This is a genomic window from Streptomyces celluloflavus (genome assembly GCA_000720995.1).
GTDB lineage: Bacteria > Actinomycetota > Actinomycetes > Streptomycetales > Streptomycetaceae > Streptomyces > Streptomyces celluloflavus.
In genome coordinates, this window is sequence record JOEL01000017.1 from 1 (window position 1) to 201,562 (window position 201,562).

A 201,562-nucleotide genomic window follows, 5' to 3' on the forward strand; every position below is an offset into this window, starting at 1 on the left:
CGAGTGTGCTGTGGGCCCTGCTGCGTGACGGGCGGCTCTTCACCTCCGCCCCGCCGGTCACGCAGGCGGCTTGACTTCATCATTGAGACTCCTCGACAGCGATCAAGCTCATGGACAGGCAATTTGCCCGCCACGGATCACCCTCTACCGGCCACCGCCCCCGACGCCAGAGCCACCCACCCATCCGTCCAGCCGTCCGCCCACCCACCGAGGGCGGCCCCGTCGCTTCCCCCCACCACGTCACCGCAGCGCGGCCGACCCGATCACCTCGCCGAGCATCGTCTGCTCGTCCTCCGGGAGCCGGCGCGCCGCATGCACCATGTGCAGCGCGGTCCGCAGCCGCAGCCGGTCGTCGTCCGTACCGAGGTAGCCCAGATAGGCCGGGAGCGTCAGTCCGAGCGCCGGGAGCTCGGCCCGCGCACACCACCGCGCCAGCAGTTCGCCGATCCGCTCATCGACGGCCCATGGCCCGGCCTGCTCACCACCACCTTCGCCCGCGGCCCCCGCCCCGGCTTCCAGACCCGGCAGCCCCTCAGCCGTGCTCCGCAATCCCGCCGCGACGGCGAACCGGTTCCAGTCGCCGTACCGCCCCTCGGGTATCTCGGACACACACTCGGCGGCCCGGACGAAATAGGCGTGTGCCAGGTCGAGTTGGCCGAGCTTCTGGTACGCATGGCCGATGTTCACGTACAGCGACGGATAGAAGCCCCGTACCCGCTCGTCGCCCACCAGGTCAGCGCGGTCCAGACATTCCTGGTTCCAGCGGAGCGTCTCTTCGGGCGAGCTCTGGTGCCGCGCGAGATAGTGCGCGGCGATGCACGCCTCGTAGTCGTCGGCCGCGATGTCCCAGGCCCGCCGGAAGAGTGTGTGCGCCGCATCGGCCCGGCCGTCCGCCTCCGCCCGCATCCCCTCGACACACAACCTCACCACCGGAAGCTCCGGATCCATCCGGGTGCCGCTCTCCTCAGCCATCAGCCTCTCCCTGCCTCAACCATCGGTGCGGCCGGCGCCGGCACGTCGCGCAGCGGCATCACCAACGTCGTGAAACTTCCCTGGTCGGCGGAGCGGACAACGACGGGCCGGTCCGCTGAAGCGATCTCCAACAACACATCGGGCCCCACCCCGGCCTCCAGCGCCGGCACAAGTACGGCCGGATCGAAGGCGATCCGCAGCGCCGGTCCCGTACACACCGCCCGCAACCGGACGGTGTCCCGCTCCCCGCCCGCCACTTCGAGTTCCGCCCCGGTCTTCCGCTGTCCCGCCACGCCATCCGCGCGGACGGTGAACGACACCACGCCGGCCCGCCCGTCGATTGCGTCCCGCAGCCCGCCCCGGTCGGTGATGATCCGATGCCGCCCGGCCGCCAGCCCCTCCAGCATCAACCGGTAATCCGGAAACACCCCGCACTCCCCGCGGGTGCTCCACCCAGCACCCTCGCCCTCCCACCGCGCCGGGAAGTCCTCCACGCCCCGCAGCCGAACCCCCGCGACGGCCTCCGTCCCCGTCCCTTCCTCCTCCGCACACTCCACCTCGACCGCCCCCTGCCGTACGGCCCAGTCCGCCAGCCCCCGCGCCGCGGCCGCGTCGATCAGCACCCGCCGCGGCCCGCCCTCGAAGTCCGCGGACCGCAGTACCCGCACCGCCAGTCGGTAACGGTCCGTGGCCACCAGCCGGACCTCGCCGTCGACGAGTTCGAGCAGCACACAGCCCAGCACCGGGAACTCCGCACGCGCCGCACCAGCGGCCACCGCGGGCGCCACCTGCCGTACCGCGCTGGCGAGTTCGGCGCCCCCGATACGAGCCCGCGCCCGAACCCGCCCGCACTCCGTCTCCCCCTCCACATCGCGCAGGAACCCCTCCAGCACCGTCTGGGCCGCACTGGCCGACCGCCGCGTCCGCTCCAGATGCCCCCGCAGTACGCCACGCGCCGCGTCCCCGGGCCCGTCCAGTACGACCGCGACATCCACCAACGCCAGCCCGGCCTCCCGCAACCGCCGCAGCCGCACCGCCCGCCCGCGCTGACCCGCCGCGTAGTGCCGATACCCAGTCGTCGCGTCCACCCGAGCCGGCCGCAGCACCCCGCAGTCGTCGTAAAACCGCAGGGCACTGGGCGTCAGCCCGACCCGCCGGGCAAACGCGCCGATGCTCAACAGCTCTTCGGTGTCGTCCATGCACGCGATTGTCGGCCTTCACCCAACCTGAAGGTCAAAACCCTCCACCCGCCAAAGCGGCCCCACCGGACCACCTGACTCGGGTGATCCGATGGGGCACCGCAGCCCAGCTTTCGGAAGCCGGCACCGCGATGCGGCCGGGAGCACCGGTGGGGGGCTTCCCGCCTGTGCGCTTGGGACCTCTCGGTGATCGTGCTATCCCTACCGCGCCGGAGTCGTCTTCGACTACGACTACGGTGACGGCCCATTCGAAGCCGTCGACTCGTCGGAGGGAACCGCGTGCCCGAACCCGGAGCGGTGAGATTCTGCCGCTGCGGAAGAGAGGCGGGAGAGGGAGCGAGAATCCGCCAACTTGAGTGCGGCAGAACATCGGCCGCCCGAGCCGCATGGCGCTCCCCCCACCGCGGTGAACGCCCAGGGCTTCCACTCCAGACTGCGACAGCGGCTCGGTCACCGGTTCAGGCCGGCACATCAGGCCACAGCAGGCTCCCGAACGGACAGCCGATCGCAGCTACGGAGGTGGCTACGGACCGTACGGACCGCTACCACCGCGAACCGGCTCCCGGATTCGCGTGCGCGCTGTGCCCTCTCGGCCGGCACTACGCATGCACTACGTGCGCACACGCATCAAGTCGCGAAGCCTACCCAGCTGTAGGGTCTCGGCGCTCGTGTCGGACGCCGCCTTCGTGGCCTGCGGTTCCGTCTGCTGTCTCGCGCTGCGTCGGACGCTGGAGTCTCGCGCCCGTTTCGCTTTCTCGCCCGGTCGCGGTTAACAGTTCGGGCCGTCGATCCACTGACCTGGGCTGTCCTGTCTCAGGGCATCCGTCAGACGACGGGCTTTCGACAGGGGGAGTCGCCATTTCGTCTGAGAACGCTGATGGTTCGGATTCTCAAACGACATGGCATTCGGGGAAATTGCCCTCTGGTCGGCTCAGCGGACCGGTGTCGTCTGGGCCAGGGCGATGAGCCAGTCGTCGCCTTGGCGGGTCAAGACGTAGGTCATGACACCGACCGAGGGCAGGTCCGACGAGCCCTCCGTCTCGTACCGTTCGTCGTGGACGGTCTTGGTGAGGCTGACGATGGCGACGTCGGGGGTGGTGAACCGAATATCGTCGACCTCCAGCGAGGTCCGGATGTCCTTGAGCGGGGAAGAGAGCGCTTCGGCCATGGCCGAAGCGAAGGCATCACGCCCGAAGAGGCGCCGACCAGCCAAGTTGACGATCACCAAGTTTGCGGCGTGCAGCGCAGGCAGCACGTCCGGGTCGATCTGCGCCTTCTGGGACCGCGCTACCAACTCGCGGATCCGCTGCTCGTCGGCGTCGTTGGCGGGGAGGGTGGAGTTCATGGTGTCCATTGAGGCAAACCTAGAACCTCAACTTAAGTTGAGGTCAATTCCTTCCGCACTGCAACAGGACATGGGCGGTCTCACGGCCGGTGTCGTATCCGACATCGATCCGACATTGGACGTGAGATTCCGACATGGGATTTGAGATCCCACACCAGCCCTCCCTCACGTCTGCGCCATGTCCACGAACCGCGAGTAGTGGCCCTGGAACGCCACGGTAATCGTCGCAGTGGGGCCGTTACGGTGCTTCGCCACGATCAGGTCGGCCTCGCCCGCGCGGGGGGACTCCTTCTCGTAGGCGTCCTCGCGGTGCAGCAGGATCACCATGTCGGCGTCCTGCTCGATCGAACCGGATTCACGCAGGTCGGAGACCATCGGCTTCTTGTCCGTGCGCTGCTCGGGACCACGGTTCAGCTGCGAGAGCGCGATGACCGGCAGCTCCAGTTCCTTCGCGAGCAGCTTGAGGTTTCGGGACATGTCCGAGACCTCCTGCTGACGGCTCTCGGCGCGCTTCGAGCCGCCGGACTGCATCAGCTGGAGATAGTCGATGACCACCAGCTTCAGGTCGTTGCGCTGCTTGAGCCGGCGGCATTTCGCGCGGATCTCCATCATCGACAGGTTCGGTGAATCGTCGATGTACAGGGGGGCGGCCGAGACATCCGGCATCCGCCGCGCCAGCCGCGTCCAGTCCTCGTCCGTCATGCTGCCGGATCGCATGTGGTGCAGCGCCACCCGGGCCTCGGCGGACAACAGACGCATCGCGATCTCGTTGCGCCCCATTTCGAGCGAGAAGATCACGCTCGGCAGATTGCTCTTGATCGAACAGGCCCGCGCGAAGTCCAGCGCGAGCGTCGACTTACCCATGGCAGGACGGGCCGCGATCACGATCATCTGGCCCGGGTGCAGACCGTTGGTCAGGGAATCAAGGTCGGTGAAGCCGGTGGGAACGCCGGTCATCTGGCCCTGGCGCGAGCCGATCGCCTCGATCTCGTCGAGGGCGCCCTCCATGATGTCGCCGAGCGGCAGATAGTCCTCACTGGTCCGCTGCTCGGTGACGGCGTAGATCTCCGCCTGGGCGCTGTTGACGATTTCGTCGACGTCGCCGTCCGCGGCGTATCCCATCTGCGTGATCCGGGTGCCGGCCTCGACCAGCCGGCGCAGTACGGCCCGTTCGTGGACGATCTCCGCGTAGTACTCGGCGTTCGCGGCCGTCGGCACGGACTGGACGAGGGTGTGCAGATACGATGCGCCGCCGACCCGCGCGATCTCCCCGCGCTTGGTCAGCTCCGCCGCGATGGTGATGGGATCGGCCGGCTCACCCTTGGCGTACAGATCGAGGATCGCCTGGAAGACGAGTTCATGGGCCGGGCGGTAGAAGTCGTCGCCCTTGAGCACCTCGACGACATCCGCGATGGCGTCCTTGGACAGCAGCATGCCGCCGAGCACCGACTGCTCGGCGTCCAGGTCCTGCGGGGGCACCCGCTCGAAGCCACCGGCCCAGGAGCCGCCCTCATCGTCGCCGCGGTCCTGGCGGTCACCGCGGCCGCGGCCCTTGCCCTCGCCGCGGCGGGAACGGGCGGCCGGCAGTCGGTCGCTCGGACCGGAGTCCGCCCAGGGGTCCTCCACGGGCTCGGGCATGCTCACCCCGGCACCTCCTCCCGTCCGCGAAGCGGACCTTGCTGTGCCCTTCTTTCTTACGGCACAGCTCTGACAATCGAGACGCCCGACTCCGGTTACGGCGCGTCGAGTTCGGACGATTCCTCAGGCCGGAACAGGCGGCGGGTGCCGGACTACGGTAGGCCCGTGGAGGCCGTCCGCCAATCTGGTTATCCACAGGCCATGTGGATGACGGCCTCATAGCTGTGGAGAAGTCCCCAGAACCTGTGCACGGCACGGGGGAAACATCTGTGGACAAGCACACAATCACTCCACCCTCACGCCTCCGACCTGCGCTTTTTTCATCCATAGGCTGTGGGGGAGAAAAACTTCTGCAACCTGTTCAAGATCGCGACAAACGACGCGGAGAAGGCAGCCTCACACAACGGAAAGTAAGGATCACAAGGCAGTTGCATCACTTACCTGTGGAAGATTAGATTGAGTCCATGTCACAGGCTCCCGCGACACCGCGGCGCACCGACCGTCGCCACGACCGCGAGATCATCGCGCTCGCCTTGCCCGCCTTCGGCGCACTGGTCGCGGAACCCCTCTTCGTCATGGTCGACAGCGCCGTCGTCGGACACCTCGGCACCCCCCAGCTCGCCGGCCTCGGCATCGCCGCCGCGCTGCTGACCACCGCCGTCTCCGTTTTCGTCTTCCTCGCGTACGCCACCACCGCCGCGGTCGCCCGCAGGGTCGGCGCCGGCGATCTCACCGGGGCCATCCGCCAGGGCATGGACGGTATCTGGCTCGCCCTGCTCCTGGGTGCCGCCGTCATCGCGGTCGTGCTGCCCACCGCACCGTGGCTCGTCGAGATATTCGGCGCCTCCGGCACCGCCGCCCCATACGCCACGACCTACCTTCGCATCAGCTCGCTCGGCATACCCGCGATGCTCGTCGTGCTCGCCGCCACCGGCGTGCTCCGCGGCCTCCAGGACACCAGAACCCCGCTGTACGTCGCCATCGGAGGATTCTCCGCCAACGCCGTACTCAACGTCGGCCTGGTCTACGGCGCCGGCCTCGGCATCGCGGGCTCCGCCTGGGGCACCGTCATAGCCCAGTGCGGCATGGCCGCCGTCTACCTGACCGTCGTGGTCCGTGGCGCCCGGCGCCACGGAGCCGCGCTGCGCCCGGACGCCGCGGGCATCCGCGCCTCCGCCCAAGCCGGTGTCCCTCTGCTCGTCCGCACCCTCTCGTTGCGTGCCGTACTGATGATCGCCACCGCGGTCGCCGCCCGGCTCGGCGACGCCGAAATCGCCGCCCACCAGATCGTGCTCACCCTCTGGTCCCTGCTGGCGTTCGCCCTGGACGCCATTGCCATCGCCGGGCAGGCCATCATCGGGCGCTATCTCGGAGCGGGCGACCGGGACGGCGCCAAGGCCGCCTGTCGCCGCATGGTCCAGTGGGGCATCGCCTCGGGCGTGGTCCTCGGCGTGGTGGTCGTGCTCGCCCGGCCGGCCTTCATCCCCCTGTTCACCTCCGACCCCGCGGTACAGGGACCGCTCCTCACCACTCTCCTGGTCGTAGCCGTCACCCAGCCGGTCTCCGGCATCGTCTTCATTCTCGACGGCGTCCTAATGGGCGCAGGAGACGGTCCGTACCTGGCCTGGGCGATGGTGGTGACGCTGGCCCTGTTCGCACCGGTGGCACTGGCCGTCCCCGCCCTGGGCGGCGGGCTGGTCGCGCTGTGGTGGGCGATGGCTCTGATGATGACCGTGCGCATGCTGACGCTGTGGCTGCGCACCCGCTCCGGCCGGTGGATTGTGACGGGAGCCTCCCGTTGAACCATCCCGGAATCCCGAACACATGTTGATAATGACCGTGTGCGCCCGCTCGCCAGAAAAACCATCCTGCCCCTGACCATGATCATCGTCGGGGCAACTGTCGTGGTGGGCTACGCCGCCGAGGAAACCGATACGGCCAGTGTCGGCCGCAGCAGCTTCGGGAAATCCGGCGACTCCGACGACTCCGACCAGACCCCACCGGACCAGGAGCCCTCCGCGACGGCCCCGGCCGACGACGGCAACGCGTACACCCCGCGCCGCACCGAACAGAACGCCCGGATCGGCGCGATCTTCGACAAGGACGACTCCGGCGATCACTTCTGCACCGCCAGTGTGGTGCAGAGCCCCGGCCGGAACATGCTCATCACCGCGGCGCACTGTGCCTTCGACAGTGACGCCGGGGCCACGATCGACAACCTCGTCTTCGCCCCCGACTACCGCAACGGCGACGAACCCACCGGCCTGTGGAAGGTCAAGAAGGTGATCGTCGACGACCGCTGGATCAAGTCGAACGACGAGAACGCCGACGTCGCCTTCCTCGTGCTCGACAGCAAGAACGGCAAGGAAATCCAGGACGTGCTGGGTGGCAATACCCTCGGCATCGACCGGGGCTTCGACAACAAGGTCAAGATCACCGGCTATCCCACCAGCCGTAACACGCCCATTACCTGCCAGAACCGCACCATGAAGTTCAGCGACACCCAGCTGCGGATCCAGTGCACCGACTTCGAGGGTGGCACGAGCGGCAGCCCCTGGCTGGCCGACTACGACCCCAAGAGTCACACGGGCACGGTCATCGGCGTCCTCGGCGGCCATCAGGGCGGCGGCGACGAGGACGATGTCTCCTACGCCGCGTACTTCAACGACGAAATCGCCAAGCTCTACAAGCATGCCCAGGACGAGGACTGAGACCGGACCTGCCCACCGGCACATACGGCAAAGGGCCGCACCCCGTCTCCGGGATGCGGCCCTTCAGCGTTGTGCTGCGATTACGCGGCGACGACCTCGACGCCGAGCTTCGCAACGACCTCGGCGTGCAGACGCACGGAGATCTGGTGCGCGCCCAGGGTCTTGATCGGCGTACCGAGCTCGACGCGACGCTTGTCGACGTCCGGGCCACCGGCAGCCTTGATCGCCGAGGCGACGTCGGCCGGGGTGACGGAGCCGAACAGGCGGCCCGCGTCGCCGGCGCGAACGGCCAGCTTCACGTTGACGCCCTCAAGCCGGCCCTTGACCTCGTTGGCCTGCTCGATCGTGGCAATCTCGCGGATCTTGCGACCGCGACGGATCTGCTCGACGTCCTTCTCGCCGCCCTTGGTCCAGCGGATCGCGAAACCACGCGGGACCAGGTAGTTACGGGCGTAACCGTCCTTGACGTCCACGACGTCGCCGGCGGTGCCGAGGCCGGAGACCTCGTGGGTGAGGATGATCTTCATGATTCGGTCACCCTTCCCTTATCGCGCGGTGGACGTGTAGGGCAGCAGCGCCATCTCACGGCTGTTCTTCACAGCCGTCGCGACGTCACGCTGGTGCTGAGTGCAGTTGCCGGTCACCCGGCGGGCACGGATCTTGCCGCGGTCGGAGATGAACTTCCGCAGCAGGTTCGTGTCCTTGTAGTCGACGTAGGAGATCTTCTCCTTGCAGAACACGCAAACCTTCTTCTTAGGCTTGCGAGCAGGCGGCTTCGCCATTGTCTCTCTCCAGTGAGTTCAAGAAGTTTGTGCTGACGCCCCAAGGCCCCTGGCCGTTTCACAGCCCTGTTTCACGTGAAACAGCGCGGAGACGAGCCAGCTGTACGGACCTAGAAGGGCGGCTCGTCCGAGTAGCCGCCGCCGGAGCTACCGCCCCAGCCACCACCGCTACCGCCACCCTGCTGGCCGCCGCCGGCAGGAGCGCTGGTCGCCCACGGGTCGTCGGCGGGAGCACCGCCGCCGCCCTGCTGCTGACCGCCGCCGGGGCCGCCGCCCCAGCCGCCGCCACCCTGGCCGCCACCGCCCTGCTGACCGCCGCCGAAGCCGCCGCCCTGACCACCGCGACCACCAGTCTTGGTGATCTTGGCCGTGGCGTTCTTCAGGCTCGCGCCCACTTCCTCGACGTCGAGCTCGTAGACCGTGCGCTTCACGCCCTCGCGGTCCTCGTACGACCGCTGCTTGAGGCGGCCCTGCACGACCACGCGGGTACCCCGCGTGAGGGACTCGGCGACGTTCTCCGCCGCCTGACGCCACACCGAGCAGGTCAGGAACAGGCTCTCGCCGTCCTTCCACTCATTGGTCTGACGGTCGAAGGTGCGGGGAGTGGACGCGACGCGGAACTTCGCGACCGCCGCACCGGACGGGGTGAAGCGCAGCTCGGGGTCGTCGACAAGATTGCCGACAACCGTGATGACGGTCTCGCCTGCCATTAGGGGAACCTCTCGGCGGGTGTGCTGCTGGCTGCTGGTGTTGCTGCTACTCGAACCCGGTTACCGCTGGACGCTGTCGCGTTCAGTGGGTCTCGGGACGGAGGACCTTGGTCCGGAGGACCGACTCATTCAGGTTCATCTGACGGTCGAGCTCCTTGACGACCGCAGGCTCGGCCTGGAGGTCGATGACCGAGTAGATGCCCTCGGGCTTCTTGTTGATCTCGTACGAGAGACGACGACGGCCCCAGGTGTCGACCTTCTCGACCTTTCCGTTGCCCTCACGGACGACGGAGAGGAAGTTCTCGATCAGCGGGGAGACAGCGCGCTCCTCGAGATCGGGGTCGAGGATGACCATCACCTCGTAGTGACGCATGTAGAACCCACCTCCTTTGGACTCAGCGGCCACGGTCGTTCCGTGGCAGGAGGGTCATGATGCGTTCCACGCCGAGCCGGTCCGGGTCATCCGGACAGACATGGGCGCAGACCGTACACAGTACCTCCCCTGGGGCTCCCGGTTGAAATCCGGCCGGTCCACCCCCCAATCTGGAACAGAACGGGTGTGAGCGGCGTTACAGTGCGCCGCCCTGTCATCGGAGGTGCCGCATGGCACAGGCAGTACGGACCCAGCGGAGTCTTCTCTCGCTTCTGAACAGCGACGGCAAGGCTCATCCCGTCGAGAACACCATGGTCGCCGTGACGGTGGCCCTCGGCGCGATTGCCATCTTCACCACCTTCTCCCACAGCCTGCACCTGGTCAGTTCCTGGGCCGGCCTGCTCGGGATCTTCGCCGGCATGTGGGGCCAGTTCATCTCCGCGACGACCGGTGAACGCTTCCTGCTGATCATCGGACTCGGAGCATCGGCCGTCGGCTTCTTTATCGGTATGGCACACGGCGGGCTCTTCGGCGGTGTACTCGGCTAGCCCGCGAGTACGCGTACGGGCCCGCTCCCGTACGTCTGAACGGGGCGCTCCCCAGTAGGCTTCGGCGCGAGAGCCGGAGCCCCGACCATGGGGACACACCTGCCGAGGAGCGCCCCGCATGAGCCTGACCCTGAGGACCATCAGCCGAGAGCAGCATCTGGCATACATCCAGAGCCTGCCCGCGGCCAGCCACATGCAGGTCCCGGCCTGGGCTGACGTCAAGGCTGAGTGGCGCTCGGAGAGCCTGGGGTGGTTCGACGCGAATGGCGAGCTGGTCGGCGCCGGCCTGGTCCTCTACCGCCAGCTGCCCAAGATCAAGCGCTACCTCGCCTACCTCCCCGAGGGGCCGGTCATCAACTGGTTCGCACCGAACCTGGAGGACTGGCTCCAGCCGATGCTCAAGCACCTCAAGCAGCAGGGTGCCTTCTCCGTGAAGATGGGTCCGCCGGTCATCATCCGACGGTGGGACTCCACGGCGATCAAGTCCGGCATCCAGGACCCGGACGTCAAGCGCCTGCGGGATGTGGAGGCAACCCACATCGAGCCGCGTGCCTTCGAGGTGGCCGACCGGCTGCGTCGGATGGGCTGGCAGCAGGGCGAGGACGGCGGTGCCGGGTTCGGCGACGTACAGCCGCGCTACATCTTCCAGGTGCCACTGGCCAACCGCTCCCTGGAGGATGTCCACAAGGGCTTCAACCAGCTGTGGCGCCGCAACATCAAGAAGGCCGAGAAGGCCGGCGTCGAGGTCGTCCAGGGAGGCTTCAACGATCTGGCCGAGTGGCAGCGGCTCTACGAGATCACCGCGGAGCGCGACCACTTCCGGCCGCGGCCGCAGAGCTACTTCGAGCGGATGTGGCAGGCCCTCAACTCCGAGGACCCCAACCGCATGCGGCTCTATTTCGCCCGCCACGAGGGCGAGAACGTCGCCGCCGCCACGATGCTGATCGTCGGTGGCCATGTCTGGTACTCCTACGGCGCCTCCGCCAACCACAAGCGTGAGGTTCGGCCGTCCAACGCGATGCAGTGGCGGATGCTGCGCGACGCCTATGCGCTCGGTGCCACGGTCTACGACCTCCGCGGCATCAGCGACTCCCTGGACGAGAACGACCACCTCTTCGGCCTGATCCAGTTCAAGGTCGGCACGGGTGGGCAGGCGGCGGAGTACCTCGGCGAGTGGGACTTCCCGCTCAACAAGTTCCTGCACAAGGCCCTCGACATCTACATGTCGCGTCGCTGACCGCTTCACCTCACCCCTTCGTATCCCCGACACACCCCAGCCACGAGAAAGGTTCCGGGCACGGCCATGGCGCTCACCCTCTACGTCGACACCGCGCGCTGGCGGGCGCATCAGCAGAACGTTCTCCAGCAGTTCCCCGGGCTGGTCCCGGTCTGCAAAGGCAACGGTTACGGCTTCGGCCATGAGCGCCTCGCCGAAGAAGCCACCCGCCTCGGCTCCGACATCCTCGCGGTCGGCACGACCTACGAAGCGGCCCACATCAAGGACTACTTCAGCGGCGACCTGCTCGTCCTGACCCCGTTCCGGCACGGTGAGGAACCGGTGCCGCTGCCCGACCGGGCGATTCGTTCCGTCTCCTCGGTCGAGGGCGTTGGCGGCCTGGTCGGCGCCCGCGTCGTCATCGAGGTGATGAGCAGCATGAAACGGCACGGCGTCTTGCCGGACGACCTGCCGAAGCTGGCCGCGGCCATCGAGGACGTCCGGCTCGAAGGCTTCGCGATCCACCTGCCGCTGGACCGGGCCGACGGGTCCGACGCGGTCGAGGAGGTCATCGGCTGGATGGACCGGCTGCGCGCCGCCCGCCTCCCGCTGCACACCATGTTCGTCAGTCACCTCAAGGCCGCCGAACTCGCCCGTCTCCAGCAGCAGTTCCCGCAGACTCGCTTCCGCGCCCGTATCGGGACCCGGCTCTGGCTCGGCGACCACGAGGCGACCGAGTACCGCGGCTCGGTGCTCGACGTCACCCGCGTCGCCAAGGGCGACCGTTTCGGCTACCGCCAGCAGAAAGTGGCCTCCGACGGCTACTTGGTCGTGGTGGCCGGCGGCACCTCGCACGGTGTCGGTCTGGAGTCGCCCAAGGCGATGCACGGTGTGATGCCGCGCGCCAAGGGCGTGGCCCGCGCCGGCCTGGCAACCGTCAACCGCAATCTCGCGCCATACGTGTGGGCCGGCAAGCAACGCTGGTTCGCAGAGCCTCCTCACATGCAGGTGTCGATCCTGTTCGTCCCGGGAGACGCTCCCGAGCCGCAGGTCGGCGAGGAACTGGTGGCCCATCTGCGGCACACCACCACGCAGTACGACCGCCTCGTGGAACGCTGAGCCGGCCGAGCACCCCGGCTTTCCGGAACGTCATGGGCCCGGTGCCGCAGAGATGTCTGCGGCACCGGGCCCCTGTGCTTACGTGCCCCGCGGCTCATTCCCGCACGGAGCCCCAGCGCACTTCTGGCGCACCCTCGAAGTGGCCCGCGTGCCGCGGCTCGCGATACGCCTGCCCAAGCACGAACACATCGGGTGCCCCGTCCAGGACACCGCCCGACGGATCGTCGTCGCCATCCCTGCGGATCACGTCGCGCTCCGGCATAAGGATGTCCCGTACGACCACGGCACACAGATAGAGAGTGCCCAAGAGGTGCACGACGATGACCAGTTGGTAGCCCTCCAGTGGCAGCCCCTGATGCTTGTCGCCGTTCCCCGTGTAGGCGAGGTACATCCAGATCCCCAGGAAGTACATGACCTCGCATGCCTGCCAGATCAGGAAGTCCCGCCAGCGCGGCCGGGCCAGTACCGCAAGCGGAATCAGCCACAGCACATACTGCGGCGAGTAGACCTTGTTGGTGAGAACGAAGACGGCGACAACCAGGAATGCCAGCTGCGCGAAGCGTGGCCGACGCGGGGCGTAGAGAGTCAGCAGCGCGATCGCACCACAGCCCAGAATCATCAGCAGCATGGCGTACGTGTTGACGTCCGCAAGGAAGTTCCCGGTGCGCTGCGAGATCAGCAGCCAGACCGAACCGAAGTCGATCGGCCGCTCCTGGCTGAAGGTGTAGAACTTCGTCCAGCCCTCCCGGATGTGGAACCCGGACGAATCGTGGGCAATCATCACCGGCACGTTCACCACAAGCCAGGCCACCACCGCGCCGGCCACGGTCTTCCCGTACGCACGCCAGGCTCCCGAGCGCCAGCACAGCATCAGCAGCGGCCCCAGCAACAGCACCGGGTACAGCTTCGCCGCGGTCGCCAGCCCGATCAGGACGCCGGCTGCCAACGGGCGACTACGTGACCACACCAGCATCCCCGCCGCGGTCAGAGCAACCGCCAGCAGGTCCCAGTTGATGGTGGCAGTGAGGGCGAAGGCGGGTGCCAGGGCGACGAGGAGTCCGTCCCAGGGACGTCGCCGGTGGGTGCGGGTCACGCACACCACGATGACCGCGGCGCAGACCAGCAGCATGCCGGCGTTGACCAGCCAGTAGACCTGCTCGCGGTACTGGATCAACCCGCTGTGCGGAGTCATCCAGGAGGCGACCTCCATGAAGGCACCGGTCAGCACGGGATACTCGAGGTAGTTCATCTCGCCGGGCAACCGGTCGAAATAGGGGATCAGGCCGTCGGCAAATCCCCGGCCCGCATAGAGATGCGGGATGTCGGAGTAGCAGGCATGCGTGTACTGGCTCGTGGCGCCGAAGAACCAGCCAGTGTTGTAGCAGGGCAGCTTCTGCACCATGCCGAGCGCGAACATACCGATGGTGACGAGCGCGATGATCCGGACGGGCGTCAGCCAGCTCGTACCGAGCAGCGCGCGACGACCTATCGGCCCCCCGATCAGCTCGCTCCCAGCCGCCGCCACCTCATCCCGTGTCGTCGGCCGCACGGGCTCGTCCTGTCGCACGCTCGTCATGACCCCATCCTGCCGCACAGACCTCGGACGGCCATGGCGAAGCCCCCGCCCGGATAAGTCGGGTCGGGGGCTTCGTAGCTTCATGTTTCACGTGAAACAGGCGATGTTTCACGTGAAACGGTCGGCGATCAGGGGTGGTGTTTGCCGCCGGGGCCTCCGAACAAGCCGCCTGTGGCATCTCCACTGCTGCCGGTGGTCGCGTCAGGGGGCGGGCTCGATTCGCCGCCGGTGCTGCCGCCCGGTAGACCTCCGGTACTACCGCTGGTGGTCGTGCCACCGCTGGTGTGGCAGTGAACGTCCCATTCGGCGCAGGTCTCGGTCGGGGTGGGAGAGGACGGCGTGTGAGACGGGGTCGCCGGGGGCGTAGGCGTCCCGGTCGCGGCCTTGGACGGCGGCGGTGTCGGCGGTGCAGTCTGCTGGGGCGGCGGCATGCCCTCCTCGTCGGCGCGCTGCCCGATGGGTTCGGCGGCCGGGAACGGCACCGATGGGACGCCCTTCATGGCCTGCAACATGTACTCGGTCCACACCTCGGTCGGCAGAGCACCACCGTGAATCGAGTCGAAACCGCCGACCCCGTTCATGGACAGCTGGCGCGGATTCTTCGGGTCCTCACGGAACATCGTGACGGCCGTGGAGAGCTGCGGGGTGTAGCCGACGAACCAGGCCGACTTGTTCTCGTCGGTGGTGCCGGTCTTACCCGCCGCCGGCCGGCCCAGCCGCTGCGCGTCCTTGGCCGTACCGTTCTGGATGACGTTCTCCAGCACCTTGGTCACATTGTTGGCGATCTTCGGGTCCATCGCCGTCTCATGCTTGGGCTTGTCAAAGCCCGGCAGGTCCTCACCCTGGAACTTCACCGCGGTCACCGAATACGGCTCGACCTTCGTCCCCGACTTGGCAAAGGTTCCGTAGGCGTCGGCCATGCGGATCGCGCTCGGCGTGGAGGTGCCCAGCGCGAAGGAGGGGTTGAGGCTCTTGTCGAAACTGCTCTCCGAGATTCCGGCGGCCTGCGCCATGTCCCGCACCTTGTTCATCCCGACGTCCATGCCGAGCTGGACGAACGGGGTGTTGACGGACTGCTCCATCGCCTTGACCAGGGAGATGTAGCCCCAGGGACGGTCGCTCTCATTGACTTGGTAGAAGGGCGTGTTGTCCTTCTTCAGGACGTAGTTGCCGTCTCGGTCCTTCACCTTGAGATGGTCGTTGCCGTTGTACTTGCTCTCCGGCGAGATCGGCTGACCACCGCTCGCCTTCGTCCCGTCCTTCATCGCCGCCGCGAGGACGAACGGCTTCCAGGTCGAGCCGACCGGCACGCCGAAGGTGTCGGCGTTGTTGCTGAAGTGGCCCTTGTCGTAGCCCTCGCCGCCGTACAGGGCGACGATCTTGCCGTCTCCCGGCACCACCGAGGCGGCACCGAACTGAACGTATTGGTCCTTTTCCCGCTTCTCCGGGTCGATGTATTTCTTGTCGACCTTCTTCACAGCAGCGGCGAGGTACTCGGTCTTCGCCTTGTCGAAGGTCGTCTGGATCTGATAGCCGCCCTTGTCGAACCGCGCTTCGCTGATATCGGCATGCTTGAGGACGTACTTCTTCGCCGTATCCATCAGATAGCCGATCTGGCCGGCCTTGCTGGCCACCGGCTTCGGCGCTTCGGGCATGGGGAACTTCTGGTACTTGTCCCGCTCGGTCTTTGTCATCAGCCCCGTCTCGACCTCTCGGTCGAGAACCCAGGACCAGCGGTCCTGGGCGCGCTTGGTGTTCGCCGCCCTCGAGGAGTTCGGGCCCGTACCGCCGGCCGGGTCGTACAGGTCGGCACCCTTGAGCACAGTCGCCAGCAAGGCGCTCTCGTCCGGCTTCAGATCGAAGGCGTTCTTGCCGTAGTACGCCTGAGCCGCTGCCTGGATTCCGTAGGCCCCTCGCCCGTAGTAGCTGGTGTTGAGGTAGCCCTGCAGAATCTGCGGCTTGCCTACTTTCCAGCCCACCTTGATCGAGATGAAGAGCTCTTTGAACTTCCGGTCCAGGGTCTGCTTCTGACTCAGCATCGCGTTCTTGACGTACTGCTGAGTGATGGTTGACCCGCCCTGAGTGTCGCCACCCTTGGCCATGTTCAGAAGCGCGCGGCCGATACCCACGGGGTCCACACCCGAGTCCGACTTGAACGAGGCGTTCTCCGCGGCAATCGCCGCATTCTGCATCGAGACCGGAATGTCGGCGATCTTGACGTTCTGCCGGTTCGTCTCACCGTCCCGGGCCATGACATCGCCATTGGACCAGAGGTAGACATTGTTCTGCTGCTTGGCGGCGGCGTTCTCATCGGGAACCTGCACCAACGCCAGCGCTATGCCTGCGGCGCCGACGATCAGGCCGGCAAAGCCGATGCACAGGGCGGTGACCAGCTTCCAGGACGGCACGAAGCGGCGCCAGCCGACGCGGTTGTAGCGCGGGTAGTCGATGAACCGCTTCTTGCCGGGCTTTCCGCTGCCACGGCCGCGTCCTCGCCCTCCCTCAGGACCACTTCCGCCACCGCCTCCGCGGCGCCCTCCGCCCCCATTCCCACCGCCGGACGCCATCGCCGCGGTATCGGAGGCCCGCCGACGACCACCACGCTGGGCGGCTCGGCGGGCTTCGGCCCGTCCGCCGGACGGCCGTTCCTGGCCATCCGGTTCTGAGTTGGGCGCAGGATCGGCGGCGGAGCCGCGCGAAGGCGCAGCTCGACGCCCCGACGACTGCTGTGCGGCGCGTCGGGCCGCGGCACGTCCACCACCTTGTGGCTCCGGCGGTTTGCGACGGTGCTCGCTCATGGAACGAATACTCCTCGGACAGGCGCGCTATCTCGTCGCCTGATGGCGGCAGTTATCTTCAGGTCCCCCCGACGCACGACCCGCACCTGACCAGCGAGCCGCACCGCACCGGAAACGGCGACGCCACATCTGGCCTCACGGTTCCCGGCGATCTGCATGCCGCACAGACTACGCAGGGCCAAAACCTGCCCAGGGTTGAAATTCCCTCCAAATCAGTCAGGTTGGGTAGTACGAATCGGTGATGTGACGCCGTTCACCGTCCCCCCACTTGTTCCGCCCAAGCGGCCGTTCTATCGTCTGGATGTATCGCTTCGATACATCAGCACGACATAAAGAGCGCCCGAGGACAGGGAGGCGAAGGATGAGCAGACGCTCCGGCGTCCTTGAGTTCGCCGTCCTCGGTCTGCTTCGTGAGTCCCCGATGCATGGCTATGAGCTGCGGAAACGGCTCAACACCTCGCTCGGGGTCTTCCGTGCATTCAGCTACGGCACCCTCTACCCCTGCCTCAAGGCACTGGTCGCAAGCGGCTGGCTCATGGAGGAGACGGGCGGTGCCCCGGACGGCGCACCCGCCGCGGCGCTGACAGGGCGCCGGGCGAAGATCGTCTACCGACTGACCGCAGCAGGAAAAGAGCACTTCGAGGAACTGCTCTCCCACTCCGGACCGGACGCATGGGAGGACGAGCACTTCGGTGTCCGCTTCGCCTTCTTCGGCCAGACATCGCGGGACGTACGGATGCGCGTGCTGGAAGGCCGCCGCAGCCGGCTGGAGGAGCGCCTCGAAAAGATGCGCACATCGCTGGCCCGCACCCGCGAGCGGTTGGACGACTACACCCTCGAACTACAGCGCCACGGCGTGGAGTCCGTGGAGCGCGAAGTCCGTTGGCTGAACGGGCTCATCGAGAGCGAGCGCGCCGGGCGCGATCAGCGTGCGCCCGAGCCCGCCGAGCGGGACAAGAAGGACTCTCCAGGAAACACGGGCGGCCTGCCCCGGCACCGGGGTGGTACCCGGCCGGATCCGTCCGATGACACCACCACATGAGGGCCTGCGCAGCAGGGTCTCATCGACAACACAGGGAGCAACCGGAATGGGTTCGGTACGCGTAGCCATCGTCGGCGTGGGCAACTGCGCCGCCTCGCTGGTACAGGGCGTCGAGTTTTACAAGGATGCCGACCCGAACAGCCGCGTGCCCGGCCTCATGCACGTGCAGTTCGGTGACTACCACGTGCGTGACATCGAGTTCGTGGCCGCCTTCGACGTCGACACCAAGAAGGTCGGCCTCGACCTCTCGGACGCCATCGGCGCCAGCGAGAACAACACCATCAAGATCTGTGACGTGCCGAACGCCGGCGTGACGGTCCAGCGGGGCCACACTCTCGACGGTCTGGGCAAGTACTACCGCATGACCATCGAGGAGTCCGAGGAGACTCCGGTCGACATCGTCCAGGTCCTCAAGGACAAGCAGGTCGACGTCCTGGTCTGCTACCTCCCTGTCGGCTCCGAAGACGCCGCGAAGTACTACGCGCAGTGCGCCATCGATGCCAAGGTCGCGTTCGTCAACGCTCTCCCGGTCTTCATCGCCGGAACCAAGGAGTGGGCGGACAAGTTCACCGCTGCCGGTGTGCCGATCGTCGGCGACGACATCAAGTCCCAGGTCGGCGCCACCATCACGCACCGTGTGATGGCCAAGCTCTTCGAGGACCGGGGAGTCATCCTGGACCGCACGATGCAGCTGAACGTCGGCGGCAACATGGACTTCAAGAACATGCTCGAGCGCGAGCGCCTGGAGTCCAAGAAGATCTCCAAGACGCAGGCCGTCACCTCCCAGATCAGGGACCGTGACCTGGGCGAGGACAACGTCCACATCGGTCCGTCGGACTTCGTGGCCTGGCTGGACGACCGCAAGTGGGCCTACGTCCGTCTGGAGGGACGCGCCTTCGGTAACGTCCCGCTCAACCTCGAATACAAGCTTGAGGTCTGGGACTCCCCGAACTCCGCCGGCGTCATCATCGACGCGCTGCGCGCTGCGAAGATCGCCAAGGACCGGGGCATCGGCGGTCCGATCCTCTCGGCGTCCTCGTACTTCATGAAGTCGCCGCCGGTGCAGTACTTCGACGACGAGGCGCGCGAGAACGTCGAGAAGTTCATCCAGGGCGACGTCGAGCGCTGAGCCGCCGCATCGTCCGATCGCAGGCCCCCGGGTATTCCACCCGGGGGCCTGCGGGCTGTGTGAGGCTGTGCACCATGCATGCTGTGCGCGATCTCCGCGTATTACTCCGTCTGCGCGACTTCCGTTCGCTCCTCGCCGCACGGCTCCTCTCCCAGGCGGCTGACGGCGTCTTCCAGGTCGCACTCGCCGCCTTCGTCGTCTTCTCACCCGAGAAACAGACCTCACCTGCGGCCATCGCCTCCGCCATGGCGGTCCTATTGCTCCCGTACTCCCTCCTCGGCCCCTTTACCGGCGTACTGCTCGACCGGTGGCGGCGCCGGCAGGTCCTGCTGTACGGCAATCTGCTACGGGCTCTGCTGGCCGCCGGAACAGCTGCGCTGGTCGCGGCCGAGGTACCCGACTGGCTCTTCTACGTCTCGGCCCTGTCCGTGACCGCGGTGAACCGCTTTGTCCTGGCCGGACTTTCGGCCGCGCTTCCTCGTGTGGTCGGCGGCGGGGAGCAACTCGTCATGGCCAATTCCCTGTCTCCGACAGCCGGAACGCTCGCCGCGACGGCAGGCGGCGGGCTCGCCTTCGTTGTCCGCCTCGTCGGCGCGGATGGGAACGCGGTCATCGTGCTGCTCTCTGCCGCGTTGTATCTCTGCTCGTCCCTCACCGCCCTGCGCATGCCGCCGGATCTCCTCGGACCTGACCCCGGGATGCTCCAACCACGCCTGGGAGAAGCGCTGTTGAGCACCGCGCGGGGACTTGTGGAGGGCCTGCGTCATCTCGCGGGACGGCGCAGACCTGCGCGTGCCCTCGCCGCAATGACCGTGGTCCGCTTCTGTTACGGAGCGCTGACCGTCATGGTGCTGATGCTGTGCCGATACTCCTGGGCGGACAACGAGTCCGGTGGCCTGGCCCTGCTCGGCATCACCGTCGGGGTGTCAGGAGCGGGCTTCTTCGCGGCTGCTGTCGTCACCCCCTGGGCCATCTCCCGGCTCGGCACGTCCGGCTGGATCGCATGCTGCGCCGCCACAGGGGCGGTGCTGGTGCCTGCTCTCGGCCTGTTCTTCGCTCCGGAGCCGATGCTGGCCGCGGCGTTTCTGCTCGGCCTCACCACGCAGGGGACAAAAATTTCCACGGACACGGTCGTTCAGTCATCGGTCGATGATGCTTTCCGCGGCCGGATCTTCGCCATCTACGACGTCCTGTTCAACGTCGCCTTCGTCGGCGCCGCTGCGGTGGCATCTCTCATGCTGCCGCCGGACGGAAGGTCGGCTGTTCTGCTCATCGTGGTGGCGGGCCTCTATGCGGTCGTCGTCGCGGCACTGGTCCGCTTCAGGCACCGCGGAACTCCCGCTCGCCCGACGAAGCCGCAGCTGCCGTAGCGGATTCGTATGACCAGGTACGTTACGGGGCGTCGATCACCTGCAAGAGTCGCAGCAGGTTCAGGGGGACTTCCGTGACCACACCGCCTCAGGGGCAAAGCCCGTACGGACCGAATCCGTACGGTCAGAACCCGTACCCACAGACACCCACCGCTCCAAACGGACAGCCTCAAGGTGGTCCGGCTCCGCAGGATGGTCATACCTATCCGCAACAGGGACCGCTTCCGCAGCAACCGTACGGCGGCCCCGGCCCCGGACCGACGCCCCCTCCGTCCGTTCCTCCGCGGGACACCGTGGGGAAGAAGATCACCCGTGTGGTGCTGGCCTTCGTGATCATCGGCGTGGTGATCGGCGGACTGGTCGGCTTCAACTCCGTCTGGAACAGCATCTTCGGTTCCGACGCTCAGAAAGCTGCGGTCGGTGATTGCATGCAGAACAAGGGCACCGCGTCAGACCCCAAGATGGAGTCCGTGGACTGCGGCTCATCTACCGCGACCTACCAGGTGTCGGAGGTCCACGACGACACCTCCGACACCTCGGTCTGCGACAAAAAGTATTCCGCGTACACCGAGAGCACCGGGGGCCGTCGGCACCGCTCCAGCGTCGTGCTCTGCCTCACCCACCTGAAGTAGCAGCGGCAGTGGTCCCGTGTTTCACGTGAAACACGGAACCTCATCGACAGCCGGTTTCACGTGAAACGTCAGTCCTGTCCCGCCCACCACTCCTTGAGGGCAGCAACCGCCGCGTCCCGCTCCATCGGGCCGTGCTCCAGTCGCATCTCGAGCAAGTGCTGGTACGCCTTCCCGACCTGCGGCCCCGGGGCGATACCGAGGATCTTCATGATGTCGTTGCCGTCCAGGTCCGGGCGGATGGCATCCAGCTCTTCCTGTTCCTGGAGCCGGGCGATGCGCTCCTCAAGCCCGTCATAGGCGCGCGACAGAGCATTGGCCTTGCGCTTGTTGCGGGTGGTGCAGTCCGACCGCGTCAGCTTGTGCAGCCGCTCCAGCTGCGGGCCGGCATCACGCACGTACCGGCGGACTGCCGAATCCGTCCATTCACCCATCCCGTAGCCGTGGAAGCGCAGGTGCAGCTCCACCAGCCGCGAGACGTCCTTGACCAGGTCGTTGGAGTACTTCAGCGCGGTCATGCGCTTCTTGGTCATCTTCGCCCCCACCACCTCGTGGTGATGGAAGGAGACCCGACCGTCGTTTTCGAATCGCCGCGTCTTCGGCTTCCCGATGTCGTGCAGCAGGGCCGCCAGCCGCAGCACGAGATCAGGCCCGTCCTCTTCAAGGCCGACCGCCTGGTCCAAGACTGTCAGTGTGTGCTCGTAGACGTCCTTGTGACGGTGATGCTCATCACGTTCCAAGCGCAACGCCGGCAGCTCCGGCAGCACCTGGTCGGCCAGCCCCGTCTCGACGAGCAGCCGCAGTCCCTTCAGCGGGTGCGCAGCCATGATCAGCTTGTTCAGCTCGTCCCGTACCCGCTCCGCGGAGACGATCTCGATGCGCTCCGACATCGCCTTCATCGCGGCGATGACCTCGGGAGCGACCTGGAAGTCCAGCTGGGCGGCGAAGCGGGCGGCGCGCATCATCCGCAGCGGATCATCGGAGAACGACTCCTCCGGGGTCCCCGGGGTCCGCAGCACGCGCGCTGCCAGGTCTTCCAGGCCATCATGCGGGTCGACGAACTCCTTCTGCGGCAGGAGCACCGCCATGGCATTCACCGTGAAGTCCCGACGGACCAGATCCGCCTCGATGGAGTCGCCGTAGGACACCTCGGGCTTGCGGGAGGTGCGGTCGTACGCCTCGGAGCGGTAGGTCGTCACCTCGATGTCGAACGAGCTCTTCTTGCAGCCGACCGTGCCGAAGGCGATGCCGACCTCCCATACCGCGTCCGCCCACGGCCGGACGATCCTCAGGACGTCCTCGGGCCGGGCATCGGTGGTGAAGTCCAGGTCATTGCCGAGCCTGCCCAGCAGCGCGTCCCGTACCGAGCCGCCGACCAGGGCAAGCGTGAACCCGGCCTCCTGGAAGCGGCGGGCCAGGTCGTCCGCAACGGGGGACACCCGCAACAGCTCGCTCACGGCACGGCGCTGCACATGGCTCAGCGCGTTCGTCGAATGCGGAGTCCGCGCGGACTGCGGGGCAGGGATGTCATTGTTGGCGTTCGGCACAACAGAACAGGGTACGTGGCCGCGCTGCGCGAAGCGTCACCTTAATAAGGGGACAGGCGCCCGGCCCGCTGTCCAACGATCATGTGGAGCAGTCCGCGGCACTACGTCACAGCGGGCCTCGTTACCATTCGTGGACGCACATTCCGACGACCACTGACGACGACGAGGGACGGGCGAGCGCGTGGCCGAGGCGGCAGGGTTCCAGGGGACTGAACGGCCGCGCGGTCGATGGCTGCGCAGGACCGCGGCACTGGTCACCGGAGTGCCCCTGCTCGTGGGGCTGATCCAGGTCCCGCACGCCCCCTCAGTGCAGGCGGCCCCGACGGGCTCCCGCACGGTCGACGTCACCATCGATGCGGTGTCGCCGTCCACCCCCGCCAAAGCCGACACGGTCACGCTCTCCGGGACACTGACCAACGACGGCAATTCCACGATCACCGACGCCCATCTCGACATGCGCCGCGGCCCGTCGATCAGCGACCGCAGCTCCATCGACAGCGCGGCCAAGCGCACCGGCTACTCGCCCGGCGCGGACGGCCCGGAGCTCGAAGGGCACAGTCAGAAGATCGACAAGCTGGAACCAGGTGTCAGCCAGCCATTCGCCGTCAGCGTGCCGGTCAAAGACCTCGATCTCGGCGACAACGGTGTGTATCAGCTCGGTGTCTCTCTCTCCGGGCGCACCCGGACCGCGCCCTCCGAGCAGGTACTCGGTATCGACCGAACCTTCCTGCCCTGGCAACAGGCCGATACCAACAAAAAGACCCAGCTCACCTACCTGTGGCCGCTGACCTCCCCCACGCACCTCACCGCCGAGACCATCGCCGACGCCCAGCAGACACCGGTCTTCCGCAACGACGACCTCGCCGCGGAGATCGCGCCCGGCGGGCGGCTCCAGCAGATGGTCGCGCTCGCCAAGAATCTGCCGGTGACCTTCGTCATCGATCCCGATCTGCTCGCCACGGTCGATGCGATGACGAAGTCGTACAAGATCGGCGGTCCGGACGGCCCCGCGGGCAAGAACCAGGCGGTCGCCAAGCAGTGGCTGAACGACCTCGAAGACGCGGTGAAGACGCACGAGGTAGTCGCGCTGCCCTTCGCCGACCCCGACCTGGCCTCGCTCGCCCACCACGGCAAGAGCGTGCCCAGCTCGCTCAGCCACCTGGGTCCGGCCACCGAGCTCGCCGGGAAGACCGTGGACACGATTCTCGGAGTCAAACCGCGTACCGACTTCGCCTGGCCCGTCGACGGAGCGATCGACTCATCGATCGTCGATGTCGCCACCTCGGCGGGCGCGCACAACGTCATCACCCGCAGCGACAGCCTGACGGAGTCCGGCGGGCTGTCCTACACCCCGACGGCGGCCCGGCCGATCGGTAGCGGCAACACCGCCATCGTCGCGGACGAGGGGCTCTCCCGGGCCTTCGAAGGCGATATGTCGCAGGCCGGGAATGCCACGCACGCGGTCCAGGAATTCCTCGCCCAGACCCAGATGATCACCCTCCAGGAGCCGGACCGGCAGCGCAGCATCGTCGTCGCACCGCAGCGCATGCCCTCGGTCAGCCAGGCGCACGCGATGGCCACCGCGCTGCGGGCCCTGGAATCCGGACGCTGGACACAACCGCTGAACCTCAGTGGCGCGGCCAAGGCCGAGCCGGATCCGGCGGCCGCCCGCAGTGTGCCGAGCCGTGCCGACTACCCGGCCGCACTGCGCAAGCAGGAGCTGCCGGCGGACGCCTTCCGGCAGATCCAGGACACGCAGTCCGCACTGGACGACTTCCGGGTGATCCTGTCCCAGCCGGAGCGCGTGGTGACCCCGTTCGGCACCGCCATAATGCGCGAGATGTCGACGCAGTGGCGGGGGGACGCCGGAGGCGCCGCCGCGTTCCGTACCTCAGTCCGGAGCTATCTCGACAGCCTGACCAAGAAAGTGCACCTGATCCAGAAGTCGGAAGCGACCCTCTCCGGGCGCAGCGCGACGATCCCGGTGACGGTCCAGAACAACCTCCTCCAGGGCGTCCAGAACCTCACGCTGGAGCTGAGTTCGTATCAGCCCAACCGACTGGATGCGGGCGAGGCGCAGCGGATCAAGGTGGACGGCGGGCACAGCCAGTCGTTCAAGTTCGACACCACGGCGAACGCCAACGGTCCCGTGCGGGTGAAGGCCCAGCTCTATGCCGCAGACGGCAAGCCGTACGGTGACCCGATGACCTTCGAGGTGAACGTCACCGAGATCACCGCGACGGTCATGCTCGTCATCGCGGGCGGCGTACTGCTGCTCGTCCTCGCCGGCGTGCGGATCTACCTCCAGCGCAAGCGCGCCGCGTCCCGACGCAGCGAGGACGGCCCGGACGGCGCCGATGACGGCGAAGGCACGGACGGCGACAACGGTGACACGGACGGCGACAAGCCCGAGCAGCCGAGTGACCCCACGCCGGACACCGGTTCGGAAAACCCGGACCCGTCCGGCTCAGGTGAGAAAGTGGACCGTTGATAGATGGCGGGGCCGGATGGCCGGGGACGGATGAGGTGGGGCAGCGATGAATGCGCCGTACGACGGTGACCGCGGCCGGGGCGCCGGTGGCGATCCCACGGAGCCGGTCCCTCCGACGCCCCAGGTGCCCGCAGCCCAGGACCCCTATGTCCAGGACGCGTACCGGAACAACCCCCACCGCGCCCAGGATCCGACGGCCCAGGATCCGGTCGCCGAGGCGCTGTACGACCGCGCCGCGCACCCGCCGCCGCCCCCGGGGCAGGCCCCGCAACCGCTCTATCAACAGCCTCCCGCACCACAGCACACCCCCGACCCGCAGCTGTGGGCTTCGCCTCCGCCGCCCGAGCCGCAGGGCCCGACCCGCCATCTCCCGTACGGCGACGCTGCCGCGACGACGCAGTTCGTGGGCGTCGACGATCTGATCACGCAGGCCGCCGACGAGCGTCCCGAACCCGATGCCTTCGCGCATCTCTTCCGGGACCAGCAGCAACGGTCCTACGAGCCGCAGCGCCCCGCAGCGCCCCCGTCCGTCCCCTCCGCGGCCGGCGGGGAGCCGGGGACGGAGGCGGTATCGCAGCAGTCCGCGCCGGCGCCGGAACCCGCTCCCGTGGCGGTGGCTGGCAAGTCTTCCGGCGGTCGTGCCTCCAGCCTGCTCAAGTCCAGCGCGCTGATGGCCGCCGGCACGATGGTGTCCCGCCTCACCGGTTTCGTCCGCTCGGCGCTGATCGTCGCCGCGCTCGGCGGTGCCGTGCTCGGTGACTCCTGGCAGGTCGCCTACCAGCTACCAACGATGATCTTCATCCTGACCATCGGCGGCGGTCTGAACTCCGTCTTCGTCCCCCAGCTCGTGCGGGCGATGAAGGAGGACGAGGACGGCGGCGAGGCGTACGCCAACCGGCTGCTCACGCTGGTGGTCGTGATCCTCGGGGCGCTGACGGTGCTGGCGGTATTCGCCGCGCCGCTCCTGGTGAAACTGGTCTCCTTCGACATCTCACGCGATCCGGCGGCCAACGAAGTCGCCGTCGCGTTCACCCGCTACTGCGTGCCCACGATCTTCTTCATGGGCCTGCATGTCGTGATGGGACAGATCCTCAACGCCCGTGGCCGCTTCGGCGCGATGATGTGGACCCCGGTCCTGAACAACATCGTCATGATCGCCACGTTCGGCCTGTTCATCTGGGTTTACGGTTCCGCGAAGACCTCCCACATCGGCGTCACCACCATCCCCTCCGAGGGCATCCGGCTGCTGGGGATCGGCACACTCCTCGGTCTCGTCGTCCAGGCGCTGGCGATGATCCCGTACCTGCGCGACGCCGACTTCAAGCTGCGGCTGCGCTTCGACTGGCGCGGACACGGTCTGGGCAAGGCCGCCAAGCTCGCCAAGTGGACCGTACTGTTCGTCCTCGCCAACCAGGCGGGCGTCCTCGTCGTCACCCAGCTCTCCACCTGGGCCGGCAACACCGCCGCCCAGCAGGGCCACCCGGGCACCGGCTTCATCTCCTACGCCAGCGCGCAGCTGATCTGGAACATGCCGCAGGCGATCATCACCGTCTCCGTGATGGCGGCGCTGCTGCCGCGGCTGGCACGGTCCGCCCATGACGGCGACACCGGAGCCGTCCGGGACGACATGTCCCAGGGGCTTCGTACCTCCGCGGTCGCCATCGTCCCGATCTCGTTCGGCTTTCTCGCCCTCGGCATCCCGCTCTGCACGCTGGTCTACGGCTCGTCGGGCGCCGGGATTCCGATGGGCTACATGCTGATGGCCTTCGGTGTCGGCCTGATTCCGTTCTCGGTGCAGTACGTCATTCTGCGTGCCTTCTACGCGTACGAAGACACCCGCACCCCCTTCTACAACACGGTGATCGTCGCGGCAGTCAACGCCGCCGCCTCCGCCCTCTGCTTCCTGCTCCTGCCCGCTCGCTGGGCCGTGGTCGGCATGGCGGCCTCCTACGGGCTGGCGTACATCATCGGTGTGGGTGTGGCCTGGCGCCGTCTGAGCAAGCGGATGGGCGGCGACCTGGACGGTGCGCACATCGTCCGGACATACGCGCGGCTGGCCGGGGCGAGCATTCCGGCCACGATCGTCTCCGGTGCCGTGGTGTACGGCATCATGCAGGTGCTCGGCAGCGAGTTCCTCGGCTCGCTCGCCGCCCTGATCGGCGGCTGTGTCGCACTTCTGGCCGTCTTCTACGTCGCCGCTCGCAAGATGCGGATCGAAGAGCTGAACGCCCTGGTCGGCATGGTCCGAGCCAAGCTGGGGCGCTGAGCGGGCACAACCATCGCCTGCCACCGTGTGTCGTGCATAGTGGCGGACTGTGGGCACAATTGTCTTGGCTCATTGAGCCTGCATCGGATGGGGAGGCAGGAACGACGGTGGCGGAACGGAGCACGGCTGCCGTCGGCGTGGCCGACACGAGCGGTGAGGAACCGCTGACCGCCAAGGCGGGTAAGGCCACGGACGACGGTGCAGAGGCCGAGAAGGTATCCGGCACGGAAAAGGACGCCGCACGCACTGACGAGAAGCGTGCCACGGCGCCCGAAGCGGAGCCGCCGGAGCTGCACAGCGGCCATAAGCTCGCCAGACGTTACCGTCTTGAGGAGTGCGTCACCCGTCTGGACGGATTCAGTAGCTGGCGTGCGGTCGACGAAAAGCTGCGCCGGGCCGTCGGGGTACACATCCTGCCGGCCGACCACCCACGGGCCCGCCCGGTGCTGTCCGCCGCCCGGTCCTCCGCGCTCCTCGGTGACCCCCGGTTCGTCCAGGTCCTCGACGCCGTCGAGGAAAACGATCTCGTATACGTCGTCCACGAATGGCTGCCGGACGCCATCGAACTCTCCGCCGTGTTCGCCAACGGCCCGATGGAGCCGCACGACGCCTACCAGCTCGTCAGCCAGATCTCGCAGGCCATGGCCGCCGCGCACCGCGAGGGCCTGTCGCATCTGCGGATCACCCCCGGCTCGGTGCTGCGTACGGAGTCCGGGCAGTACCGCATCCGCGGTCTCGCCGTCATGGCCGCGCTGCGCGGTATCACTTCCGAGCACCCCCAGCGCACCGACACCGAGGCGATCGGCGCGCTCCTGTACGCCGCCCTGACCCAGCGCTGGCCGTACGAAAGCGACGCCTACGGCCTTTCCGGCCTGCCGAAGGACGTCGGTCTGATCGCTCCCGACCAGGTACGGGCAGGAGTGCACCGCGGGCTGTCCGAGCTCGCCATGCGCGCGCTGGTCAATGACGGTGCCACGGCGTCCCGCCAGGAACAGCCGTGCACCACCCCGGAGGAACTGGCCAAGGCCGTCGCGGCGATGCCGCGCATCCGGCCTCCCGAGACGGCCTTCTCCACTCCGCCGCCCTACCAGCGCACCGGCTTTCAGCAGGGCACCTATGGTCAGCCGCAGTCCCGCACCGGCCAGTCGGCACCGCCCGTTCCCCTTCCGCCGCCTCCGCTGCAGAGCCGCACCGGCAAGGCACTCAAGTGGTCCGTCTCCGCGCTGCTCATCGCGGCTCTGGGGCTGGGCAGCTGGCAGCTGGCGGACACGCTGCTCAAGCGGGAAGGCGAACACGAGGGATCGGGCAACTCGCAGGCGGAGAACCACGCGCCGAAGAAGCACGTCAGCAAGCCGATCAAGATCGTTGATGCCACCGAGTACTACCCGGACGGCAAGCCGCAACACCCCGACCAGGTACGGGACACCTACGACGGGAACCCCGGCACCTACTGGCGCAGTGTGAGCTATCTCGAGGGACCGGACCTGAATCCGGCCTTCAAGAAGGGCGTGGGCATCGTCTACGACCTCGGCTCGGAGCAGCAGATAAGCAGCGCGTCGATCGGGCTGCACTACGGCGGCGATCACACCACCGTGACGCTCTACGCAGCCAATTCGCTCTCCTCGTCGGAGCCGCTGAGTTCCATGCGGAAACTCGGCACAACCCAGACTTCGGAGACCGAAGCGAAGATCAAGCTCAAGGAGCCGACGAAGGCACGCTACGTCCTCATGTGGATCACCGCGATGCCCCATTCGGAGCGGGACGACTACAGCGACAGCGGCTATAAGCAGGGTGTGACAGAGGTTTCCTTCGACAGCTGACGGGGGGTGGGCTCGGCGACCGCCGGCGGCGGAGTCTTCCGGTGCCGGCCGCTGAACCAGCCCTCCCCGGTCTCCCCCACGGGGGTCGTGTCCGTGAGTGTCCAGATGCGATCGTCATCGCATCGCAAAGAATGGCCTTCACTCGCCGTAGTCATCAATTTCACCACTTGCAGCAACCGGAATTCCGTTCCGCACCGGACAGCGCGACCGAGCCGAGTTCCCCAATACGCAGCCATGGGAATTTTGCGCCCCCTGTGCACTGGCTCCACCGCTCAAGAACGACACGCTTCGACCATCTGATCCGCCCGAGCTGCGCTCGGGCGGATCATTTACTTCCGTAGCACGGCGGGCTTCAATGGGACGCGAGATCAGGTAGCTATGGCCGGGGGGCCCGTGTCCACCGAGAGCGATGAGGTTTCGATACCGACCGACGCCGATCTCCTCGCCATGCACGTGAAAGGCGACACCGCCGCCTTCGGGGAGATCGTCCGACGACACCGCGACCGACTCTGGGCGGTGGCGATCCGCACTCTTGGTGATCGCGAAGAAGCCGCCGATGCCGTCCAGGATGCCTTGGTTTCCGCGTACCGTGCGGCCCACACTTTTCGCGGCCAATCAGCCGTGACGACATGGCTGCACCGCATCACGGTGAATGCCTGTCTGGACCGGGCCCGTAAGGCCGCCTCCCGACGCACCTCGCCCATCGCCGAAACCGAGCACCTCGAACAAATTCTTGAGCCGCACGAATCCGCCGCCATGCCTGCTGAGCGCCGGGATCTGCACCGCGAGCTGCTTGGCGCGCTGCGCACACTGCCTGAGGAGCAGCGCGCCGCTCTCGTGCTCGTCGATATGCAGGGTTACCCGGTCGCCGAAGCCGCCGAGATCCTCGGTGTCCCGACCGGCACGGTGAAAAGCCGCTGTGCACGGGGCCGTACCCGGCTTCTGCCCCTGGTCACCCATCTGCGCACCGACAACGGGGATAGCAGAGCCAGAAGCGGGGGAAGGAACCCGGCGCAGGGGCCATCCGTCCCACCGACGGCAGGACCGCATGACACAGGTGCCGTGAAGGGCGGAGGTGGGCGAGCGTGACGTCGACGACCGACACCGGTGAGCACCCGGAGGTCTCCGAGATCTCCGATCTCACGGATGGCCTGCTCTCACCGTCCCGTGCCGCTGCACTGCGCCACCATCTCGCCGCCTGTGCGCTGTGCGAAGACGTCTACGCTTCGCTGGAGGAAATTCGGGGTCTGCTCGGCACGCTCCCGGGCCCGACGCGGATGCCGGCCGATGTAGCCGGGCGCATCGATGCCGCGCTCGCTGCCGAGGTCCTGCTCGACTCCACCCTGCCCTCCAACGAGACGCTGGTTTCACGTGAAACAGCCACAGTCTCCGCCCCGGTTTCACGTGAAACCGAGTCCGGTTCGCCCATCGTCAGTGCAGCGCCCGGCCGGCCGAGCGGGCGGCCGCGGGGTGCATCCGGGCCGGGCCGTCAGACCTCAGGGGGCCGCAGGACCCGTTTGCGACGCTGGCCCAGGGTCCTGCTCGGCACCGCAGCAGCCGCAGCAGTGTTGGGCGTCGGTGGCATCCTGATCCAGAACGCCACCGGTGACGGCAGCCAGGGAGGCTCTCCGGTCCGGCACGCCCCGGCTGCTGAAAAGAGCGCGGGCGGTTCGGCTGGACTGACCTCCGCGACCCTCGGGGCACACGTCCACGACTTGCTCGCCTCGAAGGGGTCACGGAAGTCTCCGGATATCGGTACCCGAAGCTCCCCCGAGACTCCGCTACGTGGCAGTGCCGACACCGTCCCCTCGTGTGTGCGCCAAGGCATCGGCCGTACGGAGACACCGCTCGCAGCCAGTCACAGCGTCTACGGTGGGGAGGACGCCTACCTCGTCGTGCTGCCTCATCCGTCCGACCCCTCACGCGTCTCGGCGTATGTCGTCGCGTCCTCCTGCGTCTCTGCCGCTCCGCCTGTTCCCGGAAAGATTTTGCTGACCCACTCGTACCAGCGAGACTGAGCGGCGGGATGTGCACTGCGGCACTCCGGGAATGCCCGGCCCGTAGGATCCGTTGGGTGGGGTGAGAGTTTCGAGAGTGCCCCCAGCAAGCAGTCGGCAGAGACAAGGAAGACACCCGTGAGCGACGTCCGCAACGTGATCATCATCGGCTCCGGGCCCGCGGGCTACACCGCAGCGCTCTACACCGCCCGCGCGTCCCTGAAGCCACTCGTCTTCGAAGGTGCCGTCACCGCCGGCGGTGCGCTGATGAACACCACCGACGTGGAAAACTTCCCCGGGTTCCGCGACGGCATCATGGGTCCGGACCTCATGGACAACATGCGCGCTCAGGCCGAACGCTTCGGAGCCGAGCTCGTGCCGGACGACATCGTCTCGGTCGACCTCTCCGAGGAGATCAAGACCGTCACCGACACCGCGGGCACGGTGCACCGGGCGAAGGCCGTCATCGTCACCACCGGCTCGCAGCACCGTAAGCTCGGCCTGCCCCGCGAGGACGAGCTGTCCGGCCGCGGCGTCTCCTGGTGCGCCACCTGCGACGGGTTCTTCTTCAAGGAGCAGGACATCGTCGTCGTCGGCGGCGGCGACACGGCGATGGAAGAGGCCACGTTCCTCTCCCGCTTCGCCAAGACCGTCACGATCGTCCACCGCCGCGACACCCTGCGGGCGAGCAAGGCAATGCAGGAGCGTGCCTTCGCCGACCCGAAGATCAAGTTTGTGTGGGACAGCGAGATCGCCGAGATCCACGGCGAGAACAAGCTCTCCGGTCTGACGCTGCGCAACGTCAAGACCGGCGAGACGTCCGAGTTCCCGGCGACCGGCCTGTTCATCTCGATTGGCCACGACCCGCGGACGGAACTGTTCAAGGGCCAGCTGAACCTGGACGACGAGGGCTACCTGAAGGTCGAGTCGCCGAGCACGCGTACGAACCTGGCGGGCGTCTTCGCCGCTGGTGACGTCGTGGACCACACCTACCGGCAGGCGATCTCCGCAGCGGGCACGGGCTGCTCCGCAGCCCTCGACGCCGAGCGGTTCCTCGCGGCGCTCGCGGATGGCGAGACCGCCGGTGAGCCGGCGAAGGTCGCTTCCGTCTGACCTCGCACCCCCGCTTTCCCACTCACCCACGCAGTAAGGAGATTGCCATGGCCGGCGCCACGGTAACCGTGACGGACGACAACTTCGAAGAGGTCGTCCTCAAGAACGACAAGCCTGTCCTGGTCGAGTTCTGGGCCACCTGGTGCGGCCCGTGCCGCCAGGTCGCCCCGTCCTTGGAGGCCATCGCCGCCGAGCACGACGAGATCGTCATCGCCAAGCTGAACACTGACGAGAACCCGGCGACCACCGCCAAGTACGGCGTCATGTCCATCCCGACCATGAACGTCTACCAGGGCGGCGAGGTCGTGAAGACCATCGTGGGTGCCAAGCCGAAGGCGGCGATCCAGCGGGATCTGGCGGACTACCTCGTCTGAGGCACGCCGCTACGTTTCACGTGAAACGGGCCCGTCCCTTCAAGGGGGCGGGCCCGTTCTCTGTTCGCTGCCGCTACAGGGGCCGCAGGGCAGGTTCCTTCTGGACGGCACCCAGCAAGCGGTCGAGGGCCAGCTCGACATCTTCCTTCCACGAGATCGTGGTCCGCAGCTCCAACCGCAGCCGCGGGTACCGCGGGTGCGGACGTACGGTCTTGAAGCCCACCGCGAGGAGGTGGTCGGCAGGCAGGACACACGCCGGCCCGTTCCACCGGGCGTCTCCGAAGGCTTCGATGGCCTTGAAGCCGCGCTGGATAATGTCCTTGGCCACCGTCTGCACCATCACTCGCCCGAGCCCCTGTCCTTGATAGCCGGGGAGCAGCCACGCGGTGAGCAGCTGTACCGCATCCGGCGACACCGGGCTGGTGGGAAAGGCCATGGACCGCGGGACATAAGCAGGCGGGGCATACATCACGAACCCGACGGGCGCATCGTCGACATAGACCACCCGCCCGCAGGATCCCCACTCCAGCAGCACTGCCGAGATCCAGGCTTCCTTCTCAAGCTCGGGTCGGCCCGCCTTTACCGCGGCTTCGCCGCTGACGGGGTCGAGCTCCCAGAAGACGCAGGAGCGGCAGCGCTTGGGGAGATCCGGAAGGTTGTCCAGCGTGAGTGGTACGAGCCGTCGGCCCATGAAGCCAGGTCCTCACTTCCCTCGCCGGCCGCACCGCGGAACGCCGTCAGCGCCGCCCGTTCTCTGAGCAGACCGCCGACGAAGCCTCCGAGGACTGCGAGGCAGAACCCCGCTGCCCACGTTCCGGTGCGGTTCACCGATCGCATGGCCCTCTCCTCGATGTGAGGTGTCTCCACGTGGATGCGTGCCATACCCGATCGCATCGTATCCACCCTTTACGGGCGCGGATAGCGCCCAGAGAGCAAAGGCGGGCCGTGTTCCGGTATGGACTCCGGAACACGGCCCGCCCTTGAGCCAAAGCGGTCGGCTCAGCCTTCGTCGTCGCCTTCCTGAGTCAGCGACTGCCCCAGCACGCGTCCTTCGCCGGGGGCGAGCGTGCCGAGGATGCGCTCCAGATCGTCTATCGACGCGAACTCAACGACGATCTTTCCCTTCTTCTGACCGAGGTCGACCTTTACCCGGGTCTCGAAACGGTCGGACAGCCGGGAGGCGAGACCGGTGAGGGCGGGAGACACCAGGGCACCCGCACGGGGCCTCTTGGCCTTGCCCCCACTCTTACGACTCGGCCCCATCACCTTCACGATCTCCTCGACCGTGCGCACGGAGAGTCCCTCCGCCACGATGCGGCCCGCGAGGTGTTCCTGCTCCTCGGAGTCGTCCACGGGGAGCAGCGCACGGGCGTGGCCGGCAGAGATTGTTCCTGCCGCGAGCCGCTTCTGTACGGACGGCGGGAGATTCAGCAGACGCAGTGTGTTGGAAACCTGCGAACGCGAACGCCCGATCCGGTCGGCCAGTTCGTCATGCGTGCACGTGAAGTCCTTCAGCAACTGGTCGTAAGCAGCTGCTTCTTCTATGGGGTTGAGCTGTGCCCGGTGAAGGTTCTCCAGAAGCGCGTCGAGCAGCATCTTCTCGTCGCCCGTGGCCCGGACGATGGCCGGAATCCTCTCCAGCCCGGCCTCACGGCACGCCCGCCAGCGGCGCTCGCCCATGATGAGTTCGTACTTCTCCGGTGCCGTCTGACGGACCACCACCGGCTGTAGCAGACCCACCTCCCGGATGGAGGCGACCAGCTCTGCGAGCGCGATCTCATCGAAGTACTCCCGCGGCTGCCGCAGGTTCGGCTTGATCGCGTCCAGAGGCACCTCGGCGAAGTGCGCGCCCGCGACCTCTGATACCGCCGCTGACTTCTCCGGCTCGGTCGTTGGTTCCGTTTCACGGGAAACATCGTTCGTCGGCAGAGATGCGACCTTGGCTGCCGCAATTCCGCGCTCCGGGGTCAATACCGGTACGGCCGTCGGTGACGTCGTTCCCCGGCCCACCGCAAGCCCGGCATGGTCCGTGCTCTGCGGTGCCGCGGGGATCAGCGCACCGAGCCCACGGCCCAGCCCTCTACGTCGTTCGCTCACTGAGTCCCCTCCGACATGCTGTGCTGTGCTTCATAAGTGATGCTGAGTCCCCGGCTCTCGGCCCGGGGAGCTCCACGCAGCGCGATCTCTCTGGCCGCTTCGAGGTACGACAGCGCCCCACTGGATCCTGGGTCATAGGTGAGCACCGTCTGCCCATAGCTGGGTGCCTCGGAGATACGCACCGAGCGGGGGATGCTCGTACGGAGCACCTCGTTGCCGAAGTGGCTGCGCACCTCGTCAGCGACCTGAGAAGCCAGGCGGGTGCGTCCGTCGTACATGGTGAGAAGAATCGTCGAGACATGGAGCTTGGGGTTGAGATGCCCCCGCACCAGATCGACGTTCCGCAGGAGCTGTCCCAGGCCCTCCAGCGCGTAGTACTCGCACTGGATCGGGATCAGCACCTCGGCGCCGGCGACCAGAGCATTCACGGTCAGCAGGCCGAGCGAGGGCGGGCAGTCGATGAGGATGTAGTCCAGCGGCTGTTCATACGCCTTGATGGCCCGGTCCAACCGGCTTTCGCGCGCTACCAGCGAGACCAGTTCGATCTCGGCGCCGGCCAGATCGATCGTGGCGGGCGCACAGAACAGGCCCTCCACTTCCACCACTGGCTGCACCACGTCGGAGAGCGGCTTGCTCTCCACCAGCACGTCATAGATGGACGGCACTTCGGCGTGGTGGTCGATGCCCAGAGCCGTAGAAGCATTTCCCTGCGGGTCGAGGTCGATCACCAGAACTCGAGCACCGTGCAGGGCCAGCGAGGCTGCCAGGTTCACCGTGGTCGTGGTCTTGCCGACCCCGCCCTTCTGGTTGGCAACCACCATGACCCGTGTCTGATCGGGCCGGGGCAGCCCCTCACCCGCGCGGCCAAGTGTCTCTACCGCCAGTTGAGCTGCACGACCGATCGGGGTGTCGTCCATCGGGGGCGGCGTTTCACGTGAAACGTCGTCCCCGAACGACTCGCTACGGGGACCGGGGACCGGATCGGTCATCGGGCCCGCGATGTTGGCGTCGGACCGCAAGGATTCACTCTCCTCGACATCAGGCTCGGAATGTTCAGAGCCTGCCATGCTTTCGGCGTCGTGAACCAGCGAGGTCCGCTCTCCTGTGGAGGAATCCACTTCTGTGGATACTTTCCTCACCCTGGTGGGCTTGTGGCCACGCGGCACAGCAGCCGCCCGACCACGGCCGATGATCCCTTGCAGCAGAGAACGACGTTTCACGTGAAACACGATGCCAGCGTCGCGTCCGAATAGGCCGCGACACTCCGTCTTATATCGTTTTGATGGCGCCTGCGGAATTCGCCCCTTCAGTGATGCGGCGGACGACACGCCCGCCGCACCGGCGCCGACCTGCGCACCTCCGGCATCAGGGCGTCAGCGCCGACGGCCCCGGGACACACGGCTGACGCGCGCCGCCTTGGCCCGCTTGGCCGCAAAACGCACACCGCCGGGGCTCTCGCCCACCTCGACCCGCACCACGGTCGACAGCGGATCCACGATGCCCTCACCTACGTGGACCACCGAGGTTTCCACCACACCCAGCTTGCTGAGCGCCGCCCGAGCCCCCTTGAGCTCTTCCTCTGCGGCATCGCCCTTGAGCGCCAGCATCTCGCCGTAGGGACGCAGCAGAGGGACTCCCCAGCCGGCCAGCCGGTCGAGCGGAGCGACGGCCCGTGCCGTGACCACATGCACCTGAGGAAGCTTGCCCATGACCTCTTCGGCGCGTCCCCGCACCACCGTCACATGGTCGAGCCCGAGCAGCTCGACGACCTCCTGGAGGAAATTCGTCCGCCGCAGCAGCGGCTCCAGGAGCGTGATCTTCAGGTCCGGACGTACCAGGGCCAACGGAATGCCCGGCAGCCCCGCCCCCGAGCCCACATCGCAGACCGAGACACCCTTGGGAACCACTTCGGAGAGCACCGCGCAGTTCAGCAGATGCCGCTCCCACAGCCGGGGCACCTCGCGCGGGCCGATGAGCCCCCGCTTCACCCCCGCGTCAGCGAGCAATTCGCCGTACCGCACGGCCTCCGGAAAGCGCTCACCGAATACCTCCTGCGCCGCTTTCGGCGCGGGAGGAAGTTCCGCCGCTGGCTCCGTCACGGGAACCGCCCTTCCTCTGGGACTGCTTTTCCTGCCGGGAATCCGGGAGACGATCCAAGATCATCCCTGGAGTAACACAGAAGGCTGACAAGTTTTGGCCCCGCCTGCGAGCAGACGGGGCCAAAGACATCTGAAGCGCTGAGGGGTCAGGCCGGGAGGACAACCACGCGACGCTGCGGTTCCTCGCCCTCGGACTCGCTCCGCAGGCCGGCCGCCGCCACCGCGTCGTGGACAACCTTGCGCTCGAACGGCGTCATCGGGTCGAGCTTCACCGGCAGGCCGGTGCTCTTGGCTTCTTCCGCCGCCTTCGCACCCAGCTCCGCGAGCTCCGTACGCTTGCGCGCCCGGAAGCCGGCGATGTCCAGCATGAGACGGCTGCGGTCACCGGTCTCGCGGTGCACCGCGAGGCGGGTCAGCTCCTGGAGCGCCTCCAGCACCTCACCGTCATGGCCCACCAGCTTCTGCAGATCACGGCTGGTCGAGTCGCTGATGATCGACACAGCGGCGCGGTCGGCCTCGACATCCATGTCGATGTCGCCGTCGAGGTCCGCGATATCCAGCAGACCCTCGAGGTAGTCGGCCGCGATCTCGCCCTCCTGCTCAAGGCGGGTCAGGGTGTCGGTGCCCTCGGTGGCAGGGGTCGTGTCCGTCACGAAAGGACTCCTTCTTACTTCTTGGTCGGGTGCTTGGGGCGCTGCTGACCCTTGCGCTGTCCGGACTTGGTGGTGCGGGTGCCCGAGGCGGAGCTGCCCTTCGCCTTGCTGTCCGGCTTCTCCGGGGACTGCTTCTCCAGCGACTGCTTCTTCGACGCATCGGCGCCGGAGGCGGCGCCACCGGATCCGGCCCGCGTACGGCTCTGCGTACCGCCGCCCACAGCACCGGTGCCCGCCGTGGCCTGCCGCTTGGACTTCGGCTGACGCTTGGGCTGCTGGCGGTTCTGACGCGCCTCTTCGACGGCCTTCTTCGCCTCGACCACGGCCGGGTCCTCGACCAGCTTGCCCGCGGCGCGCAGCCGCTCCTGGCGCTCCGTGAACGCCTTGCTGCCGGGGGTGGGGTTACGGCGGATGACGAACATCTGCTGGCCCATGGTCCACACGTTGGTGGTCAGCCAGTAGACGAGAACACCGACGGGGAAGTTGATGCCGAAGACGGCGAACATGATGGGGAAGACGTACATCAGCATCTTCTGCTGCTGCATGAACGGCGTCTTCACCGTCAGGTCGACGTTCTTGGTCATCAGCTGGCGCTGCGTGTAGAACTGCGACGCCGACATCAGGATGATCATGATGATCGTGACGACGCGGACGTCGACCAGCGAAGCGCCCAGGCTCTCGATCTTCTCCGCGCTGTCCATGAACTTCGCCGCCAGCGGCGCACCGAAGATGTGCGCCTTCTGCGCGCTCTCCAGCAGCGGCAGGTCAATGACGCCGACCGTCTTGTTCTGCGCGATGTGGCTGAGGACCTGGTACAGCGAGATGAAGAACGGCGACTGGGCCAGAATCGGGAGACAGCTCGAGAGCGGGTTGGTGCCCGTCTCCTTGTAGAGCTTCATCATCTCTTCGGACTGGCGCTGCTTGTCGCTCTTGTAGCGCTCCTGGATCGCCTTCATCTTCGGCTGAAGCGCCTGCATGTTCCGCGTCGACTTGATCTGCTTCACGAAGAGCGGGATCAGGCAGATACGGATCAGCACCACCAGCGAGACGATGGACAGACCCCACGCCGCGCCACTGTCCTTGCCAAAGATGAGGCTGTAGAACGAGTGGAACTGGACGATGATCCAGGAAACGGCGTAATAGAGAGGTTTGAGGATCGTGTCCACGAATCAGGCTCCTTGGACGTTGGGCTGAGTCTCGGGCTGGGCGACAGGCTCAGGGACGGTGGGCCCGCCCAGGCGGCTCCTCAGCCGCTGATGCCAAACCGGACGCTTCCGGGGAGGGACGTGGTCGACGCCACCGAGCGACCACGGATTGCACCGCAGGATGCGCCAGGCGGTCAGCGCAGTCCCTTTCACCGCGCCGTGCCGGTCGATGGCGGTGTAGCCATAGTGCGAACACGACGGGTAGTACTTGCAGACCGGGCCCAGCAAGGGGCTGATGGTCCACTGGTAGATCTTGATCAAAAGCAGCAGCGGGTACTTCACCGTGCACTCCCTCCCGGGTCCAGGCCGGGGGTCCGGGGATCGTTCCCCGGGGGATTGCAGCCTCGTGGCACCCCTCCCAGCAGCCGCTGCAGCGCGGCGTCCAGGTCGCGGGCCAGCTGATCGTTATCCGCCGCACCCGCGCCGGGCAGGGCCCGTACGACAACCAGGCTACCGGCGGGCAGCCGGTCCAGCCGATCGCGCATGAGATGGCGGAGCCTGCGCTTGACCTTGTTGCGCACCACAGCGATGCCAACGGCCTTGCTCACGACGAAACCCGCACGCGTCGGGGGAACGCATTCCCCCGACGCGTGCGGGTCCGTTGCACCGCTACGAAAATGAACGACAAGGAGCGGGCGCCCGGCCCTGCGTCCCCGGCGTACCGCGGTCGCAAAGTCCTCGCGCCGCCTCAGCCGATGCTCGGTAGGCAGCACGTCATGGACCTAGGGTCTGGCTGCTCAGGCCGACAGGCGGGCGCGACCCTTGCCACGGCGGGACGCCAGGATCGCGCGGCCGGCACGCGTCCGCATGCGCAGACGGAAGCCGTGGGTCTTCGCGCGGCGGCGGTTGTTCGGCTGGAAGGTGCGCTTGCTCACTCGGGGGCTCCAGGAATACTTGTTGTCTCAAGAGAGACAAATGTGGGGCGTCTACTGGCTGTCACCGTGCGCCCACGAGTAGCTCGCAACGCCTTAGTGCACCGCTACACGATCACTGAGAGCGCGATCTTTGCCCATCGGAGGCAGGCGGCAGCAGCCATCGACAACTCGACCTGGTCACGGTACGCGCGGCTGCGCCATCCGGTCAAACCGGCCCTTGCCCGGTACGCACCGGCCCCTTGTCAGGACACACTATGCACAGCCTGTGGACAACAACTTGAATCCCCAGGCCCGCCCTGACTACCGTGGCAGAACTCCATTTACTTCCCGCCCGTCCTGAGAATCACACATTCGTGGGACTGTGAGAGAGCGTGCCCTGTGGCTGACGTACCTGCCGATCTTGCCGCAGTGTGGCCGCGCGTCCTCGACCATCTCCTACGTGCCGACGGCGACAGCCTCAAGCCCAAGGACCAGGACTGGCTCAAGCGCACCCAGCCCCTGGCGCTGGTTGCCGACACCGCGCTGCTCGCCGTCCCCAACGAGTTCGCCAAGGGCGTGCTCGAAGGCCGGCTCGCCCCCCTGATCGGGGAGGCCCTCAGCCAGCAGTGCGGGCGGCCGATCCGGATCGCGATCACCGTCGACGACTCCGCCGAGGAGCCCCCGGCGCAGTCCGCGCCGCCCGTTCCTCCGCAGCAGGCTCAGCACCAGGCACCCCAGCAGCCGCACGATGCGTACGACGGCTACGACAACAGGCAGGGATACGGGCGCCAGGGCGACGACCTCCCCTCCGTACGTCCCGCCTACCCCGGCTACCAGCAGCCCCGGCACGAGCAGGGTTCCTGGCCGCAGCACTCCCCCGGTATGGGCGGCGGCCCGCGTGAGGACTACGGCTGGCAGCAGCAGCGCCTCGGCGGTTTCCCCGAGCGCGACCCGTACGCCTCCCCGCCCTCGCACGTACAGCAGCACCAGCAGAACGACTACCGTTCGCAGGTTCCCGAGCGACCCGGTCCGCCCCAGCGCTCGGACGGTCCGCACTCCCCTTATGACCAGCCGCCGCGCCGCGACCTCACCGAGCACCAGGCCCCCGGGCACAACGGCCGCTCCGGGCCGCCCGCGCCCAGCGGTGCGCCCGGTCCGCTCGCGGCGCAGCCCGCGCCCGCGGCCGGCCCCGGTGAGCCGACCGCGCGGCTGAATCCGAAGTACCTCTTCGACACCTTCGTCATCGGTGCCTCGAACCGCTTCGCGCACGCCGCCGCGGTCGCCGTCGCCGAGGCGCCGGCCAAGGCGTACAACCCGCTGTTCATCTACGGCGAGTCGGGTCTCGGCAAGACCCATCTGCTGCACGCGATCGGGCACTACGCGCGCAGCCTCTATCCGGGCACCCGCGTGCGGTACGTGAGCTCGGAGGAGTTCACCAACGAGTTCATCAACTCCATCCGCGACGGCAAGGCGGACGCGTTCCGCAAGCGCTACCGCGATATGGACATCCTGCTCGTCGACGACATCCAGTTCCTGGCGAGCAAGGAGTCGACGCAGGAGGAGTTCTTCCACACCTTCAATACGCTGCACAACGCGAACAAGCAGATCGTGCTCTCCAGTGACCGGCCGCCCAAGCAGCTGGTCACCCTGGAGGACCGGCTGCGCAACCGCTTCGAATGGGGTCTGATCACGGACGTCCAGCCGCCCGAGCTGGAGACCCGGATCGCGATCCTCCGCAAGAAGGCGGTGCAGGAGCAGCTGAACGCGCCGCCCGAGGTGCTGGAGTTCATCGCGTCCCGGATCTCGCGGAACATCCGTGAGCTGGAGGGCGCGCTGATCCGGGTCACGGCGTTCGCCTCGCTCAACCGGCAGCCGGTGGACCTGGGGCTCACCGAGATCGTGCTGAAGGATCTGATCCCCGGTGGCGAGGACGCCGCGCCGGAGATCACCGCGACCGCGATCATGGCCGCGACCGCCGACTACTTCGGGCTGACCATCGACGACCTGTGCGGCTCCTCGCGCAGCCGGGTGCTGGTGACGGCCCGCCAGATCGCGATGTATCTGTGCCGTGAGCTGACCGACCTCTCGCTGCCGAAGATCGGTGCGCAGTTCGGCGGCCGCGACCATACGACGGTGATGCACGCCGACCGCAAGATCCGCGCGCTGATGGCCGAGCGGCGCTCCATCTACAACCAGGTCACCGAACTGACCAACCGCATCAAGAACGGCTGACGCGGGCGCCCCGCGTCCGCCGGCCGCCGCAGGCGACCAGGGCGCTTCGGGACGCGCTCCCGGGGCGCCCTCCGTCGTACGGGGAGACCGGGGGACGCGTTGGCGCGGAGGTGCGGCAGCGCGCCATGGGGGAGCTACGAGTGCCACAGGAGGCGTTCTGCGTCACGACCGGCCGCGACCGGAGAGGGCCCCGGACCGCTCGACGACCCCGGTGAACCGCCTCCGGAGCGGGTTCCTGACCCGTTCCGGCGCGTCCCAAACCTGTGGAGCGCGCGGTCGCTGTTCGATTCCGGGCCGGGACACGGCCTCTCTCCACAGATTGGGCAAGAATCTTCCGTCCACACCCTGGGGACTGGAAAGTTATCCCTGTGGGATCCACAGGCCGGTGTTCCTACGGGACATCGGACGAGGTCAGCCGGGTGTGGATTTGTGGCCAACCGTAATCCACAGGCTGTGGACGAAGATTTCGTCCACAGGGGGCGGGAGGGCTTGTCCACCGGCTGCCCACAGGAGCGCCGACGTTGTCCCCAGCTTCTCCACATCCCTGTCCACTGTTCGGCAACGCAACACCCGCTCTCACCGGGCCGAGTGAAAGCGGTCACACCGAGGCGGTGGGTTGGGCTGTGGGGAACGTGGGTAAGCCTGGGGACGGCACTGGGGAGAAGTACCCCTCGCCTGTGCATCGGGTGTGCAGAACTTTCGGCAGTCCACAGAACCGCCGGCTTGTCCACTGCCTCCACCCACAGGGCCGGTGGACAAAAAATCCGTGTTGACCTGCGCAAAGGCAGTTGTCCACGGTTTCCACAGGCCCTACTACTACGACCACGGATATCTACCGGGGAACTTGCTCGGAAACGGGGCCTGTGCACAACTCGGCCCGAGAGTGCCCCACGCCGATCGAGTCGACTTGACCCCGAGCCGCAACGACTGTCGGTGGCGTGCGTCAGACTGGTCTCCGGCAACTCAGCCGACGACGAAAGCCAGCAGGGCGAGAGCCAGCAACAGCAGGAGGCGGTTTCCGGTGAAGATCCGGGTGGAGCGCGATGTACTCGCGGAGGCGGTGGCCTGGGCGGCCAAGAGCCTCCCGGCCCGTCCGCCGGTGCCCGTCCTCGCGGGCCTGCTGCTGAAGGCGGAGGACGGCAGCCTGAGCCTCTCCGGCTTCGACTACGAGGTCTCGGCGCGGGTCTCGGTGGACGCCGATGTGGAGGAGGACGGCACCGTCCTCGTCTCCGGCCGGCTGCTCGCCGACATCTGCCGGGCCCTCCCCAACCGGCCGGTGGAGATTTCCACCGACGGTGTACGAGTGACCGTGGTCTGCGGTTCCTCCCGGTTCACCCTCCACACCCTCCCTGTGGAGGAGTACCCGTCGCTGCCGACGATGCCCACCGCCACCGGCACCGTTCCCGGTGAGGTCTTCGCCGCGGCCGCCGCCCAGGTGGCCATCGCCGCCGGCCGTGACGACACCCTCCCGGTGCTCACCGGCGTCCGTATCGAGATCGAGGGCGACACCGTCACCCTGGCCTCCACCGACCGCTACCGCTTCGCGGTGCGCGAGTTCCTGTGGAAGCCCGAGAGCCCGGACGCCTCCGCGGTCGCGCTGGTCCCCGCAAAGACGCTGCTGGACACCGCCAAGTCGCTGAGCAGCGGCGACACCGTCACGCTGGCGCTGTCCGGCTCCGGTGCGGGCGAGGGCCTGATCGGTTTCGAGGGTGCCGGGCGGCGGACGACGACCCGTCTGCTGGAGGGCGACCTGCCCAAGTACCGCACCCTCTTCCCGACGGAGTTCAACTCGGTCGCCGTGATCGAGACCGCGCCGTTCGTCGAGGCCGTCAAGCGTGTGGCGCTGGTGGCCGAGCGGAACACCCCGGTCCGGCTGAGCTTCGAGCAGGGTGTGCTGATCCTGGAGGCCGGCTCCAGCGACGATGCACAGGCTGTGGAGCGGGTGGACTCCGATCTGGACGGCGACGACATCTCCATCGCCTTCAACCCGGGCTTCCTGCTGGAGGGCCTGTCGGCCATCGACTCCCCCGTGGCCCAGCTGTCCTTCACGACCTCGACCAAGCCCGCGCTGCTCAGCGGCCGCCCGGCCAAGGACGCCGAGGCGGACGACGCGTACAAGTACCTGATCATGCCGGTGCGGCTGTCCGGCTGAGTCCGCTGACGGCCGACGGGGCGCGGCCCTCCGGCCAGGAGCGCGAGGGACATCTCTCGCGCGGTCGGGGTGCGCCGGTGCGGCCCCCCGGCCGGGGCGGCTGACGGCGGTGGAGCACGGGCCGCCGCGGCCCCGACGGAGGTCCGGAGCCCTTGGGGCGACCGGCTGACGCCCCGCCGATGAGCGCCCGAGCCCACAGGTGTGCACGCACCTGCGGGCGTAGGCTCGGACTCGGGTACGAAACGCAACGACTACGTGCAAAGAGGGTCTCTGATGGAGCTCGGTCTCGTCGGTCTCGGCAAGATGGGCGGCAATATGCGCGAGCGCATCCGCCGCGCAGGCCACACCGTCATCGGATACGACCGCAACCCGGACCTGGCGGATGTCCACAGCCTCGCTGAGCTGGTGGACAAGCTCAAGGGCCCGCGGGTCGTCTGGGTCATGGTGCCGGCCGGTGCCGCCACCCAGTCGACGATCGACGAGCTGGCCGAGCTGCTCTCGCCGGGCGACATCGTCGTGGACGGCGGCAACTCCCGCTGGACCGACGACGAGAAGCACGCCGAGGAGCTGAAGGCCAAGGGCATCGGCTTCGTCGACTGCGGTGTCTCCGGCGGCGTCTGGGGCCTGGAGAACGGCTACGCGCTGATGTACGGCGGCGCCGCCGACGATGTCGCCAAGGTGCAGCCGATCTTCGACGCGCTCAAGCCCGAGGGCGAGTTCGGCTCGGTGCACGCCGGCAAGGTCGGTGCGGGCCACTTCGCGAAGATGGTTCACAACGGCATCGAGTACGCGATGATGCAGGCGTACGCCGAGGGCTGGGAGCTGCTGGAGAAGGTCGACTCCGTCACGGACGTGCGTGAGGTCTTCCGCTCCTGGCAGGAGGGCACGGTCATCCGTTCCTGGCTGCTCGATCTGGCGGTCAACGCGCTCGACGACGACGAGCACCTGGACAAGCTCCGCGGCTTCGCCGCCGACTCCGGTGAGGGCCGCTGGACGGTCGAGGCCGCCATCGACAACGCCGTGCCGCTGCCCGCGATCACGGCCTCGCTCTTCGCGCGCTTCGCCTCCCGCCAGGAGGACTCCCCGCAGATGAAGATGATCGCCGCGCTGCGCAACCAGTTCGGCGGCCACGCGGTCGAGAACAAGAAGTAAGCCACACCACAGCCACACCAGCAGTTCGGCAGCCGGGGGAGGTCGGCGCACCGTCATGCACGTATCGCATCTGTCGCTCGCCGACTTCCGCTCCTACGCCCGGGTCGAGGTCCCGCTCGATCCGGGCGTCACCGCTTTCGTGGGCCCCAACGGGCAGGGCAAGACCAATCTCGTCGAGGCCGTCGGCTATCTCGCCACGCTCGGCAGCCACCGCGTCTCCTCGGACGCCCCGCTGGTGCGGATGGGCGCGGACCGGGCCATCGTCCGGGCCGCCGTCGTCGAGGGCGAGCGGCAGCAGCTGATCGAGCTCGAACTCAATCCGGGCCGGGCCAACCGCGCCAGGATCAACCGGTCGTCGCAGGTCAGACCGCGCGATGTGCTGGGGATCGTACGGACCGTGCTGTTCGCGCCGGAGGATCTGGCGCTGGTCAAGGGCGACCCCGGGGAGCGCCGGCGGTTCCTGGACGAGCTGATCACCGCGCGCTCGCCGCGGATGGCCGGGGTGCGCGCGGACTACGAGCGGGTGCTCAAACAGCGCAACACGCTGCTCAAGACGGCGGCGATGGCCCGACGGCACGGCGGCAGGCAGCTGGATCTGTCGACGCTGGACGTGTGGGACCAGCATCTGGCGCGGGCCGGCGCCGAGCTGCTCGCGCAGCGGCTCGATCTGATCGCCGCGCTCCAGCCCCTGGCGGACAAGGCGTACGGGCAGCTGGCGCCGGGCGGCGGGCCGCTGGCGCTGGAGTACCGCGGTTCGGCGGGCGAGGCGATGGCCGCCGCGTCGACCCGCGAGGAGCTCTACGGCGTGCTCCTGGAGGCGCTCGGCGAGGCCCGGAAGGGCGAGATCGAGCGCGGCGTGACCCTGGTCGGCCCGCACCGCGACGATCTGGTGCTGAAGCTGGGACAGCTGCCGGCCAAGGGGTACGCCAGTCACGGCGAGTCCTGGTCGTACGCGCTGGCGCTGCGGCTGGCCTCGTACGACCTGCTGCGCTCGGAGGGGGCACCGGGGCCCGCCGCGCCCGAGGGCGGCCGGCGGGCGGGCGAGCCGGTGCTGGTGCTCGACGACGTCTTCGCGGAGCTGGACGCCCGGCGGCGGGAGCGGCTGGCGGAGCTGGTGGCGCCGGGCGAGCAGGTGCTGGTGACGGCGGCGGTGGCCGACGATGTGCCGGGCGTGCTGGCCGGTGCGCGGTTCGCCGTCTCGGAGGGCACCGTGCGGAAGGCCGGGCCGTGAGCGGCGAGCAGCTGCCCGGACCGGGTGCCGAGTCCGATCGGCCCAGGGCGCCGGAGCTGTCCGGGGTGGATCTGGCCCGCCAGGCGCTGGTGGCCGCGAAGGAGCAGGCGCGGGCGCGGGGCGCCGCCGTACAGCAGAAGAAGCAGGCCAGGCGGGGCGGGCTGCGCTCGGGTGCGCGGGCGGACGGCCGCGATCCGCTGCCGCTCGGCGCGGCGATCAACCGGCTGATCACGGAGCGCGGCTGGGAGACCCCGGCCGCGGTCGGCGGGGTGATGGGGCGCTGGCCGCAGCTGGTGGGCCCCGAGGTGGCGCAGCACTGCGAGCCGCAGAAGTACGACGAGGACGCCCGGGTGCTGACCGTGCAGTGCGACTCGACGGCGTGGGCGACGCAGCTGCGGCTGCTGGCGCCGCAGCTGGTGGCGCGGCTCAACCAGGACCTGGGGCAGGGCACCGTAAAGCTGATCAAGGTGCTGGGGCCCGGTGGTCCGGCGCGGCGGTACGGGCCGCTGCGGGCGCCCGGCAGCACGGGGCCCGGCGACACCTACGGCTGAGCCGTAGGGGACCTGCGTACGGGTGTCTACGCATGGTGCGGATGAGACTCCGCTCACGGTAGCCCGTGGTTGACAGCCGGAAGCGCTGAGTGCCCGCTTAAGCGTCCTGGGGCCCCATCTCAGATATGGGGAGTCGGCGGACGTTAGTTCAGGGCGGCACATGACGACTCAGGTGCCTGCAAACCCCCATGAGTGTCAGCGCTACCGGTAGACTGGCAGCAATCCCGCCCACTCGCGGAACATGTCGAACGACGCAGCCGCTCCCGCCTGTCTTCCCAGGGGTGTCCCCCACAGGTGCGGAAGGGCTCGTGCTGTGCCAGAAAGGGCGCTTCGTGGCCGACTCCGGCGACCTCAACGAGAACAACACGGCTTCTACTGAAGAGGGGGTTCCTCTCGGCGCCATGGCCGACTCCTCGGTGGAGAAGTCGTACGACGCCAGCGCGATCACCGTCCTCGAGGGCTTGGACGCGGTCCGCAAGCGCCCCGGTATGTACATCGGCTCGACGGGCGAGCGCGGTCTGCACCACCTCGTGCAGGAGGTCGTCGACAACTCCGTCGACGAGGCGCTGGCCGGCCACGCGGACACCATCGATGTGACGATCCTGGCCGACGGCGGCGTGCGCGTCGTCGACAACGGCCGCGGTATCCCCGTCGGCATCGTGCCGTCCGAGAACAAGCCGGCCGTCGAGGTCGTGATGACCGTTCTGCACGCCGGCGGCAAGTTCGGCGGCGGCGGTTACGCGGTCTCCGGTGGTCTGCACGGTGTGGGTGTCTCGGTCGTGAACGCGCTGTCGCAGCGGGTGGCGGTCGAGGTCCGCACGGACGGGTTCCGCTGGACGCAGGAGTACAAGCTCGGTGTGCCGACCGCGCCGCTGGCCAAGAACGAGGCCACCGACGAGACCGGCACGATGGTGACGTTCTGGGCCGACGGCGACATCTTCGAGACCACCACGTACAGCTTCGAGACGCTGTCGCGGCGCTTCCAGGAGATGGCGTTCCTCAACAAGGGCCTGTCGATCGCGCTGACCGACGAGCGCCCGGACCACGTCGACGAGGACGGCAAGCCGCTCACGGTGCGCTACCACTACGAGGGCGGCATCGTCGACTTCGTGACGTACCTGAACTCCCGCAAGGGCGAGCTGGTGCACCCGACGGTCATCGACGTCGAGGCCGAGGACCGCGAGCGGCTGCTGTCGGTCGAGATCGCGATGCAGTGGAACACCCAGTACAGCGAGGGTGTCTACAGCTTCGCGAACACCATCCACACGCACGAGGGCGGCACCCACGAGGAAGGCTTCCGTGCGGCGCTGACGGGTCTGATCAACCGGTACGCGCGCGACAAGAAGCTGCTGCGCGAGAAGGACGACAACCTCACGGGCGAGGACATCCGAGAGGGTCTGACGGCGATCATCTCGGTCAAGCTCGGTGAGCCGCAGTTCGAGGGCCAGACCAAGACGAAGCTGGGCAACACCGAGGCGAAGACCTTCGTGCAGAAGGTCGTGCACGAGCACCTCACCGACTGGCTGGACCGCAACCCCAACGAGGCCGCGGACATCATCCGCAAGGGCATCCAGGCGGCGACGGCGCGGGTCGCGGCCCGTAAGGCGCGCGATCTGACCCGTCGCAAGGGGCTGCTGGAGACGGCGTCGCTGCCGGGCAAGCTGAGCGACTGCCAGTCCAACGACCCGACGAAGTGCGAGATCTTCATCGTCGAGGGTGACTCGGCCGGTGGTTCGGCCAAGTCCGGCCGTAACCCGCTGTACCAGGCGATTCTTCCGATCCGCGGCAAGATCCTCAACGTCGAGAAGGCGCGGGTCGACAAGATCCTCCAGAACAACGAGGTGCAGGCGCTGATCTCGGCGTTCGGCACCGGTGTTCACGAGGACTTCGACATCGAGAAGCTCCGCTATCACAAGATCATCCTGATGGCGGACGCCGACGTCGACGGTCAGCACATCAACACCCTGCTGCTCACCTTCCTCTTCCGCTTCATGCGGCCGCTGGTCGAGGCCGGGCACGTCTACCTCTCCCGTCCGCCGCTGTACAAGATCAAGTGGGGCCGGGACGACTTCGAGTACGCCTACTCCGACCCGGAGCGGGACGCGCTGATCGAGCTCGGCAAGCAGAACGGCAAGCGGATCAAGGACGACTCGGTCCAGCGGTTCAAGGGTCTCGGTGAGATGAACGCCGAGGAGCTGCGGGTCACGACCATGGACGCCGACCACCGGGTCCTCGGCCAGGTCTCGCTGGACGACGCGGCCCGCGCGGACGACCTGTTCTCCGTGCTGATGGGCGAGGACGTCGAGGCCCGTCGCTCGTTCATCCAGCGCAACGCCAAGGACGTCCGCTTCCTCGACATCTGAGCCCTGTCGGCCCTCCCCCCGCCCCGGGCGGGGGGACCTCAACCAGCCGCAGCTCGAAAGGACTTTGAATCAGCATGGCCGACGAGAACACTCCCGTCACTCCCGATGGCGTGACCGCCGAGGGCACGCCCGCCACCGTCGAAGGCGTGGGGATGCGCGTAGAGCCGGTCGGGCTCGAAACGGAGATGCAGCGCTCCTACCTCGACTACGCGATGTCCGTCATCGTCTCGCGTGCGCTGCCCGATGTGCGCGACGGCCTCAAGCCGGTGCACCGCCGTGTGCTGTACGCGATGTACGACGGCGGCTACCGCCCCGAGAAGGGCTTCTACAAGTGCGCCCGCGTCGTCGGCGACGTCATGGGTACGTACCACCCGCACGGCGACACCTCGATCTACGACGCCCTGGTGCGGCTGGCGCAGCCGTGGTCGATGCGGATGCCGCTGGTGGACTCCAACGGCAACTTCGGTTCTCCGGGCAACGACCCGGCCGCGGCCATGCGGTACACCGAGTGCAAGATGAAGCAGCTGTCGATGGAGATGCTCCGGGACATCGACGAGGAGACCGTCGACTTCCAGGACAACTACGACGGCCGTAACCAGGAGCCGACGGTCCTGCCGGCCCGCTTCCCCAACCTGCTGATCAACGGCTCGGCCGGTATCGCGGTCGGTATGGCCACCAACATCCCGCCGCACAACCTGCGCGAGGTCGCGGCCGGTGCCCAGTGGGCGCTGGAGAACCCCGCGGCGTCCAACGAGGAGCTGCTGGACGCGCTGATCGAGCGCATCAAGGGCCCGGACTTCCCCAGCGGCGCGCTGGTGGTGGGCCGCAAGGGCATCGAGGAGGCGTACCGCACCGGCCGCGGCTCGATCACGATGCGCGCGGTGGTGGCGGTCGAGGAGATCCAGAACCGCCAGTGCCTGGTGGTCACCGAGCTGCCGTACCAGGTCAACCCGGACAACCTCGCGCAGAAGATCGCCGACCTGGTGAAGGACGGCAAGATCGGCGGTATCGCGGACGTCCGCGACGAGACGTCCTCGCGGACGGGCCAGCGGCTGGTCATCGTCCTCAAGCGGGACGCGGTCGCCAAGGTCGTGCTCAACAACCTCTACAAGCACACCGACCTCCAGACGAACTTCGGCGCGAACATGCTCGCCCTGGTGGACGGCGTGCCGCGCACGCTCTCGCTGGACGCGTTCATCCGCAACTGGGTCAACCACCAGATCGAGGTCATCGTCCGGCGGACGAAGTTCCGGCTGCGCAAGGCCGAGGAGCGGGCGCACATCCTGCGCGGTCTGCTCAAGGCGCTGGACGCGATCGACGAGGTCATCGCGCTGATCCGGCGCAGTGAGACGGTCGAGGTGGCGCGTGAGGGCCTGATGGGCCTGCTGACGATCGACGAGATCCAGGCGAACGCGATCCTGGAGATGCAGCTGCGCCGGCTGGCGGCCCTGGAGCGCCAGAAGATCACCGCCGAGCACGACGAGCTCCAGCGCAAGATCGGCGAGTACAACGCGATCCTGGCCTCCCCGGAGCGCCAGCGGCAGATCATCAGCGAGGAACTGGCCGCGATCGTCGAGAAGTTCGGCGACGACCGGCGCAGCAAGCTGGTGCCCTTCGAGGGCGACATGTCCATCGAGGACCTGATCGCCGAGGAGGACATCGTCGTCACGATCTCCCGTGGCGGCTATGTGAAGCGGACCAAGACCGACGACTACCGCTCGCAGAAGCGCGGCGGCAAGGGCGTACGGGGCACGAAGCTCAAGGAAGACGACATCGTCGACCACTTCTTCGTCTCCACCACCCACCACTGGCTGCTGTTCTTCACGAACAAGGGCCGGGTCTACCGCGCGAAGGCGTACGAGCTGCCGGACGCGGGCCGTGACGCACGGGGCCAGCACGTCGCCAACCTGCTGGCGTTCCAGCCGGACGAGCGGATCGCGCAGATCCTGGCGATCCGCGACTACGACGCCGCGCCGTATCTGGTGCTCGCCACCAAGGGCGGCCTGGCGAAGAAGACGCCGCTCAAGGACTACGACTCGCCGCGCTCGGGCGGTGTGATCGCGATCAACCTGCGCGAGCGGGAGGACGGCTCGGACGACGAGCTGATCGGCGCGGAGCTGGTGTCGGACACCGACGACCTGCTGCTGATCAGCAAGAAGGCGCAGTCGATCCGGTTCACCGCGTCGGACGAGGCGCTGCGGCCGATGGGGCGCGCCACGTCGGGTGTGAAGGGTATGAGCTTCCGCGAGGACGACGAACTGCTCTCGATGAATGTGGTGCGTGAGGGTACTTTCGTCTTCACCGCCACCGACGGCGGCTACGCCAAGCGCACCCCGGTGGACGAGTACCGCGTCCAGGGCCGCGGCGGTCTGGGCATCAAGGCAGCCAAGATCGTGGAGGACCGGGGTTCGCTGGTCGGCGCGCTGGTGGTCGAGGCGACCGATGAGATCCTGGCGATCACCTTGAGCGGCGGTGTGATTCGTACGCGGGTCAACGAGGTCCGGGAGACCGGTCGTGACACGATGGGCGTCCAACTGATCAACCTGGGCAAGCGGGATGCCGTCGTCGGCATCGCACGGAACGCCGAGGCAGGTCGTGAGGCCGAAGAGGTCGACGGTCCCGAAGGGGCCGACGAGACCGAAGCGGCCGAGGGGACCGAGCCCACGGCAACCGAGGGCGAGCAGCCCGCGGCGGAGTAACACGAGGAGTAGAGCGTGAGTGGAGCCACGGGCGCTGCAGCGGGTGGACCGGGAACCGAGAAGGGTTCCCCGTCCGGACCCGCGACCGTGACGGAGGACAGCGCCCGTGGCTCCGCCGTTGCCGAGGACTCCCGACAAGAGGGCTCCTATCAGGGGGGAACCGTGACCGACACGCGTCAGCCGTATCCGCAGCCACACGCGCAGTCCCAGGGCGGACAGCAGCCGTACCAGCCGCCCCAGGCGTACAGCACGGGCGGCACCAAGGGCGCGGGGCAGCAGTCCGCGCGCCTGCCTCGTACGGACGCCCGTACGACGCCACGGACCCGTAAGGCCCGGCTGCGGGTGGCGCGGGCCGATCCGTGGTCGGTGATGAAGGTCAGCTTCCTGCTCTCCATCGCGCTGGGCATCTGCACGATAGTCGCCGTCTCGGTGCTGTGGATGGTGATGGACGCCATGGGCGTCTTCTCCGCGGTCGGCGGGACGATCAGCGACGCCACGGGCGCGGACGGCGGCGGCTTCAATCTCCAGTCGTTCCTGTCGCTGCCGAGGGTGCTGCTGTTCACCACGATCATCTCGGTGATCGATGTGGTGCTGGCGACGGCGCTGGGAACGCTCGGCGCCTTCATCTACAACCTGTCGGCCGGCTTCGTCGGCGGGGTGGAGCTCACCCTCGCCGAGGACGAGTGAAGCCCTGATGGGAGGGCGTTCCCAGGGTCGCGGGAACCGATTTTGGGAACGCCTCGGAAGTGCGCTAATCTTTCGTTGCAGCGAACGAGCGGCTATAGCTCAGACGGTTAGAGCGCTTCCCTGATAAGGAAGAGGCCCCAGGTTCAAGTCCTGGTAGCCGCACCGCATCATCGGCCCGGCCGGAGAATTCTCCGGCCGGGCCGATGTGTTTGCGCGAGTGCGGAAGTGGGGTGCGTGGCCGGGCCGGAGCCAGTTGTTGCCAACCGCGGCCTAGGTAACCGATCGGTATCGACCGGTGTGTATCATCGGCCACCATAGGTCCCCTACGTCAACGAAAGACGAGGTCGCGCGGTGAAGAAGCTTCTCCTGGTCGCACTGGCCGCCATCGGCGGGCTCCTCGTGTACCGCCAGATCCAGGCGGATCGCGCCGAGCAGGATCTGTGGACGGAGGCGACCGACTCCGTGCCCGCAGGTTCGGGTGTGTGAGACCCAGACGCACAGCACAATTCGTACGGACCCCGGTCGCCTGTGGGCGGCCGGGGTTCCGTGCGTCCGAGGGTGGGTCAGGGCGTAGGGGGACGGGTGAGGTACCGCGCCGGGCGGATTTATTTGCATTAGCACAACAATGAATTGCTATAGCAAATTCTGGTGTGATCTGTGTGGCCCGCGTGAGGTGCGGGGCGTGGCGCGCGGAGCTCCGGACGCGATTCGGGCTCTTGGCGGACACCGCGCGGGGCGGCGGTGGAGGATGGGGGTTTGGCCCGGCGGGGACGGCGCCGGCGGACGGGGTGGGCGTACCGGTATCGGCCGGCCGCGGCGTGGACTTCCGGCGGGCCCGCCGGAAGTGGCGGGCGTACGGCGGGAATTCGGAACCGATGAGGGGTGACCTGTGGTGACGCGCACGACGTACAGGGGGCTCGTCGCGCTGGCGGCGCTCGCGGTGGTGACGGCTCTGCCGGGGACGGCGGGCGTGGCCGCGGCCGGGGAGGTGCCCGCCTACCGGACGGCGGACGGCGCCACGGCGACCACGGGCACCCCGAGTGCCGCGGACGCGCCGCGGCTCACCCCCGGTATGCACACCGACTCCATCGGCCGCGGCGAGCGGAAGTACTACGCCGTCACCCTGGACGACAGGACCAGCGCGTATTTCTCGGCGGTCGCCGCGCCCCGGCCCGGCACCAAGGTCCAGGACTACGGCGACCAGTTGGCCATCAGCGTCCAGGACAGCGGCGGCGGCACCTGCGGCCCGGTCGCGCATCCGTCCTTCCACAGCGGCGGAGCGGCCTATCCCATCGCCGACTACGCCGTCCGCCGTATCGGCGCCGACAGGACGGACTGTCAGAAAGCGGGCCCGTACTACCTGGTGATCAGTCGCAAGGGGACGGCGGCCTCCGGCACCGGCAGTTGGCCGGTCGAGATCGGCTATCTCACCGAGCCCGCGCTCAAGGGCGGCACCCCGGACCGGCCCGGCGACGGCACATGGAGCAGTGCGGCGCCCGCTCCGCCCACCGACACCGACAAGCGCGACGCCAGGGGCGGGACCGGCTTCAACGACGCGGGGTCGGTCGCCAAGGGCGTGTGGCAGGACCGGATCAGGCCGGGCGAGGCCCGCTTCTACCGCGTACCGGTGGACTGGGGGCAGCAGCTCAACATCAGCGCCGAACTGCCGAATTCGACCCTCGCCGACTCGACGGCCGGTGCGGCGACGACCGGTGTCACGAAGTACGTCCCGAACGCGCTCGGGCTCAGCCTCTTCAACCCCGCGCGCGGGGCGGTGCGGGACAACAACTTCGTCTCGTACAGCGGGAGACCGGCCGCCACCAGGGAGTTCACCGCGCCCGTCGCGTACGGCAACCGCCTCCACCCGACCGGTGCGGTCAGCGCGATGCGGTTCGCGGGCTGGTACTACCTGGAGGTCACCCTCAACCCGGGGATGGCGCAGTACTTTCCCGAGGGCGCGGACCTCACCCTGCGGGTGGACGTCCTGGGCACGGCACAGGCCGGGCCCGGTTACTCCCGGCCGACCGGCGATTTCTCCGTCACACCCACCGACCGGGACATGGCCGACAAGGGGCAGCCCGCCCAGGGGGCGGCGAAGAGCGGCACCCTGATGGCGGTGGCGTACGCCGGGATCGGCACGGGTGTGACGCTATTGCTGGGGCTTGTGGTGTGGAGGGTGGTGGCGCGGCGCAAGTGGGCGCAGGGGGCTCGGGGGGCTGGTGTGGCTTCTGTGGGCTCTGTGGCCCCCGTGGTGCCTGGGGTGGTGCTTCCGGGGCCTGTGGTGTCCGGGGCGGTGCCCAGGAACCTTGTGGCGCCTGAGGCGGGGTCTATCCCGCCGGCGGGGTGGTCGGAGCCGTACGGGGAGTCGGGTCGGCCGATGCAGTCGGTGCCGGGTCAGTCGAATCAGTCGGGTCAGTCGGGTCTGCCGAATGAGCTGGGCCAACCGGAGTGGGCAGGTCGGCCGGGGCGGCCGCCTGAGGTGGAGCGGTCTTCGGCAACGCGGCCTTCGCAGGCTCCGCAGTTGTCGGAGTCCTCGAATTCCTCGCATGTGGCAGAGGCATCGCAGCCGTCTCAGACTTCGCAAGCATCGGCATCGGCATCGGCATCGGTATCGCCGTCGTCCCGGACGTCGCAGGAGGCTCAGGCGGCTCAACAGGGCCGGGAAGCGGAGCAGTTCGGGCCGTCACAGGGCTGGTAGCCGGGCGGCGGAAGGGTGCGTCAGGCGGCGAGCAGAGCCCAGACGCCGACCGCGATGCACAGCAGCGCGACGATCAGTACCGGGACCGCCACCTTCTGGGGCGGCCCCGGCCGCTTGTACGGGGCGGGCCCTGGTGGTGCGGGGACCGCGGCGGCGGCGTCGGAAGCGGTGGCTGTCATGGACGCGGGATACGCGGGATACGTGGGCTGGGCCATCGGCGACATGCCTGCCATGCCTGCCATGCCTGCCGTCCCTGGCGCTCCAGGTATCCCGGTCATCCCCGTCATCCCGGTCATCTGCGCCATTGGCGGCATGGGGGCGGGTTGTCCCGGGGCGGTGGTCGGGGGGTGACCGGGGACGGGGTGGTGGTCCGCCGTGTAGGGGCGGGTCGCGGACGGCTCCGGGCGGAGGCCGGCCGTCGGCTCGTAGGCCGGCGGCGGGGGCGGTGGGGTGGCGGGTGCGGGCGGTATGCCCTGGCCCGGAGGCGTGGCGCCGGGCAGGGGCGTCGGTGTGGGGGCGGGTGTGGCGGTGGGGGTGGGCGGTGCGGCCGGCTGTGGTGGTGCCGGGACGCTCTGCCGCGGTGGCGCGAGCTGGAAACTCCCGGTGTCCGACATGGACACCTGCCCGGCGGCCGTGCCGGTGGCCTGGTGGGCGGGCCCGGCGGGTGAGCCGACGTCCCCGAGTGCGCCGACGTCCCCGCGTGCGGCGCCATCCCGGCGTGCGGCGCCATCCCCATGCGCGGCAACGATCCCGTCCCCGCGCACGTCGTCGTCCCTGTACGAGCGGGGACCGCCGCTCCCGTGCGGGCCGGGGCTGCCGTTCCCGCTCGGGGCGGGGCGCTCGTTCCCGTGTGGGCCGTCGGTCTTGGTGCCGGGGCCCAGGGGCCCGTCCGCGCCGTATCCCGAAGGCAGCGGCCCGATGTGGTCGAAGACCTCGACGACCTCGTCCTCGATCGTCGTCTCCGGCAGCATCTCGACCGCCGGCAGGAGCGCCTTGCGCGCCCCCGTGGCCGTCCTGAACCGGGCCTGTGGATCCGGATGCAGCAGAGTGGCCAGCACCTGCCAGAGAGGTTCCGGTACGTCCTCGGGTGCGTCCGGGATGCCGTGCCGCGCGAAGTGCCGGATCAGCGCCTCGGAATCCGGTTTGCGGCCGGTGACCAGATAGAGCCCGACCAGGCCGACCGCGAACAGGTCCGCCGGGAAGTCCGGTTCGGCGCCCAGCATTTGCTCGGGCGCGAAGTAACCGGGCGTGCCCACCACATAGTTGGCCTCGGTGAGCCGCGGTTCGCCCTTGCGCATCGCGATGCCGAAGTCGGACAGCCGCAGATGCGGACGGCCGGTGCCGGTGGCCTCCAGCAGGATGTTCGCCGGTTTGATGTCGCGGTGCACCACACCCTCGGCGTGCACCGCCGTCAGCCCGGCCAGCAGCTGGTCCAGCAGCGTGCAGACGTACCGCGGCGGCAGGGGCCCGTAGTCGCCGGTCAGATGCGCCAGCGAGCCGCCGTTCACCAGGTCCATGGTGAACAGCACCTTGTCGTCGTCCGCGGCCCAGCTCGCCGGGGCCAGCACATGCGGGTGGTCGATCCGCAGCGCCTGCTCGCGGACGAAGCGCAGGAGGGTGTGTGCGTCGCTCTGCTGGAGCACCTTGGCCGCGACATAGCGGCGGCGGCGCTGGTCCCAGGCGCGCCAGACGGCGCCCACACCGCCCCGCCCGATCGGGTCGATCAGTTCGTACCGACCGGCGAAGATCTCACCCATAGCGCCCCGTCCGCCCTCTGAACTCCGCAAGTGCCGCTGTGGACGCGGCCGGCCAGCTCCGGTGCGCCCGCGAACTAGTTCTGGTGCGCCTCGTAGTGGGCGACCGCGTCGGCGGTGCGGCCGGCACCGTAGACCCGCAGGAACTCTGCCAGTTCGGGGTGCGTGGGGGCGAGGGTGTTCGCTGCGTCGATGATGTCCCCCGCATCGGAGACCGAACGCAGCAACGACTGAATCTCCCGCACCACCCGGCGCACCGTCGTCGCCCCTGTCGACGAGGTGGCCTGCGCGGTGTTGTTCAGCACCGATCCGCCGGCCGTCTTCTTGATCTCGTCCATGCGGTCGGTGGCCTCGGCGGCGCTGACGCTCCCGTCGGCGACCTGCCCGGCCAGCTCCTGGAGCGCCTGGACCCGCTGCACCACGGCCGGGTTGCCTATCTTGGCGCGCTGCCCGCTCATCAGCTGGGACAGCATCGGCGCGGAGAGCCCGAGCACGGAGGCCAGCCGGGCCTGATTGAGACCGAGGTCGTCGATCAGACGGCGGAACAGCGCACCCAGAGGGTCCCCGTACCAACTGCGCTGGAGTTCCCGGGCCCGCGCGGTGGCTTCCTGCTGTGCTGCGTCCATACCGTCTCCCCTGTCTCCCCGATCGCGCTTCACTGCCGCGAATCTCGCGAAGCATCCTACGGAGAGCGACCGTCCGGGGCGATACCCGGTCGGGAAAGCGACCGGGCACCGGGTACTCTGGTTCGCGACGGGGCCTTAGCTCAGTTGGTAGAGCGCTGCCTTTGCAAGGCAGATGTCAGGAGTTCGAATCTCCTAGGCTCCACAATAAACACCCTCTGACCTGCGGAAACGCAGCTTCGGAGGGTGTTTTTTTGCCCCTCGGAACGTGTCGGCGTGCCCAGGGGAGGCCGTGATTTCGGGGATTTGCTCGGTCGTGTCGTCTCGGTGGATCTCCTGGGCCCTGATGCTGCGGCCGGCCCGAGGCAGCCCCTTCCGGGCTTCGCGAGTTCGGGTGGGGCCGGGCTGCTGCGTGAGGCGCGGTGGCCCGTGATGTCCGGCCCGTACGTTGGCGGTACTTCGTGGTGGGCGGGGTGGCGCAATGAGCGCGATGTATCCGGAGTCCGCGCAGTGGCTGAGCCAGGTGCGGCGAAAGTGGCGAGAGTGCAGATGCTCTGGACCCCCGGGCCGCCCGGCGACGCGGCGGTCTCGTTGCTGCCACCGCCGCACGCCGAGAGGACGACGGTGAGGGCGAGACCGTAGGGGGGTGCCGCGGAGCTGCCAGGTGGTGCGGGTGCGTCGCGTCTGTGCGGCCACGGTCTGGTCCCTTTGCACTGCCACGGTCTGGTCCCCTTCGCCGCTGCGGGCCTGCCTGTGGTCAGCTTGATCGTTCGCGGGAGGGCCCGCACACGGTGCTCCCCGTACGGGCTGCCGCTTTCCGGCCGGGGTACGGAGCGGGGTCGCCTCTGGACGTACGCCGCCGGGGCGGCCGGCGCCGGTACCAGCGCCGCGGCGACGAACACCACGACCGTGCTGGAGTGGAACGCCGGACCGAAGCCGGACACGTGCCAGGCGTCCTGCACTCAGGGCTGTACGAAGATCTTGATCTGGTTGCTGCTGCTCGCCTTGTCGAGCAACGTACCGAAAGCACCGCCGACCACAGTGACATCGGGTCGATCGCAGGCCGCCCGAACCTGGCGTGCCGAGGTGGAGAAACCTCTACCTCGAACCGGCTGGTCAATGCCAATGTGCCGCAGCTGCGCCGTTTCTAGGCTGGATCACAGATACCGCGTGAGAAGCGCTACAGCTCATAGGGGAGCCCTCAGTGCACACTTCACAGGACCTCCGTCAGGCGGAGGCGGTACGGCTGGACGCCGTCTCGATGATCTACGGCCGAGGCGACAGCAAGGTGGCCGCGCTCCGCGGGCTCTCCCTGGGCTTCGCCGACGGCACCTTCACCGCCGTGATGGGTCCGTCCGGATCGGGCAAGAGCACCTTTCTGCATTGCGCGGCGGGGCTCGCCCGGCCCACCTCCGGAAGGGTCGTCGTCGGTGGTACGGACCTGTCGGGGCTGGACGACGACCAGCTGACCAAGCTGCGCCGGAACCGGATCGGTTTCATCTTCCAAGCCTTCAACCTGCTGCCCGCGCTGACCGTCATGGAGAACATCACGCTGCCCCTGCAGCTGGCCGGTGAGCGCCCCGACAAGGGCCTGATCCGCAACGTGGTGCAGCGCGTCGGCCTGGCCGAGCGGCTGGGCCACCTGCCCTCCGAGCTGTCCGGCGGCCAACAGCAGCGCGTAGCCATCGCCCGTGCCCTGGTGACCCGACCCGCGGTGGTCTTCGCGGACGAGCCCACCGGCGCCCTGGACACCCGCACCGCGGGTGCCGTCCTCCGTCTGCTGCGCGAGTCCGTCGACAACGCCCGCCAAACCCTGGTCATGGTCACCCACGACCCGGTCGCCGCCTCCTACGCGGACCGCGTGGTGTTCCTCGCCGACGGCGCCTTCGCCGGTGAACTGCTCCGGCCGACGGCCGAGGCCGTCGCCGCCCGGATGACCAGGCTCGGTGCCTGGCAGGACGACAACCAGCGCCAGGCCGTGGCGCAGCCCTCCGGGGGTCGGTACTGATGTTGCGTCTCGCACTGCGCACCCTGAAGTTCCGCAGGACCAGCTTCATCGCGACCTTCTGCGCCATGTTCTTCGGCGCCGCCATCGTCATCGGCTGCGGGGGCCTGATGGAGACGGGCTCACGGATGGCGGCCGAACCGCAGCGCCTGCACGAGGCGCCGGTCGTCGTCAGCGGCGTACAGACCCACCACTCCACCGCCCTGGCCGAGCGTCACCGCATCGACCCCGGCCTGGTCGGCCAGGTGGCCGGGGCCGACGGCGTCGGCAAGGCCGTCGGCGACGTCTCGTTCCCCGCCACCGTCCTCAAGGACGGCAAGCCGGTGACCAGTGGCTCGTCCTCGTACGGCCACGGCTGGGCCAGTGCCCCGTTCACCCCCTATACCCTCGCCGTCGGCAAAGCTCCCGCAGGCGGCGGCGAGGTCGTTCTCGACACGGCACTGGCCGAACAGGCCGGTGTCCGCCCGGGATCGACGGTCGGCATCGTCGTCGAGGGCACCACGCGGCAGTTCCGGGTCAGCGGCGTCGCGGAGCAGAACGGCGACCGCAACCCCCACGCGGCCGTGTTCTTCACCGATGACCAGGCCCGCACCCTCGCGGGCGGCCAGATCGACTCGATCGCCGTCCTGCCCGCGTCCGGCAGCAGCGCCGACACGGTCGCCGCAGCGGTGAGCACCGCGGTGGGTGACCGCGCCGAGGTGTTCTCCGGCGAGAGCCGCGGACTGGCCGAACTGCCCGGCACCCTGGCCGGACAGCGCACCGTCGTCATCCTCGCGGCCGTCTTCGGCTCCTCGGTCGTGCTGATCGTCATGTTCGGCGTGGCCTCCACCCTGGCCCTCTCCCTCCAGCAGCGCGCCCGCGAGATGGCGCTGCTGCGTGCCGTCGGATCCACTCCCACGCAGTTGCGCCGCATGATCCTCACCGAGACGGCCGTGCTGTCGGTGGCTTCCGTGCTGCTCGCCCTGCTGCCCGGATACGCCATCGGGCGCGGCCTGTTCGCGGTGCTGACGTCCAGCGGTGTCGTGTCGTCCTCGATCACCTACCACGCCGGTGCGGTCCCCATGGCGGTCGGCGCGATCGTCACCATTCTGGCCGCGGCGGGCGCCACCCGCTTCGCCGGACGGCGGGCCGCCCGCACCGAGCCGATCGCCGCGGTCGCCGAGTCCACCATCGGCACCCAGTGGTTCAACGTGCCGCGCCTGCTGTTCGCGCTCTTCTTCCTCGCCAACGGCATCGGCCTGGCCGTCGCCACCGCCACCGTCATGGAGGACGGCCCGACCCTCGCCAGCACCGCGGGACCGGCGTCCGTACTCTTCTGCATCGGTCTGGTCCTGCTCGCTCCCGGCATCACCACGTTCATGGTGGCGCTGCTCAAGCTGCCGGTACGCGCGTTCTCCGGACTCTCCGGCCGGCTCGCACTGCGCAACGCGGCCACCGCCAACGTCCGGATGGCGGGTGCCGTCGCCCCGATCGTCCTGCTGATCGGCATCGCCACCGGCACCCTGTACATGCAGTCCACCGAGAACGACGTCTCCCGCAGCTCCTACGACCAGAACGTCCTCGCCGACTACGTCCTCGACTCCACGACGGGCGGCTTCGCAGCCGGCGTCGTCGACCGGGTGCGCCAGACGCCCGGGGTGGCCGCGGCCTCCGAGCTCGTCACCACCCGCGGCTTCGTGGACGGTCCGGACGGCCCGGCCGAGGTCGACCTGCGTGGAGTCTCCGCAGGCGGTGTCGCGCAGAGCCTCGACCTGCCCAAGGTCGCCGGTGACCTGACCGCCCTCAGCGGCGACACGGTGGCCCTGTCCGACAAGAAGGCCGAGGAATACGGGGTGAAGGTCGGCGACAAGCTGCCGATGCACCTCGGTGACGGCACCAAGGTGAACCCCGCCGTCGTGGCCCTCTACGCCGACAACCCCAAGCAGCCCTACCTGACGATGCCCGCGTCCCTGCTCGCCGCGCACACCGGCGAGAGGCTGCCGCAGCAGATCCTGGTCCGGGCCGACTCCGGCAGCGGCGACCGGGCCCTCGAAGGCCTCGCCGCGCTCGCCGCCCAGCTACCCGGCAGCGAACTGGACGACAGTTCCTCGCTGGCCGGACGCAACAACCAGATCCAGCAGATCCTGGTCTCCGCGAACTACACGATCGTCGCGATGATCGTCGGGTACGCCTCGATCACGGTCGTCAACACCCTGGTGTCGGTGACCCGCAAGCGGCGTGCGGAGTTCGGTCTCCAGCGGCTCACCGGCGCCACCCGCCGCCAGGTGATCGGCATGCTGTCCGTGGAGGGTGCCCTGATCGGTGTCGTCGCCACGGTGCTCGGCACGATCGCCGCGGCGACGACCATCGTTCCGTACAGCCTCGTCAAGAGCGACTCGTATCTGCCCTCCGGATCCATCGGCATCTACCTTGCCATCGTCGGCGGATCGCTGCTGCTGGTGTTCGGTGCCACCCTGCTGCCCTCGTGGCGCGGCATGCGCGGCCCCGCCGTGGACACGGTGAACGCCGCGTGAACTACCGTTCCCGGCTGGGCCGTCGGGTCGCCCCAGCTCCCCCAGGAGGGGACGGCCCAGGGGGGACGGCGGGCCGGGGATGGGAGCATGAGGGCATGCAGACTGTGCCGGCCACGTGGCGGGGCCGACTGGTCCGGGCCTGTCGGGCCACCCTGTTCGGCGTCGCGATCGCCACCGGGGCCCTGCTGTCGGTCGTTCTCTTCGTCACCACGTCCTACTTCGTCATCCTGTGTGCGATCGGCATCGGCTTCCTCGCGCTGCCGTATCTGACCCGGGCCGTGCGCTGGCTGGCCGACCTCAACAGACGTGCGGCCGCCCGCTACGGCGTCCCCGTGGAGCGGCCGTACCAGCCCGCGCCGGAAGAGGTGGAGAAGGACATCGTCGGCTGGATGCGCACCTGCAAGTGGATCCTCGCCGACCCCGCGACCTGGCGGGACATGCTGTGGCTGCTGCTCAACTGCGTCGTCGGCCTCGCCGGGTTCCTACCGGCCGCCCTGCTCTACTACGCCGGGGAGGGCCTGTTCCTGGCCTGCGGCCTCTGGCTGCCCCTCGCCGACGACGGCACGGGTCGCTGGTACGCGTCCGTCACGGTCGACAGCTGGCCGGCTGCACTGTCCGCGGGGCTGCTGGCCGTCGTGGTGTTCGCCGCCTGGGTCTTCCTCGGCCCCCTGGTGCTCCGGGGCTACGCCTACTTCGTGCGCTTCCTGCTCGGCCCGACCCGCAGGTCCCAACTGACCTCCCGCGTGCGGTACCTGGCGGAGACCCGCTCCGGCGCCCTGGACGTGCAGGCCGCCGAACTGCGCCGTATCGAACGCGACCTGCACGACGGCGCCCAGGCCCGGCTGGTCAGCCTGGGCCTCCAACTCGGCTCCGTGGACCGCAAGATGACCCGGGACCCGGAGGTGGCCCGGCTGCTGCTGCGCCAGGCCCGCGCCTCCTCCGTGCAGGCCCTGCGCGAACTGCGCGATCTGGTCCACGGCATCCACCCGCCGGTGCTCGCCGAGCGCGGCCTGGCCGACGCCCTGCGCGCCCTGGGCCTGGCCAGCCCGCTGGGCGTCAGCGTCGAGACGGATCTGCCCGGCCCGCTGCCCGACCCGGTCGAGTCCGCCGTGTACTTCGCGGTCTCGGAGCTGCTGGCCAACACCCTCAAGCACGCCGACGCCGAAACGGTGCAGGTCGTGGCCCGGTACGCGGACGGCGTCCTGAACGCCCTGGTCACCGACGACGGCCGGGGCGGCGCCGACCTGTCCGCCGGGAGCGGTCTGGAGGGCATCCGGCGACGACTGGCATCCTTTGACGGGGTTTTGGAGATCGACAGCCCTCAGGGCGGTCCGACCGTGATGAAGATGGAGTTGCCGTGCGCGTTGTCCTCGCAGAAGACCTCTTCCTCCTGAGGCAGGGGATCATCCAACTGTTCGAGGAGTACGGTTTTGAAGTCGTCGCCGCAGTCGACAACGGCACGGACCTCGCCGCCGCGCTCGCCGAGCACCGCCCCGACGTGGCCGTCGTCGACGTACGGCTTCCGCCCACCTTCACCACCGAGGGCCTCCAGGCGGCTCTGCGGGCCCGCCGCGAGCAGCCCGGCCTGCCGATCCTCGTCCTCTCCCAGCACGTCGAACAGATGTACGCCCGCGAGTTGCTGGCCGACGGCACCGGCGGGATCGGCTATCTGCTGAAGGACCTGGACGACGAGCAGTTCATCGACTCCGTGCGACGGGTCGCGGCCGGCGGCACGGCCATGGACCCCGCCGTCGTCGCCCAGTTGATGACGAGCCACGCCCGGGACGAACCGCTTGCCTCGCTCAGCGCGCGCGAGCAGGAGGTGCTGTCGCTGATGGCCGAGGGCTGCTCGAACCTGGCGATCGCCCAGCGGCTCACCGTCACCGAGGGCGCCGCCGCGAAGCACATCTCCAGCATCTTCAGCAAGCTTCTGCTGCCGGCGTCGAGCGACAGCAACCGTCGGGTGCTCGCGGTTCTGGCGTATCTCAACGCCTGAGCAGCCCGTTTGGGGTAGCTCTAGGGGCGGCCGTCGGGCCCTCGGGCCCGACGCAGGCTGCACGCAGGGGGCTCGGCGTCTTTCCACCGTCCGGTTTCGGCGGGCATGCCTGCCTCCGTGGACGTGCTCGCCCTGCGGCATCCGGGCCGCCAGTGGGCAACGATCTCCAGCGTCGTGGTGTGCAAACGCCACCTAGTCGGGGCGTCCGAGCTCAACGAGGACCAGGCGTACATGCACACCTTGCGCTTCCTCCTGGAGCGGCTGTCCTGGTTCGCGCGTGACTCCTCGGCGATCATGACGTACACACTTGCCCACATCGTGCGCATGGAACTGGCCAAGCTGCGCGAGTACGAGGCGAACCTTCGGGGCGGGTACGACTGCCGCATCCATTGGCCGGCCCTCGACCCCAAGGGTGGGCGGATCGATCAGCTGAAGCGCATCGAGATGCTCCAGGCTGCCGACCTCGCGCGGCGTCCGCGACCTTCGCCGCCTTCAACCCGGACAAGTTCGGGAACGTGGAGACCCGCTACCTTCACGAGCTCAGACCGCGGCTCTACCGGCGAGGCCTCTCGCCGGTGGCCTCGTACGGATTGAAGATGCACCCGTGGACTGAAAGCACGAAGGCCGCCTACCTGTGGGTAGTGGCCTTGTGAAGCACGTCGATCGGCTGTAGACCGCCCAAGGCGTGCCGGCTTTTGAGCCAACATTCCGCTTATTGATGGTGCCCATCGAAGAGGACGAATAGGGCGGATTCTCGTTCTGATGCGACTGGCCGTTGATGAAGCTCTCGACCCGGTCGAGGGTCTTCCGATCTGCGTTCCGGTCTTGCCTCGGGTTGAGCGATTCGGCGACCCGCTGCTGAATCGGACGGCAGCCTATTTGCTACTTTGCTGGATATGGAGGGGCTCGGAAGCCTATGATTCCGGGGTTTTCATCGTAAGTGGGTTTCAGGCGCAACAGCTTTCGATGGTGTGCCCACCAGTGGGCACAGGGGGCCGATCGAGCGAAGTCGAGCAAGGTGTAGCAGGGGACAAAAGGGTTGGAAAGTCCGATTCTCTCGTCAAGACTTGGTAAAGCCACAGGTCGAAGCGTTGCCCGTTTCGGGTTCGACTCTCCTGGGCTCCACAAGATAAGTGCCCTCTGATCTGCGGAAGCGTGGTTTCAGGGGGCTTTTTTGGTGCCTATGCGGTGAGCGCATGTGTGCATATGTGCGCACGCCAAGGCGGGGACGGGGCATGCGGCCCTTCGCCCGGCCGGCCGGCCCCCAGGCGCATCACGCGGGACGGCGAGCCGGGGGTGCCCCCGGCGCCGTCGCGATCCGCCCTGTGATCGCGCCCGGTACGGCAGGAGCTGGCGCGGATTTTCCGGGCGGCCGCGATTTTTCTTGCCGTAGTTTCAACACACGCGGTGGGGCGCGCGTATCCCGTAGCGAACGTCGTCTCGGGAGATGGGGAAGCACCATGAACGCCTGGCGCCGAACGGATGCGAGCAGCCGTGGCTGTAAGCGGTAACCCGCTGCGGTGGCTGCGCGGACGGACGGCGACGACCGCCCCGGAGCCCGTCAGATTCCGGACGGAGCGAGAGGTGGGGGCTGCCTACGATCTCTACGGCGGCGAACTCTTCGGGTTCGCCTTCAAGGCGCTGGGCGACCGGCAACTCGCCGAGGACGTGGTGCAGGAGACCTTCCTCCGCGCCTGGCGGTCGCCACGCGGCTTCGACCCGGGGCAGGGCAGCCTGCGGACCTGGTTGTTCGCCATCGTCCGGAACCTCGTGGTGGACGCCATGCGGCGGCGCAAGGTCTCTGAGTGCCCCGGCCTCGCGCCGTGGGACGTGGCGCCCGAACCGTCGCCGGCGTTCAACGACATCGATCAGCTTCTTGACCGGATACAGCTCGGGGAGGCCCTGGAACGGCTGAGCCCGCAGCACAGAGAGGCGGTGGTGGGGGTGTACCTCGGCGGCCGTACCTGCGCCGAACTGGGGGAGGAGCTGGGAATTCCGGCTTCCACCATGCGCAGTCGCCTGTACTACGGGGTGCGGTCTCTGCGGCTCGTCCTGGAGGAGAACGGGTGGCTGGCACCATGAACAACGAATGTCTTCCCCACCGAGGGCTCCTCACCGAGCTGCTGCTGCTCGGGAGGCCGCTGCCGAAGGAGCTCTCCCGGCATCTGGTCCAGTGCCCGGACTGCACACGTGAAGCAGCCGAGACGCAGGACGTGGTCCGCACACTGCGGCGGGCGAACCCGCGCGAGGGCTGGGAGCCCGCACCGGACTCCGGACCGCAGGCGCGCCCTTCGTGGGGGCTCGGGCACCGCATCCGCCGGGAGGCGGCCGGCGCCGGGACCGCCCGGTTCCGTCCCTGGCGGGCGACCGCGGTGAGCGTCATCGTCGCCGCCGCCGTGGCCGTCGCGGCGATCATCCCACTCGGTGCGGCGGACCAGGCGGGCCGCACGGCCGACGCGGGACCAGTGGTGATGGTGCGTCAGGGAAAGATGGTGGACCGCCCGTGGGGCACCGAGGTCCCGGTGGCCCTGTCGGGCCTGGCGGCGGGCGAGACCTACCAGGTGATGACCGTCAACGCCCGCGGTGTGCGCATCCCCGCCGGCACGGTACGGGCCGAGAGCGGCGAGCGGGTGTCCTTCCGCATGGTGACCGCCATGCGGAAAGACACCATCACCGAACTGCTCGCAGAGGATGAGAGCGGGCACGTGGTGAGCCGCTTGCCCGTGGGCTCCTCCCCGGCCTGACAACCGCAGGGGCAACGGCCGACGGGGCGACGCCCCCGCCGGCCGTTGCCGGCGCCTCCCGCACGGCGGGTCGGCGAAGTCCCGTGAACGCGCGCTGTTCTCCGGTCCGTTCCCTCGACGTGCGGATGGAGGGACCTTCCGGGAGCGGGCAGGTCCCGTGGGTCCGGCGCCGCCTCTCCCGACGATCGGGCGATCTTTCGTTCAACGCGGTGCGGTGCTCGTGCGTATCCCTCATGAAAGCAGTCACCGGGCCGGCGGAGAGCACGAGCGGTACGCAGCAGTGCCGCTCTCCGGATGTGGCCGCGGTCATGTCGCGCTCACCCGGGCGCGGACCGGAAAAGGGTTCACGGACCTCGGCGAAGCCTCCGGTGGGAACCGGTACGGCGGAGGCCGCCGGTGACCGTGTCCGTGCAGGTTCGGGGACTCGCGTCGTGCAGGGCCGTACGGGCATCCACAGCGGGTGGGTGCCCTGAAGCAAGGAGATGTTCCACGTGAAACACGCCAAGGTAACTCGCCGGATACTTATCGGCGCCACCGCCGCTGCCGTCCTGGCCATCCCGGCCGCGATGGCTTCGGCGGACGAGGGCCCGGCCGCGGCCTCCGCGCGGCACGCCGCGGTACCGACGTTCGGCGCCTACAACGGAACCCTCGGCGGAGCCCCCAAGCCGTTCGACCCCCACATCAGCAACAACACCATGGCGGTCAGCCCGGACGAGCGCGTCGCGGTGGTCACGAACTCCAAGACGGACCACCTCGTCGTCATCGATGTGCGCCGGGGCCGGAAGATCACGAAGATCAACGGATACGTCAGCCCGCGCAACATCCTCTTCGCCCCGGACGGCAAGAGCTTCACCGTGTCCGACAGCACCCTCGGTGTCGTGGACCGGATCTCCCTGAGAAGCTTCCAGGTGGTCAAGCGCCTCCCGCTCGGCGCCGGAGTGTTCGGCACCGCACAGTCCAAGGACGGCAAGTGGCTGTACGCCAACAATGAAGCGGCGGGCACGGTCACGGTGGTCGACCAGACCGGCAGCAGGGCGGATGCCGTCCTCACCGGTTTCGCCGAACCGCGTCAAGGGGTCAAGCTCGCCCCCGCGGGGGACAAGCTGTACGTCACCAACTACAAGGGCGACCGGATCACGGTCGTCGACGTCAAGACCAGGAAGACCCTGCAGCAGATCGAGGGGTTCAAGGAAGTCCGGGGACTCTCCATCAGCCGCGACGGAACCCGGCTCTACGCCGCCAACAGCGGGACCGACACGGTGTCCGTCGTCGACACCGCGTCCGGCGCGACCCTGAAGCGGATCGCGGTGGGGAAGAAGCCCTACGGTGCCGCGCTCTCTCCCGACGGGAAGGTCCTCTTCTCCGGGAACCTGGAGGGTAATTCGCTGACCGCCGTCAACCCGGCCGACGGCAGGGTACGCGGCACGGTGAAGGGCCTGAAGGGACCCCGCCAGGCCATCAACTTCAGCGCCGACTCGAAGACCGCGTGGGTCCTCAACGAGGACCTGACCGTCGCCGAAGTCGATGTGGCCGCCCTCAAGGTGACCCGGACGCTCGGAACGCGCTGAGCCTCAGTGGCAGGCGGCCGCGAGGCCGCCTGCCACGGCGCGACGGTTGGGGCGGTCCGCTGTGGTCCGGGGCAGGATCCGGACCGGCCGCGTGCACGCTTACGGCGACGCTCCGGGACACCCGTGGAGTCGGCGACGATCTGCGCGGCGACGTCTTCTCCGGGCGATGCGGTCTCAGAGCGTCAAAGTCTCCACGAACGTCCCCGCTGACACCCAGGGCATCGATGCCGGCAAGAAGATCGTGGGCAGGAATCGGAGCATCATCGCTGATATCCCCGGCCTGCTGCCGGCAGTGTGGGTCACCGCCGCGCGGTGCGCCGCCTGCCGGACCAGGACGCAGTGCAGGAGTACGCACGCGGCATTCGCTGCCGTCTTGAAAGCGGCGATCTCGGCAGCGGTGCAGTTGCGGCCGGCGCGGCGACGCCGATGGATTCTGCAGTAATGGCAGTGGCCACGGGTATGCGTAAACGCTTGTGATTCATGAAGAATTCCCCTTGCAGTTCCAAGGGGAAAGGGCATATGGGAACGCCGATAAGTCCGACGGCCCACAAGCAGGTACGCCGGTGGCGGGCAGGGCGCGGCGGGCCTGGCCGACTGTTCCAGCCGCCCGCACACGACACTTCACCGCACTCCGGCCCGGACCGATGCCCAGGTCTGCACACTCAGGACACGGCGGAAGCTGGGACCGGCCCGGATCGGTCCGGTCCCGGCCCTACCGGCCACAGACCAACGGCAAAGTCGAACGCTTCACCCGCACCCTCCTGGACGAATGGGCCTACGAATGCCATCGAGCGCAACGGAAAACTGGGTCTTTCTCCCGGTTTTCCGGAGGAGCCGCAGCTGAGACGCGTCTCAGCTTTGGGTTCGACTCCCTGGGCTCCACAGTGTCAGAGGCCCTCCGACGTGCGGGAAACGCATATCGGAGGGCCTCTTTTCGTGCTTCTGGATGGCATGGGGCGGCCCGCCCCGAATGACCACCGCGACGCCGCCCCACCGGCCATCCCCGCCGCCCCGGGAGGAGCGGCGGGCACGGCCGGCGCCCTCGTGGCCGGTCGGTGTCAGGCCGGGGTGGGGCCGCCGTGTTCGTCGGAGTCGGGTCCGGCGCCGTCCGGCTTGGCCTGGGGCTCCCGGTCGGTGGCGGCGCCCCCGCCGCCGTCCACCGAGCTCAGCCGGCCGCGGTCGACGACCTCGGTGGGGGCGGGCGGCTCGACCAGCCAGTCCGGGTTGGCCTGCTTGTCCCACCACTTCCAGGCGGCGACCGCGCCGACGGCCAGGACGCCGACGATCGTGAGCCGCTTGGCGAGCTTGCCGCAGCAGGCCCTGCGGTGGTGCTTCCTGGCGAGCTTCTCGATTTCGGCGGCGGTCACCTGGCCGCGCAGGGCGGCGAGTGCGGCGGCGCCCCGGGCGAGGGCCTCCTCGCGGACCGGCTCGGCGGCGGCGCGGGCGCTGAGCACGGCGCTCTCCACCCGCGGCGCCGTGTACTCGGCGGCCTGCCGGGCGGCCTTACGGGTCCGGCAGGCGGCGCGGTTCGCCGCGGCGTCCACCTTGGGCGGCAGGGCGCCGCGCGCGGACTCGATGCGCGGCTGGAGATGGGTGTCGTAGTGCGAACGGGCCTGCTGCGCGGCTTCGGCCACCCTGGGGGCCATGCGGGTGCGGGCCTCATGGGCGTAGTGCACGGCGGTTTCCCTGGCCGTACCGGCGTACGGAGCCACCACCTCCGCGGCGTGCCGCACGCTGTCCTTGGCCGTACCGGTCGCGGTGCGCACGCTGTCCTTGCGGGTCACGGGATCCTCCTCCTCGGTGGCGTGTCCGGAGCTTCGGGGGCTGCTCCCCCAGGTCTGCTGGGTCGCCTGTCCACCCGATTGACGATCATGCCCGGTCGCGCGTCGTACGGCATGCGCGAACGGGCATCCGGGTCATTGCGGACCTTCCGGAGCCTTGGGACGACAATGCCACGGTTCGGCGTGGTGTGTGCCTGGTTCCACGGCCCCGGCGCGCGGAAAGAGGTCCGTACGAAGGCCGCCGGGAGGTGGCCGCACGACGCGCGGGCCGGTCCATGCGAGGATCGGGAACCGTCAGTGAAGACTTATGGAAGGTAGATCGTGGCTGAACAGCTCTACGCCACCCTGAAGACCAACCAGGGCGACATCGAGATTCGGCTCCTGCCGAACCATGCCCCCAAGACGGTCAAGAACTTCGTCGAGCTCGCCACCGGTGAGCGGGAGTGGACGCATCCGGCGACCGGCAAGAAGTCCAAGGACAGGCTGTACGACGGTACGGTCTTCCACCGCGTGATCAGCGGTTTCATGCTCCAGGGCGGCGACCCGCTGGGCAACGGCACCGGTGGCCCCGGCTATGAGTTCGGGGACGAGTTCCACCCCGACCTGGCCTTCAACAAGCCGTACCTGCTGGCCATGGCCAACGCCGGTCCGGGCACCAACGGCTCGCAGTTCTTCATCACCGTCGCGCCGACCGCGTGGCTGACCGGCAAGCACACCATCTTTGGTGAGGTCACCACCGACGCCGGCAAGAAGGTCGTGGACGCCATCGGCAACACCCAGACCAACCCGCGCACCGACCGTCCCGTCCAGGACGTCGTCATCGAGTCGGTCGTCATCGAGACCCGCTAGTCGGGTACGCCCCGGTCCGGACCGGCCCGGTCCGCTCCCGTTCGGTCCGGCTCGGCCCGGCCCGAATCGCGGGCGTGGACCGAGCGCGTCCCGCTCCGGGGAACCATTACGCCCCGCCCGGTCGTACACCGGGCGGGGCGGTGTTGTTACGCGCCGGCGGGCCGACGCCGGAGAGGACGAGGTAGGGGACCGATGGATCAGGTGCCAGGCAGCCCGCAGGAGCCGCACAACGCGCAGAGTGGCGACGGCCTGCCGGGCTGTTACCGCCATCCGGACCGGCAGACCGGCATCCGCTGCGCCCGCTGTGAGAAGCCGATCTGCCCGGACTGCATGGTCAGCGCCTCGGTCGGCTTCCAGTGCCCGGACTGCGTCCGCGGCAGCGGCGGCACCGGGCACTCGGCGCACGCGATGGCGCCGCGCACGATCGCGGGCAGCACGATTGCCGCCAACCCGCGGCTGGTCACCATGATCCTGCTCGGCATCAATGTGGCGGTCTTCGCGGCGGTCTACTTCGGCGACCGGCTGCACAGCGATCTGGTCGCCCGGTTCGACATGATCGGCCTGGCTCTGGACCCGGCGCTGGGCGGGCTCGTCGGAGTCGCCGACGGCCAGTGGTACCGCCTGATCACCGCGGTGTTCCTGCATCAGGAGATCGCGCACATCGCGTTCAACATGCTGTCGCTGTGGTGGCTGGGGCCGCCGTTGGAGGCGGCGCTCGGCCGGGCCCGCTACCTCACCCTCTATCTGCTCGCCGGTCTGGGCGGCAGCGCCCTGTCATATCTCCTCGCCGCACAGAACCAGCCCTCGCTCGGGGCGTCCGGCGCGATCTTCGGGCTGCTGGGCGCGACCGCCGTCCTGCTGCGCCGGCTGAACTACGACATGAAGCCGGTGCTGATCCTGCTCGGCCTCAACCTGGTCTTCACGTTCCTGTGGCCGAATATCGCCTGGCAGGCCCATGTCGGCGGGCTGGTCGTCGGCGCCGCGGTGGCGTACGGAATGGTGCACGCGCCGCGTGACCGCCGGACGCTGGTGCACATCGGGACGTGCGTGGTGGCGCTGCTGGCGATCATCGCCGTGGTGTGGGTACGGACCCTTCAGCTGGTGGGCTGAAGGGCCCGTTCCGTCAAGTTGTCCACAGTGCGTGGTGGATCTTGTGCATGCTGTGGGGAACATCCGTTCCGGATCGCACTGACCTACGTTTCCCCAGACAGGGCAGGGGAAGGGCGGGGTCGGGTGCGGGTGCCACCGGTCACACCGGCGTCAACCTCCCGGAAGTTATCCACAGATCTTCTGAAGTTTTCCCCGGCTGTGGATAACCGTGTGGATGGTCTTGGGCAGGGCTTGCCCTACTTCCACTGTGTGGATACGCCGAACCCCACCGCGATGAAGCCGAAGCCGCACACGATGTTCCAGTTGCCCATGGCCTTGATCGGGAGATCGCCTTCGGACACGTAGAAGAGGATGATCCAGGCGAGTCCGATAAGGAACATCGCCAGCATCAGCGGCGCGACCCAGCCACGGCCTGGGTTCATCTTCAGGCTGGTGGTCTTCGCCGGCGGCGGCGTGAAGTCGTCCTTCTTGCGGATCCGTGACTTCGGCACGAGGAACTCTCCTGTCGATGCGCTGCGTGACCGCGCGGGGCCGTACGGGATGGAAGCCGGGGGAGGAAGCGGCGGGGAGCGATTTCTCGCCCGGGGCGTCCGTTAGCGTAGTGCTTCCGCGGCGTCGTAAGGAGTAAGGGTACGTTGAGCAATTCCGCCGACTCCCCTGGCCGCCCCGCCCGCCGCCGTCTGCGGCCCGTGCGGATTCTCACCCTCGCCGTCTTCGCCCTCGCCGGCCTGATGTTCTGGCTGAGTTTCGACACCGCGCGGGGCACGAACCTCCGCTCGGACGATTCGATGCTGCGGCTCTCCGACCTCATCCAGGAACGCAGCAACAAGAACGGCACCCAGGACGATCGGAACGCCACCCTGCGCGCGGACGTCGACGGCCTCGCGCAGCGTGACAACGACAGCTCCAAGGCCGAGGACGCCAAGCTCAGGGCGCTGGAGAAGGACGCCGGCAGCAAACCGGTGGCAGGCCAGGGGGTGAGCGTCACGCTCACCGACGCCCCGCCGAACGCCACCGCCAAGATCCCCGGAGTGCCCGACCCGCAGCCCAACGACCTGGTCATCCACCAGCAGGATCTGCAAGCCGTCGTCAACACCCTGTGGCAGGGCGGGGCCAAGGGCATCAGGGTCATGGACCAGCGGCTGATCTCCACCAGTGCGGTGCGCTGCGTCGGTAACACCCTGATCCTCCAGGGCCGCGTCTACTCGCCGCCCTACAAGGTCACCGCCGTAGGCGACCGCGATGCGCTGAACAAGGCGCTGAACGCCGCCCCCGCCATCCGGAACTACCTCCAGTACGTGAACGCCTACGGACTGGGCTGGAAAGTCGACCAGCACGACACGGTGACTCTGCCCGGCTACTCCGGCACAGTGGATCTGCACTACGCACAGCCTGTGAAGCCGTAACCCGCGCGCCGCGGGGCGGCGGGAGGAGCGGGGCCGGTATGACGGTGCGGTGGATCGTGCGGACGGTCAGCGAAATCCTCGTCACCCTCGGCACCTTGATCGTCCTCTTCGTCGTCTACGTGCTCTTCTGGACCGGCGTACGGGCCGACAGCGCGATGGACGGCGAGCTCGGCGCCTTGCAGCAGCTCTGGTCGGCGGGACCGGCCGCCGGCGGCGGGAGCGGCGGCCCGGGTGCCACGGGCGGCAGCGGAACCGCGGCCGGACCGTCGGGCGGCGCCGCCGGGGAGCAACCGCGACAGCCCGCGTACGCGGACGGCACGTCCTTCGCCGTCATGTACATCCCGCGCTTCGGCGCCGACTGGGCCAAGCCCGTTCTCCAGGGCACCGCCACCGACACCCTCAAGCGCGGCCTCGGCCACTACGAGCGGACCGCGCGGCTCGGTGCGACCGGCAACTTCGCGGTCGCCGGGCACCGCAGGACCTACGGTGACCCGTTCAAGGACTTCCCGCAGCTGCGGCCCGGCGACGCCGTGGTGCTGAGCGACGGCATGACCTGGTTCACCTACCGCATCGACAAGCGGCCCTATACGACGCTGCCCAGCGACATCGGGGTGATCGATCCGGTGCCGCGGAAGTCCGGCTACGACGGCCCCGGACGCTATCTCACGCTGACGACCTGCGAGCCGGAGTGGGGTCACAGCCACCGGCTGATCGCCTGGGCACACCTCGACGCCACCCAACCCGTGGGGCGAGGAAGGCCATCGGCTTTGACCGGCTGACCCCCCTGCCCGACCCTCTCCCTTTACTCTGGTGGGGCAATCGACATCGTCATCGGCATCGGCAAGGGGACAGCGACAGCATGTACGGCTGGATCTGGCGGCATCTGCCGGGCAACGCATGGGTGAAGGCGTTCATCTCACTCGTGCTGGTGCTGGCGGTCGTCTTCGTGCTTTTCCAGTACGTCTTTCCGTGGGCGGAGCCGATGCTCCCCTTCAATGACGTCACGGTCGACCGAGGGATGGCAGCCGTCCGATGACCGCACGGATTCTCGTTGTCGACAACTACGACAGCTTCGTCTTCAACCTCGTTCAGTACCTCTACCAACTGGGCGCCGAATGCGAGGTGCTGCGCAACGACGAGGTCGCGCCGAGCCATGCCCAGGACGGTTTCGACGGCGTACTGCTGTCACCAGGGCCCGGCACGCCCGAGCAGGCCGGCGTCTGCGTCGACATGGTCCGACACTGCGCGGACACCGGCGTCCCGGTCTTCGGCGTCTGCCTGGGCATGCAGTCGATGGCGGTCGCCTACGGCGGTGTGGTCGACCGGGCGCCCGAGCTGCTGCACGGCAAGACCTCGCTCGTCTCCCACGAGGGCTCCGGCGTCTTCGCCGGTCTGCCCTCCCCCTTCACCGCCACCCGCTACCACTCCCTCGCCGTCGAGTGGGACACCGTCCCAGACGAGCTGACCGTCACGGCCTGGACGGAGACCGGGGGCGCCCCGGGTGCTGCGGCGGGGCGGATCGCGATGGGGCTGCGGCACCGAGAGCTTCCGGTGGAGGGCGTGCAGTTCCACCCGGAGTCGGTGCTGACCGAGTGGGGGCACCGGATGCTGGCCAACTGGCTGGTGGAGTGCGGCGACAAGGGAGCCGTGGAGCGCTCGACGGGGCTGGCCCCGGTGGTCGGCAAGGCCGGCGCGTGACCGCCCTGCGCCCCGAGCGTGAAGGGAGAGCCCACGAGCCGCACGAGCCACCGCAGCAGCCCTATGAGCCGCAGGATCCGTACGGGCGCCGCGATCCGTTCGAGACGGACGACGCCTTCGAGGCGGCGGTCGGGCAACTCGACGATCCGCTGAACGATCCGCTCCCGGGCCGGCCCGCACCGGCCCCGGCGCCCGCGCCGTACGGGCAGCACAGACGGACCGCCCCCGCCGCGCAGCCGGCACCGCCCGCCGCGTCCTCCGGGACCGGCGGGCGCCATGCCAACAGGCCCCAGGACAGTGGGCAGGGCGCTCCGCAGGCCACACCAGGGGCCGGGCGGCAGGGCTCACCGTGGTTCCGGCCGCATCAGGAGCCGGAGTCGCCGGTCCGGTCGCAGCCGACCGACCGACCGCAGCCGCAGCATCAGCCGCCGCCACCGCAGCCCTACGAGGCAGTGCCGCCGCAGCCGCGGCCCTATGTGCCCGAGCCCGCCGGACACGGCCAGGGCCATGGCCCCGGATACACCTCCGCGCCCACGCCGTCCGAACCGATATCCGCGCCCTACGCCGTACCGCGGGCCCCGGCCCCGGCCCGGCCGCCGTCCGGCGGACCGCGGCAGGACGACGAGACCATGGCGCTGCGTCAGGCTGAGGAGCTTGGTGCGACACGCTTCGACGGGCACGCGCCCGACCGTGAAACGGACGCTGTTTCACGTGAAACAACGGATTCACGTGAAACAGCGATGGTGCCGTCGTCCGGCGGCCGTGCCGCGCGACGTAAGGCCGCGCAGGAGGCCGCCAAGCGGGGCGGTAAGCGCGGCCGCCACGGTGGTCCGGCCGCCGCCGGTGCTGCCGCCGCCTCGGACGCCGAACCGGCGCCGGCGCCGACCTCCCGGCTGGCGGCGCGGCGTGCCGAGCGGGCCGCCAAGGACAGCCCCAGCCTGATCCTCAGCCGGGCGGTGGGCGAAGTGTTCATCACCCTCGGCGTGCTGATGCTGCTCTTCGTCACCTACCAGCTGTGGTGGACGAATGTGCTGGCCCAGCAGCAGGCCGGCGGTGCCGCCAACACGCTCCAGCACGAATGGAGCAGCGGCGCCGGGGAGAAGAAGAACCTCGCGGCCGGTGAGCGCTTCGCGATCATGTATATCCCGAAGCTGGATGTGAAGGTCCCGATCGCCGAGGGAATCGACAAGCACAGCGTGCTGGACCACGGCATGGTCGGCCATTACGACGAGCGCAGCGGGATCAAGACGGCGATGCCCTGGGACGCGAAGGGCAACTTCGCGGTGGCGGGCCACCGCAACACCCATGGCGAGCCGTTCCGCTATATCAACAAGCTCACCAAGGGCGACAAGATCGTCGTCGAGACGCAGGGCGCTTACTACACCTTCGAGATGGAGAGCATCCTCCCGCAGACCTCACCGAAGAACGTGAGCGTCATCCAACCGGTGCCGCAGGGTTCGGGGTTCAGCGGTCCGGGCCGCTACATCACACTGACGACCTGTACCCCGGAATTCACCAGTACCTACCGGATGATCGTCTGGGGCAAGATGGTCGACGAGCGACCGCGGAGCAAGGGCAAGCCGGATGCGCTCGACAGCTGAGCGAACGTAAAAAGGGGTACTACGCGGTGACTGCCACCGGATACGACGAGGACACCGACCGGTCGCCGTCCCCCGCGCCGCGCCGCGCACGGGGGATCATCGCCTCCGTCGTCAGCGTCATCGGCGAGCTGCTGATCACGGCCGGGGTGATCCTGGCCCTGTTCGTCGCCTACTCGCTGTGGTGGACCAACGTCCTCGCCGACCGTGAGGCGAACAAGCAGGGCGACCAGGTGCGCAAGCACTGGGCGACCAGCGGTCCCAAGGGGCCGGGCGCGCTGGACACCAAGGACGGCATCGGCTTTCTCCATGTACCGGCGATGAGCGGTGGAGAGATGCTGGTCAAGAAGGGCACCGACTCCGAGATCCTCAACGAGGGGGTGGCCGGCTACTACACCGAGCCGGTCAAGTCGGGGCTGCCGCAGGACAAGAAGGGCAACTTCACGCTCGCCGCCCACCGCGATGGACACGGCGCGAAGTTCCACAACATCGACAAGCTCAAGGACGGCGACCCGATCGTCTTCGAGTCCAAGGACACCTGGTACATCTACAAGGTCTACGCGACGCTGGAGGAGACCTCGAAGTACAACGTGGATGTCCTGGACGCCGTCCCGAAGGAGTCCGGTAAGCGTCAGGCCGGCCGCTACATCACGCTCACGACCTGCACTCCGGTCTACACCTCGAACTACCGCTACATCGTGTGGGGCGAGCTGGAGCGCACCGAGAAGGTCGACGCGGACCGTACGCGTCCGAAGGAACTGCGCTGAGCCGCAGCACCGGACGGGTTCCGCCCGCCTCCCCTCCACACAGAACGGAGCCCCGGTCGCCGTCAAGGCGGCCGGGGCTCCGTTCATACGTGGTGCGGTCCGTTAGTGATGGTGGCCCCAGGGACCGCTGATGAGACCACCGCCGTCGCTCTCGTCTCCGTTGTTGTCATCCCCGCCGATACTGATGGTGGTCAGCTTCACGGTGGTGGACTTGGGGTCGGTGGGCGTTCCCCCTGCCGGGTCCTGGGCGATAACCCGGGCCTTCTTGTCCTGCGGACTGCCGTCGGCGAACTGGATGTTCGTGTATCCGGCCTGCTGCAGCGCCTTCTTGGCGTCCTTCAGGGACTGGCCGACCACACTCGGAACCGGCGTCTGCGCCGCCGCCTTGCCGACCGTCAGCGTGACGGTCGAGTTGTTCTCGACCTGGGAGTTGGCCCCGGGGTCCATCGCCGTGACCTTGCCGACCTGCGACGGATCGGAGACTTCCTGCTCCTGCTTGTTCACCCGGAGACCGAGATCCGTCAGCTGCTTCGACGCCGCGTTGAAGTCCTGGCCCGTGACGCTCGGGACCGTGGTCTTCTTGGCCGCCTTGGCGATGGACAGCGTGATCTTGGTGTTCTTGGTCTTCTTGGCGCCGGCCTGCGGGTCCTGCTCGGCGACGGTGCCGGGGTCGCGTTCGGACACCGTCTCGTGGGACTCGACGTTGGTGAAGCCCTTGGCCTCCAGCTCCGACCGCGCGTCGGCCAGGGTCAGGCCCTTCACGTTGGGGACCGAGATCTCCTCGGGCCCGCTGCACATCGTGACGGTGACCGGGCCGTCCTTGTCGATCTTCGCGCCGGAGGCCGGCTCCTGCTTCGTGATCTGGTTCTTCTTGACGTTGTCGCAGGCCACACTGGAGCCCTCGGCAACCTTGAAGTTGCCGTTCAGCCCGGCGTCCTTGGCCTGGGCCAGTGTCTTGCCGACGAGGTTCGGCAACGACACCTTGCCGCTGTCGGCAGTGCCGCTGAACATCGCCTTGCCGATGAAGATCGCACCGACCAGCACGAGGACGCCCGCGGTCACCAGCAGAACCGTCGAGGTACGGCTCTTCTTCTGGCCGCCGCCCCGGCGCCGGTCGGGCCGCTCGTCGTAGCCGTAGCCCCCGTCGTCCGGGTTCATCGGCGGCAGCATCGCCGTCTGGCCCGCCGGGTCCTGCGCCCGCAGCATGGTGGTCGGCCGGTCCTGCTCGTAACCCGCCGCGCCCAGGCCGGCAGCGGCGGCGACCGGCTGGCCGTCCAGCGCCGCCTCGATGTCGGCCCGCATCTCATCGGCCGACTGATAGCGGTAGTCCGGGTCCTTGACCAGCGCCTTGAGGACGATGGCGTCCATCGCGGGCGTGATCTCGGGGTCGAAGTTGCTCGGCTTCTGCGGCTCCTCGCGGACGTGCTGGTAGGCCACCGCGACCGGTGAGTCACCGATGAACGGCGGCCGCACTGTGAGGAGTTCGTAGAGCAGACAGCCGGTGGAGTACAGGTCGGAACGGGCGTCGACCTGCTCACCCTTGGCCTGCTCGGGCGAGAGGTACTGCGCCGTGCCGATGACCGCGGCGGTCTGCGTCATCGTCATGCCGGCGTCGCCCATGGCGCGGGCGATGCCGAAGTCCATGACCTTGACCTGGCCGGTGCGCGTCAGCATGACGTTGGCCGGCTTGATGTCACGGTGGACGATGCCGGCCCGGTGCGAGTACTCCAGCGCCTGGAGGACACCGGTCGTCATCTCCAGGGAGCGCTCGGGCAGCAGCTTGCGACCGGAGTGCAGGAGCTCGCGCAACGTGGAACCGTCGACGTACTCCATGACGATGTACGGGATCGAGACCCCGTCGACATAGTCCTCGCCGGTGTCGTAGACCGCGACGATCGACGGATGGTTCAGCGAGGCGGCCGACTGGGCCTCCCGGCGGAACCGGGCCTGGAACGACGGATCGCGGGCGAGGTCCACCCGCAGCGTCTTCACAGCTACGGTGCGGCCCAGACGGCTGTCATGGGCGAGGTAGACCTCCGCCATGCCACCGCGGCCGAGCACCGAGCCCAGCTCGTACCGGCCGCCGAGGCGACGCGGCTCTTCCATAAGCTTCTCCAGCCCTCTCCGTCAGTCCCGACCGCACCGGTGTGTGGTCCGGCGGTGTGCTGTTCGGCCATACGGTACCCGGCACGCCGCGCCCTTCCAGGCCGTGGCCGTCACCTGATATCCGACCGGTATTGGCATGACCTGGGTCACTTCTTGCCTTGCAGAACCGCCTCCATGACGCTCTTCGCGATGGGGGCGGACAGCTTGCCGCCCGCGATGTCGTCGCGGAGGGTGTCAGAGCTTTCGATGACGACGGCCACAGCGACCGGTGTGCCCTTGTCGGTCTTCGCGTAGGAGATGAACCAGGCGTACGGGTTGTCCTTGTTGTTCGCGCCGTGCTGCGCGGTACCGGTCTTGCCACCGACCGTGACGCCGTCGATCTGCGCGTTGGTTCCCGTGCCTTCCTTGACCACGGTCTCCATCATCTGCTGGATCTTCTGCGCGTTCTCCGGCTTGAGCGGCTGGCTCATCTCCTGCGGAGTGTGCTGCTGGATGACGCTGAGGTTCGGCGCGACCAGCTGCTCGACCATGTACGGCTTCATCAGCTTGCCGCCGTTGGCGATCGCCGCGGTGACCATGGCCATCTGCAGCGGCGTGGCGCGGTTGGACGCCTGCCCGATGCCGGCCATCGCGTTCTGCGGCCGGTTGTCCTTCGGGTAGACGCTCTCCGAGGCGCGGACCGGGGTGTCGACCTCGTCGTTGTTGAAGCCGAACTTCTCCGCCTCGGCCATCATCGTCTTGTTGCCGAGGTCGGCGCTGATCTTGCCGAATACGGTGTTGCAGGACCAGCGCAGCGCTTCCCTGAGGCTGGCGTTCTCGCAGGGGATGTTGCCCTCGTTCGTCAGCGGCAGACCGGCGGTGTCGGGCAGCGTGTAGGGCAGCGGCGAGTTCGTCTTGGCGTCGATGTTGGTGTAGAGCCCGTGCTCCAGCGCCGCCGCGGCCGTGACGACCTTGAAGGTGGAGCCGGGCGGGTAGGTCTGGCGCAGCGCCCGGTTGAGCATCGGCTCGCTGGGGTCGTTCTTCTTCTGGAGCGCGTTGTACGCCTTGGAGTCCGCGTCGGTCATCCCGGCGAAGGTGGACGGGTCGTACGACGGGGTACTGGCCAGCGCCAGGATCGCGCCGGTCTCCGGGTTGAGCGCGACGACCGCGCCCTTCTTGTCGCCGAGCCCGTCGAAGGCGGCCTTCTGGGCCTTGGCGTCGAGGGTGGTCACCACATCGCCGCCCTTCTTCTTGCCGCCGGTGAACATGTCGACGGTGCGGCTGAAGAAGAGCTTGTCGTCGGTACCGCTGAGGATGCCGTCGTTCAGCTTCTCCAACTTGTCGGAGTCGAACGCCTGCGAGGCATAGCCGGTGACCGGCGCCCACATCTTGCCGTCTTTGTAGGTGCGCTTGTACTTGAAGTCGCCGCTGTCGGTGACCGTCGAGCCGGTGATGGCCTTGCCGTCGACGATGATGTTGCCGCGCGGCGTGCTGTAGCGCTCGATCGCGACGCGGCGGTTGTGGATGTCGTGCTTGAGCTCGTCGGCCTGGACGAACTGGACCCAGTTGACGCGGACCAGCAGAGCCAGGACGAGCAGGCCGCAGAAGATCGCGACCCGGCGCAGGGGCTTGTTCACGGGCGGACCACCTGGGTCATCTCGGCGTCGGTGGAAGGTGCGGGAGCCGGCGCGGGCCGGCGCGCGGTGTCGCTGATACGCAGCAGGATCGCGACGAGTGCCCAGTTGGCGATCACGGATGAACCACCCTGGGCGAGGAACGGCATCGTCATACCGGTGAGCGGGATGAGACCGGTGACGCCGCCGGCGACGACGAAGACCTGCAGCGCGAAGGCGCCGGTCAGACCGACCGCCAGCAGCTTGCCGAACGGGTCACGCGCGGCCAGCGCCGTACGCAGACCGCGCTCGATCAGCAGGCCGTACAGCAGCAGCATGGCCATCAGTCCGGCCAGGCCGATCTCCTCGCCGACCGTGGCGAGGATGTAGTCGCTCTTCGGTGCGATGCCGAGGATGAGCCGGGAGTAGCCCTGGCCGAGGCCGGAGCCGAGGATGCCGCCGGAGCCGAAGGAATACATGGCCTGGGCGGTTTCCGTGACCCCGCCGTTGGAGGCCAGCGCCAGCGGGTTGAGCCAGTTGTCGACACGGGTCTGGACGTGCGACTCGAAGGTGGCCACCGCGACCGCGCCGCCCCCGCTGAGCAGCAGACCGAAGACGATCCAGCTGGTGCGCTCGGTGGCGACGTACAGCATGACGACGAAGAGGCCGAAGAAGAGCAGCGAGGTGCCCAGATCGGTCTCGAAGACGAGGATCATCAGGCTCAGTGCCCAGATGACGAGGATCGGTCCGAGGTCGCGGCCCCGCGGGAGGTAGAGGCCCATGAAGCGGCGGCTGGCCAGGGCCAGGGCATCGCGTTTGACCATCAGATAGCCGGCGAAGAAGATCGCGATGATGATCTTCGCGAACTCGCCGGGCTGGAGCGAGCCGAGACCGGGAATCGTGATCCAGATCTTGGCGCCGTTCACACCGGGGAAGAAGACCGGGGCGACCAGCAGGACCAGGGCGACGACCATCGAGATGTAGGTGTAGCGCTGGAGGACGCGGTGGTCCTTCAGGAAGATCAGGATGGCGAGGAAGAGCGCGACGCCGAAGGTGGACCACATCAGCTGGTTGGGCGCCATCGCCTTGCCGAGCGAGGGCTCCTGGTCGAGCCGCCAGATGAAGATCAGGCCCATGCCGTTGAGCAGGGTGGCGATCGGCAGCATCAACGGGTCGGCGTACGGCGCCCACTTGCGGACGACGAGGTGCGCGATGCCCGCCAGCAGACCGAGCCCGAGGCTGTAGCCCAGGACACCGGCCGGGACCGAACCGTCCTTGGCCAGGCCGACGTTGACGTAAGCGAACACCGGGACCAGCACGGCGAAGACGAGCATCGCCAGTTCGGTGTTGCGGCGGCTCGGGGCTCCGATCGTGCCGATGGTGGTGGTGTTGGTGGTGGTACTGCTCATGAGTTGTACGGCCCCCTACGCCCTCACTGCTGGGTGCTGCAATTTTTTTCCAGCTTCTGCTGCTCCTCGGCGGAGGGGGCCTGGCCGGCCGCGGAAGAGGGAGTGTCGGACGGGGTCGTGGCCAGTGCGCCGGGCACGCCGCCGGTCTTGCCTGTTCTGTCGCCGGACGAACCGTTCTTGCCGGGGGTTCCGCCGGTCTGGCTCTTGCCCTTGGCGTGAGCCGCCTCGCGCTCGGCGGTCTCCCGCTGCTCCTTGACGCGGCAGGCACTGGCCTGCTTGCCGAGGTCGGAGACCCTCTCGCGCGCGTCGTTGCGGTTGTCGGCCGTAATGGTGCCCTTGACCAGGTTGCGCTGGTACAGCGGCAGGTACTTGAGTTCGATCTCGGGGTGGTCCTCGTCGACCTTGTTGAGCGTCATCCACGCCAGGTTCTGGCTGATGCCTTGGTAGACCGCGACGTGGTCGTCCTTGGCGCCGACGAAGTACTGGGTCTGCGTCCAGCGGTAGCCGCCGTAGAGCCCGCCGCCGATGACGCCCAGCACCAGCACGGTGAACAGTGACCGCTTGAGCCACTTCCCGCGCCGCGCGGGCTTGAGGTACTCCTCGTCGGTGAACGCGCCGAACGAGCCCTGCGGCGTCCCCCCGACCTCCGGGTCGCCGCTGCCGGGCGGGCCGAAGGCGCCTCCGTGGTCCTGCGGCGGTACGTCCCGGCGGCCGAGCTCGGCGGCGCGGGCGGCTGGCGTCTGCAAGGTGCTCGGGTCGCTGAGCTGGTGCTGGTTCTCGGCTACGGCGCCCACGATGACGGGAGTGTCGTTGAGCTGGGCGGCCATCGTTTCATTGCCGTCCACGTCCAGGACGTCGGCGACGATGCAGGTGATGTTGTCCGGTCCGCCGCCGCGCAGGGCGAGCTGGATCAGCTCCTGGATGGTCTCGTGCGGCCCGTGGTAGCCGGCGAGCGTCTCTTCCAGCGTCTGGTGGCTGACGACCCCGGACAGTCCGTCCGAGCAGATCAGATACCGGTCGCCGGCCCGCACCTCGCGGATCGAGAGGTCCGGCTCGACGTGGTCACCGCTGCCCAGGGCCCGCATCAGCAGCGAGCGCTGCGGGTGCGTGGTGGCCTCTTCCTCGGTGATACGGCCCTCGTCGACGAGCCGCTGCACCCAGGTGTGGTCCTGGGTGATCTGCGTCAGCAGACCGTCGCGCAGCAGGTAGGCGCGCGAGTCGCCGACGTGCACGAGGCCGAGCCGCTGACCGGTCCACAGCAGGGCGGTCAGGGTCGTGCCCATGCCCTCCAGCTGGGGGTCCTCCTCGACCATCACCCGCAGCTGGTCGTTGGCACGCTGCACGGCGGTGCCCAGCGAGGTGAGGATGTCCGAACCCGGCACGTCGTCGTCGAGCTGCACGAGCGTGGAGATCACCTCGGAGGAGGCGACCTCGCCGGCGGCCTGACCGCCCATGCCGTCGGCGATGGCGAGCAGGCGCGGCCCGGCGTAACCGGAGTCCTCGTTGCCCTCCCGGATCATGCCCTTGTGCGATCCGGCGGCGAAGCGCAGTGACAGACTCATGCGCACCTCACCCGTCGGTTCGGGGTACATCCGCACGGTGCCCACCCTCCGGTCGGGAGCACGCTCGGGTCCGCCGAGTGGACCGCCGCGGCTCGCTCGCTCCGCTCGCTCATTGTCGTACTACTTCCGCAGCTCGATGACGGTCTTGCCGATGCGGATCGGGGCTCCCAGCGGGACCGGAGTCGGCGTCGTCAGCCGGTTCCGGTCCAGATACGTGCCATTGGTGGAACCGAGGTCCTCGACGATCCACTGGCCGTCGCGGTCCGGGTAGATCCTGGCATGCCTGCTGGACGCGTAGTCGTCGTCCAGCACGATCGTCGAGTCGTGCGCGCGGCCCAGCGAGATGGTCTGTCCCTGGAGGGCGACGGTGGTCCCCGTCAGGGTGCCCTCCGAGACGACCAGCTTGGTGGGCGCGCCTCGGCGCTGACGGTTGTTGCCGCGGCCGCCTTCCTGGCGGCGCTGCTGTGGTGGCGGCGCGGCGGGCTGGCGCTGCGTACGCGCGTCCGGCCCACCTCGCCGGGCGGCGCCACGCTGTGTGACGCGCGTGCCGAACAGATCGCTGCGGATGACCTGAACGGCCACGATGACGAACAGCCACAGTACGGCGAGGAAACCCAACCGCATGACCGTGAGGGTCAGCTCTGACATTGCCCCCGCTTCACCCTTCGGCTTGCCGGTAAACGATGGTGGTACTGCCCACGACAATCCGCGAGCCGTCGCGGAGATTAGCGCGAGTGGTGTGCTGCCCGTCTACCACGATGCCGTTCGTGGATCCCAGATCCTGGATCGTGGGGGGCGTTCCGACCCGGATCTCACAGTGCCGCCGAGACACCCCCGGATCGTCGATCCGTACGTCGGCGTCGGTGGAGCGGCCCATGACGAGCGTGGGGCGCGAGATCTGGTGGCGGGTGCCGTTGATCTCGATCCAGCGCCTGGTCTGCGCATACGGCTGCGCCCCCGTACCGGGCGGTGCCGGACGGGGCATGGGCTGCGGGCTACCGGGAGGCGGGGACGAGGGCATCGGGGGCGGACCCACGTGACCTCCGCCGGGCTGGCCACCACGGGGCGCCGTGGCGGTGCGCTGGGCGGCGGCCGCCTGACCTGGCTGCTCCTGGGACGAGCTGGACGCAAGAGTGCGGCTGCGGACGCGGTACAGGCCGGTGTCGAGATCGTCGGCCTTCTCCAGATGGACCTTGATCGTGCCCATGAAGGTGTACCGCTGCTGCTTGGCGTAGTCGCGGACCATGCCGGAGAGCTCTTCGCCGAGCTGCCCGCTGTAGGGGCTCAGGCGCTCGTAGTCGGGGGTGCTCAGTTCGACGATGAAGTCGTTGGGGACGACTGTGCGGTCGCGGTTCCAGATGGTGGCGTTGTTGTCGCACTCGCGCTGGAGCGCGCCGGCGATCTCAACGGGCTGCACCTCGGACTTGAACACCTTGGCGAAGGTGCCGTTGACGAGACCTTCGAGACGCTGTTCAAAACGCTTCAGTACTCCCATGGAGCACCTCCTTCCTCAGTCTTCGTCGGGGTCGTCCTGATACTGCTTACTGATCGTATCCACGCGTCGGGAAATCGGCTGGTTCCCCTCTCCCGCCTGGAGGACGAGTGTCGCCCCTCACAGGGTTGCCCGGTGTTGGCCTTCTCCTTGCCCACTGCTTGTGCACTGCGATCGTAGATGTGCCCTGAAGACAGTGTCCCGCAACCGGCGGCGTTCCTGACCGGGCGGGTGCCCTGGTTCTTCTCAGGGTCGGACCCCCGGGTGCGGGCGCCGGCCCCCTGGTGGCGGACACCGCGAGTGTGAACCCTGTAGGGGCCGCCCGGCGAGCGGCCGGTGCCGCGGACGGCGGCCGGCCTCGGCCCGCTGCGCTGCGGGGACCGGGGAAAACGGGTGTGAAGGCACCCGCGACACCGTGCTAATCTTCTGCATGTCGGAAGGCGCTCGCACAAGACACCGGACCAAACGGCCCGGATCACGTGAGAGAATCAATCGGCAGCACCCATGCGCGGGTGGCGGAATAGGCAGACGCGCTGGATTCAGGTTCCAGTGCCCGAAAGGGCGTGGGGGTTCAACTCCCCCCTCGCGCACAGATGAGACCCCTGGTCTCCGGAGAAATCCGGCGGCCGGGGGTTTTTGTTTTGTCCGGTGGGGTCGGTGGGCCGGGTGGGCCGGCGATTTGCGGAGCTCGTCGGAATCGATGGGTTCGGTGTGTTCGACGGGTTCGGTGTGTTCGCGGGCTCTATCGGGTTCGTCGGTTCTGTGAGGTCGCTGGGGCGTTGGGGTCCGCCGGGCTGTTGTGTCCGGTGTGTTCGCGGTGGTGGTAAGGGCAGTTCGAGGCGTCGGGGCTGAGGGCTACGTCACATCCGGCGCGGTGGTCGCGTGCGTCAGGTCGTCACGTATGTCGTGGCCGTCACGTTCGCCACCGCTGCGCTGAAAGCACGGATGCGGGCGGTTTCGCGGGCGGGGTGGTGGAGGAGGCCCAGGACGGAGTCCGGGAGGCCGGTGACGGGGACGAAGGCGATATCGCGGCGGCCGTGGTAGTCGGCGGTGGGGCGGCAGAGGAGCATGGCACCGCGGCCGGCGGCGGTGAGGGTGATGCCCTCCTGCAGGGTGCTGACGGCGGGGCCGGCCGGGATGGGGCGGCCTTCGGGGGTCACGGTGGGGGCGTGCGCTTCGCGCCAGTAGGCGGGTGCGGGGCCGTCCGCGGAGATCAGGGGGACGGCGGCCAGTTCCTCGGCGGTGAGGGCGGCGCGGGACGCCAGCGGGTGCCGTACGGACAGGGCGAGGGTCTGCGGCTGGGCGGAGAAGACCGGGCCGAGGGTGAGATCGGGCTCGGCCGCCGGGAGCAGCGTGACGGCGACGTCGACCGCACCGCTGCGGAGCGCCCCGAAGGGGTCGCAGAACGGGATCTCGACGATCTCCGTGTCGCAGCCCGGGTGGCGGGCCTGGAAGGCGTCGATGGCGCGCATGATGCGGTCGTCCGCGGTGCCCTGGAAGCCGATGGTCAGCCGGCCCTCGATGCCGCGGGCGGCGGTGCGGGTGGTCTCCACGGTGGCGCGCAGGGCGTCGTAGGCGGGCCGCAGGGCGGTGCGGAAGTTCTCGCCGAGGGGGGTGAGGTGTACACGTCGGCTGGTGCGGTCCACGAGGCGGGCGCCGATGCGGGACTCCAGGGCGCGCAGGAGCTGGCTGACGCGGCTCTGCGAGACGTACAGGCGCTCGCCGGTGCGTCCGAAGTGCAGTTCTTCGGAGAGGACGAGGAAGCATTCCAGCTCGCGGAGATCCAGGCTGCTGGTGCCGGGGGGTTCGGGTGGACCGGGCATGGCGGGCTTTCGGTGCGGGTCGGCGGTGGCGGCGGGCGGTTGGCGGTCGGTGGTGGTGGGTCGATGAGTCCTGCTTATTGAAGGGTGAGGACTTCGGCGTTGTTCCCCGGTGGGCGTCGGCGTTGGCTGGGGGCATGACGGAGATCGATGAGGTGCGACCGGTGGGCGACGCGGAACCGGTGGGTCAAACAGCGGCTCGGACCGGCGAGTCGGGGCGGGTGCGGAGCGGTGGGTGGCCCGCTGTGGGGGCGCTGGCGGCGGGGACGTTCACGGTGGTGACGTCGGAGATGCTGCCGGTGGGGCTGCTGACGCCGATCGGGGGTGACCTGGGGATCTCGGACGGGACGGCGGGGCTGACGCTGACCGTCACCGGTCTGGTCGCGGCGGTGGCGGCGCCGGTGCTGACGTTGCTGGTGGGGCGGATGGACCGGCGAGTGGTGCTGGTCGCCCTGATGGGGATGCTGGCGGTGGCGAATCTGCTGGCCGCGAATGCGTCGAATGTCGTGGTGCTGCTGGTGGCCCGGGTGCTGGTGGGGCTGGGGATGGGCGGGGTGTGGGCGCTCGCGGCGGGGCTCGCGGTGCGGCTGGTGCCCGGTAGGCGGGTGGCGGTGGCGACGTCCCTGATCTTCAGCGGGGTGGCGGCGGCGTCGGTGCTGGGGGTGCCGGCCGGTGCGTTCGTGGGCGAACTCGGGGGCTGGCGCACGGCGTTCGTGGCGATGGCGGTGGTCTGCGCGGTGGTGGCGGTCGCGCTGGCCGCCCTGCTGCCGCCGCTCCCGTCGACCGGTGCGGTGCGGCTGAGCGGGGTGCTGGGGCTGTTCCGCAGCGCGCCGGTACGGACCGGACTGCTGCTGGTCGCGCTGTTGGTGACGGGGCATTTCGCGGCGTACACGTATGTGCGGCCGGTGCTGGAGGAGGTGGCCGGGGCCGGCGCGGGGCAGATCGGCACGCTGCTGCTGGCCTTCGGCGTCGCGGGTCTCGCGGGGAATTTCGCGGCCGGTACGGGGGCGGCGCGTTCGCCGCGCGCGACGGCGCTGGTGATCTGCGGGGTGCTGGCGAGTGCCGTGTTGCTGATGCCGGTACTGGGGCGCGGTGCGGGCGTACCGGTGGCGGCGGTGCTGCTGGCCGTGTGGGGGCTGGCCTACGGGGGCGTGTCGGTCAGCACGCAGACCTGGCTGATGGCGGCGGCGCCGGGCGCGCGCGAGGCGGCCTCGGCGCTCTTCGTGGGCGTGTTCAACGGGGCCATCGCGCTGGGGGCCTTCGCCGGTGGCCGGGCCGCGGACGGCTGGGGCACCACCGGGGTGATGTGGCTGGGCGGCGCGCTCGCGGTGGGGGCGCTGGTGACGGTGGTGGCGGGGCGGGCACCGGAGGGAGGCAAGAGGTGAGGGGCGAAGGGTGAGGGTGGGGCGAGCCCGGGGGCGTTGGGCACGGGGTTGTTGGCCTCGTGGCCGGGGGCGCCCCCGGGCGGCGCGGGGTGGTGCGGGGTGGTGCGTGGCAGCGCTGAGCGGTGCGGGTGGTGCGGTTCCGGGGGCGGCGGTCTCCGGCCACGAGACGGACCCGTAGCGGCGGGTGTGCGGCGCGGCGGGATGCGGGGAACCGGGCTGTGGCAGGCCGGAGTTGGGGCGTCCGGAGGTGTGGCGCCAGGGGCGTGTGCGTCAGGCGGTGAAGCGGTGGGCGAGGGATTTGGCCTTGGCCGCGGCGTTCGAGTGCGCCTTCTCGCGGGAAGCCTCGTACAGCGGTACGAGCTCGGCCATCGCCGGGTTGGCGGGCGCCATGGTCAGCTCGGGGACGATGAACTCGACGTCGAGGCCGAGCATGTCGCCCAGAACGGCCTGGAGGTAGTTCTGGACGTACTCGAAGCCCTCGCGGGGGGTGCCCGGCGCGTACGACCCGCCACGGCTGGCGACGACGACGATCGGGGTGCCCTTGGCGGACGGCTCGGCACCGGCCGTACGGCCCGGGATGATCACGTGGTCGAGCCATGCCTTGAGCGTCGAGGGGATCGTGAAGTTGTACATCGGGGCGGCCATGACGATCGCGTCGGCCTGCTCCAGCTCGTCGGCGAGCCGGGTGCGGAGCGCGAAGGCGGTCTGCTGCTCGGGGGTGCGCGCCGCGGGATCGGCGAAGCCCGCGGCGGCGCCGACGCCGTCCAGATGCGGCAGCGGGTCGGCGGCCAGGTCGCGGTGGACGACCGTGCCGTCGGGGTGCTGCTCCTCCCAGGTCTTGCGGAAGGCCGAGGTCACCGAGCGGGAGGCGGAACGGCCCTCGGGGAAGACGGAGGTGTCGAGAAGCAGAAGCGTGGCCATGGGGATCGGTCCTTCGGTTCGCAGCCGGACGGTGCGGCTCGCCAGTTGGATTCGTACGTAACTATTAATAGCATAGTGACTTACTTTTTCGCAGCAGCATACGGGAAGGCGGTATCCTGGGTGCATGGCGGACCACGACGAGGCGATGTGCAGGCAGGTCGACGGCGGGGTGACGCGCGTCTTCGAGGTGTTCGGGAAGCGCTGGACGGGTCTGATCGTCGCCACCCTGATGCCGGGTCCGGTGCACTTCGCCGACCTGCGGCGGGCGATTCCCGGGATCAGTGAGCGCATGCTGTCGGACCGCCTCATGGAGCTGGCGGTGACCGGCCTGGTCGTGCGCGAGGTGGACGCCGGTCCGCCGCTGCGCGTCGCCTACCGGCTGACCGAGGCCGGGCGGGCGATGGAACCCTCGCTCAAGGAACTGTCGCGCTGGGCCGAGACGTACCTTGCCGAGGGCGGGCAGTGTCCGGAGCGGTTCCGGAAGTAGCCGGCAGCGGTCGGAGACGACCGGAAACGACCTGAAAGTGGCCGGAGTGCTGCGGTCGGGGGTTGGATGGCGTGAGGCGGGCCGCCGCCGACCGCCGTGCTTGTGGTGCTGAAGTGTCCACCGGGCCGGGCGGGTGGCGCGGGCCGGGGCATGGCCCGGTGAGCTGCGTGAATGTGTCGGTGCGTCAGCCGAGTCTCTCCTGGGCGGCGTTGTAGCGCAGCAGGTATGACGCGAAGCGGTCGAGGTCGGCCTCGTCCCAGTCGGCCAGCCGCTCGTGGAACGCCTGGCGGCGGCTCGCGGTGACGTTGGCGAGCACCTGGGCGCCCTTCTGTGTGGGGTGCAGCACCTGGACGCGGTGGTCGTCCGGGTCGACGCGGCGCTCGACGAAGCCGAGTTTCTCCAGTGCGGCGATCTGCCGGCTGACCGTGGACTTGTCCAGGAAATAGTGCGCCGCGAGGTCGGTGGCCCGGCATCCGTTCTGGTCGTCGAGGTGCGCGAGCAGGGTGTACGAGACGAGCGACAGTTCGGGATGCATACGGGCGGCGGTGGCGCGGGCCCGGCGGGCGAACGCGGTCATCTCCTGCTGGATGGTCTCGACGGAGTCGTCGCGGTGGGCCACGGGGTTGCCTTTCGATGGAGTAGTTGTATAGTACAACGTGATCGAGAGTTGTATTAGCCAACCATCGATACCGAGTCGACTAGCTGAGAAGGCATTCCCCATGAGTCCGGTCCGACGTCCCGAGCACGGAAACGACCAGGGAAGGGGGCGCGGAACCGGTCATCGCCCGGGTGACGGAGGCGGCCGAGGGAGCGGCCATCGGGCCGGTCACTCCGCCGGGCTGCGCCACGTCCTGACCCACCTGGTCACCCCGTTGCTGATGTGTATCGGGATGGGGCTGGCCTACCTGGGCGCGTTCGCGAATCCGGCGCCGCACCACCTGCCGGTCGCGGTCGTGGGACAGGGCCGCAGTGCGCAGTTGCTCGCCCAGTCGATCAACGACAAGGCGGGCGGCGACCTGGAGGTACGGACGATCGCCGACCGGGCCACGGCGATCGAACAGCTCAGGCACCAGGACATCTTCGGCACGTATGTACTGCCGGGACAGGCAACGGGGCAGGGGACGACGGGCGGGACCAAGGCGGTGCCGGAGCTGGTGGTGGCGACGGCCGGGTCCGACACCAGCGCGTCGGTGGTGCAGAAGATCTTCACGCCGGTCGCGGCGCAGCAGGGCGCTCCGCTGAAGGTCACGGATGTGGCGCCGACCGCCGAGGACGACCCGACGGGGCAGGGCATCTTCTTCCTGCTGGTCGCGATCAGCATCGGTTCGTATGCCTCGGTCGCGGTGATCGGCGGTGCCGGGGCCGTGCTGCCGATCCGGCTGCGGGGCATGCTGGCGATCGGCACGTCCTTCGTCGTCGGCGTCATCGGGGCGCTGTTCGCCGGGCCGGTCTTCCACCTCGTCGACCACGGGCTGTGGGGGCTGTGGGGCATGGCCTGGCTGTACTCCGCGGGCATCCTGCTGATCGGCACCGGCCTGCACACCTTCCTCAAGCGCTGGACCACGCTCGGTGTGATGGCCCTGTTCGTGATGCTCAACTTCACGTCCTCGGGCGGGATTTTCCGGCCCGAGATGCAGAACGGCTTCTTCGCCGCGCTGCACGCCTTCTGGAATGGTGCGGGCTTCGTGGAGGGCACCCGCAGCCATGTCTACTTCGACGGCTACGGCCTGGCCGGGCATGTGTGGACGCTGGTGCTGTGGCTGGTCGTCGGCGTGCTGACGGTCGGGGCGGCGGCCCTGGCGGAGAAGCGGCGGCGGGCGGCGGAGGCGGCTGTGGCGGCCGGTGCCGCGGCGGTGGCGGCGGCCGCGGTGGCGGCTACGGTGCCGGAGCGCGCTCCGGTGGCCGGTCCTGAGGGCGGGTGTGACTCCGCGGGCGGGAGTGAACGCGAGGGGCGGCGTGGGGCTGCGAGTGGCGGTGTGAGTGGGGCGGTTGCGGCAGGGGACGCAGCCGAGGACGCCGGGGATGTCGAGGAAGAGATGGAGGAGGCCGTGGGGGTGTAGGTGGGATGGGTGATGGCGGGGCGGTGGCAGCTTCGGCTTACCGGCTTGCCGCCCCCGGCCTCTCCCAGCTCCATTCCTTCGTGCCTCCCCGTCCCCTTCCGAATTCGTGCCCTCGGAGTTCCCCTTCCCTCTCGCTTCACAAGCCTCTGACCTCGGACTTCGCCGGTGCGGCCGCTCCTCTGCGGGGAGTTTTCCACAGGCCCTGCGGGATGGTGCGGCCGGTCGGTAACGTCATTGGCAGGCGAGTCGGGGCGGACCGGCGGACCGGTGGGGTGCAGGTCTCGAAGGGGGAGGTGGCCCGCGATGTCGCGTGTGCCGAACGTACCGGGGTTTGCGAGGGCCGAGCGGCGGGGCGAGTCGCCCAAGGTTGCCGGACGGGCGCTGCGGGAGCGGGTTTCCCGCTCGGCGCAGGCCGCGCTGCCGATCGCGGCCGGTCGGCCGGACGCGGTCGCGGTGGTCGAGAGGTCCAACGCCGGGCGGCTGCCCGAGCTCACGCCGATACGGGTGGGCAGGATGGCCGCGAGCCCGTTCGCCTTTCTGCGCGGTTCCGCGGGGCTGATGGCGTACGACCTGGCGGGCGGCCCGGTGACGGGCATCGGCGCGCAGATATGCGGGGACGCCCACGTCGCCAACTTCGGCCTCTACGGTGACGCCCGCGGCGGCCTCGTCATCGATCTCGACGACTTCGACGAGACCCTGCACGGGCCGTGGGAGTGGGATGTGAAGCGGCTGGCGACATCGCTGGTGCTGGCAGGCCGGGAGGCGGGCGCCGGTGAGCAGGAGTGCCGGGAGGCGGCACGGGACGCGGCGGGCGCGTACCGGCGCACGATGCGGCTGCTGGCGAAGCTGCCGGTGACCGAGGCGTGGAACGCCGTCGCCGACGAGGAACTGGTGTCGCGGACCGACGCCCGGGATCTGCTGGGGACGCTGGAGCGGGTCGCCGCGAAGGCGCGCGGGAACACCAGCGCCCGGTTCGCGGCGAAGTCGACGGAGCGGGCGCCGGACGGCGGACGCCGGTTCGTGGATGCGCCGCCGGTGCTGCGGCGGGTGCCGGACGAGGAAGCGGCGGCGGTGGCCTCCTCGCTCGCCGGCTATCTGGAGACGCTCCCGGAGGACCGGCTTCCGCTGCTGGCCAGGTACGCGGTGCACGATGTGGCGTTCCGGGTGGTGGGGACCGGCAGCGTGGGACTGCGTTCGTATGTGGTGCTGCTGCAGGACCACCGGGGCGAGCCGTTGGTGCTCCAGGTGAAGGAGGCGCGCGGTTCGGTGCTGGCGCCGTATGTGGCGCGGGCCGGGTTCACGGTGCCGCCGGTGGCGCACGAGGGACGCCGGGTGGTGCTCGGGCAGCGGCGGATGCAGGTCGTCAGCGACACCTTGCTGGGCTGGACGACGGTGCGGGGCCGGTCACCGTCCCGCGGCCGGACCGTCGGCGCGGCGCACGAGAAGGGTGCGGGACTGCCGTACCAGGTAAGGCAGTTCAGGAACCGTAAGGGCAGCGTCGATCCGGCGAGGCTGTCCGGCGGCCAGTTGGACGACTACGCGCGGATGACCGGTGCGCTCCTGGCGCGGGCGCATGCGCACAGCGCCGATCCCCGGCTGGTGGCCGGCTACTGCGGCAAGGGGGAGGAGCTGGACGAGGCGATGGCCGAGTTCGCGGTGGCCTGTGCGGACCGTACGGAAGCGGATCACGCGGATCTGGTCGCGGCGGTGCGCAGCGGCCGGATCGCCGCGGAGACGGGAGTGTGAAAGGGGTGAGCGGGGCGGGTGTGGGCGGCGGTGGCCAGGGTGCTCACGGGCGGCTGAGCGGCCACGGCGGGCCGCGGTGAGGGAGGGCCGTACGCTGGCCGGGTGACGAACTCGCACGCGGAGAACGCGCAGGACGGCAGGGCCGGAGGCACGGTCGGCCAGGACGCCGGGCCGGGGACGGACGGGCACGATGCCGGCACGGCCGGCCGGACCGCCGGTACGGCCGGTCACGGCGGCTCACCGGCCGGGGACGCCGCCGCTGATCAAGCGGACCGGGACGCGGCGACGCGGCGGCTGGCGAAGGCCGTGCTGGCCGCGGAGCAGGCGCTGATCGAGTTCGAGATCGCGGTGGAGACCTTCCGGGTGGAGGTGGAGAACTTCTCACGCCTGCACCACCAGCGGCTCGGCCCGATGTACGCGCGGCTGGACGAGCTGGACGCGCAGATCGCCGAGGCCGTGGCGGCGCGGACGGGTGCGCCCGAAGACATCCGCAAGGCCCAGGAGGCGCGGGCGTCGGTGTTGCCGATGCCGGACGTGGAGGAGCTCTTCCACGGCTGGATGGGGTCGGACGGGCTGTTCCCCGAGGCGCAGGCGATGCTCACCGAGCAGTCGGTGCGGCCGCCGCAGAAGGTGCGGCCCAGCGAGGAGGCCCGCAAGGTCTACCGCGACCTGGTGCGCCGGGCCCACCCGGACCTGGCGCGGGACGATGCGGAGCGGGAGCGGCGGGACGCGTTCATCGCCCGGGTCAACGCGGCGTACGCCGCGGGCGACGAGGCGGCGCTACGGCAGCTGACGCAGGAGTGGGAGGCCGGCCCCGCGCCCGCCGAGGAGCGGCTCAGCGCGAGCGAGGAGCTCTACGCCCGGCTGGAGTGGCTGGCCGAGCGCAAGGAACTGCTGGCGGCCGTCGCGGCCGAGCTGGAGGAGAGCGCGATCGGCGCGATGATCAAGATGGCGCCGCAGGACCCGGACGCGCTGCTCGACGAGATCGCCGAGAAGCTGCTGGCCGATGTCGCGGAACGCGAGGCGTATCTGGCGCAGCTGGTCGGGTAGCGTCGGTGCCATGCATTTTGGTTCTCTGCCCACGGTCGGTGTCGACGCTCTCACGCCCGAGGACTTCCTCTTGGACGTACGCGAGGACGATGAGTGGGAAGCCGGGCACGCCGAGGGCGCGCTGCACATTCCGATGAGTGAATTCACCGCCCGCTACGGGGAGTTGACCGAGGCGGCCCCCGAGGGCGGCAAGGTCTATGTGCTCTGCCGGGTCGGCGGCCGTTCGGCACAGGTGGCGCAGTATCTGATCCAGCAGGGCATCGACGCGGTGAACGTCGACGGCGGTATGCAGGCATGGGAGGCCACCGGCCGCCCCGTGTCGGATGGCAAGGGCGGCTCGGGCACGGTCATCTAGCGGGGAGGGCGGTCCGAGGCCGTACGCGTAGCAGGTACGGGAAGTCTGCGCGCGAGCCGGTGCGGGTGGCCTGTGAGGGAATGCTGGTACGGGTGGTCCGCGCGGGAAGCCCGGCAGCGGACCTCGTGGCCGCGGCCCGTGGCCGGGCCCCATGGTTGGGTTCCAAGGCCGAATCTTGTGGTCGGGCCCCGCGGCCGGTTCCGTACGCAGGCCCCCTGACCCGCCCCGGACGGGGGCGCGGCAGGTCGCTCAGGGCCGGCAGCAGGGCGCCGCACGCCCTGCGCGCCCATGCTCCAGTACCTGCCCGGCCTCGTCCGGGCTTCCCCTCCTGGCCTCCTCCGCCGGGCCCTCGCTGCTGCTCAGTCGAGTGGGTATGCCGCGAGCAGGTCGCCGAGGGCTTCCTCGTGGGCGGCGGCGGGGCCGAGGGCGAGTTCGAGGTGTTTGGCCCAGGCGTGGTAGCGGTGCAGTGGGTAGTCGGTGTCGGCGCCGAAGCCGCCGTGCAGGTGCTGGGCGGTCTGGACGATGCGGCGTACGCCCTCGGCGGCCCAGATCTTGGCGACCGCGATATCGCCCGCGGGCGGTAGTGCGCCGGACGCGCCGGTGGCGAGGCGCCAGGCGGCCTGCCAGAGCGTGGCCTCCATGGCGCGCAGGTCGATGAAGCGGTCGGCGGTCTGGACCGCGACGGCCTGGAAGGTGGCCACGGGAAACCCGAACTGTTCGCGTTTGCCGGTGTAGTCGCTGGTCATGGCGAGGACGCGCTCGCCGAGGCCGAGCGCGAGCGCGCAGGTGCCGGTGGTCAGGAGATCACGGAGGGATTCCCAGGCGGCGGGGTCGGTGAGCGTTTCCGGGGCGCTGACGCGTACGGAGTCCAGGCGGACCTCGGCGAGGCGCTCGCCGCTCGTGGAGACCTGGTCGTCGAGCGTGACGCCGGCGCGGGTGCGCGGGACGAGGGCGAGGACGGGGTGGCCGTCGGTGGTGTGGGCGGGCAGCAGGATCCGGTCGGCGGCCTGGGCCCAGGGGACGGCGGTCTGGACACCGTCGAGGAGCCAGTCGGCGCCCTCCTGGCGGGCGGCCACGGCGAGTTCGGCCGGTTCGTGCCCGGTGCGTCCGCCGGCGGCGACGGTCACGACGAGGTCGCCGGTGGCGATACGGGGCAGCAGCTCGGCCCGTAGCCCGGCGGTCGCGTAGGTCTGGAGGGTGAGCGCGGCGGCACCGGACTCCAGCAGCGGGACGCGGGCCAGGACTTTGGACGATTCGCGCAGCACGAGGCAGAGCGCGATCGGGTCCAGGCCCGCGCCGCCGTGTTCGGGCGCGATCGGCAGGCTCAGCAGATCGGCGTCGGCGAGCTTGCGCCACAGTGCGCGGTCGAAGTCGTCGGCGACGGCTCCCGGGGTGAGCGCCGGGCTGGGCACGCTGTCGGGGGCGACTCCCGAGAAGACGGCCTCCGCCGCTTCGACGGCGGCCTGCTGCTCCTCGGTGAAGGTGAAGTCCACTGGTCTGTCCTCCCACGCGGCGCGTCGATCTGACGGAGCGTCAAGGTAGAACAGGTTCCAGGAATTGGGAATGGCGCCCGCGGTGGGAGTTGCCGGCAGTGGTCGGGAGGAGAGGGGTGGAAGGGATGGAGGGGTGGAGGGGTGCGGGCGAGCGGAACGGTGAGGGGAGGACAGGTGGACGGGCGGGGGTCAGCGGTCGAAGTCCAGCTCGACCTTCTCGGTGGCCGGGTGCGACTGGCAGGCCAGCACATAGCCGGCGTCGACCTCCTCGGCCTCCAACGCGAAGTTGCGGTCCATGCGTATCTCGCCGGAGACCAGGAATGCCCGGCAGGTGCCGCACACCCCGCCCTTGCAGGCGTACGGCGCGTCCGCGCGGTTGCGCAGCACCGCCTCCAGCAGCGATTCACCGTCCCGCACCGGCCAGTTGCCGGACCGGCCGTCGAGGGTGGCGGTCACCGTGCTGTGCGCGGGTGCGGCGACGGCCGGCGCCGTGGCGGTGCCGTTGTCGACGTGGAAGATCTCTTCGTGGATGCGGCCGCGGGGGACCTTCAGGGCGCGCAGGGCCCGCTCGGCGCCCTGGACGAGACCGTAGGGGCCGCAGAGGAACCAGCCGTCCACGGACTCGACGGTCAGCAGCGCGGGCAGCAGGGAGCGCAGCCGCTCCTCGTCCAGCCGCCCGGACGGCAGGCCGGCCTGCTGCTCCTCGCGGGAGAGGGTGTGCACCAGCTGGAAGCGCTGCGGATAGCGGTCCTTGAGGTCGGCCACTTCCTCCAGAAACATCGTCGAGGCCGCGGTGCGGTCGCTGCGGATCAGGCAGAAGCGGGCGTCCGGCTGCCGGGCGAGCAGGGTGGCGGCCATGGAGAGCACCGGGGTGATTCCGCTGCCGCCGACGATCGCCACGAAATGGCCGGGGCGCGGCTCCAGCGTGAACCGTCCGGCGGGCTCCATGACATCGACGGTGTCGCCGGCCCTCAGCTCCTTGAGCGCGTAGGCCGAGAAGGCACCGTCCTCGACCAGGCGGATGCCCACCCGCAGCAGCGGCTCGTCGGTGGCCGGGGTGCAGATCGAGTACGTCCGGCGGATCTCCTGGCCGTCGACGGATCTGCGCAGCGCGATGTGCTGCCCGGGGGTGTGCCGGAAGGCCGGGCGCAGCTCGGGCGGTACGTCGAAGGTGACGGCCACCGCGTCGTCCGTGAGCCGCTCGATCTCCCGGACCCGCAGTGGGTGGAACATCACAACTCCTTGAAGTGGTCGAAGGGTTCACGGCAGGACTCGCAGCGGCGCAGCGCCTTGCAGGCGGTGGAGGAGAACCGGCTCAGCAGGGTGGTGTCGGTCGAGCCGCAGTGCGGGCAGCGGATCGCTAGGTCGACCGCGACCGGTCCGCCGGCCGGGCCGGTGGGGCGCGGCGGGGCGATACCGAACTCGGCCAGCTTGCGGCGGCCCTCGGCGGTGATGTCGTCCGTGGTCCACGGCGGGCTCAGGACCGTACGGACCTCGACCTCGGGTATGCCGTGGTCGTGCAGCGCGCGCTCGATGTCGGCCGACATCGCCTCCACGGCGGGGCAGCCGGTGTAGGTGGGGGTGAGCTCCACCTCGACGCGGTCCGGTGCGGTCAGCCGCACCTCGCGCACCACGCCGAGCTCGGCGAGGGTGAGCACCGGCAGCTCGGGGTCGGGCACGGCGCCGGCCAGTGCGCGCAGCTCCGCTTCGAGGGCGGTGGGGGTCACCATGTCGCCCCCGGGTGGCTGCGGTGGAGGTGCTGCATCTCGGCGAGCATCCGTCCGAACGGTTCGGTGTGCAGGCCCTGCCGTCCGGCGCCCGCGGTCCAGGCGCCGCTCTTCGGGCCCTCGGGGACGGTGAGGGTGGCGCGCCGCAGGAGGCTGCCGATGCGCGTCGTCCAGGTGTCGTGCAGGGCGGACCAGGGGACGTCCAGACCGTCCACCGGCTCGAAGAGTTCGCCGGTGAACCGCCACAGCGCGTCCAGGCCGTGCTGCATCCGGCGGTGGCTCTCCTCGGTGCCGTCGCCAAGGCGCAGGGTCCACTGTTCGGCGTGGTCGCGGTGGTAGGCGACCTCCTTGACGGCCTTCGCGGCCAGCGGCGCCAACTCGCTCCCGCCGGCGGCGAGGTGCTCGTACAGCAGCTCCTGGCAGGTGGAGAAGTAGAGCTGCCGGGCGATGGTGTGCGCGAAGTCGCCGTTGGGCTGTTCGACGAGCTGGAGGTTGCGGAACTGCCGCTCCTCGCGCAGATAGGCCAGTTCGTCCTCGTCACCGGCGATGCTGAGCAGGACGCGGGCCTGGCCGAGCAGGTCCAGCGCGATGTTGGCCAGCGCGACCTCCTCCTCCAGGACGGGGGCGTGGCCGATCCACTCGCCCAGGCGGTGGGAGAGGATCAGGGCGTCGTCCCCGAGGGCCAGTGCCGGGGTGACCGTGACGTTCATCAAAGGTGCTGCACCCCGTCCGGGATTTCGTAGAAGGTCGGGTGGCGGTAGGGCTTGTCACCGGAGGGTTCGAAGAACGCGTCCTTCTCGTCCGGCGAGGAGGCGGTGACCTGGGCGGAGGGCACCACCCAGATGGAGACGCCCTCCGAGCGGCGGGTGTAGAGATCGCGGGCGTTGCGCAGGGCCATCTCGGCGTCCGGGGCGTGCAGGCTGCCGGCGTGGGTGTGCGAGAGGCCGCGCCGGCTGCGGACGAAGACCTCCCACAGCGGCCAGTCGGCGGGCCGCGAGGGCGTCTCGGCGGGCTGTGCTGTCGTCATCGGGTGGCCTCCCCCTGTTTGGCCGCGTGCGCGGCGGCTGCCTCGCGCACCCAGGCGCCATCCTCATGGGCCTGGCGCCGGCGGCTGATGCGCTCTTCGTTGCAGGGGCCGTTGCCCTTGAGCACCTCGCGGAACTCGGCCCAGTCGATCGGCCCGAAGTCCCAGTGGCCGCGTTCGTCGTTCCACGCCAGGTCGGGGTCGGGGAGGGTGAGGCCGAGGGCTTCGGCCTGCGGGACGCAGATGTCCACGAAGCGCTGGCGCAGCTCGTCGTTGGAGTGCCGCTTGATCTTCCAGGCCATGGACTGCGCGGAGTGCGCCGATTCGTCGTCCGGCGGGCCGAACATCATGAGCGACGGCCACCACCAGCGGTCCACCGCGTCCTGGGCCATGGCGCGCTGGGCCTCGGTGCCGCGGCTGAGCGTGAGCAGGAGTTCGTAGCCCTGTCGCTGGTGGAAGGACTCCTCCTTGCAGACGCGGACCATGGCGCGGGCGTACGGGCCGTAGGAGCAGCGGCAGAGCGGGACCTGGTTGGTGATCGCGGCGCCGTCCACCAGCCAGCCGATGGCGCCGGCGTCGGCCCAGGTCAGGGTGGGGTAGTTGAAGATCGAGGAGTACTTCTGGCGGCCGGAGTGGAGCATGTCGAGGAGTTCGTCGCGGCCGGCGCCGAGGGTTTCGGCGGCGCTGTAGAGGTAGAGGCCGTGGCCCGCCTCGTCCTGCACCTTGGCCATCAGGATCGCCTTGCGGCGCAGGGAGGGCGCGCGGGTGATCCAGTTGGCCTCCGGCTGCATGCCGATGATCTCGGAGTGGGCATGCTGCGCTATCTGCCGCACCAGTGAGGCGCGGTAGGCGTCCGGCATCCAGTCGCGCGGTTCGATCCGTTCGTCCGCCGCCACGGTGGCGTCGAAAACGGCCTCCAGCGCCGTCTCATCCGGCGCGATCGTCGTCATGTGGTGCCCCCTCGCTCCCGACCGACCGATCGTTCGGTTCAATGGTGAGTGGGCGGGCGGCGGGTGTCAAGCCTGTGGATAACCCGGGGAAGGGTGTGCCGGGCCCGGCCGCGTAGGTACGGTTCCGTGGCGGAGTCAGCCCGACGGGACGCTGGGAACGGGGCAGGAATGCAGTCATACGGGGACGAACCGCGGCCGTTGGTCGCGCTCTCGCTACCCTCGCGGATCGTCATAGGCGTAGCGGCCTGCGCCGTGGCCGTGGCCGTGGCGATACATCTGGCCATGATGTTCCTGCACGTCGCGCCGTCGAACACGCTCAGCAAACAGCAGAGCGAAGTGATCGGCGAGTACGTCTATCCGGAGTACGAGCAGAACTGGAAGCTGTTCGCGCCCAATCCGCTCCAGCAGAACATCGCGGTCCAGGTCCGCGCGGAGCTGCGCGGCGCGGACGGGGCGGCGCGGACCACCGGCTGGACCGATCTGAGCGCCCGCGACGGCCGGGCCATCCTGCACAACCCGATGCCCAGCCACACCCAGCAGAACCAGCTGCGCCGCGGCTGGGAGTTCTACCTCAACTCGCACACCGCGCAGGACCGCCCCAACGGCCTGCGCGGCGAGCTCTCCGAGCGGTACCTGCGGCGCATCGTGATGGCGCGGCTGGGCGCGGAGTGGGCCGCGGACGGTGAGGTCGAGCGGATGCAGGTCCGGTCGATGACGACGGCCGTCGCCCCGCCGCCGTGGAGCGCCGAGAAGATCAGCGACAAGCCCGTGTACCGCGAGCTGCCCTGGTGGCAGGTCACCGCAGCCGACCTGCCCGAGGGGGCGAAGCACCAGTGACCACCCCACCGGCGCCGCAGCAGCCACCGCACGCACCGCAGCCGACGGACCAGCCGTCGCAGCCGCACCCGTCACCACAACTGCCGCAGCAGTCGCCCGCGACGCAGACCGCGCAGCCGGACCCGGCGCACCAGGGGCCCGCGGTGTCCGCTGAGGCGCCGCGGCCGTCCGGCCCCGCCGCGCCGCCCGCCCCTCTGGAGGAGACCCGTATCGAGCGCGCCATCGGCCGCGGCTTCGCGCGCGTCACCGGCCGGGCGCTGGCCCCTTACCAGACCGCCGTGATACGGATCGGCTTCGCCGCGACCTGGCTGTTCTTCCTGCTGCGGGAGTGGCCCCACCGTCACATGCTCTACGGGCCCGACGGCCCCTGGAGCCTGGGGATGGCGCGCCAACTGCTCGCCGACAACCACGCCTTCTCCGTGCTGCCGTGGTCCGACGGCCGCGGCTGGTTCGAGTTCGTCTACCTGCTGGCCATCGTGTCGGCCGCGCTGCTGATGCTCGGCTGGCGCACCCGCACCATGTCGGTGCTCTTCATGGTCGGCGTGCTCTCGCTGCAGAACCGCAGCGTCTTCATAGGGGACGGCGGCGACAACGTCATCCACCTGATGTCGATGTATCTCGTGCTGACCCGGTGCGGGCAGGTGTGGTCGCTGGACGCGCGCCGAGCGAAGCGGGCCGCCGCCGCGTCCGGCCCGGAGCACGACCCCCTCGGCGTACCCGGCCGTGACCTGACCGGTGTCGTGCTGTGGGCCGTGCTCGGCCTCGCCCTGGCCGTCGCCCAGCTGAGCGGCTGCTACGGGCTCAGCTGGTTCGGGAGCGGGCCGTTCCCGCATCTCGGCTGGGCGCTGGTGTTCTGGGGCCTGTGGGCGGTGCACGGCCTGTGGTGGGCGGTGCGGCGGTACGCGCCGGGGGAGCCGCGGACCGTTCTGGACACCCTCGCCAAGCTCGCGCACAACGGCGCACTGCTGGTGATCATGGTCGAGGTCTGTCTGATCTACGCCACCGCGGGCTGGTACAAGATCCAGGGTTCGCGCTGGCAGGACGGCACCGCGGTCTTCTACCCGATGCACCTGGACTACTTCTCCCCGTGGCCGGCGCTCTCCCAGGCGCTCGGCGACAACGGGCTGAGGATCATGCTGATCACCTACGGCACGGTGATGGTGCAGGTCGCCTTCCCGTTCACGCTCTTCAACCGCCGTCTGAAGAACGTGCTGCTGGTCGTGATGATCTGCGAGCATCTCTCGATCGCGTTCCTGCTCGGGCTGCCGTTCTTCTCGTTGGCGATGATCACGGCCGACGCGGTCTTCCTGCCGACGGTCTTCCTGGTCTGGTTCGGCGCCCGGCTGTCGGGACTGCGCGGACGGCTGTTCTCGCGCGGCGCTTCCCCCGAGCCGGCCGGCGGGCCCGGTGGCGGCGGACCGGAAGCCCGTACGCACGGCGCCGACGGGGGCCATACGCTCGTGGGGTGAGCAGCGAACGAACCGCCCGGCGTGATGAGCGGACCCGACCGACCGACGAGACCCCCGCCCCGGACGGTGAGCGCACCGCCTCAGGCGAGCCGGTCCAGTACGACGAGGGGTACGGCCCCAAGGTCGGCGTCGGCCCGCATCCCGAGCCCTGGCCGCGGGGCGAGCGCTACGACCCCGAGCTGCTGGCGCACGGCGACCGCCGCAATGTGGTCGACCACTACCGCTACTGGACGCGCGAGGCGATCGTCGCCGACCTCGACACCCGGCGCCACGATTTCCATGTGGCCGTCGAGAACTGGGGCCACGACTTCAACATCGGCTCGGTCGTCCGCACCGCGAACGCGTTCCTGGCCAAGGAGATCCATATCGTCGGGCAGCGCCGCTGGAACCGGCGCGGTGCGATGGTGACCGACCGCTACCAGCACGTCCGCCACCACCCCGACACCGCGGACCTGACCTCCTGGGCCGCCGCCGAAGGGCTGCCGATCATCGGGATCGACAACCTTCCCGGCGCCGTGCCGCTGGAGACGACCGAGCTGCCGCGCCGCTGTGTGCTGCTCTTCGGCCAGGAGGGGCCGGGGCTGACCGAGGACGCGCGCCGGCACGCCTCCCTGGTCTGCTCGATCGCGCAGTTCGGCTCCACCCGGTCGATCAACGCGGGCGCGGCGGCCGCCATCGCGATGCACGCCTGGATCGGCCGCCATGCCCGTATCGAGGCGCCGGGCGCGCCCTGACGGCCTGCGGGCGCGCCCCGTCAGGGCGCGCCCGGCCGCCGTTCACGCCTGGCGCCGCACCTCCACCGTCCGGAAGCGGTTCGCCACGAACGCGCCGTCGCACAGCGCGGCGTTGGCCGCCGGATTGCCGCCGGAGCCGTGGAAATCGGAGAACGCCGCGGTCTGGTTCACATAGACCCCGCCGGTCAGGTTCAGCGACAGCTGCGCGCACTCCTCCAGACAGGCGTCCTCGATCAGCCGCTCCACCTCGGCGGAGGTGGTGTACGCGCCGACCGTCATGGCGCCCTTCTCGCGGACCGTGCGCCGCAGCAGCTCCACGGCGTCGGCCGCCGAGCCGACGGCGACCGCGAAGGACACCGGCCCGAAGTGCTCCGTCAGGCAGGCCGCCTCGGCGTCCGGCGCGGTGCCGTCCAGCTTGACGATCACCGGCGTACGGACGGTGGCCCCGGGGAACTCGGGGTTGGCCACCGCACGGGAGGCCAGGGCCACCTCGCCGAGCCCCGGCGCGGCCTCGATCCGCTCCGTGACCTGCGGGTTGACGATCGCGCCGAGCAGCGCGTTGGCCCGCGCGTCATCGCCCAGCAGCTTGCTCACCGCGTCGGCGAGATCGCTGACCACCTCGTCGTACGACTTCGGTCCGGCGTCCGTGCCGATGCCGTCGCGCGGGATCAGCAGATTCTGCGGGGTGGTGCACATCTGGCCGCTGTAGAGGGACAGGGAGAAGGCGAGGTTGCCGAGCATGCCCTTGTAGTCGTCGGTGGAGTCGATGACGACGGTGTTGACACCGGCCTTCTCCGTGAAGACCTGGGCCTGCCGGGCATGCGTCTCCAGCCAGTCGCCGAAGGCGGTCGAGCCGGTGTAGTCGATGACGCGGATCTCGGGGCGGACGGCCAGCGTCTTGGCCAGCCCCTCGCCGGGCCGGTCGACGGCCAGGCACACCAGGTCCGCGGGGAAGCCGGCCTCGGTGAGCACCTCGCGGGCCACCCGGACGGTCAGTGCCAGCGGCAGCACCGCGCGCGGATGCGGTTTGACCAGCACCGGATTGCCGGTGGCCAGCGAGGCGAAGAGGCCGGGATAGCCGTTCCACGTCGGGAAGGTGTTGCAGCCGATGAGCAGCGCGACCCCGCGCGGTACGGCGGTGAAGGACTTGGACAGCTCCAGCGGATCGCGCTTGCCCTGCGGCTTGGACCAGGGCGCCCGCTCCGGGGTGCGGACCTGCTCGGCGTACGCGTACGCCACCGCTTCCAGCCCGCGGTCCTGGGCGTGCGGGCCGCCCGCCTGGAAGGCCATCATGAACGCCTGGCCACTGGTGTGCATCACGGCCTGCGCGAACTCATGGGTGCGCGCGCTGATCCGGGCCAGGATCTCCAGGCACACCGCCGCGCGCACCTCGGCGCCCGCGTCCCGCCAGGCGGGGATCGCGGCGCGCATGGCCGGCAGCAGCACGTCCGCGTCCGGGTGCGGGTAGCTGATCTCCAACTCCGGGCCGTACGGCGAGACTTCCTCGCCGGTCCAGTCGTCCGTGCCGGGCTGGTCGAGCTCGAAGCGCTTGCCGCGCAGCGCCTCGAAGGCGGCCAGGCCGTCGGGCGCGGCGCTCTCGCCGTACGCCTTGGGGTGCTCGGGATGCGGGGACCAGTACGCGCGGGTGCGGATCGCCTCCAGCGTCCGGTCGAGAGTCGGGCGGTGCTTCTCGATCAACTGCGCTGCGGTCGTTTCGGCCGCCATCGGTGATCAACTCCTCGTCGAGCTGGGCGGAGAGCGGATGGGAAGAGAGAGCGGAAGAGCGGAGCGGGGGCGGGAATCCGGGGAGTGCAGGAGCGTGACTGGGGCGGACAGGCCGACGGAGTTAGAGTAACCGAACGATCGGTCGGGGCAAGAGGGTCCGGCGAACCTGTGGACAACGCGGTCGGGGAGGATGCAGTCGTCATGACGGCAATGGACACCAGCAGCACCGTGGCAGTGGTGGGCACGGGCACCATGGGACAGGGAATCGCGCAGGTGGCGCTCGTCGCCGGGCACCGCGTGCGGCTCCACGACGCCGTGCCCGAGCGGGCCGGGCAGGCCGCCGCGGCCATCGTGCGGCGGCTGGACCGCCTCGTCGAAAAGGGCCGGATCCCGGCGCACGAACGGGACGCCGCCCGCGACCGCCTCTCCCCCGCCGCCGGCCTCGCCGACCTGGCCGACGCCGCGCTGGTCATCGAGGCGGTCGTGGAACAACTCCCCGTCAAGCAGGAGCTGTTCACCGCCCTGGAGGAGATCGTCCCGGCGGACTGCCTGCTGGCCACCAACACCTCCTCCCTCTCCGTGACCGCCGTCGCGGGCGCGCTGCGCCACCCCGGCCGCTGCGTGGGCCTGCACTTCTTCAACCCCGCGCCGCTGCTCCCGCTGGTCGAGGTCGTCAGCGGCGCCGCCACCGACGAGGCGGCCGCCACCACCGCGTACGAGACCGTCGCGGCCTGGGGCAAGCAGCCGGTGCGCTGCGCGGACACCCCCGGTTTCGTCGTCAACCGCATCGCCCGCCCCTTCTACGCCGAGCCGCTGCGCGTCCACGAGGAGCGGGCCGCCGATCCCGCGACCATCGACGCCGTCCTGCGCGAGGGCGCCGGTTTCCGGATGGGCCCCTTCGAGCTGACCGACCTCATCGGCCAGGATGTGAACGAAGCCGTCACCCACTCCGTGTGGACGGCCTTCTTCCAGGATCCGAAGTTCACGCCCTCACTGGCGCAGCGGCGGCTGGTGGAGGCCGGGCGGTACGGCCGTAAGTCCGGGCGCGGCTGGTTCGACCACACCGAGGGCGCGAGCCGGCCCGAGCCGCGGACCGCCGCGTCCGGCCCGGCGCCCGGGGCCGTCGTCGTGCACGGCGAGCTGCCCGGTCCCGCCGCGGTGCTGCCCGAGCTGATGGCCGAGGCGGGCATCGACGTCACCCACGAGGACGCGCCGGGGGCGCCCGAGGGCTTCCTCCGGCTGCCCGGCGGCGCCCGTCTGGCCCTGACCAACGGCCATCCGGCGACGGGCCGCGCGCCCGGCGGCCACCTCCGGTTCGACCTCTCGCTGGACTACCGGGCCGCGACCCGGATAGCCCTCGCCGCCCCGGAGGGCGCGGCCGAGGCGGACGTCGCGGAGGCCGCCGGGCTCTTCCAGGCGCTCGGCAAACAGGTCAGCGTGATCAATGACACACCCGGCATGATCGTGGCCCGTACGGTCGCGATGATCGTGGACTTCGCGGTGGACGCCGCCGCCCGCGGGGTCGCGACCCCGGAGGACATCGACACGGCGATGCGGCTGGGCGTGAACTACCCCGGCGGACCGCTGGAATGGGCGCAGCGGCTCGGCACCCCCTGGATCCGGGACCTGCTGGACGCCCTGCACCACTACTACGCCACCGGGCGCTACGCACCGTCCTGGGCCCTGCGACGCCGTGCGGACCTCGATGGACGGATGCTCTAATCATGACCATGGCCAAGCGCGACACCTATACGCCCGATTCGCTGCTCGCGGTCGCCGTCGCGGTGTTCAACGAGCGCGGATACGACGGCACCTCCATGGAGCACCTCTCCAAGGCGGCCGGCATCTCCAAATCATCGATCTACCACCATGTGCGCAGCAAGGAAGAGCTGCTGCGCCGGGCCATAAGCCGGGCCCTGGACGGACTGTTCGACGTCCTGGAGGAGCCGGGCGCCGTCACGGGGCGGGCGATCGACCGGCTGGAGTACGTCACCCGGCGCGAGGCCGAGGTGCTGATGGACGAACTGCCCTATGTGACGCTGCTGTTGCGGGTGCGCGGGAACACGGACACCGAGCGGTGGGCCATGGAGCGCCGCCGCGAGTTCGACCAGAAGGTCGCCGACCTCCTGGAGCGGGCCGGCGCCGACGGCGATCTGCGGGCCGATGTCGACATCCGGCTCGCGACCCGGCTGCTCTTCGGCATGATCAACTCGATTGTGGAGTGGTACCGGCCGGGGCGCGGCGGCGCGGCGAGCCGCGACGAGGTCGCCGAGGCCGTGGTGCGGACGGCGTTCGCGGGCCTGCGCAAGCCCTGAGGACCCCGCCCGGCCCGCGTACGGCGGCTCCCGGCCGCCCGGCGGTCACCCCTGCTCCGGCTCCAGATCGGTCTCCTCGAAGACCAGTAGCGTGCGGGTGCTGAGCACCTCCGGGATCGACTGGATACGGGTGAGGACCAACTCCCGCAGTTCGCGGTTGTCCTTGGTGTGGACCAGCAGCAGTACGTCGAAGTCGCCGCTGACCAGCGCGATATGGGTTGCTCCGGGCAGCGCGGTGAGCTGTGCCCGCACCGTCCGCCAGGTGTTCTGCACGATCTTCAGCGTGATGTACGCGGAGGCGCCCTGGCCTGCCCGTTCCTGGTCGACACGGGCGCTGAAGCCGCGGATCACACCGTCGTCGATCAGCCGGTTTATCCGGGCGTAGGCGTTGGCCCGCGAGACGTGCACGCGCTCGGCGACGGAGCGGATCGAGGCCCGGCCGTCGGTCTGGAGCATGCGCAGGATCGACCGGTCGATGGTGTCCAGCGGGCGCGCGGGCGGCGCGTCCGGGGCGGGCACCACCAAGGGTGCGGCCGGGGGCGCGGCCGGGGCGGGCGCCGACGCCGGCGGTGCGCAGGAATTGGCCATCTGTTCGTCCGGCATATGCTCCCGCCTCCCCGCGATGGACGCCCTGTCTTCATCTCAGGCTGTGGAGAACCGTTTGTCCACAGGCTGACCGCGACTGTAGCCAAAATGCATTGTCGACCGAACAATCGGTAGGGAAGGGCTTGCCGCGGCCCGGTCTTCTTCATCCTGCCCGCCCGTCGCCCGCCCCCACCCCATACGAGGCGCTCCGCGCCACCCCTTCCCTTCGAGGAGGTGCTCGTCATGACGGTCCTTGAGCAGCCCGGCAGCAGTGGGAACAAGGGCACGCTGCCCGGTCCGCCGCCCGCCTGGCGGCCGCACGTCGATCCGGCGCCTCTCCTGCCCGACGCGACGCCGTACCGCGTACTGGGGACGGACGCCGCGGCCCGGCTCGACCCCGGTCTGCTGACGAGTCTGTACGTCCATCTGGTGCGCGGCCGCCGGTTCAACGCCCAGGCCACCGCGCTCACCCGGCAGGGCCGGCTCGCGGTCTATCCGTCCTCCACCGGCCAGGAGGCATGCGAAGTCGCCGCCGCGCTGGCCCTCGAAGACCGGGACTGGCTCTTTCCCAGCTACCGCGACACCCTCGCCACCGTGGCCCGCGGCCTGGACCCCGTACAGGCGCTGACCCTCCTGCGGGGCGACTGGCACACCGGATACGACCCGCGCGAACACCGCATCGCCCCCCTGAGCACCCCGCTCGCCACCCAGCTCCCGCACGCGGTGGGCCTGGCGCACGCCGCCCGCCTCAAGGGCGACGACGTGGTGGCGCTCGCGATGGTCGGTGACGGCGGCACCAGCGAGGGCGACTTCCACGAGGCGCTGAACTTCGCGGCGGTCTGGCAGGCCCCGGTCGTCTTCCTCGTGCAGAACAACGGCTTCGCGATCTCCGTACCGCTCGCCAAGCAGACGGCCGCGCCGTCCCTGGCCCACAAGGCGGTCGGCTACGGCATGCCGGGCCGGCTGGTGGACGGCAATGACGCGCCCGCCATGCACGAGGTCCTCACCGAGGCCGTGCGGCGTGCCCGTGAGGGCGGCGGCCCCACCCTGGTCGAGGCCATCACCTACCGCCTCGAAGCGCACACCAACGCCGACGACGCCACCCGCTACCGCGCGGCCGACGAGGTCGAGACCTGGCGGGCGCACGACCCGATAGCCCTTCTGGAGCGGGAGTTGGACGCCCGCGGTCTGCTGCCCGGGGAATTCGTGACCGCCACCCGGGACGCCGCCGAGGAGATGGCCGCCAGCCTCCGGGACCGGATGAACGCGGACCCGGAGCTGGACCCGATGGACCTCTTCCGGCACGTCTACGCCGAGCAGACCAGCCAACTGGCCGAGCAGGCGGAGCAGTTGCGCGCCGAACTGGCCGCCGAGGCCGCCGATCAGTCCGTCCAGGAGGCCCGCCCATGACGACGACCACCGCTCCGACGACCGCGCGCAAGCCCGCCGCCATGGCGCAGGCGCTGAACCGGGCGCTGCGCGACGCCATGGCCGCGGACCCGTCCGTCCATGTCATGGGCGAGGACGTGGGCACCCTGGGCGGTGTCTTCCGCGTCACCGACGGGCTGGCCAAGGAGTTCGGTGACGACCGCTGCACCGACACCCCGCTCGCCGAGGCCGGCATCCTGGGCGCGGCCGTCGGTATGGCCATGTACGGACTGCGGCCCGTCGTCGAGATGCAGTTCGACGCGTTCGCCTACCCGGCGTTCGAGCAACTGGCCAGCCATGTCGCGAAGATGCGCAACCGCACCCGCGGCGCCCTGCCGATGCCGCTGACCATCCGGATCCCGTACGGCGGCGGAATCGGCGGGGTCGAGCACCACAGCGACTCCTCCGAGGCGTACTACCTCGCCACCCCCGGCCTCCAGGTCGTCACCCCGGCGACCGTCGGTGACGCCTACGGGCTGCTGCGCGCCGCCATCGCCTCCGACGACCCGGTCGTCTTCCTCGAACCGAAGCGGCTGTACTGGTCCAGGGCCGACTGGTCACCCGACGACCCCGAGCCGGTCGCCCCGATAGGCCGCGCCGCGATCCGGCGGCCCGGCACCGACGCGACGCTGATCACCTACGGCCCGTCGCTGCCGGTCTGCCTGGAGGCCGCCGAGGAGGCCCGAGCGGAGGGCTGGGATCTGGAGGTCATCGATCTGCGCTCGCTGACGCCGTTCGACGACGAGACCGTCACCGCGTCGGTACGGCGCACCGGACGGGCCGTCGTCGTCCACGAGTCCAACGGATTCGGCGGCCCCGGTGGCGAGATCGCCGCGCGCGTCACGGAGCGCTGCTTCCACCATCTGGAGGCTCCGGTGCTGCGTGTCGCCGGATTCGACATTCCGTACCCGCCGCCGATGCTGGAACGGCATCATCTGCCGGGGGTGGACCGGATTCTGGACACCGTCGCCCGGCTCCAGTGGGAGTCGGACCGCACCGAGGGACGTGGTGACTGATGGCCGTGGTCCGAGAATTCACCCTGCCCGACCTGGGGGAGGGCCTCACCGAGGCGACGATCGTGCACTGGCTGGTCGAGATCGGCGAGGTGGTGGCCGTCGACCAGCCGGTGGTCGAGGTCGAGACGGCCAAGGCGATGGTGGAGGTGCCGTGTCCCTACGGGGGCGTGGTGACCGCCCGGTTCGGCGCGGAGGGCACCGAGCTCCCGGTGGGCGCACCCCTGGTGACGGTCGCAGTCGGTGCGGCGCCGGGTGAACCGGCGACGGAAGGGGCGGCGCCGGCCGGCACGGCCGCGGGGGATGCGACGGGTGCTTCCGGTGTTTCGGCTGGTGCTGGTGCTGGTGCTGGTGCTGGTGCCGGGGCTGGTGCCGGGGCGGCGGCTGCGGACGTGGCGGACTCGGGGTCGGGGAATGTGCTCGTCGGGTACGGCACGAGTGCGTCGACGGGGCGGCGGCGCCGGGTACGGCCGGGGGGAGTGGCCGGGGCCGGTTCGGGAGCGGTGCGGGGGGCGGTGCGGCCGCCTGCGGCCGGTGGTGCGGCCGGGGCCGCGGCTGCGGATGTGCATCCGCGGGACGGCGGCGCGGGGCCCGCGTACGGGGCGGGGAAGGCGGCATCCGGTGGGCGCGCGGTGGCCGTCATCTCGCCGCTGGTGCGCCGGATGGCGCGCGAGAACGGCCTGGATCTGCGGGAGTTGACGGGTTCCGGGCGCGACGGGCTCATTCTCCGTTCGGACGTCGAGCGGGCGATCCGGATACGGGAGACGGTCGGTGTGCGGCCGGGGGCGACCGGGGTGGCCGGTGCCGGTGTGGCGGGCACGGTGGGGGCGGCGACGGCCGCCGGAGCCGGGTCCTCCGCCGTGCCGGCGACTGCCGCCGGGAGCCGTTCCGGGGCGCCCGCGGGTGCCGAGCGCATACCGCTCCGGGGTATGCGCGGGGCCGCCGCCGAGAAGTTCACCCGCAGCCGCCGGGAGATCCCGGACGCGACCTGCTGGGTGGACGCCGACGCCACCGAGCTGCTCGCCGCCCGTAAGGCGATGAATGTGCCGGGCGCCCCCAAGGTGTCGCTGCTCGCGCTGCTGGCCCGGGTCTGCACGGTCGCGCTCGCGCGGTTCCCCGAGCTGAACGCCACGGTCGACACCGCGACCCAGGAGATCGTCCGGCTGCCCGCCGTCCATCTGGGCTTCGCGGCGCAGACCGACCGCGGACTGGTGGTCCCGGTGGTGCGGGACGCGCAGGCCCGTACGGTCGAGGGCCTGTCCGCGGAGATCGCCCGGCTCACCGAGACCGCCCGCGCCGGCGGCCTGTCCCTCGCCGAACTGACACACGGCACCTTCACCCTCAACAACTACGGCGTCTTCGGGGTCGACGGCTCCACGCCGATCATCAACCACCCCGAGGCCGCGATGCTCGGCGTGGGCCGAATAGCGGCCAAACCCTGGGTGCACAACGGCGAGTTGGCCGTCCGGCAGGTCGTCCAGCTCTCGTTCACCTTTGACCACCGGGTGTGCGACGGCGGTACGGCGGGCGGCTTCCTGCGGTTCGTCGCCGACTGTGTGGAGCAGCCCGCGCTGTTGCTTCGCGCGCTGTGACACCGGCGTGATCGCCACGCCCCCGGCGATACTCAAGGGGTGAGCGACCACACCGACTACGACGCCATCGTGCTGGCCGGAGGCGCGGCCCGCCGACTCGGCGGGGCGGACAAACCCGCCCTGTCCGTCGGCGGCCGCCCCCTCCTGGACCGGGTGCTCGCGGCCTGCCCCGACGCGGCGACCACAGTCGTGGTCGGCCCCGGACGCCCGACCCGGCGCGCCGTCGTCCCGGCCCTCGAAGATCCGCCCGGTGGCGGTCCGCTCGCCGCACTGGACGCCGGCCTGCGGCACACCACCGCCCCGACCGTCCTGGTGCTCTCCGCCGATCTTCCCTTCCTGACCCGTGCGACGGTACGGGCCCTCTTGGGGGCGGCGACCGCTATTTCGGGGGCGACCGCCGCTCCGGTGGCGACGGAGGGTGCTGCGGCACGCGAAGAAGACGGGGCACCCCGGGAAGCCGGGATGGCGGGCCATGACGGTGAGGCGTCTTCCGGACCTGCTGCTCCTGTCCCTGCTGCTCCTGGCCCTGCTGTGTCCCCCGGCTCTGTCGTTCCTCCTGGTCCCGCCGCGTCCCCCGGCCCTGCCGCGTCCCGTAGCGGTGATGCGGCCCCGTCCCGTGCTGCCGCCGCGCCTCGTCACGGTGAGGTGCCCCCGCGCACCGCCCCGCCCTGCGAAGCTGCCGTGGCCCATGACGCCGCCCCGCCTCGTGATGCCGCCGTGCCCCGTGAGGGCGCGGTGCTGCGGGACGGGGAGGGGCGGGACCAGCCGCTGGTGGCCGTCTATCGGGTCGAGCCGCTCCGCCGTGAGCTGGCCCGGTTGCGCGCCGCACACGGCACGCTCGCCGGACTGCCGCTGCGCGCGCTGCTGGCTGGACTGGCGCTCGTACGGGTCGAGGACGCCACGGCCACGGCGTCCTTCGACTGCGACACCTGGGCAGACATTGGCGCGGCACGCGCCCGTATCAGGGAGCATGGAAACGTGTTGGACGAATGGATCACCGCAGTCAAGGCCGAGCTGGGCATCGAACTCGATGTCGACACGGCGGCACTCCTCGATCTCGCGCGCGACGCCGCGCACGGTGTGGCCCGCCCGGCCGCGCCACTGACGACGTTCCTGATCGGTTACGCGGCGGGCCGGCAGGGCGCCGATGTGGCGGAGCTTGCCCAGAAGGCCGCCGCGCTGGCCAACCGCTGGGCCGCCGAGGACGCGGACGGCGGGGACGGTGCGGGCGGCGCGAAGGCGGACGGTGCGGCCGGGGCCGGTGGCGGCACGGGTGCCGAAGCGAAGCCGACGGAATGACCGACGGGGCGTTCGAGGACGCGTTTGACGACGCGCTCGCGCTGTTCGACGACGCCGTGGCGGCACCGCGCCCCGACGCCCGAACCACCCCGGGCACGCGGGACGGCGGTGCGAGCGGCCGCGTGAAAGCGCCTGGGCAGGATGCGCGCATGCCTGATATGCACATGCCGGATTCGCGCATGCCGGAGTCGCCCATGCCTGATGTGCGTCTGGCGACTGCGAACATGCCGGAGACCCACCGGATGGATACGCGCCCTCTGGACGCGCGCACCTCGGGTACGTATGCGCCGGATGCGTACGGGCTGGATGCGTACGGGCCGGACGCCCACGGGCCGGATACGTACAGGTCGGACGTGTACGGACCGGACGCGTACGGGCCCGACGCAGGCGTACCGCATCCGGCCGCTGCGGACATCCCCGTGGGCTCGTCCCCCCTCTCGGCCCCGTCCTCGTTCTCGTCCCCGTCCCTGTCGGCGTCCGTGTCCCCGTCCCCGGAGCCGAGCCCCGGATCAGGGCCGTCCCCGGACGCCGGGCGCGGCCGCCCCGACGCCGCCGGCGGTCCGGCCGGCACCCCCGACCCCGCCCCGGACGGCACACCCGGCTCGAACCGCCCCGCCGGTCCCGACCGCCCTTCCGGCCACGGCTCCCCTTCCGGTCCCCACGGACCCGGCGCCCCCGATGGCTCTTCCGGTCCCCACGGACACGACGCCCCCGGTGGCCCCGATGGCCCTTCCGGCCCTGACCACCCCTCCCGCAGCACCGAACCCGGTCACCCCCCAGAGGCCCCCCGGACCCACCGGACCAGCCAGGCCGCTCAGACCCCTGGCACCTCCAGTCCCACATCCAGCAGTCCCGCATCCACGGCCACCCCCGGCCGTAGCCGTAAGCGGCACCCCGCGCCCTCCTCCTGGCAGGCGGCCCGTGGCGTGGCCGCGCGGGCGGTGCGCGGCCCCCGGGTGCCCGAGACATCCGCGCTCGATGACGCCCTGGGCCGTACCCTCGCCGCACCGCTCACCGCCCTCACCGATCTGCCGTCCTTCGACACGTCCGCGATGGACGGCTGGGCGGTCTCCGGCCCCGGCCCCTGGTACCTCGACCGTGCCACCCCGGCCGACCGGCGCCCGCGCCCCGAAACCTCCCAGCCCGAAACCTCCCAAACCACGCCCGCTCCCCCCGCGGCCCCCGACCCCGGCATCCTGGCCGGTCATGCCCCCACCCGGCCGCTCCCCGACGGGCACGCGGTCCGCATCGCCACCGGGGCGCGCGTCCCGGCCGGCGCCACCGCCGTGCTCCGCAGTGAGCACGGCGAGGTCCGGGATCTGGGCGACGGGCGGGCGCGGCTGCACGCGCCCGCGCCCGCGACGCTCGGCCAGGACATCCGCCCGCGTGGCCAGGAGTGCGGCCGTGGTGATCAACTGCTGCCCGCCGGCGCCCTGGTGACGCCCGCCGTCCTCGGCCTGGCCGCGGCGGCCGGCTACGACGAACTCGCCACGTACCCCCGGCCGCGGGTCGAAGTCCTCGTCCTGGGCGATGAGTTGCTGCGGCACGGGCTGCCGCAGGCGGGCCGGATCCGGGACGCGCTCGGCCCGATGCTCGCTCCCTGGCTGCGGGCGCTGGGCGCGGTGGCGCCCCCGCCGCACCATCTCGCCGACGACGCCGACGCGCTGTACGCCGCCATCGCGGGTTCTACCGCCGATGTGGTCATCACCACCGGCGGCACGGCGGCCGGGCCCGTCGACCATGTGCACCCCACCCTGCGCAGGCTGGGCGCCGAGATACTGGTGGACGGCGTCGCGGTACGCCCCGGACACCCCATGCTGCTCGCCCGCCTCACCCCGGAACGCCACCTCGTCGGCCTCCCGGGTAACCCCCTCGCCGCCGTCTCCGGTCTGCTCACCCTCGCCGAGCCACTGCTCCGTACGCTCGCCGCCCGCCCCACCGCCGCCCCGTACCGCGTACCGCTGGCCGCCGCGGTCCATGGCCATCCCCGTGACACCCGGCTCGTCCCGGTGGCCTACCGCGACGACGACCGGTACGGCCGGACGGTGGCGCCGCTGCACTTCACCGGCCCGGCCATGCTGCGCGGGATCGCCGTCGCCGACGCGCTGGCCGTCATCCCGCCCGGTGGCCAGGATCGCGGCGCCGCCGTCGAACTGCTGGAACTCCCGTGGTCGGCGGGCCGGCCGGCGGACAGCCCCGGCGCCGACGGTCCGTACGACCCCGGAGCGGACCCCGGCCCCGCCGGCCGCGCACATCCCGTGACCGCGCCCGTGACCGATCCCCACCGATCCCCACCCCCCGCACCGCCCGCCGGAGGCTCTGCGTGAAGCTCCCGTCCCACGACGCCGCGGCGCGCGAGATCCCCGAGGACCACTCCCGCCGGGTGGTGCTGCCGCGCCGCACCCCCAAGGCGCCACTGCGGCAGGTCGCCCGCCGGCTGCTGATGGCGCTGCTCGTGCTCGTCGCGACGGTCTTCATCGTCTGGATAGACCGCGACCAGTACCACGACAACGCCGGTGGCACGGTCGATCTCCTCGACTGCGTCTACTACGCGACCGTCACGCTCTCCACCACGGGATACGGCGACATCGTCCCGTACGGGGCCACCGCGCGGCTGCTGAACATCCTGCTCATCACGCCGCTGCGGGTGCTGTTCCTGATCATCCTGGTCGGCACCACACTGGAGGTGCTGACCGAGCGCACCCGCGAGCAATGGCAATTGAAACGCTGGAGAAACGCTTTGCGCGATCACACCGTCATCGTCGGCTTCGGCACCAAGGGCCGTTCCGCCGTCCAGACCCTCTGTGCGACGGGCCTGACCCGCGACCGCATCGTCATCGTCGACCCGAGCCCGAAGGTCATCGAATCGGCCGTGGCCGAAGGGTTCGCCGGGGTGGTCGGTGACGCGACCCGCAGCGATGTGCTGCTGCGCGCCGAGATCCAGCGGGCCCGCCAGGTCGTCATCGCCACCCAGCGCGACGACACCGCCGTTCTGGTCTCGTTGACCGCCCGTCAGCTCAACAAGAAGGCCAACATCGTCGCGGCGGTTCGCGAGGAGGAGAACGCTCCGCTGCTGCGGCAGTCCGGTGCCGACGCCGTGATCACATCCGCCAGCGCGGCGGGCCGGCTGCTGGGGCTCTCCGTGCACAGTCCGAGCGCGGGCGCCGTCATGGAGGACCTCATCCAGCAGGGCAGCGGGCTCGACCTGGTCGAACGGCCGGTGGTGAAGGCCGAGGTCGGAAGGTCCGTCCGGGAGACCGACGACCTGATCGTCTCGGTCCTGCGTGGCCACCGTCTGATCGGCTACGACGATCCGGCGGCCAGCCCCCTGCAGTCCGCGGACCGGCTGATCACGATCGTCCGCGCGGCCATGCCGGAGGAGCCCGACGCCGCCGGCAAGTCCGGTGGCCGACCGGCCCGTCCGAAGTTTCCCGGCGGCGGGATCTCCCCGATGCGCCGGGTGGACGAGTAACCAGGCGGACGGATACGGATAACGCCTCCGGCACCGGGCGGACGGGAGCCGGACGGACGAGCATCCGGGCGGACGAGTAGCGGACGGGTATCCGGGTGGACGAGTATCCGGGTGCCCGGTAACGCCTCCGGCGCCGGGAGGACGAGCGACACCTCCGGTGCCAGACGTCCCGCGACACCGGCCCCGGAGACCGAGGTGGCGCACCGGCCCGGGAAACCGGCGTGGCGCACCGGCCGGGAAGCCGGTGGGCGGCCCCGCCCGGAAGACCGCCGGGGCGGTCCGTGATCCGCCACTTGGGTGCCGCCTCGGGCAGCGGCCCCGGGGCACCGGCCCCCGGTACGGTCCCGTGCTCGCACCGGCCGTTCCCGGCCCGGCCGTTGTCGCCCCCGACCGGCCTGTCGCCCCGTGCGGTATCGGCGAGTAGCCTCGCGCTCATGCGAGCGATCACTATCCCTGAGCCCGGTGGCCCCGAAGCCCTCGTCTGGGCGGACGTGCCGGACCCGCTGCCCGCCGAGGGCGAGGTCCTGATCGACGTCGTGGCGAGCGCCGTGAACCGCGCCGACCTGTTGCAGCGTCAGGGCTTCTACGACCCGCCGCCCGGCTCCTCCCCGTACCCGGGTCTGGAGTGCGCCGGCCGGATCGCCGCGCTCGGTCCCGGCGTGCACGGCTGGGCCGTTGGCGACGAGGTGTGCGCACTGCTGGCGGGCGGCGGTTACGCCGAGAAGGTCGCCGTCCCGGCCGGGCAGGTACTGCCGCTGCCGGCGGGCCTGGACCTCGTGTCGGCCGCGGCGCTCCCCGAAGTGGCCTGCACGGTCTGGTCGAACGTCTTCATGATCGCGCACCTGCGGCCCGGCGAGACGCTGCTGGTGCACGGCGGTGCCAGCGGCATCGGCACGATGGCGATCCAGCTCGCCAAGGCGGTCGGCGCCCGGGTCGCGGTCACCGCGGGCGGCCCCGAGAAGCTGGCCCGTTGCGCCGAACTCGGCGCGGACATCCTCATCGACTACCGCGAGCAGGACTTCGTCCAGGAGATCCGCAAGGCCACCGACGGCAAGGGCGCGGACGTCATCCTCGACATCATTGGCGCGAAGTACCTGCAACGGAACGTCAAGACGCTGGCGGTCAACGGACGGCTCGCGATCATCGGGATGCAGGGCGGGGTGAAGGCCGAGCTGAACCTCGCCGCACTGCTCTCCAAGCGTGCCGCGATCACCGGGACCGGACTGCGCGCCCGCCCGCTCAGCGAGAAGGCGGCCATCGTCGCGGCCGTGCGGGAACACGTCTGGCCGCTGATCGGCAACGGCCGGGTCCGGCCGATCGTGGACCGTACGATCCCGATGGCGGACGCCGCCGAGGCGCACCGCGTCGTCGACGCGAGCACCCATGTCGGCAAGGTCGTGCTGACCGTCTGAGCGGTCCCGCCCGCCCGGCGATCCGGGCCTCTGCCGTCCGTTCCCGCCCCTCCCGCCCCGTAACCCGGCCGACCTGTCCGAGATGCCGGGGTTACGGCCCCGTGTGACGCTGAACTCGTCACTCGACGGCTCGGCACGGGAGGGGCACGGTTGTGGCTCCAGGATTCCGTTCGCGCATCGCCACCGGCCTGTTGCTGGCCACCGTCGTCCTGCCGGTCCCCGTGGTGGCCACCACCGCGGCGGCTCCCTCTCCCGAACGGACCACCCCGGCCGATCGTCCGCCGGGCCTCGCGCACGCCGACGGGCCGCCCGGCGGCGGCATGGTCGCGCCCCCGCCCGTGGGCGGGAACGCGCGGGTCAGCTGGGGGCAGCACGGCCGCCCGGACTGGCTGCCGCGGTTCCCCGAGATGGCCGCCGTCCCCGAGCTGCCGGACTACCTCCCCGGTCTGCCCGACGTCGTCGCGGACCTGCCGGACAGCATTCCGGGGTTCCCGGACCGCCCGCCGTACTTTCCCGGCGCGCCGCCCGTGGACCGCCCGGAGGGCCTGCGTCCGAAGGCCCCGGACCGGCCAGTCCCGGACTCCGTCGCGCCGTCCGCACCCGCCCCGGCTCCCGCTGCCCGCTCCTCGGACGCCCCGGACCCGGTGCGTGCCCGGCCCTCCGCCCCGGCGAGTCCGGCGGCCGGCGGTGGTACGAAGGCCGGGCCGCCCCCCGCCGCCCCGCCGCATCGAACGGACCACGCCCCCGCGCCGGCGCTCTCCCCGCCCGGTGCGGCCCCTCCATGGCGGTCCCCCGCGCACCGCCCAGGTGCCGCCGGACAGCTCGCCCAGCGCCCGTACCAGTCGCTGCGGCCCACGCCCACCGCGCCTGCGGGGCCGCCCAGTGCCACACCGGAGACCACGGACGGCGAACAGCCCGCCACGACCGGTCCCTCCGCCCTCGAAAATCCGGCGGCCCGCGTCGAACGCGTCCTCCCGATGGGCGCCGGTCTCGCCCTCACCGGCCTTGGCCTCGCCTTTTTCGGTCTGCGCCTCCGCCGCCGATGATCTTTTCCGGACGGATCACGTTCTCTTCCGGACAGCCGCCAAGGCCCGTCTCCGCGCCGTTTCACGTGAAACAGCACACAGAGCGGAGCCGAGCGGAGGCGGAAAAAGGGAAGGGACGCGACGAGGCGACGGGGAGTCGCGCAGCCTGCGGGGAGCGGGCGGCCGCCCGGCCCGGAAGGTCCCCGGGCTCTTCCCAGGTCGTAGATCCCCGGACTTCCGGGGCTACCACAGTGTGGATGCGTCGGTACGAGAGAATGGCGGCATGGAGATGCCGATGAACGAACGGTCGCAGGAGAGTCCGCACGTCCTGGTTGTCGGTCCGGATGGCATGTCGCTCGGGACCGGTGGCGGGGACGGCGGCGACGAGTCCCGCGAGATTCCGGTGACGGACATGGTCGAGCAGCCTGCGAAGGTCATGCGCATCGGCAGCATGATCAAGCAGCTGCTGGAGGAGGTGAAGGCCGCTCCGCTGGACGAGGCGAGCCGGGTCCGGCTCAAGGAGATCCACTCCAGCTCGGTCAAGGAGCTGGAGGACGGGCTGGCGCCCGAGCTGGTGGAGGAGCTGGAGCGGCTCTCGCTGCCGTTCACCGAGGAATCGGTGCCGACGGAGGCGGAGCTGCGTATCGCCCAGGCGCAGCTGGTGGGCTGGCTGGAGGGCCTCTTCCACGGCATCCAGACCGCGCTGTTCGCCCAGCAGATGGCGGCCCGTGCGCAGCTGGAGTCGATGCGCCGTGCCCTGCCGCCCGGTGCGGTCTCGCCGGAGGGCGACGAGGAACACCCCGGTCACGGCGGCGCCCGCTCGGGCCCGTACCTCTAGGCGCGCCCGGCGGTAAGGCAGCGGGGCCGGCACACGACGCGTGTGCCGGCCCCGCCTTATGTCCTCGCGGATACCCGGTGCCCGGTGCCTGTGCCCGTCGGCACCGCTCCGGCCGGCAGTCGGTGGCCGGCAGCCGGTGGCCGGTCAGCCGCTGCGGCCGGTCGAGACGGTCAGCTGGATCGTCTCGGTGTTGCTCGGGGCCCACCAGCTGATGGCCGCCGGAGTCTGTTCCGTGACCGTGTTCTTGCCCCAGATCGCGCTGTCCTGCTCGGTGACCTTGTACTTCCAGCCCGCCGCGTCCAGGCACGCCTTCACCGAGTCCAGGTTCTTGAACCGGAACGACGGGAAAAGGATCTTGTTCTTGTCGCTGTAGCTCTTGGCCGGGCTGGTGCACTCGGTCGACAGGATCGTCGCCGTCTTGTCCTCGGGCCGGACGCTGGCGGTGGGCGCCGGCGAGTAGGTGTACGGCGTGTACGTGGACGTCGGCTTGTCGCCGGCCTTGTTGTTGTTGTCGGAGCCGCCGCTCAGCCCGATGCCGATCGCGATGGCGGTGACCACGACCACGCCGACCACCGCCGAGACGACGATGACGGGGGTGTTGTTCTTCCGGGCCGGGGGGACCGGAGCCATCGGCATCGAGGCCGTCGCGGGCTGCGGGGCGTACGGGGGCGGGGCCTGGAAGCCGCCTCCGTGGAACGGGGTGGGCGTCGGGGCCGGTGCCGGTGGCGGGTAGGCGTTGTTCGGCGGCGGGGGCGTCGAGGGCCCGAAGGCGGCCTGCGTCGGCTGGTACGGCTGCTGCACGTTCGGCGGCACGGGGGTGTGCGGGGTGCCGGTGGCGGCGGGGAACACCGTGGAGGAGACCGACGAGCCGCTGGTGCGCGCCCGCGGGCCCTCGCTGATGATCAGCGGCGTCGCCCCGGACTGCGCGGACCCCGCGATGCGCAGGCATTCCCCCCGCATCGCCTCGGCGGTCGGGAACCGTTCATTGGGGTTCTTCTTCAGCGCGCGGGCCACCAGCGCGTCCACGGCGGGCGGCACCGAGCGGTTGATGCCGGAGGGGACCGGCGGTTCTTCCTGGACGTGGGCGTACGCGATGGCGAGCGGGGAGTCCGCGTCGAACGGCAGCTGTCCGGTCAGCAGCTCGAAGAGCATGATGCCGACGGAGTAGAGGTCGGAGCGGGCGTCCACGCCGCGGCCCAGCGCCTGCTCGGGCGAGAGGTACTGCGGGGTGCCGACGACCATGCCGGTCTGCGTCATGGACGTCACGCCGGACTGCATGGCGCGGGCGATACCGAAGTCCATGACCTTGACGACATTGCGCTTGGTCATCATGACGTTGCCCGGCTTGATGTCCCGGTGGACCAGGCCCATCTCATGGCTCGCCTCCAGGGCGGCGAGCACATCCGCGGTGATCTTCAGCGCCTTCTCGGTCGGCATCGCGCCGTGCCGGGCGATATCGCTGTCGAGCTCCGAGCGCAGCGGCTGCCCGGCGACGTACTCCATGATGATGTACGGCACCATGCCGCCGTCGCCCGCGCCGGGGGCGCTGTCGGACAGCGTGTCCTCGCCGGAGTCGAAGACCGAGACGATGTTGGGGTGCGTGAGTTTCGCCACGGACTGCGCTTCGCGGCGGAAGCGTTCGCGGAATGCCGGTTCGCGGCCGAGCTCGGTGTGGAGCGTCTTGATCGCGACCTCGCGGTCCAGCACGCTGTCGTACGCGAGGTGCACGGATGCCATTCCGCCGGCCCCGAGAAGATCACGGAGCTGGTAACGTCCGCCGCCGACCGAACGGCCCTCGAAGTGTTCCTGAGCGCCGTCCTGGCTCATGATTCAGCGTCCCCCTAGGCGCACTGCCTGTACGCATGGAGATACGTACGGCGATCAACTACCGGAATTCCGCTGCCAAGTCTGCCCCAGGCCCCCGACACGTCAAGCTGTGTGCCCGTTCCGTGACCAGATGTGCAAGATCCCATCACGACGGTGAGTTCTCTCCGGGCTCCGCTCACCCCTGGTGAACTTGCGACACTCGGAGTCAGGGAGGTTTGATGGCCGGTCAACGACGGACCGGAGGGTGCCGCGGAGCCTGTAGCGTGCTCTAGCGAAGACCGAGACCTTACCGCTGTAACGCGGATCGATTCGACGGCGAGGACCGATGGCACCGACGCAGAGCCCGCAGGGCCCGTCCGATCCTGACGCCACCGGCTCCAATATCCCCGATGGACCGGAGATGTGGGGCAATGGAGGGCTGGTCGGCGATGGCCGCTACCGGCTCACGCACCGGCTCGGCCGGGGCGGTATGGCGGAGGTGTTCGCGGCCGAGGACGTACGTCTGGGCCGGACAGTGGCAGTGAAGCTGCTCCGCGCCGACCTCGCAGAGGACCCGGTGTCCAAGGCCCGCTTCACCCGCGAGGCACAGTCCGTGGCCGGGCTGAACCACCACGCGGTCGTCGCGGTCTACGACTCCGGCGAGGACTACGTCGGCGGCAACACCGTGCCGTACATCGTGATGGAGCTGGTCGAGGGCCACACCATCCGCGATCTGCTGCTGAACGCCGACGCCCCGCCGCCGGACCAGGCGCTGATCATCGTCTCCGGTGTCCTGGAGGCGCTGGCCTACAGCCACCAGCACGGCATCGTGCACCGTGACATCAAGCCCGCGAACGTGATCATCACGCACAGCGGCGCCGTGAAGGTCATGGACTTCGGTATCGCCCGTGCCCTGCACGGCGCGGCGTCCACCATGACCCAGACCGGCATGGTCATGGGCACCCCGCAGTACCTCTCCCCGGAGCAGGCGCTCGGCAAGACCGTCGACACCCGCTCCGACCTGTACGCCACCGGCTGCCTGCTGTACGAACTGCTCGCACTGCGGCCGCCGTTCACCGGTGAGACCCCGCTGTCGGTCGTCTACCAGCACGTCCAGGACATGCCGGTGCCGCCCTCCCAGGTCGCCGACGCGGTGCCGCCGGAGCTGGACGGCCTGGTCATGCGGTCGCTCGCCAAGGACCCCGACGACCGTTTCCAGACCGCGGAGGAGATGCGCGGCCTGATCCAGTACTCGTTGCAGATGCTGCACGAGCAGGGCGGGCACACCGGCACCTGGAACACCGGCCAGGTCGCCATGCACGAGGGCGGCCACACCCCGGCCATGGGCGTCGCCGCCACGACGGCGATGCCGCACCCCGACGCGGGGCAGACCGCGGTGAACCCGATACTGCCGCCCGGTATGCGGGCGGACGACGGCGGTTTCGAGGGCGGGCAGCGGCCGGCCCGCAGCGGCCGCGGCAAGATCTTGCTGATCGCGGTGCTCGCGCTGATCGCCATCGCGGCGGGCGTGGCCTTCGCACTCCAAAACGGCGGCGACAAGCCTCCGGCCGTGCCGGACACCTCCAAGTCCCCTTCGCCATCGGCCTCGGTGGACGACGAGACCAGCGAGCCGCCGTCGGACGAGCCGACCACACCGGAGACCCAGAAGGGCACTACGGGCAGCGACTCGGGCGGCTACACCCGTAGCCCGAACAAGCACACCCCCAAGCCGCCACCGTCCTCGCCGCCCCCCTCGGAGCCGCCGCCGTCCCTGCCGCCCACCCACGGCAACAACGGCGGGACCTCCAACGGTGGCAACACCAACGGCGGTAACGGCACCGGCGGCAATGGTTCCCCGACCAACGGCGGCACCGAGAACGGCGGTACGGGCAGCGGCGGGACCGGCAGCGGCGGGACGGGCACCGGTGGGACCGGAACCGGTGGGACCGGCACCGGCGGAACCGGCTCCACGACCAACGGCACCGCGGACGGCGGCACGCAGAACGGCGCGACCGGCTGAGACCGGCCGACGGACCGACCGATACGGCGGGCCGGGCACCAGGAACCCCTGGCGCCCGGCCCGCCGTCTCCGTTCCGCCTCCGCACCTGCCGGTCCAGCCGCTCCACAGGGGCGGCAAGCCCCACAGAAACGGCAAGTCGGCCCCCCCGTACCGCCCGCTTCAGCCGGTGAACGCGTCCCGGACCGCGGCGTATTCGCGGGTCCACCAGACCGCCAGCGCGGCCGCCGCCGGGAACTGCGGGTCGGTGCGCAGATCGCCCAGGCGGTAGCGCCAGGTGAGCATCCAGAAGTCGTTGAGCCGCTCCCACCACACCCGGTGCACCGCCGCCGCCAGCTCACCGGCCCCCGCGCCGCTGGCGCCGCGGTAGGCGTCCGCGTACGCCGCCACCTTCGCCAGGTCCAGCGTGCCGCAGGGGCGGACGAAGAAGATCGCGGCGGCGCGGACCGCCTCCTCGGCGCGTGGTTTGACGGCCAGCCGGTCCCAGTCGACGATCGCGGCCGGTTCGGTGCCGCGGTAGAGCACGTTCAGCGGGTGGAAGTCGCCGTGCACCCAGCCCGCGGCGGGTTCGGCCCCCGGGGCCGGGCGCCGGTGGGCCTGCCGCGCCAGCAGGGCCCGGCGCTCCAGCAGCCGGTGCTCGGCCAGTTCGTCGAAGCTGGTGCGCGGGCGGGCACCGCGGGCCAGCACCAGCAGCTCGTCGATCAGCTCGAAGGTGCGCGCCGGGTCCGCGCCGAGGTCCGCGTACGGCGGCGGGTGCGGGTGCGGTTCGGCCGTCATGACCTGCGCGAGGCCGGTGTGCACCAGTCCGAGCAGGGCGCCGAGCCGGCGGGACTGGCCGCGGGAGAGGGCGGCGCCGCCCAGGTGCCGGCCCTCGACCCAGGGGTGCAGGGCGTAGCAGCGGCCGTCCAGGACGGTGACCGTACGGCCGGCCGTGTCGGCGACCGGCGGGGCGACCGGCAGCCCGAGCGCGCCGAGCCGGCGGGTGGCGCGGTGCTGGTGGGCGATGGCGGTCCGGTCGCCGTCGAGGTGGTGCTTGAGGAAGTAGCGGCCGCGGGTGGTGGCGAGGAAGTAGCCGTGGTTGAGCAGGCCCTCGGCCACCGGTTCGCACGACAGCGGCTCCCCGGCGCCGTCGTAGCGGCGCAGCAGGGAGCCGAGGGTGTGCCGGTCGGGCGTCGCCGCCGTCCGGCCTACAGATGAGCGCAGCACGCGCCAGATGTTAGATCAACTGTGTCATGCCTGGTGGGCATACCGGAGGACCGGCACATCCGAGAGGCGGTGCAGTGTCACGAATTCCGGCTCGATGCACAGGAAGACCGGCTCGAAGGGCTCTCCGTCGGCCAGCCGCGGGGTGCGGCCGAAGAGGGCGCGTTCGGCGGGGGTGGGCTCGATGATCTTCGCGGTGCCGGTGAACTGGACGGACCAGGTGTCGCGCTCGTCGCTGTTGACGTTGTCGGCCTCGTACGCGACGACGCTGCCGTCCAGGGCGTGGTGGTAGTTGTACCCGCGGTGCAGCCGCAGGACCAGCCGGCCGTCGATGACGAGATGCCGGGTGACGGTGGTGAAGGGCAGTGCGCGCATGCTGGCCGACACCCGCCCGTAGGGGGTGCGGCTCAGCAGCTCGATGGCGCGCGAGTCATCGGTGGGCATGTACTCCACAATGCCCTCGGGACGGCTTCGGAGGTAGAGGCAACAGCCCCGAGATGGGGGGACATTGGTCCCGATCACCTGGTCGGCGGGGCCGGTCGGCCCGCGGTTCCCGCAGGGCCGTCCGCGCCCGCGCAGTACCCGTTCCGTGCCTGTTCAGCGCCGTTCGGCCTGCATACGGGCGACGTATGCGGCGGCCTGGGAGCGGCGCTCCATGCCGAGCTTGGAGAGCAGGCTGGAGACGTAGTTCTTGATCGTCTTCTCGGCGAGGTGGAGCCGTTCGCCGATGGCCCGGTTGGTCATGCCCTCGCCGATCAGGTCGAGGATCTTGCGCTCCTGCTCGGTGAGGTTGGCCAGCCGGTCGTCGCCTTTGGCGTTGTTGCCGTCGCGCAGCCGTTCCAGGACGCGGGCGGTGGCCACCGGGTCGAGCAGCGACTTGCCGGCCGCCACATCGCGCACCGCGGACAGCAGCTCATTGCCGCGGATGGCCTTCAGGACATATCCGGCCGCACCGGCCATGATCGCATCGAAAAGGGCCTCGTCGTCGGCGAACGAGGTGAGCATCAGGCATTTGATGTTCTCGTCCTGGGAGCGGATCTCGCGACAGACCTCGACGCCGCTGCCGTCCGGCAGCCGGACATCGAGAACCGCTACGTCGGGACGGGTCGCAGGGATCCTGACCAGGGCATCTGCGGCGGTGCCGGCCTCGCCGACCACCTCGATATCCTCTTCCACCGAGAGCATTTCGTGGACGCCCCGCCGGACGACTTCATGGTCATCGAGCAGGAATACCGTGATTTTTCCTTCTTCGCGCACGCCTCCAGTCTCACACACGAAGTCTTCCCGTGCTCCAGTTCACCGATATAACGTGCCGTTGTCCCGGCGGCCTGCAACGCTGTGACCTGGAGTTGTTCCCGAGCGTGCGCGATTTACTTGGAAATCCAAGCAAAATCGCAGGTCAGGGCTGTTTCCGCTTAGGCTTTGACAATGGGTAACGTGCGACGGGCAGGCCACTTCCGGGACGCTTTGTTCCACCCGGATCCGGCCGCGTTCGCACCCACCCCGTGCGCCGTATCGGATACCGGGTGAGCCGCAAAACGGCCACCGGCGGACCCCGGGGGCCGGACAGACGGAGGAGCAGCACGTGACCGTGGAGAGCACTGCCCAGCGGAAAACCACCCGCGGCGGCAGCAAGCGGACCACCGCCAAGAAGGCGTCGTCGGCCAAGGCCAAGACCCCCGACAACGCCGCTGACCAGGTGGAACAGGATCAGCTCGTACAACTGCTGACCCCCGAGGGGAAGCGGGTCGAGCACCCGGATTACGCCATCGACCTCACCCCCGAGGAGCTGCGCGGGCTCTACCGCGACATGGTGCTGACGCGGAAGTTCGACGCCGAGGCGACCACTCTCCAGCGCCAGGGCGAGCTGGGCCTGTGGGCCTCGCTGCTGGGCCAGGAGGCCGCCCAGATCGGCTCCGGCCGGGCGCTGCGCGATGACGACTACGTCTTCCCGACCTACCGCGAGCACGGCGTGGCCTGGTGCCGCGGTGTGGACCCGACGAACCTGCTGGGCATGTTCCGCGGGGTCAACAACGGCGGCTGGGATCCCAACAGCAACAACTTCCACCTCTACACGATCGTCATCGGCTCGCAGGCGCTGCACGCGACCGGCTACGCGATGGGCGTGCAGAAGGACGGCGCGGACTCCGCGGTGATCGCGTACTTCGGGGACGGCGCCTCCAGCCAGGGCGATGTCGCCGAGGCGTTCACCTTCTCCGCGGTCTACAACTCCCCGGTCGTGTTCTTCTGCCAGAACAACCAGTGGGCGATCTCCGAGCCCACCGAGAAGCAGACCCGCGTCCCGCTCTACCAGCGCGCCCGCGGCTACGGCTTCCCGGGCGTACGGGTCGACGGCAACGACGTACTGGCCTGCCTGGCGGTGACCAAGGCGGCGCTGGAGCGGGCCCGCACCGGACAGGGCCCGATGCTCATCGAGGCGTTCACGTACCGGATGGGCGCGCACACCACCTCCGACGATCCGACGAAGTACCGGGCCGACGAGGAGACGCGGGCCTGGGAGGCCAAGGACCCGATCCTGCGGCTGCGGACGTATCTGGTGGCCGAGGGCGTCGTCGACGACGCGTATCTCGCCGCGGTCGAGGCGGAGAGCGAGGCGCTGGGCAAGCGGGTGCGCGAGACCGTGCGGGCGATGCCCGACCCCGATTCCATGGCGATCTTCGAGAACATCTATGCCGACGGGCACGCGCTCGTCGATGAGGAGCGCGCGCAGTTCGCCGCGTACCAGGCGTCGTTCGCCGACGCCGATGCCGTCGCGGAGGAGAACTGACGATGACCGTCTTCGAGAAGATCACGCTGTCCAAGGCGATCAACGCCTCGCTGCGCGCCTCCATGGAGGCCGACCCCAAGGTCCTCGTGATGGGGGAGGACGTCGGCAAGCTCGGCGGCGTCTTCCGGGTCACCGACGGCCTCCAGAAGGACTTCGGCGAGGACCGGGTGATCGACACCCCGCTCGCCGAGTCCGGCATCGTCGGCACCGCGATCGGCCTGGCGCTGCGCGGCTACCGGCCCGTCGTGGAGATCCAGTTCGACGGTTTCGTCTTCCCCGCCTACGACCAGATCGTCACCCAGCTCGCGAAGATGCACGCGCGGGCCCTGGGCAAGGTCAAGGTGCCGGTCGTCATCCGCATCCCGTACGCGGGCGGCATCGGCGCGGTCGAGCACCACTCCGAGTCCCCCGAGGCGCTGTTCGCGCATGTCGCGGGCCTCAAGTGCGTCTCCCCCTCGAACTCCTCGGACGCCTACTGGATGCTCCAGCAGGCCATCGCGGGCGACGACCCGGTCATCTACTTCGAGCCCAAGCGCCGCTATCACGACAAGTCGCGCCTGGACACCGAGGCGATCCCGTACCCGCTGCACAAGGCCCGGGTCGCCCAGCCCGGTTCGGACCTGACGCTGGCCGCGTACGGGCCGATGGTGAAGGTCTGCCTGGACGTCGCCAAGGTCGCGGCCGAGGAGGGCAAGTCGGTCGAGGTCGTCGATCTGCGCTCGCTCTCGCCGATCGACTTCGACACCGTCCAGGAGTCGGTGGTCAAGACCGGCCGGCTGGTCGTGGTCCACGAGGCCCCGGTCTTCCTCGGTACGGGCGCGGAGCTCGCCGCCCGCATCACGGAGCGCTGCTTCTACCACCTGGAGGCCCCGGTCCTGCGCGTCGGCGGATTCCACGCCCCGTATCCGCCGTCCCGGCTGGAGGACGAGTACCTCCCGGGACTGGACCGGGTGCTGGACGCGGTCGACCGCGCGCTGGCGTACTGAGGGTTTGAGGAGAACCGTGACCATGACTGCGAGTACTGCGAACGACCAGCGCTTCCGCGAGTTCAAGATGCCCGATGTGGGCGAGGGGCTCACCGAGGCCGAGATCCTCAAGTGGTACGTCCAACCGGGCGACACCGTCACCGACGGCCAGGTCGTCTGCGAGGTCGAGACCGCCAAGGCCGCCGTCGAACTGCCCATTCCCTACGACGGGGTGGTGCACGAGCTGAACTTCGGCGAGGGCGTCACCGTCGATGTCGGGACGGTCATCATCTCGGTGGACACCGACCCCGGCGCCGGGCCCGTGGCACCCGCCGCGGCCCCCGCCGCCGAGGCGCCCGCGGCCCCCGCCGCCCCCGAGGAGGACGAGGAGCCGCAGGGCCGCCAGGCCGTCCTCGTCGGCTACGGCGCCGCACCGTCCTCGACCAAGCGCCGCCCGCGCCGGCAGCAGCCGGGCGTACCAGCCCAGCCGGCCGCGCTCCAGGCGGAGCTGAACGGGCACGCGGCGCCGGCCGCGGCCCCCGCCCCCGCGGCCCCGGTGGCGGCCCCCGCGCCTGCCCCGGCTTCCGTGGCGTCCGCACCGGCCGCCGGCCGGCCGCTGGCCAAGCCGCCGGTGCGCAAGCTCGCCAAGGACCTCGGCATCGACCTGGCGACGGTGGCCCCGACCGGCCCCGAGGGGATCATCACCCGCGAGGACGTGTACGCGGCCGCCGCCCCGGCACCGGCCCCGGCCGTCGCCGTCCCGGCCGCCGTCGCCCCGGCGCCCGTACCGGCCGTCGTCTCCGCCGACCGGGAGCGCCGGGTGCCGGTCAAGGGCGTACGGAAGGCCACCGCGCAGGCGATGGTGGCCAGCGCCTTCACCGCGCCGCACGTCACGGAGTTCATCACCGTCGACGTGACCCGCACGATGAAGCTCGTCCAGGAGCTGAAGCAGGACCCGGACATGGCCGGTCTGCGCGTCAACCCGCTCCTGCTGGTCGCCAAGGCGTTCCTGATCGCGATCAGGCGCCACCCGGACGTCAACGCGGCCTGGGACGAGGCGAACCAGGAGATCGTCTACAAGGACTACATCAACCTCGGGATCGCGGCGGCCACCCCGCGCGGCCTGATCGTCCCGAACATCAAGGACGCGGGCACCAAGACGCTCCCCCAGCTCGCCACGGAACTGGCCGAGCTGGTCTCCACCGCCCGCGAGGGCAAGACCTCACCGGCGGCGATGTCCGGCGGCACGGTCACCATCACCAACGTCGGCGTCTTCGGCGTCGACACCGGCACCCCCATCCTGGTGTGTAGGCGGGTGTTGCTACGTCATCCCTGGTAGGTCGGGAAGCCGGAGGTGTCGATCTTGTAGGTGTCCACGGTGATCACGTCACCGAAGGCGTACGCGGTGCTGGTGGCGTACCGGGGGCCTTCGGGGCCCGGCGTCACGTTCGACAGCACGGCGCCGGTCCCCTTCCGGGGGTCGACGATGAGGTACCAGGGAATCCCCATCCGGGGGTAGTCGCGCATTTTCCCTGCGTAGTCGTTCTCGGGGTTGGACTTGGAGACGACTTCGACAACGGCGAAGACGTCGCGCGGATCGACCGCGTCTCCCTCTTCGTCGAGGACGGCCTCGGGCAGCACGATCACATCGGGCCGGCGCATTATGCCGAGGGCTGGATCTTCCACCTCCGCGCCGCTCTGGGCGATGACACCGGGGGTGCTGCGGTCCAGCTGGGCGTTGAGCTGGCGGGCGATCCGGAAGGCGATGAGCTCGTGCCGTTTGGCGGGGCTCATCATCATGACGATCTCCTTGCCCGAGATTTCCACGGCCCAGATGTCGTCGGACTCGGGCAGCTGGTCGGCGATCTTTCGTAGGCGGGCATACGTGGTGTCGTTCATGGCGACTCCTCGCGACAAGTGTGACGCCTCGATTCTATGTGAGGGCCTCCGGTCCCGAACCGCGATCGCCCGCGAGGGCAAGACCTCACCGGCGGCGATGTCCGGCGGCACGGTCACCATCACCAACGTCGGCGTCTTCGGCGTCGACACCGGCACCCCCATCCTGTCAGGCGGCTGTGCTGCCGACCATGAGGATCTTGATCGCGATGGTCCCGTCGTCGATCTCGTAGGTGGCCCGGTAGGCACCGATGCGGAGCCGTCGCAGGCCGGTACCGCCGAGCTTGCTGCTGGCGGTCGGTTCAGGGTCGTCGGCGAGCGCGTTGATCGCCTTGACCAGCGGTTTTACCGCTTCGCCGTCGCGCGCCCTGAGCCGTTTGAGCCCCTCGGCGGCGGCCCGCTCCCAGATGATGGTGTAGTTCAAGAGACCGCCGTCCCCATGACGATGGCGTCGATCTGGCCCTGAGTGGACTTGGGGCCGCCCGCGGCGCGTGCGTACAGGGACACGGCCACGTCGGCGAAGTCGATCGCCGTCTCGCGGTCCTGCGCGTCCGCTGCCGAGTCCGCCAGCGCCTGCGTCCACCAGTGATTGAGGAACGCTTCGAAGCTGCCGGAGTCGGCCAGTGTGCCCAGCTCCGCGTAGAACGCGGCACGGTGGTCGAGGCGGAGTGCCGCGCCGATGGTTTTGACCGCGCGCGGGATGTCCCGGCCCGCGAACCCGGTGGCTTCCCGAGCCTCTGCCACTGCGCGCTGCCACTCGGCTGTCATGGTCGTCCCCTTTCGCCGTCCTGCCACGGTAACGCTCCAGGCGCCCTCGGGTTCCGGGCACGGAGCCGATCCTGAGCCTCGGCCACGGGCCCGCGGGTTACGCATCCACGCTCCTCGGCGTATCCAGCTCCGCCCACACCGTCTTGCCGACGGTCCGGTCCGCGACACCCCAGCGCGTCGCGAGCGCGCCGATGATGTGCAGGCCCCGGCCGGACTCGGCGTGGTGGCCCGGGTCGCTCCGGGGCAGCGGCCGGCGTTCGCCCTTCGGGTCGCTGACCGCGATCCGCAGGCAGCCACCGGCCGGGCCGCTGCGGAGGAACAGCTCCACGCGGAACAGCCGATCGCGCAGGCACCCGTGCCGCACCGCGTTGGTGATCAGCTCACTGGCCAGCAGCGCGGTATCCCCGGCGGCCTCCGGATGCCCCCAGTCGGCGACGAGCCGCGCCACCCGGCGTCTGGCGCGGGTGACGTTCGCGGGGTGCGGGGTGTAGTTGACGACGTCGTAGCGGTCGTCAGGCTCTCCGGCCTCCACAGCCATGGACGCGCACCTCCTAGTGCGGTCGTGGTGCCCGTACGGTGCGCGCTCGGTGATGACGGTGGCGATGCCGCGTCCGCGCAGGGCGGGGCGGTGCACTTCCGCCAACTGGCGCCGCTGTGCGAGCGGTTGGGGACTGACCGTAGCGGGGTTGGAGGTTGGGCAGCAACTACATCGGGCAGAAAATTCTACTCACCGGGGTTGTGTGCGAATCTTGACTGGCCACAGACTGAGGCAACTCACTGGGAAGGAGCGTGAGATGGCGGGTAACGGGCCCGACCGGGGGACATCGATCTCGACGGTGCTCGGGCGCAGGCTGGGCGGTGAGCTGCTGCGGATGCGTGAAGCACGCGGCATGCGCCAGGCACATGCGGCGGAAGCGTTGACCGCCTCCGTGCCGAAAGTCGCGAAGATGGAACGCGGTCTGGTGCCGATGCGCGATCCGGATGTCCGTGCGCTGTGCCACCTCTACGGCTTGGACGACGCGCAAGCTGTCGACGCCTTGCTGCGTTTGGCCAAGCTCGACCGCGAGCGCCGCAAGTCGAAAGGCTGGTGGGACCACTCAGCCGCGACGGCGCCGCTGGCTGAGTACATCGCGATGGAGAACGTCGCCAGTCGGATCCGGACCTGGCAGCTCGCGGTGGTGCCGGGCCTGTTCCAAACACCCGAGTACACGCGCGCGTTGGTTGCCGGTGTTGGCGGCGCGAAGACCCCTGACGCGGTTGATCAGATCGTCGAGGTGCGAAGGCGGAGGCAGGAGCGCCTTTCGGGGGAGAATCCGCTGGCCATGCATGCGGTGATCTCGGAAGGGGCGCTGCGTCAGGAGGTCGGAGGCTCGGCGACTATGCGTGCTCAGCTGAAGTGGCTTCTCGAACTCGCCGAGCTGCCTCAGGTGCGGTTGCAGGTGCTGCCCTTCCGCGTAGGCGCGCACCCATGTCTGACCGGCCCGTTCAACATCGTCTCGTTCGCCGAGGTCGAGGCCGTTGACGTCGTGTACATGGACACGGTCGGCGGAACTGTGTGGGTGGAGAATGCGGAGGGGAGCGCGCAGCACAGTTCGCGCTTCGACCGCATAGCCAAGGTCAGCCTGGGGGCCGCGGATTCCGCCACCCTCGTGGACAGCATTCGGAAGGGCCTGTGACGTGTTCGAGTTCCAGAAGTCCAGCTACAGCGGTGAGGGGATGGACTGTGTCGAGGTCGCCGTGAACATACCCGGCGTCATCGCCGTCCGGGACTCCAAAGACCCGGACGGCCCGGTGCTGAGGTTCGGGCCCTTGCAATGGGCTGCGTTCCGGCGGGCACTGACGGTTGCAGGTGCGGCCCTTCCGCAGGCACGCACCCATGTCTGACCGTTCCGTTCAACATCGTCTCGTTCGCCGAGGTCGAGGCCGTTGACGTCGTGTACATGGACACGGTCGGCGAAACCGTGTGGGTGGAGAGTGTGGAGGAGAGCGCGCAGCACAGTACGCGTTTCGACCGCATAGCCAAGGTCAGCCTGGGGGCCGGCGATTCCGCCACCCTCGTGGACAGCATCGGCAAGGAGATGTGACCGTGATCGATTTCGAGTTCCAGAAGTCCAGTTACAGTGCCCTCCACGGCGAATGCGTCGAGGTCGCCGTGAACATACCCGGCGTCATCGCCGTCCGGGACTCCAAAGACCCGGATGGTCCGATACTCAGATTCGCCCCCGAACAATGGTCGGCGTTCCAACGGATGTTGCCGCTCAGTCGAGGATGAGGTCCACGGCGCGGCTGAAGTGGGCCAGGGGGCCGGTCGGGGTGTACGGGTCGGGGTTCGTGGCGCCGCGGGTCAGTGCGGCGCCCGCCCAGACGGCGGCGACGATCAGCGCCACCACGACGGTGTTCCGGGCACGGCGTCCGGCGTTCGTCCTGGGCTGCATGGCTCTCTCCCCTTGAGTGGCGGAGCCTCCCCGGCTCCGTATCTCCATTCAGCCATGGGGTTCGGGCCGATCCGTACGCGTCAGGTACGGACTCTCGGCGGCTTTCCGTCCGCCTTTGGTCGTACACGGTGTACCTCTTCAGACAGAGGAGGGCCGGTCGAGGGGGGCCGACAGACGGGGGCCGGTAGGCGGGGCTGCCGAGGGGGCGGAAAGCCGTTTGCCGATGTCGGTGGCGCTGTTTACGGTCGGTGAAATGAGCACCGATACCATCATCCGGCGTTACCGGCCGGCCGACGCAGACGCCGTGACCGACCTGTGGGCCAGGGCCTCGAAGCAGGCGCACCCCTTCATAGTGGGGGAAGGGGAGGGCGAGCGGGCCCGCGTGCTGCGCGAGGTGTACCTCGTCCAGGCCGAGAACTGGGTCGCCGAGCGCGACGGCACCGTCATCGGGCTGCTCGGCCTGCTGCCGGGGGACGGGGACGAACCGGCGGAGATCGGCGGTCTCTTCGTGGCGCCGGAGGCCCAGGGCACCGGCGCCGGACGGGCCCTGCTGGAGCACGCCGCGGCGCTGCGCGGTGCGCTGACCCTGGAGGTCTTCGCCCGCAACGAGCGGTCCCGCCGTTTCTACACGCGGATGGGCTTCACGGAGTCCGGCCGGCGGCCGGACGAGGAGACGGGGCACGAACTGGTCGCCATGGAGCGCGTGGCGCCGCTGAAGTCGGTGTCCTGGCTGCATCTGCGCGACGGGCTGCTGCTGAGCGTGCGGACAGAGGGGAACGACACGTTCTACCTGCCGGGCGGGAAGTACGAGCCGGGTGAGACCGCGGCGGAGGCGCTGTCCCGGGAGCTCGCCGAGGAGGTGGGTGTGGTGGTGCCCGCGGATGAGCTGACCGTCGCCTTCGACATCCACGCTGTCGCGCACGGCAGGGACGGCCGGCGGCTGCACATGACCTGTTTCACGGGCGGACCCGAGACCTTCGAGCCGGTGCCGGGCCGGGAGATCGCCGAGTTCGCGTGGCTGGGGCCGGACGATGCGGACCGGTGCGCCCCGGCGTTCCGCCAGGTCGTGGCGCGGCTGGTGGCCGACGGCCGGATGGCGGGCTGAGCGAATGACCGGGGAGCTTGGCGGGCGGTCGGTCCGTCGGGCTCCCTAGTCGGGGTAAAAGGCGCCTTACCAGCACAAACGTCGCCGCCGGTGTCCGTATCGCGGACACGGCATTCGTATGTATATCTGTTGTATCTATCCTGTGTGCATGGCATCCGCAGCTCCGTCCGCGCCCACCGTCCCTGCCCGGCGATCCGGCTCCACCGACACATCCGCCGACCAGTCCACGGACCGGATCGCCAAGCCGCCCGCCAGACCGGCGGTGAAGCAGCCGCCCGCCGCCGAGCGGGTCTACACGCACATCAAGGACGCCGTCCTGGAGCGTCGCTACGAGGGCGGGATGCTGCTCACCGAAGGGGAGCTGGCCGAGGCTGTGGGCGTCTCGCGGACACCGGTGCGCGAGGCGCTGCTGCGGCTGGAGGCCGAGGGGCTGATCAAGCTCTACCCGAAGAAGGGCGCCCTGGTGCTGCCGGTCTCCGCGCAGGAGATCGCCGATGTCGTGGAGACCCGGCTGCTGGTCGAGAAGCACGCGGCGGCCAAGGCCGTACCCGCGCCACCGGCGCTGATCGGCGAGCTGGAAGAGCTGCTGGCGACGATGAAGGAGCAGGTCGCGGCCGGCGATCTGGCCGCCGTCTCGGCCACCGACCGCGCCTTCCACGCCGCCATCGTGCGCAGCGCGGGCAACCAGATCCTGGACCGGCTCTACGAGCAGCTGCGGGACCGGCAGCTGCGGATGGGCGTCGCGGTCATGCACGCGCACCCCGACCGGATCGCCAAGAACATCGCCGAACACGGCGAGATCCTGGAAGCCCTGCGGGCCGGCGACCCGGAGGCGGCCACCGACGCCGTGCACCGGCACGTCAGCTGGGTCCGCGCGCTCGCGCAGGGGGACGCCCGATGAGCGGAAGTACCGGCGCCGGGGGCGGCGCGGCGCGACTGCTGCCCTCGGACCCGCCCGGCGGCGGCAGGGCGATGGCCGTCTGGGGCATCGGTGTCGCGGTCTACTTCGTCGCGATCACCTACCGTACGAGCCTGGGCGTGGCCGGCCTGGACGCCGCCGACCGCTTCCACATCAACGCCTCGGCGCTCTCCACCTTCTCCATACTCCAGCTGCTGGTCTACGCGGGCATGCAGATACCCGTCGGCCTGATGGTCGACCGGCTCGGCGCCAAGAAGGTGCTGACCGTCGGCGTCGTGCTCTACACCGTCGGCCAGTTCGGCTTCGCGCTCTCCGAGTCGTACGGCCTGGCGCTCGGTTCGCGCGCGCTGCTCGGCTGCGGTGACGCGATGACCTTCATCAGCGTGCTGCGGCTGGGCTCCCGGTGGTTTCCGGCCCGCCGCGGTCCGCTGATCGCCCAGATCGCCGCGCTCGTCGGGATGGCGGGCAATCTGATCTCCACGCTCGTCCTCGCCCGGCTGCTGCACAGCTTCGGCTGGACCCAGACCTTCGCCGTCAGCGCGGTCGGCGGCATCGTCGTCCTGATCGTGCTGCTGCTCTTCCTCACGGACCACCCCAAGGGCCACGAACCGCCGCCCGCGCCCGCCGAACACACCGGCGCCACGTTCATCCGCCGCCAGATCACGGACGCCTGGCGCGAACCCGGCACCCGGCTGGGCATGTGGGTGCACTTCACCACCCAGTTCCCCGCGATGGTCTTCCTGCTGCTGTGGGGCCTGCCGTTCCTCGTCGAGGCACAGGGGCTCTCCCGCGCCACCGCCGGTGAACTGCTCACCCTGGTCGTACTCGCCAACATGGCCGTCGGCCTGGTCTACGGCCAGATCATCGCCCGGCACCACGCGGCCCGTACACCGCTGGCGCTGGGCACCGTCGCCGTCACCGCCGTGCTGTGGGCCCTCACCCTGGCCTGGCCGGGCGACCACGCGCCCATGGCGCTGCTGATCGTGCTCTGCGTGGTCCTGGGCGCCTGCGGCCCCGCCTCGATGATCGGCTTCGACTTCGCCCGGCCGGCCAACCCGCCGGAGCGCCAGGGCACCGCCTCCGGCATCGTCAACATGGGCGGCTTCACCGCCTCGATGACGACCCTGCTCGCGGTCGGCATCCTGCTGGACGCGACCGGCAACAACTACCGGATCGCCTTCGCCTCGGTCTTCGTCCTGGAGGCCCTCGGCGTCTCGCAGATCCTGCGGTTGCGGCGGCGCGCGGTGCGACGGGAGCGGGAACGGCTAGTCGTGAGCCGGGTGGAGGCCGTCCACGTCCCCGCCTGAGGCGTCCGGGCGGCGGTGCCCGTCCGGGGCACTGGGTGAGGGATGCCCGTCCGGAGCCGGGGTGTCCGGGTGGCGCGGGGCGGAGCTGTTCTCCGGGGTGTTCGCGTCGCCCGGTCCGTTCCCGCCCGGCGTTTCCCCGTCGGACGTTTCCCCGTCGGACGTGGCGGTGTCCGGCGCGGCCGCGTCCGACGGGCTCTCTTGCGACCGGCTCTCTTCCGGTGGGCTCTCCTCCGATGGACTCTCTTCCGGCGGGGCCGCATCGGTCCGGTCGCGCTCCGGTGAGGCGAGCCGCTCCCGCAGCCGGCCGTGCCGGAACTGGTAGACCGAACCGGCCTGCCGCAGTACGCCCCGCTGGTGCGCCTCCTCGCAGAACGTCATCAGCCGCCAGGGCAGCCGGCCGCGCAGGGCGAGCAGCCAGCGGGTCAGCTCGTACTGCGCCCAGGCCGAGCGGGCGAGAATCCACAGGACGACCGTCACCCCGGCGAGGACGAGCAGCGCGAGCACGGGGGGTGTGACATCGATGAAGACGCGCAGCGCGGAATAGGCGAGCAGACAGCTGGCCAGGGTGATCAGCGTGGCGCTGACCGCCCGTCTGCGGGCGCCGGTGAGGACGGTACGGGGGGACGCCGCCCTGTCCTGCCGCGGCGGTGCCGACAGCAGTCCGTAGCCGAAGACGACAACGGCGAGGGTGGCGGCGGTGATCAGCAGCGCGGGTGTCCGGGCGGCGACCGGGGCGGGGGAGAGCGGCCGGTACTCGGGCAGGTCCGACCGCTTGACCTCGACCATCTTGTACTCGTCGGCGGGGTTGTTGCTGTTCGGGTTGTCCACGACCAGCTGGTAGCAACGGCCTTCGACCACCACATGGCAGGTCGATGCGTTCAGGTTCACGAGATTGATCCCGAGGACCGCCAGGGAGACCAGGCCGAGCAGCACCCCGACGGTCGCCAGCGCCGCCAGCAGATTGCGGCCCAGCTTCGTGAGATACCGGCGGGCCTGTCTCAGCCGCCCGCGCTCCTGCTCGATCGCCTGCCACACCGGCGTCATCAGGTACTCATCGGTGACCGGGACGACGAACAGGAAGCCGACGACGACGGCCGCGACCCCCAGCCCCACGTACAGCCACGGCCCACGGATCTCCGGTACGGCACCGCGCGCGAAGAACAGGGCCGCCGCGTACCAGACCGTCCCCACAACGGTGCCGAAGAACCCGGGGTGCCGGCCGAGCATGCTCTCCGGCAGCCGCCACCACGCCAGGTCGTCGCCGTCGGCGCGGCGTGCCAGCTCCGTCAGCCACCGCCGCGCGGAATCCGCCGGCCAGTGGTGGGCCGGCCGGTCGTGGCCCTCCGGCTCCGCGGACGGTGCGGGTTCGTCCTTGAAGGCCGCGGGCACCACGCCGTCCAGCAGATGCCCCTCCACCTGCGCGGCGTCCGGGAAGGCGTCCGGGTCGAGCAGAGGGTCGAGCGGGGCGCCGGTGCGGGCGTACTGGGCCCGGAGCAGGGTGACCATCAGCGGGCTGCTCACCACGGCGTCCATCCCGGGGCGTTGGGCCAGCTCCGCCAGGGCCGGGCCCCACCGGTCGGGGTGCTCCCCGTTGTCGGCCTTGCGCAGGAAGCCGGTGACGGCGGAGAGCGACACCGGCTGGGCTTCCACCACCACGGCCCGCGTCACACCGGATCCCTGGGCGGCCACGTCCCGGAACTCGCGGGTGCGGCAGGTCAGGATGACCGGGTCCCCGCTGTCGAAGGCGCTGTCGATCTCCGGGAGAGCGGCCGCGCGGTGGTCCGCGCCGATTTCGTCCAGACCGTCCAGGACGGGCAACACCCGCCCCGCGTCGACCAGTTGCCGCGCCGTCACCTCGCCGGTGAGGACGGAGCCGTAGTCCTCGCCGATCCGCCGTATCGTCCAGTCCCGGAGCCTCTCCTGCTTCGGAGACCAGGAAGCGAGCGGGAGCAGCACCGGGACCGCCGCGGGCTGCGGCTCGTTCGCCAGCGCCAGTACGAGCCGGATCGCCAGCGTCGTCTTGCCGGAGCCGGGCTCGCCCAGGAGCACCATCCGCCGGTGCTCCGACGCCCGGAAGGCGGCGACCAGCCGGTCGAGCGGGTCGGCGCCGGGATCTGTTTCACGTGAAACCGCGGCGGCAGGCTCTGTTTCACGTGAAACAGGTAACGCCGCGCCGGCCGTCCAGCCGACGGGCAGCGGATCCGGCAGATGCAGTCCGCGCTTGCGGGTCTCTTCGCGCCACTGGCCGTACACCACATCCGCCAGCGCGGTGGCCGCACGGTCGATCGGCGAGGGCTCCGCGACCAAGGAGTACGAGATGTCGCCGACGATGGATCCGGTCTGGATGACGGGCCCCTGGTGACCGTTCGCGATGTGGTTCCCGACCGAACCGATCGTCGGGCCGTTGCCGTCCCGGGGTGTGCCGTCCTTCGCGTTCACGGACCCCTCCATGACCAACGTTGACCGAGTGCCTCTCGTCAGACGCCGGGCCCGCCCTGCCGGTTCCCGCCGGTGAGCCCGTTCCCGGACCGGCGCGACCGCCGCTGGGGGTCTCCGCTACGGCGTGACCGCGAGCTGGTCCAGGATCGCCGCGGCCAGCTCGTGGTCACCATCGACCTTGACGCGTTCGGCGACTGCGGCCGGGCGGACCCGGCCGCAGGCCAGCTGGACGAAGGTGTCCCAGTCCAGCGCGAGCGTCACGGTCGGGCCGAGCGAGACACTGCCGTCGACCGTGGCCCTGCCCTCCGCGTTGACCCGGACCGTGCGCAGGAACTCCAGCGGCCCGCTGACATCGAAGACCACGGCCGAGTCGGCGGGCGCCTGCGCCCGCTTGGCGACGACGACGGGCAGCGCCTTCACCAGCAGATCGCGCGTCAGATACGCGCCGGGGGAGTCGAGGTTGCCGGGCTTGCCGAGCACCCGGCGCAGGTCCTGCTCATGCACCCAGACATCGAACGCCCGCTGCTGCAAGACGAACTCCAGCGTGCGGTCCTCACCCAGCGGGCTGCGCATCTCGGCATCCGGCTTACGGGTCTCGTTGCGCAGCTGCCGGGAGCGGCGGATGACGGTGTATTCGAGCTCGCTGACCATCTCCAGTGCGGTGTGGTGCCGGCGGACATCCACCTGCACCTCCATGCGGCGCGCGAACTCGCTGCGGACGTGGTAGAGGTCGCGCGGCAGCGTGTGGATCGGCCGCGGGTCGCCCAGCATCTCGCACTCCACGCCGATGATGTGCGAGACGACATCGCGCACGGACCACCCAGGGAGGTCCGTCGCCACGCTCCACTCGCTTTCGACGAGCGGCTTCACCAGCTCGACTATGGCCTCTATGGAATGCGTCCAGGCGTCGATGGAAGACTGGAGGCTGGGATGGACGGTCACGTGACCCCTCGGACTGTTCGTACGCGGGCTGCTGTCTGTGCAGTCAAGTTACGCTGCGCACGGGCACCCCGGCAGTGCTTTCGGGGGACCATCGTAGGCAGATGTTCGACTGCGGACGGCTTCGGAAGCGCGGTCGGTGATATCGTGCGCGACCCTTTACCCCGGTTACCCCGGATTGCCGCGACCTTGACGGAGTCGGGCGGCTCCCGCCGCCCTCGGCCGCCCTGCCCGCTCCGCCCGCCCGCGCCGCCCGCCGCGCTCCGACCCGCCCGCCCGGCCTCCCGCGGCCGGCCAGCTCAGCCCGCCCGGCCCCGTCCCGTCCCGCCGTTCAGCCGTCCCCGCGCTCCCGCTCCGCCAGCCGGATCACACACACCGCGATGGCGATCAGCAGCGGCGGATCCGCGTCCTCCCGTACGACATCGACCGCATAGGTGTCGCGCAGGGTCAGCCAGCGCCGCGAGATGTCGGCGAGCAGCTCACCGTCGTACTCGACCGCGAACTCGCGGTCCAGGATCTTGCCGCTGACGTCCAGTTCCGTACCGTCCACCATCTCGACGCGGTAGTGGTGGCGCAGCAGCGAGAGCCGCTTGCGCCGGACCGTGGCCAGCGGCCGGTCGTCCCGCTCGATGGTCATCGCATCGCGCAGGCTGAGCATCTTCTTCCGGATGACGATCAGCACCCGCCGCTGAAGGTCCTTCAGCTCGAAGGTCTCGCGCAGCCGCAGCGCCTTCCCGTCCACCAGGAAAACGTGGCGGCCGTGTTCGTCCTCGATCCAGTAGTCGTCACCGATGCCGAAGATCCGGTCGCGTACGAGATATTTCATGGGTCACGTGTTCCCCGCCGCCCCGGTGGAATGCGCGGGCACCGGGGTGACGTTGAATATCCACATGGCTTCACGTGCGCGCGTCAGGGCCCCCGAGCTGGTCGGCAAGGGCGGTTGGCTGAACACCGGCGGTAACGATCTGACCCTCTCCGACCTGCGGGGACGCATCGTTGTCCTCGATTTCTGGACCTTCTGCTGTGTGAACTGCCTGCACGTCCTGGACGAGCTGCGGGAGCTGGAGGAGCGGCACCGCGACACCGTCGTGATCATCGGGGTGCACTCGCCCAAGTTCGTGCACGAGGCCGACCACCAGGCGGTCGTGGACGCCGTCGAGCGCTACGGCGTCGAGCACCCGGTGCTGGACGACCCGGAGCTGGTGACCTGGAAGCAGTACGCGGTGCGGGCCTGGCCGACGCTCGTGGTGATCGATCCCGAGGGCTATGTCGTCGCCCAGCACGCCGGTGAGGGGCACGCGCACGCCATCGGCACGCTCGTCGAGGAGCTGGTGGCCGAGCACACCGCGAAGGGGACGCTGCGGCGCGGCGACGGCCCGTACGTACCGCCGGAGCCGGTCGCCACGGATCTGCGCTTCCCCGGGAAGGCGGTGCGGCTGCCGGCCGGCACGTTCCTGGTCTCGGACACCACCCGGCACCAGCTCGTGGAGCTGGCGGCGGACGGTGAGCGGGTGCTGCGCCGGATCGGGACCGGCGAGCGCGGGCTGGACGCGGACTCCTTCAACGAACCGCAGGGCCTGGCGCTGCTGCCCGGGGGCAAGGTCGCCGTCGCGGACACCGTCAACCACGCGATCCGGGTCTTCGACCCCGTCAGCGGCACGCTGGAGACGGTGGCCGGTACCGGCAAGCAGTGGTGGCAGGGCTCGCCCACCTCGGGACCGGCCCGTGCGGTGGCGCTCTCCTCGCCGTGGGATATCGCCTGGTGGCAGGACCGGCTGTGGATCGCGATGGCCGGGGTGCACCAGCTGTGGACGTACGACCCGGCGTCCGGCACGGTCGCGGTCGCGGCCGGTACGACCAACGAGGGGCTGGTCGACGGCTCGGCCGCCGAGGCGTGGTTCGCCCAGCCGTCCGGGCTCGCGGCGGCCGGCGACCGGCTCTGGGTCGCCGACTCCGAGACCAGCGCGGTGCGGTGGGTGGAACGGGACACGGACGCGGCGGGCGGTAGCGGCGACGGTGGCTATGTCGTCCGTACGGCCGTCGGCACCGGGCTGTTCGACTTCGGGCACCGGGACGGCGCCGCCGGTCAGGCACTGTTGCAGCACCCGCTCGGGGTGACCGCGCTGCCCGACGGCTCGGTGGCGATCGCCGACACGTACAACCACGCGCTGCGCCGCTTCGACCCGGCGACCGGCGAGGTGACGACGCTGGCCACCGATCTGCGGGAGCCCTCGGCCGCGGTGCTCGTCGACGACGACATCGTGGTGGTGGAGTCGGCACGGCACCGGCTGACCCGGCTGCGGCTGCCCGAGGAGGCCGTCCGCGTCGAGTCGGTGGCGCACCGCACACAGCGCGCGGCCACCGAGGTCGCCCCCGGTGCGCTGCGGCTGGACGTGGTCTTCCAGGCCCCCGCCGGGCAGAAGCTCGACACCCGGTACGGCCCCTCGACGCGGCTGCTGATCAGCGCGACGCCGCCGGAGCTGCTGGCCGACGGCGCGGGCGCGGGCACCGACCTCGCACGGGATCTGGTGCTCGCGGACGGGGTGACCGAGGGCGTCCTGCACGTCTCCGCGATGGCCGCGTCCTGCGACGACGACCCGGCCGTCGAGTACCCCGCCTGCCATGTGCACCAGCAGGACTGGGGCGTCCCGGTCCGGGTCGTCGAGGGCGGTGTGGCGCGGCTGGGGCTCGTCCTGGCGGGGCTGGACGCCGAGTAGACCAGCGGGGCCCCGTCGCCGGGCCGGGCCCCGTCGCCGGTAGGGCTCCGTACCGGACGTCAGCCCGCCGAGCCGGACTTCAGCTCGGCCTTGGTGAGGCTGACCTGCCAGTCGGTGACCTTGGCCGCCGGGCCGACGGAGACCGGGCCGCCCGGGAAGTCGACCCGCGCCGGGCCCCGGTGCGCCCCGTGCAGGCCGTTGCCGAGGAACTCGACGGTAGCGAAGGTCTGCTTGGTGCCCCGGGTGGCGGCGGTGGTGGTGGGGATGCTCGCCCAGGCGTGGCCGCGCGGGCGGAGCGCGACCGAGTGCCCCACCATCGACGGCCCGCCCTCCAGGAAGCCGAGCGGCTCCTTGGCGGCGCCGAAACGCAGCGCCGGTGCGTCGTAGAGCTTGCAGGGGGAGCCGGAGCGGTTGGTGAACTCCACCACCACGTGCGACGGCGACGCCTTCTGGAAGAACCGCAGGCTGTCGGCGGTGGGAATGCACGTACCGGCCGCCCTGGACGCGGCGCCCGCCCCCACACCCGCGCCGCCGCCGATGATCCTGCGCTTCTTGCTCTTTGACGACGAGGACGACGAGGACGACGAACCGGCCGAGGACGACGTCTGCTTCTGCGACTTCGACCTCGACTTCTTGGCGTTGCCGGAGCAGCCCGTCAGCGCGAGCGTGCCGGAGAGCCCGATCGCCAGCGCGGCGTAGGCGGCGGAGCGGCGGCGGGTGCGGTATGCGGTCATCGATGGTTCCCCCGTGGAGTTGTGGCGATCAGCGGCGATCGGTGCGGTGCGGATCGGTGGCGGCGCGTACATCGGCGAACCGTGGGCGGGATTCCGCGTCGGTGCCTCCGAACGTGCCGCTGTACGTGCCTCCGTAGGCCCGTAGGTGTCATGGCACCGCCACGATATCGATGGCCGTCCGTGGCGCCGGAGCCGGTTCGGTGCGCACCGCGGGCCGGGGCGCGGCGGACGCGCCGGGCGTCCCGCGCGCACCAGCCCTCCCGTACGCACCGGCATCCCCCCACGCACGGCGAAGGGCGCCCGCCGGGGGAAAGCGGGCGCCCTGGTTCATGGGGTGCGGGGTGGGGACGGATCGCCGTGCGGTGGTCTACCAGGCGATGGCGGCGGCCGGGTCGGCCTGCCAGTAGGTCACCCACGCGCTGTCGTCGATGTACGCCGAGCCGCCCGGCAGCGCCACGTTCGCCGAGCCGCCGATGCTGCCCTTCCCGTCGCGGCCGGGGAGGCTGACCGAGAGCGAGGTCATCTTGTTGCCGTTGCGGCCCGCGCCGTCGGCGGAGGACGTCATCACGGCGGCGTAGCCGGACTCGCCGGGGGCGAGGGTGACCACGGCCTGCGGCCTGGTGGCCGGGAGGTTGGGCACCGGCGACTGGGCTTCGTCGAACCGCAGGTAGGGGGCCTCGTAGAGGTCGCAGACGGCACCGGAGGTGTTGGTGGCTGTCAGCAGCAGGTGGTTGACCGGCCGGGCGAGCGGCTGCACCGTGAAGTGGATCTTCGCGGCGTCGCAGGCGGTGTGCCGGGTGCCGGAACCCGCGTCGACGGTGCCGGGGTGCCGGATGACACCGCCCGTCCTGGCGGCGTTGCCGCCGTGGCCCACCGACGTCTTCTCCGCCGCGACGGCGGCGTGCGCGCCCTGCTCCGCGGCGCTCCGGCCGGTGCCGCCGTCGTTCCGAGCTCCCTGCGAGCCGCCCTGGAACGTGTCGCCGCCCTGGGACGTGTCACCGACGGAGGCCGTGGTGTCGTCCTGCGGCGCCGGGTTGAACGGCTTGGCGGCGGCGGTCTTGAGCGCGTCCTCCTGGCTGCCGCAAGCGGTGAGGGAGAGCGCGGCGACGGCGGTCAGTCCGGCGGCGGCGATCCGCAGCGTACGGCGGCGGGCGGTACGGGCGGTGGCCCGGTCTCTGGCGGTGCTGTCGGCGCTGGCGTTACGGGCGGTGGTGTCGGTGCTCGGCATATCCGGTCTCCCCCGGTAGGTGGCGTCCTGCGGTCCGCCCGGTGGTCGTCCGGGCAGCTGTCCTGCGGTCTGCCTCGCGGTGGCCCGCGAGGTGTGCTGCTGCCAGTACCGCGGGGTCTGCTGCTACCTGTCCCGCGGAGTGTTCCGCTGTGTCCTGCTGAGTGTCGTACTGCGTCTCGTGCTGCGTCTCGTGCTGTGTGTCCCGCGTTCTGTCCACAAGACTGCCGCCCGCCGCTGCCGTATCACTAACGCCCGCCTAACGCCCACTTTGCGGCCGGGCGCGTGGCCGGTCCCGCACCGCCCACCGGCCCCGGCTCACCGACCCCGGCCGACCGGCCCCGGCCCACCGCCCGGCCACCGCTCTACCGCCCCGCCTCACCGCCTCCGTCCCGTCGGCCACCGGGCTGACCCGGCCGGCCAGGCTCGCCCTGCCCGTCCCGTGCGAACAGCTGGGTGAGCGTGCTGATCGTGTAGACGTCGGTGGCTTCCTCGTCGACCAGATGCATTTCGGCGAGCCGGTCGAGGGCGTCCTGGGTGCGCTCCGGGTCGTCGTACCCGGCGAGCGCCGCCGCCACGGACGCGTTGAGGTGCCCGTCCGCGCTGGTGGCCAGCGCGGAGAGCAGCCGCGCGTCGTCCGCCGACAGCCGGGCCACGGACATCCGCAGCGCCGCCGCGATCCCGGTGTCCTCCGCCGACAGCAGCGCGAGCCGCCGCCGTTCGTCGCGCAGCGCCGCGGCCAGCCGGGCCAGCCGCCAGCGCGGCCGGGCGGTCAGCTGGGCGGCGGCGGCCCGCAGCGCCAGCGGCAGCCCGTCGCAGAGCGCGACGAGTTCCTGCGCGGCGGCCGGGTCCTCGGCGACCCGGTCGGCGCCCAGCATCGCGCCGAGCAGCGCCGCCCCCTCCTCGTAGCCGAGGACCTGGAGGCCGACCGGCAGGGCGCAGTCGGTGGCCACCAGGCCGTCCAGCCGGCTGCGGCTGGTGACGACCGTGGCGCAGTGCAGGCCGCCGGGCAGCAGCGGCCGGACCTGCGCGGAACTGCGGGCGTTGTCCAGGACGACCAGCAGCCGGCGGTCGGCGACCAGCGACCGGAACAGCGCCGAGGCGGCCTGCGCCGAGGTGGGTACCCGCTCCGGCGGGGTGCCGAGCGCGAGCAGGAAGTCCCGCAGGATCTCGGCGGGCGCCGCCTCGTCGCCCTCGCCGAAACCGCGCAGATCGGCGAAGAGCTGGCCGTCCGGGAAGGCCGCGGCGTACAGATGCGCCCACTGCACGGCGACGGCGGTCTTGCCGACCCCGGCCGGTCCCGCGACCACCGCGAGCGGGCTCTCGCCGGTCGACTGGGTCGTCAGCGCCGCGGTCAGCGCGGCGAGTTGGCGTTCCCGGCCGAGGAAGCGGGCGGGCGGTCTGGGCAGCAGCCGGGGCGCCTGGGCGGCGGGACCGGATCCGCCCCGCGCACCGGTGGCCCCGGCCGTCCCGTCAGCCCCGCGTGAGGCGTGCGGACCGCCCTGTGCGGGTACCCGGCCGTCGCCGGCCGCCGCGGAGCGGTCCGCGCCGCCCGCCGTGTCGGTACCCGCCCCACGCGTTCCGCCGCCGGCCGCGGCACCCGCGCCCCGCCCGGACGTGGCGGACTGCCCGCCGGCCGCCTCCGCCCGCAGGATCTCCTCGTACGCACCGCTCAGCCGCTCGCCCGGATCGACGCCCAGTTCCTCGTTGAGCAGCCGGCGGGTGCGGTGGAACCACTCCAGTGCGTCGGACTGCCGCCCGGTCCGGAACAGCGCCCGCATCAGCGCGGCGATCAGCCCTTCGCGCAGCGGGTGGCTGACCGCGGCGGAGTACAGGATGGTCGCGGACTGCTCGTGCTCGCCGAGCGCGCCGTGCGCCCGCGCCAGCGCCTCGACGGCCGTCAGCCGGCGCTCCTCCAGCGCGTGCGCGGCGGCGGCGAACGCCGGGCTGGTGACCGTGCCGGTCAGCGCGGGCCCGCGCCACAGCCCCAGCGCCTCGCGCAGCAGCGGTACCGCGTCGGCCGGCGCCGCCTCGGGCCGGGCCCGCGCGACCAGTTCACCGAAGCGGTGGGCGTCGATCAGCTCCTCGGGCAGCCGCAGCAGATAGGCCGAGCCGTGGGTGGTCAGCTCGATGCCGTGCGCGCTCGCGCCGCCTTCGGCGAGCGTCGCGCGCAGCCGCGAGACATGGCCCTGTACGACGGTACGGGCGTGTTCGGGTGGTTCGTCCTCCCATAGGAAGTCGATCAACTGATCCAGCGGGACGGTGGTGTTGGGCTGCAGCAGCAGCAGCGCCAGCACACTGCGCCGTTTGACGGGCCCGAGCGACAGCTCCCCGGATCCGGTCGTTACGGCGATCGGGCCCAGCATCGAGAATTCCAACTCAGCACTCCAGGAAGGCCGTCAGGGCGTTCGCCAGCAGATACGGGTCCTCGGCACCGCACAGCTCGCGCGCCGAGTGCATGGACAGGATCGCGACACCGATGTCAATCGTGACGATCCCGTGCCGGGCGGCGGTGATCGGGCCGATCGTCGTCCCGCACGGCATCGAGTTGTGGGAGACGAACGACTGCCAGGGGACGCCGGCCCGCTCGCAGGCCGCCGCGAACACGGCCCGCCCGCTGCCGTCGGTGGCGTACCGCTGGTTGACGTTCACCTTGAGGATCGGGCCGCCGTTGGGCATCGGGTGGTGCCCCGGCTCGTGCCGCTCGCCGTAGTTGGGGTGGACGGCGTGGCCGGTGTCCGACGACAGGCAGATGGTGCCCGCGAAGGCCCGCGCCCGGTCCTCGTACGAGCCGCCGCGCGCGAAGACAGAACGTTCCAGCACCGTGCCGAGCAGCGGACCGTCCGCGCCGGTGTCCGACTGGCTGCCGTTCTCCTCGTGGTCGAAGGCGGCCAGCACCGGAATGGACGTCAGGGCGCTCCCGGCGGCGGCCGCCGCGGTGAGCGCGGCGGTGCCGGCGTGTACGGAGATCAGGTTGTCCATCCGGGGGCCGGCGACCAGTTCGCGGTCGCGGCCCAGATAGGCGGGCGCCTCGACGCTGTGCACCATCAGGTCCCAGCCCTGGATGTCCCCGGCCGCGACGCCGGTCTCCGCCGCCACGAACGCGATCAGATCGCCCTCCGCGACCTCGCCCAGCCCCCAGATCGGCGTCATGTGCTGCTGCTTGTCGAGCTTCAGCCCGTCGGTGTTCACGGCCCGGTCGAGATGGATCGCCAACTGCGGTACGCGCAGCAGCGGCCGGTCGATGTTCACCAGCCGGTTGCTGCCGTCCCGCAGCGTCACCCGCCCGCTGAGGCCCAGATCGCGGTCGAGCCAGGTGTTGAGCAGCGTGCCGCCGTATACCTCGACGGCGATCTGCCGCCAGCCCCGCGCACCGGTGTCCGGAATCGGCTTGACGCGCAGATTCGGCGAGTCGGTGTGCGCCCCCACGATCCGGTACGGGGTGGTGGCGGTGGCGCCCTCGGGGACGTACCACGCGATGATGGCGCCGCCCCGCAGTACGTACTTCCCGCCGCTCTCGCCGTCCCACGCGTCGGTCTCCGCCACCTGCCGGAAGCCGGCCTTCTCCAGCCGCTGCGCCGCGTTCGCCACCGCGTGGTAGGGGGACGGGCTGGCGGCGAGAAAGGACATCAGGTCGTCGGTGTGGCCGCGATCGAAGCGGGCGGAGTTGCTCATGGATTCAGCATAAGGAGGGACAGCCCGCATTCCCCGCGCCCGTAGGGCGTGACGCCGCTCCCTTCCGGCCACGATGGCTGCATGAACCACCCAATTTGCTGCCGAAGGGCAGGATTCCGGTTCCGTGGAGGGCGGGAGACGGTGCCTCACCTGGCACTGCGGCATCATCCCGGCACCGGTGCCCCACCGGGTCCGGACACCGCGGTGCCCGCCTCCCGGGGGGAGAGGGAGGCGGGCACCCGCAGTCTGAACGGTGATTCTGAGAGAGAGCTAAGAACGTCCGCGGCCGACGGGAAGACCCTGGGGCGGGAAGGGCCCGGGGCCCCGTCGGCCCCGGGACCGCCCCGGGCTCCCCGGAGCGGTCCTGACGCGTCCCGGGAACGCGGCTGTGTTTCCGTCGATTCCGTCTTTTCCGTCGGTTTCGCCGCACTCGCCGCTTTCGCCGTCTTCGCTCAGAACGCGGCCTCGTCGAGCTCCATCAGGGACTGGTCGACGGACTCGGCCAGCCCGCGCTGGACGGAGACGTCCGGCAGGACGTTGTGGGCGAAGAACTTCGCCGCCGCGATCTTGCCCTGGTAGAAGCTCTTGTCCTTGGCCGAGGCCGCGGGCAGCTTCTCCTGGGCGACGGCCGCGCCCTTGAGGAGGAGGTAGCCGATGACGACGTCACCGGAGGCGAGCAGCAGGCGGGTGGTGTTGAGGCCGACCTTGTAGATGGACTTGACGTCCTTCTCGGTGGCCGCGAGGTCGGTCAGCATGGCGCCGACGATCGCCTCCAGAGCGGCGGCGGCCGTGGCCAGCTCGCCGCGGGCCTGCTCCAGCTCCGCGCCGCCGGCGGCCTCGGCGAGGAACTTCTTGATCTCCTCGGAGAGGGCGGTGAGCGCCTGGCCCTGGTCGCGGACGATCTTCCGGAAGAAGAAGTCCTGGCCCTGGATCGCGGTGGTGCCCTCGTAGAGGGTGTCGATCTTGGAGTCCCGGATGTACTGCTCGATCGGGTACTCCTGGAGGTACCCGGAGCCGCCGAAGGTCTGGAGCGACTGCGCCAGCTGCTCGTACGACTTCTCCGAGCCGTAGCCCTTGACGATCGGCAGCAGCAGGTCGTTGAGCCGGGTCGCGGCGCTCGCGTCCTCGCCGGCCGCCTCCTGCGCGATGATCGTGTCCTGGACCGACGCGGTGTAGAGCACCAGGGCGCGCATGCCCTCGGCGTACGCCTTCTGCGTCATCAGGGAGCGGCGTACGTCGGGGTGGTGGGTGATGCTGACGCGCGGCGCGGTCTTGTCGGTGAAGGCCGCCAGGTCCGGGCCCTGCACCCGCTCCTTGGCGTACTCCAGGGCGTTGAGGTAGCCGGTCGACAGGGTGGCGATGGCCTTCGTGCCGACCATCATCCGGGCGAACTCGATGATCTTGAACATCTGGCGGATGCCGTCGTGCTTCTCGCCCAGCAGCCAGCCCTTGGCCGGGTGGTTCGCGCCGAACGTCATCTCGCAGGTGTTGGACGCCTTCAGGCCCATCTTGTGCTCGACGTTGGTGGCGTAGGCGCCGTTGCGCTCGCCCAGCTCGCCGGTCTCCCAGTCGAAGTCGTACTTCGGCACGACGAAGAGGGAGAGGCCCTTGGTGCCCGGACCGGCACCCTCGGGGCGGGCGAGGACGAAGTGCACGATGTTCTCGGACATGTCGTGCTCACCGGAGGTGATGAAGCGCTTGACGCCCTCGATGTGCCAGGAGCCGTCCTCCTGCCGCACGGCCTTGGTGCGGCCGGCGCCGACGTCCGAGCCGGCGTCCGGCTCGGTCAGGACCATGGTGGAGCCCCACTGCCGGTCCACCATCAGCTGCGCGATGCGGCGCTGCTCCTCGGTGCCCTCGTCGTGGAGGACGCCGGCGAAGGCGGGGCCGGAGGCGTACATCCAGATCGCCGGGTTGGCGCCCAGGATCGTCTCGGCGAAGCCCCACAGCAGCGAGCGCGGCGCGGTGGTGCCGCCCAGCTCCTCCGGGATGCCCAGCCGCCACCACTCGGCGTCCATGTACGCCTGGTAGCTCTTCTTGAAGGAGTCCGGAACCGGCGCGGTGTGGGTGTCCGGGTCGAAGACCGGCGGGTTGCGGTCGGTGTCGGCGAAGGAGTCGGCCAGCTCGTTCTCGGAGAGCCGGGCGATCTCGGAGAGCACGCTCTTGGCGGTGTCGACATCCATCTCCGCGAACGGTCCGGTGCCGTACACGCTGTCGCGGCCGAGGACCTCGAAGAGATTGAACTCGATGTCGCGGAGATTCGACTTGTAGTGCCCCATGGGTACGGCTCCGTAAAGGCTCGGGAGGCTGGGACCTCAAAACGCAATACCAGCAAGTAGCTATCGATAATGCTACCCACGGGTAATAAGGCGCAACCCCCAATCGTCCATCTGTGACGAGCGTCCCTCGCGGGCGGGGTACCCGAGGCCGTACGGACCGGCGTCCGGCGTTCGCGGGCAGACGGGTGCGCCGGCTTTGCGGACGGGCGGGTGGCGCCCCCGCCGACTCAGTACGCTGGGCGCATGTACGGCTACGACCAGAACGCGGGCGTTGGGCAGCAGTACGGTGCGCCGCAGCCCCCGCCGCAGCAACCGGCCCCCGGGGGCTACGGCGAGCAGCCGCTGTATCCCGAGCCGTCCCCGCCCTCCCTCGCCGACGCGGTGCGCGCCTTCACGACCGGCTCGATGTCGGCCGAGGACTTCCAGGGCATCTTCTCGACGTCCAAGGTCTACTGCCCGCGCGGTGAGAACCCCGGCTTCCTGGCGCTGCACAACACCCAGCAGCCGGTGATCCCGATGTTCACCTCGCTCAAGGAGCTGCGGCGGTACGCGGGCAAGGAGTCCAAGTACTTCGTGATCACCGGCGCCGAGGTGCTCGACCTGCTGCCGACCGGCTACGGCTTCGTCCTCGACATGGAGGGCGACCACCGGATGGTCTTCGACGCGAAGGCCGTGGAGCAGATGGTCGACTTCGCGATGCGCCGGATGTACGGCTGACGGACGCCCCCGGCGGGCCGGTGCGGACCGGCCCGCCTCTCTCCTGACCTGGTGCGACGCACCCCGGACCGGCCCGACGCCGCCCTTTTTGATGCCGTGGCGGCGGGCCCGGGAATTCCGCACGCCTTGCTAGTTGTTCACCCTTCAACTAAATTGAAGGCGAACGACCGAGGAGGCCGTCATGCCAGCTGTGACCGTAGAGAACCCGCTGACCCTGCCGCGCGTCGCGGCACCCGAAGCGGCCCGTCCCCGTCCCGTGCTTGCCGTCGCCACCGCCCCGAGCGGTTTCGAGGGCGAGGGATTCCCCGTACGCCGGGCGTTCGCCGGCATCGACTACAAGCACCTCGACCCGTTCATCATGATGGATCAGATGGGCGAGGTGGAGTACGCGCCGGGCGAGCCCAAGGGCACGCCCTGGCACCCGCACCGCGGCTTCGAGACCGTCACCTACATCATCGACGGGATCTTCGACCACCAGGACTCCAACGGTGGTGGCGGCACCATCACCAACGGCGACACCCAGTGGATGACGGCCGGGGCGGGCCTGCTGCACATCGAGGCGCCGCCGGAGAGTCTGGTCATGTCGGGCGGTCTCTTCCACGGGCTGCAGCTGTGGGTGAACCTGCCGGCCAGGGACAAGATGATGGCGCCGAGGTACCAGGACATCCGCGGCGGCCAGGTCCAGCTGCTCACCTCCCCCGACGGCGGCGCGCTGCTGCGGGTCATCGCCGGTGAGCTGGACGGTCACGCCGGTCCCGGCATCACGCACACGCCGATCACGATGGTCCACGCGACGCTGGCGCCGGGCGCGGAGATCACGCTGCCCTGGCGTGAGGACTTCAACGGCCTCGCGTACGTCCTCGCCGGCCGCGGCACGGTCGGCGCCGAGCGCCGGCCGGTCCGCATGGGGCAGACCGCCGTCTTCGGCGCCGGTTCCTCGCTGACCGTCCGCGCGGACGAGCAGCAGGACTCCCACACGCCGGACCTGGAGGTCGTCCTGCTGGGCGGGCAGCCGATCCGTGAACCGATGGCCCACTACGGCCCGTTCGTCATGAACACCCGCGCGGAACTTCAGCAGGCGTTCGACGACTTCCAGAAGGGGCGGCTCGGGACGATCCCCGCGGTGCACGGGATGTCCGAGGGCGGGCTGTAGGGCTCGGCAGGACCGTATGCGGACGAGTCCGGTCCGGGCACGGGCGGGACTCGTCCGTGCCGGCGGGCGGGGCCGCTTGCGGTGATACCGCTTGGGTTCACAGGGCCGGGGCGGCGCGGTGCGCGCCCTCCCGGCCCGAGCCGATGCCCGTAGCGCGCACCCCGCGCGGGGCGGCCCCGCCCGCCGGGTCCGCCCCATCTCGTCCCCCCGCCCCGTCGATGCGGGTCGTCGGGTGGCGGCGCGTGGTGGACTGTTCGGGTGCGAAATGACTCGGGTCAAGGACGTCCGCTGCTTCCGACCGCCGCGCGGCGTGCCGCGGCCTGGTGTGGGGTGGTGTTGCTGTTCGCGGCCGTGGTGGCCGTGGGGGTGCTGTTGTGTGTGCAGCTGAGTGCGGCGGTCACGCCCGTACTGCTGGCGTTGCTGGGCAGTGCGCTGCTCGGGCCGATGTACCGGCGGCTGGTGGCGATGAAGCTCAACCGGTCGCTGGCGGCGGGGCTGACCTCGGCCGTGCTGCTGATCGCGGTCGGCGGGGCCTGCTATGTGCTGGTCAGCGTGCTGGTCGACACCGGTGACGAGATCCTCGGCTCGCTCAAGGACGCCGCCCGTGACCTCTCCCAGCACTTCAGCACCGTCGGCACCTCACTGAACGACCTCGCCACCAATGCCAAGCAGCTGATCGCGAAGTTCGGTGGCACCGCGGCCTCCGGGCTGCTGGCCGGGGTCGGCGTCGTCGCGCAGATCATCACCGCCGGGGTGCTCGCCCTGCTGCTGACGTTCTTCTTCCTGCGCGACTCGGACAAGGCCGTGCGCGCGCTGCACGACTGGGCGCCCGGGGACTCGGCGCCCCAGCTGGAGCGGATGGCCCGCCGCGGCTTCCAGGCCATCGAGGGCTTCATGCGCGGCACCACCCTCATCGCGCTCATCGACGCCACCTGCATCACCATCGGCATGCTGATCCTGGGCGCGCCCGGCGCGGTCGGCCTGGGCGCGCTGGTCTTCGTCGGCGCCTACATCCCCTACCTCGGCGCGTTCATCTCCGGCACGGTGGCGATCCTGGTGGTCTTCGCGGACCAGGGCATCGGGAAGGCGCTGTGGGCGCTCGGCATCGTGCTGGCCGTGCAGGTGCTGGAGGGCCACATCCTCCAGCCGATGATCCAGAGCCGCACGGTCCAGATGCACCCGGCGACGGTGATGCTGGCGATCACCGCGGGCGCGAGCATCGCCGGCATCATCGGCATGCTGCTCTCCGTCCCGCTGACCGCGGCGATCTCCGGTGTGCTGCACGAACTACGGCTGCACTACGCCGCTGACTCGGACGCGGATGCCGATGCGGGGACGGACTCCTCGCAGTCCGGGCCCGGGGACGCCGGGCCCGCGGCTTCGCCCGCGTCCTCGTAGAGCTCGAACCAGGTCGATTTGCCGTCGCCGCGCGGGTCCACGCCCCAGGCGCCGGCCAGGAGGTCCATCAGGACCAGGCCGCGCCCCGAGGAGGCCAGTTCGCCGGGGCTGCGGCGGTGCGGGAGTTCGTCGCTGCCGTCGGCGACGTCGACGCGGATCCGCCGGCCGCCCGCCGCACCGGAGATCTCGGCGATCAGCAGCGCGTCCCCGTCCGTGTGCATCAGGACGTTGGTGACCATCTCGGAGACCATCAGTACCGCCGAGTCCACCTGGTCGGGGTCGGCCCAGTCGTGCAGCAGGTCCCGTATCTGGCGGCGCGCCTCGGCTATCCGCTCCGGTTCGGCCTGCGCGATGTTCAGCACCGTGCGCCGTACGGGCCGCGGCGCCAGCCGGCCGCCGGTGCCCACTCCGCAGCTGCCGCCCGCGCGGCTCAGCAGCAGGACGGCGATGTCGTCCTCGCGGCGGTCGGCCAGCGGCCCGGTGGTGTGGTGCGAGAACGGACCGTGCACGGCCTGGACCAGGGCGTCGGCGAGTCTGTCCAGGCTCTCGCCGTCGTACCCGCCGTCGTGCGCCTCGACGATGCCGCGCAGCCGCGCCCAGCCGGTCTCCAGGTCGTGGCCGCCGGTCTCGATCAGCCCGTCGGTGCAGACCAGCATCGTCTCGCCGGGCTCCAGGACCAGCCGGGTGGTGGGGTAGTCGGAGTCCGGGTCGATGCCCAGCGGCAGCCCGCCCGCGGTCGGCCGGACCAGCATCGTGCCGTCCGTCGCCCGGATCGCCGGGTCCGGGTGGCCGGCCCGCGCGATGTCCAGCAGCCCGGTCGCCGGGTCCACCTCGATGTACAGGCAGGTCGCGAAGCGCTGGTCCGCGCGCTGGCCGCGGGTCGCGGTGTCGTTGATCCCGGCCAGGAAGCGGGAGGCGCGGGAGAGCACCGCGTCGGGGTGGTGGCCCTCGGCGGCGTAGGCGCGCAGCGCGATCCGCAGCTGCCCCATCAGGCCCGCGGCCCGTACGTCGTGCCCCTGGACGTCGCCGATGACCAGCGCGATCCGGCCGGACGGCAGCGGGATCATGTCGTACCAGTCGCCGCCGACCTCCAGACCGCCGCCGGTCGGGACGTAGCGGGCGGCGACCGACATCCCCGGGATGTCCGGCTGCACCGTCGGCAGCATGCTGCGCTGCAGGGCGACGGCCAGTTCCTGCTGCGACTCCTGCACGCCCGCGCGGGCCAGCGCCTGGGCCAGCATCCGGGCGACGGTGGTCAGCACCGAGCGTTCGTCGGGGGTGAAGGTGACCGGCTGGACGAAGCCGGCCATCCACGCGCCGATCGTCCGGCCCGCGTTGACCAGCGGCAGAAACGCCCAGGACGTCCGGCGGAAACCGCTGACCAGGGGCCAGCTCTCGGGGAAGCGGCGGCGGTAGGCGTCGGGGGTGGGGAGGTAGATGGCCCGGCCGGTGCGGACGACCTCGACGGCCGGGTACTCGGTGGTCATCGGCATGTCGAGGAAGGGCCGCTCATCGCCCGGCCGGTGGCCGTGGTGGCCGATGACGGTGATCCGGTCGCCCTCGATGCCGAATACGGCCAGCCCGTCCGGCATGAAGCCGGGCATGGACAGCCCGGCCGCGACCCGCAGCACCTCGGCGGTGGACCGCGCCTCGGCCAGCGCCCGGCCCGCGTCCAGCAGGAACGCCTCGCGCGAGCGGCGCCAGTCGCCGGTGATGGGGGTGTGCGCGGCGGAGGTCCCCGGCTGCGGTTCGGGCACCTCCTGGAGGGTGCCGACCAGCTCGTAGCCGCCGTCGCCGGCCGGTTGGGGGCGGGAGCGCGAGCGGACGATGCGCAGCACCCTGCCGCGCTCGTCGACGATCCGCAGCCGGGCCTCGGCGAGCGTCTCCTCGGCGACCGCGAGGTTGATGACGCCGTTGATCTCGGTGTAGTCGACGGGGTGGAAGCGGGAGCGCACGGCGGCCTCGCTGAGTACCGTCGGCCGCGCGGGCAGGCCGAGCAGCCGGGCCGCTTCGGCGTCGAGGGTCACCCGTCCCGATGCGTTGTCCCAGCGCCACAGGCCGGTCGCGATGGCAGCCAGAAGATCCTTGGTGCGCATCTGACTCACTTTATGTGGATCTGCAGGCACCCGGCTCATACGGGTCTGACGAGGGCCGGTGGACGAGGCGGCGGCGACCGTCCGGCCGGCCGCCGCGGGGGTCCCGGCCCCCGTCCGCACCCCGGGGCCGATCCCGGCCGGTCCTGATGCGTATATGTCAATGAGCTGCCGGGAGCCGGGACGGTAACCTGGAGCGGTTATGTCAATCCTGGGGTGGCCCTCCGAGTGAGCTTGCGGGGGCCGATCGGGTGGTCGGACGGGTGGTCGGGCGGTGGTCACGCCCCCGCTCCTCGCAGCTGCCGACAACTCCCCATCCCGACTCGCGACGACTTGGATGAGCGATGCACCGGTACCGGTCCCATAACTGCGGCGAGCTCCGAGCCGCGGACGTCGACACGGACGTCCGCCTCAGCGGCTGGCTGCACAATCGTCGTGACCTGGGCGGCATCCTCTTCATCGATCTGCGTGACCACTACGGTCTCGTGCAGCTCGTCGCCCGGCCCGGCACCCCCGCCAACGAGGCGCTCGGCTCGCTGACCAAGGAGTCCGTCGTCCGGATCGACGGCAAGGTCAGCGCGCGCGGCGCGGACAACGTCAACCCCGACCTGCCGACCGGTGAGATCGAGATCGAGGTCACCACGGTCGAGGTGCTGGGCGCCGCCGAGCAGATCCCCTTCACGATCAACGCGGAGGACGGGGTCAACGAGGAGCGGCGCCTGGAGTACCGCTTCCTGGACCTGCGCCGCGAGCGCATGCACCGCAACATCATGCTGCGCACCGCCGTCATCTCCGCCATCCGCCACAAGATGGTGGCCCTCGGCTTCAACGAGATGGCGACCCCGATCCTGTCGGCGACCTCCCCCGAGGGCGCCCGCGACTTCCTGGTCCCCTCCCGTCTGCACGCCGGCAAGTTCTACGCGCTGCCGCAGGCCCCGCAGCAGTTCAAGCAGCTGCTGATGATCGCCGGGTTCGACCGGTACTTCCAGATCGCGCCCTGCTTCCGCGACGAGGACGCCCGCGCGGACCGTTCGCCGGGCGAGTTCTACCAGCTCGACGTCGAGATGAGCTTCGTCGAGCAGGAGGACGTCTTCCAGCCGGTCGAGCAGCTGATGACCGAGCTCTTCACCGAGTTCGGCAACGGCCGCACGGTCACCTCGCCGTTCCCCCGCATCCCGTTCCGCGAGTCGATGCTCAAGTACGGCTCGGACAAGCCGGACCTGCGCGCCGAGCTGGAGCTGGTGGACGTCTCCGGCGTCTTCGCGGACTCCGGCTTCAAGGCGTTCGCCGGGAAGCACGTCCGCGCCCTGGCCGTGCCGGACACCGCCGGCCAGTCGCGGAAGTTCTTCGACCAGCTGGGCGACTTCGCCGTGCAGCAGGGCGCGAAGGGCCTGGCCTGGGTGCGCGTCGGCGAGGAACTGGCGCTGAGCGGCCCGATCGCCAAGTTCCTCACCGAGGACGACGTCAAGGCGCTGGTCGCGGCCCTGGACCTCAAGCCCGGCCACGCCGTGTTCTTCGGCGCCGGTGAGTTCGACGAGGTCTCCAAGATCATGGGCGCGGTCCGGGTCGAGGCCGCCAAGCGGGCCGGACGCTTCGTCGAGGACGAGTTCCGCTTCTGCTGGATCGTCGACTTCCCGATGTTCGAGAAGGACGAGGACACCGGCAAGATCGAGTTCTCGCACAACCCGTTCTCCATGCCGCAGGGCGGTCTGGAGGCGCTGGAGACCAAGGACCCGCTGGACATCCTGGCCTGGCAGTACGACATCGTCTGCAACGGCACCGAGCTGTCCTCCGGCGCGATCCGCAACCACGAGCCCGAGGTCATGTACAAGGCGTTCGGGATCGCCGGTTACGACAAGGACACCGTCGAGGCCGAGTTCGGCGGTATGCTCCGCGCCTTCAAGTTCGGCGCCCCGCCGCACGGCGGTATCGCCCCCGGCATCGACCGCATCGTCATGCTGCTGGCCGACGAGCCCAACATCCGCGAGACCATCGCCTTCCCGCTCAACGGCAACGCCCAGGACCTGCTGATGGGCGCCCCGAGCGAGGTCGAGGAGGCGCGGCTGAAGGAGCTGCACCTGACGATCCGCAAGCCGCAGGTGAAGTAGCGGACGCAGCGCGAAGCGGCGGTCCGACCGCCGCCCGACGGGCCCGGAACCGGTGACGGTTCCGGGCCCGTCCGGCTTGTACGGCCGCCCCCTTCCGGCCGGGCAACCCGATCGCCGCCGCACCGCGTTCCCTGGTTGTGGACACACGAGGACCAGCAGCCGCCGCCCCGGGGACAGCTCGGCCCCGCCCCGCACCTTGGGGGAGGTGAGGGGCGGGGCGGGAACGAGCGGGGCCTCCGCCATCGGGAGGGGGACGATGGCGGAGGCCCGGTCGCGTCGGCGGTGGGTTCAGGCGTCGGGTTCAGGCGGTGGGAGCCCCGGCGACGCGGCGCTCGCCGCCGTTGTTCTCCTGCCAGAACCGGTAGACGTCGACGGCGTCCGCGCGCTCCTCGTAGCGCATGGGGAGGCGGCGGTCCTGCCAGGGCTTGGCGAACTCGTCGTAGAAGGTGGCCAGTTCGAAGTACTTGCGGTCGTCGACGTAGTGGGGCTCGTAGGCGTCGCGGGTGGTGAGGAAGACGACCTCGTCCGGGGAGCAGTAGTACAGCGAGCCCAGGCACATCGGGCAGGGGTGGGCGAGCACGTAGATGGTGGTGCCGGTCAGGTGCTCGGTGCCCAGCTTCGTGCAGGCGTCGCGGATGGCGAGGATCTCCGCGTGGGCGGTGGGGTCGCCGGTCTGGGCGACCCGGTTCGGGCTCTCGGCGAGGATCTTGCCGTCCTTGGCGATGACGGTCGCGAACGGACGGCCGCCCTCGGCGACGTTCTGGCGGGCGAGGTCGATGGTGCGCTGGACGAAGTCCATGGGGGTCCTCCGGAAGGGGAAGGGGGGAGGCGGTGGGGGCTGCCACCCGGGGCGGGGGGGGGGGGGGGGGGGGGGGCCCGCCCCCCCCCCCCGGGGGGCCGCGCCCGGCGGGGTTGGGGGGGGGGGCGTTGCGTGGGGGGGGATGATGCCGTCCCCGAACTCCTCGTGGATCAGCGCCTTCAGCGTGGTGCCGTAGACCTGGAGCATCTCGTAGAAGCGGTACATCGTCGGATCCGTCGGGATCCGGTTCGGCATCGAGCCGCGGACCGGGATCGTCTGGAGCAGCATCGCCGCGTCATCGTCCAGCCCCAGCAGCTCGGCGACCGCCTTCGCGGACTCCTCCGGCAGCGGGTGCTGGCCGAGCACGGCAGCGGTGGTGAAGGCCACCGACAGACCGGATGCCTCGGCGATCTGCTGCCAGGACAGGTCCTTGCGGATCTTCGCCTCGACGGCGGCGTCGGCCAGGGCCTGGCGGGCGGTGGGGTCGAACTGGGCGTGCACCATGATCGGTACGTCCTTCCTTCTCGGGTGAGTTGAGCGGGTGTGGGGTGTCAGGCCGCGAGCGCGGGGCCGGCGGCGGTCAGATCCTCGACGGTGCCGGTGGCGATGTCGAAGACCCAGCCGTGCAGGGTGACCTTCCGCTCCGCCAGGGCGCGGGCGACCGAGGGGTGGGTGGCCAGGTTCGCCAGCTGCGCGCGCACGTTCTGCCGCACCAGGGCGGGGACGTCCCCGGCGGCGGTGGTACGGGCCCGGGAGGCGTCCGCGTGCCGCAGCCAGGTGGCGACCGCCGGGGCGCCGCTGAGGTCGTGGCCCTCCGCCAGGGCGGTCATCGCACCGCAGGCGGAGTGGCCGCAGACGACGATGTCCCGGACGCCCAGCGCGGCGACGGCGTACTCGATGCTCGCCGCCACCCCGTCGGCTCCGGGGGTGTGGGCGGGCACCAGGTTGCCGGCGGTGCGGATGACGAACAGGTCACCAGGCTCGGTGCCGGTGATCAGCTCCGGGACGACGCGGGCGTCGGAGCAGCCGATGAACAGGGTGTGCGGGGTGTGGTGGGTGGCCAGGTGGGCGAAGAGCTCCGCCTTGGCCGGGAAGACGTCCCGTTGAAAACGGGCGACGCCTTCGGTGAGGTCCTGCATGATCACTCCCTTCGGTGGTGATCGGCCCCTGCGGGCTGGTGAGATCCACCATGCATGACCTGTGCCTATAGCGTCCAAGAGTTGTTAACCATCGAAGCCAGTGGTCGCATCTATAGTTGCCTCATGGCCGCTCTCGAACTGCGTCATCTGCGCTACCTGCTCGCCGTCGCCGAACATGGCAACTTCACCCGCGCCGCCGAAGACCTGCACATCTCCCAGCCCACGCTCTCCCAGCAGATCAGGCAGCTCGAACGCACCCTCGGCGTGCAGTTGCTGGACCGCACCGGCCGCACGGTACGGCTCACCGACGCGGGCGCCGTCTACACCGACCACGCCCGGCGCGCGCTGCGCGATCTGGCCGCCGCCGAACGCGCCGTCCACGACGTCCAGGACCTCTCCCGCGGCCACCTGCGCCTGGGCGTCACCCCCACCTTCACCGCCTACCTCGTCGGCCCGCTCACCGCCGAGCTCCACACCCGCCACCCCGGCATCAGCCTGACCCTGGCCGAGACGACTCAGGACCGCATCGAAGCGGCCCTGCTGGCCGACGACCTCGACGTCGGCATCGCCTTCGCCGGCCCCCACCCGTCCGGCATCACCGCCACCGCGCTGTTCACCGAAACCCTCAGCCTCGTCACCGCCGCCCGGCACACCCCGGCCACGCCACCGCCCCTACCGGTCCATGCCCTGGCGGACCGGCAACTGGCGCTGCTCAGCGGCGACTTCGCCACCCGCGGCCATATCGACGCCTACTTCGCCGACCACCGCATCGCCCCCCGCATCACGGTCGAGGCCAACTCCCTGCAGGCCCTCACCGAAATCGTCCGGCGCACTCCGCTGGCCACCGTCCTGCCCGACGCCATCACCCACGACCACCCCCACCTCACCCCCATCCCCCTCGACCCACCCCTGCCCACCCGCACCGTCACCCTCCTGCACCGGCACGGCGCCTACCACAGCGCCGCCACCCGCGCCTTCACCCGGCTCACCCACGACCTCGTCCGCACCCGCGGCTACACCCCGCCGCCGGCCCAACTCCCCTCCGGAGACGGGTCGGCCGAATCGATTCCGGGGCGGCGATCCGGCGGTGATGATTACTAACCGTGGAAGCGGGTGGTCTCGTGCAGTGCCGCGCGGGGGACGGTGATGCCGTTCACGGGGGCGGCGGCGTCCGCGTAGCCGAAGGAGATGCCGAACAGGAGCTTCCGGTCCTCGATGCCGAGTGACTCGCGGACGGTGCCGGCGTAGAAGCTCAACAGCCCCTGCGGGCAGCTGGCGATGCCGTACGCGCTCAGGGCCAGCAGCAGGGTCTGTCCGTACATGCCGACGTCGGCCGCCATCCGTTCCTCGGCGGTGGGCGGCAGGAACAGCAGCGCGACATGCGGGGCACCGTAGAACCTGAGGCTCTCGGCGTTGAAGGCGTCGCGCCGCTCGTGGTCGTCGCGGCCGATGCCCAGCGCGCCGTACATCGCCGCGCCCGCCGCGCGGCGCCGCGCCTCGTGGGCACCGCGGTACATGTCCTCCCGGTACGGGAAGTCCAGCGACATGCGCTTGTCCGCGTGTGCGGCGAGCAGGTCCGCGCTCAGCCGGTCCCGGGCCGCCCCGCTGACCACCTCGACGTGCCAGGGCTGGGTGTTGGAGTTGGACGGCGCCGCTCCCGCCAGGGCGAACACGGCCCGCAAGGTCTCCTCCGGTACGGGACGCCGATGGAACGCCCGGACGGCGCGCCGGCCGCGGATCAGTTTCTCGGCGTAGTCGGACAGGTGGGCGGGGCCGTCCGGCAGGTGGTCGGTGCCGTCCGGTAGGCAGGTGGTGGCCATGACACTCCTCAACTCATGGGGACGATGGAGGCGATGGGTGCGGGTACGGATGCGGATGGCTTCCCGGTGGGCGGGCTACCGCTCCAGGTAGGACTCGACGATCCGGTCCGCGGCCTCTTTCAACGCGCTCGCGGACCTCTCGGCCGAGTAGATCTGTGTGGTGATGCCGGCGCCCTCCACCAGCATTTGCAGCATGTAGCCCAGGGATCGGGGGTCGCGGACCGGCAGTTGCGAGACCAGTTCCGTCAGCAGTTCCAGGTACTCGGCCTTCAGCGCGTCGACGGCCACCCGTACCGGATGTTCGCGATCGGGAAACTCGACGGTCGCGTTCGCCAGCGCGCAGCCGCGGTAGCCGGGCTCGCTGATCTGGTCCGCGATCTCGGTGATCACATGGCGCAGCTGGGCCCGCGGGTCGTCCGGGCACGCCGCGCGCGCTGCCTCCAGCCAGACGCGAGAGGGAACGGCTTTCGCCTTCACGTAGGCGAGCGCGAGGCCGTCCTTCGACTCGAAGTTGCGGTAGATGCTCGGCTTCCCGACACCGGAACGCTCCGCGATCTCCGCCACACCGGCCGACCGGATGCCCTCGCGGTAGAAGAGATCGCACGCGGTCTCCCATACGCGCTGACCGGCCGGCGAGCGGCGGGCGTCCTGTGCTGCCATCAGATCTCCTCCGGAGGTGGGCCGGTGAACTGCTGTCGGACGCGCGGGCGCATGGGTGCATGGGTGCACGGACGCCGACGTTTTGCGCTGCCCGTCTCGGGGCGCGCGCATCGCACGTCGCACGTCCCACGTCGTGGCGTACCGATCGGTACGCAAGGGACCGTACCGATCGGTACGACCGGCGTCAAACCTGCCGGGTCGGTCAGGCCGGTCAGGCTGGCCAGGCCGGGTCTGACGGGAGGCGAGCTGCCCGTCACGAAAGCCCCACACCCGTACAACCTGCCCGCCCTTTTGGGTGTCTAGGAGTGAGCTGTCGGCAGATGTGTATATGAAGTAGAGAGTGTGTCGGTGCTGTGTACGGGCTGCCGGACGGTGATGACGGTGCATCCATCGGGCCGGTGTGAAGGCTGCGAGCGCGCGTCGGGTCTGCCGCGTGACATCGCGGTTCCGGTGGCCGCACCGGCGGCGCGGCCGCACCCCGCCGTGCGGACCGCCTCCCCGTGGGGACCGGCGGCCGCGGTGCTGGCGCTGCTCGGCATTTCCGCCGCGGCGGCCGTGTTCTCGTTCGTCGTCCACTTCCAGCTCTACGGCCTGCTCGACCTGATCTCCGGTGACGGGCCCGATGACGTCGCCCTGGACGCGGCCGAACGCGCCGACAATCTCCAATCCCTCGCCGAATGGTGCCAGTTGGCGACCCTGTTGCCGACTGCGATCGCCTTTGTGGTCTGGTTGCGGCGGGTCCGGTTGAACGCCGAGGTCTTCGTCCCCGACGGACACCGAAGGGCGCGGGGCTGGGTGATCGGCGGCTGGCTGGTACCGGGGATCAACTTCTGGTTCCCCAAGCAGATAGCAGACGACATCTGGCGCGCGAGCCGCCCGTACGCGCCGGACGGCACCCCGCAACGGGCCTCACTCGCCCCGGTCACCCTCTGGTGGGCGGCATGGCTGGCGGACTTCGCCGTCGGGTGCGTCTACAGCGGTCTGATCGTCAAGGCCGAAGAACCGGACGAGTTCCGCACGGTCATCGACGCGTTGATCGTCGACGATGCCCTGACCGTCGTCGTCGCCGGGCTCGCCGCGCTCTTCGTCGCCCTCCTCTCCCGGATGCAGACGGCGAAGCTCCGTCAGGGGCCGCTGCCGACGCTGGTGGTCAGCCTGGAGTGAACGTGCCGGGGGCGCGCCTGCTCGGCCTCGGCCCGGGGCGGAAGCCCGGCAGATAGCCGGCCTGGTGGCCCGCCGGCCCGGCAGTTCGGCTCGGCCTGGACCGGCCGATGAGCGGCGCTGCCCGACGCGCCCTGCTGGGAACCCGAGCAGCAGGACCATGGGGACGCTGGTGTCGGTGTGGTGCGCGAAGTGGCGTGGGTCAGCTCGCGCGCGCCAGTTCCAGCAGCTCCGGAACGCCCTCGGCCGAGGCATGCCCGGTGAAGGCGGGGACGAGGTCACGCACCAGGGCGACACAGCGAGGGGCGCCGATGCGGTTCGCCATGGTCAGTGCCTCGGATGCGGCCGCGGCGGCCTGGTCGATGTCGCCGGAGCGCAGAAAGGCGCCGGCTTCGTATGTGCGGAAGACCGCCCGCGTCTTCGTCCGGGCATGCGGCAGCAGGCCGGTGCCTTCCTGGATGAGCTGGTGCGCCTTCCGGGGATCGCCGAGATCCAGCTGGCAGCGACCGCTGTCGACCGCCAGGTCCGACGGAGACATCCAGGCGCACCACGCCGGAGACGGGTCGCCGGCGGCAGCGCCGAGTTCCCGCTCGGCGGCGGCGAGGGAGCGGTTGCAGACGGCTGATTCGCCGAGCGCCGCGTGGGCCCGCGCCTTGCGCAGATGCAGCAGCGACCGCGCCGTGGGGTGCGTGACGCGGGTGAGGGCGTGCTCCAGGATCTCCACCGCCGTCCGCGGGTCGCGGAGCCAGGTGGCCTGGTAGGCGAGATCCGACAGCACTCCGGCGCCGAGGTCGCGGTCACCGCTGGCGTGGGCGCTGTGCAGGGCCCCGTGCCAGAAGCGCGCGGCGGAGGCGTGCCGGCCGTGGTCGAAGCGGTACCAGCCGACCGTCTGTGACAGGCTCGCGGCGAGGGCGTGCAGCCTCTTGCCCATCCCTGAGGTGTAGCGGCCGTCGGCGATCAGATCGGTCACAGTGGTGAGGTGGGCGTCCAGGAGCCGGGCGGCGTGCTGGCGCTGCTCCGTGGCCAGGGCCGTGAGCCTGACGCTGTGGTCCTCCAGCATGTCCACGAGGTTCGCGTCCACGCGGCTGCCGCCCCGCGCGTCGGCCATGGCGGACGGTTCGGATACGGCCCACTGGAGGGCGATACCGGTGAGCGAGGCCCCGGTGTAGCCGAGGAAGGCTCGGCGGTCGATGGACAATTTGAGAGCCTCTCGCAGTGCGGGGACGGTGCTCCCGGGGCCGAGGGACAGCGTGCTGTCGTATCCGGGAACCCAGTGCGGCCAGCCGAGGGCGCGCACGAGGGCGGGGTCGGTGTCGAAGACTTCGGCGAGGAGGTCCTGAGAGTCGTCGTCGGGGTTGGCGCGGCCGTTCTCCCACTTCGAGATGCGTTGTTTGACGGCTCCCGAGCGCAGCCCCCGACGCTCCGCCGTCTTCCGGATCTTCCGGGCCAGATCGGTCTGCGACCATCCGCGCATGCTCCGGGCGTAGGCGAGGGGATGGCGGATTTGGTTCTCCACGGGTGTATCCCATCATCGAGCCGGGTGGGAAGAGTACCGCCGCGACGGCCGGGATTACCTCGGGGCTACAGCCAACTCCTGTGCGAATACGTGCGGTTGAGCTCTACTCGGTGAAGCTGGAGCGCAGGGGGCGCCGGCGGAGGAGAGGGCGATGACCGGAACTGAGTTCGCCGGTGAGCACAAGGCCGCTGCCGGGTACCTCGATGCGGCAGCCAATGGGCACGGCGAAGAGAAAGCGTTGCTCGTCCATTGGGCATTGCAGCGGGTACGAGCTCAGTGCCCCCGAGTGGTGGAGATCGGTCCCGGCGGGGGATCGGCCGTCAGCTTTCTCGCCTCTCGGCTGGCCTCGGAACAGGAGCGCCAAAAGAACATCAGCCTCACCCTCATCGAAGCTCCGGGAGTGGCGTCCGCCTCACTGAAACAGGCGATGGCGGAGTTCAGCAAGGTGGGCAGTTGCGAATTCGTCAGCGGATTCGCTCAGGACATCGGGACCATCGTCAGCGAACCCGCCGATGTGATCAGTGCGTCCGCGCTGCTGCACGAGGTGTACTCGTACAGTGGCGGGTACGGTGGGCTGCAATCATTGATCAGGGCGCTCCCCGGAGTTCTGAAACCCGAGGGGCTTTTCGCCTACCGCGATGTCTACGCGGTAGAGGGCTCTTCCCTCCACGAACGCGCCGTGCAGACCTACGACTCAAAACCGTGGATCCAGTTTCTTCGCATGTTCCTCCCGTCGTATCTCCGAGAGGGAACGCATCCGTATCACGGCGCGGCTGACGAGGTTCTGGTCCGGCAGGATTCACGGATCGTGCCGATGGAGAGTCTCGACGAGGAGACGTACGCATTCGTCTCCGCTCCGGTGGGTATCTTCCGCGAAGTGCAGCGGCACTACCTCACCTTCCGGGACCATATATGGAGGTCGGGCGTGCTGGGATTCAGGCCCGTTCTCGACGGTCAGCTGTCCTCGGACTGGATCGACGCCAAGTCCGGGCACAAGCGCGTGCACTACAGCATCACGGAGGCGGACTGGCTGCCTGCGTCGCAGAAGAAGACGCTGCTCATGCTGAGCGAGCGATACGCGGACCACTACACGGTGGACGGTGACATCTTTGACGAATTCACCGATATAGCGCTGTCGATGTTCCTCGGTCTGGCGGCGGAGGGCGCATCGGAATGTGCCGATGTACGGGATCACTGGATGGTTCGGGAAGGGCGGGAAACGTACGCCTACCTGACGGCAGATGAACTGCTCACTGCATTTGCCGTCAGCTCGGTCGAGGCGCCTCAGGGCGGGCGGAGCGTGCTGATGCCCATCCGGGTATCCGATGTTCTCCAGCGGGACAGGAGCTACTACAACCGGTACCTCAGGAAGAAGCTTCCGAATCGTCTCAAAGACGCCAAGCAACTGGTGCTGTTCTCGAACATATCCCTCACGGATTCATACTCTCTGGAGTCGGCGATGAATTCTCTCCAGCGGTGGTGCAGCAAGGCCGGCCTTGCCCGCGTGTACTCGGCATTGAACGGAGGAGGATGGTATGGCGAATGACGTCACGGAGATCGAGCGGAAGCGGGTCTTGCCGGACGACGGCAGTGCGGCGAAGTCGCTGCTCACGTCGCTCGGATATGTGGGAGCGGGGCCGACGACCGAGGTCGACGTCTACTATACCCGGCCCGATGTGGACTATCTGGCGACCGTGGAATGCCTGCGGGTCCGTCGTCGGTACGGCTTCGCGGAGATCACCTACAAGCCCGCGTCCGACGCGCGGACGCACAGCGCTGCTGATGTGGTCGCCAAACGGGAGACGAACGTCGTGCTCAGCGGCCCGGGGCAGGCGTGCGATGCGGAGCGCCTGCTGGCGGCTATCGGTATGCGACGTCTGGTCAGGGTCGAAAAGGTACGTGCGCTGTTCCGCCATCCGGAGCTGCCGGGGGTCGCGGTCAGCATTGACACGGTTCCCGGGGTGGGCACCTTCATCGAGACCGAGGTGAACCGGACGGATCCCGACGGCGCCGTCGCGCTCATCGAGCGGATCGAACGGCAGCTCGGGGTCGCGGACTGCCCGCCCGTCTCCCTCCCCTACCGGGATCTCGTGCGCCAGGCCATGGCCACGGGGTAGGCAGCGTGGACGTGCCCCCGTGGACGTACCCCGCATGGCCGTACCCCGCGCTCCGAGGGTGCTCAGGTGCGAAAGGGAGCGCAAGGTGGAAGGCACCCCAGGAGAGCAGGTGGGCGGGAGAACGGGCAAGCGGGAGAACCGGCAAGCAGGAGAGCGGGCGGACAGGCGAGCACCTCGCGGAGAGGAGAGTCGGATGACACCTGACCGGCAAGGGGCGAAGGCGTACCGGACCGTTGGGGGCGACGGTTTCGAAAGGGCGCGGCACCGGCCCCTGGGGGTGGTGCGGCACGCCGCGCGCGTCGCCCGTACGGGAGGTGCCGCGGCGCGTATCGGGCTCGAACGGGGCGGCGGTGCGCGGGTGCGGCGGCTGGCGGGGGCGGCCGAGGACCGGGTCCGTCAGCGGCTGCGGCCGACGCGGGCCCGGATGCGTGCGCTCGTCGCCCGCCCCGGCGGCCAACTGGTCTGGCAGGACGTGCCCGTACCCCCGCCGCCGGGCCCGGACGGGGCGCTGGTGCACCCCATCGCCGTGGCCACCTGCGATGTGGACCGCCCGCTCGCCCTGGGGACCGTGCCCTTCCCGCTGCCGCTGCACTTCGGGCACGAATGCGTCGCCGAGGTCCTTGAGGTCGGCGAGGCGGTGACGTCCGTCCGGCCCGGTCAGCGCGTCGTCGTCCCCTTCCAGATCAGCTGCGGCGCCTGCCCGTCGTGCCGCGCCGGCCGCACCGCCAACTGCACGGGGACGCCGCCCCTTTCGATGTACGGTTTCGGGCTGGCGGCCGGTCACTGGGGCGGCGCCTACAGCGACCAGCTCGCCGTTCCGTACGCGGACGCCATGCTCGTGCCCCTGCCCGACGCGCTCGACCCGGCCGCCGCCGCGTCCGTGGCCGACACGGTCTGCGACGGCTACCGGCATGTCGCCCCGCACCTGCCCGCGCTGCTGGCGCGCGACCCCGATACGCGGGTGACCGTCCTCGGCGCGCTCGGCCCGGACTCCGCCTTCGGCGCGAGCTGCCCGCTGTACGCCGCGCTCACCGCCAAGGCCCTCGGCGCGCGGCACATCGTCTTCGCCGACAGCCGCCCGGCCGTCCGCGCCCAGGCCGACGCCCTGGGGTTGGAGGGCGTCCGCCCCAACACGCTGCGCGTCAGGCCGAGTTCACCCTTGGTCGTGGATGTCAGCGTCGATGCGCGCGGACTGGCCCTGTGCCTGTCCCGGACCGCCCCCGACGGTGTGTGCAGCAGCGGCGGCAGCTTCGCCGGTACGGCCAGGATCCCCCAGCTCCAGATGTACGGCCACAACGCCACCCTGCACGTCGGCCGTACCCACGCCCGCGCCCTGATCCCCGGCGTCCTCGCCCTGATGGCCGACGGGCGGCTGCGCCCCCAGGACGTCATCACCGAACTGTCCGCCCTGGACGACGCGCCCCGCACCCTGGGCCGGCACATCCGGGGGGATGCGACGAAGACCGTACTGACGGTTTGAGGGGCGGGCGGGCGAGCGAGCTGGTCGGCGTAGGGGCCGGTGGGCGCCCTGACCGCCGGGCGGGCGGCAGCCCCCGGACCCGACCGGACCCGCCCGGCCCCCCTCGGACCAGCTCGGAAACCGGACCCGAGGCACACGTCAGGACCGGTTCAGATAAGCGAGAACAGCCAGCACGCGCCGGTTGCCGCTGTCGTCGTCGGTGATGCCGAGTTTGCCGAAGAGGGAGGTCGTGTACTTGCTGATGGCGCTCTCGCTGAGGAAGAGCCGCCGGCCGATGGCCTGGTTGGAGAGTCCTTCGGCCATCAGGCCGAGCACGGAGTGTTCGCGTTCGGTGAGCTGTTCCAGCCGTCGGTCCGAGGACCCGCCGGCCAGCAGCTTGGCGATGACGGCCGGGTCCATGGCGGTACCGCCGCCGGCGACGCGTTCCAGCGCGTCGATGAACTGATCGGCGTCGAAGACGCTCTCTTTGAGGAGATAGCCGATGCCCCCGGCGCCGTCGGCCAGGAGTTCGCGGGCATAGAGCTGTTCGACGTGCTGGGAGAGGATCAGGACCGGCAGTCCGGGCAGTTCGCGGCGGGCGGCGAGAGCGGCCCGCAGGCCCTCGTCCGACTGGGTCGGCGGCATCCGGACGTCGATGAGGGAGACATCCGGCCGCCACGTCAGCAGCGCGTCGAGCGTCTCGGGGCCGGTGGCCGTCGTCGCCACCACCTGGTGTCCGTACGCCTCGATGAGGCGGACCATCCCGTCGCGCAGGAGGTAGAGGTCTTCGGCTACAACGATTCGCATGGCACCGCCATCTTCACACGGGTCGGACCGCCCGCCGGGCTGGTGATCTCCAGGGTGCCGTCGAAGGCCGCGAGGCGGCGGCGCAGCCCCGCGAGTCCACCGCCGGCCCGCACCTCGGCGCCGCCCCGGCCGTCGTCCTCGACCTCGACGACGAGGCAGGTGCCGGTACCGGCGCCCGTACCGGTGCCGTCCCGGGTGAGGGAGATCCGCACCCGGGTCGCGTGGGCGTGTTTGACCGCGTTGGTGACCAGTTCGGCGATGCCGAAGTACACGGCGGATTCGATCGGCGGGTCCAGGCGCAGCGGGACGTCGGCGCCGACGGTCACGTCGAGCGGGCTGTCCAGGGCGAGCGCGCGGACGGCGTCGACGATCCCGCGTTCGCTCAGCACCGGTGGGTTGATTCCCCGGACCAGTTCGCGGAGTTCGGTCAGGGACGTGGCGGCGCCGGTCCGCGCCTCCCGCATCAGTGCTTTGGCCTGCTCGGGGTCGGTTGCCAGCAGCTTCTCCGCGGTCGCCAGGGAGAGCCCGAGCGAGACCAGGCGGGCCTGCGCCCCGTCGTGCAGGTCCCGTTCGATCCGGCGGATCTCGGCGGCCTGTGCGACCGTCGTGTCCGCGCGCCGGGCGGTCAGCTCGTCCACCCGGTCCGCCAGCGCCATCGCGGGCGACGGGCGCAGGAAGCGGACGGCCACCGGCACGACGGGCCGCCAGGCGTACGGGGCCCCGGCGGCGGCCACGACCAGGCCGAGCGCCCCGGCGACGCGGGCGACGGGCCCCGGCTGTCCGAGCCCGAGGACCGCCGCGGCCACTCCGGCGGGCGGGAGGGCCGCGACCAGGCCCGCCGTGAACGGCACGATCGCCGTGAACCGCAGGTCGCGCCAGTTGGCGGGGTCCTGCCACCGGATCCGCCACCGCTGGTCCATGAGGGCGTCGCGGCTGGTGCGTTCGTAGCCGAAGCCGTTCCACCAGTACCCGGTGGACATCCGCGTCACCGGTCCGGCCTGCCGGTATCCGGCGGGGATGGCGGTGGCGGTCCACCGCGCGACGAGATGGCGGACCAGTTGGCAGACCGGGCGGGACAGGGCGAGCGTGCCCACGCTCACCAGCACGAACGGTGCCAGCCACGACCACGGGTTGGCCGCCCCCCACCAGATCCCCAGCGCCACGGCGGCGGCCCACACGGCCGGGATCAGCATGCTGACCACCATCACCGCACAAGCGCGCACGAACCCCACGCAGGCACTCGCCCCCCACGACACGACCTGTCGCATGACCCTTCCTTCCCCTTCGTCCTGCCGACCCTGGCCCCGTGCTGTCAGCGATGCGCTGATCAGGCCGGTCCGGCTCGGCGCTTTTCCCACTGTGCACCGTGTGGATCCCGATGCCCCGGGGACCGGCTCCGGAGTGGGTCTGGCCCCACCCGGCCGTACGTCCAGGCGCATACCGCGCCACCTCCGCGCTCCCTAGCGTCGACACCGCACCGATCGACCACACGAGGGAAGAGAGACAGCGACATGGAAACCGCCGACCACACCACGCCCGAGGCCGGGCCCGCCCACCTCAACCACCCGCGCAGCCAACGGGCCTTCGGCCGGACGAAGGCACTCGTCGCGGTCTACGGCGCGCTCGCCGCCGCGGTCCTCGGCACGGTCGTCATCCGCGCGCTCACCGGGCAGCCGGTGACGTCGTTCATGTGGGGCCGGTCGGCCGGGGTGCTCGCGAGCGCCGCGGTGACCTACTGGCTGACCGTCCTGGCCGCACGGGGAGCGCGCTGGGCCTATCTCCGGGTGCGGATCATCTCGGTCGTCATGCCGGTCGCGATCATCGCCGTCGACCTGATCCCCGGTGTCTGCCCGCCGTGGTTCGCCCTGATGCAGGCCACCTGCGCCCTCGCCATCGCCGCGACCGCGTTCGTCGTCAACGGCTCCGGGCTGCGCGCGGCCTTCCCGAAGTCGCGCTGACCCTCGGTTTCGTCCGGGGCGCCCGCACCGCCCGTACCGGCCGTCGGCTGAGCAGTTTTGGATAAGTTCTCGCACGGCTCGCCGCGTAGCGTGAAGCACATGTTCAACGCCATCACGCAATCGCAGATATACGTTCTCGACCAGGACGAGGCCCTCGATTTCTACGTCGGCAAGCTGGGCCTTGAGGTCGGCGCCGATGTCCCCCTGGGCTTCATGCGCTGGCTGACCGTCTGTGTCCCCGGCCACCCGGAGCGCCAGATCCTGCTGGAGAAGCCGGGCGCTCCGGCGATGTCCGAGGAGACGGCGCAGCAGGTCCGCGAGCTGGTGACCAAGGGCGCGATGGGCGGCTGGCTCATCTTCACCACGGATGACTGCCGCAAGACGTACGAGACGCTGCTGGGCCGGGGCGTCGAGTTCACCGAGGAGCCCACCGACCGCCCGTACGGCACCGACTGCGGTCTGCGCGACCCCTTCGGCAACCGCATCCGCTTCACCCAGCCGAGGGCCTGAGTACCATCCCGGATCACGAGCACCAGGGGCGCCGACGGCGAGTTACGGACCGGAGGACGGTGACGCGGGCGGTGCCGTCCCGCCCCGCGCTCTCGCTCCGGCGCTCCGGGCCGCGGACGCGATGTCCTGGAGGGCCGCCAAGTGCCGGGCCAGCGCGTCGTGTCCGGTGGGCGTGAGGGAGAGCCAGGTGCGGAAGCGCCTGCCGACGGCGCCCTTGCGGATGCCGAGGTATCCGGCGGCCTCCAGCCCCGCGGCGGCCTTGCTGAGGACCGAGTCGGATACCTGGCAGTAGTCGCGCACCGTCCCGAACTCGGCCTCGTCGCAGGCGGAGAGAAAGGCCGCGACGGTCAGCCGGGTGGGGTGGCGGAACGCCGCGTCAAGGGCCGGACCGTCCGTTGGCGGTACGTCCGGAGTCATACGTACTCCCGCAGCTTCCGCTCGACCGTGCGGTTCTGCTGCACGGCATGGACCCAGACGCCGAGCCCCAGCGCCGTGCCCGTCACCGCGACGGTGGCCGGGACCCCGAGCCCGAGCAGCCGGCACACCCCCGCCACCAGGAGGAACGCCGCGAGAACGGCGAGGGCGACCGCCCGCTTCCGCGCTCCGGACCGCCCCACCAGCACACCGGTACTCCGCTTACGGAGCCGGGCGAGCCCGAGGCCGAGCAGGATGACCGGGAGACCTGCCCACGTCCACAGGCCGGCGGTGCCTTCGGCGTGGGCCAGGCCCATACCGACGCTGTAGGCCGTCAGGAGGGCGGCGGCCGACGGTCCGTACCAGGCGGGTACGAGTTGCGCCTGGAGCGCGGCCCGGCTCCGGGCCGCCTCGGCATCCCGCAGGGCGCTCGCGGCGGCGTCCGGGTCATCCGGCGACGCGGCCGGACTCGACGGTGCGGCGGGGGTGCTGTCCTGCGCTGACATCGGGTGTTCCTGGCCCCTCGGTAGGGAAACGACCGGCTGCCGGCTGTCGGGCACCGGCTGATGATTGCCATCATTTCAAGGTCTTTCCTTTTTGGAAAGTCAATGATGTTTCGGCGTCCGGTCTCGTGGGCCGACCGCTGTGCCGGGTGCGGTGCCAGGGTGCGGGTCACCGCGCGGCCGGAGGTGGCCGACCGGCGTCGGCGTCGGCGGCGGGACTACGTGCGGGGCCTGCTCGCTCCCGTCAGCCGTAAAAACGGCCGGCAGCCGGCCGAGTTCGCCGAGCACCGCGCCCCCGATGGCTTCCACGGGGGCACGGTGGGACGAGCCGGTGGACGGTCGGCGGGGGCCTCGGCGAAGGTACGGCGCCCGGTCCGCCCGGTGCTGGGCTGTCGGAGAGCGTCCTACCGTGCGCGCGTGCCCGGACTGCCGTGCCGCTTCCACCGGTCAAGGCGGCCGTTGGGGCGGCTGCGGGGCGCGGTCCGCTCGATCGCCCCGTGAGGAGTGTTCGAGCGGACCGCGGCCGGCTGCGGTGCGCTGTCCTGCCAGGCCGCGACCAGCCGGCCATGCAGAGCGCCTGCGGGCCGAAGACGTGAGCGTTACCGAAGGCGGTCGGCGCGGAGCGCCGGCCGCTCCTGAGGGTCAGATCCGCGTGGAGAGCGGTACGGATATCTGCTTCATCCAGGTGCCTGCCGCGAAGTCACGTGCCTTGATGACGACGCGGTCGCGGTGCACTTCAACCTGGAGACCCTGGTTGAAGTTACCGGGAACCGTGATCTCGCCGCCCTGTCCGTTGTCGGCGAAACCGGTCTGCACGGCGCCGGTGTTGACCACCGAGAAGCCGTCGAGGTTGGCGGTGCCGGGCACGATGCGCCGCACGTACCAGTCGGAGAGGGTCAGGTCCCAGTGGGTGTGGCCGCTGAAGAGGAACACATCGCGGTAGCGACCGAGGAGGCCGAGGAGGCGATCGGGCTGGAGGTAGTCGCTCATGTAGAGCTTGTTCCGGGTTCCGGAGACGGTGTTGGGCAGCGGGTGGTGGGACATCACCATGACCGGCTTGCGGCGCCGCGCCCAGTACCGCAGGCGGGTTTCGAGCCACTGGAACTGCGCCTCGCTGATCCACACCTCGTCCCACAAGGAGTGGTCGTGGTACTTCATATAGCGCTCGGTACCGAGGGTCAGAACCGGGATGCCGCCGAATGTCGTCTCCGCATAGATCCTGGACCGCCCGGCGAATCGGTAGAAGCTGCGGAAGAGGGATTCCTCGGTGGCGCCGTTGGGCCAGGTGCTCTGGGCGAGCGTGTCCGGGTCCGCCCACTTGGGGACGTAGAACTCATGGTTGCCGATGGCCCAGGCCACCTCGCGCGGCTTCGGCCCCCGGTTCAGCACCTTTTGCACATCGGCGTACTCGAAGTCGTAGCCGCGCGGCGTGATGTCCCCGACGACGGCCATGCCCGAAGAGCGCGGGTTGGTGGCCTTGATGTCCTTGAGCGCCTGGGCGAAGTCGCCGAGATCGCCCTGAATGTCACTGATGACATTGAACGTGGCCACAAGATCGCGAGCGCCGTGGGCGGCTGCTGCCTCGGCGGTCCCCTGGGCGAGACCTCCGAGCACCAGTGCTCCGGCGCCTGCGCCGAGCAGGGATCTGCGTTCCATGGTCTTACCTTTCGGCTGTCGCGCGGGATCAAGGGACATCAGCTCCGCGCTATGGACTAGACCCGTTATCAATAAGCGATCAAGTGGGCGGCCAGGTGAACGGGCACTGTCACGTTGTCGAGACCGGGGAGCCGGACCGGTGCGGCTGCCTCGCCCCGGCGATCGAGTCGGCCCTGTTCTCCCGAAGGTACGGCGAAGTGACAAGTAGCTCTCTGTAGCGGAGGACATCCTGAGCGAGGAGAAGTGGCACAAGAGGCTCACCGACGCCGACCGGCGGGCCCCGTCCCCGCTGTTCTGGACCCACGTCCCGCACCGCCCGGCAAGATGACGCCGCGCTGCCGGAGCTTCGAGCCGGACGAGCCCATATCTCGCTGCTCATCGAAGATTCTTGGAGCGGAGCCAGGTGCGGATGGCTTCAATGTGTTGAGCCTTGTTCTCAAGCGGCAGCCAGTGTCCTGCGGGCACCCGCGCCACGGTGAGATCTGCGCAGGCCGCGCGCATCGGGTCGCCTTGGCCGTTTCCCGAGATGTTGCAGATCGCGTCCCACTCGCCGTTGACGAACAGCACCGGCTGCGTCAGGCGCCCGCCGTCGGGTGCTTTGCGCGCGTAAGCGATGTTGGCTTCGTCGTTTGTGTACCACGCAGAGGGAGGACGAAAGCCGTGAGTTGCGAACGCCTGCACCAGGGTGTCGAAGTCCGCCGGTGGCCAGAGAGCCGGATCGGCCGGCGTCGGCGGTGCGTGGTGCACGGCGCCGAAGCGTCCGCCGTCGCGTGTGACCGTGGCCGTCGGTGAGATGGCGCCGATCGCGGCGGGGCTGCCCGGTTGATATACCGATGCCAGCGTTGCCACCGGAGCCGCGTCAAGGTCGGCGACCGCCGCTTCGAAGTGTGTCGTGTAGTAGCGGTAGTAGTCCCACTGTCCGTCCGGATACCGGTCGGCCGGGTAGAGCTGACGGTCGACCAGGGGTATGAGTGTGGCCAGGCTGTTGGCGGTGGGGTAGTAGGCCCACGAGGTCAACACCACGCCGCGGCACCGCTCCGGCTCGTGAGCGGCCACTGCTCCCGCCACGACGCTGCCCCAGTCGTGGCCGATCCAGACCGCGGTTCTGCCGCCGAGATGGTCGTGGAGCTCCGTCAGGTCCATCACGACCTCCTCGACGGTGTAGGCGTCGGTATCCGCCGGGGCGGAGGATTCGCCGTACCCGCGCAGATCGGGCGCGATGCAGTGCCACCCGTCGGCAGCGAACGCCTCCATCTGGGCCCGCCACAACAACCCGATGCCCGGCCACCCGTGGAGGAAGAACATCAGCGGTCCATCGGCTGGTCCGCACTCCAGGTAGTGCGTGGTGTGGCGAGGCGTGCCGAAAATGCGCGAGACCAACGGCGGTGCGATATCGCGCCGGACATCGTCCTCGCCATCCCGTCGACGCGCGTGGGCGATTCCGGCAACGAGAGCGAACAGGACCAGTGCGATGTCCAGGGCTCCATACACGACGGCTGTTGGTTTGAGTCCGAATCGCTCGACAGCGAGCCCGGCGGCGAGCGCAGGCACACTGAAGGCGAGATAGCTGACGATGTACATCGTCGCGAACACCTGGCCCCGTCGGGCGGTCGGTGCCGCCTCACCGAGGGCATGGACGGCGAACCGGAACGTCGCCCCGAACCCGAATCCCGCAATCAGCGAGCCGACGACGTAGAGCGGCAGTACACCCGTCGACATGGCTGCGATGGTGACCAGGACGCCAATGGCGAGGGGCCCGAGGCCGAACCATGCGCGGTGCCGTGGCGGAGCGAAGGCCGACGCGACAGTGCCCGCCGTCCCCGCGACGAAGAAGACGCCGAGGATGACGCCCACGACGAAGTGGCTGTGCACGTCGAGGACCGTGGTGAGGATCGACGATCCGAGCGAGAGGTACAAGCCGCCAAGGGCCCACGTCGCACTGATCGACGGCACCAGTGCGACGAAGACCGGCCGCGTGGCCCGCGGGAGTTGAGCGCTGGGCAGCAGTGACCGCCACATCCTTTCCCGGGGTGGCGAGTCGGATCGAGCTTTCTCGGGAACCAGCCAGACGAGTGCCGCCAGCACCAGGTACACGGCGGTGAGGATCCAGAAGACGAGTTGGCGGGGCAGTGGCGCGAACTCCACCAAGGCGCCGGCGAGGACAGCCCCGATCGCTATCCCCAAGGAAGGGACCGCGCTGCTGATGGTCGAGCCGAGCCGGGGGTTCGGCGCGGACTCCATGATCAGGGCCGTAGTGGCGCCGGCGGCTGTCCCCACGGCAAGCCCCTGCACAATGCGCGCGGCCATCAGGCCGCCGACGCCGGTGGCGACGGTGAAGAGCAGCATGCCCAGAGCGAGCAGCACCAGGGCACCGCAGGCGACAGGCCGACGGCCCACCCGGTCGGAGATCGATCCGACGGTCAACAGGGCGGCGAGCAAGGCGAGGACGTAGACGGCGAAAACGACCGTCAAGGTGAACGTGGAGAGGTCCCACAGGCGCTGATAGACCGGGTAGAGGGGAGACGGCGCCGAAGCGGCAGTGAGCGTGGCTGCGCCCACGGCCCCGGCCAGGAAGAACGAAACTGAACGGTTGAGCACGCGACCTCCAGCGAAATGCAATGATCTTTGCTTTAGCCCGGGGCGGCTCATCGTAGTAGAAGCAAAGATCTTTGCGTATGCTGGTGACGTGTCTCACCAAACAGCCGCCAGCCGCCCCGGAGGGCGGAGCAGTCGAGTACTGACCGCGATCTACACCTCGGTCGGTGAACTCGTGGGCGAGGGCGCCGAGAAGATCACGTTTCCCGTGATCGCCGAACGGGCCGGGGTCAACCCGACGACGCTCTACCGACGCTGGGACAGCGTCCACGCTCTCCTTGAGGAAGTCGCTGTCGCCGCCCTGACCCGGGACGGTGAGTCAGCGCCCGACACCGGATCCCTCCAGCAGGATCTGACCGAGTGGGCGCAGGTCATCGCCCGCGACATCACACGCCCCCACCGAGCCCGATACCTGCGCGCGATGGTGTCGGCCCGCACCGAGACCGTCGCGAGTTGCCCGGTCACGGAGAAGCGGCGCGAGCAGGCATCGGAGGTGGTGAGCCGGGCCCGCGAACGCGGTGAGAAGACACCGAGCGTCCCGCAGATCCTCGACCATGTCATCGCACCTCTGTACCACCACGTCGTATTCGCCTTGCCCATCGATCGCGAGTACGAGCGACGTCTGGTCCGCGATGTGCTGGCCATGGCTGAGTGACAGGCTGTCCCGCACATGCTGGACGCGCTGCCGGACCTGCACGGTGGCGTGAGCCGGAGAGCGGCGGAACTTCGCGTCGCGGCCGGCCCGCAGATCGAGACCCGCCCACCCGTCCGGGGCCGCCACCGTATGCCGTCCATCAGCTGCCGCCGCGTCCATACCGGCGGACGGCCCGACCTGATGCCCCGCGGCAACAGCGGCTCAAGTCGGGCCCACCGGCCGTTCGTCGGATCCCCACGTCCCACAGGACATGATCACCAACGATCGAGATCAACTCTCGCCAACAGACCCTGGTCGGCCTACGCGGTGGTGGCGATGCCGCCGTCGACGGGGATCACGGTGCCTGTCAGGTATGCGCCTGCCCGGCTGGCGAGGAACACGGCGACGCCCGCCATGTCGTCGTCGCGGCCGATCCGGCGTAGTGGGGCCGACGCGGCGATCGCCTCGCCGAACTCATCGAGGGTTGCCGCCATCATCGCCGACGGGAACGGTCCCGGCGCCACGGCGTTCACGGTGACGTGCTGCGGTCCCAGTTCCTTGGCGAGCACTCTGGTGAGTTGATGCAGTGCGGCCTTGCTGCTGGAGTACGAGTAGTTGGGCCGCTGGGGGATGTGGATGGCGGCGATGCTGCCGATGTTGATGATCCGCGCGGGATCGTCGGCGGTGCCCGCCCTGCGAAGTGCCGGCAGCAGCGCCTGGACCAGCCAGAACGGCGACTTCAGGTTGAGGTCGACGACCGTGTCCCAGGCCGCGTCCGGGAACGTCGCCAGCGGCTCGTCCCAGATGGCGCCCGCGTTGTTGACGAGGATGTCGAGACGCTCCGAGTCGGCGGTGACGAGGTCGGACAGTCGCCGGCACTCGTCGTGGCGGGACAGGTCGGCGGGAATGGCCCGCACCTCACCGAATGTGGACAGCTGTTCCTGTGCCTGAGCGCACGCTTCTGCGTTGCGTGAGCTGATGACCACGCGGGCGCCCGCCTGGAGAAGGCCACGCGCGATCATCATTCCGATGCCTCGGGTGCCACCGGTGACGAGCGCGCGCTTTCCCCGCAGCTCGAAAAGTTCTGCATGCGTGGTGAATTGGTTGTCTACCACTTGCCGTCTTTCCAGTTGGTCGTGCGGGATGATGCGTCGATGCGTCGACGCGTTGGGTGTTCGGTTCAGCTGTCTCAACGCTATGGCTTTGGAGCGCACTCCAAGCAAGCGGATCCCGGTCCCGACGGACCGCGTCCGCAACCGCCTCAAGCGCGGATCGCGAGGCGGACGGCCGCCCAAGTCCGACAAGGACGACTACAAGCAGCGGCACTCGCGTTCCGGGACGTGACGGGAACGCCGACGGAAGCGCACGCGCACCAACAGGGCCGTCCGACGCGGAGGTGCGTCGGGCCCGACGAGCGGCGAGGCCCGCGCCAGGCGTTCGCGGACGGGATCGGCGAAGGCCGGCGCGGCGAGCTGGTGGCCTCGATGTCCCGGCGGCCGCGCTCAGGCGCGGCGGACCCGCCAGAGCCAGGCGGCCGTGCCGGCGATCGGGACGAGTACCGCCAGGTTGGCCAGGGTGGACACGACGGTCGGGGCGGCGCTCGACGTGTTGCCGTTGGCCAGGTTCCAGGTGGTGAAGAGGACGGTCGGCAGGACGACGGTGAGCAGCACGCCGGTGGTCTTCTGGACGGCGGTCCAGTGCACCGAGGTGCAGAGGAGTACCGCGCCGGTGATGCGGAACAGGACGCCGAACAGCGGCCCGGGGAGGTAGGGGAAGACCATGATGAAGGGCACCGAGAGGGTGAGCATCAGGAGCGGGACCAGGGGGTGCACCTTGCCGCGCCGGGCGGGCGCGCCCGCATCGCCCCGGGCCGGGACCCCGGCGGCCCCGCTTCCCGCCTCGGCCAGCGCCGTCGCCGCGATCGTGCGGGGGTCCCCCAGCTCCGCCAGGACCTCGCCGATCGCGGCATCGGGGCGTTCGGCGCGCGTCACCTCGACGTGTTCGGCGAGGTCGGCGAGGAGTTCCTGGCGGCGGTCGGCGGGGAGTGCGGAGGTCTCGCGCTCGACGGCGGAGAGGTAGTCGCGTACGAGGTCGGCAGAGGTCTTCATGCGAGGTCTCCGGTGGAGGGGTGCGGGGTGTTCAGGAAGGCGTCGACGGCGTTGCGGAAGCCGGGCCAGACGCGGGTGAACTCGTCGAGTGCGGCCCGGCCGCTGTCGGTGAGCGCGTAGTAGCGACGGGGCGGTCCGGAGGCGGACTCCTGCCAGGTGGTGGTGACCAGGTCGTCGCGGCGGAGCCGGGAGAGCAGCGGGTAGACCGTGCCCTGGCTGGTGGCCAGGGCGCCGGATTCCTCCAGGGCGTGGAGGAGTTCCACGCCGTAGCGGGGGCGGTCCCGCATCAGGGCGAGTACGCAGTACTCCAGGACACCCTTGCGCAGCTGGGCGGCTGCCCTCGCCTGCTTGGTCGAATCACCTGGTTCCATGCGATGCAAGATACCTGGTGGGGCAAGTGGAGGGGAATGGGGGGTGCGGATGCCCTCGGCCCGTCAGCCTGGCGGTGTCGGCGCTTACGAAGACCCGGCCCTGCCTCCCGGAGGACCTGCTGCGGCACGGTCCGCGCCGCTTCCACACCGGCTCCGCCGAACGCGGCACCGGCCACGGCCTCGGCCTGACCATCGCCCTCGGCCAAGCCGGCCTGCTCGGCGCCGAACTGCACCTGGCCAACGCCCCCGACGGCGGAGCCGTGGCAACGGTGCGCCTGCCGCACTGACGCCCCGCGGCCGGCGTCCTGCTGCGGAACGGCTGCAAACCGGTGCGGTCGCTGATACACGGCTGCGCACGCCCCGACGCGTTCGCGGGCCACTCTTCGAAGTGCACCCAGTTGGTTCCGCACTCAGAGGAGAAAGCCGATGAACACCCCTGACAACGCCCTCACCGTCCAGCCCAGCCGGGCCCGGAGCGGCCTGGTCACGGGGATGCTGGGCGCCGGTGCGCTCACCGCCCTCGCCGCCGGGCTGCTGATCGTCGGCGCGTTCACGGCGAACGCGAATGCGGGTGAGAGCTGGCAGCCCGCCGGCGTGCTCGGCGCGATCGCGCTGTTCCTGGGCGGGACACTCCTGGCTGTCGGCGCGCTGGGCTGCACGATCCTGCGGGCCCGAAACCGGTGACCGCCCGGACCGCCGCCACGACTCGGGCACCCATCCGACAACAAGGACGGCGTCGAGGGCACCCCGTCCTTCGCCATGGACGGCAAAACCTGACCGGCGTCAACGGCAAGAGCCCTCTCATGACGCTGCGATCGACAAGGCACCAAGCGTGCGCGCTGACGGACTGTGAAGGGATATCTCCTGCATGCGGAGCAATCGAATATTTTTGACCGTGGTGCTGGGAGTGGCGGCGGCCTCGGTTCCCCTGCTGGCTCCGTCGGCGGCTTCGGCCGCGCCGGCCGACGCGGCGCTGTCGGCGTACTTCGATCAGAGACTTGACTGGCAGTCCTGTGATGACGGCGGGCCCGCGGAGTGCGCCGACGTCGAAGTGCCTCTCGACTACGGTCGTCCCGGCGGGAAAAGCATCAGCATCGCGGTATCGCGGATCAAGGCGAGTGAACCGTCCGAGCGGCATGGCGTGCTGTTCATGAACCCCGGCGGCCCGGGCGGTGAGGGACTCACCCTGCCGGCGATGATGCTGGAGAAAAACGTCATTCCGGATTCCGTCAGCCGTCGTTTCGACCTGATCGGCTTCGATCCGCGAGGCGTGGGCCGGAGCGCTCCCGTCGACTGCGGCCTGACAGACCAGGAGCTTTCCCTCAGCGGCCCTGCCTATCGGCCCGAGACGTTTGAGGAGGATGTGTCACGGGCTCGGACCGTCGTGGAGAAATGCCAGGGCAAGAACAGCGGTGTCCTGGCGCACATCACCACCCGGAACACGGCCCGCGACATGGATGTCATCCGCGGAGCGCTTGGCGAGAAGAAGATCTCCTACCTCGGTATTTCCTACGGGACCTATCTCGGAGCCGTATTCACCCAGATGTTCCCGGAACGGGCCGACCGGTTCGTCCTGGACAGCGCGATGAACCCCGGACGCGTCTGGCGGGGAGTCTTCCAGGACAGGGCGCAGGACACGGAGAGGGCCTTCACCCGGTGGACGCAATGGACCGCGCAGCGGCACGCCACGTATGGGCTGGGAGACACCCCCGACAAGGTCCGCGAATCGTTCTGGGCCCTGTTCAACAGGCCCGCCCCGAATCCGGTCCATGATTTCGTCTCCGGCTTCCCCACCGTGTTCTACGACGTCGACAAGGCCGCCAAGACGATCGCCGGACTCAACACGGCCGACCCCACCAATGCTCCCGCCTCCGGGACCCCCGGGAAACCTGCTGCCGGGCCGTCCGCAGCGTCCGGCGCGACCGGCAACTTCTACTCCGCCTACTGGAGTGTGACGTGCGCCGACAGCGACTCCTGGCCCCGGGACCCCGAGCAGTACAGCCGTGATGCGGCCCTGGACAAGCAGAAAAATCCGCTCTTCGCGGGCTCCGCGTCCAACATCAACGCCTGCGCGTTCTGGCCGAAGGCCACCGAGCCCACGACCACCGTGGACAACACAACCGGTGCGCTGATCGTGAACAACGAATGGGACTCGCAGACCCCGCTGGTCGGGGCCACCGGCCTCCACAAGGCCATGAAGGGCTCCAGGATGGTCACGGTCCATGACGGTGTGGGACACGGTGTCTACGGAACCAACCCCTGCGCGGACCACGCCGTCAACACCTACCTCACCACGGGCCGACTCCCGGAGAAGAACCTCAGCTGCCGCAGCACCGGCTGACCAGCATCATTACTCAACGTAACCATCCGGGGAAGCTATCTCCTCCAACGGCCGAACAGCGCCTTCGGGCCCTCCCCGGTCGTCCAGGCCCGCGCGTCCACCCACACCCGCAGTTCCGCCTCCGCCTCGGCGAACTCCGTGTACTCCAGGATCCGCCGCAGCTCACGGACGTGATCGAGCCGGAGCGTTCTCGCCGGAACGCCCCCGCCGGAATGACGGTTCGGCCGGGGCCCGGCGGTTCGGCATCACCGTGCGCACAACCGGTCCAATGCCGACCGGCTCTCCTCGTCCGCGGCGCGGTAGATCACCAATCGCTGGTCCGGATCCTGAAGTGGCACCAGCACTTCGAAATGCACGGTGATCGCACCGACGTCAGGACGCCGCATCACCTTGCGCCCGCGGCCGTTGACCTTGACGTCTCGTTCGGCCCACAAGCGCGCGAACTCCTCGTCACCAGTGGTGAATTCGGTGATGAGGTCGGTCAGCACCCGATCCTCCGGATGTGCGGCCCACGCGGCGCGCAGATGGGCGATTCCCTCCCGCACGACGCGTTCGCGGTCGACGTAGAACTCGCGTATTTCCGGGTGCATCAGGCACAGCCACATCGAGTTGCGCTGCGGCGGCGGCAGGGTGTCGAAATCCAGCAGCAGCCTGGCCATTTCGACATTCCAGGCCAGGATGTCGTAGCGGTGGTTCATCAGCATGGCCGGCAGTGGCGAGAGGTCGGTGACCAGCCGGGTCAGCGGCGGCACCGCCGTGGTGGCGGGCCCGTCGGCGTTGCGGGGGCGGCGCTGCCGGGCCAGGTCGAAGAGGTAGGTGCGTTCGTCGGGGGTCAGGCGCAGCGCCTGGGACAGCGCCTCCACCACGTCCGCGGAGGGGCGCAGCCCGCGGCCCTGTTCCAGCCGCACGATGTAGTCGACGCTGACCCCGGCCAGTTCGGCGACCTCTTCGCGGCGCAGTCCCGGGGTGCGCCGGGACTGACGGCGCGATGGCAGACCGAGAGCGTGCGGGTCCAGGCGTTCACGCCGGTTCCGCAGGAACGCGGCCAGTTCCTGTGTGGTGTCCACGGTGGGGGTCGTCATGTTCGCTCCAACAGCCAGGGTGGGACTGGCCTTCCCAGGAACTTCCCTCCCTTACTCCCGGCTCGCGGCGGTCACAGACTCGTACCCGACAACGGATCACAGGCACAGGAGGCCACCATGTCGCTCACCCTCGACAGCTACCGGCTGCTGGGCCGCTCCGGGCTGCGGGTCTCACCGCTGGCGCTGGGCGCGGCGACCTTCGGCACCGAGTGGGGCTGGGGCGCCGAGCGGGACGAGGCGCGCAAGCTGTTCGACCATTACGTCGAGCGCGGCGGCAATTTCATCGACACCGCCAACACCTACACCAACGGCAGTTCCGAGCGCCTGCTGGGCGAATTCACCCGCGACAACCGCGAAAGCCTGGTGCTGGCGACGAAATACACGACGCTGCGCCGGCCGAACGATCCGAATTCCGGGGGCCCGCACCGCAAGAACCTCTTCGCGTCGGTGGAATCCAGCCTGCGGCAGATGAATACGGGCTACATCGATCTGCTCTATCTGCACGTATGGGATTTCACGACGCCGGTCGAGGAGATCCTGCGCGGTATGGACGATCTGGTCCGGCAGGGCAAGGTCTTGTACGTGGCGATCTCCAACGCCCCGGCCTGGCAGGTGTCGCGCATGCAGGCGATCGCGGACCTGCGCGGCTGGTCACCGCTGGTGGCGCTACAGATCGAATACAACCTGATCGAGCGCGGCGGGGAACGCGACCTGATTCCCATGGCACGTGAGATGGGGCTGGGGGTGATCCCGTATTCACCGCTGGCCGGCGGGGTGCTCACCGGCAAGTACAGCCGCGACGACCTGACCCCGGCGGATGCCGCATCCGGCGACGGCACCCGCAAGAGCTTCAACTTCGCCCGGGGCACGCTCACCGAACGCAACCTCGCCATCGCGGACGTCGTGCAGGAGGTCGCCACGGAGCTGGGCCGCACACCCGCCCAGGTCGGGCTGGCCTGGACCCTGCTGAACCCGGGCGTGACGGCACCGGTCATCGGCGCCCGCACCCCCGCGCAACTGGCGGACAATCTGGGCGCCTTGGAGGTCGGCTTCACCGCCGCCCAACTGTCCCGCCTGGACGCGGCCAGTGCGGTCGGACTGGGCTACCCGCACGACATGCTCGCCAGCGACATGGGCCGCGCGTTCGCCCAGGGCGACCTGAAGGTCGAAGCCCGCCGCTGATACCCGTCCGAGCGCCGGGGGCGGCACCACCGTCGCCCCCGGGGCGATCACCGGCACACCTCTGCCGTGGACGGTGGACGGTGGACAGCGGATAACGGATAGCGGACAGCGGATATGGCCCGTGATCCGTCCGGGGAATCCGTATCCCCACCGCAGCGAAGAATCGGGCATCAGCGAATCGGGCAGCGACTCGCAAACGTCCCTCTTGCCCGGTGTTAGCAGGGTGTTAGGGGAGCGGCAGCCCCTCGATAGTGGCCCCGGGCAGAGTGGTTGTCGTACCGAGGAGAGAACGACACCGACTGCCCCTGGGGGACCCGAAATGCGCTCCAACACCACCGTCCGCACCGCCCGTCGCCGCACCCTCCGCGTCGCCGCCGCGGCCCTGACCGCAGCCGCCGCCCTCACCCTGACCGCCTGCTCCGGTGCGGACGTCGCCGGTACGAAGGCCGCGGGTCAGACGGACACGGGCGTGGCCGCCGAGTCCGGTGGCGCGGGTGCCTCCGCCGGGGCGCAGGGTCCCGACGGGGCGCAGGGCTCCGAGGCTCAGACGGACTCCGGCGCCAAGGCCGACGCCAAGACCGACGCCAAGGTCGACGCCAAGGCGGCCACTTCGGGCAGGCAGTCGAGCACCGCGGGCAAGCAGTCGGGTACCACGCACGCCAACAGCGGTGGCCGGGCGGCCTCGGGCGTCGAGCGCTGCCACACCTCCGGGCTGAAGGCAGCGTTCGCCATGGGCGAGGACGCGACCCCGGACCCGAACGCGAGCGGCGCGACGACCACCAGCATCGTGCTGACCAACAAGGGCAGCCGCACCTGCGTGATCGGCGGCTTCCCGGGCGTGGACCTCAAGCCCGACAACGGCGGTACGAGCTGGTCGCTGCGCCGCTCCTCGGCCAAGCACGGCTCGATCACCCTGAGGCCCGGGGACAGCACCGACTTCACGATCAACCTCGGCCTGACCGAGAACAACGCGGAGGGCTCCTGGAAGCCCGCCTCCGTGACCGTCACCCCGCCGAACGAGACCACCTCGCTGTCCCTGGCCTGGCCCTGGGGCCCGCTCATCGACCAGCAGGCCGCCACCCACACGGCCACCTTCGTCAACCCCATCGGCTGACCACTCCGGCGCGGGCTCGTCCCGCCGACGCCGATCCGAGAACGTCCGCTGCCCCGGTCTCGCACACCGGAGCAGCGGACTTTTCGTTGTACGGATCCGCGCCCGAGGCGTCGGGTCGCCCCCAGGGGTTGCCGGGCTCCGCCCGTTCCGGCGTATGTGGTCCGGCTTTGCGCACGAAGGTGTGGTTTAGGCGGTGTGGCCGACTTGCCCGGTAGGCGGCGGGGAAAGACACCAATGGGCCGACCGCGATTGACGTCGGTGGGCCGCCACGATCTACGGCGGTCGCAACTGCCCCTGGGAATCAGGGAAGACAGCGCCAACGGCCCGGTGAGAACGGGTGCGTCGCACGGCCACGGCCGACGGGGCAACTGCCCGTACCCGCATCAACGCCCGTTCGGGCACGTCCGGTGCCCGGCCAGCCTCAAGGAGAGATCGTCATGACTGCATCACAACGAGTACGCCGGATCGGCCTGCGCACACTGGCGGCCGGCGCCGTCGCGGCGTTCCTCGCCACGGCCGCCCCGGCGACCGCCACCGCCGCCTCGTCACACGGCGGTGCCGCGACGCGGGACGGGGAAGTGATCGTCTGCCACAGCGTGAGCGCGGAAGGGCCCAACGTGTTCGGGCGGGACTGCGACACCGACCGCTGGGGCCCGCTCGCCGACTTCACCATCGCCAACCGCGAGGGCAAGGCGTACCGGTGTGAGACCGGTTGGGCCGAGGGACGCCTGTGGGTCAGCGGCCAGGGCTGTCGGCCGGCCGACAGCGACGAAGACTGATCTCCACCGCGCGCCTCAAGGGCGCATGCCCCCGGCCGGGTTGTGCTGCCTCAGGTCCTTGATGGACCGGGCACGCCCTGGCCCGTCAGGACCGGCGAAGGCGGATGCCCTCGCCGGTCCTGACGGCTGTGACGGACTATGGCCGCAAGCCCTGTTGTGGCGCGTCGGCCGGAATCAGGAACCGGCGGTCGCCGCCGCCAGCGTCGTGGCCATGCGGGGCGAAGTGAACAAGTTGGTCGCGTCGCCGGTCGACGGGTGGTACGAACCCCACTTGAGGTAGTCCGAGGTGCCGTCGTAGGTGGTGCCGGTGTACTTCGTCGCGCCGTTGGCGAACTTCTGCTTCACACCGTCGAACCACAGCTCGATGGTTCCGTCGGTGCGGCCCGCGTGGATCTTCAGGGCGTAGGAGTGCCATTCACCGTTCTTGACCGGGGCGCTCCACAGCGGTACCGCGACGTGTTTGTAGGTCCACGACTGGAGGCGGATGCGGCCATTGGTGGCGTCCAGCTCGATGGGGTGATTCGCCGTGCCGGAGCTCGGGCTGCACTTCAGCTGGAAGACGTAACGGCTGTTGCTGTCGCGGATGTCGACCTTGGACGACCAGCCCAGGTAGAAGGTGCTGCCGGACTTCAGGGTCGGGCCGACCACCTCGCAACGCTCCTGGCCGCCGGCCTGGCGGGCCCGCCAGACTTTTCCCTTGACCGCGTCGCTCGCCACCCCGAAATTGCCCTTGGCGCACTGGACACTCGGGAACGTGGCGGGACCGGCCTTGATGTCCGGGGTCCACAGCACCTTGCCGCTCGGTGCGGACGAGTTGGTGCCCACTGGGCCGTTGGCCGGTGCCGCCTGGGACGTGCCTTTGGCGTCGGCGGGGCCCGCCGCGGCCGGCCATGCCAGGGCGGCGACGGCGGTGGTCAGACCCGCCAGTAGCCCGACGGTCACCACCGTTTTCCGTGGTGACTTGCGGGTTTCTCGGGTGCGAGACATCTGGCTCCTTGTCGCCATCGGGACCTTGCGGCTGGAAGCAGGAAGTGTGGCGGGACCACTGGCCAGATGTACACCCAACCGCTTGTGAAATCTGCGGAAACTGAACGGGGGTGTGGACCGGGTGGTCCGCCGAGCGGGGTCCTTGCCCGCTCAGCGATCCTCCAGGACCCGAGACTTCACGCCGTACGCGGGGTGCGCGACGCCCGCCGTCCCGTCACGACCGGTGAAAACCGTTGGCCGCACCGGTTTTGACGGCCGTGACGAAGGAGTTCCACGCGGCGGCGGGGATGACGAGCGCCGGGCCGTCCGGGTTCTTGGAGTCCCGGACGGGGACGATGCCGGGGATGTCGTCGGCGACCTCGACGCAGTCGGCGCCGTCGGCGTTGCTGTAGCTGCTCTTGCGCCAGCGGGCTGCTCCGGCGAACTCTTGGGCGATCTCGATGCAGTTGCCGCCGCTGGAGTTGCTGTAACTGCTCTTGCGCCAGGTGGCGGCCCCAACGAACCCCTCTGCGACCTCGATGCAGAGACCTCCGGATCCGTTGCTGTAGGTGCTCTTTCGCCAGGTGGCGTCGCTCAAATCAACGCGGACGCTTGCCATTTCCATACTCCTCTGCTGCTTGCCCGATCATTTTGAGAGAAGCCTCCGGAGACAGTGCGGTGGCTCGGAGTCGACCGTAAGCCTTTGCGTAGTCCTTCACGAGTCCCGGATCATCGACGGTCTGGCCGGAGTACATGCCCTCTGAGTACATGAGGGGCGGGGCATCATCAAAGGTGAAGAGCCATGTGGCACCCATCATGAAGGGGTGGGCTCCTGCGTTACACGGAAGGATCTGTGTAATGAATCGACGCTGCTGAGCTACGTCGACGATATGAGCAAGCTGCTCTGCCATCTCGTCATGCCCGAGGATCGGCTGCCGCAAGATCGACTCATGCAGGACGATCCAGGACTCGGGGCTCTTCGGATCCTCGTGGATCCAAGAACGCTCACGCCTTGCGCTAACCCTCGCGGCAATCAGTTCCTCAGTGGCCAAAGGGTCGCTGGCTCGAATAACTGTTCTGATGTATGGCTCCAGTTGTAGCGGCCCGGGAATCAAGAGGGGATTCCATGACTCGATCTCCTTCGCGTTTCCCTCCAGTTGCGCAATTTCGGTGAAGTACCCCGCGTGAGCGCCCTTCCGGGCCTTCTGTACGTCTTTGCAGCACCGCTCGAAGTAGCCGTCCGTCTTCAGCAACTGGTCGACGTGGCAGGCCAGGCGTAGCGGCATGAGTCGCTGGCCGCGCTCGATCTCGCTGAGGTAGCTGACTGCGTAGAAGCTGCCTTTGACCGTCGCCTGAAGGGTGAGGCCCGCCGCCTCCCGTTTCCAGCGCAGTTCCTTGCCGTAGAAGGCTGGGATGCTCACCGAGCCGTCAATGTCTTTGCGTGCGGGCATGGTTCACCGTTCCACGGGTCGTGCGGTGTAGTCCGAAACACTTTTACGCTACGCCGCGTCACGGCACTCTGTGAGCGTTTCGTCACAATGCGCACAGGGAGGCATACGCCCATGTCCGACCGTCACCACACCCACGCCAACGCCCGTGTCCACGATCACGATCACCACCCCGACGTGCCCGACTGCGTCGGCCGGCTGCGGGCGGCGCTGGAGGCAAACGGCATCACGCTGCCGTCGCTGGGTGTCGATCTGCCGACGTTCGCGGGCGGTTGGAGCACGCCGCTGGTCGCGCTCGGCAACTGCAACGCGGAGACCGCGCAGCGGCTGACCGAGGCGCTCGTCCGGGCGGCCATCCGGTGACATCGCCGCACCAGCCACCGCCACCCCGGCCACCCGTACCGTCCGCACCACCCGCCCCGCTCCGGCCGCTGACCGTCTCGTTGCTCGCCTTTCCCAAGGAGGTGCCCGCGCTGCGGCACGCCGTGCGCGAGTACCTGGGTGGGCCCTGTGCCGATGTGCAGCTCTGCGTCAGCGAAATGCTCAGCAATGTGATCCGGCACCTGGGGGAGGGCACCCCCGTCACCGTCACCGTCCGGGTATCGGGGGACGGGGACGGCCGTACGTGGGTGGAGGTCACCGACCCCGATCCGCGTGCCCTGCCCGTGCTCCGGCAGGCGGCCGGTGACGACGAATCCGGGCGGGGGATAGCGCTGCTGGACGGGCTCGCCCTGTGCTGGGGAGTCCGTCAGGGAGCGGCGAGCAAGACCGTCTGGTGTGTGCTCGCGGGCGGGTGATGCCGCGCCTCATACGCCCGTCAGCCCGTCGATCCGTTCCCGGAATCACGTCCGCTCCACCTCCGCCAGGCGCTCGGCGAACGTCTGACCGGCACCCGACCCGCCTGAAGGCGCGTCACTCAACAGATAGCGTCGGGGCACACCGAGTGACGGTGTGTCCCCGACGAGACAAGGACTCGCCATGCTCGTTTCCGTGATCGGCTGTGGTCACCTCGGCATCCCCCACGCGGCGGCGATGGCCCACCTCGGCCACCAGGTCATCGGTGTGGACGTCGACCAGGCCAAGGTCGATCGGCTCAACGCCGGTGAGTGCCCGATCTTCGAGGACGGCCTGCCCGAGCTGCTGGCGCGCCACACCGCGAGCGGCCGGCTGCGGTTCACCACCGATATCCGCGATGCCGCCGCCGTCGCCGAACTGCACTTCATCGGCGTCGGAACCCCTATCGACGCCGACGGCCGTTCCTACGACAACGGACAGGTCTTCGGCGCCATCCGCCAGCTCGCGCCCCACCTCCACCGGCCGTGCACGATCGTCGGGAAGTCCACCGTCACCGTCGGGACCACCGTCCAGGTCACCGCCCTCGCGCAGCGCCTGGCCCCCGTCGGCAGCGCGGTCGAGGTCGTCTGGAACCCGGAGTTCCTGCGGGAGGGCCACGCGGTCGAGGACACCCTGCGCCCGGACAGGCTCATCGCCGGCGTCACCAGCGCCGAGGGGGAGAAGGCGATCCGCGAGGTCTACGCCGGCATCCTGGACGCCGGTGTGCCGATCTTCATCACCGACCCGCAGACCGCCGAGCTCGCCAAGGGCGCGGCGAACAGCTACCTCGGCTTGAAGATCTCGTACATCAACGCCGTCGCCGACATGTGCGAGGCCGCGGGCGGCGACATCTCCAAGATCGTGGAGATCCTGGGCATCGATCCGCGGATCGGCGCCGGTGGCATGAGGCCCGGCATCGGCTACGGCGGTGGCTGCCTTCCCAAGGACGTCCGCGCCTTCACCGCGTCCGCCCGGCAGCTCGGTGCCGACCGGGCCGCCGGGCTCCTGCTCGCCGCCGAGCAGGTCAACGAGACCCGTATCGACGTGGCCATGGGCCTCATCACCGGTGCCCTGGGGGACCGGCCGGTCGAGGGGGCCCGGGTGACCGTGTGGGGTGCGGCGTTCAAGCCCGGCACCAACGATGTGCGCGAATCCCCGGCCCTCGCCCTCGCCCACGCCCTCCAGCGGGCCGGCGGCACCGTCACCGTGCACGACCCGCAGGCCGTGGCCACGGCCATGATCCGCAACCCCGAACTCGACTACACCGACGACCTTCCCGCTTCTCTCGACGGCGCAGACCTCGTCGTCCTGGCCACCGAATGGCCCGAGTACCGGCAAGCGAACCCGCAAGCCCTCGTGGACCGTCCCGCCAATCCCCTGCTCATCGACTGCCGCACCACCCTCGACCCCGAGCCCTGGCGCGCGACGGGTTGGACAGTCCACCAGCTCGGACGACCCGGGAAATAGAAAGTACGGCAGGGTTCGGCCAGCAAGACCGTCTGGTGCGTACTCGCGGGCGGGTAGCGCCGTCGCGTCTCATACGCCCGTCGTTCCGTCGATGCGTTCTCGGATGAGGTCGGCGTGGCCGTTGTGGCGGGCGTATTCCTCGATCATGTGGACGTAGATCCAGCGCAGGGAGACGGGGGTGCCCTGGAAGTCGCCGGTGGTGTCGAGGGGGAGGTGTGCGGTGGCCGTGCGTGAGGCGCGGATCTCTTCCTGCCAGAGGGCCAGCGTCCCGGTGAGGGTGGCGTCGGGCGGGGGTGTGAAGCCGCCGTCGGCCACGGTGGGGTCGAAGGCGGCGCCGCGTACGGTCGGCAGGTCGGCGCCCGTGAGTACGCGGCGGAACCAGGTCCGTTCGACCTCCGCCAGGTGCTCTACCAGGCCGAGCAGGGTGAGGGGGGAGGGGGCGGCGGAGAGCGTTCTGGCTTCCGCTTCGTCCAGGCCGGCGCATTTCGCGGCCAGGGTGGCGCGGTGGAAGTCGAGCCAGGATTCGAGGGTGGTGCGCTCGTCGGCGGTCATGGGCGGGACGGGGCGATCGTCCGGGGTGGTCGTGCCGGTGGTGGTCATGGGAACAGCGTTCCAGCCGCCACTGACAATCGCCCCGTCCCGCTCGGCGGCGGGCGCGGGCTACGTGGCGGAGCGGCCGAAGAACTCCAGTTCCGCGATGGCCACTTCCTTGTTGCCGGTGGCGCCGTACGCGGCGCGCAGCACCAGCCGTACGGTCGTCGCGTCCCGTACGCGGACATCGAGACGCTGCACGCCGCCGTCGTTGATCCGGTGGTGCGAGGTGTACGCCTTGCCCGCCGAGTCCGTGACGATCAGGTCGAACTCCTGGGGCCGGGCCTGGGCGGCGGCCTGGGCGGCGCGCGGGGAGGTGCCGGGGGTGATCAGGACGGCGAGCAGGTCGGTGGGCTGGCCGAAGCCCGCCTCCAGCCACTGGCCGGCGGCGCTGCCCGAATAGCCCGTCCCCCACCAGGTGTTGGAGTAGCCGTCGAAGGCGCGGTCCGGGCCCTGCTTCGCGTCGGAGTGCGAGGCTTTCCAGGTCGTGGGGTGGACGGGGACCCGCTTGGCGAAATGGTCCTGGACGGCCCGTGCGGCGGGCGGTCCGCCGAAGATGCCGCCGACCACCAGGGCCGCCACCCCGGCGGCCACCGCCACGCGGACGATCCAGCGGGACCGGCCGCGGCCGAGCCGGGGCCGCTGGCCCGCGTAGGGGCCCTCGGCGGGGAGCTCACCGCGGTCCTTGAGCAGGCTGGTGCAGCTGCGGCAGAAGTAGCGCCGTGGCGCGTTCGGCGTGCCGCAGCCGGGGCAGGGCGGGCCCTGCTCGGGGCCGACGTCCGCGTGCGGCGTCCGCACCTGCGGGCGGGCGGCCTCGGGGCGGCCGGGCAGGACCGTGCCGGGTGCCTGCGGCGGCGCGGCGGGGCTCGCCTCCGGTACGGGGACGAGCAGGGCGCGGACGGCGGTGTCGCTGAGGGGGGTCCCGGTCGCGGGCGGGGATGTGGGCGTGGGTGTGGGCGGTTCTTCGAGGTGGTGGCCAGGGGCGCCCGTGGCCGGGCCGTATCCGGTGGCGCCGTGTGCCTGCCTGGGGTCGGTGCCCGGCGAGGGGCCGAAGGACGGCGGCGGCGGGCCGAAGGAGGGCGGCGGCGGTCCGAAGGACGGGGCGCTGTCCACGGGCCCGGCGGCGGGCGGCATCGCGGTGGCCGGGTGCGGGGGCGGGGTGGGATGGCCTGCGGCGGGCGTCGCCGGGGCCGGGCCGTCGGCGGGTGTCGCGGGGATCGGCAGGGTCGGGTCGTCGTCCGCCGGTGCCGGTCCCGGTGCGGCGCCGGAGGCCGCCCCGGGTGCGGCGCCGGGCGTGGCCGTGTCCGCCCCGGACGGCCGGGTCGGGGTGTCCCAGCGGAGGAAGGCGCCGCAGGAGTCGCAGAAGGACTGGCCCGTCTGGCGGGCGGGCGTGCCGCAGTCCGGGCAGGCCGTGGTGGGGGCGGTCATGGTCAGGTGCCTTCCGGGGCAGAGGGGGCGTACGGGTTGTCGGGGACATAGGGCGACGGTGCGGCCGCCGGGCCCGTCACCTCCACCGTGAAGGGGAGGTGGGCGGGGCGGGCCGCCGCGACCACCGCGCGTACCCGGTGGGTGTCCACGGCGGCCGGGTCGGGCACCCGGAGGGTGACATGGAGGCCGGGGCGGGGTGAGCCGGGGAAACCGCCGAGGGGGCGCGCCGACCAGGTGGCGCCGCCGCTCTCGGTGATCTCGGGGCTCACCCCGAAGGCCAGTTGGAGGGCGCCGCGCAGACCCTGGGAGGTGCCGCGCAGCCGGTGCAGCCCCACCGCGGTGGCCACCGCGTAGCGGCGGACGGGCAGCGCCTCGGTGCCCTCCAGCTCCGCGCCGACCCAGGTCGCCAGCCAGTCGACGAAGTCCTCGGGGGCGAGCGCGGGCATGAAGTAGGCGTCCAGGCAGTCCAGCACGTTGAACAGCGGTGCCAGCACCACGTCCAGGCCCTCGACGAACCGCTGGGCGAAGTCGTCGTCGGCGTAGACCCCGGGGAGCTGGTCGCCGAGCGGGTGCACGGAGCGGAGGTCCGGGACGGTCCCGCGGTACGAGGCCGGGGTGCCCGGCGTGGCCTTCGAGAAGGACAGGGGCGTGGTCATCGGGCCTCGATCACACGGATGCGGTGGTCGAAGGGGAACAGCAGCGCCGACGGGTCGAGTTCGAGGCGGTCGGTGGCGTCGCCGCGGCGGCCGGTGAGCGGGTCGGCCGGGTGCAGCAGGACCTCGTCGACGAGCTCCACACCGGGCACCCGTTGCAGTGCGGCGAAGATCTCGCCGGAGTGCAGCGGGCGGCCGAACGGCCAGCCCGTCCCGTGCGCCCCGCCGGTCAGCGGGTCCAGATAGGCGTACAGCGCGTCCAGCGCCTCGGTCCGTACCCGCTCGGCCTTCGCCGCCCGGAAGGAGTGCAGCGTCGCGACGACCGTGACGCCCTGGTAGAAGGGCGGGCCGACGGCGAGCCGGGTGCCCAGGGGGCGGCGCTCGTCGAGGAAGGAGGTGACGCGGCCCAGCAGTTCGTCCCCGGGGACCAGCTGCTCGAAGCGGAGCCGGCCGTCCCGGTCGGCCACGGCCTGCGGGACGACCAGCACCCGTACGGCGTTCTCCCCGGCCTGCGGTGTGTCCACCGACAGGCAGCAGATGCGGGCGGCCTCGGGGGCGGCGCGGCGGGCGAGTTCCTCGTAGTCGCGCGCGGTCACCGCACGCTCCTGGGCGCGCAGGGCGATCGGCGCCCGCACCTTGGCCTCGCGCACCGTCTCGCCGTCCACCCCGCCGCGCGCCGCCTCGCGGTTCTCCACCGAGGCGATGTACGGGATGGAGCTGCGCAGCACCTGGATCGCGCCGCGCGCCACATTGCCGGTGCGCCCGCCGCCCGTGCGGTAGTGCGTCGCCCGGAGGGCGCTGCCCTTGGGCGGTACGGCCCCGTACTGCGCCATGGAGCCGTCCGGCAGGCGTACGGAGGGGCCGAAGGCGATCTCACCGGTGGCGGCGTCCAGGGTGAGGTGCCGGTCGGCGGGGCCGGACGAGGCGAAGTCGGAGACCACCTCCCACGGCTCCCAGCCCTCGCCCGAGGAGATCTCCAGGAGCAGCGGCGGGCGGCCCGCGACGACCGGGGACTGCGCCAGGCGCAGCCGCTGGCCGGGTACGCCCGCCGATTCGCCCAGCGGCTCGTCCCGTACGGACTCGGCGTGGGTGGCGGGCGTCGTCCCGCCGATGGTGAACGCGGAAGCGGCCCGTACGGTCGGGGAGTTGCTGTAGAAGGGCTGGCCGGCTACGGCGGCCACGACCCGGCAGCGCAGCCAGCCGCCGTCGGTCCGGCCGACGCGGGAGACGGTGTGGCCGGCGGGGACGTGCAGGACGACCTCGCCGGGCCGGTTCAGGCCGCCGGTGGAGTCCTCGTCCACCTCGCAGGCGGTCCAGCCGTCGGCCGTCCACGCCTCCCAGACGAGCGGCGGCTGGCGCGGGTCGACGCCGACGCCGTCCACCCGGCTGTCCAGCCGCAGTACGGCGATGCACCGGGGCACCGCCGCCGACAGCCCGAAGAGCAGGGTGTCGCCGGGCTGCGGCGCGGCCGCGAAGGCGGGCACATCGCGGCCGCCGAAGATGTCCTGGCCCCGGTCCTCGGGGGCGGCCCCGGACTCCTGGCGCAGTACGGCGGTCAGTTCGCAGGGCACGACGGTCAGGTCCTCGTCCGTCGCGAAGGCCACCGCCTCCTCGGTCTCGGTGCGGCTGGTGGCCACCTCCGTACCGGCGGGCAGGACGACCGGTTCGGGCTGCGGCGCGGAGAGCCGGAAGGTCACGTCGGCGCGGGCCGCGGACGGCGGGAAGAGGGTGATGCCGAGCAGGTCCAGGAAGGCCAGCTGGTTCTTCTCGGGCACCCGGTTGAGCCGGTAGACGAGCTGGTCGGCCATGTGGGCCACGGCCTCGATCAGGGTGACACCCGGGTCGGAGACGTTGTGGTCGGTCCACTCCGGACAGCGCTGCTGGATGTAGCGCTTGGCGTCGTCGACGAACTGCTGGAAGCGCCGGTCGTCGAGGTGGGGGGCGGGCAGAGCCATCACAGATCGCTTTCGGTTGCCGGGGACCCGGTGGCGGACTCTCCGGAGGACGGGATCACGTAGAAGGGGAAGACCAGGCTGCGCGGGTTGTTGGTGCCGCGCACGGCGTAGGTCACATCGATGAAGAGGACGGACGGGTCGTCGGGCGCCGGGCTCACCTCGACGTCCAGGACCTCGATGCGCGGCTCCCAGCGGTCGAGTGAGGAGCGCACCTCGTAGCGGATGCGGCCCGCCGTCGCCTCGTTGACCGGCGAGAAGACCATGTCGTGGACGGCGCAGCCGAATTCGGGCCGCATCGGGCGCTCGCCGGGCGCGGTGGCCAGCACCAGCCGGATGGACTCCTCGATCTCCCGCTCCCGGCGGGCCAGCGCGATCCCGCCGCCCGCGTCCGTACGCAGCGGAAAGGCCCACCCCGCGCCGACGAAATGCTCACTCATGTCCCACGCTTCCCACTGCTCCTCGACCCGCCATTCCCCCGCGCTGCCACTTCGCTACAACGCCGCTTCGCCACGCCGTTACTCCCGTGTTCCGCAACGGCGTTACTCCGTCAGGCATGTCCTGCGCCGCGCCGATCCGCCGCACCGTCCCGCTTCGCCTGCCCGCTTCGCCATGCGGCTCCGCCCCGGCTCAGAACGGGATGCCGTTGCGGAGGACGGCCGGGGCCATCAGGGAGACCGTCGAGACCGAGTTGACGGTGACCGGCCCCGCGGCCTTGATCCCCACCGTCCCGGCCGCGTTGATCTGCGCCATACCGCCCGCGTTCACGTCGAACTTCGCGCCCGCCTTGACGTCCACCGACCCGCCGGCCCGCAGGCTCAGCGAGCCCCCGGCGGTCAGCGACAGATCGCCGCCCGCCTTGATGTCCACCTTGCGGGTGCCGGTGATGGTGACGGACCCGTCGCTGCGGACGGTCACCTCGGTGCGGGCCTCGTCCAGGTGGACGGTGAGCGAACCGTCGCCGGTACGCAGCCGGATACCGCGCGCCATCCGGGTCCTGGCGTCCAGCAGCTCGACGGTGTGGCCGCTGCGGGAGGCGAGGCTGCGCCAGTTGATCCGGCCGCTGGTCGGGTCCACGGGCTCGATGCCGTCGGGGTCGGGGGTGGGCTTGTCCACGCCGTTGTAGAGCCCGGCCAGGACGTACGGATGCTCCAGCGAGCCCCGGTCGAAGGCGCACAGCACCTCGTCCCCGACCTCCGGCAGCAGCAGCCCGCCGCCCCGTACGCCGCCGAACTGCGCGACCCGGCACCAGTCGCTCTCGTACGTCTCCGACAGCCAGGGGAAACGCAGTTTGACCCGGCCGAGCCGGAGCGGATCCTTGGCGTTGGTGACCTCGGCGACGGCCACGCCCGGCAGCGCGGGGGCGCTCTCGGGGCCGCCCGACGCCAGCCCGTACAGCGACCGGAACTGCCGTCCGGAGACGGTCAGCCAGGTGGTGAACTGCCGCCCGGACTCGAAGACATGGCGCACCCCGGTCGCGGTGTACTTCCCCTCGAACGGGAAGCCCGCGCCCTTCAGCGCCACCGGCCGGCCCGGCAGCAGGTCCGGATTGCCCTTGACCGCCACCTCCAGCTCGGCGAAGGAGGCGGTCACATCGTCCGCGAGCGCGCGGGCGGCGTGGGTGACCTGGGCCTGGGTGGTGTACGGGGTGCCGGTGGAGGTCAGCTCGGCCGGGCCGAAGGGCGAGGTGACCTGCGACGGCTTGAGGTCGGCGTCGATGTCCTCGCTGGTGGTGGCCGGGGACTCGGCGGACAGGGCCCGCTTGGCTCGCATGTCCCAGCCGCGCGCGCCCGCCCGGTCGACCTGCCCGGCGGCGGTCATCGCGACCCGGCTGCGCAGCGCGTTGTGGCCGAACTCCAGGACGTAGGGGCTCTGCGCGGCCGGGGTGGTGTCGGCGGGCGCGCCGGAGGCCGGCGGCAGCGCGCTGAACCGCAGCTTCCCCTCCTGGTCGAAGGAGAGGTGGACGTCGTTCTCCTGCGCGAGGCGGGTGAGGAAGTCCCAGTCGGTGATGTTGGGCTGGGTGGCCAGCTCGTAGACGGTCGGGGTGGAGTCGACGGTGCCGAGGCTGAGCTTGTTGCGGGTGGCCAGGCGGCGGACGATGTCGGAGGCCGTCATCTGGGGGTAGCCCGCCACGCGTCGGTTGCGCAGCAGCCGGTGGCCGGGGTCGTACCCGCGGACGACCAGGGACTTGCCGCCCGCGTCGGCGTCCACTTCGAGCGCGGTGATCTCGCCGGTGAGCAGGGGTTTGCCGCGCTGCCCGTCGGTGAACGGGGCCAGTACCGCCTTCGCCCCGATCTTGATCAGCGGGAAGGTCTCCAGGATGTCGCCGCCGGGGTCGCTGAAGGTGAGCTGGAAGGCGGAGGGGACGTTCACGCTGGCGTCCACCCAGCCCTCGACGAGGAGGACGGCGAGCTTGTCGGGCAGCCGGGTGCCCTCGATCTCCACATGCAGAACGCTCGTGTAGGTCTTGTCGCTCATCGGGTGGCCTCCGCCTCGTGCCTGTTCCGGCCGCTGCCGCGCTCGTCGTGGTGTTCGTCCGCCGCCGGGATCAGCAACTCCGTACCGGGGTGCAGCCGCATCGGGTCGTCGATGTCGTTCGCCTCGGCGATCCGCCGCCAGCGCGTCGCGTCCCCGTACTCCCGCCAGGCGAGCAGCGCGAGCGAATCGCCCGCGACCGTCCGGTGGACCCGGCGGGCGGAGAGCGCGCCGGACGTGGGGTTCTGCCCCTTGGTGGGCATGGACACTTCGGTGAGCGCGAGGGAACAGGTGGCGCGGAGCGGCTCGCCGGTGGGGTTGAAGAGGGTGTACGAGGCGCTGGCGCTGGTCACGTACGCGATGAACTGCACCGTGTTGAAGGACCCCCAGGAGAACTTCACCCACGGGGGCGAGGGCCGCTTGGTGTTGATGCTCTGCGGTGTCACCTCACAGCACGACAGCAGCAGTTCGACCTGCTTCTGCACCTTGCCGCCGTTGGGCGTCCCGGAGGCGTCGAGGAACACCTCCAGCTGGAGGGTGGCCGGCTGGGCGCCGGTGAACTGCGGCGGCGCACCGCGCGCGTAGGCGACGGCGGCCTGGGTCTGCCAGTTGGCCGCCCGGCCCATCTGAATCTGCGTCGGATTGAACTGGAACTCCACCTCGCCGATCCGGCCGCCCATGGACCCGCCGAGGTCGGTGGGCGGCTGGTGGATGGCGAGCGAGGCCCGTACGAGGCTGGCTCCCGCCTTGCCGCCGGTCGGCGCGGCCATCTCAGGCACCTCCCGCGTCGGTGAAGCCGTGATGCGCGATCTCCAGCGTCTCGGTCGCCACACCCGGGCTGGCCGGGTCCAGCGTCGGCCCCTGCCAGCGCACCGGCAGCACCTCGACCAGCCCCCACTGCGCGACGATCGAGCCGTCGGCGCGGAGCGCGGCGATCTGCGCGGTGGGCCGGGTGATGCCGGTGGCCAGGGAAGAGATCCACGAGGCGACGCGGGCGGTCTCGGCGGTGAGGGGACGGGTGAGACGGATGGTGGAGAACGTCACCCGGGTGGGCAACTGCCACACGAAACCGTTGTTGCCGCCCTCCTGGCGCTGCTCGACCTCGACCTCGGAGGCGAGGCCGTCACAGCCGTTGAACAGCCCGAGGTCCTGGCCGTCGATGGTCAGCTTGAAGAAGACGGTGGAGCCTGGGTCCTTGGTGGAGGGCATGGGTGGCCGGGTCTTTCGTGTGGGCTGGGTGGGCTAGGAGGGTCGGGATGGGGCCGGTGGTACGGGGTGGGACCGGGGTACGGGACGGGTTCAGCGGCCGTGGTCGCGGAGCCGGCCGATGCGTTCCCGGTCGCTGCGCAGCTCCGCCCGCAGGAGGCGGGAGAGCGGGGCGACCAGCTTGCGGGCCAGATCGTCCAGTTCGGCGGCGGTGGTGAAGGCGGGAGGGGGAGGGGCGGAGGCGGAGGTGACGGCAGGGGTGGTTGAGCTGGGCGCGGTGCGGGTGGTGGTGGGTGGCAGTGGTTTCTGGGTGGGCGCGGGGGCCGAGCGCTTTTGGATGGGGGCGCTGCGTTGTAC

General features: G+C 70.2%; 176 protein-coding genes, 3 tRNA genes and 14 pseudogenes. 106 read left to right on the forward strand and 87 right to left on the reverse strand.

Annotated elements, in window-relative coordinates; all coding sequences use genetic code 11:
- Nucleotides 1-240 precede the first annotated feature (240 nt).
- The 4 genes from IH09_RS17685 to dnaB form a co-directional block, all read right to left on the reverse strand.
- Nucleotides 241-972 carry a hypothetical protein gene (locus tag IH09_RS17685; protein ID WP_240150851.1) on the reverse strand — a complete coding sequence of 244 codons (732 nt, stop codon included), beginning with the start codon at nt 970-972 and terminating at the stop codon, nt 241-243.
- A complete protein-coding gene (locus tag IH09_RS17690; RefSeq protein WP_052857261.1) occupies nt 972-2,171 on the reverse strand; it encodes a MerR family transcriptional regulator in 1,200 nt (399 codons plus the stop codon). The genes IH09_RS17685 and IH09_RS17690 overlap by 1 nt, the downstream gene beginning before the upstream one ends.
- Before the next feature lie 931 nt (nt 2,172-3,102).
- On the reverse strand, nt 3,103-3,525 hold the full coding sequence (locus IH09_RS17695; protein WP_052857262.1) for an SgcJ/EcaC family oxidoreductase: 423 nt from the start codon (nt 3,523-3,525) through the stop codon (nt 3,103-3,105).
- A gap of 156 nt (nt 3,526-3,681) precedes the next feature.
- A complete protein-coding gene (dnaB, locus tag IH09_RS17700; protein WP_172450975.1) occupies nt 3,682-5,154 on the reverse strand; it encodes a replicative DNA helicase in 1,473 nt (490 codons plus the stop codon).
- 464 nt (nt 5,155-5,618) lie between these two features.
- Here dnaB and IH09_RS17705 point away from each other — a divergent pair, with 464 nt between their 5' ends.
- Nucleotides 5,619-6,956, forward strand: a complete 1,338-nt coding sequence (locus IH09_RS17705; RefSeq protein WP_052857264.1) for an MATE family efflux transporter — start codon at nt 5,619-5,621, stop codon at nt 6,954-6,956.
- A 39-nt stretch (nt 6,957-6,995) separates the two neighbouring features.
- Nucleotides 6,996-7,865, forward strand: a complete 870-nt coding sequence (locus IH09_RS17710; protein ID WP_052857265.1) for a trypsin-like serine protease — start codon at nt 6,996-6,998, stop codon at nt 7,863-7,865.
- An 80-nt stretch (nt 7,866-7,945) separates the two neighbouring features.
- On the opposite strand, the gene rplI is transcribed toward IH09_RS17710, so the two are convergent.
- The 4 genes from rplI to rpsF form a co-directional block, all read right to left on the reverse strand.
- On the reverse strand, nt 7,946-8,392 hold the full coding sequence (rplI, locus tag IH09_RS17715; RefSeq protein ID WP_052857266.1) for a 50S ribosomal protein L9: 447 nt from the start codon (nt 8,390-8,392) through the stop codon (nt 7,946-7,948).
- 18 nt (nt 8,393-8,410) lie between these two features.
- Complete coding sequence (gene rpsR / locus IH09_RS17720; RefSeq protein ID WP_003978893.1) at nt 8,411-8,647, reverse strand: 30S ribosomal protein S18; 237 nt, start codon at nt 8,645-8,647, stop codon at nt 8,411-8,413.
- Between the two features lie 110 nt (nt 8,648-8,757).
- Nucleotides 8,758-9,357, reverse strand: a complete 600-nt coding sequence (locus IH09_RS17725; RefSeq protein ID WP_052857267.1) for a single-stranded DNA-binding protein — start codon at nt 9,355-9,357, stop codon at nt 8,758-8,760.
- A gap of 82 nt (nt 9,358-9,439) precedes the next feature.
- Nucleotides 9,440-9,730: a 30S ribosomal protein S6 gene (rpsF, locus tag IH09_RS17730; protein ID WP_003978891.1), complete on the reverse strand. Its 291-nt coding sequence runs from the start codon at nt 9,728-9,730 to the stop codon at nt 9,440-9,442.
- A 230-nt stretch (nt 9,731-9,960) separates the two neighbouring features.
- On the opposite strand from rpsF, the gene IH09_RS17735 reads away from it, so the two are divergent.
- The 3 genes from IH09_RS17735 (at nt 9,961) to IH09_RS17745 (ending at nt 12,613) form a co-directional block, all read left to right on the forward strand.
- Entirely contained in the window at nt 9,961-10,278 is a 318-nt protein-coding gene (locus tag IH09_RS17735; protein WP_052857268.1) for a hypothetical protein, read from the forward strand.
- Nucleotides 10,279-10,396: 118 nt separating this feature from the next.
- Nucleotides 10,397-11,515: a lipid II:glycine glycyltransferase FemX gene (locus IH09_RS17740; RefSeq protein WP_052857269.1), complete on the forward strand. Its 1,119-nt coding sequence runs from the start codon at nt 10,397-10,399 to the stop codon at nt 11,513-11,515.
- A gap of 66 nt (nt 11,516-11,581) precedes the next feature.
- The gene (locus tag IH09_RS17745; protein ID WP_052857270.1) at nt 11,582-12,613 is read left to right on the forward strand and encodes an alanine racemase; all 1,032 of its coding nucleotides are present in this window, start codon (nt 11,582-11,584) and stop codon (nt 12,611-12,613) included.
- Nucleotides 12,614-12,707: 94 nt separating this feature from the next.
- Here the strand turns inward: IH09_RS17745 and IH09_RS17750 are convergent, their stop codons facing one another.
- Nucleotides 12,708-14,189, reverse strand: coding sequence for a glycosyltransferase family 87 protein (locus IH09_RS17750; RefSeq protein WP_052857271.1), 1,482 nt, complete (start codon nt 14,187-14,189; stop codon nt 12,708-12,710).
- Nucleotides 14,190-14,317: 128 nt separating this feature from the next.
- Nucleotides 14,318-16,987, reverse strand: a complete 2,670-nt coding sequence (locus IH09_RS17755) for a transglycosylase domain-containing protein (protein WP_094793625.1) — start codon at nt 16,985-16,987, stop codon at nt 14,318-14,320.
- A 361-nt stretch (nt 16,988-17,348) separates the two neighbouring features.
- Here IH09_RS17755 and IH09_RS17760 point away from each other — a divergent pair, with 361 nt between their 5' ends.
- The 4 genes from IH09_RS17760 (at nt 17,349) to IH09_RS17775 (ending at nt 21,160) form a co-directional block, all read left to right on the forward strand.
- Nucleotides 17,349-18,029 carry a PadR family transcriptional regulator gene (locus tag IH09_RS17760; protein WP_052857273.1) on the forward strand — a complete coding sequence of 227 codons (681 nt, stop codon included), beginning with the start codon at nt 17,349-17,351 and terminating at the stop codon, nt 18,027-18,029.
- Between the two features lie 46 nt (nt 18,030-18,075).
- On the forward strand, nt 18,076-19,158 hold the full coding sequence (locus IH09_RS17765; protein ID WP_052857274.1) for an inositol-3-phosphate synthase: 1,083 nt from the start codon (nt 18,076-18,078) through the stop codon (nt 19,156-19,158).
- Nucleotides 19,159-19,232: 74 nt separating this feature from the next.
- A complete protein-coding gene (locus IH09_RS17770; RefSeq protein ID WP_052857275.1) occupies nt 19,233-20,528 on the forward strand; it encodes an MFS transporter in 1,296 nt (431 codons plus the stop codon).
- A 293-nt stretch (nt 20,529-20,821) separates the two neighbouring features.
- Complete coding sequence (locus IH09_RS17775) at nt 20,822-21,160, forward strand: LppU/SCO3897 family protein (RefSeq protein ID WP_190233326.1); 339 nt, start codon at nt 20,822-20,824, stop codon at nt 21,158-21,160.
- A 68-nt stretch (nt 21,161-21,228) separates the two neighbouring features.
- Here IH09_RS17775 and IH09_RS17780 read toward each other — a convergent pair whose 3' ends face one another.
- Complete coding sequence (locus tag IH09_RS17780) at nt 21,229-22,704, reverse strand: CCA tRNA nucleotidyltransferase (protein WP_052857276.1); 1,476 nt, start codon at nt 22,702-22,704, stop codon at nt 21,229-21,231.
- Nucleotides 22,705-22,885: 181 nt separating this feature from the next.
- On the opposite strand from IH09_RS17780, the gene IH09_RS17785 reads away from it, so the two are divergent.
- The 7 genes from IH09_RS17785 to trxA all read left to right on the forward strand — a co-directional run bounded on the left by IH09_RS17785 (nt 22,886) and on the right by trxA (nt 32,765).
- Entirely contained in the window at nt 22,886-25,195 is a 2,310-nt protein-coding gene (locus tag IH09_RS17785; RefSeq protein ID WP_190233327.1) for a DUF6049 family protein, read from the forward strand.
- Between the two features lie 46 nt (nt 25,196-25,241).
- Nucleotides 25,242-27,461, forward strand: coding sequence for a murein biosynthesis integral membrane protein MurJ (gene murJ, locus IH09_RS17790; protein WP_052857277.1), 2,220 nt, complete (start codon nt 25,242-25,244; stop codon nt 27,459-27,461).
- A 107-nt stretch (nt 27,462-27,568) separates the two neighbouring features.
- Nucleotides 27,569-29,281 carry a protein kinase family protein gene (locus tag IH09_RS17795; protein WP_052857278.1) on the forward strand — a complete coding sequence of 571 codons (1,713 nt, stop codon included), beginning with the start codon at nt 27,569-27,571 and terminating at the stop codon, nt 29,279-29,281.
- 378 nt (nt 29,282-29,659) lie between these two features.
- Nucleotides 29,660-30,370 carry an RNA polymerase sigma factor SigM gene (gene sigM / locus IH09_RS37365; RefSeq protein WP_094793622.1) on the forward strand — a complete coding sequence of 237 codons (711 nt, stop codon included), beginning with the start codon at nt 29,660-29,662 and terminating at the stop codon, nt 30,368-30,370.
- Nucleotides 30,367-31,299: a hypothetical protein gene (locus tag IH09_RS37370; protein WP_110952390.1), complete on the forward strand. Its 933-nt coding sequence runs from the start codon at nt 30,367-30,369 to the stop codon at nt 31,297-31,299. Before sigM ends, IH09_RS37370 begins: the two co-directional genes overlap by 4 nt.
- 117 nt (nt 31,300-31,416) lie before the next feature.
- Nucleotides 31,417-32,391 (forward strand): thioredoxin-disulfide reductase, encoded by a 975-nt coding sequence (gene trxB, locus IH09_RS17805; RefSeq protein ID WP_052857280.1) that lies wholly within the window; start codon nt 31,417-31,419, stop codon nt 32,389-32,391.
- 47 nt (nt 32,392-32,438) lie between these two features.
- The gene (gene trxA / locus IH09_RS17810; RefSeq protein WP_052857281.1) at nt 32,439-32,765 is read left to right on the forward strand and encodes a thioredoxin; all 327 of its coding nucleotides are present in this window, start codon (nt 32,439-32,441) and stop codon (nt 32,763-32,765) included.
- Nucleotides 32,766-32,838: 73 nt separating this feature from the next.
- Here trxA and IH09_RS17815 read toward each other — a convergent pair whose 3' ends face one another.
- The 9 genes and pseudogenes from IH09_RS17815 to rpmH form a co-directional block, all read right to left on the reverse strand.
- A complete protein-coding gene (locus IH09_RS17815) occupies nt 32,839-33,456 on the reverse strand; it encodes a GNAT family N-acetyltransferase (protein WP_052857282.1) in 618 nt (205 codons plus the stop codon).
- A 308-nt stretch (nt 33,457-33,764) separates the two neighbouring features.
- Complete coding sequence (locus IH09_RS17820; RefSeq protein ID WP_110952391.1) at nt 33,765-34,862, reverse strand: ParB/RepB/Spo0J family partition protein; 1,098 nt, start codon at nt 34,860-34,862, stop codon at nt 33,765-33,767.
- On the reverse strand, nt 34,859-35,929 hold the full coding sequence (locus IH09_RS17825) for an AAA family ATPase (RefSeq protein WP_110952392.1): 1,071 nt from the start codon (nt 35,927-35,929) through the stop codon (nt 34,859-34,861). The genes IH09_RS17820 and IH09_RS17825 overlap by 4 nt, the downstream gene beginning before the upstream one ends.
- A gap of 306 nt (nt 35,930-36,235) precedes the next feature.
- A complete protein-coding gene (gene rsmG, locus IH09_RS17830) occupies nt 36,236-36,961 on the reverse strand; it encodes a 16S rRNA (guanine(527)-N(7))-methyltransferase RsmG (RefSeq protein ID WP_052857284.1) in 726 nt (241 codons plus the stop codon).
- 146 nt (nt 36,962-37,107) lie between these two features.
- Nucleotides 37,108-37,614, reverse strand: coding sequence for a Jag family protein (locus IH09_RS17835; protein ID WP_052857285.1), 507 nt, complete (start codon nt 37,612-37,614; stop codon nt 37,108-37,110).
- 14 nt (nt 37,615-37,628) lie between these two features.
- The gene (gene yidC / locus IH09_RS17840; RefSeq protein ID WP_052857286.1) at nt 37,629-38,780 is read right to left on the reverse strand and encodes a membrane protein insertase YidC; all 1,152 of its coding nucleotides are present in this window, start codon (nt 38,778-38,780) and stop codon (nt 37,629-37,631) included.
- 3 nt (nt 38,781-38,783) lie between these two features.
- Entirely contained in the window at nt 38,784-39,101 is a 318-nt protein-coding gene (gene yidD, locus IH09_RS17845; protein WP_042150996.1) for a membrane protein insertion efficiency factor YidD, read from the reverse strand.
- Between the two features lie 62 nt (nt 39,102-39,163).
- A pseudogene (rnpA, locus tag IH09_RS17850) lies at nt 39,164-39,532 on the reverse strand (ribonuclease P protein component); the annotation flags it as partial.
- 24 nt (nt 39,533-39,556) lie between these two features.
- Nucleotides 39,557-39,694 carry a 50S ribosomal protein L34 gene (gene rpmH, locus IH09_RS17855; RefSeq protein ID WP_003949374.1) on the reverse strand — a complete coding sequence of 46 codons (138 nt, stop codon included), beginning with the start codon at nt 39,692-39,694 and terminating at the stop codon, nt 39,557-39,559.
- 378 nt (nt 39,695-40,072) lie between these two features.
- Here rpmH and dnaA point away from each other — a divergent pair, with 378 nt between their 5' ends.
- The 11 genes from dnaA (at nt 40,073) to IH09_RS17905 (ending at nt 55,438) form a co-directional block, all read left to right on the forward strand.
- The gene (gene dnaA, locus IH09_RS17860; protein WP_110952393.1) at nt 40,073-41,905 is read left to right on the forward strand and encodes a chromosomal replication initiator protein DnaA; all 1,833 of its coding nucleotides are present in this window, start codon (nt 40,073-40,075) and stop codon (nt 41,903-41,905) included.
- A 1,021-nt stretch (nt 41,906-42,926) separates the two neighbouring features.
- The gene (gene dnaN / locus IH09_RS17865; protein ID WP_052857289.1) at nt 42,927-44,057 is read left to right on the forward strand and encodes a DNA polymerase III subunit beta; all 1,131 of its coding nucleotides are present in this window, start codon (nt 42,927-42,929) and stop codon (nt 44,055-44,057) included.
- 273 nt (nt 44,058-44,330) lie between these two features.
- Nucleotides 44,331-45,209: a phosphogluconate dehydrogenase (NAD(+)-dependent, decarboxylating) gene (gene gnd, locus IH09_RS17870; RefSeq protein WP_052857290.1), complete on the forward strand. Its 879-nt coding sequence runs from the start codon at nt 44,331-44,333 to the stop codon at nt 45,207-45,209.
- Nucleotides 45,210-45,264: 55 nt separating this feature from the next.
- Nucleotides 45,265-46,440 (forward strand): DNA replication/repair protein RecF, encoded by a 1,176-nt coding sequence (gene recF / locus IH09_RS17875; RefSeq protein WP_052857291.1) that lies wholly within the window; start codon nt 45,265-45,267, stop codon nt 46,438-46,440.
- Nucleotides 46,437-46,991 (forward strand): DUF721 domain-containing protein, encoded by a 555-nt coding sequence (locus IH09_RS17880; protein WP_052857292.1) that lies wholly within the window; start codon nt 46,437-46,439, stop codon nt 46,989-46,991. The genes recF and IH09_RS17880 overlap by 4 nt, the downstream gene beginning before the upstream one ends.
- A 332-nt stretch (nt 46,992-47,323) precedes the next feature.
- On the forward strand, nt 47,324-49,354 hold the full coding sequence (gene gyrB, locus IH09_RS17885; RefSeq protein ID WP_381526530.1) for a DNA topoisomerase (ATP-hydrolyzing) subunit B: 2,031 nt from the start codon (nt 47,324-47,326) through the stop codon (nt 49,352-49,354).
- A gap of 74 nt (nt 49,355-49,428) precedes the next feature.
- Nucleotides 49,429-52,053 carry a DNA gyrase subunit A gene (gyrA, locus tag IH09_RS17890; RefSeq protein WP_052857294.1) on the forward strand — a complete coding sequence of 875 codons (2,625 nt, stop codon included), beginning with the start codon at nt 49,429-49,431 and terminating at the stop codon, nt 52,051-52,053.
- 15 nt (nt 52,054-52,068) lie between these two features.
- A complete protein-coding gene (locus tag IH09_RS17895; protein ID WP_094793618.1) occupies nt 52,069-52,740 on the forward strand; it encodes a DUF3566 domain-containing protein in 672 nt (223 codons plus the stop codon).
- Nucleotides 52,741-52,828: 88 nt separating this feature from the next.
- Nucleotides 52,829-52,902 (forward strand) — tRNA-Ile (locus tag IH09_RS17900).
- A 189-nt stretch (nt 52,903-53,091) separates the two neighbouring features.
- Entirely contained in the window at nt 53,092-53,226 is a 135-nt protein-coding gene (locus tag IH09_RS39950; RefSeq protein WP_003958712.1) for a DLW-39 family protein, read from the forward strand.
- A 406-nt stretch (nt 53,227-53,632) separates the two neighbouring features.
- Entirely contained in the window at nt 53,633-55,438 is a 1,806-nt protein-coding gene (locus IH09_RS17905) for a hypothetical protein (protein ID WP_240150852.1), read from the forward strand.
- A 20-nt stretch (nt 55,439-55,458) separates the two neighbouring features.
- Here the strand turns inward: IH09_RS17905 and IH09_RS17910 are convergent, their stop codons facing one another.
- The gene (locus IH09_RS17910) at nt 55,459-57,195 is read right to left on the reverse strand and encodes a serine/threonine-protein kinase (protein WP_052857296.1); all 1,737 of its coding nucleotides are present in this window, start codon (nt 57,193-57,195) and stop codon (nt 55,459-55,461) included.
- Nucleotides 57,196-57,269: 74 nt separating this feature from the next.
- Nucleotides 57,270-57,818, reverse strand: a complete 549-nt coding sequence (locus tag IH09_RS17915) for a helix-turn-helix domain-containing protein (RefSeq protein WP_052857297.1) — start codon at nt 57,816-57,818, stop codon at nt 57,270-57,272.
- A 129-nt stretch (nt 57,819-57,947) separates the two neighbouring features.
- Between IH09_RS17915 and IH09_RS17920 the strand changes: the two genes are divergently transcribed.
- From IH09_RS17920 to IH09_RS37400, 13 genes and pseudogenes are all read left to right on the forward strand, one after another.
- Nucleotides 57,948-58,020 (forward strand) — tRNA-Ala (locus tag IH09_RS17920).
- 712 nt (nt 58,021-58,732) lie between these two features.
- Complete coding sequence (locus tag IH09_RS39125) at nt 58,733-58,966, forward strand: hypothetical protein (protein WP_143682199.1); 234 nt, start codon at nt 58,733-58,735, stop codon at nt 58,964-58,966.
- Nucleotides 58,967-59,019: 53 nt separating this feature from the next.
- The gene (locus IH09_RS17925; protein ID WP_052857298.1) at nt 59,020-59,823 is read left to right on the forward strand and encodes an ABC transporter ATP-binding protein; all 804 of its coding nucleotides are present in this window, start codon (nt 59,020-59,022) and stop codon (nt 59,821-59,823) included.
- Nucleotides 59,823-62,333 (forward strand): ABC transporter permease, encoded by a 2,511-nt coding sequence (locus tag IH09_RS17930; protein ID WP_052857299.1) that lies wholly within the window; start codon nt 59,823-59,825, stop codon nt 62,331-62,333. The genes IH09_RS17925 and IH09_RS17930 overlap by 1 nt, the downstream gene beginning before the upstream one ends.
- A 95-nt stretch (nt 62,334-62,428) precedes the next feature.
- Nucleotides 62,429-63,727 (forward strand): sensor histidine kinase, encoded by a 1,299-nt coding sequence (locus tag IH09_RS17935; protein ID WP_172450969.1) that lies wholly within the window; start codon nt 62,429-62,431, stop codon nt 63,725-63,727.
- Nucleotides 63,691-64,329 (forward strand): response regulator, encoded by a 639-nt coding sequence (locus tag IH09_RS17940; RefSeq protein WP_052857300.1) that lies wholly within the window; start codon nt 63,691-63,693, stop codon nt 64,327-64,329. Before IH09_RS17935 ends, IH09_RS17940 begins: the two co-directional genes overlap by 37 nt.
- 57 nt (nt 64,330-64,386) lie before the next feature.
- Nucleotides 64,387-64,482 (forward strand): annotated as a pseudogene (locus IH09_RS37385) (thioesterase); the annotation flags it as partial.
- Between the two features lie 1,431 nt (nt 64,483-65,913).
- Nucleotides 65,914-66,411 carry a sigma-70 family RNA polymerase sigma factor gene (locus tag IH09_RS17950; protein WP_318279482.1) on the forward strand — a complete coding sequence of 166 codons (498 nt, stop codon included), beginning with the start codon at nt 65,914-65,916 and terminating at the stop codon, nt 66,409-66,411.
- Nucleotides 66,396-67,073 (forward strand): hypothetical protein, encoded by a 678-nt coding sequence (locus tag IH09_RS17955; RefSeq protein ID WP_190233328.1) that lies wholly within the window; start codon nt 66,396-66,398, stop codon nt 67,071-67,073. The genes IH09_RS17950 and IH09_RS17955 overlap by 16 nt, the downstream gene beginning before the upstream one ends.
- Nucleotides 67,074-67,564: 491 nt before the next feature.
- The gene (locus tag IH09_RS17960) at nt 67,565-68,641 is read left to right on the forward strand and encodes a YVTN family beta-propeller repeat protein (protein WP_190233329.1); all 1,077 of its coding nucleotides are present in this window, start codon (nt 67,565-67,567) and stop codon (nt 68,639-68,641) included.
- Between the two features lie 172 nt (nt 68,642-68,813).
- Nucleotides 68,814-68,951, forward strand: a pseudogene (locus IH09_RS39955) (IS5 family transposase); the annotation flags it as partial.
- A 230-nt stretch (nt 68,952-69,181) separates the two neighbouring features.
- Nucleotides 69,182-69,365 (forward strand): annotated as a pseudogene (locus IH09_RS39960) (IS481 family transposase); the annotation flags it as partial.
- Nucleotides 69,343-69,420, forward strand: a pseudogene (locus tag IH09_RS37400) (integrase core domain-containing protein); the annotation flags it as partial. The pseudogenes IH09_RS39960 and IH09_RS37400, both read left to right, overlap by 23 nt.
- A gap of 279 nt (nt 69,421-69,699) precedes the next feature.
- On the opposite strand, the gene IH09_RS17965 reads toward IH09_RS37400, so the two are convergent.
- Nucleotides 69,700-70,425, reverse strand: a complete 726-nt coding sequence (locus tag IH09_RS17965) for a DUF5324 family protein (RefSeq protein WP_052857303.1) — start codon at nt 70,423-70,425, stop codon at nt 69,700-69,702.
- Nucleotides 70,426-70,743: 318 nt separating this feature from the next.
- Between IH09_RS17965 and IH09_RS17970 the strand changes: the two genes are divergently transcribed.
- Nucleotides 70,744-71,271, forward strand: coding sequence for a peptidylprolyl isomerase (locus IH09_RS17970; RefSeq protein ID WP_052857304.1), 528 nt, complete (start codon nt 70,744-70,746; stop codon nt 71,269-71,271).
- Nucleotides 71,272-71,463: 192 nt separating this feature from the next.
- On the forward strand, nt 71,464-72,381 hold the full coding sequence (locus tag IH09_RS17975) for a rhomboid family intramembrane serine protease (RefSeq protein ID WP_052857305.1): 918 nt from the start codon (nt 71,464-71,466) through the stop codon (nt 72,379-72,381).
- Between the two features lie 236 nt (nt 72,382-72,617).
- Here the strand turns inward: IH09_RS17975 and crgA are convergent, their stop codons facing one another.
- On the reverse strand, nt 72,618-72,872 hold the full coding sequence (gene crgA, locus IH09_RS17980; RefSeq protein WP_052857306.1) for a cell division protein CrgA: 255 nt from the start codon (nt 72,870-72,872) through the stop codon (nt 72,618-72,620).
- 144 nt (nt 72,873-73,016) lie between these two features.
- Between crgA and IH09_RS17985 the strand changes: the two genes are divergently transcribed.
- The 6 genes from IH09_RS17985 (at nt 73,017) to IH09_RS18005 (ending at nt 77,850) form a co-directional block, all read left to right on the forward strand.
- A complete protein-coding gene (locus IH09_RS17985; RefSeq protein ID WP_052857307.1) occupies nt 73,017-73,787 on the forward strand; it encodes a DUF881 domain-containing protein in 771 nt (256 codons plus the stop codon).
- 38 nt (nt 73,788-73,825) lie between these two features.
- Nucleotides 73,826-74,566 carry a class E sortase gene (locus tag IH09_RS17990; protein ID WP_052857308.1) on the forward strand — a complete coding sequence of 247 codons (741 nt, stop codon included), beginning with the start codon at nt 73,826-73,828 and terminating at the stop codon, nt 74,564-74,566.
- Nucleotides 74,567-74,646: 80 nt separating this feature from the next.
- Complete coding sequence (locus tag IH09_RS39130) at nt 74,647-74,823, forward strand: hypothetical protein (RefSeq protein WP_094793607.1); 177 nt, start codon at nt 74,647-74,649, stop codon at nt 74,821-74,823.
- On the forward strand, nt 74,820-75,485 hold the full coding sequence (locus IH09_RS17995; RefSeq protein ID WP_052857309.1) for an aminodeoxychorismate/anthranilate synthase component II: 666 nt from the start codon (nt 74,820-74,822) through the stop codon (nt 75,483-75,485). The genes IH09_RS39130 and IH09_RS17995 overlap by 4 nt, the downstream gene beginning before the upstream one ends.
- Nucleotides 75,482-77,086, forward strand: a complete 1,605-nt coding sequence (locus IH09_RS18000; RefSeq protein WP_052857310.1) for a class E sortase — start codon at nt 75,482-75,484, stop codon at nt 77,084-77,086. The genes IH09_RS17995 and IH09_RS18000 overlap by 4 nt, the downstream gene beginning before the upstream one ends.
- 26 nt (nt 77,087-77,112) lie before the next feature.
- Entirely contained in the window at nt 77,113-77,850 is a 738-nt protein-coding gene (locus IH09_RS18005) for a class E sortase (protein ID WP_052857311.1), read from the forward strand.
- Nucleotides 77,851-77,952: 102 nt separating this feature from the next.
- Here IH09_RS18005 and pknB read toward each other — a convergent pair whose 3' ends face one another.
- The 6 genes from pknB to IH09_RS18035 form a co-directional block, all read right to left on the reverse strand.
- A complete protein-coding gene (gene pknB, locus IH09_RS18010) occupies nt 77,953-79,956 on the reverse strand; it encodes a Stk1 family PASTA domain-containing Ser/Thr kinase (protein WP_052857312.1) in 2,004 nt (667 codons plus the stop codon).
- A 146-nt stretch (nt 79,957-80,102) separates the two neighbouring features.
- On the reverse strand, nt 80,103-81,572 hold the full coding sequence (locus IH09_RS18015; protein ID WP_052857313.1) for a penicillin-binding transpeptidase domain-containing protein: 1,470 nt from the start codon (nt 81,570-81,572) through the stop codon (nt 80,103-80,105).
- On the reverse strand, nt 81,569-82,957 hold the full coding sequence (locus IH09_RS18020; protein WP_052857314.1) for an FtsW/RodA/SpoVE family cell cycle protein: 1,389 nt from the start codon (nt 82,955-82,957) through the stop codon (nt 81,569-81,571). The genes IH09_RS18015 and IH09_RS18020 overlap by 4 nt, the downstream gene beginning before the upstream one ends.
- A gap of 23 nt (nt 82,958-82,980) precedes the next feature.
- The gene (locus IH09_RS18025; protein WP_052857471.1) at nt 82,981-84,519 is read right to left on the reverse strand and encodes a PP2C family protein-serine/threonine phosphatase; all 1,539 of its coding nucleotides are present in this window, start codon (nt 84,517-84,519) and stop codon (nt 82,981-82,983) included.
- Between the two features lie 120 nt (nt 84,520-84,639).
- Nucleotides 84,640-85,167 (reverse strand): FHA domain-containing protein FhaB/FipA, encoded by a 528-nt coding sequence (locus tag IH09_RS18030; protein WP_052857315.1) that lies wholly within the window; start codon nt 85,165-85,167, stop codon nt 84,640-84,642.
- A gap of 10 nt (nt 85,168-85,177) precedes the next feature.
- The gene (locus IH09_RS18035; RefSeq protein ID WP_052857316.1) at nt 85,178-86,014 is read right to left on the reverse strand and encodes an FhaA domain-containing protein; all 837 of its coding nucleotides are present in this window, start codon (nt 86,012-86,014) and stop codon (nt 85,178-85,180) included.
- 503 nt (nt 86,015-86,517) lie between these two features.
- Here IH09_RS18035 and IH09_RS18040 point away from each other — a divergent pair.
- Nucleotides 86,518-86,601, forward strand: a tRNA-Leu gene (locus IH09_RS18040).
- 297 nt (nt 86,602-86,898) lie between these two features.
- Here IH09_RS18040 and IH09_RS18045 read toward each other — a convergent pair.
- Nucleotides 86,899-87,834: a LysR family transcriptional regulator gene (locus IH09_RS18045; protein ID WP_052857317.1), complete on the reverse strand. Its 936-nt coding sequence runs from the start codon at nt 87,832-87,834 to the stop codon at nt 86,899-86,901.
- Between the two features lie 134 nt (nt 87,835-87,968).
- Between IH09_RS18045 and IH09_RS18050 the strand changes: the two genes are divergently transcribed.
- On the forward strand, nt 87,969-89,216 hold the full coding sequence (locus IH09_RS18050) for an MFS transporter (RefSeq protein WP_110952396.1): 1,248 nt from the start codon (nt 87,969-87,971) through the stop codon (nt 89,214-89,216).
- Nucleotides 89,217-89,486: 270 nt separating this feature from the next.
- Here the strand turns inward: IH09_RS18050 and IH09_RS18055 are convergent, their stop codons facing one another.
- Entirely contained in the window at nt 89,487-90,137 is a 651-nt protein-coding gene (locus IH09_RS18055) for an FMN-dependent NADH-azoreductase (RefSeq protein ID WP_052857319.1), read from the reverse strand.
- Nucleotides 90,138-90,261: 124 nt separating this feature from the next.
- Here IH09_RS18055 and IH09_RS18060 point away from each other — a divergent pair, with 124 nt between their 5' ends.
- Entirely contained in the window at nt 90,262-90,624 is a 363-nt protein-coding gene (locus tag IH09_RS18060) for a winged helix-turn-helix transcriptional regulator (RefSeq protein WP_052857320.1), read from the forward strand.
- A gap of 184 nt (nt 90,625-90,808) precedes the next feature.
- Here IH09_RS18060 and IH09_RS18065 read toward each other — a convergent pair whose 3' ends face one another.
- Nucleotides 90,809-91,243, reverse strand: coding sequence for a MarR family winged helix-turn-helix transcriptional regulator (locus tag IH09_RS18065; protein ID WP_052857321.1), 435 nt, complete (start codon nt 91,241-91,243; stop codon nt 90,809-90,811).
- Between the two features lie 100 nt (nt 91,244-91,343).
- Here IH09_RS18065 and IH09_RS18070 point away from each other — a divergent pair, with 100 nt between their 5' ends.
- The 4 genes from IH09_RS18070 (at nt 91,344) to IH09_RS18085 (ending at nt 95,835) form a co-directional block, all read left to right on the forward strand.
- Nucleotides 91,344-92,684, forward strand: a complete 1,341-nt coding sequence (locus IH09_RS18070; protein WP_094793602.1) for a hypothetical protein — start codon at nt 91,344-91,346, stop codon at nt 92,682-92,684.
- Nucleotides 92,685-92,987: 303 nt separating this feature from the next.
- Nucleotides 92,988-94,430, forward strand: coding sequence for a DUF2252 domain-containing protein (locus IH09_RS18075; protein ID WP_052857322.1), 1,443 nt, complete (start codon nt 92,988-92,990; stop codon nt 94,428-94,430).
- A 102-nt stretch (nt 94,431-94,532) separates the two neighbouring features.
- Nucleotides 94,533-95,480 (forward strand): J domain-containing protein, encoded by a 948-nt coding sequence (locus IH09_RS18080; protein ID WP_244934120.1) that lies wholly within the window; start codon nt 94,533-94,535, stop codon nt 95,478-95,480.
- A 10-nt stretch (nt 95,481-95,490) separates the two neighbouring features.
- Entirely contained in the window at nt 95,491-95,835 is a 345-nt protein-coding gene (locus IH09_RS18085; protein WP_052857323.1) for a rhodanese-like domain-containing protein, read from the forward strand.
- Between the two features lie 359 nt (nt 95,836-96,194).
- On the opposite strand, the gene IH09_RS18090 is transcribed toward IH09_RS18085, so the two are convergent.
- The 6 genes from IH09_RS18090 to paaA form a co-directional block, all read right to left on the reverse strand.
- Entirely contained in the window at nt 96,195-97,328 is a 1,134-nt protein-coding gene (locus IH09_RS18090) for an acyl-CoA dehydrogenase family protein (protein WP_052857324.1), read from the reverse strand.
- Nucleotides 97,329-97,517: 189 nt separating this feature from the next.
- The gene (gene paaE, locus IH09_RS18095; RefSeq protein WP_052857325.1) at nt 97,518-98,561 is read right to left on the reverse strand and encodes a 1,2-phenylacetyl-CoA epoxidase subunit PaaE; all 1,044 of its coding nucleotides are present in this window, start codon (nt 98,559-98,561) and stop codon (nt 97,518-97,520) included.
- On the reverse strand, nt 98,561-99,058 hold the full coding sequence (gene paaD / locus IH09_RS18100; RefSeq protein WP_052857326.1) for a 1,2-phenylacetyl-CoA epoxidase subunit PaaD: 498 nt from the start codon (nt 99,056-99,058) through the stop codon (nt 98,561-98,563). The genes paaE and paaD overlap by 1 nt, the downstream gene beginning before the upstream one ends.
- Nucleotides 99,052-99,765: a 1,2-phenylacetyl-CoA epoxidase subunit PaaC gene (gene paaC, locus IH09_RS18105; protein WP_052857327.1), complete on the reverse strand. Its 714-nt coding sequence runs from the start codon at nt 99,763-99,765 to the stop codon at nt 99,052-99,054. The genes paaD and paaC overlap by 7 nt, the downstream gene beginning before the upstream one ends.
- Nucleotides 99,765-100,082 carry a 1,2-phenylacetyl-CoA epoxidase subunit PaaB gene (gene paaB, locus IH09_RS18110; RefSeq protein ID WP_052857328.1) on the reverse strand — a complete coding sequence of 106 codons (318 nt, stop codon included), beginning with the start codon at nt 100,080-100,082 and terminating at the stop codon, nt 99,765-99,767. The genes paaC and paaB overlap by 1 nt, the downstream gene beginning before the upstream one ends.
- Nucleotides 100,079-101,029: a 1,2-phenylacetyl-CoA epoxidase subunit PaaA gene (gene paaA / locus IH09_RS18115; RefSeq protein ID WP_052857329.1), complete on the reverse strand. Its 951-nt coding sequence runs from the start codon at nt 101,027-101,029 to the stop codon at nt 100,079-100,081. Before paaA ends, paaB begins: the two co-directional genes overlap by 4 nt.
- A 168-nt stretch (nt 101,030-101,197) precedes the next feature.
- Here paaA and IH09_RS18120 point away from each other — a divergent pair, with 168 nt between their 5' ends.
- The 3 genes from IH09_RS18120 to IH09_RS18130 all read left to right on the forward strand — a co-directional run bounded on the left by IH09_RS18120 (nt 101,198) and on the right by IH09_RS18130 (nt 104,069).
- Complete coding sequence (locus IH09_RS18120) at nt 101,198-101,866, forward strand: DUF5819 family protein (protein ID WP_052857330.1); 669 nt, start codon at nt 101,198-101,200, stop codon at nt 101,864-101,866.
- A gap of 80 nt (nt 101,867-101,946) precedes the next feature.
- A complete protein-coding gene (locus tag IH09_RS18125; protein WP_190233336.1) occupies nt 101,947-103,335 on the forward strand; it encodes an HTTM domain-containing protein in 1,389 nt (462 codons plus the stop codon).
- The gene (locus IH09_RS18130) at nt 103,332-104,069 is read left to right on the forward strand and encodes a TrmH family RNA methyltransferase (RefSeq protein WP_052857331.1); all 738 of its coding nucleotides are present in this window, start codon (nt 103,332-103,334) and stop codon (nt 104,067-104,069) included. The genes IH09_RS18125 and IH09_RS18130 overlap by 4 nt, the downstream gene beginning before the upstream one ends.
- A gap of 42 nt (nt 104,070-104,111) precedes the next feature.
- Here IH09_RS18130 and paaN read toward each other — a convergent pair whose 3' ends face one another.
- The gene (gene paaN, locus IH09_RS18135) at nt 104,112-105,794 is read right to left on the reverse strand and encodes a phenylacetic acid degradation protein PaaN (protein WP_052857332.1); all 1,683 of its coding nucleotides are present in this window, start codon (nt 105,792-105,794) and stop codon (nt 104,112-104,114) included.
- A 201-nt stretch (nt 105,795-105,995) separates the two neighbouring features.
- On the opposite strand from paaN, the gene IH09_RS18140 reads away from it, so the two are divergent.
- Together IH09_RS18140 and IH09_RS18145 are read left to right on the forward strand one after the other, a co-directional pair.
- On the forward strand, nt 105,996-107,516 hold the full coding sequence (locus IH09_RS18140) for a 3-hydroxyacyl-CoA dehydrogenase (RefSeq protein WP_052857333.1): 1,521 nt from the start codon (nt 105,996-105,998) through the stop codon (nt 107,514-107,516).
- Nucleotides 107,517-107,518: 2 nt separating this feature from the next.
- Nucleotides 107,519-108,109, forward strand: coding sequence for a TetR/AcrR family transcriptional regulator (locus IH09_RS18145; RefSeq protein ID WP_052857334.1), 591 nt, complete (start codon nt 107,519-107,521; stop codon nt 108,107-108,109).
- Nucleotides 108,110-108,154: 45 nt separating this feature from the next.
- On the opposite strand, the gene IH09_RS18150 is transcribed toward IH09_RS18145, so the two are convergent.
- Nucleotides 108,155-108,712 carry an Lrp/AsnC family transcriptional regulator gene (locus tag IH09_RS18150; RefSeq protein ID WP_052857335.1) on the reverse strand — a complete coding sequence of 186 codons (558 nt, stop codon included), beginning with the start codon at nt 108,710-108,712 and terminating at the stop codon, nt 108,155-108,157.
- Between the two features lie 225 nt (nt 108,713-108,937).
- On the opposite strand from IH09_RS18150, the gene pdhA (IH09_RS18155) reads away from it, so the two are divergent.
- From pdhA (IH09_RS18155) to IH09_RS18195, 10 genes and pseudogenes are all read left to right on the forward strand, one after another.
- The gene (pdhA, locus tag IH09_RS18155) at nt 108,938-110,104 is read left to right on the forward strand and encodes a pyruvate dehydrogenase (acetyl-transferring) E1 component subunit alpha (protein WP_052857336.1); all 1,167 of its coding nucleotides are present in this window, start codon (nt 108,938-108,940) and stop codon (nt 110,102-110,104) included.
- The gene (locus IH09_RS18160) at nt 110,101-111,138 is read left to right on the forward strand and encodes an alpha-ketoacid dehydrogenase subunit beta (protein WP_052857337.1); all 1,038 of its coding nucleotides are present in this window, start codon (nt 110,101-110,103) and stop codon (nt 111,136-111,138) included. The genes pdhA (IH09_RS18155) and IH09_RS18160 overlap by 4 nt, the downstream gene beginning before the upstream one ends.
- The gene (locus tag IH09_RS18165; RefSeq protein ID WP_052857338.1) at nt 111,138-112,727 is read left to right on the forward strand and encodes a dihydrolipoamide acetyltransferase family protein; all 1,590 of its coding nucleotides are present in this window, start codon (nt 111,138-111,140) and stop codon (nt 112,725-112,727) included. The genes IH09_RS18160 and IH09_RS18165 overlap by 1 nt, the downstream gene beginning before the upstream one ends.
- A gap of 39 nt (nt 112,728-112,766) precedes the next feature.
- Nucleotides 112,767-113,171, forward strand: a pseudogene (gene mobA, locus IH09_RS40840) (molybdenum cofactor guanylyltransferase); the annotation flags it as partial.
- 279 nt (nt 113,172-113,450) lie between these two features.
- A pseudogene (locus IH09_RS40845) lies at nt 113,451-114,026 on the forward strand (DUF6457 domain-containing protein); the annotation flags it as partial.
- A 479-nt stretch (nt 114,027-114,505) separates the two neighbouring features.
- Nucleotides 114,506-116,206: pseudogene (locus tag IH09_RS18175) on the forward strand (molybdopterin-binding protein); the annotation flags it as partial.
- 143 nt (nt 116,207-116,349) lie between these two features.
- On the forward strand, nt 116,350-117,498 hold the full coding sequence (locus tag IH09_RS18180; protein WP_052857339.1) for a potassium channel family protein: 1,149 nt from the start codon (nt 116,350-116,352) through the stop codon (nt 117,496-117,498).
- 434 nt (nt 117,499-117,932) lie between these two features.
- Nucleotides 117,933-118,910, forward strand: coding sequence for an NAD(P)H-quinone oxidoreductase (locus IH09_RS18185; protein ID WP_052857340.1), 978 nt, complete (start codon nt 117,933-117,935; stop codon nt 118,908-118,910).
- A gap of 152 nt (nt 118,911-119,062) precedes the next feature.
- Nucleotides 119,063-119,956, forward strand: coding sequence for a hypothetical protein (locus IH09_RS18190; protein ID WP_190233330.1), 894 nt, complete (start codon nt 119,063-119,065; stop codon nt 119,954-119,956).
- A 262-nt stretch (nt 119,957-120,218) separates the two neighbouring features.
- Nucleotides 120,219-120,773, forward strand: a complete 555-nt coding sequence (locus IH09_RS18195) for a bacterial proteasome activator family protein (RefSeq protein ID WP_172450963.1) — start codon at nt 120,219-120,221, stop codon at nt 120,771-120,773.
- Nucleotides 120,774-120,917: 144 nt separating this feature from the next.
- Here IH09_RS18195 and IH09_RS18200 read toward each other — a convergent pair whose 3' ends face one another.
- Nucleotides 120,918-122,600: a protein kinase domain-containing protein gene (locus tag IH09_RS18200; RefSeq protein WP_052857343.1), complete on the reverse strand. Its 1,683-nt coding sequence runs from the start codon at nt 122,598-122,600 to the stop codon at nt 120,918-120,920.
- Between the two features lie 325 nt (nt 122,601-122,925).
- Here IH09_RS18200 and IH09_RS18205 point away from each other — a divergent pair, with 325 nt between their 5' ends.
- Nucleotides 122,926-124,599, forward strand: coding sequence for a protein kinase domain-containing protein (locus IH09_RS18205; RefSeq protein ID WP_110952397.1), 1,674 nt, complete (start codon nt 122,926-122,928; stop codon nt 124,597-124,599).
- A gap of 160 nt (nt 124,600-124,759) precedes the next feature.
- Here the strand turns inward: IH09_RS18205 and IH09_RS18210 are convergent, their stop codons facing one another.
- The 3 genes from IH09_RS18210 to IH09_RS18220 all read right to left on the reverse strand — a co-directional run bounded on the left by IH09_RS18210 (nt 124,760) and on the right by IH09_RS18220 (nt 127,057).
- Nucleotides 124,760-125,803, reverse strand: coding sequence for a phosphotransferase (locus IH09_RS18210; protein ID WP_052857345.1), 1,044 nt, complete (start codon nt 125,801-125,803; stop codon nt 124,760-124,762).
- A gap of 24 nt (nt 125,804-125,827) precedes the next feature.
- A complete protein-coding gene (locus IH09_RS18215; protein WP_052857346.1) occupies nt 125,828-126,244 on the reverse strand; it encodes a pyridoxamine 5'-phosphate oxidase family protein in 417 nt (138 codons plus the stop codon).
- 153 nt (nt 126,245-126,397) lie between these two features.
- Nucleotides 126,398-127,057: a response regulator gene (locus IH09_RS18220; protein WP_052857347.1), complete on the reverse strand. Its 660-nt coding sequence runs from the start codon at nt 127,055-127,057 to the stop codon at nt 126,398-126,400.
- Between the two features lie 328 nt (nt 127,058-127,385).
- On the opposite strand from IH09_RS18220, the gene pdhA (IH09_RS18225) reads away from it, so the two are divergent.
- The 3 genes and pseudogenes from pdhA (IH09_RS18225) to IH09_RS18235 all read left to right on the forward strand — a co-directional run.
- The gene (gene pdhA / locus IH09_RS18225; protein ID WP_052857348.1) at nt 127,386-128,588 is read left to right on the forward strand and encodes a pyruvate dehydrogenase (acetyl-transferring) E1 component subunit alpha; all 1,203 of its coding nucleotides are present in this window, start codon (nt 127,386-127,388) and stop codon (nt 128,586-128,588) included.
- A 2-nt stretch (nt 128,589-128,590) separates the two neighbouring features.
- Nucleotides 128,591-129,574, forward strand: a complete 984-nt coding sequence (locus IH09_RS18230) for an alpha-ketoacid dehydrogenase subunit beta (RefSeq protein ID WP_052857349.1) — start codon at nt 128,591-128,593, stop codon at nt 129,572-129,574.
- A 22-nt stretch (nt 129,575-129,596) separates the two neighbouring features.
- Nucleotides 129,597-130,856: pseudogene (locus IH09_RS18235) on the forward strand (dihydrolipoamide acetyltransferase family protein); the annotation flags it as partial.
- A gap of 23 nt (nt 130,857-130,879) precedes the next feature.
- On the opposite strand, the gene IH09_RS18240 reads toward IH09_RS18235, so the two are convergent.
- Complete coding sequence (locus IH09_RS18240; RefSeq protein ID WP_052857350.1) at nt 130,880-131,452, reverse strand: Uma2 family endonuclease; 573 nt, start codon at nt 131,450-131,452, stop codon at nt 130,880-130,882.
- 64 nt (nt 131,453-131,516) lie between these two features.
- Here IH09_RS18240 and IH09_RS37410 point away from each other — a divergent pair.
- A pseudogene (locus tag IH09_RS37410) lies at nt 131,517-131,636 on the forward strand (2-oxo acid dehydrogenase subunit E2); the annotation flags it as partial.
- Here the strand turns inward: IH09_RS37410 and IH09_RS18245 are convergent.
- The 3 genes from IH09_RS18245 to IH09_RS18255 all read right to left on the reverse strand — a co-directional run bounded on the left by IH09_RS18245 (nt 131,619) and on the right by IH09_RS18255 (nt 132,755).
- Nucleotides 131,619-131,873: a type II toxin-antitoxin system RelE family toxin gene (locus tag IH09_RS18245; RefSeq protein WP_052857351.1), complete on the reverse strand. Its 255-nt coding sequence runs from the start codon at nt 131,871-131,873 to the stop codon at nt 131,619-131,621. The pseudogene IH09_RS37410 and the gene IH09_RS18245 overlap by 18 nt on opposite strands.
- Nucleotides 131,870-132,217: a hypothetical protein gene (locus tag IH09_RS18250; RefSeq protein WP_052857352.1), complete on the reverse strand. Its 348-nt coding sequence runs from the start codon at nt 132,215-132,217 to the stop codon at nt 131,870-131,872. Before IH09_RS18250 ends, IH09_RS18245 begins: the two co-directional genes overlap by 4 nt.
- A gap of 97 nt (nt 132,218-132,314) precedes the next feature.
- The gene (locus IH09_RS18255; protein WP_052857353.1) at nt 132,315-132,755 is read right to left on the reverse strand and encodes an ATP-binding protein; all 441 of its coding nucleotides are present in this window, start codon (nt 132,753-132,755) and stop codon (nt 132,315-132,317) included.
- A gap of 256 nt (nt 132,756-133,011) precedes the next feature.
- Between IH09_RS18255 and IH09_RS18260 the strand changes: the two genes are divergently transcribed.
- From IH09_RS18260 to IH09_RS18270, 4 genes are read left to right on the forward strand one after another with little or no spacing between them, the layout of a single operon-like run.
- A complete protein-coding gene (locus IH09_RS18260; protein ID WP_052857354.1) occupies nt 133,012-133,893 on the forward strand; it encodes a helix-turn-helix domain-containing protein in 882 nt (293 codons plus the stop codon).
- Nucleotide 133,894: 1 nt separating this feature from the next.
- Nucleotides 133,895-134,101, forward strand: coding sequence for a DUF397 domain-containing protein (locus tag IH09_RS18265; RefSeq protein ID WP_052857355.1), 207 nt, complete (start codon nt 133,895-133,897; stop codon nt 134,099-134,101).
- Nucleotides 134,032-134,301: a Scr1 family TA system antitoxin-like transcriptional regulator gene (locus IH09_RS39965; RefSeq protein WP_240150854.1), complete on the forward strand. Its 270-nt coding sequence runs from the start codon at nt 134,032-134,034 to the stop codon at nt 134,299-134,301. The genes IH09_RS18265 and IH09_RS39965 overlap by 70 nt, the downstream gene beginning before the upstream one ends.
- A gap of 2 nt (nt 134,302-134,303) precedes the next feature.
- Nucleotides 134,304-134,489, forward strand: a complete 186-nt coding sequence (locus IH09_RS18270) for a DUF397 domain-containing protein (protein ID WP_052857356.1) — start codon at nt 134,304-134,306, stop codon at nt 134,487-134,489.
- On the opposite strand, the gene IH09_RS39140 is transcribed toward IH09_RS18270, so the two are convergent.
- Nucleotides 134,476-134,652 carry a hypothetical protein gene (locus IH09_RS39140; protein ID WP_172450961.1) on the reverse strand — a complete coding sequence of 59 codons (177 nt, stop codon included), beginning with the start codon at nt 134,650-134,652 and terminating at the stop codon, nt 134,476-134,478. The two genes, IH09_RS18270 and IH09_RS39140, sit on opposite strands and share 14 nt — an antisense overlap.
- Before the next feature lie 253 nt (nt 134,653-134,905).
- On the opposite strand from IH09_RS39140, the gene IH09_RS18275 reads away from it, so the two are divergent.
- From IH09_RS18275 to IH09_RS18285, 3 genes are all read left to right on the forward strand, one after another.
- The gene (locus IH09_RS18275) at nt 134,906-135,757 is read left to right on the forward strand and encodes a GNAT family N-acetyltransferase (protein WP_052857480.1); all 852 of its coding nucleotides are present in this window, start codon (nt 134,906-134,908) and stop codon (nt 135,755-135,757) included.
- A gap of 148 nt (nt 135,758-135,905) precedes the next feature.
- Nucleotides 135,906-136,658, forward strand: coding sequence for a GntR family transcriptional regulator (locus IH09_RS18280; protein ID WP_205379871.1), 753 nt, complete (start codon nt 135,906-135,908; stop codon nt 136,656-136,658).
- Nucleotides 136,655-137,983, forward strand: a complete 1,329-nt coding sequence (locus IH09_RS18285) for an MFS transporter (RefSeq protein ID WP_172450959.1) — start codon at nt 136,655-136,657, stop codon at nt 137,981-137,983. The genes IH09_RS18280 and IH09_RS18285 overlap by 4 nt, the downstream gene beginning before the upstream one ends.
- Here the strand turns inward: IH09_RS18285 and IH09_RS18290 are convergent.
- From IH09_RS18290 to IH09_RS18300, 3 genes are all read right to left on the reverse strand, one after another.
- Nucleotides 137,942-140,422 (reverse strand): NACHT domain-containing protein, encoded by a 2,481-nt coding sequence (locus IH09_RS18290; protein WP_052857357.1) that lies wholly within the window; start codon nt 140,420-140,422, stop codon nt 137,942-137,944. The two genes, IH09_RS18285 and IH09_RS18290, sit on opposite strands and share 42 nt — an antisense overlap.
- A 117-nt stretch (nt 140,423-140,539) precedes the next feature.
- Nucleotides 140,540-141,364 carry a maleylpyruvate isomerase family mycothiol-dependent enzyme gene (locus IH09_RS18295; protein WP_052857358.1) on the reverse strand — a complete coding sequence of 275 codons (825 nt, stop codon included), beginning with the start codon at nt 141,362-141,364 and terminating at the stop codon, nt 140,540-140,542.
- A 328-nt stretch (nt 141,365-141,692) separates the two neighbouring features.
- Nucleotides 141,693-142,187: an LURP-one-related/scramblase family protein gene (locus IH09_RS18300; RefSeq protein ID WP_052857359.1), complete on the reverse strand. Its 495-nt coding sequence runs from the start codon at nt 142,185-142,187 to the stop codon at nt 141,693-141,695.
- Between the two features lie 64 nt (nt 142,188-142,251).
- On the opposite strand from IH09_RS18300, the gene IH09_RS18305 reads away from it, so the two are divergent.
- Nucleotides 142,252-144,078, forward strand: a complete 1,827-nt coding sequence (locus tag IH09_RS18305) for an NHL domain-containing thioredoxin family protein (RefSeq protein ID WP_052857360.1) — start codon at nt 142,252-142,254, stop codon at nt 144,076-144,078.
- A 59-nt stretch (nt 144,079-144,137) separates the two neighbouring features.
- On the opposite strand, the gene IH09_RS18310 is transcribed toward IH09_RS18305, so the two are convergent.
- The 5 genes from IH09_RS18310 to IH09_RS18330 form a co-directional block, all read right to left on the reverse strand.
- Complete coding sequence (locus IH09_RS18310) at nt 144,138-144,812, reverse strand: DUF4232 domain-containing protein (RefSeq protein WP_052857361.1); 675 nt, start codon at nt 144,810-144,812, stop codon at nt 144,138-144,140.
- A 367-nt stretch (nt 144,813-145,179) separates the two neighbouring features.
- Complete coding sequence (locus tag IH09_RS18315; protein ID WP_052857362.1) at nt 145,180-146,040, reverse strand: DUF4232 domain-containing protein; 861 nt, start codon at nt 146,038-146,040, stop codon at nt 145,180-145,182.
- Nucleotides 146,041-146,402: 362 nt separating this feature from the next.
- Nucleotides 146,403-148,415: an AfsR/SARP family transcriptional regulator gene (locus tag IH09_RS18320; protein ID WP_052857363.1), complete on the reverse strand. Its 2,013-nt coding sequence runs from the start codon at nt 148,413-148,415 to the stop codon at nt 146,403-146,405.
- A 1-nt stretch (nt 148,416) separates the two neighbouring features.
- Nucleotides 148,417-149,712 carry a M18 family aminopeptidase gene (locus tag IH09_RS18325; RefSeq protein ID WP_052857364.1) on the reverse strand — a complete coding sequence of 432 codons (1,296 nt, stop codon included), beginning with the start codon at nt 149,710-149,712 and terminating at the stop codon, nt 148,417-148,419.
- A gap of 452 nt (nt 149,713-150,164) precedes the next feature.
- A complete protein-coding gene (locus IH09_RS18330) occupies nt 150,165-151,991 on the reverse strand; it encodes an acyl-CoA dehydrogenase (RefSeq protein ID WP_052857365.1) in 1,827 nt (608 codons plus the stop codon).
- 243 nt (nt 151,992-152,234) lie between these two features.
- Between IH09_RS18330 and IH09_RS18335 the strand changes: the two genes are divergently transcribed.
- From IH09_RS18335 to IH09_RS18345, 3 genes are all read left to right on the forward strand, one after another.
- Complete coding sequence (locus IH09_RS18335) at nt 152,235-152,708, forward strand: SseB family protein (RefSeq protein ID WP_052857366.1); 474 nt, start codon at nt 152,235-152,237, stop codon at nt 152,706-152,708.
- Nucleotides 152,709-152,889: 181 nt separating this feature from the next.
- Nucleotides 152,890-153,861 carry a pirin family protein gene (locus IH09_RS18340; protein ID WP_052857367.1) on the forward strand — a complete coding sequence of 324 codons (972 nt, stop codon included), beginning with the start codon at nt 152,890-152,892 and terminating at the stop codon, nt 153,859-153,861.
- Between the two features lie 258 nt (nt 153,862-154,119).
- The gene (locus IH09_RS18345; protein WP_052857368.1) at nt 154,120-155,259 is read left to right on the forward strand and encodes an AI-2E family transporter; all 1,140 of its coding nucleotides are present in this window, start codon (nt 154,120-154,122) and stop codon (nt 155,257-155,259) included.
- On the opposite strand, the gene IH09_RS18350 is transcribed toward IH09_RS18345, so the two are convergent.
- Nucleotides 155,160-157,355, reverse strand: a complete 2,196-nt coding sequence (locus tag IH09_RS18350) for an ATP-binding SpoIIE family protein phosphatase (RefSeq protein WP_052857370.1) — start codon at nt 157,353-157,355, stop codon at nt 155,160-155,162. The two genes, IH09_RS18345 and IH09_RS18350, sit on opposite strands and share 100 nt — an antisense overlap.
- A gap of 341 nt (nt 157,356-157,696) precedes the next feature.
- On the opposite strand from IH09_RS18350, the gene aspS reads away from it, so the two are divergent.
- Nucleotides 157,697-159,460, forward strand: a complete 1,764-nt coding sequence (gene aspS, locus IH09_RS18355) for an aspartate--tRNA ligase (protein ID WP_052857372.1) — start codon at nt 157,697-157,699, stop codon at nt 159,458-159,460.
- Between the two features lie 301 nt (nt 159,461-159,761).
- Here the strand turns inward: aspS and IH09_RS18360 are convergent, their stop codons facing one another.
- From IH09_RS18360 to IH09_RS18365, 3 genes and pseudogenes are all read right to left on the reverse strand, one after another.
- Nucleotides 159,762-160,259 (reverse strand): nucleoside deaminase, encoded by a 498-nt coding sequence (locus IH09_RS18360; protein WP_052857485.1) that lies wholly within the window; start codon nt 160,257-160,259, stop codon nt 159,762-159,764.
- A 141-nt stretch (nt 160,260-160,400) separates the two neighbouring features.
- Nucleotides 160,401-160,763, reverse strand: a pseudogene (gene cynS, locus IH09_RS37415) (cyanase); the annotation flags it as partial.
- Nucleotides 160,764-160,810: 47 nt separating this feature from the next.
- Nucleotides 160,811-161,398, reverse strand: coding sequence for a carbonic anhydrase (locus tag IH09_RS18365; protein WP_052857375.1), 588 nt, complete (start codon nt 161,396-161,398; stop codon nt 160,811-160,813).
- 123 nt (nt 161,399-161,521) lie between these two features.
- Here IH09_RS18365 and cynR point away from each other — a divergent pair, with 123 nt between their 5' ends.
- A complete protein-coding gene (gene cynR / locus IH09_RS18370) occupies nt 161,522-162,499 on the forward strand; it encodes a transcriptional regulator CynR (protein WP_052857376.1) in 978 nt (325 codons plus the stop codon).
- On the opposite strand, the gene IH09_RS18375 is transcribed toward cynR, so the two are convergent.
- Both IH09_RS18375 and IH09_RS18380 read right to left on the reverse strand, forming a co-directional pair.
- The gene (locus tag IH09_RS18375) at nt 162,496-163,218 is read right to left on the reverse strand and encodes a nitroreductase (RefSeq protein ID WP_052857379.1); all 723 of its coding nucleotides are present in this window, start codon (nt 163,216-163,218) and stop codon (nt 162,496-162,498) included. The two genes, cynR and IH09_RS18375, sit on opposite strands and share 4 nt — an antisense overlap.
- A 75-nt stretch (nt 163,219-163,293) precedes the next feature.
- Nucleotides 163,294-163,878: a TetR/AcrR family transcriptional regulator gene (locus IH09_RS18380; RefSeq protein WP_052857381.1), complete on the reverse strand. Its 585-nt coding sequence runs from the start codon at nt 163,876-163,878 to the stop codon at nt 163,294-163,296.
- 450 nt (nt 163,879-164,328) lie between these two features.
- On the opposite strand from IH09_RS18380, the gene IH09_RS18385 reads away from it, so the two are divergent.
- The gene (locus IH09_RS18385; RefSeq protein WP_190233332.1) at nt 164,329-165,042 is read left to right on the forward strand and encodes a DUF4328 domain-containing protein; all 714 of its coding nucleotides are present in this window, start codon (nt 164,329-164,331) and stop codon (nt 165,040-165,042) included.
- A gap of 199 nt (nt 165,043-165,241) precedes the next feature.
- Here IH09_RS18385 and IH09_RS18390 read toward each other — a convergent pair whose 3' ends face one another.
- Nucleotides 165,242-166,555, reverse strand: coding sequence for a helix-turn-helix transcriptional regulator (locus IH09_RS18390; protein ID WP_318279483.1), 1,314 nt, complete (start codon nt 166,553-166,555; stop codon nt 165,242-165,244).
- 151 nt (nt 166,556-166,706) lie between these two features.
- Between IH09_RS18390 and IH09_RS18395 the strand changes: the two genes are divergently transcribed.
- The 3 genes from IH09_RS18395 to IH09_RS18405 all read left to right on the forward strand — a co-directional run bounded on the left by IH09_RS18395 (nt 166,707) and on the right by IH09_RS18405 (nt 170,152).
- Nucleotides 166,707-168,101, forward strand: a complete 1,395-nt coding sequence (locus IH09_RS18395; protein WP_052857386.1) for a methyltransferase domain-containing protein — start codon at nt 166,707-166,709, stop codon at nt 168,099-168,101.
- Nucleotides 168,091-168,672: a class IV adenylate cyclase gene (locus IH09_RS18400; protein ID WP_052857388.1), complete on the forward strand. Its 582-nt coding sequence runs from the start codon at nt 168,091-168,093 to the stop codon at nt 168,670-168,672. Before IH09_RS18395 ends, IH09_RS18400 begins: the two co-directional genes overlap by 11 nt.
- 193 nt (nt 168,673-168,865) lie before the next feature.
- Nucleotides 168,866-170,152, forward strand: a complete 1,287-nt coding sequence (locus IH09_RS18405) for an alcohol dehydrogenase catalytic domain-containing protein (protein ID WP_190233333.1) — start codon at nt 168,866-168,868, stop codon at nt 170,150-170,152.
- 138 nt (nt 170,153-170,290) lie between these two features.
- Here the strand turns inward: IH09_RS18405 and IH09_RS18410 are convergent, their stop codons facing one another.
- Together IH09_RS18410 and IH09_RS18415 are read right to left on the reverse strand one after the other, a co-directional pair.
- Nucleotides 170,291-170,938: a response regulator transcription factor gene (locus IH09_RS18410; protein WP_052857392.1), complete on the reverse strand. Its 648-nt coding sequence runs from the start codon at nt 170,936-170,938 to the stop codon at nt 170,291-170,293.
- Nucleotides 170,923-172,206, reverse strand: a complete 1,284-nt coding sequence (locus IH09_RS18415; RefSeq protein ID WP_052857393.1) for a sensor histidine kinase — start codon at nt 172,204-172,206, stop codon at nt 170,923-170,925. Before IH09_RS18415 ends, IH09_RS18410 begins: the two co-directional genes overlap by 16 nt.
- Nucleotides 172,207-172,449: 243 nt before the next feature.
- On the opposite strand from IH09_RS18415, the gene IH09_RS18420 reads away from it, so the two are divergent.
- Both IH09_RS18420 and IH09_RS18425 read left to right on the forward strand, forming a co-directional pair.
- The gene (locus IH09_RS18420) at nt 172,450-172,896 is read left to right on the forward strand and encodes a hypothetical protein (protein WP_052857394.1); all 447 of its coding nucleotides are present in this window, start codon (nt 172,450-172,452) and stop codon (nt 172,894-172,896) included.
- A 99-nt stretch (nt 172,897-172,995) separates the two neighbouring features.
- Entirely contained in the window at nt 172,996-173,406 is a 411-nt protein-coding gene (locus IH09_RS18425; protein ID WP_052857396.1) for a VOC family protein, read from the forward strand.
- Between the two features lie 42 nt (nt 173,407-173,448).
- On the opposite strand, the gene IH09_RS18430 is transcribed toward IH09_RS18425, so the two are convergent.
- Nucleotides 173,449-173,823 (reverse strand): transcriptional regulator, encoded by a 375-nt coding sequence (locus IH09_RS18430; RefSeq protein ID WP_052857399.1) that lies wholly within the window; start codon nt 173,821-173,823, stop codon nt 173,449-173,451.
- On the reverse strand, nt 173,820-174,326 hold the full coding sequence (locus tag IH09_RS18435) for a hypothetical protein (RefSeq protein ID WP_052857402.1): 507 nt from the start codon (nt 174,324-174,326) through the stop codon (nt 173,820-173,822). Before IH09_RS18435 ends, IH09_RS18430 begins: the two co-directional genes overlap by 4 nt.
- A 105-nt stretch (nt 174,327-174,431) precedes the next feature.
- Between IH09_RS18435 and IH09_RS40850 the strand changes: the two are divergent.
- Nucleotides 174,432-174,629, forward strand: a pseudogene (locus IH09_RS40850) (hypothetical protein); the annotation flags it as partial.
- Between the two features lie 336 nt (nt 174,630-174,965).
- Here the strand turns inward: IH09_RS40850 and IH09_RS18440 are convergent.
- Nucleotides 174,966-175,979, reverse strand: coding sequence for a metallophosphoesterase family protein (locus IH09_RS18440; RefSeq protein WP_052857404.1), 1,014 nt, complete (start codon nt 175,977-175,979; stop codon nt 174,966-174,968).
- A 375-nt stretch (nt 175,980-176,354) separates the two neighbouring features.
- The gene (locus IH09_RS37425; protein ID WP_190233334.1) at nt 176,355-178,577 is read right to left on the reverse strand and encodes an alpha/beta fold hydrolase; all 2,223 of its coding nucleotides are present in this window, start codon (nt 178,575-178,577) and stop codon (nt 176,355-176,357) included.
- An 88-nt stretch (nt 178,578-178,665) separates the two neighbouring features.
- Here IH09_RS37425 and IH09_RS18450 point away from each other — a divergent pair, with 88 nt between their 5' ends.
- Nucleotides 178,666-179,229 (forward strand): TetR/AcrR family transcriptional regulator C-terminal ligand-binding domain-containing protein, encoded by a 564-nt coding sequence (locus IH09_RS18450; RefSeq protein WP_052857406.1) that lies wholly within the window; start codon nt 178,666-178,668, stop codon nt 179,227-179,229.
- Between the two features lie 299 nt (nt 179,230-179,528).
- Here the strand turns inward: IH09_RS18450 and IH09_RS18455 are convergent, their stop codons facing one another.
- Entirely contained in the window at nt 179,529-180,323 is a 795-nt protein-coding gene (locus IH09_RS18455) for an SDR family oxidoreductase (protein ID WP_052857408.1), read from the reverse strand.
- Between the two features lie 88 nt (nt 180,324-180,411).
- Here IH09_RS18455 and IH09_RS37435 point away from each other — a divergent pair, with 88 nt between their 5' ends.
- Nucleotides 180,412-180,552: a hypothetical protein gene (locus tag IH09_RS37435; RefSeq protein WP_190233335.1), complete on the forward strand. Its 141-nt coding sequence runs from the start codon at nt 180,412-180,414 to the stop codon at nt 180,550-180,552.
- Nucleotides 180,553-180,710: 158 nt separating this feature from the next.
- Here IH09_RS37435 and IH09_RS18460 read toward each other — a convergent pair whose 3' ends face one another.
- Both IH09_RS18460 and IH09_RS18465 read right to left on the reverse strand, forming a co-directional pair.
- Nucleotides 180,711-181,316, reverse strand: coding sequence for an HAAS signaling domain-containing protein (locus IH09_RS18460; protein WP_052857410.1), 606 nt, complete (start codon nt 181,314-181,316; stop codon nt 180,711-180,713).
- Entirely contained in the window at nt 181,313-181,687 is a 375-nt protein-coding gene (locus IH09_RS18465; RefSeq protein WP_052857413.1) for a PadR family transcriptional regulator, read from the reverse strand. Before IH09_RS18465 ends, IH09_RS18460 begins: the two co-directional genes overlap by 4 nt.
- A gap of 98 nt (nt 181,688-181,785) precedes the next feature.
- On the opposite strand from IH09_RS18465, the pseudogene IH09_RS18470 reads away from it, so the two are divergent.
- The 3 genes and pseudogenes from IH09_RS18470 to IH09_RS18480 all read left to right on the forward strand — a co-directional run.
- Nucleotides 181,786-181,974 (forward strand): annotated as a pseudogene (locus IH09_RS18470) (sensor histidine kinase); the annotation flags it as partial.
- Between the two features lie 139 nt (nt 181,975-182,113).
- Complete coding sequence (locus IH09_RS18475; RefSeq protein WP_052857418.1) at nt 182,114-182,371, forward strand: hypothetical protein; 258 nt, start codon at nt 182,114-182,116, stop codon at nt 182,369-182,371.
- Nucleotides 182,372-182,555: 184 nt separating this feature from the next.
- Nucleotides 182,556-184,028 (forward strand): alpha/beta hydrolase, encoded by a 1,473-nt coding sequence (locus IH09_RS18480; protein ID WP_052857420.1) that lies wholly within the window; start codon nt 182,556-182,558, stop codon nt 184,026-184,028.
- A 245-nt stretch (nt 184,029-184,273) separates the two neighbouring features.
- On the opposite strand, the gene IH09_RS18485 is transcribed toward IH09_RS18480, so the two are convergent.
- Entirely contained in the window at nt 184,274-185,110 is an 837-nt protein-coding gene (locus IH09_RS18485) for a helix-turn-helix domain-containing protein (protein WP_052857422.1), read from the reverse strand.
- 117 nt (nt 185,111-185,227) lie between these two features.
- On the opposite strand from IH09_RS18485, the gene IH09_RS18490 reads away from it, so the two are divergent.
- From IH09_RS18490 to IH09_RS18500, 3 genes are all read left to right on the forward strand, one after another.
- Nucleotides 185,228-186,292 (forward strand): aldo/keto reductase, encoded by a 1,065-nt coding sequence (locus IH09_RS18490; RefSeq protein WP_052857424.1) that lies wholly within the window; start codon nt 185,228-185,230, stop codon nt 186,290-186,292.
- Nucleotides 186,293-186,611: 319 nt separating this feature from the next.
- Entirely contained in the window at nt 186,612-187,406 is a 795-nt protein-coding gene (locus tag IH09_RS18495; protein WP_052857426.1) for a DUF4232 domain-containing protein, read from the forward strand.
- A gap of 437 nt (nt 187,407-187,843) precedes the next feature.
- Complete coding sequence (locus tag IH09_RS18500) at nt 187,844-188,185, forward strand: hypothetical protein (protein WP_052857428.1); 342 nt, start codon at nt 187,844-187,846, stop codon at nt 188,183-188,185.
- Nucleotides 188,186-188,359: 174 nt separating this feature from the next.
- Here the strand turns inward: IH09_RS18500 and IH09_RS18505 are convergent, their stop codons facing one another.
- From IH09_RS18505 to IH09_RS18515, 3 genes are all read right to left on the reverse strand, one after another.
- Nucleotides 188,360-189,172, reverse strand: coding sequence for a heparin lyase I family protein (locus tag IH09_RS18505; RefSeq protein WP_110952402.1), 813 nt, complete (start codon nt 189,170-189,172; stop codon nt 188,360-188,362).
- A gap of 214 nt (nt 189,173-189,386) precedes the next feature.
- Entirely contained in the window at nt 189,387-189,770 is a 384-nt protein-coding gene (locus IH09_RS18510; protein WP_110952403.1) for a DUF397 domain-containing protein, read from the reverse strand.
- The gene (locus tag IH09_RS18515; protein WP_052857433.1) at nt 189,751-190,602 is read right to left on the reverse strand and encodes a helix-turn-helix domain-containing protein; all 852 of its coding nucleotides are present in this window, start codon (nt 190,600-190,602) and stop codon (nt 189,751-189,753) included. Before IH09_RS18515 ends, IH09_RS18510 begins: the two co-directional genes overlap by 20 nt.
- Nucleotides 190,603-190,713: 111 nt before the next feature.
- On the opposite strand from IH09_RS18515, the gene IH09_RS18520 reads away from it, so the two are divergent.
- From IH09_RS18520 to IH09_RS18530, 3 genes are all read left to right on the forward strand, one after another.
- Nucleotides 190,714-190,962 (forward strand): hypothetical protein, encoded by a 249-nt coding sequence (locus IH09_RS18520; RefSeq protein WP_052857435.1) that lies wholly within the window; start codon nt 190,714-190,716, stop codon nt 190,960-190,962.
- Entirely contained in the window at nt 190,959-191,396 is a 438-nt protein-coding gene (locus tag IH09_RS18525) for an ATP-binding protein (RefSeq protein WP_318279484.1), read from the forward strand. The genes IH09_RS18520 and IH09_RS18525 overlap by 4 nt, the downstream gene beginning before the upstream one ends.
- Before the next feature lie 181 nt (nt 191,397-191,577).
- Nucleotides 191,578-192,900, forward strand: a complete 1,323-nt coding sequence (locus IH09_RS18530; protein WP_052857437.1) for a UDP-glucose dehydrogenase family protein — start codon at nt 191,578-191,580, stop codon at nt 192,898-192,900.
- 69 nt (nt 192,901-192,969) lie between these two features.
- Here IH09_RS18530 and IH09_RS18535 read toward each other — a convergent pair whose 3' ends face one another.
- The 9 genes and pseudogenes from IH09_RS18535 to IH09_RS18575 form a co-directional block, all read right to left on the reverse strand.
- Nucleotides 192,970-193,500: a DinB family protein gene (locus IH09_RS18535; RefSeq protein ID WP_052857439.1), complete on the reverse strand. Its 531-nt coding sequence runs from the start codon at nt 193,498-193,500 to the stop codon at nt 192,970-192,972.
- Between the two features lie 60 nt (nt 193,501-193,560).
- Nucleotides 193,561-194,919 (reverse strand): NADase-type glycan-binding domain-containing protein, encoded by a 1,359-nt coding sequence (locus tag IH09_RS18540; protein WP_052857441.1) that lies wholly within the window; start codon nt 194,917-194,919, stop codon nt 193,561-193,563.
- A 2-nt stretch (nt 194,920-194,921) separates the two neighbouring features.
- The gene (locus IH09_RS18545; protein WP_052857444.1) at nt 194,922-195,575 is read right to left on the reverse strand and encodes a phage tail protein; all 654 of its coding nucleotides are present in this window, start codon (nt 195,573-195,575) and stop codon (nt 194,922-194,924) included.
- Nucleotides 195,572-197,527: a putative baseplate assembly protein gene (locus IH09_RS18550; RefSeq protein WP_052857446.1), complete on the reverse strand. Its 1,956-nt coding sequence runs from the start codon at nt 197,525-197,527 to the stop codon at nt 195,572-195,574. The genes IH09_RS18545 and IH09_RS18550 overlap by 4 nt, the downstream gene beginning before the upstream one ends.
- Nucleotides 197,527-197,964, reverse strand: a complete 438-nt coding sequence (locus tag IH09_RS18555) for a GPW/gp25 family protein (RefSeq protein ID WP_052857448.1) — start codon at nt 197,962-197,964, stop codon at nt 197,527-197,529. Before IH09_RS18555 ends, IH09_RS18550 begins: the two co-directional genes overlap by 1 nt.
- A 190-nt stretch (nt 197,965-198,154) precedes the next feature.
- Nucleotides 198,155-200,002, reverse strand: a complete 1,848-nt coding sequence (locus tag IH09_RS18560) for a VgrG-related protein (protein ID WP_052857450.1) — start codon at nt 200,000-200,002, stop codon at nt 198,155-198,157.
- Complete coding sequence (locus tag IH09_RS18565; RefSeq protein WP_052857452.1) at nt 199,999-200,769, reverse strand: CIS tube protein; 771 nt, start codon at nt 200,767-200,769, stop codon at nt 199,999-200,001. The genes IH09_RS18560 and IH09_RS18565 overlap by 4 nt, the downstream gene beginning before the upstream one ends.
- Nucleotide 200,770: 1 nt before the next feature.
- A complete protein-coding gene (locus IH09_RS18570) occupies nt 200,771-201,208 on the reverse strand; it encodes a phage tail protein (protein WP_052857455.1) in 438 nt (145 codons plus the stop codon).
- A 90-nt stretch (nt 201,209-201,298) separates the two neighbouring features.
- A pseudogene (locus IH09_RS18575) lies at nt 201,299-201,562 on the reverse strand (hypothetical protein); the annotation flags it as partial.

Bases quoted from the DNA above. Each gene is read 5' to 3' on its own strand.
- IH09_RS17685 (WP_240150851.1), bottom strand. From the start codon at position 972: ATGGCTGAGGAGAGCGGCACCCGGATGGATCCGGAGCTTCCGGTGGTG.
- IH09_RS17690 (WP_052857261.1), bottom strand. From the start codon at position 2,171: ATGGACGACACCGAAGAGCTGTTGAGCATCGGCGCGTTTGCCCGGCGG.
- IH09_RS17695 (WP_052857262.1), bottom strand. From the start codon at position 3,525: ATGGACACCATGAACTCCACCCTCCCCGCCAACGACGCCGACGAGCAG.
- dnaB (WP_172450975.1), bottom strand. From the start codon at position 5,154: ATGCCCGAGCCCGTGGAGGACCCCTGGGCGGACTCCGGTCCGAGCGAC.
- IH09_RS17705 (WP_052857264.1), top strand. From the start codon at position 5,619: ATGTCACAGGCTCCCGCGACACCGCGGCGCACCGACCGTCGCCACGAC.
- rplI (WP_052857266.1), bottom strand. From the start codon at position 8,392: ATGAAGATCATCCTCACCCACGAGGTCTCCGGCCTCGGCACCGCCGGC.
- rpsR (WP_003978893.1), bottom strand. From the start codon at position 8,647: ATGGCGAAGCCGCCTGCTCGCAAGCCTAAGAAGAAGGTTTGCGTGTTC.
- IH09_RS17725 (WP_052857267.1), bottom strand. From the start codon at position 9,357: ATGGCAGGCGAGACCGTCATCACGGTTGTCGGCAATCTTGTCGACGAC.
- rpsF (WP_003978891.1), bottom strand. From the start codon at position 9,730: ATGCGTCACTACGAGGTGATGGTCATCCTCGACCCCGATCTCGAGGAG.
- IH09_RS17735 (WP_052857268.1), top strand. From the start codon at position 9,961: ATGGCACAGGCAGTACGGACCCAGCGGAGTCTTCTCTCGCTTCTGAAC.
- IH09_RS17740 (WP_052857269.1), top strand. From the start codon at position 10,397: ATGAGCCTGACCCTGAGGACCATCAGCCGAGAGCAGCATCTGGCATAC.
- IH09_RS17745 (WP_052857270.1), top strand. From the start codon at position 11,582: ATGGCGCTCACCCTCTACGTCGACACCGCGCGCTGGCGGGCGCATCAG.
- IH09_RS17750 (WP_052857271.1), bottom strand. From the start codon at position 14,189: ATGACGAGCGTGCGACAGGACGAGCCCGTGCGGCCGACGACACGGGAT.
- IH09_RS17755 (WP_094793625.1), bottom strand. From the start codon at position 16,987: ATGAGCGAGCACCGTCGCAAACCGCCGGAGCCACAAGGTGGTGGACGT.
- IH09_RS17760 (WP_052857273.1), top strand. From the start codon at position 17,349: ATGAGCAGACGCTCCGGCGTCCTTGAGTTCGCCGTCCTCGGTCTGCTT.
- IH09_RS17765 (WP_052857274.1), top strand. From the start codon at position 18,076: ATGGGTTCGGTACGCGTAGCCATCGTCGGCGTGGGCAACTGCGCCGCC.
- IH09_RS17770 (WP_052857275.1), top strand. From the start codon at position 19,233: ATGCATGCTGTGCGCGATCTCCGCGTATTACTCCGTCTGCGCGACTTC.
- murJ (WP_052857277.1), top strand. From the start codon at position 25,242: ATGAATGCGCCGTACGACGGTGACCGCGGCCGGGGCGCCGGTGGCGAT.
- sigM (WP_094793622.1), top strand. From the start codon at position 29,660: ATGGCCGGGGGGCCCGTGTCCACCGAGAGCGATGAGGTTTCGATACCG.
- trxA (WP_052857281.1), top strand. From the start codon at position 32,439: ATGGCCGGCGCCACGGTAACCGTGACGGACGACAACTTCGAAGAGGTC.
- IH09_RS17815 (WP_052857282.1), bottom strand. From the start codon at position 33,456: ATGGGCCGACGGCTCGTACCACTCACGCTGGACAACCTTCCGGATCTC.
- IH09_RS17825 (WP_110952392.1), bottom strand. From the start codon at position 35,929: ATGGCAGGCTCTGAACATTCCGAGCCTGATGTCGAGGAGAGTGAATCC.
- gnd (WP_052857290.1), top strand. From the start codon at position 44,331: ATGGAGCTCGGTCTCGTCGGTCTCGGCAAGATGGGCGGCAATATGCGC.
- recF (WP_052857291.1), top strand. From the start codon at position 45,265: ATGCACGTATCGCATCTGTCGCTCGCCGACTTCCGCTCCTACGCCCGG.
- gyrA (WP_052857294.1), top strand. From the start codon at position 49,429: ATGGCCGACGAGAACACTCCCGTCACTCCCGATGGCGTGACCGCCGAG.
- IH09_RS17910 (WP_052857296.1), bottom strand. From the start codon at position 57,195: ATGGGTGAGATCTTCGCCGGTCGGTACGAACTGATCGACCCGATCGGG.
- IH09_RS17915 (WP_052857297.1), bottom strand. From the start codon at position 57,818: ATGGACGCAGCACAGCAGGAAGCCACCGCGCGGGCCCGGGAACTCCAG.
- IH09_RS17930 (WP_052857299.1), top strand. From the start codon at position 59,823: ATGTTGCGTCTCGCACTGCGCACCCTGAAGTTCCGCAGGACCAGCTTC.
- IH09_RS17935 (WP_172450969.1), top strand. From the start codon at position 62,429: ATGCAGACTGTGCCGGCCACGTGGCGGGGCCGACTGGTCCGGGCCTGT.
- IH09_RS17975 (WP_052857305.1), top strand. From the start codon at position 71,464: ATGGATCAGGTGCCAGGCAGCCCGCAGGAGCCGCACAACGCGCAGAGT.
- IH09_RS17990 (WP_052857308.1), top strand. From the start codon at position 73,826: ATGACGGTGCGGTGGATCGTGCGGACGGTCAGCGAAATCCTCGTCACC.
- IH09_RS39130 (WP_094793607.1), top strand. From the start codon at position 74,647: ATGTACGGCTGGATCTGGCGGCATCTGCCGGGCAACGCATGGGTGAAG.
- IH09_RS17995 (WP_052857309.1), top strand. From the start codon at position 74,820: ATGACCGCACGGATTCTCGTTGTCGACAACTACGACAGCTTCGTCTTC.
- pknB (WP_052857312.1), bottom strand. From the start codon at position 79,956: ATGGAAGAGCCGCGTCGCCTCGGCGGCCGGTACGAGCTGGGCTCGGTG.
- IH09_RS18020 (WP_052857314.1), bottom strand. From the start codon at position 82,957: ATGAGCAGTACCACCACCAACACCACCACCATCGGCACGATCGGAGCC.
- IH09_RS18025 (WP_052857471.1), bottom strand. From the start codon at position 84,519: ATGAGTCTGTCACTGCGCTTCGCCGCCGGATCGCACAAGGGCATGATC.
- IH09_RS18030 (WP_052857315.1), bottom strand. From the start codon at position 85,167: ATGTCAGAGCTGACCCTCACGGTCATGCGGTTGGGTTTCCTCGCCGTA.
- IH09_RS18035 (WP_052857316.1), bottom strand. From the start codon at position 86,014: ATGGGAGTACTGAAGCGTTTTGAACAGCGTCTCGAAGGTCTCGTCAAC.
- IH09_RS18045 (WP_052857317.1), bottom strand. From the start codon at position 87,834: ATGCCCGGTCCACCCGAACCCCCCGGCACCAGCAGCCTGGATCTCCGC.
- IH09_RS18050 (WP_110952396.1), top strand. From the start codon at position 87,969: ATGACGGAGATCGATGAGGTGCGACCGGTGGGCGACGCGGAACCGGTG.
- IH09_RS18055 (WP_052857319.1), bottom strand. From the start codon at position 90,137: ATGGCCACGCTTCTGCTTCTCGACACCTCCGTCTTCCCCGAGGGCCGT.
- IH09_RS18060 (WP_052857320.1), top strand. From the start codon at position 90,262: ATGGCGGACCACGACGAGGCGATGTGCAGGCAGGTCGACGGCGGGGTG.
- IH09_RS18070 (WP_094793602.1), top strand. From the start codon at position 91,344: ATGAGTCCGGTCCGACGTCCCGAGCACGGAAACGACCAGGGAAGGGGG.
- IH09_RS18075 (WP_052857322.1), top strand. From the start codon at position 92,988: ATGTCGCGTGTGCCGAACGTACCGGGGTTTGCGAGGGCCGAGCGGCGG.
- IH09_RS18085 (WP_052857323.1), top strand. From the start codon at position 95,491: ATGCATTTTGGTTCTCTGCCCACGGTCGGTGTCGACGCTCTCACGCCC.
- paaE (WP_052857325.1), bottom strand. From the start codon at position 98,561: ATGTTCCACCCACTGCGGGTCCGGGAGATCGAGCGGCTCACGGACGAC.
- paaD (WP_052857326.1), bottom strand. From the start codon at position 99,058: ATGGTGACCCCCACCGCCCTCGAAGCGGAGCTGCGCGCACTGGCCGGC.
- paaC (WP_052857327.1), bottom strand. From the start codon at position 99,765: ATGAACGTCACGGTCACCCCGGCACTGGCCCTCGGGGACGACGCCCTG.
- paaB (WP_052857328.1), bottom strand. From the start codon at position 100,082: ATGACGACAGCACAGCCCGCCGAGACGCCCTCGCGGCCCGCCGACTGG.
- paaA (WP_052857329.1), bottom strand. From the start codon at position 101,029: ATGACGACGATCGCGCCGGATGAGACGGCGCTGGAGGCCGTTTTCGAC.
- IH09_RS18120 (WP_052857330.1), top strand. From the start codon at position 101,198: ATGCAGTCATACGGGGACGAACCGCGGCCGTTGGTCGCGCTCTCGCTA.
- paaN (WP_052857332.1), bottom strand. From the start codon at position 105,794: ATGGCGGCCGAAACGACCGCAGCGCAGTTGATCGAGAAGCACCGCCCG.
- IH09_RS18140 (WP_052857333.1), top strand. From the start codon at position 105,996: ATGACGGCAATGGACACCAGCAGCACCGTGGCAGTGGTGGGCACGGGC.
- IH09_RS18145 (WP_052857334.1), top strand. From the start codon at position 107,519: ATGACCATGGCCAAGCGCGACACCTATACGCCCGATTCGCTGCTCGCG.
- IH09_RS18150 (WP_052857335.1), bottom strand. From the start codon at position 108,712: ATGCCGGACGAACAGATGGCCAATTCCTGCGCACCGCCGGCGTCGGCG.
- pdhA (WP_052857336.1), top strand. From the start codon at position 108,938: ATGACGGTCCTTGAGCAGCCCGGCAGCAGTGGGAACAAGGGCACGCTG.
- IH09_RS18160 (WP_052857337.1), top strand. From the start codon at position 110,101: ATGACGACGACCACCGCTCCGACGACCGCGCGCAAGCCCGCCGCCATG.
- IH09_RS18165 (WP_052857338.1), top strand. From the start codon at position 111,138: ATGGCCGTGGTCCGAGAATTCACCCTGCCCGACCTGGGGGAGGGCCTC.
- IH09_RS18185 (WP_052857340.1), top strand. From the start codon at position 117,933: ATGCGAGCGATCACTATCCCTGAGCCCGGTGGCCCCGAAGCCCTCGTC.
- IH09_RS18195 (WP_172450963.1), top strand. From the start codon at position 120,219: ATGGAGATGCCGATGAACGAACGGTCGCAGGAGAGTCCGCACGTCCTG.
- IH09_RS18200 (WP_052857343.1), bottom strand. From the start codon at position 122,600: ATGAGCCAGGACGGCGCTCAGGAACACTTCGAGGGCCGTTCGGTCGGC.
- IH09_RS18205 (WP_110952397.1), top strand. From the start codon at position 122,926: ATGGCACCGACGCAGAGCCCGCAGGGCCCGTCCGATCCTGACGCCACC.
- IH09_RS18215 (WP_052857346.1), bottom strand. From the start codon at position 126,244: ATGCCCACCGATGACTCGCGCGCCATCGAGCTGCTGAGCCGCACCCCC.
- IH09_RS18230 (WP_052857349.1), top strand. From the start codon at position 128,591: ATGACCGTCTTCGAGAAGATCACGCTGTCCAAGGCGATCAACGCCTCG.
- IH09_RS18240 (WP_052857350.1), bottom strand. From the start codon at position 131,452: ATGAACGACACCACGTATGCCCGCCTACGAAAGATCGCCGACCAGCTG.
- IH09_RS18250 (WP_052857352.1), bottom strand. From the start codon at position 132,217: ATGACAGCCGAGTGGCAGCGCGCAGTGGCAGAGGCTCGGGAAGCCACC.
- IH09_RS18255 (WP_052857353.1), bottom strand. From the start codon at position 132,755: ATGGCTGTGGAGGCCGGAGAGCCTGACGACCGCTACGACGTCGTCAAC.
- IH09_RS18260 (WP_052857354.1), top strand. From the start codon at position 133,012: ATGGCGGGTAACGGGCCCGACCGGGGGACATCGATCTCGACGGTGCTC.
- IH09_RS39965 (WP_240150854.1), top strand. From the start codon at position 134,032: ATGGGCTGCGTTCCGGCGGGCACTGACGGTTGCAGGTGCGGCCCTTCC.
- IH09_RS39140 (WP_172450961.1), bottom strand. From the start codon at position 134,652: ATGCAGCCCAGGACGAACGCCGGACGCCGTGCCCGGAACACCGTCGTG.
- IH09_RS18275 (WP_052857480.1), top strand. From the start codon at position 134,906: ATGAGCACCGATACCATCATCCGGCGTTACCGGCCGGCCGACGCAGAC.
- IH09_RS18280 (WP_205379871.1), top strand. From the start codon at position 135,906: ATGGCATCCGCAGCTCCGTCCGCGCCCACCGTCCCTGCCCGGCGATCC.
- IH09_RS18285 (WP_172450959.1), top strand. From the start codon at position 136,655: ATGAGCGGAAGTACCGGCGCCGGGGGCGGCGCGGCGCGACTGCTGCCC.
- IH09_RS18300 (WP_052857359.1), bottom strand. From the start codon at position 142,187: ATGAAATATCTCGTACGCGACCGGATCTTCGGCATCGGTGACGACTAC.
- IH09_RS18305 (WP_052857360.1), top strand. From the start codon at position 142,252: ATGGCTTCACGTGCGCGCGTCAGGGCCCCCGAGCTGGTCGGCAAGGGC.
- IH09_RS18310 (WP_052857361.1), bottom strand. From the start codon at position 144,812: ATGACCGCATACCGCACCCGCCGCCGCTCCGCCGCCTACGCCGCGCTG.
- IH09_RS18315 (WP_052857362.1), bottom strand. From the start codon at position 146,040: ATGCCGAGCACCGACACCACCGCCCGTAACGCCAGCGCCGACAGCACC.
- IH09_RS18325 (WP_052857364.1), bottom strand. From the start codon at position 149,712: ATGAGCAACTCCGCCCGCTTCGATCGCGGCCACACCGACGACCTGATG.
- IH09_RS18330 (WP_052857365.1), bottom strand. From the start codon at position 151,991: ATGGGGCACTACAAGTCGAATCTCCGCGACATCGAGTTCAATCTCTTC.
- IH09_RS18335 (WP_052857366.1), top strand. From the start codon at position 152,235: ATGTACGGCTACGACCAGAACGCGGGCGTTGGGCAGCAGTACGGTGCG.
- IH09_RS18340 (WP_052857367.1), top strand. From the start codon at position 152,890: ATGCCAGCTGTGACCGTAGAGAACCCGCTGACCCTGCCGCGCGTCGCG.
- IH09_RS18350 (WP_052857370.1), bottom strand. From the start codon at position 157,355: ATGCGCACCAAGGATCTTCTGGCTGCCATCGCGACCGGCCTGTGGCGC.
- aspS (WP_052857372.1), top strand. From the start codon at position 157,697: ATGCACCGGTACCGGTCCCATAACTGCGGCGAGCTCCGAGCCGCGGAC.
- IH09_RS18360 (WP_052857485.1), bottom strand. From the start codon at position 160,259: ATGGACTTCGTCCAGCGCACCATCGACCTCGCCCGCCAGAACGTCGCC.
- IH09_RS18365 (WP_052857375.1), bottom strand. From the start codon at position 161,398: ATGCAGGACCTCACCGAAGGCGTCGCCCGTTTTCAACGGGACGTCTTC.
- cynR (WP_052857376.1), top strand. From the start codon at position 161,522: ATGGCCGCTCTCGAACTGCGTCATCTGCGCTACCTGCTCGCCGTCGCC.
- IH09_RS18375 (WP_052857379.1), bottom strand. From the start codon at position 163,218: ATGGCCACCACCTGCCTACCGGACGGCACCGACCACCTGCCGGACGGC.
- IH09_RS18380 (WP_052857381.1), bottom strand. From the start codon at position 163,878: ATGGCAGCACAGGACGCCCGCCGCTCGCCGGCCGGTCAGCGCGTATGG.
- IH09_RS18395 (WP_052857386.1), top strand. From the start codon at position 166,707: ATGACCGGAACTGAGTTCGCCGGTGAGCACAAGGCCGCTGCCGGGTAC.
- IH09_RS18400 (WP_052857388.1), top strand. From the start codon at position 168,091: ATGGCGAATGACGTCACGGAGATCGAGCGGAAGCGGGTCTTGCCGGAC.
- IH09_RS18405 (WP_190233333.1), top strand. From the start codon at position 168,866: ATGACACCTGACCGGCAAGGGGCGAAGGCGTACCGGACCGTTGGGGGC.
- IH09_RS18410 (WP_052857392.1), bottom strand. From the start codon at position 170,938: ATGCGAATCGTTGTAGCCGAAGACCTCTACCTCCTGCGCGACGGGATG.
- IH09_RS18415 (WP_052857393.1), bottom strand. From the start codon at position 172,206: ATGCGACAGGTCGTGTCGTGGGGGGCGAGTGCCTGCGTGGGGTTCGTG.
- IH09_RS18420 (WP_052857394.1), top strand. From the start codon at position 172,450: ATGGAAACCGCCGACCACACCACGCCCGAGGCCGGGCCCGCCCACCTC.
- IH09_RS18425 (WP_052857396.1), top strand. From the start codon at position 172,996: ATGTTCAACGCCATCACGCAATCGCAGATATACGTTCTCGACCAGGAC.
- IH09_RS18430 (WP_052857399.1), bottom strand. From the start codon at position 173,823: ATGACTCCGGACGTACCGCCAACGGACGGTCCGGCCCTTGACGCGGCG.
- IH09_RS18435 (WP_052857402.1), bottom strand. From the start codon at position 174,326: ATGTCAGCGCAGGACAGCACCCCCGCCGCACCGTCGAGTCCGGCCGCG.
- IH09_RS18440 (WP_052857404.1), bottom strand. From the start codon at position 175,979: ATGGAACGCAGATCCCTGCTCGGCGCAGGCGCCGGAGCACTGGTGCTC.
- IH09_RS18460 (WP_052857410.1), bottom strand. From the start codon at position 181,316: ATGAAGACCTCTGCCGACCTCGTACGCGACTACCTCTCCGCCGTCGAG.
- IH09_RS18465 (WP_052857413.1), bottom strand. From the start codon at position 181,687: ATGGAACCAGGTGATTCGACCAAGCAGGCGAGGGCAGCCGCCCAGCTG.
- IH09_RS18475 (WP_052857418.1), top strand. From the start codon at position 182,114: ATGAACACCCCTGACAACGCCCTCACCGTCCAGCCCAGCCGGGCCCGG.
- IH09_RS18480 (WP_052857420.1), top strand. From the start codon at position 182,556: ATGCGGAGCAATCGAATATTTTTGACCGTGGTGCTGGGAGTGGCGGCG.
- IH09_RS18485 (WP_052857422.1), bottom strand. From the start codon at position 185,110: ATGACGACCCCCACCGTGGACACCACACAGGAACTGGCCGCGTTCCTG.
- IH09_RS18490 (WP_052857424.1), top strand. From the start codon at position 185,228: ATGTCGCTCACCCTCGACAGCTACCGGCTGCTGGGCCGCTCCGGGCTG.
- IH09_RS18495 (WP_052857426.1), top strand. From the start codon at position 186,612: ATGCGCTCCAACACCACCGTCCGCACCGCCCGTCGCCGCACCCTCCGC.
- IH09_RS18500 (WP_052857428.1), top strand. From the start codon at position 187,844: ATGACTGCATCACAACGAGTACGCCGGATCGGCCTGCGCACACTGGCG.
- IH09_RS18505 (WP_110952402.1), bottom strand. From the start codon at position 189,172: ATGTCTCGCACCCGAGAAACCCGCAAGTCACCACGGAAAACGGTGGTG.
- IH09_RS18510 (WP_110952403.1), bottom strand. From the start codon at position 189,770: ATGGCAAGCGTCCGCGTTGATTTGAGCGACGCCACCTGGCGAAAGAGC.
- IH09_RS18515 (WP_052857433.1), bottom strand. From the start codon at position 190,602: ATGCCCGCACGCAAAGACATTGACGGCTCGGTGAGCATCCCAGCCTTC.
- IH09_RS18520 (WP_052857435.1), top strand. From the start codon at position 190,714: ATGTCCGACCGTCACCACACCCACGCCAACGCCCGTGTCCACGATCAC.
- IH09_RS18530 (WP_052857437.1), top strand. From the start codon at position 191,578: ATGCTCGTTTCCGTGATCGGCTGTGGTCACCTCGGCATCCCCCACGCG.
- IH09_RS18535 (WP_052857439.1), bottom strand. From the start codon at position 193,500: ATGACCACCACCGGCACGACCACCCCGGACGATCGCCCCGTCCCGCCC.
- IH09_RS18540 (WP_052857441.1), bottom strand. From the start codon at position 194,919: ATGACCGCCCCCACCACGGCCTGCCCGGACTGCGGCACGCCCGCCCGC.
- IH09_RS18545 (WP_052857444.1), bottom strand. From the start codon at position 195,575: ATGACCACGCCCCTGTCCTTCTCGAAGGCCACGCCGGGCACCCCGGCC.
- IH09_RS18550 (WP_052857446.1), bottom strand. From the start codon at position 197,527: ATGGCTCTGCCCGCCCCCCACCTCGACGACCGGCGCTTCCAGCAGTTC.
- IH09_RS18555 (WP_052857448.1), bottom strand. From the start codon at position 197,964: ATGAGTGAGCATTTCGTCGGCGCGGGGTGGGCCTTTCCGCTGCGTACG.
- IH09_RS18560 (WP_052857450.1), bottom strand. From the start codon at position 200,002: ATGAGCGACAAGACCTACACGAGCGTTCTGCATGTGGAGATCGAGGGC.
- IH09_RS18565 (WP_052857452.1), bottom strand. From the start codon at position 200,769: ATGGCCGCGCCGACCGGCGGCAAGGCGGGAGCCAGCCTCGTACGGGCC.
- IH09_RS18570 (WP_052857455.1), bottom strand. From the start codon at position 201,208: ATGCCCTCCACCAAGGACCCAGGCTCCACCGTCTTCTTCAAGCTGACC.